This is a genomic window from Enterococcus ureilyticus (assembly GCF_001730315.1).
Lineage (GTDB): Bacteria > Bacillota > Bacilli > Lactobacillales > Enterococcaceae > Enterococcus_L > Enterococcus_L ureilyticus.
On sequence record NZ_MIKC01000038.1, the window covers coordinates 57,672 to 227,765 of the forward strand.

A 170,094-nucleotide genomic window follows, 5' to 3' on the forward strand; every position below is an offset into this window, starting at 1 on the left:
TCGCAGTCCCAATTTCAACAGCAGATGGTTTGCGAATCGTCTCGATAAATCTCGGTTTTCCTAATTCACCATCACTCATTCGATGGATGATCATCGGTGTTGGCTGAATTTTATTTCTTTCATCGACCTCGATTTTCACAATTTCTTTATTATCAGGATCTTCAAATACACGCTTGATTTCTGATACTGACTGATAGTTTGTCGTTTGAGTTGACAGTTCATAAGGATAGGAAAAATTTAAGCGTTCTATTCCTTTTGCCAGTAATTTCGAATCATCATTTTTTATACTCTTTTCTATGCTTAAACTTGAATCCACAAATTGAAGCGTAGCAAATTGTTCCTGAATGATTTTTTCAGTCATAAAAATAATTGAAAAATTGGCTGGGTGTTGTGTAATTCCAGCAATCTTTTCAGTGATAAATTCCGTTTGGAACTCAGTCATTTTCTGGTGACGGATCAAACTCATCCCCACCCAATTCATTAGACTACTTTTTCCCTGCAAACGATTCTCACTTGGTAAAACTTTTGTTTGAACATCACTAACTTTGAGCCATTCTTTAAACGCCGCTTCCTGACTATTGTATGAACCAACGAGGTAAAGTTTTTGTTCTGCACGCGTCAACGCAACATATAATTTACGCATTTCCTCAGAAAGTAATTTTTTCAGCTTTGCTTGTTTGATAGCTAAAAATGGCAATGTTTCATAGAGCATTCGATCAATCTGATCGAGATAGCGGATGCCCACACCTAAACGATCATCAAAAATATAGCGTTCATTCAAATCTCCAAGATTAAACTCTTTCGTCATATCTAAAACGAATACCACTGGAAATTCCAACCCTTTACTAGCGTGAATCGTCATTACTCGAACAGCATCTTCCTCACTTAAAATCACAGGTTCAGCTAAGTCTTTATCTTTCTCCTGCATTTTTTCAATAAATCGGACAAATTGAAATAGTCCTCTGAAGCTTGTCTGTTCATAGCTGGCTGCTCTATCAACTAAAGCAAATAAATTAGCCTGTCTTTGCTTGCCTGCGGGCATCCCGCCCACATAATCTAAATACGCGGTTTCTTGATAAATAGCCCAAATCAGGACAGCCAATTGATCTCTTCTAGCGATTTCTCGCCATTTATCCAATAGCGCAGCAAACTGAATTGTTTTATCTTGTAGTTTTTGCTGCTCTTTATCTGCAACTTTGGATTGATTAAATGTTAAAAATGCCTCATAGTAGGAACTCTTTTTCCCAGCTAAACGAATAGTCACAAGTTCATTTTCCTTTAACCCAACGATTGGCGATCTCAATACTGCGGCTAAGGGAATGTCTTGATACGGATTATCGATGATTTGCAGTAACGCAACCATCGTTTGAACTTCTGTCGCTTGGAAATAATTTTGAGCATCATTGACTTGAATCGGAATGCCCGCTAGTTTAAATATTTCTAAAATCGTTAGATTATTTTTCTTTGTTGGCGTCAATAATACAATGTCTTTATAAGTAAGAGGTCGATTTTCCTTGGTCGATTTATCATAGATCAAAAACTTTTGATCGATCAATTCTCTGATTTTTAAGGCAGTCATATATAACTCACCTTCTGTTTTATCTTCCATGATGACATGCGACTGGTCAAATTGAAGTGTTTGCTCAAGTTGCTCTGATTTTTTTTCATAAATCAACAGTTCAGTATCATAATTTTCAGCTTCTAAAAATTGATCAAAGCCATGAACTAACTGAGCCGCTTGGTCATAAGCAATTTGTCCTACTCGTTCATCCATTAATTGTTCAAAAATTAAATTTGTAAAGTCTAAAACATTTTTTCTAGAACGAAAATTCTCGGCTAAAACAATTCGTTTCCCCTCTTTATTTTGACCATACTGATTGTATTTTTCAATAAATAATGTTGGGTCAGCTAAACGAAATGAATAAATAGATTGTTTTACATCACCAACCATAAATAAATTGCCTTCTTCAGCGGAAGGTCTTCTTAACCAATAGAGAATGGTCTCTTGCAGTCGGTTGATGTCTTGGTATTCATCTACTAAAACTTCATCAAATTTAGTGCGATAATAATTTGACGCTTCTGTAGCAAGCCACTCACCTGCTTCTTTTTTTGCTAAAATAGCTAAAGTGAAATGCTCTAAATCATTGAAGTCAACTAGCCCTTTTTTTCGTTTCTGCTTGCTGTAACGTTCAATAAAAGCCTGACCTACTTTAGCCATTTCTTCCACGACAGGTAGAGAACGTTTTAAGATCTCTTTCATTTCTTCTGGTGACAATGTAAATAAATTCGTCAAGATATCATTTATCGCTTTTTTGTTTTGCTCACGTAAATTTTTCGCTTGTGCTGAGACCTCTTTTAGTTCTTCTACGCGGACAGTAGGATAGCGTTCAAATTTAACTGTTTTCGAGAGTTCAAATGCTGCTTCCAAATCATTATCAACTACTAAACTACTAAATGTTTCAGCGAATTCTTTTTCATTTCTTGCTAGATCAGCAATTTTTTCTAGTTTTTCTTCGCCTTCTGTTAATCGAATCATTTCTTGATAGCGATCGACACATCGCAATAAACTTTCCATGATTTGCGGTTTCAAATAGTCTTGAAATAAACTGGAGTTGCCCAATTGTCCCGATATACGATAACTATCAGCTAAATGTGTTAGCCACTCTTCTGGATCTGGATTAGCTCTAGCAAACTCATAAAGCGAAAAGATCAGCCGAGTTAAGCCATCATCACTGCGATCGTTAGAAAAGTTACTGGTCAGTTGATAAAAAGCTTCTTCATTCTCACTGTAAAATTGCTCCCTAAGCTCATCCCAAACATCTTCTTTTAGCAGTAGCATTTCAGTCTCATCCGTTAATAAACGAAACACTGGATCCATTTCAATCAAATAATAAAAGCGCCGGATCACTGTTAAACAAAACGCATGTAATGTGCTGATATGCGCTGTAGGTAGTAACGTTAACTGGCGAATAAAATGTTGTTTTTTCTCTTGGTCACTTTCGTTAGTGATTGCTTTTTGTAAAGCGACTTGAATTCGTTCTTTCATTTCCTTCGCTGCTGCTTCTGTATAGGTTACGATCAATAAACGATCAATATCAACACCACTTTTAAGCTTTTCAATGACTCTTCGGACAAGAACCGTTGTCTTCCCAGAACCTGCAGAAGCAGAAACTAAAATATTTTCATCTCCGTCAAAAACAGCTTGCCATTGATTATCTGTAAATTGTTCATTCTCTGGACGTAACGGAATGATTTTACTCATCACCTGCTCCTCCTTCCTGTTCATTTTCAACCAAGCGATCCATCACTTCTTTTTTAGATAATGTTTCAATTCGATTATAGTTATTCTCTTTTAACATCACATCAAAATTACAAACACTTCTAAATGGGCAAAAACGACAAGCAATTCGCTCTTTCCCCTGATACGCTGGATTCAAATCAATTTCTCCACTCGTGACTTTGTTACCTGCTTCGATAAATTTACTACGATTATGGTTCAGTAACGCGTCTAGTTCAGGTTCTGTCACAAATTTATCTTCTTGACGACGTCCTGGTTTAATAATTTCTTTTGCCGATTCTTCAATTGGAAAGATCAATGAACTTTGTTTTGCCTGTAAACTTTTGTCTAGATTTTCAAGTAAAATCGGATCATTCAATAACAGACCGTCATACTGAAATTTCTTTAATAGCTGCTGTTCTTTTTTATCATTTGTCTCGAAGGGAAGAATCGGATTGTGAACATGTAGATAAAATGAACCAGCAGGCTTAGCAGGCTGACCAACTAAATTCACCGCATCCATCAAAGCCACATCCAAATACGTCAGCATCTGCATGGCTAGTCCATAATAAGCTTCTGTAATATTAAATTTTTTATGACTAGACTTATAATCGACTACGCCTAAATAAACAGATTCTGGTGTCACTAGCTGATCCAAACGATCTATTTTCCCTCTAACACTGATATTCCCACCATTTTTTAAAGGTAATTCCAGTCCTTTGATTCCTTTTTGACTAGCGATCTGCCCAAACAATACTTCGGTTTGAACAGCAGACATGCCGCTGCGTTCGCTTTGACGTCTCAAAGCCCAGCTAACTTTTTTGATCGTTTGCCCTAATTGATAGCGAATATAATTCATACGACTAGAAGAGTCTAGAATCGAAAATTTTATTTCACCAAAAACAACATTTAGGATCTGTTCCGTAAATTCACTGACTTCACGATCTGTCAATTCAGATAATTGTTTTTTTTGCATGATTAATAACTTAAAGAATTGATCCAGTGCTTCGTGGAAAAAATCACCTGTAGCAGCTGGAGATAATCCAAAAACATCTCTTTCTTTCAGCCCTAGACCAAAACGAGCAAAATATTGATATTGACAGCGATAAAAGCTTTCCATTCTTGACACAGAGGTATAGATTTGTTTGCCATATAAATCCTCTGCTAAAGAATCTGTTAAATTTTCTGGTAAATTTTGATGGCCTAAGCTTTCAAAAATATGTTGTGCCAATGATGCATAGGAGTGTTCCATTAATTCACGCTCTAACAGTAGCCATAATGGTCGTATGCCTTCATGCGTTTCCTTTTTTTGCCGCTTCAAATTGGTTAAATCACTGATCAACGTTCTGTAAGTTCCCACATGTTCTAAGGACGCCTGCTCATCATCTGTGATCATAAGTGCATTTTTCGACTGTATTTTCACTCCTAAGTCATTTTGAATATTCACTAAATAACTAGAAACCTTCACATCTTTAGAGGTATCTTTCACACTTGGATATGAGAAGTATAAACGTTCAGTCGCTGAAGCAAACATGATGTAGGCAATGAACGGTTCCTTGGCTATACTTTTTCGGGTATCATTCAGCAAGAATTGACCTTCCTCTAAATGACCATTGACGAATTGTCGCTCTTCATCTGAAAGTAATGTTTTATTATCAAACTTTTGTGGAAATACTTGGTCCGTTAAACCTATCACAAAAACAACTTTTGCTTGACCTGGCCTAGCTAAATCAATTGCTCTGACTTGAACCTGATCAATTGCTGTTGGTACTTTATTATACCGTAGCCCCTCTAAACCACTGGAAAAAATTTCTTCGAAAGTATCTAAGTCAAATAATTCGGCCCCATAGATCGTTACATACTCATCTAATAAGTTCATCAAAGCTTCCCAAGTTTGTTCATGGTTACGAGCAGCTTCTAATTGCCCACGTTCGATTGCTTGAGTACGCCACATCATCAATTGTTTTTCAACGCCATTACTTACTAAGAAACGATAAAAATAGTCAGCTGCTTCAATCCCCGTTTCAGCACTTTCAAGTTTCTTGAAAAAAGCAGGTATATGATTTTGAATCATCTGTCGAACAATATTCGCATCTTTTTCGATCAGCTCAGTATTGTCTTGTTGATCTGCCTCAAAATCATAGCGGATGAAATGCCAGTCCTTATCTGTTTCCCAATGATATCCTTCATAACCATAGGCTAGAACGACATTTTCTGTTACATCAATTTTACGCCGCCATTCATCTCGTTCCGTTTGCCATTCTTCTAGAGAGAGTTGATCGGCAATCGGGAAAAATAATTCTGTTCTTAGAAAACGCAAAACATCCCGATAACGATAGTGATAATTGTGGATTGAAAATACAGATTGAATAAACTCAACTAGTGGATGCTGCTCCATTGCCATATCACGATCTAAATAAACCGGAATCTCGTGGAGCGTAAATAGTGGTTCAATCAACGTTTCATAGCTATCCAATTCTCTTGTCAGCAACTGAATATCTTTATATCGATAATTTTCTTCAACTACTAATCTTCTAATTTCTTTTGCGATGTGATTGATTTCTTCTTTGGGATTTTCAGCACACCAAAATTGTAAATGCTCATCAGTTACTTGTGCTTGTCTTCTTTTCGGACGACTTTCTTGCGCTTCTATCCAATAGTTTCCAAGCGTTTGAAGACTGTTATCGGCAACTAAAAAATGATTCTTTTCTATATAATCAGGTAATATCGCTGTCGATGATTTTCTAGCTAATTGATACAGTTTGTGGTATGTCGTACCCGTTTCATAAAACAAATTCATCATCGTCGGTACTTCATTCGGATATTTTTTATCTACTACTAAAGATATCTTAACTTCTCCACCTCGACGCATCAACGTCTCGATCAACTTCAATTCTCTTGCTGAAAAATTATGATAGCCATTAATCACAAATAAAACATTACTAAGGTCTTTAGACTCTAAATATTCAGTTAAGTAATTAATGATCTCTGCAGACTTGATACCATATTGACTCATCATTACTTCAAATTTCGAAAATATTAATTTGATATCTTTGATTTTCAATTGTAAATCTTGCTCTTTACTATCAGAATTTGATCCTGATAACTGGCTAAATAGCTCCTCTAAATCAATATTTCCTTCTTTCATTTCTTGATATAAATCAAACAATTGTTGGATAAAACCAGATTTGTTAACTTCTCCACGGAAAACGTTCAACTCTTCCTCGTTTTCTGATAAAATCTTTCTAAAAACCATTGCCGCTCCAGCTTCGGTCAGAATCTCAGAGCTATAATACTGTGTATGTTGCAAATAATACCAAGCTAAACGATAAAAACTGAACACCTGAAAGCGCATGGTTGCTATCGAATCACTATGATTACTTTGGATATTTTTTAATCGCTTAAGTGCATTGATTTCTTGTTCGAATTTCATGTGGTTTGGGACTAAATAAAAAACTTCATGTTTGTCATCTGCCAATAACCACTTATTAGACGCTTGTAAAAGCTCTTCCTCTAAATCCATTTCAGCTGTTCCACGGATAAATTGTAAACTCACTTCTGTCACATCCTTTATAAATATCTCATACGCTTAGTTTATCATAAATCATTGTTGAATACGGCGCCCACCATCTAACAAAAAAACCCTCTTAATTAAAAGAGAGCTTTCTTAAATTATACTTTTTTAGATCGTTCCAAAGCGATCTAGCGGCCATAAAACAAATTTAACATCACCTAATATACTATCTTTACTGATAAAACCAATCATTCGGCCATCTTTAGAATTCCGACGATTATCGCCCATCACAAAATATTCGCCTTCTGGTACTTTAGTTTCACCTGTCACTTCATTCAATGTGAAATCAAACGTCAGAGGCATTCCATCCGTCACTTCATCTTTAAACTGGTCTAAATAAGGTTCTTTTACTTCTTTATCATTGATATATAAAACATCGTTTTTGTACTCAATTGTATCACCTGGTAACCCGATCACTCGTTTGATATAGTTTTTTTTAGGTTCATCTGGTGCTGGAAATGTGACAATATCAAACCGTTTGATTTCCGTATTTTTTAATGCAATCACTCGTTCACCATCAGCCAATGTTGGGTCCATCGAGTGACCTTTGACCACAACTGGGGTAAACACAAATTGTCTCAATAAAAATAGTAGTGCTGCTAATCCAATAAAAAATAAAATTGTATGTAATAACTCTTTAGATTTCAAATTCATTCCTCCAAAAACTTGCTTTCTATAGTTTACCACAAAGAAGTAAATTCCTACAGGATTCTTTTCTTTTTAAACAAACTTTTAAATCAACTTTTCGATAACCGAACTGATTTCTACCAAAATTAAAAATTAGGTAACAATCACTTTACTAGCTTCTATGTTTTTCCCTATACTTGATTTTATTCTCAAGTATATTCTAATTTTATTACTGATATCTATGAAAAATAGATGACTGAACAACCAAGATTTGATAAACTGAATAGAAGCAGGATTAATGAAGGAGGATCTACCCCCATGTTTATTACATTTGGCATGTTCATTGGTTTAATTATAGCAACAATCATTATGATTGTGTTGATTATTTATTTAACTTTTACAGGTAGTAAAAATAATAAATCACATCATAAGAACACTCATCAAGCTGAGGCAGAAGCAGAAGCTAAAGAACGTTTAGCTCAAAATAATAGAGCCATGTCACATCAGACTGATTACTTACATTCTGAAAACACGCCGTACCCAGATGAATTTAAGCAAGAAGAAGAAATCAATGATCCTTACCATCAAGAGCAAACTCAAGAAGAAACAATAGATGATGATTATTCATTAGATATTCTTCCTTACCCTAAAGATGATGACTTTAAGTGAAAGAGAATGATTAGATTTTCTAACTAAATAAAGGAGCCCTCAATTTTGAGAGCTCCTTTATTTCTTGTTTAATCAAAGATTGAGCACAATTCGTTAAATCCAATATTACAGACGTGCATTCAATTCTTTCGCTAAATCTTCAAAGCCAGGTTTACCAAGTAATGCAAACATGTTTTTCTTGTATGCTTCTACACCTTCTTGGTCAAATGGATTCACACCATTCAAATACCCAGAAATTCCCACAGCAATTTCAAAGAAGTACATCACATATCCTAATGAATAAGCATCCATCGCAGGTATTTTCACGATCATGTTTGGCACACCACCATCTGTATGTGCTAACAACGTTCCTTCAAATGCTTTGGTATTTACAAAGTCGATTTCTTTCCCTTGCAAATAGCCTAAACCATCTAAATCTTCTGCTAATTCAGGAATTGATACAACGTGACGCGGCGTTTCAACTTTCACAACAGTTTCAAATAAATTACGCATACCATCTTGAACATATTGTCCCATTGAATGTAAATCTGTTGAAAAATCGGCTGCTGCTGGGAAGATTCCTTTTTGGTCTTTTCCTTCTGATTCGCCGAATAATTGTTTCCACCATTCAGAGAAATAGTGCATTCCTGGTTCGTAGTTGATCAACATTTCAGTGGTTTTCCCTTTACGATATAAAATATTTCTTAATGCAGCATATTGATATGCTTGATTTTTGCTTAAATCAGTCGTTGCAGCATATTCTTTACGTGCATCATTGGCACCCGTCATTAGGGCATCAATATCTGCACCACTAACGGCGATTGGCAGTAAGCCAACTGGTGTTAGTACGGTAAAGCGTCCACCAACATCATCAGGGATCACAAAAGTTTCCCAACCTTCAGCGTCTGCTTCAACTTTAACAGCACCTTTGGCACGATCAGTAGTAGCATAAATACGCTTGTTCGCTTCTTTTTTACCATATTTCTTAATTAATAATTCTTTAAATACTCTAAATGCAATCGCAGGTTCAGTCGTTGTACCTGATTTAGAAATCACATTTACCGAGAAGTCACGCTCACCAATAACATTGATTAAATCAGCTAAATAAGTTGAGCTGATGCTATTTCCAGCGAAGAAAACTTGTGGTGCTTTTCTTTCTTCTGATGGTAATAGGTTATTAAATGAATGATGTAAAAATTCAATCGCTGCTCTTGCACCTAAGTAAGAACCGCCAATACCAATTACAACTAAAACTTCTGAATCAGATTGGATTTTTTCAGCCGCCTTTTTGATGCGGGCAAATTCGTCTTTATCATAATTTTCCGGTAGATCGATCCAACCAGTAAAGTCGCTTCCAGCTCCAGTTCCTTCTCTTAGTGCCTTGTCTACTGCAGTCACTTGAGTCTGCATGTATTCCAATTCATGATCCGCAATAAACGGTGTTAAATTGGAATAATCAAATTGAATGTGTGACATTCCTTCTCCTCCTTGAAATTAAACTTAATACAGTATCTACTTTACGTTCTTTTTATGCTTTTTTCAAGCAAATTATGACTGTCTGTACCAATTTTATTTTATTCCCCTTGAAATAAGGTATTTCTCATTCAAAATTGAAAGATGTCAAATAAAAAAGGGACTAGGACAATAACTCATTGAGTCAGACCTAGTCCCTTTTTAAATCTAAAACCGTTTTAAAAAGAGAATTAAACTAATCCTTGACTAAGCATTGCTTGAGCCACTTTTTCAAATCCTGCAATATTTGCTCCTAAGACAAAATTATTTGGTGCATCAAATTTAGTAGCCGTATCACGACAAGTTTCGTAAATATTTCTCATGATATCATCCAACATACTGTCTACTTTTTCAAATGACCAAGATAAACGCTCTGAATTCTGACTCATTTCTAAAGCAGAAACCGCAACGCCGCCTGCATTTGCTGCTTTACCTGGACAATAGAGAACGCCAGCTTTTTCGAGTACTGCAACGGCCTCCAACGTACAAGGCATATTCGCCCCTTCTGCTACGACTTTTCCACCATTTTTCACTAAAATTTCAGCTTGTTTTTCATTGATTTCATTTTGAGTTGCACAAGGCAGAGCAATATCATATGCTACTTCAAAGTCCCAGACAGATTGACCTTCATAATAAGTCGCATCTAAATGTGTCTCTACATATTTAGCAATACGTTCACGATTTTTTTCTTTCAGTTCTTTGACTAATTCAACATCGATTCCGTTTGGATCATAAACAAATCCACTTGAATCTGAACAAGTTAGAACTGTTGCGCCTAATTCTTTCGCCTTCTCCATTGCGTAGATTGAGACGTTCCCGCTACCTGATACCACAACTTTCTTGCCATCAAATGAATCGTCTGAATCTTTTAATAGATGTTTTACGAAGTACACACAGCCATAGCCAGTAGCTTCTGTACGAGCTTGACTACCCCAATACCCTAATGGTTTACCAGTTAATACACCTGCATCATAATTTCTCAAACGTTTGTACATGCCAAACAAATAACCGATTTCTCTAGCCCCAACACCGATATCACCCGCTGGTACATCTGTACTTGGCCCAATATGTTTCTGTAATTCGGTCATAAAGCTTTGACAAAAACGCATAACTTCAGCATCTGTTTTTCCTTTTGGATCAAAATCGCTACCGCCCTTGCCGCCGCCGATTGGCAGACCTGTCAAACTGTTTTTGAAAATTTGCTCAAATGCTAAAAATTTCATCACACTTAAATTCACGCTAGGGTGAAAACGCAAACCGCCTTTATAAGGTCCGATTGCAGAGTTATACTGCACACGATACCCACGATTAACTTGCCAATTACCTGCGTCATCTTGCCATGGCACTCTAAATTGTAAAATTCTTTCCGGCTCGATTAGGACTCCTAAAATATTGGCTTCAATGAATGCTGGATTTTCTTTCAAAAATACTTCAACCGTTGGTAAAAATTCGTCGACAGCTTGCAAGTATTCTACTTGCCCTCGATCATTCTCATGAATCTTCTTTTGAATCTCTTCCACGTACTGTTTTGCTTCCATCTAATCACCCTCTCATTGTTATAATCCTATTTTAACCTAAATTCAGAAAATTTCCACAACTTTTTACAGTAAAATGCAAAAAACTTAGAAAAAAAATTGAAAATTGTGTTAAACTACCATTGAACTGGAGGAGAATTTATGAAATTATTTGATGTGATTGTCGTTGGAGCTGGTACTAGCGGAATGATGGCAGCCATTGCAGCGGCAAAAGCTGGCAGTAACACATTGTTAGTAGAAAAAAATAAGCGCGTTGGAAAAAAACTATTATTAACTGGCGGTGGTCGCTGTAATGTTACGAACAATCGACCTGCTGAAGAAATCATTGCTCATATTCCTGGTAATGGAAAATTTTTATATAGCGCCTTTTCGCAATTTAACAATTATGATATTATGGATTTTTTTGAATCAAATGGTACTCATCTAAAAGAAGAGGATCATGGTCGGATGTTTCCTGTCACCGATCGTTCAAAAACAATTGTGGAAACCTTATTCCATCAATTGGAAACACTTGGCGTTACAATTTATACAGAAGCCAAAGTCGAAAAAGTTTTACGGAAAGAAGATCAAATTATCGGAGTCGCTCTAGAGCACGAAAAAATCTACGCTCCTTGTGTCATTTTAACAACAGGCGGTCGAACTTATCCATCCACTGGCTCGACTGGTGATGGTTATAAAATAGCGAAACGAGTAGGTCACACGATCAGTCCCTTGTATGCAACAGAATCTCCTATCATTTCAAATGATCTGTTTATTCAAAATAAAACTTTACAAGGGCTCTCCCTACAGGATATTTCTCTTTCTGTTTTAAATAGCAAAGGAAAAGTCGTGGTAGAACATCAGATGGATCTCTTGTTCACTCATTTTGGGATTTCTGGACCAGCTGCTTTAAGATGTTCTAGTTTTGTAAATCAAGAATTAGTCAAAAATGAGCAACAACCAGTTGTTCTGCTCTTAGATATTTTCCCTTCAAAAACAATAGCCGAATTAAAGGACGAGCTTAAAAGAAAAATTTCAGAGCAACCCGACAAATCAATCAAAAATGCTTTAAAAAATTTGGTTCCTGAACGCTTACTAGATTTCATTTTAAGTCAAACTGGCATTTCTGATCAACAAGCCAAACAAGTTTCTGCCCAACAACTAGATCAACTGTTGCTACAGTTAAAGACTTTTAAAATAAATGCTGAGAAAACATTACCCATCGAAAAGTCTTTTGTAACTGGCGGCGGTGTTTCCTTAAAAGAGATCCAACCCAAGTCAATGGAAAGTAAACTAGTCAAAGGGCTATTTTTTGCTGGTGAATTACTTGATATTAATGGGTATACTGGTGGCTATAACGTCACAGCTGCATTTGTCACTGGGCACGTTGCCGGAATAAACGCTTCGGCTATTGCGGAATATACCTACTTACCACCGTTAGATTAAGTATATCTCCTATTCTTCTATAATAATTAAAACGCTGGAGTCTAAGTTGGCACTCTCAGAGTTTTTTTACTATCTAACGTTATTTGTATTTCCAACTAAGACCTTAGCAGGATAAAAAGACTGAATTAAATCAGCCTTTTGCTTGATTTTTATTTTCTTAAAATATGTGAAAATAGCTTTAGGAGGTAATAATCATGAAAATAAAGTTGAAACGACAAACTACATGGGGCTGTGTCCGTTATTTTTCTGTATATAAAAATGGCACTTATCAAGGAAAACTATTTAATAATATTTCAACTGAACTAGAAGTCGCTGTTGGGGATACACTTGAATTCAGAGAAGGTATTTTCCGATTCTCACAAAAAATCAAGGTTACTTCGAAAACAGAAGAAGTTACTATCACAAATACAAATCATCTTCAGCAATTATTTACTCTATTCCTTATGCTATTTTTAGTCATATCATTAGCCAGTCTTACAATTGATTCTTTAAAGATTTTTCTACTGATTGAATTTATAACTTTTATTATACTAAACCAACTCTTTCGTTACCGCTCTTATCAATTTAATGTGGAGACTCACCGCTCATTTTTTAAAGAGGTCGCGCCTACGAAAATTAGTTGAATTATCGCATTTGTACTGCCTACAAAAAACCTGATTTTGCCATTCTTGACAAAATCAGGTTTTTTTAATTTTAATTGCTCTTCATCAATTCTGTTACATAGGCAACTGTATCCGGTTGTTCTTTTTCGATTTTAGTGATTGCTTCAGTAAAGTTTGGTAAATGGTTCTTGTGCGCAATCAATAATTCATCTAACAAGGTTTTAGCCATGGAACCGCCTGGCACTAAAGGATTGATTGTAAATGCATGTAAGGCTGCGCCATAATCACCATCGATCGCTGCGCGAATCACAGTTTCTTCCATTCCTTTCATCACTTGAATAATGCCACGGGCAGCTGGAGGAAATGCTCCCCAGTTATAAGGTTCGTGTCCATGTGCTGTTACAGGTCCAGAAACTTCCACAACGCAATCATAAGGAAGGTCTGTGATCGTACCATTATTTTCTGTTGAAACAACCATATCCGTGCGCTTATCATTATGAATCGATGCAATCAATTCACAAGCTGCGTCGCTGTAATGCGTGCCGCCACGTTGTTCTAATTCTTTTGGTTTGTAATCTAAATTAGGATCTTTGTATAATTCAAACAAACGAGCTTCGGTTTCTTTTACTACTTGAGCTCTTGTTTCTCCTTTTTCAAATTCTTCAATTGAATGCTTCAACATTTCGTCTTCAATATAGTAATAACGATGGTAGCCACATGGCAACATACCTAAATCTTTGATTTGCTCATAATGAAATGGTGCGTTATGAATATTTTTCAAATGACTTTCAGAATCTTCTTGTGGACCATAGATTAAGTCGATCAATTCTTGCGTTCTTTCATTTCCTTGTTTGTCCCAAACACGATGCCAATGAAAATGATTGATTCCCGCAAACTTGAAGAATAGATCATCTTCAGGAATCCCTAATTTTTCTGCTGCTTGTTTTCTGTGACCAATTGGCACATTACATAAGCCAGCCGTTTTTTTCCAACCACCGTGCTTAATTGCAGCTTCGGTAACCATTCCAGCTGGATTGGTAAAGTTAACTAACCAAGCATCTGGGCATAATTCTTTCATGTCTTCAATAATTCCAAGAATCACAGGAATTGTACGGAATGCTTTAAACATACCACCAGCTCCATTTGTTTCTTGGCCTAAAACACCATGTGATAGCGGAATACGTTCATCCTTAATACGAGCGTCAAGTAAGCCTACGCGAAATTGTGTTGATACAAAGTCAGCATCTTTTAACGCTGCTCGACGATCTAAGGTTAAATGGACTTCCCAATCTAAACCAGCTGCTTTGACCATTCGTTTAGCCATAGCTCCTACTGTTTCTAACTTTTCTTTTCCTGCTTCAATATCGACTAACCAAATTTCTTGGATTGGCAGTTCATCTTTTCTTTTAATATATCCTTCGATCAATTCTGGTGTATAACTTGAACCTCCACCGATTGTTGCGATTTTCAATGCTTCTCTAGTCATGTGTTTCCCTCCTGATTTTTTGTTCAGAATATGTTCTGACATCGTTTACATTCTTATCATAGTTTGTGGGAATGTTCCCATGTCAAGCTCTTTTTTTCGATTTTTTATGTTATACTTTATAAGGAAAGAAATTGTCACTCTACTCTGTCCATTTTAATTAGTGAGGTGTTGAAATGACTACAATTATTGATGTCGCTAAACAAGCGCAAGTTTCTAAATCAACAGTTTCGAGAGTGATTTCTGGTAATGGATATGTTAGCCAAGAAAGTCGAGAAAAAGTACTAGACGCAATGGAAGCGCTAGCATATTCTCCTAATTTGATTGCTCGAAATCTACAAAGCGGTGAAACCAAAACCATCGGCTTTCTCGCACATGGTTTTATCGATCCTTTAGGCATTTTTCTCGAAAGTTTTATTTCCATTGCTAAAAAATATAACTATTATGTAACCTTATACTTTACTGGTAGTGATAAGAAGAAAGAAATCGAAGCGTTGAATCAAATGAAATACAAACAACTCGATGGCCTTTTTATATTAACCAGAGCAAACAAGTGGGAAATAATCGAACCATACAGCATTTATGGGCCGATTGCTACCTGGCACCGCATCGATTCGGAAAGAATCTACTCTTCTTACGTTGATCATTATTCTGGCTATCTACGCTCTTTAGATTATCTTTTTCAAAGAGGATATCGCTCAATTGGTCACGTCTTAGGCAATTACGAAAATCTAAATACAAAAGCACGCATAAAAGCAATTGATGATTTCCATCAAACGAAAAATCTTTCTTTCAACGATGAATGGATTTTTTATGATAAATCAAGATTGGACAATGGCCTAAGCATTGCTCAACGCTGGCATAACATGACTGAAAAAACAGATGCTATGGCCTTTTATACGGATTCAGTCGCCGCAGGTTTTATTTCCGAGCTTCAAAACTTAGGCTATTCAGTTCCAGAAGATGTCGCTGTAATTGGCTTTGATAATAGTGAAATCAGTCGTCTGATGCATATCACAACAGTAGATTATTCGATAAAACGACAAGCTGAAAATTCGTTTATTTATATTCATAATCAATTGAATCAGGAGAAAATTCCCGAACAAGAAATGAATGTTAAGTTAATTGAGCGGCAAACCGTTCCTTTACGTAAACTGTAAAAAATGCTCTGAAACATAACTTTGTGTGTTATGTTTCAGAGCATTTTAGTTTAGCTAAATGATCCTAAAAAATCTCTACTTTTCTAAGTTAAGCTTTTTATTCAACTATATTTATTTTTTACGTTCATTTCTTAAAATCGAAATAGATTGTTTCAATGATTTAAGTACGCCGCCTTCACTATAAACCAGTACGTTAGATTTATACAGCTTCGCTGAAAACATTGTTAGTAACAGTCCGAAAACAACTAAAATCACTACAGAAATCATAGCTCCTGCTGTCGTGACTGTTTCACTTGCTAAACGAATTGGCATAATGAAAGAAGAAATCAATGGGATATAAGACGATACTTTAATCACAATATTTTGCGGATCTGTCGTTCCTAATGAAATCCCGATAAAATACCCGATCATTGCGATATAAATGATTGGCTGAACAGCTTTGGCTGTATCTTCGGGCTTGGATACCAATGACCCACATAAAGCTGCTAAAACTGAATAAACTAAGATTCCTAGCACGAAAAATGCTAAAGTGAAGTACAAGAAGCTTCCTAATATATTAGCGGATGAAAGTCCATCTAATAACCCTTTGACCATATCTAAATTCTTTAATTGCGTGTAACCAAGACCAATTGCCGCAGCATAAATTACAATTTGAGTAAGAGCCACTAAAATAACCCCTGTCAATTTGCCATAAAAATGAGTTTGGGCTTTGGTACTTGATAAGATGACTTCCATAATACGCGTTCCTTTTTCAGATGCGATCTCTTGGGCAATAATCGAAGCGTAGGTAATGATGATCACCCAAAGAATAATCGTTATCACAAAAGACATTGCCGACTGAATAGCTGTATTATCTTGTCCTGTCGTCATTTTTCCATCTTCATCAAAGCTAACTTTCGTTTTTTCAAAATTAGCAGGCTGGCTTAGGCTTGTCAATTGTTCGGGAGTCAAATTTAGCTTACTTGCATTCAATGAAGACTGAAGTCCATTGAGCATTTGTCCCATCATCAATTCAGTTGTTGTGCCTAAAGAAGATTCTGCATATAATTTCCCTTGAATCTGTTCTGTTTCAGTGTCTAATACCAGAAAAGCATCCAGCTCTTTGTTCTTCAATTGTTTTTCAGCCTCTTTTTGAGACGTAACAACTTTGAATGTATAATCATCAGTTTTTGATTTCGCTAACTGTTTAGATAATTCTTGATTATCTGAAACAAGACCAACTTTTGTATCTTCAGAAAAACCACCGGCTACCGAACCTGCAATATAAATAATGCCCATCACAATAAATGGTACCAAAATCATAACGACAAAAGAAACTGATTTAACATTCTTTTTATAAACATCACTTGCTATAATCCAAAATTTACTCATTTGGCTCACCTGCTTTCATCTTGAATATTTCTTCTAAGGTTGGTGGCTGTTGATTAAACATTGGAATATAACCAAATTGTGTTGCACGTGCAAAAATTTCTTCACCCGCTTTAGGGTCATTTAAAGTAATTTCAACAACACCGTCACTACGTTTTACTGCTGATTCTACACCGTTGATTCCTAAAATATCTTCTGGTGGTAATGGTGACTCCAAGAAAACTTTCGTACGTCCAAAGCTTTCCCGAATTTCATGGACTTTGCCGTTAAGAACCATTTTACCACTTCTCAACATTACAAGGTGATCACAAATCTTTTCAACATTGTCCATATTATGACTAGAAAAAATAACACATGAACCTTTTTCTTTCAATGCTATGATTCCATCTTTTAAAAGCTCTGCATTAACAGGGTCTAATCCACTGAATGGTTCATCTAATATGACTAATTTTGGTTCATGGATTAGTGTTGCAATCAATTGGACTTTCTGCTGATTCCCTTTAGAAAGTGATTTGACTTTATCCGTTTTTTTCCCTTTGACTTTGAACTTTTCCATCCATTCATCAATTTTAGGCTCGATCTCCTTTTTGCTCTTTCCCCTTAGTTGAGCAAAATAGAGCAGTTGTTCTTGAATCGAAACTTTCGGATATAAGCCGCGTTCTTCAGGTAAATAGCCGATGTCATTATAATCCTTCCCGCTTAACTGATGACCATTCCAAAGTACAACGCCGCTATCTTGTGTTAAAAAATCCAAAATCAAACGAAAAGTTGTTGTTTTACCTGCGCCATTTTGGCCAATCAACCCAAGTATTTTGCCATCTGGAATTTCAAACGACATATTATCTACGGCTGTATAATTCCCAAATGTTTTAACCAAATTCTTTACTTCTAACATTTTTTCTCCTCCTGTTATTCAATTTAAATCGACTTTTTTATATAAAAAGTAATTTACCTCTTTTATAGATCAATGTTTATTTTGATCTTTATCGAATCTTACCATGCCTCAGTATTTCTAAAAAGAATTCTTCAGCAAGATACTGATCAACACACCTATTATAAAACCGATCATTGCCAGAAACAGAGAATCTCTAACTATTTTTTGTCGTTTGGCAAATCGTTCTGGTTGATTGTAATATTTTGTACGATCACTATAAATAATTATTGAAAAAGCAACATTGATTGCCACTCCGATCGGTAATGCAATACATAACATCCCTATAAAAGCAAGTAAAGTCCGAATACCTAAGCTAGATAAAAAATGCTCCTGTAATGTTTTCGTTAAAAATAGTAAAATAAGCAAACCTATCCCTAGTGGGAAATAAAAAAGTGAACGAATTGATAACCAAATCCATTCTTTTTTCATACGAAGCCAATAACTTTCAGAATCCGAATAAATGGTTGGTGTATCACAATCAGCTTTAAAATAGAAATACTTTTTTTTATAATTTGCAATGTTTTCCCAACCAGCTTCTTGATAAATCACTAAATATTCAGACAATTCTTCTGGTAATCCATCAAAAAAATCAACTGAGAATGCTTTGTCTTCTGGCGTTCCCTTTTCAAACACAAGAAACCCGATATGACTCATTTTCTTGAAGTGCCATCCCTTACTTGCTTGTTTTTTCAAAAGCTGCATTTCCTTTTCAGGATAGAAGGCAATTCCCCTAGAAAAAATATATTTCTTCCCCTTAAACATGTTCATTCATTTCTCCTTTTTCAGCTAACAGACAGTTTCCAGCTTGATAAAGAAGTTTGCGGCGCTCGATATCTATCTTTAAGATATGAAGCCCTTTGTCTGTAATCAAATACGTCTTCTTTCGTTCACTACTCTCCTTTAATGTAATAAACTCGTTTTTTTGTAATTTTTTTAAAATAGTATACATACTTGCCGGACCAATATTTACCTGTCCCTTTGTTAAAGCGTTGACTTCTTTCATGATAGCATAACCATGTTGAGGTTTTAATAGTGCTAGCAGAATCAAATAAGTGGAATCTGTCAGTGAATCTTCCATGATAACTTACCCCTTTATATCAGCTGGTGATATATCATCTAATGATATAGTATCGTGAGTTCTGGACCATGTCAAATTTTTTTTTGCAAACCGAGTCTTTTTACTTGACAAATAATATATGATTAAAATTAAATAAAAAGAAAAAAGCTAAAATTAATCATGATTTTTTAGCTTTTTATTCCTATTTATCTAGTTATTTTAATTAATATCCGTTTCTTCTTGATGTAAGTGATCATAGACATTTTTCGCGACATTTTTGGGTAACCCTGATGCTTTCAATTCGTCAATTGAAGCTGCTGAAATATTTTTCAGCGACTTAAATTGTCTCAAAAGCTCCTTCTTACGCTTTGGACCTAAGCCTTCAATGTCATCTAATCGGGAAGAAAAACTATTTTTACTTCGCAATTGTCGATGGAATGTAATCGCAAACCGGTGAACTTCATCTTGAATACGTTGGAGTAAAAAGAATTCTTGCGAGTTCCTTTCCAAAGGAACAATGTTCAAATCAGAACCGAAAAGCAATTCACTCGTCTTATGCTTATCATTTTTTGCTAAACCAGCGATAGGAATATCTAAGCCTAACTGGTTGTCTAACACTTCTTTAGCTGCATCAACTTGGCCTTTCCCACCATCGATGACAATCAAATCTGGAAAGGGTAAATTCTCTTTAAGCACACGTGAATAACGGCGATAGATTACCTCACGCATCGAAGCATAGTCATCAGGTCCTTTAACAGTCTTGATTTTATATTTTCGATATTCTTTTTTATCTGGACGCCCATCGATGAAAACAACCATTGCTGAAACCGGATCTGTTCCCATAATATTCGAGTTATCAAATGCTTCGATTCTAACAGGGGCAGGAATATTCATAGCATTCCCTAGTTTTTCAACAGCGCCGATCGTTCGCTCTTGTTTGCGCACGATTAAATCAAATTTTTCCTGCAAAGCAACTGTAGCATTTTTTCCAGCCAACTTTACTAGTTTCTTTTTTTCTCCTCGTTGAGGCTGTAACACTTTTGTCGAAAGCATGGCTTCCACACTCACTTTATCGATATTATCTGGAATCAACACTTCTCTAGGAATAAAGTGTTCATTTTCTTGATAGAATTGTCCGATAAATGTTAAAAAATCTTCTTCTTCTTCATTGTAAAAAGGGAAGATAGAAACATCTCTTTCGATTAGCTTTCCTTGACGAATAAAAAATACTTGTACACACATCCAGCCTTTATCGACTGCATAACCGAAAACATCTCGGTCAACCAAGTCTGCATTTGTCATTTTTTGACGAGTCATTACCGTTTCAATCGCTTTGATTTGATCACGGTATTCTGCAGCTTTTTCAAATTCCATCTTTTCAGCCGCTTCATCCATTTTTCTTTGAATTTCTTCTTGTATCACTGGATGTCCACCATTTAGAAAACGTTTGATTTCCGCTACCATTTCAGTATAAGTTGATTTTGGAATATCAAATACGCAAGGCGCCAAACATTGCCCCATGTGATAATATAGACAGACCTCTTTCGGCAAAACACGGCATTTTCTTAAAGGAAAAAGTCGATCTAACAAGCGTTTGGTTTCATTTGCTGCTCCTACATCTGGGTATGGTCCAAAATATAAGGCTCTATCTTTTGATACTTTTCGAGTAATCAATAACCGTGGATAATCTTCATTTGTAATTTTAATAAAAGGATAGCTCTTATCATCTTTCAACATGATATTATATTTCGGATCGTTTTTATGAATCAAATTGATTTCTAAAAGTAACGCCTCAATATTTGATTCAGTCACAATATATTCAAAATCCTCTATTTCACTAACTAACCTTTCCGTTTTTGTATCATGGCTACCTGTAAAATAGGAACGTACACGATTTTTTAGAACTTTAGCTTTTCCAACATAAATGATCGTTCCATTTTTGTCCTTCATTAAATAACAACCTGGTTGGTCAGGAAGCAATGCTAATTTATTTTTGATTCTTTCGTTCATAATACTTCCTTTCATGTTCTTTAATAGATTCCATTATACCATCTTCTCTATCCTTAGGCATAAAAAATAGGATGAAGAAGGACTTCATCCTAAGAATTTACTACATATGTTTTTCAATTAAGGCACGTAATTGTTCTTTTGAGTGAACGCCTACCGCTTTTTCTACAACTTCTCCGTCTTTTTTCAAAAGAAGTGTTGGAATACTCATGATGCCAAATGAAGCTGGTGTTTCCGGATTTTCATCTACATCCATTTTAGCAATTTTCACTTCACTCTCATCATATTCTTCACTTAATTGTTCCAAAATTGGCGATTGCATGCGACAAGGACCACACCATGTTGCCCAAAAATCGATCAAAACAAGACCACTATCTGTTTCAGTTGAAAAATCTTTATCTGTAATTACTTGTGTCATCTTATAGACCTCCTACTTCTTATATCTGAATTAATTATATCACTTGATAGCTTATTCGACTAGTTTTCTGCTTACTAAAGGTAAGCAACCTATTTAAATTTAACGATCGTAGCTCCGTTGCCTCCTTGGTTTCCTGGAGCAAACTCATAACTACTCACACTACGATGATTCTTCAAATAATCAGTGATACCAGTTCGTAAAGCTCCAGTTCCCTTACCATGAACGATTGTTACTTGAGGATAACCGGCTAAAATTGCAGCATCTAAGTATTGGTCTACTTCTGCTAACGCTTCTTCATAACGCTTTCCACGTAAATCTAATTGATTCGCTACATGGCTACTTTCACTAGAACGAATAGCCGTCACTCGTTGCAGTGGCTCCTTTTCTGGAGCAACAGGTGTCATATCACTTTCAGCAACAGACATTTTTAAAATACCTAATTGTACTTGCCATTCATGGTCACTAGACTTACGAATCAAGGTTCCACGTTGACCAAAAGTATTGACGATCACTTCATCACCTGATTTTAATTTCTTTTGTTCTTTGGCTTTTTTCAACACTTTATTTTTTTCTAAATGGTTTTCTTCTTGATGAAGCTGTGACAATTTTGACTTGGCATCGATCAGTTGATGTTCTTTCACACCCCCTTGATTTCCACCTGCCAACTGCATTTTACGAATATCAGAGATGATGTCACTGGCTTTTTCTTCTGCTTGGGAAACAAGTTCATTCGCTTTTTGACGTGCTTTGGCCATTTCTTTTTCACGTTCATCAAAAAAGTATCCGTAAGCTTCTTTTAGTTCTCTATATAGTCGCTCAGCTTCGTCAACATAATGACGCACTTCTAAATATTCCGTTTCCGCCATCTTACGGCGATTTTCCAAATCAGCAATCATTTCATTGAGATCTTGACTCTCGCCATCCATAATATGTTTTGCTTCATCAATAATTGATGTATCCAAGCCTAAGCGTTTAGAAATTTCAAAGGCGTTACTTCTCCCTGGAACACCAATCAATAAGCGATACGTTGGACTTAATGTATCCACATCAAATTCCATACTAGCATTGATTGTACCTGCACGATTGTACCCATATACTTTTAATTCAGGATAATGCGTAGTTGCCATCACGTAGGCACTTTTACTACCTAACGCGTCTAAAATTGAAATTGCTAATGCCGCTCCTTCTTGAGGATCAGTTCCTGCACCTAATTCATCAAACAACACTAAACTGTGGCTATCAACTTTTTTCAATACATCAACAATATTCGTCATGTGAGAAGAAAAGGTACTTAAACTTTGCTCAATAGATTGCTCATCGCCAATATCAGCAAAAACTTCAGCAAATATGCCCATTTGACTTTCTTCCCCCGCTGGTATTGGTAAACCCGATTGTCCCATCAACTGAAGCAGACCTAGTGTTTTAAGCGTAATTGTCTTACCACCTGTATTAGGTCCTGTAATGACGACAGCCTGATATTCCTTTCCAATAGTGATATCATTTGGAACAGCTTTGTCTTGATCTAAAAGGGGATGTCTCGCTTGTTTGAAATAGATCTGATTCTCTTCACTGATTTTCGGAACAACGGCTTTTAATTCCTTACCAAAACGGGCTTTGGCATTTATAAAATCTAATTTTCCTATAACATTTGCATTGTGCAGAATATCATTGCGATGAGGTACTAATTCAGCTGATAACTCAGATAAAATACGCTCGATTTCATTTCGTTCAGCAATTTGATGTTGACGTAAACGATTGTTTAAATCCACAATTTGTTTTGGCTCAACGAAAAGCGTTTGACCAGAAGCACTTTGATCATGGATTACGCCGCCAAAAACACTTTTATATTCTTGTTTAACAGGTATAACGTAGCGTTCGTTTCGCATAGTCACGATCGCGTCACTTAGATATTTAGCATTTTTCCCTCTAACTATCCCATCCAATTGCTCACGGATTGTCTGTTCACTTCTACGAATATTATTACGAATTATTTTTAATTCTGGAGAAGCTTCATCCGTTACACGGCCATCTTCATCGATCGACTCTTTCAATCTGCGACTAAGCTCTGGTAGCACAATCAATTGCTCAATCCAAGCATAGAGTCTCAGTAATTCAATTTCGCTATCCTCTAAATCGTTAAAGAAACCAATAACCTCAGAAGTCGTTGATAGTACACGACCAATCTGAGCAAGCTCAACACCATTCAAATCAGCGCCAATTTCAATTCGTTTCATGTGAGGACGAATATTCTCCAACTTAGGAATAGGGATTCCACCACGTAAACGTTGGAGTGTCAAGCCGTCTTCTGTTTCCTCCAGCCATGCTTGAATACGAGTAGCATCATTTATTGGCACTAACTGCTCAATTTCTTCTAAGCCTTGAGCTGTAACAATATATTGAGAGAGCAACTGTTTGACCTTGTCAAAGCCTAATGTTGTTAAAATACGTGTATTCATTTTTTCACCTTCTGTTCTTGTAAGACTTGGAACGAGTCATTACGGCTCAACTGTTTTGTCTGCTGAGCTGATATCTTTTTACTTAATCATCTGCTCGATCCATAGATGATAGATTTGTTTAGAAAAAATCGGCGTGTCTTTGATAATATATCGAGCTAATCCGCTATTTTTGAATTGATTTTGGATTGCATCAACGGGTAACATTGACAACGTACTTAAAACTAAAAAAATACCAACATAAATAACGATCAAACTAATGACGCCACCTGCGAGCCAGTTTGCCTGCTTTAATACTGGCACAAAAACTAGCCCATGAGCAAAAATAGCCAAAAAGCGTACAACTAACCAGCCTACCGCTAAAATAATTAAAAATGCGACTGCTCCATAAAATGCTTGATCCAAATCAAGCGTAAGTTCTTGATTGAAAAAGACCAATTTAGTATCAGCTGTTGGTGAAGGATATGGGATGAATAATTCTAATTGGGCAGCTAGTGTCTTATAATAGGATCTAGCGATAAAATAAGAACAAAGATACCCCAATGTATATAAAACTTGTAGAATCAATCCGCGTCTAGCACCTGTGTAAAATCCAATCGCTAGTAATAGTAAAATGAGTAATGTTAACATCCTGTCATCCTCTCAGATTATTGGTCTTGAGTGCTTTTACTCTGAATTTGTTGTTTACGATTTTCGTTTAAAATTTGTTGTGCTTCCATATGATTATGGATTTCGACATCTTCTTGACCATTTTTTTTCAAGACATCTCTTGCTTCTTCTTCAATTGTTTCAATTCGTTTGATGCGATTTTCAAGTTCTGCTAAGCGGATCGTCCGTTTTTTTAGTTCGGCAACTTCCTGTTCTAGTTTAAGCACTTTTTCTTGTTTTTTGAGTTGATCTGAAATTGCATTGATCGCTAATAAAACAGAGGCTTGTTCGTCATTTGTTTGTGGTGAAATGTGTTTGATCTCAGCCAATTGTTCATTAACTAATTTTGTTACTAAATCCATATGTTGTTTGCTTTCTTGTCCGATAATCGTGTATGTATGATCGGCAATCACAGCTTTATATCTTGTTTTTTCTTTAACCATGATAGTGTTCCCTCCTGTAATGATCCATCACTTGTTATTGTACCATGAAAATCATTATTGTGTGTTCTCAATAACCCTTTCTTATTATATGCTACTGAACTCAAAAATTAAAGGTTTAGTGTTATTATTACGATTTTCATTAGACTTTTCTATTAAAAATCAACATGAACCTCTTGGCAAATAAACGAAGGTGACACAAAAGTACCCAGTACTTTTACATCACCTTCGATCCATCTATTTGGCGAACTTCAATTTTATAACATATCAAATAATGATAATTGATTTTCATCTGGTAAATCTTTTAACACACCATTTTCAGTCATATACTCGATCAAGGTTTTCGATACTTTACCTCTACTTGCAAGGTCTTCTTTAGATAAGAACGGCTCGTTTCTTGCCTCAACAATTGATTTAGCCACGTTAAGACCTAAACTTGGTACGGCTCTAAAAGGCGCAATCAATGTATCACCATCAATTACAAAGTTTTCAGCATCTGATTTATACAAATCGATCATACCAAATTTAAAGCCGCGTTCGATCATTTCATTGGCAAGTTCTAACACAGTCAAAAGATTTTTTTCTTTTGTCGAAGCTTCGAGCCCCTTATCTTGAATCTCTTTCATTCGAGCTTTTACAGCTTCTTTTCCTTGTGACATCGCAACCAAATCAAAATCATCGGCACGAACTGAAAAGTAAGCACAGTAATAAAGAATCGGGAAATAAACTTTAAAGTATGCAACGCGTAAAGCCATTAAAACATATGCCGCTGCATGGGCTTTTGGAAACATGTATTTGATTTTCGAACAAGAATCAATATACCAATCTGGCACATTGTTCTCTTTCATAGCGGTTAAATATTCGTCCCTAAGCTCATCAGGAATTTTATTCCAAAGTCCTTTACGTACAGTTTCCATGATTTTAAAAGCCATACCACTATCTAAACCAGCATGAATCAAATAAACCATGATATCATCTCGACAACCGATTACTTCTGCCAGAGTTGCTTCTCCTCTGCGAATCAGTTCTTCCGCATTGCCTAACCAAACATCGGTCCCATGTGATAATCCAGATATCTGTAGTAATTCAGCAAATGTAGACGGGTGTGTTTCTTCCAACATACCTCGTACAAATCGCGTTCCGAATTCTGGAATACCCAGCGTTCCTGTTTTGGAATAGATTTGTTCTGGTGTGACACCCAATACTTCTGGTCCTGCAAAAATACGCATCATCTCAGGATCATCTGTTGGAATCGTTTTAGGATCGATCCCAGATAAATCTTGTAGCATCCGAATCACAGTAGGGTCATCGTGACCTAGAATATCCAGTTTCAAAATATTGTCATGAATTGAATGGAAATCAAAATGGGTCGTTTTCCATTCTGAATTTTGATCATCAGCAGGGTATTGGATCGGTGTAAAATCGTAAACATCCATGTAATCAGGAATAACAATTATTCCTCCAGGATGTTGTCCGGTCGTTCGTTTCACTCCAGTCGAGCCTTTTGCTAAACGATCGATCTCAGCTCCTCTAAAATGTAGATTGTGATCTCGTTCATAGCCTTTTACGTACCCATAGGCCGTTTTATCTGCAACGGTCCCGATCGTCCCAGCACGATAAACATATTCTTCACCGAACAAAACTTTCGTATAATTATGTGCTTCCGCTTGGTAATCACCCGAAAAGTTCAAATCGATATCGGGCACTTTATCCCCGTGGAATCCTAAAAAGGTTTCAAATGGAATGTCATGTCCGTCCTTAAACAATCGCTGACCACAATTTGGACAATTTTTCTCGGGCATATCAAAGCCAGAACCATAAGATCCATCATCGAAAAATTCAGAATGCTTACAGTTGATACAATGATAATGCGGCGCCAAAGGATTAACTTCCGTAATTCCAGTCATAGTTGCAACAAAACTTGAACCTACAGAGCCGCGTGAGCCAACTAAGTAACCGTCTTCCATGCTTTTATGCACCAATTTTTGTGAAATCAAATAGATAACCGAAAAACCATTTCCGATAATACTATCGAGTTCTTTTTTCAAACGCTTCTCAACGATATCAGGCAATGGATCACCGTACAATTCTTTCGCACGAGTATAACTCAAATTTCTGATTTCATCTTCTGAACCAGGAATTTTCGGCGTGTATAAGTCATCTTTAACTGGCGTGATTTCCTCACACATATCTGCAATCGCATTGGGATTTTCAACAACTAGTCGATGTGCTGTTTCTTCTCCTAAAAATTGGAAAGCCGTCAGCATTTCATCGGTTGTTCTAAAATGAACAGCAGGTAAACTATGACGATTCAATGGATTAGCGCCACCCATCGAACCCACTAAAATTTTGCGGTAAATACTATCTTCTTCGTTTAGATAATGAACATTGCCAGTCGCTACAACAGGTTTTTCTAACTCATCTCCGATTTTAACTAAATTGGTGATGATTTCTTCTAGATCTGCTTCACTTTTCACTAACTCTTGTTCAAGTAAAGGTGCATAAACTTCTTTTGGCATAACTTCTATATAATCATAAAATTTTGCTCGATTTTTTGCTTCTTCAACGCCTTTTTGCATCATTGCCTCAAAAATTTCACCATTTGAACAAGCAGAACCGATAATCAATCCTTCTCGCAACTTACTTAACTGTGAACGCGGGATACGAGGAATTCTGAAAAAATAATTTATATTAGACATTGAAATCAACTTGAAGAGGTTCTTTAAACCAGCTTGAGTAGTTGCTAAGATAGTTGCATGGAACGGTCTTGCTCGTTTATATGAATCGCCTTCTCCAATATGCATATTTAGCTCATCATGATAGTTCATATTATGATTTTCTTTAGCATCTTTTAAGAAAATCCAACATAAATGCCCTGTCGATTCTGAATCGTAGATTGCTCGGTGATGTTGTTCTAAATTGACACCGAATTTTTTAGATAACGTATTAAGTCGGTGACTTTTAAATGTTGGGTTTAGGTATCGGGACAATTCCAATGTATCAATGACTGGATTTTCGGCTTCTGGGATATTATATTTTCCATAACTAGTATTTAAAAATCCCATATCAAAGGAGGCATTGTGGGCTACAAGTATGGTATCTTTCGAGAATTCTCTAAATAAGCGTAAAACTTCTTCTTCTGATTTTGAGCCCCGCACCATTTCGTCAGTGATCCCAGTTAAATTAATCGTCGTTTGCGATAATGGGTGTCCTGGATCGATAAATTGTTCAAATGTATCAATGATATTCCCTTTATGCATTTTAACTGCCGCAAGCTCAATGATCGTATCATAAACAGCTGATAAGCCAGTGGTCTCCACGTCAAATACTACATAAGTTGCTTCGCTCAATTCAATGTGGGCTTCATTATAAGCGATTGGCACACCGTCATCTACTACATTGGCTTCAACACCGTACAAAATTTTGACGCCTGCTTTTTTACCAGCGCTATGAGCATCGGGAAACCCTTGAGCCCCACCATGATCTGTAATAGCAATTGCTTTATGTCCCCACTTCCCTGCTTGGGCAACATAGTCAGCAACGTTATTTGTAGCATCCATTGTACTCATATTACTATGCAAATGTAGTTCCACACGCTTATCGCCTTCTGGTGCATAATCTTTACGAGGCGCATGTTTTACTTCCATTAAATCCTGACAGTTCATTACTAGATCCCGCATGAACGTATCTTCTTGAATACTTCCGCGAACTCGAATCCAACTATTTTTTTGAATAGCATCAAAAACTTGCTCATCTTTTTCACCATTTGAGAATTTTTTGACGATAAATGATGATGTATAATCGGTAATTTTCAAAATCAAAATTTTCCGTTTAGAACGTAACTCACGAACTTCTACATCAAAGACAAAACCTTCGATCGTCACTCGGCGTTCTTCTTCCAGAATGTTGCCCATCGGCATGATCGGTTCATCATTTGGAATATTTCGACCTAAACGGATTGGACCTTCAAGTGCTGGCCCTTGTTGTTGCTGTTGTTTTTTCTTTTGTTCATGTTTCACAAGAGATTCAGCGGCTTGTTGCTGAAAAGCAGCATCTTGCTCTTGTTTGCGTTCTTCAAATAGTGCCAATACTCGTTTAGCTTGTTGTTCATCCATTTTAGGTTCAATATGAAATTTATGAAAACCGTAATGGCTATATAGTTCTTCAATAATTGGTAAATATTGTTGTTTCAAATAAGGAATCACTGCTTCGTTATCGACAGGTAAAATGATTTTTTTATCTTCTATGATTGGCGTTTGCGTTTTTATCACGCGTTGTACCAATGGTGTGTCACATTGACTATTTAATAATGCTAACTGCCAATAATCAGTTAATTGTTCAGCTGTAAATTCATTTTTATCTGCTGAAATCTTTACAGTGACACCTGCGATTTGCTGAAAAGCAAGTTCTAATTGCTGTATAAATGACTGATAAAGCATCACAGGTAAAATTTCAGAAAATCCAAGATGAAATTCCCATAAGCGGCTTTGTTGATGGACAACTACTTTGTCAATTCTCCCTTGCTGAATAAGCGGATGTTGCCGCTCTTGTTCATTTAATTGAATTTGATCAATCAACTTTGCAAATAACTCTTGTGCTTTTTCTGCCACTAAATGAACCTCCTTAAATTAAAAGTGCAGCGGACTTTATCCAATAGAAACACGCTAACTGTAAACATAATGTTTTCTGATACGATCAGATTTTTTCTCTTGACGATTAGCCACACCACAACTGAAGAATCGCTCACTATTCTCAGTCCGAATCCTTATATAACTGTCTATAGTTTAATCATTTGATAAGAAAGAGGCCCTTAGACATTTCTGCCAAGTGCCTCGCCACATTTAAGTATACTATTTTTTTATCTGAAATACAATGTAAACAAAATTACTATTAGTTATAATACGTCTATAATATTTGTTGGCTTGCTAAGAGAAAACATCTACGAAAACCGATCGATGATCTCTTTCGTAGACGTCTCCAATTTATTCTTTATCAGCATTCAGCAAGATAGATAATGTGCTTTCCAGTTCTTCTTTACGAACCTCAACCATTTCTCCAGTTCGTTTGATTTTTACTTCTACAATACCATCAACCGCTTTTTTACCGACCGTGATCCGAATTGGACAACCGATCAAATCAGCATCAGCAAATTTAACACCAGCCCGCTCGTTACGGTCATCAACCAATACCTCATAACCCGCCACTGACATTACTTCTTCAACTTCTTGTGCAAGTTTTGTTTGGTATTCGTCTTTTATGTTCATTTGAACGACATGTAAATCAAATGGAGAAATACCCGCTGGCCAATTGATGCCATTTTCATCAATATTTTGTTCAACGATCGCTGAAAGTAAACGACTAACCCCGATTCCATAGCATCCCATGATCACATGCTTTTCTCTACCATTTTCATCTAAGACAGTTGCCCCCATCGCTTCACTATAGCGAGTGCCAAGCTTAAAGATATGACCGATCTCAATGCCTTTAGTAAATTCTAATACACCATTACCATCTGGAGAAGGATCGCCTTCTTGAACAAAGCGTAAATCTTCGTAGCTAATTGGTGTAAAATCACGTCCTGGATTAACATTAGTTAGATGGAATCCTGTTTCATTGGCTCCAGTAATTGCATTTGCTAAATCTTGGACATGGAAGTCTGCAAATAATCTTACCTCTTCAGACAATTCAACTGGACCAACGGAACCAAAATCGGCACCTAAATAGGTACGAGCATCTATGTCAGTTGCTTCTTCTAAAAAGTCAACGCCTAAGAAATTTTTCAATTTAACATCATTTACTTCATGATCTCCACGAACTAAAACCACTACAGGTTGCTCGTCCGCCATAAATAAAACAGATTTGATGATACGCTGTGGCTCAACATTGAAGAAGGTCGCAACTTGTTCAATTGATCCAACATTTGGAGTAGCTACTTTTTCAATATCTAATTGAGTTTCATGTGACTTTTTAGGTGTATATAGGCTAGTTGCCATCTCTAGATTTGCTGCATAATCGCCATCTGTTGAGAAACAAATCGTATCTTCCCCGATATCAGAAATTGCCATAAACTCTTTAGAATCTTTTCCTCCCATGGCACCGCCATCACCAATGATCGCTCTAAAATCTAATCCGCAACGTTCAAAAATAGCAGAATAAGCTTTTTCATAATCACGATAAGATTGATCTAGACTTTCTTCATCAGCATGGAAAGAGTAGCCATCTTTCATAATAAATTCTCGGCCTCTTAACAAACCAAAACGCGGACGTTTTTCATCACGGTATTTTGTTTGGATTTGGTATAGATTTAATGGTAAACGCTTATATGAATTGATTTCGTCCCGTATCAATTCGGTAAAAGTCTCTTCATGTGTTGGTCCAAGAATATAATCACGTTCATTGCGGTCTTTCAAGCGATAAAGATTCGGTCCATATGTTTCGTAACGTCCAGATTCTTTCCATAATTCTGCTGGTAGTAATGCTGGCATCAACATTTCGATGGCATCGATTTTATCGAATTCTTCACGCATGATTTTTTTCAGTTTTTCAAGTACCCGATTCGCTAATGGTAAATATGAGTAGATTCCAGCTGAGACTTGACGAATATACCCTGCTCTCAGCAACATCTGATGACTTAAGACTTCAGCATCATTAGGCACCTCACGTAAAGTTGGGATTAACATTTTTGACTGTTTCATTAGAACTCTCCTTTGTTTAAACGAATAATTAGAACTCCTCGAATGATTCGTTATGAAATCAAATTAATTAAAAGAAAAAACGTTGAATATCATTCCAAGTGACTAACACCATTAATAACATGATGAACCCAAAACCAATCAGTGTCAGTACACCTTCTTTTTCTTGACTCAAAGGTTTCCCTCTAAGTCCTTCAAAAATATTTAATAAAATTTTACCGCCATCTAACGCAGGAATTGGTAATAAATTAATGATCCCAAGATTGACTGATAACATTGCCATCAACCAAATAACGGTATTTAATCCTGCTTTTGATGCTTCAGCAGACATTTGGAACATCATCACTGGACCACCCAATTTATCTAAACTAAATCCAGTAAACAATGATTTTAGTGCTTTAAAAATTTGCATAGAGCTGCTTAATGTTGTTTGAATCCCACCGATCAGTTTATCTGCCAATCCAGTTTTTTTAGGCGGTAAGATTCCGATCACACCAATTTCTTTATTTTCAGATTTTTGACTTTCTGGTGTGATATCAACTTCTCTCGTTTTACCATCTGAATCAACCATTAAACTCAATTCTTTGTTCGGACTCTCTTTAATGATTTTGGTAAAATCATTCCAATCAGAAACAGCTTTTCCATCAATTGAAATAATTCTATCATCTGCTTTTAAACTAGCTTTTTCTGCAGGGCTACCTGGTTGAGTTCCACCAATCAAATTCGTATTTGTATACGTTACACCACCTTGCATAAAGACATAAACTGTGAATAATACTAAAGCAAGGATAAAGTTATTCATCGGACCTGCAAAATTGGTCAGCATTCGTTGCCAAAGTTTTGCAGATTGAAACTGAACATCGATTGGTGCAATTCTAACCTCCGTTCCATCTTGTTCAATGATCGTTGCATCGTGATTTACTTGGTAAGTCATTTCTTGTAACTCATCACCATTGATGTAGCCTTTAATAAAGAGTTCTTTCTCCAAATCCGCCTCCAACATTTCCATTGGAATACTGTTTGTCAATTGAACCTTTTTGCTTGTATTGATTTTTACAACTTCTTCCTGTTCATTCAATTCAACAGAAAGAGTCATTCCGGGAGCTAACTCTGTTTCATCTTCACCCATACCAGCCATGCGTACATAACCACCAATTGGTAAGATCCGAATTGTATATGCCGTGCCATCTTTTCCTTGATGAGCAAAAATCTTTGGTCCCATACCGATTGCAAACTCCCGTACTAAAATTCCTGAGCGTTTTGCGAAGAAAAAATGTCCAAATTCATGCACTAAGACAAGAATTCCAAAGACAATAATAAAAGTAATAATTGTTTTCATAACCGACCTTCTTCCTTTATCCATCTTTCTACGATAGTTCTTGTTTGTTTATCGATTGCGATCACTTCTGCTAAAGTGATTTCAGTAGTTTCTTGGTAATGATCGACTGCTTTTTGAACGAATTGTTCAATTTTGAGATAGGAAATTTTTCCATCTATAAAAGCTGTTGCAGCAATTTCATTAGCTGCATTATAAACAGTCGGATACGCGCCGCCTTTTTTACCCACAACATAAGCTAATGCCAACATTGGAAAACGGTCAAAATCCATCGGTTCAAAATTTAATTGAGCGATCTGCGTTAAATCAAACATTTTTTCATTTTTGATTGGTAAACGATCAGGATACGTCAATGCAAATTGAATCGGTTCTCGCATGTCGCTAGGTCCAAGTTGAGCCAAATATGCACCGTCCTCTAAGACGATCATTGAATGTACAATACTTTCCTTATGTAAAACAACTTTTATTTTATCATAATCTGTACCAAATAACCAATGGGCTTCAATAACTTCTAACCCTTTGTTCATCATTGTCGAAGAATCGATCGTGATTTTTTTGCCCATTGACCAGTTTGGATGTTGCAAAGCTTGTTCCAAGGTGACTGTTTTTAACTCATCTCGTGTTAAGTCTCTAAAGCTACCTCCAGATGCTGTAATGACTAATTCGCGCAAGTTCTCAACTTTTTGACCTTCTAAACATTGAAAAATAGCTGAATGTTCACTGTCCACGGGTAATACCTTAACGTTATTTTTTGCAGCAGCTTCCATGACCCATTGACCTGCCATAACGAGCGTTTCTTTATTAGCTAAAGCAATATCTTTGCCTGACTCGATTGCTTTCATCGTTGGCGCTAAACCCACGCTACCTGATATAGCTGTCAATACAACGTCAACCTCTTCAAGCGTTGCAGCTTTTATCAAACCTGATTCGCCAACTCCAAATTCTACTGTTGGAAAACGTTTTGATAGTTCTGCTTTAAGTTTTTGCGAACCCACACCAACAAATTTTGGATTCAATTGCTCAATCAACACTGTGCCTTTTTCTTCATTAGAATGAAAAGTTAGTGATGTTATCTGAAATAACTCTGGATATGCTGTAACAACCTCCACAGTATTTGTACCGATGGAACCCGTAGCACCTAATAATGCAATTTTCTTCATAGTAAAAAGAAAAACCCTGAACATTCAGAGTTTTCCACCTTCCCTTCTTGTCTAGAAATTAAAATAGTCCGAATAAATGCATGATTGGAAAAACAAAAAGTAAGCTGTCAAAACGATCTAATATGCCCCCATGTCCTGGCAAAATAGTACCGGAATCTTTGACATCGTAGTGTCGTTTAATCGATGATTCCACTAAGTCTCCAAATTGGCCCACAATTGAAAAGACCACTGTAATGAGTAACATAATTGGTAAATTATACGTAAACAATTCTTTGTTTGGTGTTAAGCTTAAAAATAAAAACGCTACAACCACTGCACATAAAATCCCACCTAATGAACCCTCTATTGTTTTGTTTGGTGAAACCTCTGGCCATAGTTTTCTTTTTCCAAAACGTTTTCCAATAAAATAAGCACCAATATCTGTTGACCAGACAACAAACAACGCATAAAGCAAGACGACTAAACCAGTTTGTCTAGCACTCACAAAATTTTGAAAGCCAACGCCTACATACAAACTTGTAATCACTGGAAAACCAGCTTGAGAGATGGTATACATATTTTTTGAGGCAACTAAGCCACCTAATAAGATCATAACGGTCAGGTAAAATAGAATAAAATTATCAGCTTTGTCTGGTAAGAAGAAAAACCAATGATCTTTTGGCAAAACTAAAAATACTGCACCTAACGCAGACAGCACTCCCTCAAAACTAGCGATTTCTAATCCTTTCATTCTAAATAGTTCATATACTCCCACAACAGCTAAAAGAGCTGCTGCTAACTCGATCACAAAACCTCCGTACCAGATGATTGGTATAAAAACGACTAATGCTACGGCGGCTGTAATAATGCGCTGTCTCATTTTTCTTCCTCCTTAGTTTCTTTTAAGCCGCCGAAACGGCGATTTCTATTTTGAAACGACGCTAAAGCATTTTCTAATAATTCATCACTAAAATCCGGCCAAAGTGCTTCCGTGAAAAACAATTCACTATACGCGATTTGCCATAGCAAAAAATTGCTGATTCGCTCTTCACCACTAGTCCGAATCAATAATTCAGGATCTCTTAGATTTTCCGGTAAAAATCCTGTCATTAAATGCTCGGCAATTATTGCTTCCGTGATGTCTTCAGGCGAAAGTTCAGCTGCCGCCGTTTTTTGAGCAATCTCTTTTACAGCAGTGATGATCTCAGCTCTTGATCCATAGTTTAAGGCAAAGTTTAAAACCATCCCAGTATTATTCTTAGTTTGTGCAATTGCACGCTTCACCGCATCTTGGGTATGTTCAGGTAAAAATTCCTGATAGCCCATCACATGTACTTTAACGTTTTCTTTGATCAACTCTGGCACAAAGGTATCAAAGAAGTCAACAGGTAATTGCATTAAAAAACTCACTTCATCTGTTGGCCTTTTCCAATTTTCGGTTGAAAAAGCATATAAAGTCAAGACTTTGATTCCTAATTTACTGGCATGCTTCGTTATTTTCTTAACAGTGTTCATTCCTTCTTTATGTCCAGCAATTCTTGGCAATCGACGATTTTGTGCCCAGCGTCCATTCCCATCCATAATCACTGCAACATGCTTCGGTATTGGTCCTTCACTATTAAAAGTAAAAGAACTCTCTTCTTGTATGTATTTATTCTTTTGTGGAAAAAAACGTAACATATTTTTCCCTCCATTCCAAAAATCTATCTAGACTATTATAGCAATATCTTTCAGAAATGCCTATGCAAATGAAAAGATTTCGACATTATTTAATAATTTTTTTGCTGATTTGTTGTAATCTAACCAAAACCGAGGTGTTTTAATACTCATTTTCTGTGCCAAATACTCTAAAACGCTGAAAAAAGAAAAGACTAGGACATAACTCCATGAGTCATGTCCTAGTCTAGTCCCTTGTCATCCTAATCCAATAAAGTACAAAAGTTCATCACTCCGCTGCTTTATCGGCTGATTTATTTTCTTCTGGTTTCAAATTCCCTTTACTAATCCCAATTTGAACAACAGAATTAATTGGGATAAACTCATTATATTGACTCATTTTAACCACCGTTCCTTTGGTTACTGTAGAATCAACATAATAAACTTGATACGTGATATTCGCTCCTTTAGACTGATACTCATCATAGAAAATCTTTTGAAGATCACCTTCCAATGTATTATCACGCAAGTCTTTAATATAAGGTTTTCCAATCGAATAACTAACCTGAATCACCGGTTTTTCGTCTTTTTCAGTATATTTTTTGCCAATTTCTACTGATTGGCTGATGAAACGTCCATATGGTATTTCATCGCTAAAGAATTGTTTCACTTGGACTTGCAAGCCATTTGCTTTGCTTTCAGCTTCTTCTGCTGTATATTGAGAAAAATCTGGGACTATTAAAGCCTTGCCCGTTGAAACCGTAACGGCCATAGAATCCCTTTTGGCAACTTTCGTATCTTTTCCGATACTCTGTGAAATAATCTTTCCATTTTCAATGTTATCTGAATCAGATTCATTTACTTTTAGCGTGATTTCATTCTTTTTGGCCCATTCCGTTGTTTCTTCTTTTGTTTTACCTACAAAATCAGGCATTGCAATATCTTTTTCGAAAACTTCTTTTCCTTTAGAGTAATAAACTTTTGCTTTATCTTTGCGTTTGTAGTTTTCAGCTTTTACATCTTTGTTTGTAATTTCAAACTTGATATAATCCTCAGCTGCTAGTTTATCATTATATTCTTCAATGATAGCCAGATTATCCGCTTTTTGTTCATTGATCCATTTTTTTGCCTCTTTAAGTTTCATTGATTTGAAATCTGGTAGTGAAATAGCTTCTTCAGGATCTGCACCCAAGCTCGCATCAACAACTAATTCGTGCCCTTTTTTGATTTTTTTGTTTTTCACCGTTTGATGAATAATCACATTTGCTTCTTTATCAAAATCGTATTTTTGATCCACCTTAAGCTTCACGCCATTATCTGCTGTCCATTCACGAACCTCTGATAATTCTTTTCCTTCAAAATTTGGTACTTTAACATGGCTCATTTGAAAATAAGCAAAGTATAATAGTGCTATTGTTAAGATACTTCCTAGAGCGATTAAACTATACTTTCTAATCTTCTTTTGTTGATAGGTTGGATCCGTTTCAATCACTTCATTTGGATTCTTAGTCTGGTTTTCAGAAACAATAGCTACTGGTACAGACTTTTTTTCGGATGTTCTTTTTTGTTCATTTTTTTTCTTTTTTACGCGTTTTTTGGTATAAATTAGGTCTTCTGGGTGTTTTTTTTCAGTCATCGATTCGTTCTGACTAACTTTTTCAGACATATTATCTGGACTGTTTTTAGGCCCCCATACTAATTCTGCAGAAGGCTCATTTTTCTCTACTACGGGAGATTCTTTATTTATTGAATTCTTGTCAAATTTTAGTTTCTTTTTTATGCTTTGATGATCAGTCTTGCTTTGTTGTTCATTTTTTTCTTGGCGGGTTTTTTCATAGTTTTCACCGCTGAAATTTGATAAGAAATCACTCATACTTTTTTAACACACCTTTTTTTAGGTAATAGGTTTCATCAGACTGGTCTGCAATATCATTTGAGTGAGTTACTACAATAACACATTTATTATGAACCTTGGCAAGATTTTGAAAGATGTCGACAATTTCTTGTTCCATCCCTTCATCTAGATTACCTGTTGGTTCATCTGCTAAAATAATGTCTACATTAGTCGCTAAGGCACGAGCAATCGCTACACGTTGTTGCTCTCCACCAGAAAGCTGATTGACAAGTCGATCTGCTTTCTCACTTGTAATACCAATATAATCTAGAAGATTATAGGCTACTTCTCTTTGGTTAGGTGGCAATTCATTATCCGTAATTGACATTGCGACCAACACATTTTCTAAAGCCGTCAAGTAAGGCACTAAATTGTAACTCTGAAAAATAATACTGATATCGTCACGACGATACTTTTCATAACCAATCGTTTTGATATCTTTGCCTTCCAGTAAAACTTGCCCTTCTTTTGGTGTATCTAAAGCACTGATCAAAGAAAGAAACGTTGTTTTTCCTGACCCTGATTGCCCTAAAATAGTGTAAAATTTCCCTTTTTCAAATGAAACATTAGTATCTTTCAAAATGAACCGACGTTGATCACCATCTTGATAGAAATAGCTAAGATTTTTTGTTTCTAAAATCGCCATTTATCTTACCTCCTACATCATAATTTTCTTTGGATTCAAGCGAACAATATACAACAGTGGTAAAATGGCTGCAAATAATACAGTACCTAACCCAACGACTAAATAAGTGACGATATAGCCTACTGAGAATTTCACTTCATATGCATTCATGATGTCATCTGCCGTAAGCTCAGTAGGACTTAAACTCTCCAAGCCCATAAGCATACCTGCTTGATCATTCGTAGTGCTTAGGATATCGCTATTCAATAGAGACTCTGAGACTAGTTTTCCTAAAAAATTACCTGTGATCAATGACAGAATCAGCGCTATACCACTGATTATCAGCATTTCGATTATAATTTGACCCATAACATGACTTCGTTTATCCCCCAATGACAGATAAATACCTAATTCATGCTTACGATCACGCATAAACAATAAAACTACAAGAGAAATAATAAGCAAGGTTGCAATCACAGCAATCATGACAACATAACCTGAAATTTGCGACATTTTTTTCATGCTTCCGCCAATTTTTTCATATTGATCCGTTGAAGCTCTGACTGTATATAATTTTGGCAAAAGTGGTTCTGTTTCTTGTTTGAAAGCCTCTACATCATCTGGGCTTTTCAATACATAGATTGGTGTATAATATTCACCACTATCTTCGTCTGAACCTTCAAAATAGTGGCTGTCTGGAGCTACTTTTTTCATTTTTTCAAGATAATTTTTATTTGATTCGACGACCGTTTTATTGGGTAAATAAATCGTGTTGATTTGTTGCATCGACATAAATTGCTGATTTATAGTTTGATCTTCTGATTTTTTTTCATCAGTATCTTTCATTTCAATTGTGGTCGGTTCAAATATACCAATAATTTGAATTGGTACATCTAATTTAAATAATTCTTTAGTCCCGCCCTCTTCACCATAATCATTTCCACGCATATCTATAACCATCTGATCCCCCACCGACAACCCATTTTCATCGGCAACTTTAGATGAAATCAAGCCGACGTTCTTGCCATTATCGATGTCTTCTTGCGTAAATACTTTCCCATCCACTAATTTAATTTTCTTTTCTTCAACATCTGAAATTTTAGGATAATTTGATCCTTTTAATGAGAAGCCTTCCATCCCACCGAATTCCTCTGAATCTGAAATAACACTTTTCAAATCCTTTGTTTCGGCCCAGCCAGCTGCATTATAATCAAAATATTTTACATACGGTGATTTACCGATTTCCTTGATCAAATCAACTTTTAGTTGTTCAATTTCACTGCCAGCATTCATGATCTCTTCTTGATTGTTTTCATAATCAATTTCAACCGTTGCCATGGCTCCAAGCTGTTTCTTAACACTTTTTTCAACATTTTGTGTTGACTGTTGGATCGCAATCGATCCTGCAATAACATTACCTAACACAAATATCACTGCAAATAAAATCAGTGATTTCCCCTTTTTTCTAGTAACACTACATAATGCACGTTTAATAAAATTCACTTTCTCATCTCCCTTTAAGAAAAATATAGCTAGTATCATTATTCCATAACGCATAAGGTTTAACAAGATGTTTTTTCTAATCTCACTCAACCTTACAATTTCTATAGATTATAATTTTATAATTATATTTTTTTAATTTTAAATAACAAAATTCTTTAATAAAATAAAAAAAGAAACCCCTACTCGTTAAAGTATGATTTCTTCTTTTGGATTCCTATTGTTAAACTTCTAAAAGTTCTTTCTCTTTTTCAGAAGTGATAGTATCTATATTCTTAACACTATCATCTGTTAATTTTTGTGCTTCTTTTTCTAAACTACGTAACTCATCTTCTGTGATATCATTGCTCTTTTGCTGTTTTTTTAATTCATCAATCGCATCACGACGAATATTACGAACGGCAATCTTTGCATTTTCCGCAGCTTTTTTCACGTCTTTTGCTAATTCTTTGCGACGTTCTTCTGTTAATTGCGGAATTACTAAACGAATCACTGTTCCGTCATTCGTAGGGCTGATACCAATATCACTAGCCTGGATTGCTTTCTCGATATCTTCAAGTGAGTTTTTATCAAAAGGTGTGATCATTAAAACTCGTGCTTCTGGAATGTTGATTCCTGCTAATTGGTTAACTGGTGTAAGTGCGCCATAGTAATCTACTTGAATCCGATCTAACAAACTAGCATTGGCACGTCCTGCACGGATTTGACCAAGTTCACGTTGTAAACTTTGTTCTGCTTTACCCATCTTTTCTTTTGCTGTTGCTAATACAGTTCCACTCATTATTTATTTCCCCCTTACGGTTGTTCCAATATTTTCACCAAGACATGCTCGGCGGATGTTGCCTGTTTCGTTTAGATTGAATACCACTAATGGAATGTCATTATCCATACTAAGAGAACTTGCAGTTGAATCCATTACTTGTAGACCTTTTGAGATAACATCTAAATGCGTTAATTCTTCAAATTTGACAGCATTCGCATCTAGTTTAGGATCGGCAGAGTAAACACCATCAACATTATTTTTAGCCATCAAGATTACATCAGCATCGATTTCTGCTGCACGCAAAGCTGCAGTTGTATCCGTTGAAAAATAAGGATTACCTGTTCCACCAGCAAAAATAACAATACGTCCTTTTTCTAAATGACGCTCTGCACGACGACGAATATAAGGTTCTGCGATTTGGCGCATTTCAATAGATGTCTGAACGCGTGTTGGAACACCTAAATTTTCCAATGTATCTTGTAGTGCTAAAGCATTCATTACAGTTGCTAACATTCCCATGTAATCTGCTTGTGCACGTTCCATACCCATTTGAGCACCGATTTGTCCACGCCAGATATTGCCACCACCAACGACGATTGCCATTTCAATTCCTAATTCATGAACTTCTTTGATTTCTTCTACAATCTCTTTGATTGTTGGAGGTTTAATTCCAAACCCTTCTTCTCCGGCCAAAGCTTCGCCACTTAACTTTAATACAACACGTTGATATTTAGGTTTTACCATTTTTGTTTTCCCTCCACCATTTGTCTAAGAACATTTTAACATACTCTAGGTATTCTGCCAGTCTATTTCTTTTGTTTTGCCTAAAAAAAGGGAGCGCATCTCAATGCGTTCCCAACTGTTACACAAGTAACAGATTTATTTTTTAATTTGGCTCATTACTTCATCAGCAAAGTTATCTTCACGTTTTTCGATTCCTTCGCCAACTTCAAAGCGGATAAAAGATTTAACAGTTGCACCTTTAGAAGCAACATATTTTTCAACAGTCATATCAGGATCTTTTACGAATGGTTGATCCACTAATGAAATTTCAGCTTTGAATTTGTTTAAACGTCCGACAACCATTTTTTCAACGATATTCGCTGGTTTGCCTTCGTTTAGTGCTTGTTCAGAAAGAATCGCTTTTTCGTGCTCTAATTCTTCTTGAGGAATTTGAGATTCGTTTACATAACGAGGATTGATGGCAGCTACGTGCATTGCTACGTCTTTTGCAACTTCTTCGTCAGTTGTGCCTTCTAATACAGTCAATACTGCAATACGTCCGCCCATGTGTAAATAAGCACCAAATGCTGCATTATCATCTTTTTCAACCAATTCGAAACGACGGAAACTGATTTTTTCACCAATAACAGTTGTAGCTTCGATCAATTCAGTTTCTAAAGTTCCTTTATCTGTTTTAAGCGCTAATGCTTCTTCCATGTTCGCTGGTTTGTTCGTCGCAATTTCAGTTGCAATTTTTTTAACTAAGTCTTGGAACATTTCGTTTTTAGAAACAAAGTCAGTTTCAGAGTTTACTTCAACGATTGCTGCAAAGTTACCATTTGAAGCAACGTTTGCTAAACCTTCAGCTGCTACACGGTCATTTTTCTTAGCGGCTTTAGCCATACCTTTTTCACGTAGGTAATCAACAGCTGCTTCCATGTTACCTTCTACTTCTACTAATGCTCTTTTTGCATCCATCATACCGACACCAGTCATGTCGCGTAGTTCTTTTACTAATTTTGCTGAAATATCTGCCATTTTTTGTTCCTCCTAAGTTTTGAAAGCTGAATGAGCTCGTCCAGTCTTTTTCCCGAAAGGCTAGCTCATGAAGCTAGACGATTTAAATTCTAAAATCCGTTTAAAAAAAGCTATCTCAAAGGAGAATCAGGCTTTTTTCGCCTAGCCTTCGAGACAGCTCCGTTATTTTAAATTATTCTGCTGAATCGTTGCTGCCTTCAACAACATCAACGATTTCTTCGATTGAAGTTGCAGCTTCAGGAGCTTCTTCAACAAAGATTTCTTCTACAGCTTGATCTTCACCTTGGTTTCCTTCGATGAAAGCATCAGCCATTTTAGCAGTGATCAATTTAACCGCGCGAATTGCATCATCATTCGATGGAATTACTACATCGATTTCATCTGGATCACAGTTAGTATCAACCATCGCTACGATTGGGATGTTCAATTTTTGAGCTTCTTGAACCGCAATGCGTTCTTTACGCGGGTCAACGATGTACATTACATCTGGAATTCTAGGCATATCTTGGATACCACCTAAGAATTTTTCAAGACGTTCACGTTGTTTGTTTAAACCAACAACTTCTTTTTTAGGAAGGACTTCAAAAGTTCCGTCTTCTTCCATTTTATTGATATCTTTCAAACGTTTGATACGTTTTTGGATTGTATCCCAGTTTGTTAAGGTTCCACCTAACCAACGGTGGTTTACGAAATATTGACCTGAACGAATCGCTTCGTCTTTGATCGCTTCTTGTGCTTGCTTTTTAGTTCCTACGAATAATGCAACGCCGCCGTCTTCAGCAACATTTTTCATGTAATCGTAAGCAGCATCTACTAATTTAACTGTTTTTTGCAAGTCAATGATGTAGATTCCGTTTCTTTCTGTGAAGATGTATTTCTTCATTTTTGGGTTCCAGCGACGAGTTTGGTGTCCAAAGTGTACGCCGGCTTCTAGTAATTGTTTCATAGAAATTACTGCCATGGGTTGTTTCCTCCAATTTGGTTTTTATTTGTTCCCTCTCCAGTTCTCGTTTTTATAAGGAACTACTAACAGTAGCACCGCCTTACAAATCAAATCTGGATGTGGATTTAGTGTTTTCACACCGTTAACTAGTATAACTTACTCTAAGAAATAATTCAACAATAAAAAAGTCTTTTTTTTGATTCCGTTATTTTTTTCACACTCGCTATGATGCGCAACGAAAAAGAAAGGGGCAGAATACTAAAATTGTTCCGACAATTTCTAAAAATCCACTAGCAGTCTATCTATAGTAATAGTAACTTTTATTATCAGGAAACATGGTTTGAATATCAGTGATTTCATCGTCAGTTTGATTTTTCACGTCATCTAAAACTTCTTAAAAACTTTATTTTCCTTACTTTATTCAAAAAAACACCAATTACAACAATGCGCCCATCTTGGGCCTGATTAACAAAGTACGCTGATTGATGACAGCAGTACCAGAATCAGTAAGTTGGATACTATGTCATTTTTTTACCTTTGTGATTTACGAATTGTACTCTAGAATGATGTTTCCTTGATTAATCATGTCTTGTGCTACTGATGCTGGAATATCAATTAGGTACTGCATTTTTTCTGTAACTTGTTCCCATTCTTCATACGCATCGTAATCAGAGTGACTTGCTTCTTTTTTTGCACTTTCTTATGTGTGTGAAGTGTTTTCGCTTGTCTTAGTTGCTGTTTGCTGCCTTCAAGCTGTTACAATTAACAATGATGGCAACACCCATAACATTAGCAATGTTTTTTTCATATTGTTTCTTTCAACTTTAACGTATTTGATTTAAGTCATGTTTCAGTATAATAACCTAGCAGCGATGATCTGATTATTCTTTACCGATTGCAGTATTATAAGGCTTTCGATCACATTTTTATTCAATTTTATTGTGTAAAAAATGATACATTAAAATACCTGCCGCAATCGCAACATTTAACGATTCAGCTTCTCCGATAATCGGAATGTAAATCGATTGGTCCACCATTGTTAATAGCTCTGCTGAAACACCTTTTCCTTCATTTCCCATGATCAAAGCATACTGTTTCTGGCTTGGTAATGTTTGGTAGCTTACTGCACGTTTATTCAGTTCCGTCCCAAAAACTGGAACGTCATGTTGCTTAAATTGATCCACAATTGTTTTAAGAGGTAACTGGAAAATTGGTAGATGGTAATTACTTCCCTGCATGGCCCGTAACACTTTTGTATTATAAATATCAGCACTCCCATCACCTAAAATGACACCTGTCATTCCAGCTGCGTCTGCTGTTCGAATCATCGTTCCTACATTGCCTGGATCTTGAACATTATCCAACAGCAACCAGCGACCAGAATAGCCTAATGTCGTTTCTACATTAGGCATTTTTACTACCGCCATCATCCCCTGTGGTGTTGGGACTTCAGAAAGTGACGATAGTATCTCCTCAGTAACAAGTAAAAAGCGTTCATCCTCATGTGTAGAAACCCACTCAGACCATTCTTCTATCCCCCGCCGACTACACAATATCCATTCAATCTCAGCGTCCGCCTTGACTGCTTCTTCAACTAAATGAAATCCTTCAATTAGATAGCGCTTTTGTGCTTCTCGATGTTTTTTTATTTTTAATTTTTTGAGTTCTTTCACCATAGTATTTTTAGTAGACAGAATTTCTTTCATTATTACACCTCACTTGCCTATTATATCATGACTTTTGACCATCAAACAATGACTAGTTTTACTTGCCAGATGATCAAAAAATCGCTATCATTGATTTAATTAAAAGCGAGGTGTACGAACGATGAGAAAAGTGCGCATGAATGTGCAAGGACGAGTTCAAGGAGTTGGTTTTCGCTATATGACTAAAATGGTTGCGGATGAGTTAGGTATTTATGGTACTGTATGCAATGAAGAAGATGGTTCCGTTTCTATCGAATCTATGGGTGAAGATGCTTCTATGATTACGTTTATCCAAAAAATTAAAGATTCTCCAAGCCCAGCCGGTCGAGTGACTTATGTAGACATTCAAGAAGTCCCAATGATGGAAGACTATACTAGCTTCAAAGTAACAAATTGATGTCGATGAAGAAGAATCGTACTCAGTCTTGAGACGGATTCTTCTGATTTTTATTGAAAAAAAACGCTTTTTCAAGTATAGTTAACCTTGTGCAAATTTTTTAGAAAAGGAAAGAATAAAATGAGAAAATTAAATAAGTGGCTTCTCGGTTCCGGTCTATTCACTTTAGCTCTATTTTTATCTGGATGTGTAAAAACAGGATCAGATGGTCAGCCAACAGGTGAAGGAATCATCTATAATTTTTTAGTAAAACCAATGAGTAATATGATTACATACCTCGTTGATAATTTCGATTGGAATTATGGCTGGGCAATCATCTTTATCACGATCATTGTGCGCTTGATCATCATGCCTTTAGGATTGAATCAATCCAAGAAAAGTATGATCCAAACAGAAAAAATGCAAGCCATCAAACCTCAAATTGATGCGGCCCAAGCAAAAGTGAAAGAAGCAACGACTCGTGAAGAACAAATGCAAGCTCAGGCTGAAATGCAGCAAGTTTACAAAGAAAACAACATGAGTATGATGGGCGGAATTGGCTGTCTACCATTATTAATTCAAATGCCAATTTTCTCTGCCTTATTCTTTGCAGCTCGTTATACTCAAGGAATTAGTGACGCTTCCTTTTTAGGTGTCAATCTTGGGCAACCGAGTATTATATTTGTCGTTTTAGCTGGTGTTGCTTATTTGATTCAAGGATATCTTTCGACTATTGGCATTCCTGAAGAACAAAAGAAAACAATGAAATCAATGTTGATTGTATCTCCATTAATGATTGTCTTCATGTCAATCAGTTCTCCAGCTGGTGTCACTTTGTATTGGGTAGTCGGCGGGATTTTCAGTAGTATCCAAACATTGATCACAAATCAATTCTTGAAGCCAAGAATTAAAGCCCAAGTAGCGGAAGAATTAAAACAAAATCCGCCGAAACAAGTGATTACACCTCGTAAAGATGTAACACCTACAGAAAGAAAAACAGTTGAAAATGGCGCAACGAAAAAAAATACATCAAAAAAAGGCAGAAATGCTGGAAAACAACAAAATAGATAAACTAAAAGCAGAAACGATCACTGATAGCATATGTGATCGTTTCTGCTTTTAGTTACTTTTTGATGAGACGCCATAAATAAAAAAATCTACAACTTGAGCAATAGGCAACGCATGATTGCGTTGCTCTGTTTTAATATAGGGAGACAATGTATTAAGAAAATGTGTTGTTATCATTTCTGTTGATAATCCTCTTCGGATCGAAAAATCACTTTCTTCAAACAGTTGTAACAACGGAGCTTTATAAGATTTGTTCCACAGTACAAACAATTTAAGTTGAGTATCTTCCGTTAATTTAGTTTTAAAATCATGCATCATCAAGTCAAAATCAAAGGGATGTTTTGTTTTTAAACACTCGGCAAATTCGGTTAATTTACTAATAGTATCCAGTGCCTGATTTCCAACAATTTCCACTAATTCTTTATTCACATCACTTAATAACGCTTCAATAACCCCCACGTATACCTCTTCCTTATTTTTAAAATGATGATATAAATTGGGTTGCGTTACCTCAGCTAATTGCGCAATTTGTCTTGTTGAAGTACTTTGATACCCATTATCCATAAATAATCGTGTTGCTACTTGAATAATCTTAGTTCGCGTATTTTTCGTTTCTTTCTCCATTACCTAGCCACCTATAGTTGATTTCTTCACTATTTTAACAGAAATAGTAGCAGAAACATATATCAGATAACATTCTTTTGTTTTTTTATTTCTTGCACTACTTCGTACAAACAAACAACTACTATGATCACCAAACTGATAATAACTGTTGTGATGATCATTGGGTATTTACTATTCCAGCCATCTGCTGCCTGATGTTTTAGCAAAATACCATAATAAGCCCACAGAGTTGCTAAGCCATAAGCTATATTATGATTACGAAGGATTGTTGTACTAATAATGACTAATCCGACAAGTAAAATAATGACTGTCCACAACACTTGATTATTTTGAAAAAGCGGTATTTCTTTATCAACTAAAAAGGCTGTGATATTTGCAATTGTTGCAATGGTGATCCAGCCAAAATAAATACCAAACGGCACTCTTACACAAATAAAACCAATTACTTTGAAAGACATTTTAGCCAATAAATGATTGATGTAAATCAATACACCCAAAAGTCCTAACATAATGATAACTGACAAGTCAATTTGAAGATACTGCCACGCAAATAGCCAAAGACTATTTAATATGGAAGAAAGAATAAATGTCAGTCTTAACGTTTTACGGTTTTTTTGATCTGAAAAAAATGAGCCAGCAGCTGGTTTTAACCATTGATACACCACAAAAGCACCTAAGAATAAGTAAATGACTGACCAAATTGCAAAGGTTAATCCTGCTGGTGCAAATAAGTTCGGATATGTGTCTGATACTTCTTGCGTTGTTAAGCCATTCAATGGTAATAAAACAGCCGCTGCATTTGTACCCAGCATAATAATATAGCTGAGTGTAACCAACCATTTTGCAATACTAGAATCTTCTTTGTTCATTTTCTATTCCTCCTTTTATAAACCTTTTTTTTCAATAAATGGAACAAACTTTGGTGTTTTACTTGCATAGTCAATAAAATCAGGACGGTTCTTGTACTTTTTCTCTAATAACGGAACCCCTGATACAAACAACAGTAACAATGTGATTGTAATTGGTCCAATAATTCCCCACAAATTACGCAATTCATTCAGGCTTATAAGAAAAATGCCCCACCAACTAAATGCTTCACCAAAATAATTTGGATGTCTCGTGACAGACCACACACCTGTCGTTAAAAATTTGCCTTGATTTCGATGATCTTTTTTAAACTGTGTCAACTCATAATCGCCAATCGTTTCAAAACCAAAACCAATGAACCAAACTATAACTCCTATACTATTCCACCAATAAAAATTTGTAGCTGAACTAGTCATTGTAAAAAGAATCGGCATTGAAACAACAAGTAAAAGAACCCCTTGTAGCACAAATACATTTAGATAGGCTTTTAGCCTTGCAAAATGTTTGCCCCAACGCTTTCTCATATTTACATATCGAAAATCCTCTGGTTTGCCAATATTTCGTTTCGCTAAATGTAAAAATAAACGGATACCCCAGATTGCTACTAAAACTAAAATAATCATACTTGTTAAAGTCTTGTCAGGCATCAGTAAATACCCTGTTATAGCTACGATAACAAAACCCAGGCCCCATGCTAAATCGACTATAGAGTTGTTGTGAAGATACTGTGCTAAAAAAAATAGTGTCGTAAAATAAGTAAAAACAACTCATTGGCATTCATTACTAGTAGACCTTGTGCAGCAAAATTTTGCTTAGAATCAATCACCTCTACCTTTGTATTTTTTGAAGAGATTTTTCTAGCAACTTCTTTGACCATTTGAAAAGTACCACTTAGTTTTTGAGCTACTGTAATCGCTAAAATCGACTCGTATTTTGTTTCTAAAAAAGAAAAAGATTCTCTACTGTTTTCATTGTTGGCTGAGAACTCGTTGCTCTTACTCCTTGTTTTTTGTTCATTTCAAAAAACTGACTACTTTGAATCGTTATTTTATCAATGTAGCTTGTATCCCCAAGTAAGATATTCATCGGTAAGACATGAATTTGATTGTCCAATAAATAATCAGCTGGCAAGTCTGCAACTGAATCTGTAACTAAAGCGATAGAAGCTTTTTTATGTTGATTGACTTGATATTGTAACAACATATCATCTGCTTTTTGCTGAATAGGTTGCCCAATCTGGCTTAAATAATTTAATACTTGATCAGGTTCATTGGAATGGATATGGATTCTAGCTTTCTCACGATTGACAGCAACAATGAGTGAATCACCATACACACTTAATCCTTTTTGTATTTCTTGTTTTGTTTGAGTAACATTCTCTAATAACACTTCTGTACAAAATCTATAAGCAGGTTCTGAGTTATATATGTGTTCTGTTTTAGAAATGCTTATATTTATTGCATCATTTGAACCTATTGTTGATTGAGGAACTGTCGTATGATCGACAAAAGCACTAGTAAATCCTTCAATAAAAAGATAAAATCCTTTTGCTCCAGCATCCACTACTTGATTTTTTTGTAGAATTTTTAATTGCCTGATAGGCTTCATTAACAGCTGATTTTACACTTTTTATGAAACTGCGAACAGAATTTTTCTCCTCTAAAAGCAATAGATGATTATAAATCCCATTAAAATACTGCGCAAAAATAATGCCAGAATTTCCTTGAGCACCTAATAAAGAGGCTTCAGCAATTTTTTCAAAAACATCCGTCATCGAAGTTGAACGCGCTTTTGTTTCTTCAATGATCGTTTGCATCAAAGAAGCTAAATTGCTTCCAGTATCTCCATCTGATACTGGATAAACATTGATTTGGTTTAATTCTTGCTTTCCATTTGTCAACTGGATCGCACCTTGATGTACCGCAAACAACAACTTATCGTAATCAATCATCTGCTCCTTATTCGCTTGCATAAAGCACTTACCTCCAATTAAAAGTTTGTGCTATAAAAAAGGTGATCCCACTTGTAGCAGCAGTCACGAATGCTCCCCAGACTAGGTCAATACTTGTGATTAAATATGGCAATCTTTGATTGTTGCAAGATTCGTTAAATCGTAGGTGCCATAACATAATAGCCCTAAAAAAGCGCCCGCCGACAACGCATATGACAAACTATTTTTTTCAAGTGCGGGATAAACAATGAAAAAGAGTATCCCAATAAGATACAAAATTTAGAACAGGGCTGCTGGAATTAGTTTTGTTTGACCTAACAAACCACCTAAATGCTCTTGATACATTTTTTTGGCAATCAAAAGTAACCAAGCAAAATCAAGTACTAACAAAGAAACTGCTGCAATGCTAAATAATTTCAAATAATTAATCATAGTATTCCCTCCAACTAAAAATATGGTACGATTACCTTATCAATCGATAAGGTGATCGTACCATGATTTAAAGAATGATGAAAAGATCTTGCTTGAGGTTTATTTAGACTACTATCTTCTGAGTATGAAAAAGGGCGAGTTCGCTACTTCTAACCGTGGAACTCCCCCTTCCCCTTTTTTTTATTATTTTACAATCAACAGATCAAGACTTGCTAATGATAAAGCCATTTTAGCAATTCGATTGAGTTCTTTCAAACGATTCACCTTTATCTGTTCATCTTCGACCATCACCATCGTCTCTTCGAAATATCGTTCAATCAATGGACGTAACTCGACTAACGCTTGATAATTTTCTGACATTGTATTTTCAGTAAATTTTGCTTCAATTTCATTAACTGCCTGATGTAAAGCTTGCTCAACCTCATTTTCAAATAATGATGTATCAACAAGATTATCTTGGTTTACTAGCTCACGACCCTTTTTAGCTAAGTTGATCACTCGTGTCAAGGCTTCCATCGAAGGTCTAAAATCGTCATCCAACAGATGATTTTTCAGAATCGTCGCAGAAGAGAATAATTTTGCCAAATCTTTTTGCTCAGAAGAAATGACAGCATCAATTACATCATGACGTACATTTTTGGTCATTAATAATTGACGTAATCGTGCTTTTACAAAATCTATTACCTCCTCTTGTCCGCTAGTCAATTGAATCCCGTATTTTTGATTGTCTGCATTAACTGCTGCATCAATGTCCATTTGTAGCTGCACTAATGGGAACTGCCATCCTTTATTTTCGATGATTCTAATTACGCCATAGGTTTGACGACGTAGTGCATATGGGTCATTCGAACCGCTAGGAATCATACCTACTGCAAAAAATGCAAAGACGCTATCTAATTTATCAGCTAATGCCAATACCGATCCAATTACAGAAATCGGAAGCTCACCGTCACTTGATACTGGTAAATAATGTTCACGAATCGCTTGTGCTACAGCAGGCTTTTCTCCTTGCAGCAATGCATACGTTTCCCCCATGATGCCTTGTAATTCTGGAAATTCACCAACCATATTTGTAACTAAATCAAATTTATAAATTTCAGAAGCACGTGCTAAATCAGTCAATTCACTTTCTGATAAACCAACTTCTTTTCCAATAATTTGTCCAATGATTCCTACACGTTGCATTTTTTCATAAATAGTTCCGATTTTTTCGTGAAAAGTAACTTGTTTCAGTTTTTCAACACATTCATCAATCGTTAATTTTTTATCTTCACTGTAGAAAAATTCCGCATCTTCTAAACGGGCAATTAAAACTTTTTCATTGCCTTTAATGACATTTTCAATGTGAACACTGTCTCCATTTCTTACAGAGATAAAATAAGGAAGCAATAGTCCTTGATCATTTCGAACCTCAAAATAGCGTTGATGTTCCTTCATCGAAGAGACTAATACTTCATCTGGAACAGACAGATATTTCTCATCAAATGCACCGACAAACGCGGTTGGATATTCCACTAAGTTATTGACTTCTTCTAACAAATTAGCATCCAAATCTAGTTTCCAATTATTCTTTCCTGCCAGTTGATTGGCTTGATCGATGATCATTGTTTTTCTTTCGTTTGGATCAACAATCACAAATTGTTCTTTCAATTTTTCTTCGTATTCTTTTGAATGGTTCAAAACCACATCATCACCTAAGAAGCGATGACCGCGAGTGCTTTTACCTGTTTTCACATCTAAAATAGAAAACGGAATGACTTCCTCATCAAGTAAAGCAACGATCCAATGAATGGGACGTATATATTCAAAATCATAATCAGCCCAATGCATGGTAACTGGAAAAGTTAAACTTGTAATTACATCTTTTAATCCAGCTAATACATCAATCGTTTTTTGCCCTTGATTGTGTTTTGTTACATAAACATATTCGACCCCATTCAATTCTTTAAACGAGATTGCATCCGTCGTTAATCCTTGACCTCTAACAAATCCCTCAGCTGCTTTACTCCAATTTCCTTCAGCATCTTGTGCAATTTTTTTTGCAGGTCCTTTGACTTCTTCTTGAGTATCTGCCTGTTGGTCTGGTAATTGTGTCACACGAATCGCTAGACGACGTGGTGTCGAAAAGCTTTGGACTGTTTCATAGCTTAAATTATTTTCATCTAAAAATGCGATTACTTTATTTTCTAATTGTAAACGACTTGGGCTGACAATATGGGCTGGCATTTCTTCCAATCCAATTTCAAGTAATAGGTCTTTTGCCATGTTAGTTTGCCTCCTCAGTAGTTTGATTTTCTTTGTTTAGTAGTGGGAATCCAAGTTTTTCACGTTCTACTACGAAAATTTTAGCGACAGCTTTCGCCAAATTTCTGATACGCGCTAAATATCCAGCACGTTCTGTTACAGATACCGCACCACGTGCATCCAATAAATTAAAGGTATGACTACATTTCAAAATATAGTCATAAGCTGGATGTACCAAATTTTCGTCAATACAGCGCTTCGCTTCTTTTTCAAATTTATCAAAATTTTCCAGTAACATTTCTTGATTGCTTATTTCAAACGAGTATTTAGAATGCTCGTATTCAGGTTGATTAAAAATCTCTCCATATTTGACCCCATGCGTCCATTCTAAATCATATACACTTTCAACTTCTTGAATATAAGAAGCTAGTCTCTCGATCCCATAAGTGATTTCTGACGTCACAGGATAACAAGCTAGACCACCAACTTGTTGGAAATACGTAAATTGGGTGATTTCCATCCCATCAAGCCAGACTTCCCATCCCAGACCAGCACAGCCCATAGAAGGATTTTCCCAGTTGTCTTCAACAAAACGAATATCATGAGCTAATGGATCAATGCCTAATAACACCAAACTCTCCAAGTATAATTCCTGAATATTTTCAGGAGAAGGTTTCATAACCACTTGGAATTGATGATGTTGATACAACCGATTTGGGTTTTCGCCGTAGCGGCCGTCTGCTGGACGTCTTGAAGGTTCTACATAAGCTGCATTCCAGGGTTCAGGTCCGATAGCTCGTAAAAAAGTGTACGGGCTCATTGTTCCTGCTCCTTTTTCTGTGTCATAAGATTGCATTAGCATGCAACCATTTGATGACCAGAATTTTTGTAATGTTAAAATCATTTCTTGTACAGTAAGTTTCTTTTCCATTGTGATCCTCCTTATGTTAAAAGCGCAATGTTTTTTTAAAACAAAAAAGTCCCTATGTCTCTAAGAGACATAGGGACGAATAATCGCGGTTCCACCCTACTTCCGATATCAACTATCGGCAGCTTCGTTCAATCATACTCAAAAGCGCCTTTCAAAAGTTGCTTGTATCTGGCTCTCACTATTCCAGACTCGCTCTGACTGCCTCACTTTTTACTCTTCTTTTTCAACGTATTTATTTAATTCTTCTTTATGATAATCTTTGCAGCGTAAGTTGTCAAATCTTTTTCAGTTATTTTAGTGATCTAGAAGTTTTATTTGTTACTATCTCATTATTTCAAGTTAAATTATTGTCTTCAATTTCAGATTTTTTCTCTCTAATTGGTAATTTCAATGTATCTTCCCAACTTTTCATCTGGTCAATAAATTTTTTGCTCTTCAGCTGAATTCCAACATATTCATCGTATAATTCATCAATTGTTTTTCTAATAGCCGCTTTGGTCTCTGATTTAACATTGATATCTTGCACTTTATCATAGGAGACAGATGAGAAAAGTCGAATAAAATGAATAGCTCTAGGATCAGCATGGTATCGGTGATCATCAAGTGACCAATGACGTTCACACAACACACCACTATATTTTGACGAATAATCAAATTTCCCCTGCGTTTGTTGGCAAACACTACAATGTCTCCACTCGGGAGAAATGCCAAAACGACTTAGCAATTGGATTTCAAAAATATTGGTAACAATCTCTGCATCTTTATTCTCATTTAATAATTTGAGTGCTTGTTGTACAAATTGGTACAAATTAGGATCGTACGTTCGATCTTCAATTGCCGCATCAACTAAATTTAAAATATACGTCGCATATGCATTTATAAAGATATCCTCTTGAATGATTCTCAGTGGATAGACCTCTTTACTTCCATTCAAAAAAGATAACCCATCTTCCCTAAAATCACCGATGTAAACCGCTTCAGTAAAGGGTAAAATGGCGGAACTAATTGGATTGTTTTTGCGATGAGCTCCTTTGACAAAAAACATTAGTTTACCAAAAGATTCAGTAAAAATCTTGACAAGTTTATCTTTTTCCTTGTAGTCTTTCGTAAATAAAATAATTCCTTTTGTTTCTCCTAAGGCCATAGGCTCACCTCCTTGATGTTTACTTTTAGTTTACCAGAGATGGAAATAAAAGAACAATTCTACAATGATGCAGAATTGTTCCTTACTAACTCATTTAATAATCATCTTTACGATAGCCAAAATCCTGTAAATGAACTTTTTTATCACGCCAATCTTTTTGAACTTTTACCCAAAGCTCTAAATAGACTTTGTCATCTAATAAATGCTCAATGTCTTGTCTTGCTTTCGTACCGATCATTTTAAGCATCTTTCCGCCTTTTCCAATGATGATTCCTTTTTGACTGTCGCGTTCAACTATGATCGTTGCTTGAATATGCACTTTGTCATTTTCATTGCGCTTCATTGAATCAACCACTACCGCAACAGAATGAGGGATCTCATCACGTGTAAGCAATAATACTTTTTCACGAACTAATTCAGAAACAATAAAATACTCAGGGTGATCTGTTACTTGATCATCTGGGAAATATTGCGGACCTTCTGGCATTTGATCAACCAACACATCCATCAAACGATCTACATTGTTTCCTTCAGTCGCTGAAATTGGTACAACCTCAGCAAACTCCATCTGACTAGCATAATCTTCGATAATTCCCAAAAGTTGATCTGGATGAACGGTATCTATTTTGTTGATCACTAAGTAGACTGGACTATTCATTGTTTTTAAACGTTCGATAATGAAATCGTCTCCCTTACCTCTTTTTTGATCAGCACTAATCATAAATAATGTCGCATCGACTTCACGTAATGCGCTGTATGCCGTTTCCACCATAAAATCTCCTAGACGATGTTTTGGTTTATGAATACCAGGTGTATCAATAAACACAATTTGCGCCTGTGGTACAGTATAAATCCCTTGGATTTTATTCCTTGTTGTTTGTGCTTTATCACTCATGATCGCAATCTTTTGTCCGACGATACGGTTTAATAATGTAGATTTCCCTACATTCGGTCTGCCTACGATTGCTACAAATCCGGATTTATGTTCTTCTGTCATCGTGTCTCTCCTCTATAAAAAATCTTGTAGTATTTGCCAAATTTTTGGAACAAACAGTAGCAAGCCAACAACGACAGCAAATCCTGTCGTTAAAAGTACTGCGCCGGCCGCCATATCTTTGACTTTTTTACCTATCGGATGAAAATGAAAATCTGTTACCATATCGACAACATTTTCAAATACTGTATTAATGATCTCCATGACTAATACCAGAAAAATCGCCAAGAGTAACCATAACCATTCCCAAGTAGCCAAATGGAAAACAAAGCCAATAATCACAGCGACTATCCCCATAACAACATGCGTCCGCATATTGTGTTCCTCTTTAAACACCGTCTTGATCCCTTGTATAGCGAATTCCAATGATGCTACGAAGTGCTTGTTTTTTTCAGTCCGTTTATCTTTTGAGTCCATAGGCATCTAAAATCTCTTTCTGTAATCCAAACATTTCCTTCTCATCTTCAGGTTCCATATGATCGTAACCGTTTAAATGTAAAAATCCATGTACCGCTAAAAAACCAAGCTCACGCTCAAAAGAATGCCCGTATTCTTGAGCTTGCTCTGCCGCCCGTTCAGTAGAAATCATGATATCTCCAAGATTTCGTGGGAAGGCCGCATCTTCATCTTCAAAAATAATCGGCACCTCATCCTCCCCTTCTTCTTCCAAAGCAAAACTAATGACATCTGTAGGGACATCTTTTCCGCGATACTCTTTATTTATCACTTGAATACCTGAATTGTCCATAAAAGTCACAGACATTTCAGTATCATCTGATATTTTCAAATGACTCGCTGCAAACTGCAGCAAGTTTTCTACTTCTTCTAAATTATCCTGCGATAGGTTATTTGTTTCATCAATGAATGAAATATCCATTAGTCATCTCTCTTTTCTTGTTCATCTTTCATTTCTTCAGCTTCTGATTTCATTTTTGGATACTTGATTCTTGAATGGAACGTACTGCACAATCCATTGATAAGTGACTTTTCAATAATCCGAATCTCTTTCATTGTTAAACCACAATCGTCCAATTGACCATCAGAAATCCGATCTTGGATCACATTATGAACAAATTCATGAATTTTTTCGTTTGTAGGATTATCCATTGCTCGGACAGCTGCTTCACATGTATCAGCAATACTGACAATTCCAGCTTCTCTTGTTTGAGGTTTTGGTCCTGGATAGCGAAAATCACTCTCTGAGATATCCGAGTTTCGTTCCTTAGCTTTAACGTAGAAAAACTTCATTAAAGTCGTACCATGATGTTGACGACAAATATCGATCACCACTTCAGGCATATGATAGTCTTCTAAAATTTTAGCTCCATCTATTACATGACCAAAAATAATTTGTTTGCTATCTTCTGGCAACAAGAAATTATGTGGATTCTCCGCACCAGCTGGTAAATTCTCAACAAAGAAATTGGCATGTTTAATTTTGCCGATATCGTGATAGTAACAGGCAACTCGTGTTAATAATGAGCGTCCACCGATTTCAGCTACTGCATTTGCACTTAAACTCGCTACCATCATACTATGATGGTAGGTTCCAGGCGCTTCTTCAAGTAATTGCTTCAAAAGTGGATGATTGGGATTACTCAATTCATTGAGAATAATCACACTGTCATCTGTTACGAGCAATTCTATATAAGGATGCAGTCCCATTGTTGCTAGGAAAGACAATATCGTTCCCGCTAACGCACAAATCATCATTGTCCATGATTTACCATCAAAAAAGTTCATGCCTTGATAAATCATTAAAACAAAGTCCAAACTCACTGGGAAGATGATCACCCAAAAAACAGCAATCAAACCTTGTTCACCAATCCGTGTTCGTTTCACAACTGTTGCTAGTAGACCAGAAAACATATAACTCACGAGAATGATCGTCAACGAGTTCGTTCCTATCGAATTATAAAAAACGAAAAGCGAAAAAATCACTTGGAAGACCGCTGCCAGAACTCCTGCTCTTCTACTGACAAAGTAATTTAAAACAAGCGGTGTAAATGCTGCTGGGAAGAACAACGAGATATACAGCATTTGTTCGCTCTGGAAAATTTGGAAAAACTTCATTAAAACCACACTTAACGACATGGCAACTACATAAAATAAAACAAAGTGTCTACGTCTGCCCTCTTCGGTTACTTGCTTAGTAAAAAACAATAAGACGAAAATTTGTAATACGATAGCTAGAGCTAAAGCAACCATTGGAAATAAGGATGTACTCTGATTTGTCATTCCTAATAATTCAAGTTTTTCCATTGCTTTGCTATCAATTTGTGTGCCTTCCCGAACAATGATTTCACCTTGATAGATCATTGACGGAGGTACAGCATCCATTGCATTTTGGCGCATTTCTTTGGTTTTTTTATCATTGGCAAAATCGTTAGCCACAATTCCTTCATTGACAATATAGCGAATTTCTTGTTGCATCGTGCTAGTAACATCTAAAAATTGAATTTTTTCGATTGCATTTTGGCGAATCGAATCCAAATCAGCTTCCCGAACATGATCTTTCATCTTTTCATCGACGATTTTTAAGCTCTCTGTCTTCACTTGCTGAATTTGATTAGCATCTAAAGAAAATATATTTTGATAGAAAACATTGGGAAATTTTTGATAAAAAGAAACCTCATCTTGATCCAATGATTCGAATTGAGCTTTTAAATTGGCTACTCTTTCTTCGATTGTTGGTTTAGGGATTGTTTCATCTTTTTTGGCTTTGGCTTTTTTTTCTTCATACTCTTTATCTGTTTTTTCGTTTGCAGTGGTAATCAATTTAAATAATTTTTCAATTCTTTTATGTTGAATGTCTGCCGTGTCTTCTTGATAAATGTATTCAGGTGTGACCGCTTCAGCGGCTAGCTTTTTCTTTTGTGCTGTTTCGTAAGTATTTTCAATATTTTTATTTGCTCGAATCGTATTTTCAGCAAGTTGCCCTTCCTTGATTTCGACTCTTTTTTGGTGAACACTGCCAAACATGATCACAAATAAAAAACAAGAGAAAACGAGTAAAAGTATCGGAATATAAGCTTTCCCTAACCTATCGCGTAATTTTAATAATGAGTATTTCAACGGAATTTTCACTCCTTTCCGCAAATCTAAGACTATTGTTGATTTTCTTTTTCGTAAGCTCGAATAATTTGAGCCACTACTGGATGTCTTACCACATCACTAGCATCAAAATGAACAAAAGCAATTTTGTCGATCGACTGCAACGTTCTTTCGGCATGAATTAAGCCACTCGCTACACCCTTAGGTAAATCGACTTGACTTGTATCACCATTGACAATCATCCTTGAGTTAAAACCTAATCTGGTCAAAAACATCTTCATCTGAGCAACCGTTGTATTTTGTGCTTCATCTAAAATGACAAATGCATCGTCTAATGTTCGTCCCCGCATATAGGCTAATGGAGCAATTTCGATCACACCACGTTCCATCAATCGATTTGTATGTTCCATACCAAAAACTTGGTACAATGCATCGTAAACAGGACGTAAATACGGATCAACCTTCTCTTTAAAATCACCAGGTAAAAAGCCTAGACTTTCACCTGCTTCAACAGCTGGACGAGTCAAAATAATTTTTTGAACTTCGCCTTTTTTTAATGCAGAAACAGCCATAACAACTGCTAAAAATGTTTTACCGGTTCCCGCAGGGCCGATTCCAAAAATAATATCACGTTTTCGAACCGCATCGATATATCTTTTTTGACCGATATTTTTAATCCGAATTGCTCTGCCGTGATGATCCTTAAGAATTTCTTCTTCATACATCACAATAAAGGCATCCAAATCATTACTTTTCGCCATTTTCAAAGCTGACACAACATCTGGCGTACTAATTTTGATGCCTCGTTTAATCAACACCTGTAATGTACGTAAAACAGAAGCCACCAATTGTACTTCGTTTTCTTCACCTAACAATTGGATTGTTTCACCACGTGTGTTGATTGTGACCGCTGTATTTTCTTCTAAATATTTTATATGTTTATCGTGGTTTCCTAAAAGCATACTCACATCATCAGAATCATTTAGTTTTAATTCCAAAGATATTGGCTGATTTTCTGTCAAAAAATGCCCATCTCCTTTATTTTTTCATTCTTTATAATCATACCATATTATTTATTTATTAAAAAGAGAGTGGATTAAAACAACTATTTCTATCTCAACTTCTCAGGCTGTTATTTAGACAAAAAAACCAACGGAAATCCGTTGGTTTTTTCCTTTGACTAATTCTCTTGTAGTAATTCTTTTGCAATTGCATTGACTTGATTGCCGTCTGCTTTACCTTTTACTTTAGGCATTACAACACCCATTACTTTACCAAATTCATTTGGTGAAGTTGCTCCAGTCTGATCAATTGCCGTCTGAACAATCTGACGAATTTCTTCTTCTGAAAGTTGTTTTGGCATATATTTTTCAACAATTGCGATTTCGATTTTTACTTTGTCAGCAAGATCGTCACGTCCCGCTTTTTCAAACTCTGACAAAGAGTCTCTACGCTGTTTCATCTCACGAGATAAAACTGTTAACTCTTCTTCTCCGTCCAAATCACGGCCAGCTTTAATCTGCTCATTTTGAATGGCTGCCTTCAGCATACGAAGAACGGATAAAGTCTCTTTATCTTTGGCCTTCATTGCTACCTTGATATCGTCATTCAATGTTATTAGTAATGACATACAACCAGCTCCAATTCATCGAAAACTAGAATTTTTTACGTTTTCTAGCTGCTTCAGATTTTTTCTTACGCTTTACACTTGGTTTTTCGTAGAATTCACGTTTACGAGATTCTTGTAAAGTACCCGCTTTTGAAACGGAACGTTTGAAGCGACGAAGAGCATCGTCAAGAGATTCGTTTTTACGAACGACAGTTTTTGACATGTTAATTCCCTCCCTCCGAGCTTAAAAAGTAACCGTTTTTTATATTTATGAGTTATTCAACATAAATAAAATACCGTTCTTTTTACATTATATCGAATGGTTATTTTAACGTCAACCATTGTATTGAAAAAATGCATAAAAAAGTGCCAAAATGAGTAAAGTTTTACACACATTTGTAATATTCATGATTTTTTCTGAAAAAAAGGATCATTTACACTCTTCACAACGACCAAAAATCTCAAATCGATGGCCTTCTATTTCACATCCGCTTAATTGTTCTTTAAAAAAATCCATCGGACACATGTGGATTTCTTTTGTTTTTCCACAAACCGTACAAATAAAATGATGATGATGTCCCACTTCTTGACAGCAATGAAAACGAAACTTTTTTTCCCCATTCAAATCAGTGGTTTCTAACAGGTCTAAATTTTCAAAATCATGTAAATTTCGGTAGATCGTATCGTAGCTGACCCCTTGATATTCTTGATTCATGAATTCATATACTTCTCGCGCTGAAATATATCGGTTTCTTCTAATTAGATATGTAATCATTGCTTCTCTTTTTTTTGTGTATTTTAAGCCATGTTCCTTCATCACACTCAGTGATTGCTCTACTTTAGAGTTTGATTGTGCCATTTTATAGCCTCCACCCTTCAAATCAGAATCATTACGAATAAGATCGATGAAGATATGGTATAATAAGTAGATAAAAAAAGCAAGAGAGGAATCACTTTATGACAACTAATGAGCAAAAAAAATGTGTAACGATCTTTGTTATATCAGATTCAGCAGGAGAAACAGCTTCAAAACTAGCCGCAGCTTCGATGGCGCAATATCCCACCGTAGATTTTTCATTATTTAGACGAACCTTTGCTAAAGAGGAAGATAAGTTAAGAAAAGCACTCGAAGATGCAAAACGTGAAAACGCCATGGTTTTACATACTATCGTCAATGAACGGTTAGTAAAAATCGCAAATGATTTTTTTGATGAGCACGATTTATATCACTTCGATATATTAACACCACCTGTTGCAGAGATTGAACGATTGACTGGAATTGCACCTACTAGAGAACCTGGGGCACTCCATCACTTGAATGAAAATTACTTTAAACGAATCGAAGCAATGGAATTTGCTGTAAAATATGATGATGGAAAAGACCCTAGAGGATTTTTGGAAGCGGATGTTCTTTTGCTCGGTGTTTCAAGAACTTCAAAAACGCCTCTTAGTTTGTTTTTAGCCAACAAAAATTTGAAGGTTGCAAATTTACCTTTGATTCCAGAAGCACATTTACCAAAGCAACTATGGGAAACAAACCCTAAAAAAATCGTCGGCTTAACGAATGATCCTGACATCTTGAATGGTATCCGCAAGGAACGAATGAGAACTTACGGATTGCCAGCTGATACATCGTATTCAGACATTGAGAAAATTAGAAAAGAATTAGCTTTCGCAAGTGATTTATATACAAAACTAGGATGTGTTGTCATCAATGTTGCTTCCTTGTCTATTGAAGAAACTGCTTCAATGATTTTAAATGCCTTAAACTTAGAAGACCACAGCTATTATGCTACTGAGTCACCTGAAGCTTAAAAATAAAAAAACTAAAAGTGTTGAGATAATCATTCTCATTACTTTTAGTTTTTTATTCTTTAAAAGACTTGAATGCCTTCTTGATCGATCGATAACACGTGAATCGTTGCAGAAATAGATAATTTTCCTAATTTGCGAACCATTTCATCCGTCTTTTCTTCTGGTGACAAAATTAAAACAGTTGGTCCCGCACCACTCAAGAATGCTCCATACAAGCCCATTTCATGACTGAGCAAACGAATTTGTTCCAAGTGAGGAACTAGATTTTTGCGATATGCTTCGTGCCAACGATCCTTTTCCATCATCCGTCCAGCTAGCGGTAAATTGCCGTTTAAGATTGCCGCAATCATAACATTTGCAATCGAGCTTGCTTGTACTGCTTCTTTATAAGGAATCGAAGTTGGTAAAACGCTACGACTCTCACTAGTCAAAAGTTGCATATCTGGGATAAAAGCTATTACATCACACATAGGAAAATGGTGTTTCACTGAATGAACTTCTCCATCAACATAGCTTGCAACAACGAAATCTCCGCATATAGCAGGCGCTACATTATCTGGATGTCCCTCCATCTCAGTTGCGATTTGCACTTTGTCTTTTTGGGATAAATTCAGATTTCCTAAACGATTGGCTAATTCAATACCACCAACGATTACACTGGAACTACTGCCTAATCCTCTAGCCAAAGGGATATCTGAGGTCATTTTCAACACTTTTGGTGAGAGATCAGGCGCTACTTTAAGAGCAGTCTGAATAAGTAAATTTGTTGCATCGCTTGGAATATCTGAGCCTAAAGAATGAATGATTTTCCATTCTGCAGCATTTTCTAGTACTTCTATGCTCAAATATTGCGACAAGGCTATGCCACATGAGTCAAAACCCGGACCTAAATTTGCACTGGTAGCGGGAATCCTTATTTTCATAGTTCTGACACTCCATTACGTAAATGGATCCGCATTTCTTCTAAATCACTCATTTTAGATATTTTTACATCTGTTGCATTAATTGCTGTATCAGGATCTTTCAATCCATTACCAGTGAAAACAGCTACTACCGTTTCACCTTGTTTGATTTTACCGCTTTTGACATGTTGAATGATACCAGCTAAGGAAGCCGCTGATCCAGGTTCAACAAAAACCCCGTCTTGTGCTGCTACTTTGCGATACGCATTTAATATTTCTTCATCAGTTACAGAGTCAATATATCCATTTGACTCGTCTCGTGCTGCTTCTGCTAACTTCCAGCTAGCTGGGTTTCCGATCCGAATAGCTGTTGCAATTGTTTCAGGCTGTTCAATCACTTCACCTTTTACGATTGCCGCAGCGCCTTCCGCTTCAAAGCCATGCATTCTAGGTAAAAGTGTTCCTTTCTTATCGTGCCATTCTTTAAAGCCTTTCCAATAAGCAGAAATGTTTCCAGCATTTCCTACTGGAATCGCTAGGACATCTGGCGCTTTCCCAAGTTGCTCGCATACCTCAAAAGCAGCTGTTTTTTGCCCTTCTAAGCGATAGGGATTTACGGAATTTACTAATGCTACGGCTTCTGTTTTAGCAATATCACGAACAGCTTTCAAGGCTTCATCAAAATTCCCAGGAATTGAAATGATATCTGCTCCGTAAATAATAGCTTGCGCTAACTTACCCATTGCGATTTTGCCATCAGGAATAACAACATAGGCCTTAACACCTGCTCTTGTAGCATAGGCCGCAGCTGCAGCACTCGTATTACCAGTTGAAGCGCAAACGATCGCTTTTGCGCCTTCTTCTACTGCTTTAGCTACAGCCATGACCATTCCACGATCTTTAAATGAACCAGTAGGATTCAATCCTTCATATTTTCCATATAAATTGATCCCCAACTCTTTTGATAGGCTGTGTAGCGGGATTAAGGGGGTGTTCCCTTCTGCCAGTGAAATCATCGGTGTTTGGTCAGTGATTGGTAAATACTCTCGATATTGTTTTAGTAGTCCTTCATACATAGATTTAGTCCTCCAATACTTTAAATGTGTTTAATAGTTCGAATTCATCGGTCGATTCGATTTTTTTGGTTACTTGCTTCATTTGGTGTTTGGTGATCATGTGGGTAATTGCGACGATTCTAGCTCTCGTTCCATCAGATTTTTGCTGAACTAATTGATCGAAGCTGACGTCTGCTTCTGTCATTATTTGCGTTAGTTTTAAAATTTGACCATGTCGATCTGGTACTTCGATCGAGAAATAATATTTCCCAGAAATCGTCTCGTCTTCTGCTAGCTTCGTATCATGTTGATATGCATTGAACATGTGTCCCGTTGTTCCTAAACGAATATTTTTAGCAATTGTGATCAAATCACTAACCACACTCGTTGCAGTTGGCTTAGCTCCTGCACCTGGACCGTAATACATCGACTCTCCTACACCTGAACTTTCAATGAAAACAGCATTAAATTCATTACGAACTGAAGCAATCGGGTGAGATTTTGCCACAAGCATTGGTCCCACTTCGACAGCAATACTGCCATTTTGATTTTCAGAAGAGCCAATCAGTTTCACTTCATAACCTAACTGAGCAGCCATTTCAACATCATCCAACGATAATCCACGAATCCCACGTGTATCTACTTGGTCTAACCGAATATTCATACCAAATGCAAACTGGCTTAAAATAACCATTTTGTAAGCCGCATCGATACCATCCACATCATTAGTTGGATCAGATTCAGCAAATCCTAAGTCTTGCGCTTCTTTCAAAGCCTGATCGTAAGATTTCTTCTCAGAAACCATTTGAGTCAGCATATAGTTAGTCGTGCCATTCACGATCCCTAAAACTTTCTGAATGTTATCTGCTGCTAAACTATTTGCAATCGTCCGCAAAATGGGGATACCACCCGCAACACTTGCCTCATAATATAGATCACAATGATTTTTTTGAGCTAATGCAACTAGTTCACTACCATGCTGTGCCAAGAGATCTTTATTTGCTGTTACAATATGTTTACCATTTTCTAGTGCTTTGGTAATGAAGGTTTTTGCTGGTTCGACTTTTCCTATTAATTCTACAATAATTTTGATTTCATCATCATTGATAATATCTTCAATATTGGTCGTGAGTTGAATATCAAACTTCTCAGCTAAGCGTCTTTTTTCTGCTTCATCACGTACTAATGCTTTTGAAATGATGATTTCCATCCCTGTCACTTGAGAAATTTTTTCTTGATGTTCTTGTAAAATTGTCGGTACACCTGATCCGACTGTACCCAGTCCAAGTAAACCAATCTTTAGTTTTTCCTTCATTCTTCTTCCTCCAACTATAAAATTAGAAACATTTCATTTTTCTCTAATAAAACATGTTTCTAGTATAACGAACTGTCGAAAAAAAAACTACCCTTTTCTGTGAATTTCCCAGAGGAACCATAGAAAAAGGTGAATTATTGGTGTTTGATATGTTCGAACGTTTGATTAAGGATATCAATAACATGATGATCATCCAATGTGTAATAAATTGTTTTACCCTCGCGTCGTGATCTCACTACATGACTGTCACGCAATAACTTTAATTGGTGGGAAACAGCTGATTGTTCCATTGTAAGTTTTTCTCCTATTGCAGTTACATTTAATTCTCCTTTTTTTAATAACAGTAAAATACGCAATCTTGTTGGATCACTCAACACTTTATATAACTGGCTAACTTTTTGAATCTCATCCATTTCTTTCATCGCTGAGCTCCCTTTCCATTGTTCCTCTTGCTTATTATAGCAAATTTTTTTTAAAAATGAATCATTTCTTTCATTAAAATTAAAGAAAGAACGACTAGGAGATAAAAGCGTTCCCTACTCGTCTTTCCGTCATTTTAATTAACTATTGGCTTGGTTAACAGCATCGATCACAGCATATCTAAAACCATTTTTCTCTAAAGCTGCAACACCTTTGATTGTGCTGCCTCCTGGTGATGTTACACCATCTTTTAGTTCTCCTGGGTGTTTTTGTGTTTCAAGTGCTAACGTTGCAGATCCTAGCATCATCTGTGCGATCACCTCATAAGAAAGAGCACGAGGCATCCCTTGTGACACAGCACCATCAGCTAATGCTTCCATAAATATATCAACAAATGCAGGACTACACCCTGCAACAGTTCCAAACGTTCCAAGAATATGTTCATTGACCTCTTTTACTTTTCCTAATGATTCTAAAACGTTCAGAGCGTCCGCTTTTAACGCACCCGGCATATCATTGGCGAAAACCGCTCCAATCATACCAGCGTTAACACTTACAGGAGTATTTGGAATAGCATGAACCACATGGATTTCTTCACCTAACACAGCTTGTGCTTCTTCTACTGTATGTCCTGTTGCAACGGAGATAAGAATTGTATTTTTTGCCATAAAAGGAGCTGCTTGTTTTAAAATTTCTAAAACAATTTTGGCTCCTGTAGCAATAAAAATAACCTGACACTCTTTTAATGAAGTGTAGTCTTTGATCAATCGAAACCCCAATTTTTCTTGCAGAGCCTCAGCTGTACCGCTCGAACCACCTTTTACAAATAAGTTCTCTGGGGCTACTGTGTTAGCCTTTAAAAGTCCTTCGATCATTGCACTGCCCATATGCCCTGCTCCGATAAATCCAATATTCATAGTATCACTCCTTATGATTTTCGCAAACGAAGGGACTGAAATAAACTTTTTATTTAGTTTTCAGCCCCAGGTATTGCTATTCAGTTAATGCATTAATTGCTCGTTCAAAATTTTTAATTTTTTGGTCTGCTTCATTTTGTGAAACAGCCTTAGTTGCTAAATAGAACTTGATTTTTGGTTCTGTTCCAGATGGACGGATTGCAATCCAGCTGCCATCTTCCAAGAAGTATTTTAATACATCTGCAGGTGGTGTCGTTAAAGCTTCGACTTCCTTTTCAGCGGATGTTCTCGTTTGTTCTTTGAAATCTTCTGTTTGTATTACTTTGAAACCAGCAAATGATGTTGGTGCTTCTTCACGGAATTTTTTCATTAATGCTTTAATCTTTTCACTGCCTTCGATCCCACTTAATGTCACTGAAATCGTCTTTTCTTCAAAATAGCCGTACTCTTCAAAAATACCTTGTAGACCATCATATAAAGTTTTCCCTTGTTTCTTGTAGAAAGCTGCAACTTCTGCTAACAAAACAAGTGCTTGGATTGCATCTTTATCACGAACAAAGGACTTAACTAAATAGCCATAACTTTCTTCAAAACCAAACATAAATGTTTGAGAATGATCTTCTTCATATTGCTCGATTTTTTCAGCAATGAATTTAAATCCAGTTAAGACATCAACCATTTTGGTATTGTATTTAGTTGTGATTGCTGTAGCTAATTCACTGGACACGATTGATTTCAAGACAACTGCATTTTCAGGTAAGGTTCCTGCTTGCTTGTGTGCTTCTAAAATGTATTGGATCATGATTGACCCCAATTGATTACCCGTTAATACTTGATAAGTACCATTTGGTAAACGCACAGCCGCACCTAGACGATCTGCATCAGGATCAGTTGCGATCAATAAATCGGCTCCTTCTTTTTCGCCTAAACGAATCGCATATTCAAATGCAGAATGCTCTTCCGGGTTAGGAGACTTAACCGTTGTAAAGTCAGGATCAGGAATTGCTTGTTCTGGAACTAAAATAAATTTCTCAAAGCCCGCCTGTTTTAATGCTTTTTCACCTAGCATTTTGCCTGTGCCATGGAGTGGTGTATAAACTAGTTTTAATTCTTTACCCATTTCATTGATCAATTCTTGGTTGATAGTAACCGATCGAATTTCTTTCAAATATGCATCATCGACCTCTGCTCCAATGATTGTAATCAAATCACTAGATTTTGCTTGATCATCTGCTAAAACTTCAACTTTCAATGGGTTCTCAACTTCTCGCACAAATCGTGTCAAAGCATCTGCATCCGCCGGTGGCATTTGTCCGCCATCTGCGCCATATACTTTGTAACCATTGTACGCAGCCGGATTGTGGGATGCTGTGATCATAATCCCTGAAAATGCATTCAAATAGCGAACTGCAAATGATAGTTCTGGTGTTGGCCGTAAACTTTCAAAGACAAATGCTGGAATGCCATGCTGTGCTAACGTTTTAGCAGCCTCCATGGCAAATTCTGGTGACATGTGGCGAGAATCATAAGCAATCGCAACACCACGTTTTTTAGTATCCGCTCCTTCAGCATCCATGAAACGTGCTAAGCCTTCTGTTGCTTGGCGAATCGTAAAAATATTCATACGATTGATCCCCGCACCTAAGATACCACGCATTCCAGCAGTACCAAACTCTAGCGGCGCATAAAAAGCATCTTCACATTTCGCTGGATCTTCTTTGAGATCGTTTAATTCTTTTTTTAAATTTTCTGGTATATTTTCTTCATTTATCCACTGTTCATAGACTTGTTCCCAAGACATGTTCGCACCTCTTTTATCATTTGTTTTCTTACCCACTAGTAAGTATATCATTCCAAAGCTTTTGAGGAAAGTAATCCCTCAAATAAAGCCATGGGTATTTATTTTAATAGGTTTTGGTATCGCAATAACTGATCAGTAAGCATGGTTGGTTCAGTTGCAAAGTAATCAGCAAACTTTTGGCTCCAACGTTTTGTTTCCCTCGCTTCGCCAAACATATCCATTATTTTATTATATTGTTCAATCACCGTGTACTCATACGGCAAATATCTATCATAGTGAACAACAGCAGCTTCTGGTAAGCGTGGCTTGACCTTCATCTCAACGATTGGTTTTCCAATACTCAACCCAAATAAAGGGAATGTACTATCAGGTAACCCTAGTAATTGACTGATCTCTTGACCATGCTTGCGAATACTACCAACAACGACTGTCCCTAATCCCAAACTTTCTGCAGCAATCACAGCATTTTCAAGCGCTAAAGCGGCATCTGTTGTGGCTAACAGGATTGGTTCGATACTTTCGTTAATTGGATAAACACTGCCATGAGCTTCACTAACCATTTTCGTCCGATGAAGATCACCAACAAAAAGTAAAAAAGCTGAACTCTTCAACATATGGGGATTTCCAGGATTCCACTCAACGAGCTGTCCACGAATCTGCTCATCTTGGATCACAATAATACTGTAAAATTGCCCATTCATCCAACTTGGTGCTTGTCTAGAAGAATCCAATATCGCTTGTAGGTCTTGCTTTGGCAGAATGTAATTCTCGTCAAAATCGCGATAGCTTCGGCGGTTCTTCAATAGTTCGATTGTTTTGTTCATATTGATCTCCTCCATTTCCTTCTATTTTATCATAGTGTAACAGAATCCAAAGTAATTTTTTTAGTGATCGTCTTCAATTTGGTTTCAAAGTTAGGTATTTGCTCATGATCGATTCTAGAAAAATTAATCCTAATACTGTCTTGTTTTTCACTAAAAAAGAAACTTGGAGCGATCAATAATCCCTCCTGTAAAAAACACGCCCAATCTTTTTGTTTAAGCCTTCCTTGTTTCCATTTTGCCCATATGTAAAAACCACCTTTAGGCATACTTACTTCCCATTCCGGCATCTTAGCGAGTATATCGAACACCGCTTTGCCTCTTTGTTCCAAACATTGTGTTAAGTTTGAAACTTTTTTAGAAAAGTCTTCATCGGTCAGTGCTAAATTTGCTAATAATTGTGGAAAAATACTTAACGAAAAATCCATCATCTTTCTAGCTTCCGCTAATTGTCGAATCACAGTTGTTGGTGCACTTAACCAACCAATTTTTGTCGTAGAACCAAGAATTTTCGAGAGCGAACCAATGTACAAGACATTTTCAGGATCTATTTTTTTTAATGGTTGGATTTGTTCTGAAGGAATGAAGTTTAATTTTGCAAATACGTCATCTTCCAAAATCGGTATTTGATAATTTTGACAAAGTTTTACTAACGCTTTTCGTCGTTTCATCGACATTGTTTTCCCTGTAGGATTTTGAAATGATGGATTAACCATGACCATTTTCACTCGATGTTGACGGATCACTTTTTCAAGTGAGGTCAAATCGATTCCTTCTTGATCCATGTTCACGCCATACAAGCGAATTCCTGCTGCTTGAAAGATGGGCAGAGCATAAAGAAAAGATGGATCTTCGATTGCAACACTATCTCCAGATTGCAACAATACTTGTAAAATCAAAAATAATGCTTGTTGTGCACCAGAAGTGATCAATAAACTTTCAGAAGGCAAGGAAAAACCGGATTCTTTTTCGGCTTTTTGACTAATTGATTGCCGTAAAGGGAAATAACCTAAATCATCTTGCTGTTCTTCTTCTAAAAAATGTTTCCAAGTCAATGGTGGAAATGAAAAGCTTGGGATTAAATCTAGCGGTAGTTCTCCCGTATATAAATCTAGTGTCTCGTCACTTGCTTGTTTGATCATTTGTTCGATTTGTTCCATAAAAGGATCTACCTTTGCAAAAGCATTTTGTTCCAAATAACGCCGCCAATCTGTTCTTGGCGTCGTACTAATTCCCCATTTCCCTTCATTGACCATCGTTCCACTGCCCTGTTTTCTAACGATCCAGCCTAAAGCAACAAGCTCATCTAATGCATGAACAACGGTAGAGCGATTCACTTGAAAGTAATCTGCTAGTTTTCTCTCCGATGGTAAACGTTCTCCTGGAAGAAGCATTCCATTTTTGATGTGAGCTAGAATCAGCTCAATAATACTTACATAAATTGGAACGCCTTTTTCTTTATTTAGTGACCACATATATTCCCTCCTGTTTGCTGATGTTTTCTTTTGGTTAGTTCTTTTGAGCACCTCTGACTTTGCTTGTCTTATACTGCTCAACATCAAATCTCTTCGTTCTTTGTGTTTCAAATATCGGAACAACTCTCGCTTTGCTCGTCTTGTACTGCTCAACATCAAATCTCTTCGTTCTTTGTGTTTCGCAGCAATTGGATGACCTGAAAATAACCCAATTGGCTGTTTTTGTCAACTGATGTTTGTTTTACAATACAGATATCAAAATATTTTTGAATAGAGGTTGGACAATGATTAAAAAAGTATTGACAGTTGCGGGTTCTGATTCAAGTGGGGGTGCGGGGATTCAAGCTGATTTAAAAACTTTTGAAGAATATGGAACTTTTGGGTTTTCTGCTTTGACTAGTATCGTGACGATGGATCCTGATGAGGGTTGGAGTCATTTGGTTACTCCAATTGCGGCTGAATTAGTAGAAAAACAATTGAAAACCATTTTTGCCGGTGGCGCGCTTGATGCGATGAAAACAGGTATGCTTGGTACTATCGAAGCGATTGAAATTACAAGAGCTTATATTGACAAGTTTGCCATGAACAACATTGTGATCGATCCCGTAATGGCTTGTAAAGGAACCAGTGAACTCCTGCAGCCTGAAAATGTCGCTGCAATGACTCGTTTACTTTTATCGAAAGCGACAATTACAACACCTAACTTAGTCGAGGCTGGGATTCTATCAGGCCTTGGAGATTTAACTTCTGTGAATCAAATGAAGGAAGCTGCAAAAAAAATCATAGATTTAGGCCCTAAAAATGTCGTGATCAAAGGTGGCCACCGCTTAAAAGTAGATAAAGCAATCGATCTTTTTTATGATGGAAATAAATTTACCATTTTTGAAGATGAGTTGTTTTCAACTGATTATAATCATGGGGCAGGATGTACTTTCGCAGCAGCTGTAACTGCTGGTCTCGCTAAAGGCTATTCAGTCGTTGAAGCTGTTGCTCTCGCTAAGCAATTTGTATCAGCCGCTATTAAAAACGGTCAAAAAATCAATCCATTTCTCGGTCATGTTTGGCATGGTGCTTATAATCAAGCTGAGAGTCGAATGAACAATAAATAAGGAGTGATTCAATGAATCAGAAAAGTTCAACAAATTCAATTGTTTTCATTGGACTATTTGCAGCTTTAACTGTTTTAGGTACAATGATTAAAATTCCAATGCCGACTGGCGCTTTTGCTCATTTAGGGAATTCAGTTTTATTATTAGCCGTACTTTTGATTGGTTACAAAAAAGGCGCTTTAGCTGGAGGGTTGGGGTTTGCAATTTTTGATGTCTTAAACGGATTTGCTGCTGAGGCTCCTTACTTTATTTTGGAAAGCTTTATTGTTGGTGGAGCGGCAGCCTTAGCAATTTTGTTTTTCCGTCAAAATATTGATACTATTTGGAAAGTTGTAGTGGTCGCTATCGCAACTGGTATTGCTAAAATAGTGATGACTCAATTAAAGAATACTGTCATGGGTCTGCTTGCGGGCGCTGACTTTAACGTAGCTTTTGCAAGTGCTTTATCTAAATTACCAGCAACTCTGATTAATGTTGTTACAACTATTATCATTGTGACACTAGTTTATTTTCCACTAAAAAAAGCAATGACTATTATTTTTTCAAAGCAATCATTTTAACTTTTGATTAAAGAAACTCCGCTCATCTTGGTTATTTTCCAAAATAAGCGGAGCTTTTTTTATTCATCTTTGCTAAAGATACTTTCTAGTATCCAAAAGACGATTCCTGCTATAGGAAAAATCGTCCAGTTTGTTACCCAATTTCCTAAGATAAATCCTTGGACTAAAAAGATTGCCACAACGATTGGCCAATAAATCTTTTCAAGCGCTTGGAACCAAGCTGGTCTCTTACTATCACGCTCAGCTTTTGCTCTAGGACCAGGCTCATCTTCATCAGAAATAAAATAAGTCTGATCGATCATTTTGGTGAAACTTCCCATAATAACACCACCAAAAATGAAGAAGAAAACCCCCAAAGACACTACTGCTAATAAAAAAGCGATACTAAACACTTCGGATGCTTCTGAACGATACAATTCTGAAAACACAATCAGAGGAATCACTGAAAGAATACACAATGCCACTCCAGTAACAATACAAAAGACAAACGATCGCTGAAAAAGTTCTTTTCTTTTTTTCATCTCATTTTTCACTTCTATTAAAATAAATCTGTCGTTGAGTTTTTTATTTTCATTCGACATACTTGTTCCAGCAATAATAAAGAGTGGTACACCAATCGCCGCCCCCAACAATACGAATGGTAATCCAAATATCCCACCTATATTTTCACCATAAAAACCCATTGTTGCAAAAAAAAGTGCAACACCTATCATAATTGCCATAACACCTAACCCTATTTGAGTAGCTCCTTTTCGGCGTTTATTAAGAAAAGCAACTGCCTCATCTACCTTAATCGCATCTATTTCAACTCCTTTTTCATCGATAAATTCTTGTTTTATATTCATTTCATCGACTAACTCATCGATAGATCCAAACTCTGAAATCACTCCACCAATGGCTTCATTTTCAGATTTCCCTTGGCTTTTTAAATCTTCGTATCGATCTTCTGCACTTGCTAATAAATCTTCTTTCAATTGTTTTGTTTGATTCGTTTCAGTTACCCCTAAAAATAAACTATCGATATAATTTTTGATGGTTTTCATTATCTTTCCTCCTTGATAAAACGTTCAACAACTTTTTTCGTAAGTGTCCATTCTGCTATTTTTTCTTTCAAATAAGAATCGCCAGAAGCTGTTATTTTATAATAAGTTCTTTTTTTTCCATGAGTAATCTGACCAGGAAATGATTCGATAAACCCATTTTTTTCTAAACGATTAAAGGCTGAGTATAATGTTGTTTCTTTAATTGAATAATTATTTTCAGAAATCTCTGTGATTCGTTTGGAAATTGCATACCCATAAGAATCACCTTCTTGTAATACAGATAAAATGAACGTATCATTGTAGCCTCTTATTGCATCACTACCGATCATTAAAACACCTCCGATTACTCCATCTAACGTACTACGTCTATCGTTGTAATTATCATACCATGATTACCACGACAGGTAAAGTAAAAATCGAAATAAAAAAAGTCTGAGATATAACTCGTAGAGTTATATCTCAGACTCAAGGGATTCGAATAAACAGTGGAAGCAAAAGCAACTTATTTGGAAACAAGTTGAAATTGTTGCATAACACAACAAGGAATGAGTTGATGTTGCACAGTACCTACTTGGTCACAAAAATTTGGAGAACATCAATTAGAAATCATTCAACATCGATAGTAGAAATTTCATGTTTCTTGTCATTTTAGTAAATTCCCTCTTATTTCTCAGAGTTACTACACTTCTATCCCAGCTTCCTTTTTACAATTAAATTGTATCACCATTAAATATAGAATTCTTAACAATCACATAATCAACTTTGCGAATCGCTTCAAGGTCGCGACCGCCTGCATAAGAAATCGAAGATTGTAAATCCTGTTGCATTTCAACTAGCGTATCCGCTAAGCTACCTTTATGCTGAATCCAAATTTTCTTTCCTTCGACGTTTTTCTTTTCACCTTTTTGAAATTCTGAGGCACTTCCAAAGTATTCTTTATAGACAATGCCATTTTCTACTTTTGTTTCACCAGGCGATTCTTCATGTCCTGCAAATAATGAACCGATCATCACCATTGTGGCACCAAAACGAACTGATTTAGCTACATCTCCTGGTGTTCGAATCCCACCGTCTGCAATAATTGGTTTTCTAGCGGCTTTAGCACACCAACGCAGCGCTGCTAGTTGCCAACCGCCTGTTCCAAAACCAGTTTTTATTTTCGTAATACATACTTTACCCGGGCCGATGCCGACTTTTGTCGCATCTGCTCCAGCATTTTCTAATTCACGGACAGCTTCAGGTGTCCCAACATTTCCAGCAATAACAAAGGTGTCTGGTAACAGTTGTTTTAAATGCTGAATCATATTAATCACAGCATTAGAATGGCCATGTGCAATATCGATTGTTACATAATCTGGTACTAGATTGCGCTCTGCCAGCTCTTCTACAAATCCATACTCGGCTTCTTTTACGCCTACACTGATAGATGTGATCAATCCTTTAGCATTCATCTTTTCAATAAAGGGGATTCTAGCCTTTTCATCAAAACGATGCATGATGTAAAAATACTCATTTTTTGCTAAAAACTCCGCAATGTCTTCATCAATAATCGTCTGCATATTTGCTGGTACGACTGGCATTTTAAAGGTATGCTTCCCTAATTTTACGACCGTATCACATTCAGAACGACTGTTCACGATACATTTATTGGGAATCAACTGGACATCTTCGTAATCAAAAACTTTCATACTTTATTGCCTCCTACTAATTTCTATTAAAACACGCAAAAACATGAACATTAAATGAAAAATAGTTCGTATTTTCGAACACCTATGCTAATTTACACTATTCATTTAGAAAAGTCAAAGGTAAATAACGAAAAAACAGCTAATTATTGTTAATAGTTCGTGTTTTCAACAAGAAATCTTTTTTTTATTTTTTATACTGTATTCATTTTCATTCACTTTCTCGCTAGGAAGCAAGCGATTCAATAGTATGGCCGCAATTGATGCGGTTGCAACAGATGAACTGAATAGATATTGCATAAATTGAGGTAATGATTGAATAAACTCTTTCGGAATCAAGGTTAGAGCTAATGTTAAAATCATCGGAATCGCAATCACATACATTTCCTTTTCACTGATTTCTACATCTTTCATTACTTTGATGCCGCTGATTGAGATAATGCCGCAAACGATAACAAAGACTCCACCAATTACGGGAGCTGGAATAGAAGAGATCAATGTTGATATTTTCCCTGACAAACCAAAAACGATAAACCAAGCACCAGCGGCTACAAATACTTTTTTGCTAGCAACTCCAGTAATGGAAATGATGCCAGCATTTGTTGAATAGCCAGTGACCGGTGTTGTCCCTAGCATCGACGAAATAAGACAACCGATTCCTTCTCCGACAACACCTTTATTAATATTATCATCGGTCAATGGTGTTTCACAAACATTACTGACTGCAAACCAAGTCCCCGTTGTCTCTGCCATTAATACAACATAGATAATCATCATCGTTAAAATAGACGACCAATCAAATGAAAAATGAACATTCACAAACGGTAATTGCGGAACACTGATTAAAGAAGCATTACTAACTTGAGATAAATCAAGAATCCCCATAAATTGTGCTGCTAAACACCCAATAACTAACGCTAAAATAACCGATGAAATTCGAAAAATCCGACCTTTTCCTGGAAAACGTGAACCGATCATCGCGAATAATACAAGGGATGATGCTGCGATCATTGCTAATAAAATATTTTGTCCTAAATCGCCTGAAGCTGAAAAGATATTGTCATTCAATGCAACTGGCATTAGTGATAAACCAACAATAAAAATAATCGTACCTCCAACAACAGGAGGCACAAAAGCTTTGATCAATCGGTTAAAAATACCCGTTACCCCTAAAATAATAACCAAGATTGCACCAATCAAACTGGCGCCTAGAACTGTCGACCAGCCATTGCCGTTTTGATTATTCGCAAAATAAATACCGGCAATTGCACCAATCGGAATAAATGACGGACCTTGTGCCACAGGTAGCTTCATACAAAAATAAGATTGAATGATTGTTGCAATACCTGCTGCTATAAAAGTTGATTGAATCAAGACTGAGGATTCCTTCGTCGTCAAGCCAATAATTGAAGCAATAATAAATGGAACGACATAAACATCCATCGCTAAGACATGTTGAATGCCTAAAAAAAGAGACTGCGCATTTGATAAATCATCATTTGGACCTACTGTTAATTTTGATTTTTCCGCTTGAGTATCAGACATTTTACATTTGCACCTCTAATTCTTTCATAAATTTATCATGGACTTTTCTTCCTTGGACCCAGACTTCAACAATATTATCAGGTCGTGATAAATAGAGGAGTTTTTGAAAAATAGCCATTAACGGTTCTTCTTTTGAAAAAATAGGAAGTTCACTACTATCAATAATTTGGACATCCCAAGCGTAATCAACCGCTAATCTGCCAATGGGTAAACTCAGTGCTTGACCGCCACCGGCTGTGGCGAGATAAAAGGCCTCATTTAAGCTGATTCTAGAGTTTGATACACCACGTTTTTCGCTGCAACATTCTTTATCGACGCCATCTTCCAACATTCTTGATGACATGACAGCTTGCTTGATATTGTCAAACAAGCTTGGAGAGAAGCCACCAGAAATGTCACTGCCTAATCCTATTTCTACTTGATATTGATTTAACAGTTTAGCAATTGGCGTGACTGCATTACCAAAGTAGGCGTTCGAAATAGGGCAATGCGCCACTGCTGTCCCTGTTTCGGCAAATAATTTCATATCTTGATCTGATAGAAAACCACAATGAGCCATAACAGATTTTTCGGTCATCAAACCAAAATCATCTAAGGCAAAAGCATCATTTTTACCAAATCGTTCCCGAACAAAATCGTGTGCCCAATCACTTTCACTACAATGAGATTGGATATGGATGTCATATTTCGCGGCTAACGCGCCCAAGCCTTTTAATGAAGCGTCTGTACAACTTGGAATAAAGCGAGGTGTCACAACTGGATAAACGCCTTGTGGTGTCCGTTTATTTAATTCAATTATTTCTTGAATGAATAACTCTGTTTCTGCAAGCGCTGTGCTCGGGGACTCATCACGATAATATTCAGGATTTTGTTCAGGATCGTCCATTACAACTTTTCCTACTAAACCTCTTTGGCCTTTTTCACTACATATTTCAGCTAATCGTCGGCTTGCTTGCCGATGAACTGTAGCAAAATACATAGCGGTCGTTGTGCCATTTTTTATCAATTGCGAAACTAAATCTGAATAGACTTGCTCCGCAAATACCAAATCAGAAAATTTTGCTTCTAGTGGAAATGTATAGGTATTAAGCCACTCATACAAAGGTAAATCTAATGCCGTTCCTGCTTGCGCCCACTGCGGTGCATGAATATGAAGATCAATAAAACCAGGCAAAATGAATTGTCCTTTTTTAAGATTTTGAAATTGATTCTTCATAGAATAAGCTTGGATCGTTGATTGGTATTCTTCGTCCTCTGGTAATATCACTTTAGCGATTGTTCCGGACTCTGAGATACAAAATAGAGCCTCTTCAAAGATTTCAACATTTTTTGGATCTACACTTGAAAAACCAGTTCCTTTTACAATAAATTTAAACAAAATAACGACTCCTTTCATAACAACTCAAGGACCATTATATATAATAATTCGTATTTAATCTACATTTTTATTAAATAAAATAGAAAAACATTCCGAAATAAATCAAAACACGAACTTTATTCGAAAGAACCCCTTAACCAAAAAGATTTTACCTTTCTGTTCAAGGGGTTGCGTTTAAATAAACCGTATATTAATTTCCTATTGCCAAATGCTCTTTTGGATAATTTTGTTTTGGCTGGCTTCTTTTGATAATTTCACCTCAGAGATTTTTGCCTGTACAAACTGTTTTCTTCCGTTCAGAGTTCTAGAGTAAATCAAATCACCTCGAACGGAAAAATAATGTTCGATCGCTTTTTGATATAATAACGCTGACTTTTTGTTTTTAGCAAAGACTTCTGGAACACTAAAAAAGCCAGCTTTTTGGGTATAGATAAAATAGCGTGGATTTTTTATTTCAGAAAGTGCTTCCGCCATTGCAGTATAAAATAACCGTTCCTCTTGGTAACTCGCTTGTGCTAGATAACAACTACATTCCTTTTCTGATACTGCCATACTTAATCGGTCCAACGCATCTGAAGCAACCATATTAAGTTTTATCATTGTCTCTGTAATACTAAATGCTAATTGACGAACATGTTTTATTTCTTTTTGCCAGGCTTTTTTTCTATTATACTTACTATATGCTTTAGAAACCTTCTTCTGATTTAATGTAAATAAAAGTGCTGCTCCATCAAGTCCTAGTAACATACTGCCTAAAGTTAAATTGAAGTATGCAACGACTAGACTAGCAGTAGTAAAAATCGAAGCGGCAATCCATGGATTTCGTTTTCGTTTAATAGAATTTGGTGCTACTTCAGCTTTCACCACGAAATTCCAGCCTTCAATTGGACCAAGCCGCGATTCTTTCCGAACAATTAGCGGCATAGTTAAATGACTGCCTTTTTTAAGTGCTTGTTGCCAAAATGCTGCGAGATGGCTACGTTGCCCGCTCCAATAAAGCATTTCTTGATTGTATACCGCTATCTCTTTCCCTGAATAAACACTTAACAAATCGAAACGTTCGATACCACTTTCAATGCTTGGATCTGTTTCAAAAGTCAATCCACAGACATAACTCATTCGCTGTATAATTCGATTGACATTAACTTGCTTTGAATAATCAACTCTTGGAATCACAACCGCCAAATGCCAAATATTGGTTGTCTTTCCTTCTTCATTGATTCGCAACCCCCGCCCTCTTAATTGTTGCGTTTGAACAAAGGAAGCAGAGTGATTAGCTAATACCACAGTGTTTATCGCAGGACAATTCCACCCTTCCCCAAGCAAACTGCTTGTTCCAATTAATAATTGAATTGTTTTTTCATTCACTAATTGAGTTAAAATAGTCAAAGCTTCTGACTGTTTTTTCTCATTTGGGTAAACAATAGCATACCCAGAGAAATAAGGGTGTTCGTCTATTTTGATAGAAATTGGTAAAAAATGCTCTTGCAATGTTTTAGGAATAATCAAAAATTCACCACAAATCACTCCCATTGCTATTTCTTCTTTAAAAAACGGCATTAAACTATCAAAGATAGGAATCAATCCATACTCCAATTCACCATTTTTTCCTAATAGGACCTCTTTTTTTATAAAATCTGTTAAGACCAATCCTGATAGCTCTCTGCCTAATTTCTCATACTCACAAAGTAAAATCTGAGAAATCGCAGTCTTCTTTTCAATTGGCGCTTGATTTAGTATATTTTCAGAAAAATCTGGAAATAATTGCAATTGATTTTGAGCTACCCAGCCTTGTGTTTCTAAGTAATTAAAAATTAGTAAATTAGGGGCTTTTTCATATAAGTAAACTAACAAATCACTCATATGCTGTTTTTCAAACGTTGGAAATGAAATTTTTTCGCCTTGTGCTTTCGTTAGCCCAAGCAACAACCAATGTTCGTCGGTCAATTGATAGCCATGTAATTGCAAAAATAATAGCGCACTTAAATAAACCTCAAAGGATTGATAAATAAAGGCTGCTTGATTTTTTGGATCTTGTATAAAGGCTTGTGCTAATAAATAATCTGCTATTTCTACACTGGCTACAATTGCTTCGACCACGTTCGCTTGCTTTTGCAAAAAATTTTCATAACAATTAGTAATCTCACTAGGAGCAGAAACTAGATAGAGGTAATCCTGATGAGGCGCTAGCACTTGCTCTTTAATCATATCAGGAATCGTGATTTCTTCATCGATTGGACCGTTTAACAATTGGTATTGTTGCCATTCCTGCACATTTGCATCATACGGAGGTGTTGCGGTTAGTGAAACAGTCAGTAGTTGCGGTACTGATGCCTTTAACTTTAGTAAAAATTCACCCCAGCTTTTCTTTAAATGATGTGCTTCATCCAGTACTAACACGTCAATTTTTTTTCTTTCCAAAAAACCTATATCGTCAGCTAGCCGACTGTACGCGGTTTGGTATGTTTCAATCGTAATTTCTTTTATTGACTCGATTGAAGTGGATATCTGAATTCTATCAGACTTATTTTTCAAAAAAGCTGTCTGAATCGTATCTGTCCATTGTTGCTTTAATACTAAAGACGGAACTAATATCAACGTTTTCCTATTTAATTGTCGAACTATTTCTATCCCTAAATACGTTTTACCAGAGCCTGGTGGAGCTACTAGATGGATAGATTGGTCCTCTTTATATTTTGGTATTCTAGCAAGCAGCTTTTTTTGATATTCATGCCACTCAATGTTTTCATCTGTTAAAATCGTCATCTTTTGAATCTTAATCCTTTCCCTGACTTGACTGGTCTAAACGATCGATTTTTGCATGAAGTTCCGCAATCGTTTTTTGCATCTCTTCATGCATTGTATCATGTTTTTTATGCAAAGTTGATAGGCTATGGTGAATCAGTGTCCCGCTTCCTGCCGCTAAAGATGCACCTAGAGCACTTAAAACATTGGTATAATTTCCTAAGATTAATTGTACATTCGCAGATGGCTGAACATTTTTTAATGACGGAAGCCACATTGTCAGCACGGCAAAGACTACAAGATAGAAAAAAAGAAATAGATAAATAAAAATGGAGATTTTGCTAGCAAGCAAGGCTGGGATCTGCTCTAAAAACTGATTGATTTTTTTCATTTATGACCAACTCCTTTTCAGAGAGATTCTTACAGAGAATCTCTCTTTATTATGAGTGATAGGAAAATAAAAGTAAAACATCCGTAATTTTAACTAACTCCACCTTTTGATTCTACTCTAAATTAGGTTATACTTAGAGAAGAATCTTATTTACTAGGAGGCAAATTATTGTGTTAAAAATCGAACGTATCCCAACTGGTACAATCCAGGAAAATTGTTACTTAATTTACAATGAAACAAGCCTTTTGATTATTGATCCTGGTGCTGAAGCAAAAAAGATTACGGAAATGATCGAGAAAACCGACACTACACCTGTCGCTATTTTACTGACACATACTCATTATGATCATATTGGTGCAGTTGAAGAACTACGTCATCACTATTCGATTCCTGTATATGTCAGCCCACTTGAACAGGACTGGTTATCTAACCCAATTTTGAATTTATCTGGTTTAGGTCGGCATGATGATATTGCGGATATCATTGTGCAGCCCGCCGACATAGAATTTGAATTGATTGATTATGATTTAGGCGGTATTCGTTTTTCCGTTGTTCCAACTCCTGGGCATTCGATAGGAAGTGTAAGCTTTATTTTTGACGACTTTGTTGTCACAGGCGATGCGTTGTTTAAAGGAAGTATCGGCCGTACCGATCTTCATACTGGTGATATGCAACAGCTTCTCCACAGTATCACTACGTATCTTTTTACTTTACCCGATGAATTTCCAGCCTACCCTGGCCATGGAGATGCTACAACCATCGAGCATGAGAAAAAGACAAATCCTTTTTTTAACTAAATTCAGACTATTATCAACGAACTTAAATTATTTAAGATGGTAAAAAAGCAAGTTGAAAAGAAGGAATCGTTGTTCTATTTATACTATCATGATTAAAGGCTGATAGAATTTCTCAGCCTTGAGATTTAGGAGGAAAAATTATGAAACCGACAACACTATATATCATTCGCCATGGAAAAACGATGTTCAATACAATTGGCAGAACACAAGGTTGGTCCGATACCCCTTTAACAAAAGAAGGCGAAGAAATCATTCGCTATTTGGGGTTAGGTTTAAAAGATACGGTATTCCAAGAAGCATATTCCAGTGACAGTGGCCGTGCCATGCAAACTGCAAGGATCATTTTGCAAGAACATGAAAATGGTGCTGCCATTCCATACGGAACCGACAGTCGTATCCGCGAGTGGTGTTTTGGCTCTTTAGATGGTGGTTATGATGGTGAATTGTGGGGAGTTGTTCCTAGAATTCTAGCATTTAAAGATTATGAAGATATGATGACCAACAGAATAAGTTATAAAGACTTAGCAGATGCGATTATTGCGGCAGATACTGCAAATTGGGCTGAACCTTATGACAAAATTCGTGAACGTGTTTGGAGTGGCTTTGAAGACATTGCTCATCACCGAGAAAAAAATGGGGGTGGTAATGTCATGATCGTTTCTCATGGCTTGACGATTTCGTTTTTACTATCACTGATCGATAATCGTTTACCAATGCAAATTGGACTGGAAAATGGTAGCGTAACAAAACTCACCTATGAAAATGGGTCATTCACTATTGATACAGTCAACGATACTCATTTTATTGACAATGGACGTGGTATTGCTTCCGCTCATTAAACTCAAAAGAAGCATCTAGAAGAAAACGTAGCTGTTTTCTTCTAGATGTTTTTTGAATGGTTGAACAATAGTCTAGTTTAAATCGTTTTTTACGATCTGAACAGCTCAATTATGTGATTGCGGCTATACGCTTTATCTTGATCACTGAACATTGGGTCGCTAAGATATAAACTCCTTCTCTTCTAAATCGATTGCAGCTCAAATAGTATATTTGAAACATGATTTCAAGTATGCTGTCATAAAAAGAAAAAAGGTAAGAAATAACCGTTGAAGTTATCTCTCACACTTTTTAAATCCAGATAGCTGATGGAATCATTGGCAAGACTTTCCTTTTTTAAAGTTACAACTTCACTCAAACAGAATGGGACGTCACCTGATCTCGTCCTAATTAGGCGTTAGCAATACCAATTTCATCTCCTGCACTGACATTACCTATCTTAGTAAGTTCAAAGCTTTTCACCGCATCCATATTCGTAATCACAACAACCATATCGATTGCTTTATCAGCTGACGTTATTGCTTCCAAATCAACTTTCGCAATTAAAGTTTCTTGAGTCACTTTGGCTCCCTCGCTTACTTTTATATTAAAAGGCTCTCCATTAAGTTCGACTGTATCAATCCCCATATGAAGCAAAATTTCTAAACCATTTGCCATTTTCATCCCAACTGCATGTTTTGTTTGAAAAACACTTAAGACTTCTCCAACAATAGGTGAATAAATATCACCTGTCTCAGGAATTACGGCAAATCCATCTCCCATCATTTTTTGAGAAAAAACGGGATCATTGACTTCACTAATAGGAATTAGCTTCCCAGTTGCCACAGCATAAAGCGTTTCATTTAATTGAATTGTTTCTTTCTTTTTTAAAAATCCAAACATTTATTTTCTCCTCCAATTTTTATGAATAATAATAGTATAGAAAATTCTCAGAATAATTACAACAAAGAATCCATTATAACTAAATTTTTCTAACACTAATGAAAAGTTAGTTGGTTTTTTTAATATGAAACGGTATACTATTAGTGATTTATTATTTTATTCTAGAAAGGATTGAACCTATGCTTTTATCAAATTTATGGAAAGCAATTATTCTAGGGATTATCGAGGGAATAACTGAATGGCTACCAATCAGCAGTACAGGGCATTTAATTTTAGTGGATGAATTTATTAAAATGAATCTCAGCAAAGATTTCATGGAAATGTTCAATGTGGTGATCCAACTTGGTGCGATTATGGCAGTTGTTTTGCTCTATTTTCATAAGCTGAACCCCTTCTCACCACAAAAAGATGCGACCGAAAAAAAGGATACTTGGATTCTTTGGTCAAAAGTTGTTGTTGCCTGCGCACCGGCTGCGATCATTGGGATACCGTTAGATGACTGGTTGGAGGCAAAATTCCACAACTTTTTTACAGTCTCTTTGATGTTGATTGTTTATGGGATTGCTTTTGTTGTGATTGAAAAACGTAATCGAAATCACATACCAAAATGTACAGATTTACGTAATTTTACTTATAAAGCTGCTGCTGTCGTTGGTTTTTTCCAAGTACTCTCATTGATTCCAGGAACCTCCCGTTCTGGCGCAACCATTTTGGGTGCAATCATTATTGGTGCCTCTCGCTTTGTTGCAACAGAATTTTCATTTTTCCTTGGCATTCCTGTCATGTTCGGTGCAAGCTTTCTGAAAATAGGTAAGTTTATTATGAAAGGTAATTCATTTGGGTTCACCGAAACGTTTATTTTATTAGTCGGTTCGATTGTCGCTTTCGTTGTTTCGATCATTGTAATCAAGTTCTTACTAAACTATTTAAAACGAAACGATTTTACTGCATTTGGATGGTATCGAATTGTACTGGGTGTTTTACTGATTAGTTATTGGTTATTTTCATAGTTTATTTAGAACCGATTTTATCGGTTCTTTTTTTATTTTTCGTGCAGTCCAGTTGTTGGCTTATTTCTATTTCCAATGATAATGATTATCATTACTAATTAGAATAAATATACTTTCAAAAAAACATGAAAGCTTATTTAACAACATTAATGCCAATTGATAATTACTATCGTTCTCATTTAGACATTTCCGTTATCATTTAAGATTTATTTATGCTATGCTCTATTTGAGGAGTGATAAAATGAAAATTTCAGAAGAAAAAAAAGCACTACTAGCCACCATACTTTGTCTAATATTTATGGTGATTGGATTTATTTTAGAAAAATCAGGTACAATTTTTTACCCTATTAGTTTTATAGTAGCTATCATTTTTGGCGGGTTTAAACAAACCAAAGCAGGTCTACTAGAAACTGTTGAAAATAAACGTCTCAATGTTGATTTACTTATGGCCTTAGCTGCTATCGGTGCCTGCATTATTGGTAATTGGTTTGAAGGAGCTATGTTGACGTTTATCTTTTGTCTTAGTGGTGCATTAGAAGAATATACGACAAATAAAAGTAAAAAAGAAATCTCCAGTCTAATGAATCTACAACCTGAAATGGCTTTGCTATTAAATGAGCTAGGTAAAACAACTGAAACGCCTGTGAAACAATTAAAAATCGGTGATTTACTGCTTGTTCCTAAAGGAGCACGCATTCCCATTGATGGTATTTTGACCAGAGGTTGTTCAACGATTGATGAGGCTGCGGTCACTGGTGAGTCTATCCCAACTGAAAAATCAATTAATGATCCCTTGTTTGGCGGAACAATCAATCTAGGCGAAGCAATTACAATGACAGTGAATACTACGAGCGAAAATACGCTATTTTCAAAAATCATTCGTTTAGTGGATGAAGCACAAAATACCCCTTCACAGATCGCAAGTTTTATCGAAAAACTAGAAAATACCTATGTAAAAATCGTTTTGATTGCAATTCCTATGATGATTTTAATTCCTTATCTATTTTTAGATTGGTCTTGGAATGAAAGCTTTTATAGAGGAATGGTATTGTTGGTCGTTGCATCTCCTTGCGCATTAGTCGCTTCTGCAACTCCCGCTACATTGGCAGCAATTTCCAATGGGGCAAGAAATGGTGTGTTATTTAAAGGCGGAATTTACTTAGAAAATTTAGCTTCTTTAAAAGCAATCGCTTTTGACAAGACTGGAACTTTAACTCGTGGTATTCCAGTTGTTACGGATAGTGTCTTTTTAAAAAATAAGCAGGAAGGTTTAAATGTCCTTTTAGCAATGGAAAGACAATCCACACATCCCTTAGCTCAGGCAATAATAACCAGATTCGACAATGAGACAACTACACTCTATGATCAGATAGAAGTAAAGAATATCACTGGATTTGGAATGGAAACCACGATTGACTCAACAACGTGGCGTGTGGGGAAAAATACCTTCAACACACAAATAGGCGAAAAAAAGGAATTGGAAAACGAAGTTGCTCGGTTACAAAATGCAGGAAAAACGGTTGTTTATCTATTTCAAGAACAAGAAATCGTCGCTTATTTTGGACTTTTGGACATTCCTAAACCTGAAGCATATAAGGTGATTGCTTATTTTAAACGATCTGGGATTCATACTACAATGATTACTGGCGATCATGAAAAAACTGCCCTTGCTGTAGCATCACAACTTGAAATTGATGAAGTTCATGCTGATTGTTTGCCACAAGACAAAACAACAATCATCAAGCATCAAAAAGAAACTTATGGTGTCAACGGAATGATCGGTGACGGGATCAATGACGCACCCGCTCTTGCTAATGCAGCTATTGGCGTTGCAATGGGTGAAGGGACAGATATAGCGATGGATGTAGCTGATATAATCTTAATACAGAATGACCTAGAAAAGCTACAAATGAGTCATCTTCTTTCTAAAAAATTAAAACGAATCGTCACGCAAAATATTCTGTTTTCTTCTAGTGTCATCCTATTCTTGATTCTATCAAACTTCTTTCAAATCATCAATTTGCCACTGGGTGTTATCGGTCATGAAGGAAGCACAATTCTTGTTATCTTAAACGGATTGCGGATGCTAAAAACGATTCCTCTTGAAAAAACAACTATGTCTGAAAGCAAATATTCTTCGCAAACAGCAGACTTTGTCCAATAATAAAAATGACTGCAGCCTATAATCTTTTGGCTCCAGTCATTTTTTTACTCATTCCACTCTTTCATAAACTCTTTTAAAAATTCTTCTAAAAATTCTTGACGTTTTTGCCCAATTTTTTTTGCGTAATTTGTATTTAGTCCTGTATTTAGCCGTATGATCTTCTCGTAAAAATGGTTGATGACCGTGCTATCTTTTCGATATTCACTTTTTGATTGAAGTGTTCTAGGTAAAATTTTTGGATCATAGATAGGATTTCCTTTATGGCCGCCATAATAGATTGTTCGAGTAATGCCAATGGCTCCCATAGCATCTAAACGATCAGCATCTTGTACAATTTGGCCTTCAATGCTAAGCTTTTCTCTTGTTCCTGTCAGTGTTTGACTAAAAGAAATGTTTTCCACTATATGAATGATTCGTTCAACTACACTAACAGAAATGGTAAGACTAGCCAAAAACTCACTTAGTTGTTTATAAGCATCTTCTGGATCAGAAACTAATTTATCATCCACTGTATCATGAAGATAAGCCGCCGCGATAACAACAAAGTGATCACATTGTTCTGTATCAGCAATTTTATTTGCTAAGCGGACCACTCTATTGATATGATCCATGCCATGTCCCGTTTGGTCTTTTAGCATAATTGCCTTTGTATAGTTTTTGATTGCCTCTATATTTTGATCGCGCATTCTATTCCTCCAAACGATGTACCTGTAGGGATGTCGAAACTTTTACCTCGAATTATCATCATTCTATGATTAATAACTCATGGTTAACTATTTTTAATGACTAGTCCACCAATTACATTGACTACAGATTCACTTGCATTTAATAATTCTTCTAACTGATCATAGACATTTTTCCAGCGAATAACCTCAACTGGATTTTGCTCGTTAGTGAATAATTCTTTAAGAGATTCACTATATAATTTATCCGCTTTTCCCTCAATTTCACTTACCTCATTAATCATTGTATGCAGTGTTTTGGAATTCTTAAATTTTGCAAATTCTTTTGTAGCAGCTAAAACACCCACCGTTGCCTCTACTCCGTAAGTAATAAATACCATGGCGTTATCATTTAATTCTTTCACAACTAAGCTACTTAACAAATAGGCAATACTGTTGATTGTATCCAAGACATCATCTAAGCGTTGTGTTATTTCAACAATATCTTCTCTATCAATCGGTGTAATAAACGAAATATATAATTCACTTAAAATTTTTTGAACGATTTGATCTCCTTCTTTTTCCAATACGTGAATTTTTTCAGCTTCTTCCTCTAATTTTTCAAGTGAATAATCCATTGCAATCATTTCTAAAAGCTCTGCCGCTTGATGTGCATTCATTGCCAAACGTTCTAATTCACCAAAATAATCGAATTGCTTTTTTCTAGCCATCTTATTCTCTCCTTAAAATACCGCCATAAATAGTTTCGCCATAACAAAGGCAATGATCCCACAACCTGGAAAAGTCAAAATCCAAGCAATCAGCATCTCTTTTACAATGCACCAATCGACACTAGATACACGTTTCGAGGCACCAACCCCCATAATTGCAGTTGTCTTTGTATGTGTGGTAGATACAGGAATTCCAAAAATAGATGCTGCAAACAAACAGACTGCTGTACTTAAATCCGCCGCAAATCCTTGATAAAGTTCCAATTTCACCATATCCATTCCAACTGATTTAATAATCCTCATGCCGCCCACTGACGTACCAAATCCCATTGTGACTGAACACAAGACCATGACCCAAACCGGAATAATAAAGCCTGAACCTGACTTTTCTGCTAGATTATTATAATAGAGCCCTAACATAAAGACTCCCATAAATTTTTGACCATCTTGAGCACCATGTAAGAAGGCATTAGCCGCCGCACCGAACGCTTGACCATAGGTAAATACTTTATTAGCAGTTCTTCTAGTTACACCTCTGAAAAGGATTACAATTAGCTTCGTAACAAGAAATCCTCCACCAAATCCCATTACCGTAGAAACCACTAGTCCAACTAATACTTTGGCCCATTCAGTTCCATTGACAGCTCCAAGTCCTCCTAAAGCCATTGCTGATCCCGTCAGACCAGCGATCAATGCATGACTCTCACTTGTTGGAATTCCAAAATACCACGCTGCAACAGACCAAACTACGATCGAAAATAATGCAGCGGCTAACGCTACTTGCGATGCATTTCCATGCGCATCAAAGCTCACGATATTACTAATTGTTTCAGCAACTTGCGCATTAAAGTATGTCATCACCAACGCACCAAAAAAATTCATGACAACAGCCATCCAGATCGCAACGTTTGGTTTTAAAACCCGTGTCGAGACAGCGGTTGCAATTGCATTTGGCGCATCTGTCCAGCCATTGACAAAAATAACGCCCATAACAAGAGTGACCGTTATAATTAAAGCAATATTCACATTGACACCACCATTTCATTTTTCCCCTGCTATGATAGCATATTTTTTATAAAAAGTATCTAGTTTTCTGATCAAACTTAAAGTCATTAAAGTTTTTCACATAAAGAAAACCGTAATTTCACTGTTAAGGAAAAAAACTTGTCATCTTTTATTGCAATGCCTGTTTGGATTAGGTATAATGATTAGTGTTGAATTACATATGGATTTTCCTGTGTAAGACCTTAATTTATCGGAGGTGAAAGAAATGCCAAATATTGAATCTGCAATTAAACGTGTACGTACTAACGCTAATAAGAATGCTCAAAATTCATCTCAAAAAAATGCTATGCGTACAGCTATCAAGAAATTTGAAGATGCTGTAGCTGCTGGTGCTGACAATGTTGATGCGTTATATACAGAAGCTATTAAAGCTGTTGATATGGCTGAAACAAAAGGATTAATCCATAAAAACAAAGCAGGCCGTGACAAATCTCGTTTAAGCAAAAAATTAGCAAAATAATGATTTGTAGAAGTTAACATTCGTGTTAACTTCTTTTTTATTAAAAAAAGACTGAATTATAAAGCTTAGCATTTTATCATCCAGTCCTTTAAAGCCGAAATTCACAATGGTGCGCACTTTTGTTTCAGTCACATTTCTATAAATTAAAACAGGTCAAAATTTCGTTTGACTCGTTTAAACTACTGCTACTCAATTAGATAAACCGCACTAGCTGATTGAATGATTGTTTCGTTTTTACTTGTTTGACCTGTCTGTCCCCATCTAACGTAAACCTTTTGATCGTCAGCCAGAATTTCTTGAATTTCTAATCCAAATTGTCCATAAAGTTCAAGGATATCCTTTACATGTTCAATATAATCTTGAGGAGATTTTGTTATGATATACTCATTTTCCGATTGAACTTGATGTGCAATAACCTGTACACGCATAAGATCATACACCACTTAAAGATTGCTCCCTGATCGAACCTCTCTGAAAAATATTTCAATGATTTTCTTCGATTCATTCATAATAAATCCTCCTATTTTAGCGAGTCACTTGCCCAGATAATTTGAGAATAAACAATTCAAAGAGCAACTCTTTGTCCATCTGACCTGTTTTCATTCTAAAATCATTTTCTACTAATTCGTCATAAATTGCTTCTAGACGATCTAACTCAAAGCGTCGCACTTGCTGTAAAGCAAGTTTAATACGATAAGGGTGAATTTTTAAGGTTTCCGCAATATTTGCTTGTTGATACCCTAATTTGGCTAAGATTTTTGTTTGTAAAAATAGGCGGATTTGATTTAATAAAATAGCATTTAATTTAATGGTCTCTTCCCCCTGAAGAAGTAGATCTTCATACAATTGAATTGCTTTCTCACTAGATCCAGATAAGACCTCGTTTGTTAAATCAAAGACATTATGTTCTAAAGATTTTGGTACGAGTTCTTTGACTCCATATAAAGAAATTATTTTATTTTCAGAAGCATATAAAAATAACTTTTGCAATTCACCCATTATTTTTGAAAGATTTAGATCTGTCAGCTGTACTAATAAATCAAATGCTTCAGGTCGTATTTCATACCCCTCACTTTGAATTGTTTGTTCTACATACTGCCTTACTTCACGCTCTCCCATGGGATTTACATCAATGACTTCTGCCTGTTTTTTGATTGCTTTCGTTATTTTTTTACGTTCGTCTAATTTTTCGACATTTGCAATAAAAACTAAGATAGTTGTTGGTGAAGGCTGTTCCAAATACTTAAGCAAACTCTCGATATCATGATCAAGTCCGTTCGTTCTTCTTTCCGCCGTTAAAAAATAAGGATTTTCTATAAATACCAAGCGATAGTCTCCAAAAAAAGGAATCGTCTCAGCTTCTTCTATGGCTATAGATAGGGGAACCTCCTCCATATCAAAAGAAGAATAATTGAACTGATCATCTTCTGTTTTGATTAATTGATCCATCAATTCTGTCTTAAATAACTCGCCCAAATAACTCTCTGTTCCTTGAATTAAATAGACAGAAGCAAACTGCTGTTGTCTTACCTGTTTCAATGCCTCTTGTAAATTCATAAATTCCCTCATTTCTCTTTTCAATCCTATCATGTCATTTTAAGAATTGCTAGTCTTCTTTCAGGATTGTTTTAGCTGGAGACATATCTGAAAACGGAGTCCATTCATAATAAATCATGCCATTTTTATTTGTTTGAAACTGTTTGATTTTAAATTGCTTTAATGTTTCTATAGTTTCTTTATGAGGATGATTAAATCTATTATTACGCCCGCAAGAAATAATGCTCTCCTTTGGCTCAATACTTTGAATAAACAAAGGAGTAGATGACGTTTTACTGCCATGATGTCCAACTTTAAGTACATCAACCTTCAAGGATGGAAATTGTTTTACTAACTGTTCCTCTCCCTCTTTTTCTAAATCTCCTGTAAATAGGAAACCTCGCCCAGCAACTTTTGTATAAACTACCATTGAGTCTTTATTTTCTCCAGTGCCTAAATGATCTGGGGCAAGGGTTTTCAGTGGAATATGATCACTAACTGAATCTCCAATTAAAATTGGATAACATTTCGTTCCACTCTTTTTTAAGTACTCAATCATAGAGAAAAAAGCTATTTTCTTATCTGTGCCAACAGGAAAATAAATGGAACGAATTGGAATTTTCTCATTAATTGCTACTAAATCACCAAAATGATCGATGTGTCCATGAGTAATCAATACTTTATCTAGATACTTAACACCTTTACTTTTCAAATACGGAATTACTGAATAATCTGCATTGCTTGTTTGCTTTGTTTTAGTCGCCCACTTTTCCTTTTTATAGTCCAATTTCCCACCAGTATCAATCAATATATTTTCTTGATGAAAGGGGGTCTGTATAAATATGCTGTCTCCTTGTCCAACATCAATAAAGGCAATTGTACCATTTGGTGATACATATTTGCTATACATCAACAAGAATAGCGCAATTCCAACCAAATATACTTGTTTGGATTGGTTTAACAACATATGCAAAAATAGAAGCATCAGCGAAAGCATTACGAGAAAAAGTATAGGTGAAAATACCCCTGTAACAATGGTGTGAGTAGTATTTTGACTTAACCATTCAAAAAATGATTGTTGGACAGAAAAATAAATTTCCAAGGTATCAATGATAAAAGTAGCTTTCAGTAGGAATGAACTAAGTAAACTAATACTTAATACTGGCAACATAAATCGTTCAAAAACAGGCACTAATAAAAATGTATATACACTGCTCGTTACCTGCCATTCAAAAAATGTTAACCCCACCAACGGAATGATCGTCAGATTTAACAATAGAGAAAAATAATACGTTTGCAAATAACGATTGCTGACTTTTCTTACAATAGGATAGACAAATAAAATAAAAAAAGATAAACCATAACTTAATTGACCAGCTGCGGAAAAAAGAAGATACGGTTGAAAAAATAAACATAGCATCAAGGTTAAACTCCAACAATCCAATGCAGATAGCTGCCATTTAAATTCTCGATTACTCAAAACCAGCATACACTGAAGCAATGCTCTAACAACACTAGTTGAAAAGCCAGTGAAGCCTGCATACACAATTGAAAATAGTAATTGTAACCAAAATAATTGTTCTAAGGTAAGTCCACATTTTAAAAATATATACCGAAAACGTCCAATAAAAAAAGTTACATGCATTCCAGATAAACTGAATAAATGAAGAATACCTAAATTTGAAAACATTCCTTCTTTTTGAGAAAATTCACTTGATTTAAACCCAAAAATCAATGTTTTAAGATATAAGGTCGTCTCTTTTAAAAATGTTTTATCACAGTGATCGATTCCTTTTTTTCGATAGCTACTTAACCAAGCTAAGAGTTCATAAAATTTTGGTTTCTCTTCTTGAATTTTATGTATCTTCTCAATCGTCAATGTTTGATAGATCCCATTTTCTTTTAAATAGTTTCGATAATCAAACCCATTCAAATTTGTTTTTGACATAGGGGTTTCAAATTCACCTGAAATATTGACTTTCAATGGCTGATTTACTTTTTGCCAACTTTGCTTTTCTTGTTCAGAGGTCAATCGATAAAATGCGACAATCTTCCGCTTTTCTTTATTAGATATCGTAATATTCCCCTCTAATTGGAGGCGATCACCATCGATTTTAACTTGATCGGGTAATACAGATAAGTCTCCAATTATTTGGTGTGTTTCTGGAAATTTCTCTAGTTCTTCTTTTCTCAAAATCCTTACACAGGAAACGATCATAATACACATACATAAAGAACTAGCACCAATAATCCATTTGTTTCCAGTATAGAGGACTCGACTAATTATATAAAACCAAACAATTCCTGTTAATAGAGTTGGTTCTAAAACTAAAAAAACAGTTCCTATTATTACTAAGACTGGAAAAATCCAGTAATTATTGATCAGCTTGAGGTGCTTCTTCCACTGAAGCAATCTCATCTTCTCCTAATTGTAATTCAGCAAAATACTTCTTAGATAAACTGACTTGATCTACTGTAGCTCCTACTTGTTTGATCAAAGCTAAAGCATATTCATCATTGCGATAATCCTTTAAGTAATGAATTTTTTTGATTCCTGCTTGTAAAATCATCTTAGTGCATTGTAGACAAGGAAAATGCGTTACATAAATCTCAGCTCCCTCTGTCGGGATACCAAATTTAGCACACTGTAAAACGGCATTCATCTCTGCATGGATTGTCCTGACACAATGGCCATCAACAATATAACAGCCATCATCGATACAATGAACATCAGCACTAACTGAACCATTATATCCGCCAGCAATAATTCGTTTATCTCTAACAATGGTTGCGCCTACTTCTAATCTTGTGCACGTACTTCTTAACGACAACAAAACACTTTGTGCCATAAAATATTGATCCCAAGGGATTCTCTCTAATGTCATATTTTACTCCTTTTTAATGATTATTTATTTTCTAAAATTCATTTTGCTGATTTCAATTTAATATTAGGTTATACAAATAGTAAATTATAGAAAAAGTCTCGTCAAGAACCTATACATGATATTTGTAAAATAATTATTTTCTCTTTTTTGAAAATCGTTATCAATTTTTATAAAGTAATCAAATCTTTTAGTTTTTCAAACGTTTTTTCACCAAAACCTGAAATGTTTTTTAAATCTTCGATCTTTTTAAAACCTCCATTTTCTTCCCGATAGCGAATGATTTCCTGCGCTTTTTTTTGACCGATGCCTGGTAAATTTTGTAGTTCACTTTCGCTAGCTTGATTAAGATTGACTTTGCTTGTATCGTTCATTGCTCCATTTTGAGAGTCAGCTTTGCTTGTACTACTTTGAACTTCTTCCCCTACTTTTGGAACGTAAATCACCATTTGGTCAACAACCCGTTCAGAAAAATTGACGTACTTTGTATCAGCTTCATCACTGACCCCTCCTGCAAGCATTACCGCGTCCCAGACTCGCATGTTTGCGTTCCCTTCGTACATCCCTGGTTTTTTAACAGCGCCCTTTATATCGACGTATAGTTGCTGAGAAGACGATTCAGCTTCTGATGAATGAGTTGAAATTATTGAGGTCATGGTTCGTTCAGCTTCGGAAACTTCTTTTTGATTTTTTTGAACAAACAAAAATAAAAAAACAACGCTAACAATAATAACAATCATGCTAACAGCAATTGTATAATACTTATATTTATCTAATAACCTACGAAAATCCATCATTTCCTCCCTTCAAAATTAATATACGCGTTATTTCTATTTTTTCATGATAGAAAAGAACAAATTTGATCGTATAATAGAGTAAGAAGGTGATAAAGAGATGGAGAAGGAAATTGTAGCGTTATTAATTGGTAAAGATTTTTTGGGGTTAGAAAAATTGATTGATCTTTTAGGTACAGATATCGTTAAATGCATCCGCGCAATTTTGAATCATTCTGATGAGATAACTTATCGTAAAGAAGCTGAAAATGAGGTGTTTTATCGTATTTGGCAAAAAATTGATCACTATGACGCACAAAAAAGTAGTCTAAAAACATGGTGTCTGACCCTAACACGCAACATTTGTTTAGATAAAAAACGTGTGATCATCCGTGAACGAAATATTATTCCGATGGATCAGCTACCAGAAAACACTTTAGTCGAAGACTATTTTGAGAAAGAAAATTTCTTAGATTTATTAAAACATCTAACGGAAGAGGATCAATTGATTTTTCTAAAATACTATTATTATCAAGATAGTCCTAATGATATTGCCAAAGATTTAAAAATGGAGGTTTCACAGGTTTATAATCATCTGTCACGTGGGAGAAAAAAGATTAAAGAATTATTTTGATCCGCCCATCGGACTATCTGGCTTAAAAAAAGATAAAATCCGATTGTGGCAAAAGCACCTGCTACACTTTTATTTTAAGGAGGAATTTAAAATGGTTAATCCATTCAAAACAGTCATTAATCAGTTTAATAATGAAATAAATAATCGTTCAACAAAGGAACTTAATGCTCAACAAAAAAGGAATTTATTCAATCAAACTAAAATGTATATATTTCTTCAAAGCTTTATTGAGAAAATCAAGCCCTACCTTGAGGAAGGAGAGGAAATCCATGCGTACTTGCCAATGACAAATGATGGACAAAATGCTTCTGTCGTAGGCCTGGGTCTAATGGGAATGTATCATCCTGAATCGCCCGAAGCAAAAGCGTATGTAAAAGATTTTAATGATCTTAGGGGCAACAGGTTGTTGATTTTTACGAATAAAAAAATGATTTTTACAACAATCATTGAATTTTTAGATCAACGAACTTTTTTTAGCTATCCCTATTCAACGATCAAAGCCATCACACTTAAAGAAAATAAAATGACCTATTTTGATTGGGACGAGTCTTTTCCACCTAAACGTGTTGCTCTTTATACCTACACTTTCGACTTTGAATCTGAAAACCATATTTTTTCAGAGTTGTTAGGCCAACGTGATGCAGATATTTTAAAACGGCAATTGCTGGAAATTCCAGCACTGCAAACCATTCTGGTTACGGAGAAAATATATCGCAAACGAACATTTGATAGAGTTGTTAACAACCCTATCTTGGCGTATAAAGTCACTTTTTACTTTTTTAACATTTTAGCTGCAATCGTTTTACTGCTCTTTGCTTTAGGTGGCTTTTTTCATATTGGTCCGTTTAAATTTATCTTTGACCTTTCCACAGCTATTGTTATAAAAAGTAGCATGTTATTTCATTTAATCTCATAGGCTAGTGTCAACATAAAAATAAGTAGTATTAGCTAGAATAGATTCTAGCTAATACTACTTATTTATTTTTCTTTTAATGTGGCTAGGTAATCTAGTGCATCTTGTACATTTTTTACAGGAACGATTTTCATTTTTGTGCCAATTTTCTCAGCAGCAGCTTTCGCCTCTTCATAGTTCGTTTTGATACCTGGTTCTGCTTTTTTCATTTCTTTAGTAATTTCATCGTCTGGAGCAAAGAAGATTTCTGTCTCGTTTTTGCTAGCAGTGACTACTTTCTTATCAATGCCACCGATCCGTCCGACAACGCCGTCAGTATTAATTGTGCCGGTTCCAGCAATTTTGTGTCCCTTACGAATTCCTTTTTGCGTTAGTTGCTCATATGTTTCCAAAGTGAACATCAGACCAGCTGAAGGACCGCCAATATCCCCAGCATCGATTTCAACCGGAATAGAAGAATTGATCTCAGTATGATCTGTCAAGCCAATGCCGATTCCAGCTTTTTTATCTGTCGACAGTTCGATCAATTTTCCTGTTGCTTCTTTAGACACACCATCTTGCGAATAGTTTACAGTAACTTCTTGCCCGATTTTCTGTTTCTTTACGTAATCGACAAACTCTTCACTGCTTTTAAATGTTTTTCCATCGATTCCTGTGACTGTATCTCCGATAGAAATTTTTCCTTTAAAACTTGAATTGTCATCAACTGCTAAAACATAAACTCCTTTAAATGCCATTTCATAAGGAACTTTAGCAAGTTTCAACGCTTGCTCGATTGCCGCATTTTTAGAAGAGTCCATATAATATTGCTGAATTCGTTCATATTCACTACTTGTACTTGATCCCATCAATTCCTCTTTACTGACCAGCTCTTGAAAATCTGAAAACTTTGCTTTTAAGGCAGAAGCCAACGTTGCTTTACGAACCCCAACGGTCGTTAAATAAAACGCACCCGGTTCTGAATCTTTTTTATTATCCACCGTCACAAACTCTTTTAAATTCTCAGTTGTACCAGGTCCTTCAATATAATAAGGAATTGGGAAAATCATAACAATAATTAATAAAATGATTGCTACAAAAGGTAGCATCGACTTGATTGATAATTTTTTTTCATGCGTATTATTCATCTAGGTTCATCTCACGATTCTTTTGATTTAGTGCTTGATTAACAGACTTAGGTAGATACTGCGAAACATCTCCACCAAATTTCAGCACTTCTTTGATTAAGCTTGAGCTCACGTGTGCATAGGGTTCATCTGCTAACAAAAAAACAGTCTCCAATTCAGGGGCTAAGTGACGGTTCATTATAGCAATATCTTTCTCATATTCATAATCTTTCACATTTCTTATCCCTCGAATTAAAAAAGCCGCGCCTAATTCGGTAGCACTTTCAACAGTGAGTTTGCTTTCTTGGACGATCACTTCAACATTTTTTAAATGTGCTACTGCTTCTTTTATCAGAATCAATTTTTCATCTAATGTAAACAGCGCTGTTTTATTTGTGTTGACAAAAACACCAACAATGACCTTATCAAACATCTTAGTACTGCGTTCAATCATATTGAGATGACCATTTGTCAAAGGATCAAAGCTTCCAGGAAAAAGAGCAATTCTAGTCATGTCTTACCTCCTGTTTGTAAATCGTTATCTGAGTAATCCCATAGGTTGTTTCTCGTGCTTTTTTCAGTATACTGATTCTTTCAGGAAGCTCAATAGATTTATCTGTCTCACATACAATGACTGCCTCTTGCTTTAGTAATCCACCAGTAATCATTCGATCAATTTGTTTTTCAATTTCTTGTTTAGCATATGGTGGGTCTAGCAAAACTAAATCAAACGTTATTTTTTCTTCTTTCAAAAAATCTATTGCCTTATTCGCATCCATCTTTTTGACCATAAATTTTTCAGGTTCCTTTGTTACTTCAATGTTTTCTTTAATGATTTTAAGCGCCGCAAAGTTTTTTTCAATACAAACCCCTAGGTCCATTCCTCTGGATACAGCTTCAATTGCAAGTCCACCACTCCCTGCATACAAATCTAAGACTGTTCCGCCCTCAAAATATGGTCCTATCATGTTAAAAATTGATTCTTTTACCTTATCAGTTGTTGGACGAGTGTTGTCACCATCTAACGCTTTTAAGCGTCGTCCGCCATATTCTCCAGAAATAACTCGCATCTTTTAACGCCCCTTCACTTGTTTCAATCTATTTTAACCATATAACAAATATACAGAAAAAAGATGAAAAATGTTTGAAGTTCGTTCACATTTTCCATCTCAATTTACACATTTTCAGCTAAACGAATTTTAGTACTTAATTCTTCTACTTCAAAACCTTCTTCTTTTTCATACTGATAGGCTTCTTTTGTACCGATCTTTTCAGCAAAGTTCATTTCTACATCTGGACGATACGAGCGTTCTACCTTACGAACAAAATGCAAGCCATTTATTTTAGCTTCTGAGCTTTCGATTGCTTCTTCATCCATATATATCACAACATATTTCATTCGACGAGAAACATAATGTATCAGTCCATAACGCTTTAATGTTTTTAATTGTTTTAGGCTGTATACCCAGACAATTAAACAACGACGTTTTTGGATGGTGAATTCTTTTTCTTCACTAACTTGCATGACAACTACCCCCACATCCCGAATGTTTTCCTTTTTCAAAGAAAGGATTTCCAGCATCTACTTTGATATCATCTGAGATTGTTTTAGCGACAGCCATACCAACTAAATCAAGAATTGTCTGAATCTCTGTTTCAGCAAATCGAAACTCAGCAACTTCTTCGCTCATATCCAATGCTCTTTTAGCTTGGCGAACTGCTCGTTGCTTTGTTCGAAAATCCGGTGCATGATTACCATAGGCTTCAATCCGTTCAAAAGAATCTTTTGCATCTAAAAAAGCCTTTTGCTTTTCTCGAACATCTTTTGACTCGTACATTGACATACGATTCTTTTTATAAGAATCCATACTCTCACTTGTTAAAATCGCTTGAACAAGCTTTTCTGTCTGATCTTCTATTTCAAATAGTTTTTCTGTCACTATCATACTTATTCACTTTCCTCTGTTTGAGATATTTCTTTTTCAGTTTCTTGCATTAAGACTAACATACTTGCTTTAGAGAATGCAACGCCAATATTTTCCTTCTCTTCATGAGAAAACCTAGAGTGGTACAAAGAATCTGAAAACCAAGAAAGTACTGTGAATGTTGGATCATAGATGGGTTCAGCATACATACCTGTAGCCTTTTTCTTGTCTAATTGTCCAACTTTCAATAATTTTTGATACTCCTCATTTGTTAGTGTAAAAATAGCCGTTGTGGCCATTTGTTCTTTGCTGAATTGCCAACTTTCTGCTCTCTCAGATGATAGAATATTTTTCTGATTTTTGTTTAAAACTTCAAAAAGTTTTTGAGCATTTTTTTGACTTTCAGTGTTCACTCGATAGGTTGGTAGGCCTTCTTTAATTCTTAATAAATTGATGATTCGAATCACTTGATTGCTTTTAACTGCATCAAATCCCATTGTTTGTTCCTCTGTAGAAAATGGGATTACTTCACCTTCAAGTAATTGATATGGCATCAAGGTCAATAAAGTTTCTTTATTTAAATAAGTCACTGCTACAAGCTTACTTGTGCCATGGTTAAAAAATAATAATGCAAAAGTTTTATTATCAAAAGCAATCAATGGACGATAGTTCATATCTTCTTCCATCAGTTCAATGTTATACTTATTTTCTTTATATGTAAATGCAAAATTTGAATAGATCGTCATTAATTCTGATACATCTGATAATTTCATCCCAATTGAAAATGGTGCCGTTTCTTTTGAGTCATTGAAGGCTTTGATCATAGAAATTTTTTCATCTTTTACAGTTATCTCTAGATAGTCAGCATCTTTTTTTCCATATATCAGTACTTCATAACCCATACCAGATTTTTGTTGCTCAATTGGTTCCCCAAAATCAGCTGTAAAATCAACAGCCTTCTTACCTATGTATTCAGCATATCCTGATGTTGGAATTTCTTCATAAGGTAAAGCAGTATGGGAGACAGCATGTCTCCCACCCTCTACTTCTTGCCGTGTTTTTTCAGCAGGGAAAAAGACCGGTTGTAAATAACCAACTAGTAAGACTACTAAGAAAACACCTAGAAAAGCTAATACTCGCTTCATCTTCTTCCCCACTTTTCGTTTAATTTTCTTTAACTTCGATCAAGAGATCGCCTGACCGAATTGGCTCCTCTTCAAAAACATAAATATGTTCAACGATTCCATCAAAGCGCGCCTCAATCGTTGTTTCCATCTTCATTGCTTCTGTTACTAATAATGCATCCCCTTTTTTAACTTTATCTCCTTTATTCACTAACACTTGGAGAACAGAGCCCGACATTGTTGCACCAATTTGCTCTTTGTTTGTTGGTTCTGCTTTACGTTTAGCTTGAACAGATGATTTGATAGAAGTATCTTTGATAACAATTTCTCGACGTTGCCCATTTAAATTAAAGAACAATACTCTGTTCCCTTCAATATCAGGATCACCAACTTCATCTAAACGAATAATCAAAGTCTTTCCTTTTTCAATTTGGACTTCAACCGACTCGCCTTGACGAATCCCTTGGAAGAATGTTGGGGTATCTAATAATGTAACATCCCCAAAATTTTGATAAGATTGGCGGTAATCTAGAAAGACTTGTGGATACATCAAGTAGCTTAGTATTTCTTCAAGTTTCGGCTCATAGCCGATTTTTTCAGCTAATTCTACTTTTACTTTATCAAATTTTACTGGCGCTGCCAAACTTCCAGGTCTTTCGGTAAATGCTGGACGTCCTTTCAAGATGATTCTTTGCAAGTCTTTTGGAAATCCGCCAACTGGTTGACCCAAATCACCTTGGAAAAATGTCACAACAGATTCAGGGAAACTTAATTCGTCTCCCTTCTCATAGATGTCTGCTTCAGTTAAATTATTTTGGACCATAAAGAGTGCCATATCTCCAACGACTTTTGAAGAAGGCGTTACTTTTACGATATCTCCAAACATCAAGTTTACTGTATGATACATTTTTTTGATGTCATCCCATTGGTGTCCTAAACCTACAGCTTTCGCTTGTTGTTGTAAGTTGGAATACTGACCACCTGGCATTTCATGCATGTAGACTTCTGTCTGAGGTGCGTTCAATCCATTTTCAAATGGTTGGTAATACATACGAACATCTTCCCAATAATGATTGATTTTTTGCGTATTATCAATATTAACATCCGGTGTACGATCACCATTAACTAGTGCATAATACAAACTACTCATACTAGGTTGGCTTGTCGCACCACTCATTGCACTGGTTGCTACGTCTACGATATCAACCCCCGCTTTTGTAGCAGCAGAGTAAGTAATGATGCCATTTCCGCTAGTATCATGTGTATGCAGATGAATCGGTAAATCAATTGTATCTTTTAATTCACTGATCAATCGATAGGCTGCTTGGGGTTTTAATAACCCTGCCATATCTTTGATTGCAATGATATGCGCACCCATTTTTTCAAGCTCTTTGGCCATATTTTTATAGTATTCGACATTGTATTTTGCTCTTGAAGGATCATTGATATCTGCTGTGTAACAAATCGCGGCCTCTGCAATTTTCCCAGTATCTCGAACTTTTTGAATACTCTTTTCCATCTGTGGTAACCAGTTCAAGCTATCGAAAATACGGAAAACATCAATTCCTTGTCTTGCTGATTCTTTGATGAATTCCTCAATGACATTATCCGGATAATTTTGGTACCCAACAGCATTTGAGCCTCTAAATAACATCTGTAGTAAAGTATTTGGCATCAATTTACGAATTTTGCGAAGTCTTTGCCATGGATCTTCATTTAAGAAGCGATAGGCAACATCAAACGTTGCGCCACCCCACATTTCACTAGAGAATAACTCAGGTAATCCTTCGCCTGTTAAACGAGCGATTTCTTTGAAATCTTGTGTTCTGACACGAGTTGCTAATAAACTCTGATGGGCATCACGGAAAGTCGTGTCAGTCAGTAGAACATTTTCTTGTTTTTTGACCCAATCAACTACGCCGTGAGCTCCGTCTTTATCTAGAATATTTTTTGCCGTCACATACTCACTACGTAATTCTAAATCGGTTGGAATACGTGGTGCATCAAAATATTTTTTCGTTGATTTTTCAATACCTGGAAACCCATTAACGGTTACTTCCCCAATATATTTCATGGTTTTGTTGCCGCGGTCTCTTAATTTTGGAAATTCAAATAATTGCGGTGTATTGTCAATAAACGTTGTTTTCGCTTCACCTGATTGAAATTCAGGATGACCGATTACTTTGTGTAGAAATGGAATATTGGTTTTTACTCCACGTATTCTAAATTCTCTCAAGCTACGTTCCATTTTTTGGATTGCTTTTTCGAAAGTAAAGCCATGCGTACAAACTTTTACTAATAGCGAATCAAAATAAGGAGTGACAACAGCCCCAGAGTACGCATTCCCTACATCAAGACGTACACCAAAACCACCTGGTGAACGATAAGTATCAATTTTTCCTGTATCTGGCATAAAATTGTTCAAAGGATCTTCAGTGGTGATCCGACACTGAATCGCAGCACCGTTCAATGCAATATTCTCCTGTTGTGGGATCTTCATATCTTTATGTAGATCAAGACCTTGAGCAATTTGTAATTGTGATACGACAATATCGATATCTGTGATCATTTCAGTAATGGTATGTTCTACTTGAACACGTGGATTCACTTCAATAAAGTAGAAGTTTTCTCCTTCAACTAAAAATTCAACTGTTCCCGCATTAATGTATTTAACATGTTTCATTAATTGAACTGCAGCCTCACAAATTTCTTTACGTTTTCCATCATTCATTGATACACAAGGTGCTACTTCGACTACTTTTTGGTGACGGCGTTGAACAGAGCAATCTCTTTCGAATAAATGAATAACATTTCCATGTGTATCTCCTAATACTTGTACTTCAATATGTTTCGGATTAGAAATATATTTTTCGACATAAACTTCATCAGAACCAAAGGCCGCTTTTGCCTCACTTTTTGCGCGGTCATACCCTTCTTTCGCTTCTTTTTCATCATGGGCTACTCGCATTCCGCGACCACCGCCGCCAAGAGCTGCTTTGATCATGATTGGAAAACCATGTGTCCGGCCAAATTCTAAAACGCCTTCGACAGAGTCGACCGGACCATCAGAACCCGGTATTGAAGCAATACCTGCAGCAACAGCAGCTTCTTTAGCTTTGATCTTGTCTCCAAAAATATCCAAATGGTGTAGCGAAGGTCCCACAAAAATAAGTCCTTCTTCTTCACATAGACGGGCAAATTCTAAATTTTCTGAAAGAAACCCATAGCCAGGATGAATGGCATCAGCACCAGATTTTTTAGCGATTCGAATAATATCCTCCATATCAAGGTAAGCTTCGATCGGCTTTTTCCCTTTACCAACTAAATAGGCTTCATCTGCTTTAAAACGATGAACCGAATACTCATCTTCTGCTGCATAGATTGCCACTGTCCCGATGTGCATCTCTGTACAGGCTCTAAAAATTCGAATTGCAATTTCTCCACGATTTGCTACTAAAACTTTTTTCATTTTTTCACTCCTACCTGTTTATTAAAATTCTGTTTGATCGATTGTTCCCCTTCATTTATCGATTAATTACCAAGTACTTGGTATTCTTGGTCCATTTTTTGTTTCTTCTCATCTGCGCTGATATTCAATACAAATGCTACAGAGATTGAAATAATCAAAACACTATTTCCTCCTTGACTTAGAAATGGAAACGTTACGCCAGTCAAAGGAATGACCCCAGTAATTCCACCCAAATTGATAAACACTTGTAATAACAACATTGAACCAATTCCAATACACATTAATGAGTTGAATGGTTTCTTCGAGCGTACCCCGACTAAGATGATCCTAGCAATCATAAACATTAAAATCGCCAATATGATCAATGATACTAATAACCCTAATTCTTCAATGGTAATCGCAAAAATAAAATCTGAATGGGCTTCGGGTAAAAAACCTTTTTTCTGAATACTATTACCCAATCCTTTTCCAAACCAGCCACCATTGTTGATTGCGTAGTAAGAATTTGCTAATTGGTGCCCAGCATTTCGCTCATCTTTAAATGGGTTCAAAAAAATAGCAAAACGTTGATAAACATATTGATATCTTTCTGGGATGAAGCTGCCACCCGTTAAAAGTAACGCTTGGATAACTGCTATACTTCCTAAAATCCCAGCACCACCAACTAAATAGGTATACATATAATTAACGCCACTAGCAAGTACCATGATAATCACTAATAAAGTCAAAATTGCTGCATTCCCCAAGTCGGGCTGAATTGCTACAAGAAAAATTAAAAAACCAACCAAAAGCATTGGTCTAAATACAGCTTTCTTAAATTCTTTATCAATATATTTCTGTCTTCGTCCTAAAATATACGCCAAATACCAAATTACCATGATCTTTAGGTATTCCGCTGGCTGCATTGAAAAAGAACCGATTTGGATCCAGCCCTTTGCACCATTGATCTCTGCTCCTAATTTTGTGAATCTAACAGCTAAAAGTAGCACGGAAATGACAACGATCGCAAACATAATAAATCCTTTGATTTGAAACACGGATGTTTTCATCTTATAGATGAAAAACATTGCTACTAAACTCAAAAGCCAAAATTGTAGCTGTGTGATGACCATGCCTGTTGGCGGTTCACCTTTTGATACGAGCAAAGAAGAGGTTGAGCTGTACACCATGATCAAACCCACCGCACTAAGGACTAAGTAGGGGATCAAAATACTATAGTCTAACAAATGCCTCTTTTTTATCTTGTTCGGCAAAGTTTAAACCTCCTTGCCAATCTCTTTTTTTTCTTGAGTTTCCTCATAAACGTCACTATATAATTGATTGAGTTCTTTTTCTAGATCGCTTAACAATTGATGTCCTTGTTTTGAACTTAAAATGCCTAGACGAATAGCATAAGTCACTTGGCGAGAAAAACCATACATTTGTGTATCTACGACTTCCTCAAAAGCCTTACACTGGGAAATACATAGGCTATTTTTTTGATTGCGGATCAACATCATGATCCGTTGTGCATCATCGTTTAACAGCTGAACGGCAAAATCTTTTGAAATGGATTCCATTTGCACTAAACCTCCCATCTTAATTATGTAATTATAGCATAATTTGTCCAGTTATTAACAGAAATTTTCTGAAAATCTATTGTTTAAAATTTTTTTTAATTTTCAATAAACAGGAATGAATAAAAATCTCATTATTATAGCTCTAATCTCAAAAAAATATTCTTCTGGTTCCAGAGGCATGCCTTGTAAATTATAATCAAAGATCAATTGTTCTTTAACTTAAGCCATAGACAATCACGTAATAAATCACATAAACCCAACTTAGGACTCCATGAAATACTGCCCAAAGAATACTATGCCAATTCACATACGAAATGACTAATGCTAATGCACACCCAAATGAAATTCCTGCTTTTGCACTTTCTTTCATCACGTTTCCTCCTAAATAAATCTAAATCACGCTACGATTGTTGCTATTTTAATATTAATAGTAACAGAATCCATTTTAAGAAGCTATCAAAGCACTTATTCAAAATTCTAAAAATATTTATTATAAAAAAAGACCCTTAAAAAGTTAGATTCACGCTTCCTTTTAAGGGTCTGTTCTATTTAATTTATTTTCACTTCATACTAACTTTATTTTTTTAGATCGACAACCATTCTGCCTTTGATTTTTCCTTGTTCCATTTCTTCAAAAATATCATTGACTTCATGTAAACAGCGTGTTTCTACGACAGGTACTACTTTTCCTTCTGCTCCAAATTGGAATGCTTCTTCTAAATCTTTACGTGTTCCAACTAAGGAACCAACGATTTGAATGCCATCTAAAACAGTCTTTACAATTGCTAAATCCATCGTTTCTGGCGGCAGACCAACTGCAACCACTTTTCCAGCAGCTCTCACTGAATCAACGGCTTGATTAAAGGCAACTTTTGACACTGCTGTAACGACTGCTGCATGTGCACCACCTACTTTTTCTTGAATCCAAGCGCCTGCATCACCATCAGTTAACGGGTTACAAACTAAATCAGCTCCTAATTCCTTAGCAAACGCTAACTTATCATCATTGATATCAACTGCAATTACTTTCGCATTAAAAACATTTTTAGCATATTGAATCGCTAGATTACCTAATCCGCCGATACCGTAGATAGCAACCCATTGCCCAGGTTTTACTTCTGAAACCTTGATTGCTTTATAACAAGTAACACCGGCACATGAGATACTGCTTGCTTGCGCTGGGTCTAATCCCTTTGGCACTTTAACAGCATAATCCGCTTTGACAATACATTGTTCAGCCATCGCACCATCTACTGAAAAGCCAGCATTTTTCACTTGACGGCAGAACGTTTCACGACCAGTAATACAATACTCACATGTTCCACAGCCCTCAAAAAACCAAGCAATGCTAACACGATCTCCTACTTTTAAACTCTCAACACCTGGAGCGATTTCTTTAACAATTCCGATGCCTTCATGACCAATCACACGCCCAGGAACTTCACCAAAATCGCCATGAGCAACATGTAAATCTGTATGACAAACACCACAGTATTCAACATCTACTAAAGCTTCACCAGCCTCAAGTGGTCTAATATCTACATCCTTAATTTCTACTTTTCCGTTATTTTCATTTGTTACAACAGCTGCTTTCATTCTATCACTCCTGTATTCAATATAATTTGGTAACATTTACATTCTACCATGTACGAAATCGTTTTGATAGCCCTTTCAGATAAATCGTTCTTAAATAAAGAAATTTTGTTCACATTCTATAAAAAAGAGTAGAAATGAATCACTTTGCATGATTCATTTCTACTCTCTTAACTGTATAATTAGTTGTTTTAGATTGCTGTTGTGGCACCACGATAAACAATGCCGCGACGAGGATCAACAGTAATTAGCTCATCATTGGTAATCAAGTTTGTTGCATCAGCTGCACCAACAATTACTGGAATATCTTTGGCAATTGCAACGACTGCTGCATGTGAAGTCAACCCGCCTTCTTCAACGACCAAAGCAATTGCTTTATCGATTGCAGGCATATAATCTTTATCCGTTGTTTTAACAACTAAGATAGAACCTTCCGTTGCGTTGGCAACTGCTTCTTCAGCTGTATTCGCTACAACTGCTTTAGCAATTACTGAAGCTTCACCAATCCCTTGACCTTGAACTAATTTTGAACCGATCATTTGGATCTTCATTAGGTTCGTTGTTCCTTTTTCGCCGACTGGTACACCTGCTGTAATGATGATCAAATCACCTTCACTTGCAAACCCTTCTTCTTGAGAAGTGTGTGTTGCTAAATTGAACATTTCATCTGTGCTTGATGGTTTCTCAGCAACTGTTGCATAAACACCCCAAGATAATGATAAGCTACGCGCTTTTTGTTCGGTGAACGTAATAGCAACGATGTGTGATTTTGGACGATATTTAGAAATCATACGTGCAGTGTGTCCAGATTCAGTTGCTGCAACAATAGTTTGGATACCCAAGTTACGAGCAGTGTGCCCAACTGATTGACCAATTGCTTCGGCCATATCTGTTTTGCTGTATAATTTCAATGCAAATGAATCTTGGTTGATCAATGCTTCTTCAGTACGAACAGCAATGCGAGCCATTGTTTGAACCGCTTCTAATGGGTAATCTCCAGCAGCTGTTTCACCAGAAAGCATTACTGCATCTGTTCCGTCATAGATTGCATTGGCAACGTCATTTGCTTCCGCACGTGTTGGACGTGGGTTGCGTTGCATAGAATCTAGCATTTGAGTTGCAGTGATTACTGGTTTTCCTAAAGCGTTACATTTTTTGATCAATTCTTTTTGAACAACAGGAACATCTTCAGTTGGAATTTCAACACCCATGTCGCCACGAGCAACCATCAAACCATCAGAAACTTTTAGGATCTCGTCAATATTGTCGATTCCTTCTTGGTTTTCAATTTTAGGAATGATTTGGATATGTGTTGCGTTTTCTTCTTCTAAAATTCTAGTAATTTCTAAAACGTCAGTTGCACGACGAACGAAACTTGCAGCGATGAAATCGACACCTTGTTCAATCCCAAAACGGATATCAGCAGCATCTTTATCAGTGATACCAGGAAGATTGACAGAGACACCTGGAACGTTTACGCCTTTTTTATTTTTTAATACGCCTTCGTTTTTCACTTCAGTAACGATTTCGTTAGCCTTGCGGTCAATATCTGTTACTTCTAAATCAATCAAGCCATCATCTAAAAGAATATGAGAACCAACGTTTACATCGTTAATTAATTCTGGGTAAGTAATTGAAAATTTTTCGTTTGTTCCTAAAACTTCTGTCATAGAAAGACGTACTGAATCACCCGTTCTTAAAGTAATTGCGCCATTTTCCATCTCATTAGTTCGGATTTCAGGACCTTTCGTATCAAGCAAGATCGCTACACGTTTACCTGTAATTTTTGCAGCTTCGCGAATATTCTTGATGCGGTTGCCATGTTCTTCAAAATCACCATGTGAGAAGTTCAAACGGCAAACATTCATTCCTGCATTCATTAAGTTTACTAGCATATCTACCGTTTCGCTAGCTGGTCCGATCGTACATACGATTTTCGTTTTTTTCATTACCAAACGCTCCTATTCCATTTTTGTTTATACGTCATGAAGATTATCTATTTTCCTCAAGGGCTTCTTTAAATAACACTCAATTTCAAGTGTATTCTTAAAAAGAAATCTCTTGATTTAAATCATAAAGTGATAAATCTGGTTTGTGTTTGTGGTTTTCTAATGTATCAACGATATCAGCTGAAACGACTTGATTGTCAAGCATCCCAATACATTGTCCACCTTTTCCAGCTTTTAATAATTCGACAGCATAAGAACCAAATTTACTTGCCAATACACGGTCACGGGCACTTGGTGAGCCACCGCGGACAACATGTCCTAAGATAGAAACACGTGTATGGAAGTCGCCATGTTCAGAAAGTTTATCGGCAAACTCGTTTCCACCCATAACACCTTCGGCTAAAATAATCAAACAATGTTTTTTACCGCGATCACGGCCTTCTCTAATTCGTTGTGCTACATTGACCATATCAAAATCATGCTCTGGAATGATGATTTCATCCGCACCACCTGCTACACCAGACCAAAGAGCAATATCGCCTGCTCCACGTCCCATTACTTCAATAACGAATGTACGTACATGTGAAGTAGCAGTATCACGAATACGGTCAATTGATTCTAATACGGTATTGATCGCTGTATCAAAACCGATAGTAAAATCAGTCCCTGGGATATCATTATCGATTGTTCCTGGAATACCTACGGCTGGAAATCCACGTTTAGTAAGTGCCATTGCGCCATGGTAAGAACCATCACCGCCAATAACAACTAAGCCTTCGATACCAAATTTTTTCAATTGTTCGATTCCTTTTAATTGTCCTTCTTCTGTTGCGAATTCTGGATAACGGGCAGAGTATAAGAAAGTTCCTCCACGTTGAATTTTGTCGCCAACATCTGCAATGTCTAAACGGCGGATATCGCCTGCTACTAGACCTGCAAAACCGTAGTTAATGCCGTACACTTCGATTCCGTCAAAAATCCCTTTACGTACCACTGCACGAATAGCAGCGTTCATTCCTGGGGCGTCTCCCCCACTGGTTAAAATACCGATACGTTTCATTCGTTCTTTCACCTCATAATAATATACTTTTAAGCTGCAACAAGATTTGCTACAGTTATTCATTACTCAAAAATATTACGTCACTCATTTTACCATTAATAGTGCAAAATGTCTTGATTTAAGAAGAAATAATTGAAAAAAGATGAAAACAATTAGTAGTTTTTACCGTAAATCATTTGAAAACAACATTTTGACTACCCAATATTGCCTCTAATTGTTCTTTTACATCTATTGTTTCACTTAACCAGTTCTCTTCACCTAAGACTAATTTCTTGTTGCTTTTTTCAAAGTAAATGATTACTGGCGTATTTCCTTTATGCTTTTGCAGCACTTCATGAATACTGTGTAAAACTTCTTTTTGGTCTCTTTCTTCTGAAATTTTTAAGTAACACGTTGTTGCACTAATACTAGTTTCAATGTCACTCGCTTTTTCTATTTGATTGACTAGTAATTGCAACTCTTGATTATAGTTACTTTTTTCTACTTTACCTTCGACGAAATAAACCTGATTTTTTTCAACAGTTTGACGAAGTGTTCTGAAAACTGCTGGAAAAAGTGTCAAAGATAACGAACCTGTTAGGTCATCCCCTTCTACGAAGGCCATTTGTTCTCCTTTTTTGGTACGAATCACTCGGACATCTTTCACATAAATTAATAAACGCGCCGTTTGATTTTCAACCACATCGCTGACTAACATTACTTGTTTAGCTAAACGAGTTTTCTTAAACTCTTCAGTCGGATGCCCAGATAAATAGACACCTAAATATTGCTCTTCCTGTTCTAATTTCTCTTCTAACGAATAATCAGCTACCTCTACTTCTTTTAGTTTCAAAGTATCTTCTAAAAGGTTCATACTACCACCACTGTAAATAATGTTTTGAATCTCACTATCTAAGCCGACTACTAATTGCCGGCGATTCGCTTGTAATTCATCGAAAGCACCGATGGCGATCAGTGGCTGAATATTTTCTGCTTTTAACCATTTGCGGTCAATACGCAATAAAAATTGATTGAACGTTTTAAACGGACCATGTTCTCTACGTTCATCTAAAATATTCTGGATAAAATCTCTACGTATTCCTTTCAACGAGCTAAAGCCAAACATGATTTGATCATCATTATTTAGGTAAAAACTATACTGACTAGAATTGATCGCAGGTTGCATGATTACCATCTTATTTTTGCGAGCTTCACCGATGTATTCCTTGATTTTAGTAGGATTATGTCGAACAGAATGGAGTATAGCAGCATAAAAAGCTCCTGGGAAATGAACTTTTAGATAGGCCATTTGGAATCCAATAAAAGAATAGGCAAATGCATGAGAACGATTAAAACCATAATTCGCAAAGCGTTCGATATAATCGTAGATCGTGGTTGCGACTTCCTCACTATGCCCTTGTTTCATTGCTCCCTCAACAAAGTGTTTACGTTCTTCATCTAGCACATCTTTTTTCTTTTTACTGACGGCTCGTCTTAAAATATCTGCTTGCCCTAGGCTAAAGCCTGCCATCGTTGAAGCAACTTGAATGATTTGTTCCTGATAGACAATAACGCCGTAGGTATTGTTTAAAATTGGTTCTAAAACAGCATCTGGATACTCAATTGGTTCTTGTCCTTTTTTTCTACGAATAAACAAATCAATATTTTGCATAGGTCCCGGTCGATACAATGCATTGACTGCTGCGATATCTTCAATACTAGTTGGACCTAATTTTCTTAAAACATTTCTGATGCCCGCCGATTCAAACTGGAAAACACCGCTTGTTTCACCTCTTCTAAATAAAGCCAATGTTTGTTCATCATCTAGTGGAATTTGGTTTAAAATCACTTCTTTTTTATAGACTCGTTTAACCGATTTGATCGTATCATCAATAATTGATAAATTTCTCAAACCTAGAAAATCCATCTTCAACAAACCGATTTTTTCCACATCATTCATCGTAAATTGCGTAAGAAAAATATCATTTGATCCAGGTTGCAACGGAACAATATCAATCAAATCAAGATCACTAATCACCACACCTGCTGCATGTGTCGATACGTGACGTGGCAATCCTTCTAGGCGAACTGCTGTATCATATAATAAACGGTTAGTATCAGAAGAGTTTACTAATTCAACGAGTTTTTTCGAATCGTTATAAGCCGTTTCCAGTGTCATTTTCAGAGCACTTGGTACCGAATTTGACCATCGATTGGATTCACTTTGTGATAATCCAAAGACTCTTGCCACGTCTCTTAGAACCATTTTAGCTGCCATCGTTCCAAATGTCGCAATTTGAGCCATATGATAATGACCATATTTCTCTCGAACATACTGCAATACTTCTTCTCGGCGATTATCAGGAATATCTAAATCGATATCAGGCATCGAATGTCTTTCGGGATTTAAAAAACGTTCGAAAAGCAAATCATACTTAATTGGATCGACATCAGTGATTGACAAGACATAAGAAACTAATGAACCTGCAGCAGAACCACGACCAGCGCCTGTCACGATTTTTCGATCATGAGCAAATGCCATCACATCCCAAACAATCAAAAAATAATCGTCAAAGCCCATCGTATGGATAATCGTGAGTTCCTTTTCCAGTCGTTGCTCATACTCAATTGAAGCATCAGGTATTCGCTCAGGTAATTTCTGCAGACACAGTTCTTTTAAGAATACACCTGCTTGCTTCCCATCTGGAATGGGAAAATGCGGCAACAGACGCTGATGTAAGGGGATTTCTACAGTACAAGCAGCAGCCATATTTTCTGCATTTGAAATAGCTTGTTGGCTGACCCTTACTGTTAGTTGATCGACAGCATCATTTTGACTTCTTAGATAAAAAGGGCCTTCGATTTCCGTTTCTTCAGCATTCAAAGTCATCTGCTGGCCTTCATCGATATGTCTTAGCACTTTCAACGCAAAACCATCTTGTCGATTTAAATAACGTGTTTCTTGTAATGCAATCAATGGTTGGTTTTGGCTTTCATAAAATTGAAAAAGTAATGGATCTGTTTCTTGATTACAGGTAAAAGAAGCACTGGCAAAAAAGGAAGCTGGATCAAAATAATCGGTTAAGCGGTTTAAGCTCTCTGACGCTTCCTCCACACTTCTTTTCAAGGCAAAAGTAACTTCTCCTTTGTCAGAAGGCATTACAGCGAACAAATGACTCAAGTAGTTTTTCACTTCATCTAGATAGAAAATTTTTTCACTATTCATCTTAGCCGTTGAAATTCGCATCAAGTTTTGGTACCCTTCTAAATCTTTTGCATACAACAATAGTTGAGCAGATTGTTCAGACTTGTGAGGTGTATATTCTACTGTTAAGCCAATAATCGGTTTGAGCCCTTCCTTCATACAGGTTTCAAAAAACTCGATTGCGCCATGAAGTACGTTGATATCCGTGATTCCAACGGTTTGGTAGCCCAGCTTTTTAGCTTGCTGAACAAATTGTTGAATTCGTATTGTACTGGAAAGTAACGAGTAGGAAGTGATTGTATATAATTGTGGAAAAGACATAGGACATCTCCTTACTTACATAATGGTTTTAAATCAAAAAATGTAACTTTCAATTCCTTTACATTTAGAAAAATTGTGCTAAACTATAGCTAGAAAAGAGGTGCAATCCATGCGTTACATTCTTGTATTGTTGTGGTCTTTTTTACTTGGACAAGTCGTTGGCTATATCGGTGGTGCCTTAAATGGCGGAACTTATGATTTTATGCTGACAACCGTTATATCATTGATTACCGGCGTGATTATCTTATTGATTGGTCAATTTGCATTACCAAAAAAAGAAACCACTAAAAGTGTTCAATAACTAAAAGTAGTATTTAGCTTTTAACCTTAAAAAGCATGCTTATAAAAAAACCAGTTACTACAAACATTGTAACTGGTTTTTTTATGTTTTCAACCGTTTAAAGTCTTTTATTTAAAATTTTGCGGAAATTAAACAACGATAAACAGATATTTCCTAGTACAAAACAAGCTGTCACAATAAATACAGCACTATAGCCCATTCCGTGTGCGACAGTTGAGCCAATCATAGGACCTAAAACTTGTCCGAAATTGCTAAACATCTGATTATAACTGTATATTCGGCTGACGCCTTCGGTTGGCGTGATCTTACTGATCAATGTATTAATCGAAGGCATTAAAGCACCCGTTGAAAAACCTAGGAAGAAACGTAATAGTCCTAATTGAAACGGTGTTTTAACAAAAGCCATCGGGATATAACAAATCATTGATAAAATCAATCCCGCTAGTAACACTTTATGATTGCCAATTCGATCTCCAAGTTTTCCTAGTATCGGAGAAGAGATCACTGCTGAAACCCCTGCAACAGAAACAATCAACCCACTAATAAATAATATATTTCCCGTATCTTGACTCAATGAGCGGATATACAACGTTAGAATTGGACTAATACTTGTCACACCAATTTGTAAAATCAACGTGGTTACAAATAAACCAATGAGAATTGAGACATGTTCCATTTTTGAAAAAATCTCTTTGGTACTTAATAAGTCTTTTTTCTCAACAGGCTGAAAATCTTCTTTCACCATAAAAATGGTCAATAATGTTGTGATCAGCAAGACGATTCCCGTAATAATGAAAACATTCTCCATGCCAAACCATTGAGCTAAGGCACCGCCGATCGAAGGTCCAATCAAATTTCCTGCAATAGCCCCTGTTGATAACGTACCTAATGCCCAACCACTTTTTTCCTTAGGTGCTTGTGAGGCGATCATTGCTGTTGCATTCGGAATATATCCTGAAAGAATCCCATTAAAAAAACGCATGATTAACAACCAGTATACATTAGGCACAAAAGCCAATGAACCCATCGTGATCGTCATTCCGGCAGCAGCCCGGATCATCATGACTTTGCGTCCTTTTCTATCTGCTAAATTCCCCCAGATTGGTGCTACGATCGCCGCTGCAAATGCAGTAACCGCGATTGCAAGACCTGAAAACAGCTCAACTTGACTTTTTGGCGTTCCTAATTGTTCAACATAAACAGGAATAAACGGCATCACCAAGCTAATACTGGCTCCTGTGAAGAAACAACCTAACCAAGCAACCATCAAATTCTTTTTCCAATCAATTTTCATTTTCACGCACACCTCACAAATTCTTCACTATTAACTATACTCCAAAATATGCAATCTCTCAAAAAATAATTGTCAAAAATGAAAAAAGCTCAACTATCAATAGATAGTCAAGCTTTAAAATCAAGTCATTTTATAAAATTGCTAAAATAATAAAGTTTAAAATAAACAAAGCATTGACCACCCAGAGAATCGGCGAAACTTCTTTGATTTTCCCTTTTGCAACTTTAACCACTGCGTAAAAAATAAATCCTGCAGCAATTCCGTATGAAATACTATAGCATAATCCCATAAAGATCGATGCAAAAAATGCTGGTACTGCTTCTTCTAGATTAGTCCAGTCAATATCTTTGAACGATGCTAACATCATCACACCAACTAAAATCAGTGCAGGAGCTGTTGCTTGTGCCGGGACAATTGCAATCAGCGGAGACAACAAACTGCTCAATGCGAATAAGGCAGCAACAACAACAGACGTTAAACCAGTCCGACCACCAGCACCAATCCCTGCAGCACTTTCTACATAAGTCGTTGTATTAGATGTTCCAAATACCGCACCGATCGATGTTGCAATCGCATCTGCAAATAATGCCTTATCCATTTTTGTAGAAAAACCTTTACTATCCTCTAAAGCCAATTCATCTTCTTTCGAGAAGATCCCCGTGCGACGGCCAGTACCAATAAATGTACCGATCGTATCAAATGTATCGGATAAACTAAAGGCAATGACTGTCATCAACACCTGAGGGATTTTCGAAGCATCACTAAACAGTGATTGCATACCATCAGCACCAAAAGCGGCACCAAAAGTCGTTCCTAAAGCACCAATAGAGTTTCCTAAAGAATTTTCCTGCCAGTTAATCGATGAAACATTGACCACACCCATTGGGATTGCAATGATTGTCGTTACAACGATACCGATTAGAATCGCTCCGCGAATATTTAAAACGACTAAAATCGTTGTAATCACTAAACCTATCACCGCTAATATAATTTCAGGATTATTAAAATTCCCCAAAGCAGGAACAATACTATCCCCATTAACAGCGCCATTTTTTGGCTCAGCTTGAACTGTAAAATCTAATAATTTTGCATTTTTGATCCCCACATACGCAACAAAAATACCGATACCTCCGCCGATGGCATGCTGCATACTCTCAGGTATTGCATTAATGATCAATTTACGAATTTTTGTAACAGTAATCAAAACATTGATCAAACCACAGATAAAGACCATTGCTAATGCCTGTTGCCATGTATAACCCAAACCAAAAACTACTGTAAAAGTGAAAAAAGCATTTAGTCCCATTCCCGGAGCTTGTGCATAAGGAACATTTGCAAAAAGTCCCATAATCAATGTTCCAATGATCGATGCGATAATCGTTGCTAGAAATACTGCTTGAAAAGGCATTCCTGTTTGAGATAAAATTGATGGATTAACGAATAAAATGTAGCTCATCGCAAAAAATGTGGTTACCCCTGCCATCATTTCAGTTGAGACGTTTGTTTTGTTTTCCTTTAATTTGAAAAACTTTTCCATGAAATTGTTTCGCTCCTCTTTACTAAAATTTCATCAGAATACTAACACGTTCGTTAAAATAATAAGTGCATCTTGCTTTTCCTGATGAATACTTTTAAAGTATAAGTTAGAGTTTAGTCTATTTCAACAAAATATTAACTATAATCACATTAATTGTTTTTAATGTTCGTGTTTGTGTCTGTAGATGTAAAAAAAGCGATACAATCGCCAGTTCTCTCCAACGACTATAACGCTTTTTACTATTATAAAATTTTTCTTTTTATTAGATGAGTCCCACATACTCCCAAAGTCACTATACCACTTAACATAATAGAAGCGGCTTCTTTTTCACCAGTCTTCGGTAATTCTTTTCCAGTGCTCGTTTTGGCAAGCTCTTTAGTGTTCGTTGTCTCTAGAGTCACTTCTCTTTTTGGTAAAATAGCTAATGAGAAAATTGCTTTATTTTGTTCTTCATCTAACACTATTACAGTCAATTTCTTTTTATCTTTGATTTTTAACGAAGTAACGTTGAGCTTGATCCGTCCTTCTGAATCCGCTTGTCCAACTAAATCACCTTCAGGCAGTGCGATGGTTCTAGTTTTTGTCTCTGGAAGTTCGCCAACATAAAGAACGATTTTTGCATTCGGCAACGTCACGCCTCTTAAAAGCTCATCATCTTCGTACAAAGGATCGAAAATCGTTGCTTTCTTGATTCTTTCTTCCGCCTCATTGGGCTCAATAATTGGTGGATCAACTGGATCTGTGGGATCAGCTAATTTTTTTCGATTTTCAATCGATGCTGCAATCAATTCCCCTGTAGCTTCCTGACTTTCAATATATCCAATAAAAGTCTCTGTATCTGGTTGTATCGCATTGACTAACGTTGCTTGTGTAAACCCAGCAAAACCGTCTCCTCCACCATATAAAAAGTCATTGATGACGACCTGATACGCTTGTTCTGCTTGCATTCGTGTACCGTCTTTTTCATACATTTCTTGTACTTTGAACGGTTGTTCCTTGTTATCAGTTGCTACATAGGTATACGTTAAACCAGAAATCTGTAAGAAGTAGCGTTCCTCTTCATCATATTGCTCATTTAAGACTTGTTCAATCTGAGAACCAGTCATTTCAACGACTTGCAGGATATTCCCAAATGGCTGAACAGCTTGAGCAGCGCCCCAAGTAATTGTGCGATCTTCGCCAACCACTAAATCAGCACGAATTCCGCCATTATTAGTCATGGCAAAATCAGCATTGATCCCTTGTGCATGAGCCATTGCAACTTGACTGTCCGTAATCAGATTTCCCAAAGGAGATTCTTTCGATCCATTAACCTCTCGTGTAATTGCAGAAGCTTCTTTCGCCGTTCCAATTTTTTTATTTGTTACCATGGCAACACGTTCTTCCGCATCTTTCACCACAGCATCTACTTTTTTATCTATTTTCGGAGCCGTTTTATTAGCTGGATCAACTGGTAAAACTCTCGCATTCGGTGTCTCTACAAAATCATTAGTCTTTGGATCAAGTGTTCCTTGTAAATCGATATATCCTTTTCCTTGAGAGGTGGACTGGACTACTCTCGTTTTATTGACTACACCGTTTGTATACTGGTGATTATGTCCCGCAAAAAAAGCATCTACACTGTTATCAGGATATAATTTATCGACTTGTTTGATGATTTCAGCTGCTTCACCATCAACCTTATTAGCCTTACTTGTTGCAGGTACATGAGCTAAAACAACAATGGCATTCACGCCAAGCTTCCTTAATTGACTTGAGTAATAAGCAATTGTTTCAGCTTCATCTAAAAAATCATACGCTTCATAATGTTCTTTTAAAACTAGGTTAGGAATTTCAGTTGTTACCACACCAATAAAGCCAACCTTCACCTTATTATTTGCTGTCCCTACCTCTTTGATCGCATATGGTTTCCACCCAAAAGGAATTTCTTCTGTTCCTTTTTTAACAACATTGCCAATCACGATCTGGGTTTTGGATGCTTCTCTTGGATACGCTGTCAGAATACCATACGGATCATTTTGCGGATTTTCTCCAAGCATAATTCGATTAAACTCTTGTAAACCTTCATCAAATTCATGATTACCTAATGTTCCTATGGAAAAATCCATTTGGTTCAATACCTTTATCGTTGGCTCATCTTGAAGCAGACCTGAACTTGCAGGACTTGCACCAACCATATCTCCTGCTTGCACGCGTATAGTTTGTCCCCCAGTATTTGCTATAGAAAATTGTTCCTGTGCATGATTCAAATAGGCAGCTAGTAACGGAGCGGTTCCTGTGTTTACCGTTTTTTTACCTTCATCGTCAAAAAACGAACCTGATGTATTCAAAGCACCATGAAAATCATTGATACCCAAAATTTGAAAGGGAATTTCTTCAGTTTGCGTCGGTTGTTGTTGCATCGATGTATTTGTTCCATTTTCTGTTTGGGCAACAGCAACTTCAGCCCCAACTGTAGTACTGCTAACGATACCAATCATCAATAAACTAGTTAATAAAGAGCTTTGCCACTTTTTCATGTATGTAACTCCTCTTCAATTATTTCCAAATATACTTAGTTAAAGAGTAACAATTTCCAAACACACTGTCAATATAGCTTTTCACCGTCTACTTCTGAGTCTAACGCTCTTACTCCAATAATAGAAGCGAATAAAATAAGCTGCAATCCTGTCAATAAAATAATGAATAACCCTTTATCCACCGACCACTGAAGAAAAATAATTTGGATTGTTTGAATAGGTTTCGTCAATAAATGGACACTGTGCAAACGATCAAAACGTCCAACAAATATAGCCAAGCTAGATAATGCATTAATAACTATGACAAAAATAACACCGTGCCATCGGCTTTTAAATAGCCCTCTGCGATAACATTCCTTTATTATTGTAATCAATGTCGCCATACCTAAATAACCGTACACACAAATTCCGATAGTCAGCAAACTGAAAGATAACCACGCCGACAATGATTGCCCGAACAACTGATTCATCCCATGGTAAATAGGTAATTGTTCTAAATGAAAAAAATCAGTAAATAAGTATGGTGCATTGGGATAAAATAATAGCCAGAACATTCCTAACAGAAAAAAGAGTTGCTTGGTCGCTTTTTTAAAATGAAAGCTTAGCTCTAATGGAATATAGGCTAACAAAACATTCAGCGCCATAAAATGATACACCTTAGCAAAGAACAGCATATACAAGCAGTAGAACACCGTCCCTATTCTTACTAACCAACGATATCTTTGATTCAAATGATTCACCGTCCTTTTTTATCTAGTGTATCATATAGACATTATTTTCAAAAATTTTCTTGAAAACTTGTCATTCTGCTATTTTGTGCTAGACTAAGTGAAAGAAAACTTTCCGGGAGGAACGACTTTGAAAAAATTAATTGCAATCGATTTAGATGGTACAACGTTAAATGGACAGTCACTGATTAGTGACACGACTGAACAAGCCTTAAAAAACGCAATGCAACACGGGCACTATGTCAGCATTGTTACTGGTCGCCCTTATCGAATGAGCGGTCAATTCTATCGTCAACTGGGGTTATCAACTCCGATGGTCAATTTCAACGGTGCTCTTGTTCATATGCCAGAAAAACAATGGTCTGACGAAAAAGAAACTGGAATCCAAAGAGATTTAGTTTTTGATATTTTAGCTCAAAAGAAAGCCTTAAATCTTGATTTTGTAGCGGCAGAAAATAAAGAAACATTTTATATTGATAGCTTAGATTACTTTGATTCAGGTTTCTTCGCCTCAGAAGCAACGCCTAGTAACCTTTTGACAACCAAAAATTTACTGACAGATCCAACTTCAATGATGGTTCGGACTTCCAAAGAGCAAGCAGAGCATGTTTCTGACTCTTTAATGAAACAATATGGTGATTATGTAGATGTTCGAACTTGGGGTGGACCCACACCGATTTTAGAGATCGTTTCAAAAGGCATCCAAAAAGCGAAAGGGGTCGAACAAGTCGCAAATTACTTAAACGTGAAACGTTCTGACATCATCGCATTTGGTGATGAACACAACGATGAAGAAATGCTCGATTACGTTGGTTGGGGTGTTGCAATGAAAAATGCAACAGATAAGATCAAATCTGTAGCCAATGATGTTACGGATAAAACGAATGATGAAGATGGTTTAGCTGATTATCTTGAACGATATCTAGACTTAAAAAAACAATAAAAAACGTGAGTGGAATGAAACTGATTTTTTAGTTTTATTCCACTCATATTTTTTATTTTCAGTTTTGACAAAATCAATACTTCTTGCTAAAATAAGAACATATGTTCCGTGAATTTTAGAGATGAGGGCTTGTAATGGATTTATCTAAAAAAATAGAAATTCTTGCTGAATCAGCAAAATACGACGTATCTTGTTCCAGTAGCGGGGTTACTGATAACTCGCGAAAAGGAACTGTAGGTAGTACTGCAACAGCTGGAATTTGTCATTCTTTCACGAGCGATGGCCGGTGCGTCTCGCTTTTAAAACTACTTTTTACAAATGCTTGTATTTTTGATTGTCATTATTGTATCAACAGAAAATCTAATACGATCCCTCGGGCCACCTTCACGCCAAAAGAAGTGGCTGATTTAACGATGGACTTTTACATGAGAAATTATATTGAGGGGCTTTTTCTAAGTTCGGCTATTATAAAAAATGTCGATTATACGAGTGAATTATTGATTAAAACATTGAAGATCTTACGCTACGAAAAAGGATTTAAAGGGTATATCCACGTGAAGGCCATTCCAGGTGCAGATGAAAAATTAATTGAAGAATTAGGCTTTTTAGCTGATCGTATGAGTGTGAATGTCGAATTGCCTTCAAAAGAAAGCCTGAAATTATTAGCACCTGACAAAGATCCTTTTGCTTTATATAAACCTATGAAACAAATCACGCATAAGAAGAAAGAACTTGTCCAAGTACCCGCTTTAAAAAAACAGTCCCCATTTGTTCCTGCTGGTCAATCGACACAAATGATTATCGGTGCTTCTCCCGAAAGCGATCATGCAATTGTTAAGATTGCCGAAAATTTATATAAAAAATATGAATTAAAAAGAGTCTATTATTCTGCATATATCCCTGTAAATCAAGATTCTTTACTACCAGCGATTACAACTGACCCCCCCTTATTAAGAGAGCATCGATTGTACCAAGCAGATTGGCTGTTACGCTTTTATCGATTTTCTGCCGATGAAATTTTATCCGAAGATAAACCGAATTTTAATTTATACTTAGACCCTAAAGCCAACTGGGCAGTCCAAAACTATGAGCAGTTTCCAATCGATGTACAATCGGCTTCTTATGAGCGTTTGCTAAGAATCCCTGGAATCGGACCAAAAAGTGCACAAAATATTTTAAAAGCTAGAAAGTATTATCAATTACATTTATCAGATTTAAAAAAATTAGGCGTTGTTATCAAGCGAGCGCAATATTTTATCAGTTGCAATGGTGTTCGCCAACCTGGATTGAACGACGATCCTGAATGGATCATTTCTTCTTTGATTTCTTCTCGCCAATACGAAACATTAAAAAAGAGCAACAGTCAATCACAGCAAGAACAATTATCCCTGTTTGATGTCGAACGTTTTGAGACAACCAAACGAAAGGAATCCCGTTATGCACATTGAAGAAACCACAGAAACTTGGGAATATGATGGTAGTTTTTATGGTTTTTTAACGATTATTTATCATGCCTTTAAAAAACGAGTATTTCCTGAAATCATTGTAACGTCAGATAATGCGATCGAAAATTTATTTGCTAGTCATTGGATCGCAACAGACGAAGTACTGGCTCAAAGAATTCAAGCTCGCCTGACCGAACGATTACGAAAAGAAAATTGGCAATTTATTATTGATGGTTTTTATTGTTCATTGAGAGATAAAGAACGCTGTTTGCTAGACGCTGTTAAAATCAGCTTGACAACTGATAGTTTATTGACTAATCACTTAGGACACCCGTCCATTTTAGCTCTTCAAAATGCTTTAAACGCTTTATTTAGTGAAGTCCATGCATTAACTGGTTTTATTCGATTTGAGTATGTAGGTGATTCACTTTACAGTACTATTGCTCCTAAACACTTTTCATTACCGTACCTTTGTCCCCATTTTGCCAAAAGGTACCCCAAAGAGACACTTATAATTTATGATGAAACACACCGCTTACTGGGAATTATCGAAAATGGACAAATTAAATTTATTGAAAATAGTGCGCCACCAACATTTGATTCCAACGAAACTGAACAAGGGATTCAAGAAAACTGGCGTTTCTTTCTTAAAGCCGTTACGATTGAAGAAAGAAAAAATGAACGAGCTCAACTTTCTCATTTACCAAAACGCTATCGTGGCCATATGGTTGATTTCCAATAGCTTGTTCTACATATTTGAAAATAAAAGGAAAACGTACAAACAGTGGGAGCAGAAGCAATCGCTTCTGTCCCACCTTGGTTTTTTCTGATTCATTTGTACAATCTGAATATTTGATTAATCCACTCTAAGATGAATTTTTTTCACAATTAATTTATCTGATAAATGAGATTGATTACTTTGTTCCCCAATCACTTCAGCTAAAATGCTTGTACGATCTTCTTTTTTCTGAAAATGATAGTCAATTTTACCAGTTTCATTTAATTCATTCATCATTTCACTATAATCTTCTATTTCAATTTTCTTCGTAATAAATCCTAATGAGACCAAATGGTCATCTAAAATTTTAGTTGATGTTAAGGAGCCAAAAGCAATTTTTTGGCGAATTGCTTGATTCAATTCTGCCACTTTTACGTCCTGTCCTTGCTCTTGCGTTTTTTGCTTAATTAGCGCTTCATATTGTTCAGCCGTTAACATCACTCCGGCGATTTTTTTTCTATTGTAAATGTAAACACCTGTATTTTTCTCTTTTGCTGTTTCAAAAATGCTCATTGGTGATTGTTTTACATCTGTAATAGAAACTGATACATGTTTATTTAGTTTATCTTCCATTAGTCAACTTCCCTTCAAACTGATTATATCACACAGCTCAGCGGTGTGAAGGGGCTTTTAAGAAAACAAATCAAAAAGATCGAGTCTAAAACAACGTATAGACAACTAAAAGAGGAGGAAAAATCCCTCTTCTTTTAGTTGAACGTCACACCCTTAAAACCAATATCTCTACGGTAAAAAGTTCCTTCTGTATTGACCATATTTAGAATGCCATAAACAGCATTCTGTGCTGCTTTCAAGGTTTCCCCGCTAGCTTCTATAAGATAGATACGACCACCATCTGAAATTAATTGTCCAGCTTGCTCTTTTACACTTGCATAGTAAACTTGTCCTGTTTGTATCCGCGAAAAATCTGGAATTGGATAGTTTAATTCACTATTGCTTGGATAACCTTTCGCTGCAACAACTACTCCTAAGCTATAGCCATCTTTTTTCCACAGAACTGTTGGTTGTGTCCCTGTTAGTAAATCATCAATAATTTGAGCAAAATCACTTTCTAAACGTTGCAAGACAACCTGAGTTTCTGGATCCCCGAATCGTGCATTAAATTCAATTACTTTAGGTCCTGTTTCTGTGGCAATCACCCCAGCATACAAAATCCCTGTGAACGGTCTGCCTTCATCCAATAGTCCTTGGGCAGCTGGTTTGATGATCGTCTCTATTGCTTCTTTGACGATTGCATCAGAAATTTGCGGAACTGGGGCATATGCGCCCATACCACCTGTGTTCGGACCTGTATCTCCTTCATATGCACGTTTATGGTCTTGTGAAATCACCATAGGAAAAACTTCATGATCACGAACAAACGCTAGTAACGAAAACTCTTCTCCGGAAAGGAATTCTTCCACCACGACTTTCGCACCGCTCAAGCCAAATTTATTTTCTTCCAGCATTGCTTTTAAAGCTTCTATTGCTTGTGCCTCACTATCTGCTACTACAACACCTTTTCCAGCCGCTAAACCATCTGCCTTAATCACAATAGGTGCACCTTTTTCTAATACATATGTTTTTGCCAATTCAAAATCAGCAAAGGTTTGATAATCGGCTGTTGGTATTTGATATTTATCCATAATTTTTTTTGCAAAATTTTTAGAACCTTCAATAAGTGCCGCAGCTTTAGTAGGACCAAACACTAGTAAACCCGCAGCGGTAAAATCATCAACTAAACCATTCAATAAAGGGACTTCTGGTCCAACGAAAGTCCAACTCACCTTCTTTTTCTTGGCAAATTGGATCAATTGTACATGATCATCTTCCGCAATATCGACTAATTGAATACCATCATTTATCATTCCAGCATTTCCCTTAGCACAATAAACTGTTGTAACTCTAGGACTTTGAATCAATTTTTGAGCAATCACATGTTCTCTGCCGCCACTTCCAATCACTAAAATAGTTAATCCCATCTGCTTCTCCTTTTAATGTCTAAAATGTCTATTATCAGTAAACACCATCGCAATACCATACTTGTCTGCCATGTCGATTGATTCTTGGTCTTTGATACTACCACCCGGCTGAATAATTGCTTTGATTCCCTGTTTGCCAGCATACTCTATGCTATCAGACATTGGGAAAAATGCATCACTCGCTAAAACAGCTTCCTCCACTTTTTCTCCTGCTTGTTTGATGGCTATTTGGACAGAACCAACGCGATTCATTTGGCCTGCACCAATCCCAAGCGTTTGCTGACTGTTGGCAACAACGATTGCATTGCTTTTAACATGTTTGACCGTTTTCCATGCAAATTCCAGCGCTGTTCGTTCAGCACTTGTTGGGTTTCTTTTCGTTACAACTTGCCATTTTTCGACATCTTCTTTCATAATATCTTGATCTTGGATTAGTAGTCCACCCAAGACTGAAACTTTTTCATCTTCTATCGCTTGAGATTTCTTAGAAAAATCAAGCGTCAACAATCGTAGATTTTTTTTACTACTTAAAATTGTAAGTGCTTCATCCGAGAAACTTGGGGCAATAATAATTTCTAGAAACAATTGGTGCAACTTTTCAGCTACTTTTAGATCAACTTCACGGTTTAAAACAACGATCCCTCCGAAAATTGAGAGTGGATCTGCTTGATAAGCATATTGATACGCTTTATCAAGCGTCTCACCAATTCCCACTCCACAAGGATTCATATGTTTAACAGCTACTACTGCAGGTTGGTCAAACTCCCTAGAGATACGAATAGCTGCATCTGCATCTTTGATGTTATTATAAGATAATTCTTTCCCATGCAATTGTTTCGCACTGGCAATCGAAAATGAAAGTGGCAGAGCATTTTGATAAAATGCCGCTTTTTGATGGCTATTTTCCCCATAACGCAAGCTCTGTTTTAAATCATATGTCAAAGTTAGTGTTTCTGGTTCTTTTTCTCCTACTGCTTCAGTTAAATATTCTGCAATCAAAGCATCATAAGCAGCTGTATGTCGAAAGACTTTTGCAGCCAACCTCTGTCTTGTAAGAAGGGTTGTTTCTCCTGCGCTGGCTAGTTCCGATAATACCTCATCATAATCATTTGGATCAACGACGACTGTGACAGATTGGTAATTTTTAGCGGCACTGCGTAACATACTTGGACCACCAATATCAATGTTTTCAATTGCTTCTTCTCGGGTGACATGCTCTTTTAAGATTGTTTTCTTAAACGGATAGAGATTGACACAAACAAAATCAATCGGCTGAATGTTATGTCTTTCCATAGCCTCCATATGCTCACTCAAATCACGACGACCAAGTAAACCACCATGAATCTTTGGATGTAAGGTTTTAACACGACCGTCCATCATTTCTGGAAAATCAGTCACTTCTTCAATCGAAATTGTTTGAATACCTGCTTGTTCAAGCATCGCTTTTGTACCACCTGTTGAAATAATTTCGATTCCCTGTTTCGCCAAGCCTTTGACAAAATCTGCTACGCCTGTTTTATCTGACACACTGATTAATGCTCTTTTTTTTATCATTCAGATTTCTCTCCCTGTTTTGTTTGAATAAGCTGTGCTAGGACACTCGGATATAGCCTGTGCTCTACATTATGAATTTTTCTTTCTAAAGAATCAAGAGTGTCAGTTGGTTCAATCAAGATTTTTTCTTGTGCTAAGATCGGACCTGTATCAACACCATCATCCACATAATGAATCGTCACACCTGTTTCAGAAACATTACTACAAAAAGCATCTTTGATCCCATGAAGACCAGGAAAACGAGGTAATAGTGAAGGGTGTATATTGATCAAGCGATTTGAAAAAGTTTCTAACAAAGTTGGGCCAATGATCCTCATGTAACCTGCTAAAACAACTAAATCGATTTGCTCTTCTTCAAGTAAATGAAGGATTTCAGCTTCATATAGTGCTTTTGATTCAAAATCGTTTGGTGAAAATGAAATAACTGGAATCAATAATTCTCTAGCTCTCTGAATCACATAAGCATCTTTTTTATCACAAAATAATAACGTAATTTCAGCAGCAATCAAGCCAGCTCTTGACGCTTCAACAATTGCTTGAAAGTTGCTGCCATTTCCTGAAGCAAATATTGCTAACTTCATTTTTACACCTCTTTAAACACAATCGATTGTTTCGATTTAGCCGTTATCTTGCCGAGAATATAACTTGGTTCATCGCATTTAGTTAACATCATTTGAACGGCATCAATTTTTTCTGGGGAAATAGCTAAAACCATGCCTATTCCCATATTGAAAATCTCATACATTTCCATAGCTGGAATTTCTCCGTATGTTTCCAATGCAGTAAAAATCGGCAACTGCGGCCAACTTCCTAATTTCACTTCTGCCGACAAATGATCTGGAAGCATTCTTGGAATATTTTCTATAAAACCGCCTCCTGTAATATGGGCGATTCCATTCACTAGTTCCTGTTTGATCAGTGGGAGTAATGATTTTACATAAATTTTAGTTGGGATCAGTAATTCCTCTCCTAATACTTTCCCCATGAGTTCTGGTAGTGCGCTCTCTCCAGTCAATCGATGGCTTTCAAAGAAAATTTTACGTACAAGTGAATAACCGTTTGAATGAAGCCCACTTGAAGGTAATCCTAGAAGAACGTCTCCTTCTTGAATCTTGTTTCCCGTGATTAATTGACTTTTTTCAGCAACCCCTACAGCAAAACCAGCTAAATCATAATGATCATCCTGATACATCCCTGGCATTTCAGCTGTTTCACCGCCAATCAGCGCTGCACCTGCTTGGATGCATCCTTCAGAAATGCCTGCAACCACAGATTCCAAACGCTCTGGTACATTTTTTCCTGTCGCAATATAATCTAAAAAATAGAGCGGTTCCGCGCCCTGAGCAACGATGTCATTTACACACATCGCCACACAATCGATCCCAATCGTCTCATGTTTATTTTCTTGGATCGCAATCATTAATTTGGTTCCCACACCATCTGTTCCTGAAATCAATACGGGCTCCTTCACATCCACCACACTTAAATCAAAACAACCGCCAAAACCGCCAAGCGCGCCCATCATACCCGCACGTTCCGTTCGTTCGACATGTTTTTTGATTCTTTCCACCACTTCATAACCAGCTTGTACATCAACTCCAGCTTTTGCATAGGCATTTGCCATCATAGTTCCTCCTTATTTAGAAAACTGAGCAGGCTCGTTTTATCTTGATAAAGATTAGTTTTCTATCGTTTTTCTGACTAGACAAAACTGATCTTCTCTTTCAAAGATGCTTGGTATTTCTCCTCATAATCATATAATGGCGTTGGATAGTCTCCATTGAAATAAGCCATACACAGTCCTGAATAAGGCGCATCATAGTTCAATCCAATCGCCTCAATCAAGCCTTGTTCACTTAAAAAATTTAATGAATCAGCAGTAATCAACTTCTTGATTTCAGCTACCGAGTGATTAGCTGCAATCAATTCTTTTCTTGTCTGGATGTCAATACCATAAAAACAGGGAAACCTCAACGGCGGAGACGCAATTCGTACATGAACTTCTTTTGCTCCTGCATCTTTAAGTAACTGCACAATACGACGGCTTGTCGTGCCACGAACAATTGAATCATCTACCATGATCACTCTTTTACCTTCTACTACACCACGAACTGCAGATAGTTTCATCCTAACGCCTTGTTCTCTCAACTCCTGAGTAGGTTGGATAAAGGTGCGTGCAATGTATTGATTTTTCACTAAGCCCATCTCATAAGGAATACCGCTTGCCTCAGCGTAACCACTCGCAGCTGATAATGATGAGTTCGGTACTCCAACCACCATATCGGCTTCGATCGGTGCTTCTTTAGCCAAGCGTTTCCCCATATTTTTACGTGCTGTATGCACATTCATTCCGGCAATATTTGAATCTGGTCTAGCAAAATAAATATATTCCATTGAGCAAATCGCATACTGAGTATCATCTGTGTATTTCTCTATTTTATAACCCGTATCGTCGATAATGACCACTTCACCTGGTCCAACATCACAGACAAAGGCTGCCCCGCTAACTTCTAATGCACAAGTCTCACTAGCAATCACGTACGCTCCATTCTTCATTTGTCCGAGAGATAACGGTCGAAAAGCATTAGGATCAAGCGCTGCGATCATAGCTGTTTCAGTCATCAGCAGGTAGGCAAAACCGCCTTTAACCGTTCGTAAACTTTCCTTTAGTTGTTCAATAAATGTTATTTGTTTGCTACGACGAATGAGATGCATCAAAATTTCGGTATCTGAGTTAGAATGAAAAATCGCACCTTCTTGTTCTAATTCTTTACGAAGGCTTTTCGCATTGGTCAGATTACCATTATGAGCTAAACCACATGCACCATCATAAAATTTAAACAAAAATGGTTGAATATTATCCACGCTTCCATTTCCAGAAGTTGCATATCGAACATGACCAATTGCAGAATTTCCGCTTAACGAAGCGAATGAACGATCATCTTTAAAAACATCTGAAAGCAATCCTAGCCCTCGATAGCCATTCAATTTCCCTTCATTATTAGAAACAATTCCCGCACCTTCTTGGCCTCGATGCTGTAAACTATGCAAACCAAAGTATGTCACCCGTGCGGCATCTGGATGTCCCCAAATGCCAAAAATTCCGCATTCTTCATTTAAACTTTTCATTTCATAAGACATGGAATTGCTTCCTCCCATAGTTCTTTGGCCTTTTGCGTCATGATACTGATTTTTTGATCATTTGTTTGAATTTCAATTACGCCTGTATCTGTTACTTTTCCAAGGAACTGTGCATTTCTTTGACTCATTTCTTCAAACAACGCTTGATTATCCGGCCTGATCGATACAATAAATCTTGACTGCGTTTCAGAAAATAGTAGTGCTGTTGGCGTATCTACAGCAACATCCATACCAAATTCATTTTTAAAGGCCGATTCAACTAATGCGATTGCTAAACCGCCTTCTGAACAATCATGGGCACTTTCAATCACTCCAGCTTTGATTGCCGTTAATACAAACTGCTGAATATCTTTTTCAATCGATAAGTCAAAATCCATCAATTTACCTTCTATAAAACCCAACATCATTTTTTGTAGCTCACTGCCATTGAAATCGGCTTTTGTCTCACCTATCAGATAGATCAAATCACCTGCATGTTTAAATTCTTGCGTTGTTATATGTGATAAATCTGTGATCAAACCAACCATGCCAATTACTGGTGTTGGGTAAATAGCCTTACCATTGGTCTCATTGTATAAAGAAACATTTCCTGAAATTACTGGTGTTTCCAATACTTCACAAGCCTTAGCAATGCCATCAGCTGAAGTCCAAAGCTCCCAGAAACCTTCTGGCTTATCCGGTGATCCATAATTTAGACAGTCTGTGATAGCTAGGGGTTGTCCACCGCTAGCTACAATATTTCTTGCGGCTTCCGCCACAGCAATTTGCCCGCCGATTTCTGGATTTAAATAAAGGTATCTAGCATTACAATCCGTTGTCATCGCAAGCGCCTTTTTCGTTCCACGTACGCGTAAAACAGCTGCATCACTCCCTGGTAATACAACAGTATTGGTGCGTACTTGGGCATCGTAGGTTTCGTAGATCATTTTTTTAGACGCGATTGTCGGCTGCTGTAATAAACGTAATAATGTTTCTGTACCATTGAGAATGTTTGGATGAAAATCAGCCTGTTTCTCAAATTTTTCAATTCTTGCTGGTACTTTTCGCTCCTTATTGTACACAGGGGCATCCTCTGCTAATGCATCGACTGGTAAATTTGCGACTTCAACACCGTTATGATTTAAGCGATATAATCCATCATCTGTAACGATGCCAATTGAGACAGCATCTAATTCATATTTTTTAAAAAGCGCAACGACTTCTGCTTCATGTCCTTTTTCTACACAAATCAACATCCGTTCTTGTGATTCTGATAACATCATTTCATAAGGCGTCATTCCTGTTTCACGCTGAGGCACATTATCCAACTCTAAAATCAAACCAGAACCTGCTTTAGAAGCCATTTCCGCACTTGATGAGACTAATCCTGCAGCACCCATATCTTGAATGCCCACCAAAATATCCGCATGCTCTAAGATCAACTCTAAGCATGCTTCAAGCAATAGTTTTTCCATAAACGGATCACCGACTTGAACGGCCGAGCGCTGTTGTTCTTCGCCTGCTACAAATTCCTCTGAAGCGAATGTTGCGCCATGAATGCCGTCGCGTCCTGTTTTCGCACCAACATACATAACCACATTTCCAACTCCTTTGGCTTGGCCTTTTTGGATGTCTTTATGAGCGATCAACCCGACACACATTGCATTTACCAAAGGATTATCTTCATAGCATGGATCAAAAGCTATTTCACCGCCCACTGTGGGAATGCCAATACAATTGCCATACCCACTGATCCCTGCTACAATTTCTTCTAAAAGATAGTTGGTTCGCTGGTTGGTTAGCTCCCCAAAACGTAGCGAATCTAAAATGGCAATCGGTCTAGCGCCCATACTAAAGATATCTCTGATGATGCCGCCAACACCCGTTGCTGCTCCTTCATACGGTTCAACAGCTGAAGGATGATTATGACTTTCCGCTTTGAAAACAACTGCTTGACCATCGCCAATATCTACAATTCCAGCACCTTCGCCAGGTCCTTGTATGACTTGAGGACCTGATGTAGGAAATTTTCTTAACACGGGCTTTGAGTTTTTATAGGAACAGTGTTCACTCCACATGACAGAAAAGAGTCCTGTTTCCGTATAATTTGGCATACGTTTTAAAATATCTTGTTCAATCATTCGATATTCTTCATCGGTCAATCCCCATTCAGCATAAATGCGTTGTTCTTTAATTTCTTGTGGTGTTGGCTCTTTTCCTTTCATCATGCATCTGCCCTACTCTTTCCATAATTTTTTACAATTGATTTGAAAAAGCGTAGCCCGTCATCCGATCCTAACAAACGTTCGACTGCGCGCTCTGGATGCGGCATCATCCCTAAAACATTCCCTTTTTCATTAATGATGCCTGCGATATTTGCAAGACTGCCATTAGGATTTTCATCCGCATAAGTAAAAACGATTTGCTGATTCTCTTTTAATTGCTTCAAAGTTGCGTCATCACAATAATAATTCCCTTCTCCATGAGACACAGGGAGTTCAATCACTTCATTTTCTTGGTATTCTGAGGTAAAGTTTGTTTGATTATTTGCGACTTTTAGACGCGTTGTCTTACAAACAAAATGAAGCGATTCATTGCGAAGTAAAGCTCCAGGTAAAAGTCCTGCTTCTGTCAATATTTGAAAGCCATTACAGGTACCAAAAATTGGTTTTCCTTCATCTGCTAAACGGATCACTTCACTAATGACTTTTGAGAATCGAGCAATCGCACCACATCTAAGATAATCTCCATACGAAAATCCACCTGGAATCAGCACGCCATCAAATCCAGCCAAGCTGTCTGCATCATGACGAACATATTCAGCATCTTCACCTAAAATATCCTTGACCGCCCATAGTAGATCCATGTCACAATTTGATCCTGGGAAAACGAGTACTGCAAATCTCATCTTATCTTTCCTCCTGGATTTCATATCGATAGGTTTCCATATTGACATTGGCCAACAACTTATCACAAATGGCTTCAATGACGCCTTTAATCGGTTGATCTGTTTTCATTACCTTCATTTCAAAATACTTACCAATCCGAACAGCATCAATCTCATCAAATCCTAGTCGATGAATAGCTCCTTTGACTGCTTCACCCTGTGGATCTAGTACTGAATCTTTGTACGTAACATAAATTTTCACATCATACATCATCGTCGATTCTCCTTTATTTTTAATCAAACCTTTTGTTTAAACGATTAAGAACTTCTTGATAGACTGGAACAAGATCTCCTAAATTTCTGCGATAAACGTCTTTGTCTAGATGTTCATCTGTTTGTTTATCCCACAAACGACAAGTATCAGGTGTAATTTCATCTGCCAATAAAACTGTCCCATCTGCTCGTCTGCCAAACTCTATTTTAAAGTCCACCAACCGGATATCAATTGCTTCAAACAAAATGCTCAGTGCTTTATTTATCTTATAAGCTTCATTTTTTATTCTCTCAATTTCTTGATTCGATGCAAGGTTCAAAATTTTAACGTGGTCGTCATTGATAAATGGGTCATCTAAATCATCATCTTTGTAATAAAATTCTAAGACTGGAAATTCAAGAGGCTTACCTTCTGGTATTGCCAAACGTTTCGCAAAGCTGCCTGCGGAAATATTTCGAATTACCACTTCTAAAGGAATTATTTCTAGTTTCTCCACTAATTGTTCGCATTTTGATATTTTCTTAATAAAATGATTTTGAAGATTTGCTCGCTTTAGCTGTTCGAAAATGAGAGCGGTAATTTCATTATTCAAACTGGCTTTTCCATCCATAGCATCTTTTCTAGCGCCATTCAAAGCCGTTGCTTGATTTAGATATTCTACCCATAAAATCTGTGGATCATCTGTTTCAAACAATCGTTTCGCTTTCCCTTCGTATAACAAAGACTTTGGTTTCACGGTACACAACGCTCCTTACGTACATTTTTTAAAATAAAACTAAAATAGTTCGTATTTAACTTGTTTACAGTTTAACAAGAGTTAAACTATCAGTCAACTTTTCGTTAACATTAATTTGCATAAAAATAAAGAACGTTCGTATTTAGACCTTTTTTGGAAATCAGCTAACGAATGTGGAAAACAGAAAAAGCTTGTAAGCATTTACAACTATCAAGAAAAATGATATGCTAAACAAAAATAGATTAAAAAAACTATTTTAATTTTTCCAGTAACGATTTTTGGGAGGGAATACAAGGATGACTAGCGATTATGACAATTTGGCGCAGGAATTTTTGGCAGGACTGGTACCGGAAGAAAGAACAAAATTATATAACGATTTACTAGCATTAGAAGAAGTCCACAAATTAAATCAGTATAGTTCTTATTACACATTTAAAAATTTGAAACGAGCGCTACATCGACATTCAGAAAGACGGAAACGAACTTTCCGCTATCTGAATAAGTTTAATAACGAATTAGTGATCCACCAAATACATGAGCAACATTTTTTCAAAAACAATTACTGTATCCATGTCTATTTCAACTCACAAGAATGTAATTATCTTTTTATTGATCACTTACTTTCTATGTTGAAAGCTCCAGTAAAAGCACCAATGCGAAATTTTCAAGAACTTACAGTTTGATAATACTAGAAGTTATCTAGAGCAATGGCTAAAACGCTTAACGTTTTAGTCATTTTTCAACTAAAAAAAGGAAAACACTATGGAGAAATTAAAAGTTAACGTAACAATTGACCGACCAATCGGCTACAAAGATTCATTCGGGACGATCTATCCAATCAACTATGGCTATATTGCTGGTGTGATCGGCGGAGAGGAGGAGGAACAAGATGCCTATATTCTGAACGCAACGTCCGATCCATTGAGTCATTTTATCGGTGTGATAACAGCCGTGATTCATAGAAATGACAATAATGAAACAAAATGGGTCGTAATTCCTGAAAAATCATCAATCACTGAAAAAGAAATACTTGAGCAAACTCATTTTATAGAACAATATTTTGACAGCTACATAGAGATGCTTTGAGCAAAAAAATAGCAGCAGGATCACACTAATGTGACTCCGCTGCTATTTTTCAGTTTACGATAGACCAACGCGATCAAAAATAATATCAACATTCTTTAAATGATAATTATAGTCAAATGCGTCGTCTAATTCTTCTTTTGATAAAATTGACGTGATCTTTTCATCGGCTTCTAAAAGTGGTCGAAATGCTGTTTGATGATCCCAAGCATACGCCGTTTTCGGCTGAACTAGGTCATATGCCGCTTCTCTTGTCATGCCATGATCGATTAACTTCAACAAAACACGTTGGCTGTAAATCAAGCCATAGGTCGCTTCCATATTTCGTTTCATATTATCTGGAAATACGGTTAAATGTTTAACAATGTTCGAAAAACGGTTCAACATATAATCCAATAAGATCGTTGTATCAGGGATAATGATTCGCTCTGCAGAAGAATGAGAGATATCACGTTCATGCCACAACGTCACATTTTCATAGGCTGTCATCATATGCCCGCGAATTACACGAGCAAGACCAGTCATATTTTCTGAACCAATCGGGTTGCGCTTATGAGGCATCGCTGACGAGCCTTTTTGCCCTTTAGCAAAGAATTCTTCCACTTCGCGAGTTTCTGATTTTTGCAGTCCACGAATTTCAGTCGCAAATTTCTCAATACTTGTCGCCACTAAAGCCATAGCAGATAGATATTCTGCATGGAGGTCTCGTGGTAACACCTGGGTAGAAATTTCTTGCGCCCGAATCCCTAGATGTTCACAAACATACTCTTCTACAAACGGCGAGATGTTTGCAAATGTTCCTACTGCACCACTAATTTTCCCAGCTTCTACACCTTTGGCGGCATGTTCAAAACGTTCTACATTTCGTTTCATTTCAGAATACCATAAAGCTAATTTCAACCCAAAAGTTGTTGGCTCAGCATGAACACCATGAGTTCTTCCCATCATTACAGTATGTTTATGCTCTCTCGCTTTTTCACCTATAATTGCAGTAAACTTGTTTAAATCTTCTCGCAATATATCATTCGCTTGTTTTAATAAATAACCATAAGCAGTATCCACTACATCAGTGCTAGTTAGACCATAATGGACCCATTTGCGTTCTTCACCTAACGTTTCTGACACTGCACGAGTAAAGGCCACTACATCGTGTCTCGTTTCTGCTTCTATTTCTACTATGCGCGCTACATCAAAAGAGGCATTGTCACGGATTTTTTGAACATCCTCTTTCGGAATATCCCCTAATTCAGCCCAGGCTTCATCTGCTAATATTTCTACTTCTAGCCAAGCATTGTAGCGATTCTCATCTGTCCAAATAGCACCCATTTCAGGTCGTGTATAACGATCGATCATTCGATTTTTTGCTCCTTTTTAATCCCAAATATTGGTTTGATATACCTCTTCTAGTGTTTCAAAAATATCCTCGGTCAAAATAGTGATATGTCCCATTTTTCGCCCTTTTTTCGCCTCTGCTTTGCCGTAATAATGAAAATGCCAATCCGGCTTTTCAGAAATCACATCCATCGTTTCATAAATCTCATTGCCTAAAATATTGACCATCACTGCCTCAGACAATAGCTCAACTTCTGGTAACGGCCAACCGCAAATCCCACGAATATGGGCATCAAATTGACTCATAGAACAAGCTTCAATCGAGTAATGTCCCGAATTATGTGGTCTTGGTGCTAACTCATTTACATATATACCGCCGTTACTTGTCAGAAACATTTCGACAGCCAATGTACCAGCTAAATCGATCGACTCTGCAATCACACGTGCAATTCGTTGAGCTTCCTCAATAACTTCTTCATCGACTCTTGCCGGAGCAATCGTTTCATGTAGAATATTATTCCGATGAATATTTTCAACAACAGGAAATACAGTATACTCTCCAAGGCCATTTCCGCTAACTAAAACTGAAATTTCCTTTTCAAAAGGAATCCAAGCTTCTAATACACAAGTCCCTTCTCTAAGAATATTCATCGAAGGGGCCAAGTCAGAAGTGCTATATAAAACAAACTGCCCTTTACCATCATACCCACCACGAGTTGTTTTCAACACACAAGGATAGCCAATACCATCAATGGCATCTTGGATATCTGTCGGACTTACAATTGTAGCAAATGGTGCAATAACGATGTTGTTTGATTCTAAAAAAGATTTTTCTAGTAAGCGATCTTGTGTAATAGCCAAAAGATCCGTCCCTTGAGGAATGCTTACTAGATCCTGAACATGAACTAATGCTCCTACATCAACATTTTCAAATTCATACGTTAAGACTTGGGAACGATTAGCCAGCTCTTCTAAAGCCTCGATGTCATCATAATCAGCTAATAAATGCCAATCAGCGACTTGAGCAGCAGGACAGTCGACAGTTGGATCTAAGACGCCCACACGAAAACCCATTTCTCGTGCACTTAAAGCCATCATTCTACCTAATTGTCCGCCACCGATAATACCGATCATTTGTCCCGGTAGTAAAGGTTTATTCAAGTTCATCACTACTTTCCATCACAGTTTCTTCAAGAAATTGACGTTTTGCATCTAATTTCCCTGCTAACTCTACATCATACATGGAAAGCATCTGAACTGCAAGTAGTCCGCTATTAAGTGCCCCAGCTTTTCCTATCGCAGTCGTTGCAACAGGTACTCCACCTGGCATTTGAACGATCGACAGTAATGAATCTAATCCATTCAATGTTTTAGATTGAATTGGAACACCAATTACTGGTAAAGTTGTTTTAGCTGCAATCATTCCAGGCAAATGTGCCGCACCGCCAGCACCTGCAATGACCACTTTAACACCTCGTCCACGTGCCTGTTCAGCAAATTTAAACATATAATCTGGTGTACGGTGTGCCGATATTACTTTCTTTTCATAAGGAATACCAAACTCTTCTAAACAATCACAGGCATATTTCATTGTTGGCCAATCAGAAGTACTTCCCATAACAACTGAAACTATGACAGACATACTATTCCCCTCTCTTATTCTATTCTTCTTTATTTTAGCAATGGAATAAGAGCGTGTCAAAATAAAATCGAATATTAAATTTATTTTTAATATAAACGTTCGGAATAGAGCGACAAAAAAGAAAAACCGAAACAAACTCCGGTTTTTCTCTACACTCATTACTCGACTCACGTTTCACTTTTTAGACCGTTGAACAATAAATTTAAAATAATTGCTGTCAAACTACTCATCACGATCCCATTTCCAGTAAACATTCTTACCGTTTCTGGCATATGTTGGAATAATGTCGGTATCATATTAAAGCCTAGTCCAAAACCAATTGAAATCGCAATGATCAATAAATTTTTGTCGTTATTATAATCTACCTTCGATAACATCCGCATCCCCTGAACGGCTACCATACCGAACATCACTAACATTCCGCCACCCAATACTGGTTCTGGGATGATTTGAGCAACTGCGCCAACCTTAGGCAGCAACCCTAAAGCGATCAGAAAAAATGCCGAATAGTAGATGGGGCGTCGTGTTTTGATTCCTGAAAGCTGTACTAATCCAACATTCTGAGAAAATCCGGTATAAGGGAACGTGTTAAAGATACCGCCTAAAATAACAGCTAAACCTTCTGCACGATAGCCTTTTTTCAATTCTTCTTCCCCAATTCGCTTGCCGGTGATATCACCTAAAGCAAAATAGACACCTGTTGATTCCACCATGCTAACAATCGAAATAATGATCATCAAGATGATTGAAGAAATATCAAAAGTCGGTGTACCAAAATAAAAAGGTTGAGGGAAATGAAACCATGTTGCTTCTCCAACTGGTGCTAAATCAACTTGACCTAAAATTGCCGCAAGGACAGTCCCAGCAACTAAACCAACTAAAACCGCAATTGATTTGATGAAGCCTTTACCCCAAACCTGAATCACAATGATCAAAGCAATTGTTACAAAAGCTAAAAGTAAGCTCGTACTATCTCCAAAAGCAGGATCAGTAGCTAATCCTCCCCCCATCTTTTCAACAGCAACAGGTATCAGCGTTAAACCGATAACAGTAATCACAGTTCCAGTTACTAAAGGCGGAAACAATTTTTTGATTTTTGAAAATATACCTGATACTAAGACCACAAAAATACCAGAAGCAATGATCGAGCCGTAAATCGCTCCAATTCCTTTATCGCTACCGATCATGATCAATGGCGCTACTGCTTGTATAGCACAACCAAGCACTACTGGTAAGCCGATACCGAAGAATTTATTTACAGTCAGCTGCAGCAATGTTGCAATACCACACATAAAAATATCGATTGAAATCAAATAGGTCATTTGTTCGGAATTAAAATTTAAACCTGTTCCAATCAATAACGGTACTGCTACTGCTCCAGCATACATGGCTAATAAATGCTGCAATCCTAAAACAGCTGCTTTTCCATTTCCAGTTTCACTTTGCTGGATTTGTCCTTTTTGATTCCCTTTACTTTCCAAGTTTATGCATCCCCTTCAAGAAATTCAACTGCACCATTATTCAATGAGGCAATACGTGCTAACGACACAACACGTAAGTCCATTTTTTCTAATAAATCTCGTCCATCTTGGAAAGATTTCTCAATGACAATCCCGATCCCATCAACTGTTGCACCAGCTTGTTGGCACAATTCGACTAAGCCCTTCGCCGCTTGACCGTTCGCTAAAAAGTCATCAATGATCAACACATTATCTTCGCTTGATAAAAATTTTCTTGAAATAGAAATTTGGCTAGTTACTTGTTTAGTAAACGAATAAACAGAAGAAGTCAATAATTCTTCATCCATTGTTAAGCTTTTTGCTTTGCGGGCAAAAATCATTGGCACTTCTAATTTTTTAGCTGCAAAAAGCGCAGGTGCAATCCCCGATGCTTCGATCGTCACAACTTTTGTAATACCCGATTTTGCAAATACCTCTGCAAAGCGATAGCCGATTGCTTCCATTAGATTAGGATCGACTTGATGGGTAACAAAACTATCTACCTTTAAGACACCTTCTCCTAAAACTCGACCATCTTCTTTGATTCGTTGTACTAATTCTTCCACTTTTTCCGACTCCTTCATCAATTTTTATAGGGTTGATGCTTATAAAAAAACAAAAAGACCTTTTCTGCATAAGCAAAAAAGGTCAAAGACTCTTTTTCACTTATAGACCAACGTTTACGGTGTTGGGTAGAAACGGTCAACCATATTATGACCATATATAAGCTTCTTGTATTAGTATACAATAGTACAAAACTCTGAAAATTTCAATGAAAAAAATGAATTCCGTTGAAATTCTCAGAGTATCTGTCGAATCCTTATTTGTAATCAGTTTCATTTCCTACATTTTTATCACAATACGAACAATCTTAATGATCATTCTTTTTTTCCAAACTGCGATATTTGTCCATTTTATGACTGAAAAGCTCACCATTACTAGGCGGCGTATATGTAATTGCATTCGCTCCGGCAGCAATTGTTTCAGTGATTGATTCATCTGTTGGCCCGCCTGTTGCAATAATTGGTAATTCAGGATATTTATCTCGGAAAAACTTAACTGTTTTAGCAGTGTCTTTACCAGCACTAATATTGATCATCGTAACACCCGCTGTTATTTTTTCATCGATAGGCGTATGAATCGAAGTGACTGTACTGACCACTGGAATATCTACGACCTCACAAACCATCTCTACGGTCTCAATAGGTGTGGGGCCGTTTAACACGACGCCAATCGATCCTTGTGCTTCTGCAAACAAGCTCATATATGCAGAGCGTTGTCCTTGTGTCAGTCCACCACCTACACCTGAAAAAACAGGGATGTCTGCGGCTTCAATAATACTTTTAGTAATCGCTGGATGCGGTGTAAAAGGATACACAGCGATTACTGCGTTTGCATCTGTGTTTCGAATAATAGCAATATCAGTCGTAAAAATAATTGATTTGATTTTTTTCCCAAAAATCCGAATACCACTGGCCTTTTTGATTACTTTCGGTACTTGTACAATATCTTGTTTCAAAGGTGTAACAATTTCTGGTACCCACTTTTCATCCATTCCCACCACTCCTTTTTACTTCATTGATCAATGATCATATTGATTGAGATCATAACTCTCGATCACGTGAATCACCTTATCTGCATACGTAGGATCTGTTGCATAGCCGGCCTCTTGTAATGCGCGTGCAGCCTGTTTATAGTTTTTCGCTAAAAGGACATTTTCATACAGTCGGGGATTCCATGTCACACCATTAACAAATAAACGCGTGTGATCGTCCATTGATTCTTCCCAGGTATTGTAAACTCTAAAATCTCCCTGAATCACAATCCATTCTTCATTGATGTATTCTCTAGTCTCAAGATTGATTTTTTTTTGGTCTCCATACGCTTTGATCCCAAATAAGTTGTTATACTTTGAAGCAAGAGTACTCTGTCCCCAATTTGATTCTAAAATGCCTTGACCTATAATAATACTGGGTAAAACACCATAAGACGCTTGCAATTCTTTCGCATGAGGGCTTATTCGATCGATAAACTGTTCTTTTGATACTTCTTCTTTTTGCTGAGCAGTTTCTTCTATTGTTTTTGAGCTGTCTGATAATACATTGATTGAAAAAACAAACGCTATACCAACGATCAGTAATCCTGCAAAAAGCATTGGTAAATTAGTTTTTCTTATTTTTTTCTTCTTATACCTTTGACTATTCATACATTCCCTACTTTGTTTTGTATTCGTTTCCGTATTAATCCTTCTTAGTTTAGGATAATGGCTGACTGATTATATCAGTTTTTTTTCATACAATCAATCAATAGCTGTTGTAGTCATAGTTGTCGATGTTTTCATTTGTATTTCAGACGTAGATATACTGGTTGAAACGGTTGTACTTGTTTCTTCGGTGCTCTCATTTGTATTATTATTTTTATCTTTTGAGGCTGGATGACCAAATAAGACAAAAATTACAGCACCTAGTACTATGATAACCGATAAAATACCTAAAATTTGTTTCAAAAAAAAACTCCCTTACTTCCTTATTCACCAACGTAAGTACCCATCAAATTTTCATTTACCCAATCAAGCAATTCTACTTTTGAGCCTTCTAATTGTCCTTGTAAGGTAGCTGGCAATCGGAAAGTGACAATATCATCAAATCCCCATTCACCGTAAGACAGCGTGACTTTTAAATCAATAAATGCTTGTTCTTTTTCTTCATGGTTTGCTTTTGATGGAATCAACTCAGCAATACCAGCTCCTGATTGCAGCCATTTTTTAGCGATTAGTGTTTTTAAACGTTTGTATTCTGAAACAGCAATATTTCTTTTTTCTGGGAACAGAACGGTTTGACGTAATATTTTTTGTGTCAACATCCATTCATAATCAGAAAATAAGTTTTTTACTTTTTGCATTTGCTCACTCGTTAAATTGACTCTACCTTTTTTCCAGTTATCCCAATTTTCTTTTGAGGTTTGGAGATAGTCTGTATAAAATTTTTCTTCTGTTTCAAATTGCTCAATAATTGCATCAATAAGAATATCTATATACATTTGGTGCATGACTTTCGCCTCCTTTCCTTATTTTACTGAAAATATCCGAAAAATGCATCTCTTTGGATCACTTATTTCTATTTTTTTAAGAAACATTCAATTTTTCCCGATAAATAATCAAACATCTTCAGACTTCTAATCAAAATATCCCTTCATTTCCAACTTCTCATGTATAATAAAATTACTGAGTTTCCCAACCTGATACGTTTGTTCAGCATCAACCAAAAATTACTTTACTCAGTAGCTGGATTAAACCATCCGCTTCTAAAATTAGGAGGAATCATTATGAAACAATACAACTGGGGCATCATTGGACTTGGAGATATCGCAGCCAGCTTTGCGAATAGTTTCCACCAAGAGAACAGCCGTATCGCTGCGGTTGCATCTAGAACCTTAACAAAAGCGCAAACATTTGCTAAGGAACATGCTATTTCTACAGCCTATGGATCATTTGAAGAATTATTAGCTGACGACTTGATCGATATTATCTATATTGCTGTACCTAATCGACAACATATTTCACATATTTTAAAAGCATTGGAAGCTGGTAAACACGTTCTTTGCGAGAAAGCCATCACGATGAACAGTGAAGAATTGACCGTAGCAATAAGATTGGCTGAAGAAAAAGGGTTGATACTGGCCGAGGCGATGACGATTTTCAATATGCCTTTATATCACGAATTGAAAAGGCTGATTGATGCGAATCGTTTTGGTAAATTAAAAATGATTCAAGCACCTTTTGGTAGCTATAAAGAGCCTGACCCTAACAATCGCTTCTTTAATCCAGATTTAGCTGGCGGTGCTCTTTTGGATATTGGAACATATGCAGTATCTTTTGTTCGTTGGTTCTTTACTGCTCAGCCTAAGGTCATAGCTTCAGTTATGCAGCCATTTTCAACTGGTGTAGATGAGCAATCAGCAACGATTCTACAAAATGACGTACAGGAAATGGCAACTGTTTCCTTAAGTTTTCAAGCAAAAATGCCTAAGCAAGGGATTGTAGCTTTTGAAGAAGCGTATATTGTGATCAACGAATACCCACGCGCAGATGAAGCAAAAGTCTATTTTAATGATGGAACGGTGGAAACAATCATTTCAGGTGATACTAACGAAGCATTGAATTATGAAATTACAAACATGATCAAAATGATCGAAGGAACATTACCGAATCAATCACTTTTTTTAACAAAAGACGTCATCGATCTATTAGATCAAATGCAACAAACTTGGATAAATTAATATAATCGCCTCTAATTGTTGTATTCATTTACGACAATTAGAGGCGATTATTCTTAAATCAATCTTTAATCAATAGATCAGATTACATTTCATTTGGCGCATGTAAACCAAGCAATCTTAAATCTTCCTTGATAATTGTTGCCATGGCATAAACTAAAGCTAAACGTGATTCTTTTTGTTCATCGTCAGCTAAAATTTTAACATGAGCATAGTATTTGTTAAAGGCTTGTGCAACTTGGATCGCATGTTTTGCAATCACTGATGGTTCATATTTATCAGCTGCTTGGATAACAACTTCTGGGAATTTTTGCAATAACTTGATCACTTCCCAGCTCTCTTTATCATCTAATGCATATTCTTTTGTCTCATCAATCGTAAAATCAGCTTTCCTTAATATACTCATTGCACGTGCATGAGTATATTGCACATAGGGGCCTGTTTCCCCTTCAAAACGAACAACTTCCTCTAAGGCGAAGTCAAAATTATTCAAGCGATCATTTTTCAAATCATGGAAAATAACTGAACCGATCCCCACTTGTCTAGCCACTTCTTCGCGATTTGGCAAATCAGGATTTTTTTCCATAATTTGCTGATTTGCTAGTTCAACTGCTTCGTTTAATACCTCTTCTAATAAAACAATTTTCCCTTTACGAGTTGATAATTTTTTACCACCTTGAGTAATCAACCCAAATGGAATATGATGCATATCTTTAGACCAATCAAATCCAAGTTCGTTTAAAACAGCTTTCAATTGTTTGAAGTGATTACTTTGCTCATTCCCTACAACGTAGACTGCTTTTGCAAAATCATATGTCCGTTTGCGATAAACAGCCGCAGCTAAATCCCGTGTAATATAAAGCGTGGCCCCATCTGATTTTTTGATCAATGCTGGATTCAAATCATAAGCAGATAAATCAACGATTTCTGCTCCTTGATTTTCTTGTAGTAAATGTTTTTCTTCTAACATTGTAACGATTTCAGTCATTTTATCATTGTAGAAGGCTTCTCCATTATAAGAATCAAACGAAACTTCCAGCATTGCATATATTTTGTCAAACTCTTTCAACGATTCTGTACGGAACCATTGCCATAGTTCTGTTGCTTGTGCATCGCCTTCTTCTAGTCGTTTAAACCAAGCACGAGCTTGTTCATCTAGTTCAGGTTGTGTTTCAGCTTCTTCATGAAAGTGCACATATAGACGTAATAATTCAGTGATAGGTGCCGTTCTAACAGCCTCTTCAGAACCCCATTTTTTGTAAGCCACGATCAACTTACCAAATTGAGTGCCCCAATCGCCTAAGTGATTGATGCGAATCGGGGTGTAGCCGATTTTTTCAAGAATAAAAGCAATCGAATTCCCAATAACAGTCGAGCGCAGATGTCCCATCGAAATTGGTTTAGCGATATTAGGTGACGACATATCAATCGGGACGTTTCCCTTTTCACCGATCGAACTATCTCCGTAATGTCCTTTTTCTTTTGCAATTTGGCCGATGACTGTTTGACTGACCATTTTTTTATTCATGAAAAAGTTCAAATAAGGTCCAACTACTTCAATTTTTTCAAAGTCTGTTCCACCAATTTTCTCTGCTAGATCAGCCGCAATTTGTTGCGGTGCTTTGCGGTATACTTTAGCTAATGAAAAGGCTGGAAAAGCAACGTCTCCATGATCGGCAGATTTAGGATTTTCCAATAATTCTGTAACTGTTTCTAATGATAGGTCTTCTTTTACCACTTCAAAAATGGCTTTTGCTACGATTTCTTTGTTGTTCATAAATATCCTCCTGATGGTTGATTATATTGTTTAAAAGGTAACTTCTCTCACTTTATTTTTCAACTATTCTTCATCCTCCACTCTAGCTATGCCAATCGTACTCCTTCGATTTTTAGAGCTTTAGCTCTTTAAATTGATGAGATCACACAAAGTGGAGTGATGAACAAAAAAAAAGTCTCTAGTGTTAAAAAACACCAGAGACGAGATTTTCCCGCGGTACCACTCTAATTGTTCATTCTTTGCAAAAGATGAACCCTCTTAATCTAGTAACGGTAGATAACCGTCTGCCTATGCAGATTCTCCAAAGTGCGTTTCCTTCATTTGATTATCTTCGGCTTTCACCCTCCCGAAATCGCTTGGTTAATTCTAATGAAGTACTCTCTTTTTCAATGAATCAATATGAAACTGGATTTATTATAGCAAATATTTATCGCTATGCCTAGTGTTTGGTTGTTGATTTTTACTCTTTAATAGTCATAAAGGTCAAACTAGGATCAGCATTTAATTGATAATCGGCAAAATGACCCTTTTCTGCTTCAACAAAAGCCGCAGCTCCGACCATCGCCGCATTGTCACCACATAATCTAAGCGGTGGCACAATAAAGGTTACTCCTGGTAGTTTTTTTGTAACTTCTGCTCTTAGCCGATCACGTAAGCCTTGATTCGCTGCGACACCACCGGCCATCACTAGCTGCTTAATTGGATACTCTTGGCAAGCACGAATTGTTTTGGCTACTAAAACGTCAATGACACTCTCCTGAAAACTTGCCGCTAAGTCTTGAATCACTAATTCCTCATCTCGTTGCTGCGCATTATGAACTGTATTGATGAAGGAACTTTTCAACCCGCTAAAACTAAAATCATAATTATCTTCCTTAATCATTGCTCGTGGAAATTGATAAGTATCTTGACCTTGATGCGCTAAGTTATCGATTTCTTTCCCACTCGGATAGCTTAATCCTAAAACTCTACCCACTTTATCATACGCTTCACCAGCTGCATCATCTCGTGTTTCGCCGACGATTTCAAATGAGCCTGTTTCTTTCATGTAAACCAGTTCTGTATGACCGCCACTCACTAATAGTGCCATTAAGGGAAATTGCAACGGTTCTACAAATTGGGCTGCATAAATATGGCCAGCCATATGATTCACTGGAATCAACGGTAAATCGTGTGCCCAAGCAAATGCTTTAGCAGCCGAAATCCCAATCAATAACGCCCCAACCAAGCCTGGGCCATAAGTAACACCAACTCCACTCAATTCACTGGGTTTGACATCCGCTGTTGTCAAAGCGTCTTCAATACATAATGTAATCTCTTCCACATGATGACGACTAGCCACCTCTGGCACCACACCGCCAAAACGCTGATGACTTTTGACTTGAGAAGCTACGACATTCGACAATATCAGGGAACCATCTTCAATAATGGCAACACTCGTCTCATCACAACTACTTTCAATAGCGAGTATTAATTTTCTTTCCTTATTAAAAAAAGTCATTGACTCATTTTCACTTCCTTAACAGTTAAACACATGACCACTCCGTCTTCTTTAGGATGACTATAATAATTTTTTCGACGGTTGATGGGTTTGAATCCTTTTTTTTCATATAATTTTTGTGCGTTTGAATTAGACACACGTACTTCTAAAAAAGCCTGAGAAACGTTTTGTTCAACAAAGCGTTGGATCAGTTGATCGATTAATCGACTACCATACCCTTGGTGTTGAAAATCTTTGTTGATCACAACATGAGTGATCTCCACTTCATCTAAAACCAAGTGATAACTGACAAAACCAAGCCATTGTTCTTGGTCGATCAGCACAAGATAATCACTCGTTTTTTGAGTTAAGTCAAGGCTAAATTGTTCTAGGGACCACGGCGAACCATCGCTGTATGACTGATTGCTTAAAGTCCAAAGTTTTTCCGCCGCCTGATTTACTGGTAATTGTTCTTTTGAATAATACATCTTTCACTCTTCTTTTAAGTGTAACATCATTTCTAATGCATCTTCTTTATTTTCCGAATAATAGGCTGGTTTGATCGTATTCGAAACAAAACCCAGTTTCCGATATACACGTTGAGCATTTTTATTGCTGATCCTTACTTCTAAAGAAATTGTTTGACAATCGTTGACTCTTGCAAATTCCTGGACCTCTCTGATCAAAAAACTACCAATTCCATTTCCTTGATATTGAGTCAAAACAGCGACATTTGTAATGTGCGCATCTTTACCAAATATCCGACATCCAACAAAACCAATCGTTTGCTCATCCTTTTGAATAAGTAAATATAAGTGCGGCTCTGCTGCTTGAAGTTCCATCAAAAATGCTGTTTTTGTCCAAGGTAATTCCCCAGCATAGACTTCTCTTTCAATCGAAAGAAGATCTTTGATATCATCAAGTACAATTGCACGTATAAAATATTCTTGCTTTGAAATTTCGACCGTTCTGGCATCATAGGGTCGATTTTTAAAGAATTTTCCTAGAATACTATGAAAAAGATTAAATTTTTTCAACATAATTTTCTACCTCTGATGTATGTTCTTTTAGCCAATTTTCTTCTGCTTCCACACGTTTTAAATAATTAGGCAAAAAGTGGTGAATTTCTGGTTCTGGCTCCGCTTCTCCACCAATTTCCGCAAGAGTCACACCACTGGGAATTTGCCACTGAGTAATTGGATTGATCTGTGCATGGGGTAATACTGATTCGATTTGAACACGGAATTTTTCAACATCTTCTCCAACGAAATAAACTTGTTCAAATTCTTTTAATTCTTTTAACCACACGTCTATTGCAATATGGCGATCTGCTTTGATCATCTTCAGCTTGCCATCAACATATTCATAAGCCCCAGTATAAACATTATTTCTTCGGGCATCAAATACTGGAATAATGGGGCCTTCAATCCGCACACAATTGGCAGCTAAGGTCTTTAAACTTGAAACACCAACTAATTCTTTCTTTAGTGTATACGCAAGTGTTTTCGCTGTCGTTACACCGATTCGTAAGCCTGTATAAGAACCTGGTCCTTGAGCCACAACAATTCGATCAATGTCAGTAGGTGTCAACCCAATATCTTTTACTAATCGTGTGATCGTAGGCATCAAGGTTAAGCTATGGTTTTGTTTTACGGTGATTATATATTGTCCTAATAGTTTCTTCTCTTCACAAACTGCAACTGCCAACGTTTGATTCGAGGTATCGATTGCTAAAATCCGCACAAAAAAGTCCCTTTCTTTCATCATCTAGTTGGTCTATTGTAGCATATTTTTATTCTTTCGTAAAAACACGAAGAATTAAAAGCAAAAAGAGGCAAAATCGCTTGTTGCGCTTTACCTCTCGCTTGATTGATTAGTTGCTATTCGCTTCTAAATAATCAATCAACGGTTTGCTGATATTGGTTGCCGTATCATTTTTTCGAGAATCTTCTACCATGATCATCGCAGAGAATTTATTATTACTACGATCCATCGCTAAAAGAAAGCTATTTTCTTTCCCAACTGTATCTTGCTTCTCTTTGATTTCGGCAGTTCCAGTTTTGGCTGCTAAGGAGAAATCTGGATTATACATATTATGAACGTATCCCGTTTCATCTTCTACGCTACCTAACAAATCAGTCACAATTGTATTCGCTGCATTTGCACTGATCACATTTTCTTTCACTTTTGTTTCTTTATTCAGTTCAATTTTCGGATAAACAAGTTTCCCTTCATTTTGGAAAACAGTATACATAGCAGCCTGTTGAATCGGTGTCACTAACAGTTGTCCTTGACCATATCCTGTATCTGCCAATAAAATTTCCGAATTAAATTTATCTTCATTTGAGATTTGTGCTGGATTCATCGGGATCGACAAATCTAGTTTTTCGCCAAAGATAAATTTGTCCAGACCTGTTCTGAATGTTTCTTCACCCATCCGTAAGGTTTGTTCTGCAAAATAAATATTATCAGAATTGACTAATGCTGTTCTTAAATTTACTGGGCTAGCTTCTTTAACTCGGGTCACGAAGTAATCCCCCCAAGAGGCATCTTTTTGCCATTTCAAGCCATTGATTGCAATTTCTTCTTCTGGTTTTAAGGTGCCGGCATCTAAGCCAATTCCGCCGGTGATTGTCTTAAAGGTCGATCCAGGCGCATATCCTGTCGCAAATCGGGCAGTAAATGGTAAGTTTTCATTGGTTGCATACGCATCATAATCCGTTTGAGAAATGCCATTCGCCATCTTATTTGGATCAAAGGATGGTGAACTAGCTGCTGCTAATAAATCGCCTTGTTGAGGGGCCATGATCACAGCACTTCCTGGACGATTATTGAAAATGTTATAGCCTTGAGATTGTACATTCTTATCAATCGTCAACTGGATTTTTTCGCCATCCTTTTTATCCACTTGCTGAAGGACACTTTTTGGTGTACCGTCTTCCTGAGTAATCGTGATACTACCGCCGTCTTGTCCTCTTAATTGTTTATCATAAGCCTGCTCTAAACCAACTTTCCCAACAACGCCATTACTACTTAAAGTTGGGTCTTTCTCAATGTCCTCTGCTGTGATTGTGCCAACATAGCCAACCAATTGCGCAGCTGCTTCCTTCAATGGATAATAACGAACAGTCGCATCCTGAGAGGCAGCTCCTTTAGGCAAAGTCGTAACTGGTTCAAAAGAGACTGTTAACGGTACGAAAGAATCCGCTTGGACCCATGATTGCTTGAGTTTTTGTTCGATTTCATCTACAGAAATCTTGAACTGATCACTAAATGCTTTGATATTATTCGTTTTTTCTTGTCCGTCTCCTAGTTTCCCAGGTACAATGCCCACTTGATCAAAAGCTTGGTTGACAGCTAAGCCTTCTCCATTGCGATCGATGATTTCTCCTCGGTTTGCTGCATCTACCCCAATCGAAATTTTGTCTTGTCCTGTCATTTCAGGGAAAATCAGATTAGGCGCCCAGTTGATTTTATATGTGTCAGTATCCTTTTGGATCGTTGTTTTATAGGATAAATCTGTCAGATTGCCAAGTGGCGTAGTCATCTCTAAATTGTAAGTAAATGTGTATTTTCCTTCTTTTTCTTGGGTGACTTTGATGTTTTTGCTCTTGATTCCTTGCGCTTGAATACCAGAAAAAATCGTTTGGTATTTTTCTACAACTTTGGCATCATCATAACCACTTTCTTTTACAGAAGTTTCATTTAGTAATTCAGGTAATTGCTCAAATTCTTGTTTTGAAAGATAGTTTAAAAAAGACTTCGCCGATTTTTCTGCTTTATTCAACTCTTGATTTTTCTGCCACGAACTATAAGCAAAATAACCTCCCGCCAAAACTATTACAGCTGCGGCAGCGCTAATCACTATGATAACTGGTTTATTTCCTTTTTTTTTGGTTACTCTTTCCATTTTCCAATCCCCCAAATCTTGTTTCTTTCTATCTATTCATTATACCTTATTCATCTAAACCTATGATAGAAAAAAGAAGTATTTATCAAAATTATAAATAATTCGACTTTTTTTGCGCTGATAATTATTATAAGTACAATTTTATTTATAGTCAGCGATACAATAATGTTTTCATCTATTCATTTGCAGGTATAGTCAAAAAAATTATGGTAGCAAAAAACTTTATGAAAGCCATAGCTTTTAACCCTAAAAAAGGAAAGCCTCGTATTTTACGAATGACTTTCCTTGTATATTTTAAATTCTATTAAAACTCTTTAGTACAAATTCTTCTGCTTCTTTACTCCAAATACCATCAGTCTTGTGAAGGATATCAGCTAATTGAGCATTATGGTTTTCCATTTCCGCTAATGGAAGTAATTTAGAAGACAAATGTGTGTAAACTAACTTCTTCCCTCCACCAATTTCTGATTGATGCAAGGTTGTCTCGGCTACCGCATCCAACCCTAAAATATGCGTGACGACATTGGCAACTTTTACTTGTTTTGTTTCAATCAGTTCAACAGCCTTGCGCATGTCCTCTGTATTTCCACCTGAAGTTCCAACATAATGAGTGAATGAATAATGTACATCATAGAAATTGATTGGCGCTGAAAATGATTTGTCTTGCGGCCCTGCAAAGAAGTTCAGACAGCCATCTGGGTTCAGTAATTTAGAAGCATCCGCGACAACGTCCGAAACAGGAACCATTACAAAAATATCATCAAATCCTCCAGAAACCGTTTGTTTTAGCACCTCAACTTGATTTTCTAACTCTTTTACATTGAGATATGTCACTTCAATACCATTTTGACTTGGATATAATTTTTCAGCACGTTTTAATTTTTCGTCACTCATATCCGTGATCACAATTTTTTTAGGTGTGGTCGGCCCATGCAAGGCATAATCGATTGCTAATAAGCCCATTGGACCGGTACCGCCCATAATTAGTAGATGACCATCTGATTTGATTCCCATTCTATGTTCATAAGAGCCTTCAATCAAATGATAATTTGCTTCAAATGCGCCAATCACACATGATAAAGGTTCGATCAATGAGCCTTCAAAGTAAGTCTCTCCTTTATATGGAATTAAGCAGTCCTGCTCCATAACATCTCGCGATAAAATGATGTACGTTGCATCTCCTCCTGTATAGGCATAGGAATATCCTGGACAATCTGGACGATCTGGCAATTGAAGGTTTGCTTGTACTACGTAGCGCTCTCCTGCTTGGTATTTCCCTTGCCATTTACTACCCACTTCTAAGATCTCACCGCAAAACTCATGTCCAATAATAATTGGGTTGTGCTCTAAATCTTGCGGTGCCTTTTTGTGTTCTTGACCTTGATTAGCCAGTTTCCATGTAGACATGCAAATACTATCTGTCACAACAGAGGCCAAAATTTCATCCTCTTTAATTTCAGGTAATTCAAACGCTTCTAAGCGTAAATCTTTTTTTCCATATAAACGGACTGCTTTTGTTTCCATCCTAAAATACCTCCAACTATTTTAATTTAAAAGACCTAATCCATACCCTACAATTCCCACTGCGAATAAAACAAAAATCAATACAATCGGACTTACCTTTTTCTTCAATAATTTCATCATTAATAAGGTCAATCCTAAGGCTAACAGCCCAGGAACTAAATCATCCAACACATTTTGAACTGTCGTAACAATCATTTTTCCATCTTGTCCAGGTGTTTTTGACACAACTAAAGGGATATTGATCGTTGTCCACTTAGTCACAAGGACACCCATGATAAATAGCCCTAAAATGGTCGCACCTTCCGTCAATTTCTGCAAAAGATTACCTGACAGATCTTTAACGATGTCTAAACCTTTTCTGAATCCATAAGTTAAACCAAACCATTTCATGCTCAGACGAACGGCATTAAAAGCTATAAAAAAGAGAATAGGACCCAAAATATTCCCAGACAAAGCAAGTGAGGCACCGATTGCTGCTGCAATCGGACGCAGAGTCCCCCAAACTAAGGGATCGCCCACACCTGCTAACGGACCCATCAAGCCCACTTTTAAACTATTGATCGTACCATCATCGATATCAGCGCCACTTGCTTTGGCTTCTTCCATCGCAATCGTTACACCAATCACAGGACCACAGACAGCTGGTGTTGTATTAAAGAATGTTAAATGTCGTTTTAGCGCTTCTGACTGTTCTTCTTTTGTATAGTAAATTCTCTTGATTGTCGGAATCATGTCCACGCAAAAAGCAAGTGCGTGAATCCGTTCATAATTAAAAGATGCTTGTTGAAAGTTTGAAAAAACAAACGTCATCATTAAATCTTTTTTTGTGATGACGGATTGTAAGGGCTGCTCCTCAATCGTTTCGCTCACTATTGTCTCCATTTTTTTCCTCCCTAATCATCTAATTCATCGTCTGCAACAATTGCTCCTGAATAAACCATCTGTTCGTTTGGTTGTAAGGTGAGTGACTTAGTAAAATTAGGATTCAATTGAACATAAATCAATGCAATGATTAAACCAATCACACCAAATGAAAGCAAACTAAATTCCAAATAGCCACCTAAAACAAACCCTAAATAGAAAAATGGCATCAAGTATTTTACACTCATCATATTTAGAACCATGGCATACCCGACTACCACAATAAAGCCGCCAGCAACTGCCAGCCCACCTGTAACGACTTCTGGAATCATTGCCAACATTTTATTGACCATTTCCGCACTAACAAATATGGCAACAATCGTCGCAGGAATCGCTACACGTAGCGCTTGAACAAATAATGCACTAAAATGAAGAAAAATAATTTTGTTAAAAGCTGCCGTCTCGGCTTCTTTATCCGCAGCGTGTTGAAAAGCGACCGTAATCGTCCGAGCAATTACTGTTAAAACTTGGCCTGCTGCGGCCACTGGCAAAGCAATTGCAATACCGGCTTGAATGTCCTGATGCCCGACTACTACTAAGATTGTCGCAATCACACTTGCCAAAGCAGAGTCTGGTGATTGTGCCGCGCCAATATTCATCCAACCTAAAGCAATCAGCTCTAATGTTCCACCTAAAATAATTCCTGTTGTCAGGTCACCTAAAATCAATCCAACAATGGTACATGCAATTAAAGGGCGATGGGTTTGAAATTCATCTAAAACACTCCCCATACCCGCAACACATGAAAAGATAAAAATCAGTACAATTTGAATTATCGATAACGCCATTTTGCTCCTCCTTAATTCGTAACTGCTTCTTTTAATTTCCCTTCAAAATCGATTTTAGGATCTGTTGCAACAACACGGCAATCTAACGTAACTGCTAATTCTTTCAGCTCATAGAATGCCTCTATATCTCTTTGACTAACAGAGATGGCTTTCGTGATCTGTGTTTTACCATTTCTAAATTGCATACCGCCGATATTGATTGTCTTTAATGGGACCCCACCTTTAACTAATGCTACAACTTCGCTAGGATTCGTAAATAAATAGAACACTGTTTCTGTTTTGTATTTAGGATTTTGATACACTTTGATGGCTTTTTCTACGTCAACAATATTGACTTTGATCCCTGGAGGTGCGGCTTGTTTAACTAAGGTTTTGCGGATCTCATCTTCATTTACTTCTTTGCTAACAACGATGATTCGTTGAGCTCCTGCTTCTTTAGCCCAAACAGTTGCTACTTGTCCATGGATCAATCGATCATCGATTCTTGCTAATTTTATTTCCATCTCAAAATTCCTCCTCGTCTTTAATAACTTGTTCTTTAAATGATTTTACAGTTTCAGCCGCAGCTTCTTTCACTATGTTAACGACTTGACTGAGCGGTGTTGCATCAATCATAGCCGCTACTTCCAACACCATTGGTAATGACATACCTGAAATCACTTCGATCTGCAGTGTTGGTTCTTTCATACAAATACTACAGCTAGCATTGTAAGGTGTGCCGCAGAAAAGATCCGTAATAAGCAGCGTTTCTTCATTTGATTTTTTAAGGTCTTTCATTATTTTTTCAGACAAGCTTTCTAATCCATCATGCTTGGAAAATTCAATCGCAGAAAAATGAGATAATTCACCAAAAATCATTTCAGCAGAGTTTTTCATCTCTAAAGCAAGTTTTCCGTGCGCTACTAGCACTACTTTTGTCATTCAAGTTACCCCCTCGTCTTCCCACCAGCAACATTGATTGTCACCCCACTGAGATAACTAGAACGATCTGATATTAAATAAACGACTAAATCTGCCACCTCAACCAATTTTCCACTTCTCCCCAGTGGAATTGTACTTGTTTGACTGTAGCCCGCTCTGATTTCGTCCACTGTCTTTCCTCTCGTATAAGCTAAAGCGGATTCATAACTTGCTGTCCGTAAGCCCGTTTCCTCCATAATACCTGGTGCAATCCCTACTACTCGAATGCCTAATTTGCCTAATTCTTTTGACCAAGAACGAGTAAAGCTATTGATTGCCGCTTTAGTTGCAGCATAACAACTTTGTCCTTCTGAACCCTCAAGTCCACTTTCAGAAGACATATTGATAATCACACCAGCTCCTTCTTTGATTAAGTATCGACTAACAGCTTGACTCATTAGATAAACGCCTTTTTGATTAATATTCACCATCTTTTCAAAAAGTGCGTCATTTAATTCATAGGGACTATCCAATTGATTTGTATCTGCCAACAGCGCTGGAATGTTAATTCCCGCATTATTTACCAAAGCATCAATTTTTCCAAACATATCTATAGTAGATTTAACAGCTTGTTCCACAGATACACGTGACGTTACATCCGTTTGAATAAAAGAAAGGTTTTCATGCTCAAAAGTCCCTTCTTGCAAATCTGTATTTACTACTTTGACGCCTAAATGACACAATTCCTTGACTATCGCCGCACCGATACCTGAAGATCCACCTGTTACGATAACCGTTTTTTTCTCTACTTCTAACCAGCTCATTAGAACACTCCTCACATTAGTGATTTAATATTAACTTATGTGATATCACAAACTCATTATATGTATGTGCTTTCACAATGTCAAGCACTTTTTCACATTTGTTATTCCCAAATCACAAATAACGTCCTAGAGAACTAAGTTTTTTAGTTTTCTAGAACGTTATAAAGTTAGGGTTTCAACTTGATTGAACCAAATTTAATGAATTATTTTTTTCTTGATTGTGCCAAGATTTCTTTTGCTGTTTCTTCAGTAGTTACAAGGGTCGTCAAGAGTTGTCCTTTTAATGCAGCCACAATGCTTTGCGCTTTTTCTTTTGACTCAGCTATACCAATCTTTATTGGCGTTTCTCTCAACTGATCAATGGTGATGCCAATGATGCGATCATCTAATTCACTAGCTATTGGTAATCCTGCACTATTAAAAAAATGAGAAACAATATCTCCTGCGATATCTCTTTCTGCCAATTCACTAAGTATATCTTTACCATAAAATGCTTGCCAAATATCCTTTTTGCTTAAATGAGGACTTCCAATACCGAAAACCGCTATATCCAATTGTTCCCATAACTGAAGCAATTTCTGATTAAAGGCATTTTTCATCAAAGCCTCTTTAAGTTCCAATGTTTCAGGAATAGCAGGTGCATCAATCATCAATGCTTTAGCCCCCATTTTTTTTGATGCAGTGTATGCAATGGTATTGACATGATACTCACTAGCTAATTTTCCTGATGGGCCGCCGATCATAGGTAGACAAACAATATCTTTTGATTCAGTATGCCCCATTTCGTTCACCATTGAAGCTAAAGAATGTCCCCATGAAAAACCAACATTCATCCCCGTTTCTAATTGCTCAAATAAATAATCGGCAGCAGCTTTTCCAATCACTTGTTCTTTTTGCTGTATACTTGCCTCAATGGCAATTGGTACAACAATAGCTTTATGTAATCCAAATTGTTGCTCTAAGGCTTGCTCCAACGAATACGTCTCCGAAAGATCATAATTGATCGAAATTTTAACGATCCCTTCCTCTCTTGATCGTTTTAATAATCGACTGATTGTTGTACGGTGAATATTTAATTCTTTTGAGATCTGACTCTGATTTTTATCTTCTTGATAATACATTTCTGCTATCCTGATTAATAATTTTTCTTCATCCATGCAATTACTCCTTTTTCCCTTTTCAACAAAATATATCATAGGTATCACATTTGTGAAAGATAAAAGAACAATCATCGTACTTTTAATAAAGATAACTAACTATAAAATGGAACAAACAATAGACCGAAACATCAGCATTTTTTCAATTCTCACATTACTAGTAAAAGTCACCTTGTTATTTAACAAGATACAAGGTAGTATAGAATAAAATGTCCCTATAAAAAAGAACATCGCTTTTATTTTATAGGGTCTTCTGTAACTATTATTTGATAAAGTGAGGATATAAGAATGAAAAAATTGGTGAGTATAGGAGTCTTAACTCTATGTTGTGCAACCTTGGTTGCTTGTGGTGGAAATACAGCATCAAAAGAGGATAAAAAAGCAGATAATTCTTCAAGTTCTGAAAAAAATATGGAAAAAGTCTATTTTAAAGATGACACTTTAAAAATCGATATGGCTACTCTTAAAATATTATCCACTGAAGTTTTACCTGCTGACGAAAATTTACTTAGAGAAAAACCGCAACTGGCCATTACCTATGAAGTAACAAACGATAGTAAGGATTTAATTTCAGCTTCAACTGTTTGGATTGCTTGTATGTCATTAACTCAAGAAGCTGAAGAAGTTCTCAATAAATTAACTGTTGGAATGACTCCACAAGATGAAAAATTTGCGCAATACACCGAACATCAACTAGACGACATTAAACCTGGCGGTACAGCCAAAGCACTTATTTCTTATGATCTAGATGATTCACAAACACCTGTCATTTTGAAAGCGACGCAAGGAATGGCTGGAGAAGAGCTTGGTGAAAAAACAATCAATTTGAAATAGCAAGTGCCTCCAAGTCGTTTTCTAGATTCAAAAAAAGAGCATCAGTCATTGAATCATGGCTGATGCTCTTTTTTTGTATAAAAACTTTCACGTATTTTTCAAAATAGTTTCATCTGTAAAAAACTATTTTCTTTCAAAAAATTAATTGACCTGAGGAAACAATCGTTTTAAATCAATATACGCGTATAAAGTAACTTCACTCATCCACACTTCTTCTGAAATAAAATGCCCTGAATCAGCCAGATCAGTAAATAAATCATAAGCCATACATTCCAGTTCTTTATTTGTTTCCCCTACTGGCTCGTTATAAAAGGAATGACTTTTGTAACCTGTTCTAATTCAACAACATCTTCTGCACTCAATTTTAACACGTCTATTCCCTGATCACACTCGTTATATTTTTCACTTTCAGACAAAAAAAGGCCTATAAGCCTTGATAAATCGATCATCTAATCAGACACATGGCGACACCTACTTAATTTTAAATAACAAGTACATATAATTGCAAATCCTTAGAAAATCTGCCTTCCTTCGTCTTACCTATCTTAATAAAAAGAATATAATTACATATGGTTACAAATTTCTTAATTCTTTTATGCTTCCTAATTTCATTTTTAAAATAACGATATTATAGTTCAAATCCACTCTCTTAATATTTTATCTTTTTAACATATTTACTAATCATTTTACAACTGGTTAAGTATCTCACGCTAGACAAACGAGAACAAACGTTTGTATAATATGCTTAGGTGATGATAATGAGATATGTAAAAACTGTACATTTAAAAGAGCATATACGACCAGCGCAATATTTTTACTCGTTGCACCTGGTCCCATTTCGAAAAGTATCCTCTAAACGCTTAAACATAGAGGGAACGATTTATAATCTATGGTCCTTTCCTAAGATAAAGAAAAAAGACTATTTAGCTGCTTTCCCGCTTGAGAAGATCGACCACTTTATTGTTTTAGAATATACTGACCCCTATCAATATTTGACTTTATCAAGTAAAAAAGTTTATAACCTGGATGATTTTAAAATGGAAACAAGGCGTATGGAATATATATTTGACCAGTGGAATTATAGCGAGATGGAGTGATCTTGTGAATATAATCGATGAATACGAATCCGGTCTACTGACCTACCAAGAATTTCAAAAGTACATATGGGGTTGTGGTCAGAGGCTAATTAATGAGGTTGGGTTGGATGAATTTATATTTTACTTAAATGCTGAGGAGGGTGAATATCATGGACGAGAATAGCTATGTTGCAGTAGTAGATAAGATTAGGGTAATAAAGTTGTTCCCCGATATGCTAGTGCGTTTTACGTTGCATACCGCTTTCGCTGATGTCAATTGCCTTGTCAGTAAGAAAGAACTCGCTAACCTTATTCTTTTACTTGAGGACGGGAAGTTCGAGGTTGCTACCTTTGGTCATTATAATAATCGTCAGCAATTTGTGATCGAGAAATTTGCAGTAAAAAACCCTGATAGCTTTATACGCGAGTTTGTCTTAAAACCATTAAAATCAATTGCATAAAATAATTTCCTCCCCTCTTTGCGCATTTATATGTAATCGTTTTCATACAGAGCAGATAATTATATTAGATGGTAATGTAGTAGGATTGGTTAGCGATAGCGGTGCAGCTCGTTGGGAGTTTGAGCGTTTAGAGGATGCTGTGGAGTTGTGGAGGTTGGTGGTGTTGAGTGTGGAGGTTGAGGATAGGATTGCAGAACTGTGTGAGGGTAGTTTATAATAATACCTTAAAAGTAAATTTAAAGGAGTTTATCTTATGAAAAAGAAAATGCTTGTTGGTTCCGTTGTAATTATTTTGGTTTTACTGTCTTTTGGCTTGTATCATTGGTACACCTCTCAACAAAATACTATTACAGATTTATTTAACGATATGGATATTTCTAAATTGTCTTCAGATGATATAGAAAAAAAGATGAAGCAAAGCAGTGACAACCACGGGTATCAATTCAAAAAAGAAGGGAATAATACATTGATTCTTGCTGAAGAAAGTAAGCACGGAGCTTCATTAAGTTATCAAAAAACCAACGATGTCATTGCTATTCTAAATTTTGATGCTGGATTCAACAAAGTTAAAAACAGTAAAATAACTGATGACCAAATAAAAAAAATAAAAATTGGCATGACCTACCAAGAAGTCTGTGAAATATTAGGTTCCCCCACAAGAGCATCAAAAAACCAAACTAATAATCTTGTCTACGCTACGTGGTCAAAAGGGGTTGGCGATTCTATAGAATATCGATTTGATGATGATGAAAAGGTCAAATCAATTTGAGCCCCCACAATCGTGGGAGCTTTTTAACGTAAAAAAACCCTAAAACAAATCAATCATTCTATCATATAAATTAAATTATTCAAAAGGAAAACTCTCATGAGCTTTGTATATGAAAAATTATTGTTTATAGCTTATACTTAAAAATATTAAAGAAGGAGGAATATATATGAAAGCTTTAGATTCTGTTGCATTAGCGTTGGTTATTGTCGGGGGATTAAACTGGTTATTAGTCGGACTTTTTGAATTTGATTTAGTAGCAACTATCTTCGGAGGATCAACTACAATACTTGCAAAAATCATTTATGTCTTAGTAGGTCTATCTGCGATTTATTGTTTAAAATTATTTCCATTGATTGCTAATAAAGATAGAATAGATACAATGTAAATATCAATCACTCTGCAGCAACTGCCAATAAAGGTAGTTGCTTTTTTATTTTCCAGAAAACAAAAAATCCCACCTCAAAAGAGATGGGAAAAGGAGTTTAGTACTCTGGGGAGTGAGTACCTTGAAAAAATGTTAGGGTCAGAAATTGGTAATTTCAATTTACTACTTCTTCTGATATTTTGCAAATAATATCATTATTTAATTAAAAAATCCTCTACCCAATGTCGTATCAATCTGTCCGTCATCAGGACCAACAGCAACATAACGGCGACTGTCACCGTAATCAATGTAACTGATCCGAACGTAGTTAGCAGATTGTACATAACTATCATAAACAATTGATTCGTACGGATCATACCAAGCTAATGCTGCACTATCAACTGTAGTATGTCTAGATACAGGCAAGCTTTGATTTGTTGTAAACACGCCTGACATCGCAACTCGTTGTCCTGTTTGAGGTTTTGTTGGTGCTGGTTTAGTTGGATTGGTCGTACCATTCTCTGTCAATCCATTAAACAAATCATGTTGCAACTGCACTTTACTAATACCCCAACTTGCCAAATAGCTATAAGGATCAGTGTGATCGCCCAACCAATTTTGAGTAACCCACAAGTGAGTTTTGATCCCATAAGGTGTACTATCATCTAAATCAAATGTAAATCCAGTCTAACTAGCAACTATATCTTTGTAGGTAAAACCGGCAAACTTATACAGGTCAATTCATTAAATAGATCTTTAAAAACAATGAATGCTAATTTAGGTAAGTATGGAATTAAGAATAAACAACTTTCTAGCCATATTTTTAGGCACTCTCACATCTCTTTACTTGCTGAGTTAAACGTACCAATAAAAGCTATTATGGCACGTGTAGGCCACAGTGATGAAAAGACAACTTTAGAGATTTATACTCACGTTACGAAAAAGCAAAAAACTGACATTGTAGAGAAATTAAATAACATAGGTTTATAGCACAAAAGAAGCATTCTAGCAATGCTTCTTTTGTGCTTCCTAAGTATATTTTTTAATAAAAAAAACGTCTCTAGCATCGCTAGAAACGTTGATATAATCACATTCAATTCAGACACATGGCGGCACCTACTTAGTGCTGCTTCCTTCCGGATCTGACACGCTTCGTAAGCCCACCATTGTCCTAGCCTTTCGGCAAGATTTAGTATACCGCATTTTTGGTTACTTGGCTAGTCTTTCTGTTGATTTTTTAAAAGTTTCTTTTCCTCCCTTAATTTTTTAAAAAAATTTGAAAGAAGTTGCCCGCATTCTTGCTTTAAAATGCCTGATTCTACATAAGCTACGTGATTAAAGCGTTCATCTTCTAACAAGTTCATTAATGTTCCCGCTGTTCCGCCTTTTGGGTCTACGGCTCCATAATAAACTTCGTTGACTCTAGAAAGGATCATCGCACCACTACACATCGGGCAAGGTTCTAAGGTGACAAATAACTGCGCTCGCTCTAAACGCCAATTATCAATTGCCTCACAAGCTTGCTTGATGGCAAACATTTCTGCATGAGCAGTAGCATCTTGACTTTCTTCACGAAGATTATGTCCACGACCTATGATTTGTCCATCCAATACAACAATCGCCCCGATAGGTACTTCTTTAATGGCTCCTGCCTTTTTTGCTTCACTGATGGCTTCTTGCATAAATCGTTCTTTTTCTGCTATCGTTAGACTGCTCGTCTTCTCACTCAAGTCATTTCCACCTTTCATTCACTTTAATCATTAAACCTTTTTCTCTTGTTCATGGTACAATAAAGTTGTGAGGTGTGTCTATGACTATTGAAGATTTAATCGAATTATATCCTACCGGAAGAATCCAGCAAACAAAAGCTTCTAGCGAATGGCTTTCACTACCGATTGCTGGAAGCTATTTTATCCTTGCTAAAGAAGCATTACAAGAAACAGAAATTCGTTTGTTAGAAACAATTTTCCCTTCAAAAGAATCAATTGTTGATCACAAAAAACATCCTTGGTATGACTATTTATTTAATCAAACAGCTCTAGAAAGTGACGGAACATTCCGCATCATTCAATTCCAAATCAAAAAGCCCAAAGATTTTTTACAGTCAGAATGGGAAAACAGTATACAAGAAATCTTTCCCAATTTTGAAGATTTTTTCTTTACTACCGAAAATGATGGCGCTTTAATTGAAAAATACTATAAAAATCATTACACTCTAGAAGATATTCAAAGTATCTTTTTAACTTTGGATGCTGACTTTGATTCATCCACAACTGCATTTGTTGGAAATTTTTTCCAAGCTAACGAACATTTGCCAAATTTATTTCAAGAAGAGCAGTATATTTTTAAACAAGAAGCACAAAACCTTCGGGGAAAATCTGCATTCTCATTACCCGATGTGGCTCTACATTATTTTACTAAAGAGGCCATGAACCAAAGCAAAATCATTACAACTTTTGCTAGCCAACTGGTTTTGACTAGTGAGATTCGACAAATCATTCTTGCTCTTTGGCATAACCAAGGAAATATTAGTTCTGCTGCTAAAGATTTGTATATGCATCGCAATACCCTCCACTATCGCTTGGAAAAATTTTATGAACAAACTGGTCTTTCTTTAAAACGTATGGATGATCTTGTATTTTGCTATTTATTAATCACAAAATAAAAACACAAAAGGACTGAGATATATCTCAGTCCTTAATATCCATATACTCTCTGCTTTTTTACATCATTTCTTCTACAAAGGTAACCAAGCGATCTTTTAAATTCTCAGTATTGCCTTTTAATGATTCCCCGTAAGAAGAGATTTTCTTTCTGCCGTCTTTGACTTTGCCTAAAATATTCATCATAGAATCAAGCTCATCATCAGATAAATCATCTACAATTCCTAGCAATTTTTCATTTCCACCAAATTTATCGTTCACGAATTTTTTTGCCTTGAAACGATTCGATACATGGTAAACTTTTTTGACGATTTTCTCAGATGCGATCACGGCAACTGAAACACTTGCTACTGCTGCAATGCCTAAGCCAATACTAATTTTTGTTGATGTTTTCATTCTTTTCAGCTCCTTCTTACTATCTATCATAATGATAACACACTCTTAAAAATTGCGGTAATAAAACAAAATCGTCTACTATTTAGTTCCTACGATTGTTTCCTCCAAATAAAATAATCAGACGAAGCAGTTGTAAAAATGTAGCTAAGGCCGCGGCTACATAGGTTAAAGCTGCGGCAAATAGAACTTTCCTTGCCATCGGTACTTCTTCTTCTGTCAAAATATTTCCATCTGACAGAATCTTTAGCGCTCGTCTTGACGCATTAAATTCTACCGGCAATGTAACTAATTGAAAAAGTAACGCCAACGAAAAAGCGAAGATTCCAATATTGATCAACGTCTGATTCCAGCTAAACAAGACACCAATTAAAATAATTGGAAAAGATAACGCAGAACCAAAATTAGCTACAGGAACTATCGCCGCACGTATTTTTAACGGACTATAGCCAGTATGATCTTGTACCGCATGTCCACATTCATGGGCTGCAACACCAATTGCTGCAACAGAAGTTGACTGGGCTGTTGCTTCTGATAAACTTAAAGTCTTATTCCCAGAATTATAATTATCAGTTAAATTACCATTAATTTGTTGAACGCCAACATCGTTGATCCGTTCTTTTTGCAAAATATATTGAGCCGCTTTTGTACCCGTCACTTTATTTCGACTTTGGATTTTATCGTATTTTTTAAATGTACTATTTACATAAGCAGATGCAGCCATTGAGATCAGTAACCCAACAATAACTAGAATATAGGTTGGATCAAACATTGCATAAAAAGGCATCATATTCTCATTCCCCCTGTCTTTCTTCTATTGTATCACGAGTTTCTAAAAAAAGTGTAACTATACCTTGACGAATTTATGAACTCTCACAATTGCCACTCTAACAAAATTGTCACATTATTATAAGCCAATTCTATGGCATCTTGATTAAAAAAAAGGCATACTACATAATAAGAGGTGACGATAATGAAAAAAATACTACTTTTCATCCTACCATTCGTACTTTTGTCAGTTGCGGTTGGGTTTGGCTATAATTATTATTACGGTGGTAAAGACTACTATACTCGAGTGGGAACACCTGATGAAATAAAAACAGGGAAATTCGACAATGGCGAGAAATATACAGAATATGATTATACTCAAATTGCGTTTAATAAACAAGGTGAAAAAGACGTCCAAGTACTAAGAGAAATTCGTGAGAAACCCTTACGAATAAATGCTTATTTAAAATTGAAAGTCAATCCTAAAAAAGGTGTACTAAGCTGGGAAGAAGTGCCTGAAAACACAATCCCTAAAAAAGCACTTGAGCAACTAACTGATTGAACCCTATTGAATCATTAAGAAAGCACTTCATCACAAAGAATGAAGTGCTTTTTAGCTATAACTGATTACTGATTTTTTCGATATTTTTCAAAACGATCGAAACTGTTCCGTCTGGGTTATTTACAAATTCAATCAAATCCCCATTACGATAAACCTCAATTGGAACAATCAACTCAATACCATTACTCATTTTTAATTTTTGCTTCCCAAATTTTTTCTCTGAAATCTCTCTTGCTTCTCGAACTGGCGGTGTCTTATCAACAAATTTTGACTCATTGACTTCATCTTGGTAAGCCATCCGAGCTGAAATATTTTCTTTAAACACTAATTCAGCTACTTGTTCATTATCAATTGTGCCAGTTTCTTCAATACTTTCATACACAGCCTCTTTGACGGACGCAATTAGTTCAAACTCATCTTCATTAAATTTTTTTCCAATTCGTTTTACCGCTTTTTTTATTTCTTTCATGTTTTCTTCTATAGAAGGTGCTGGTTGTGATTCAATTACTTTTTCTGAAAAATACCAAATTTTTTCGCCAGAAAATTCATAACGCTTTTCTAGTAACTCATATGCTAAAGTATCTAGATTAACCGTCATACCTTCATCTGGTTTTTGTGATTTTGAAGGTAAAATCGCTCGATTAATGATCAATTTATTGAAGACAGCTTCATCTTCATAATCCACATAATGCGTGTAACTTTCTTTATAGTTCAATTTGATCATAGCTAAATGCATCACAGTATCCAACTCGTATAAAATAAACAGAACATCGGCACTTGGTGCATCTTCACTGCCTGAGTATACATCATACCAGTGTTGCGCTAATAGCTGACTTTTTTGAACAAAATCATTGGGAATTCCTCTCATCTTATCCACAAACATACTTTCTTCAGCTAAAATACCCGTTTTTGTTTGGGCAGTTGATAATTTTGTTATTTTACTCGTTAGATAGACCCGAATATACTCTGTTGTTAAATCTAATTCCTTTGCTGAAAATACCGGAGTTCCGGTTTCACGATCAATAATATGCAAAATAGCACTTTTTAAATAAATATCCATCTGACATTCTCCCTTTTCTTAAACCCTATTTAGTCTACCTGAAAGAAGAAAAAAAGCCAACTATTTTCTTAAAAGAAAAAAGAGATAACAAAAAAAGTAAGACAGTCAGACACCGTCTTACTTTTTAAATAAAAATAATTTTATTTCATTGACTAACTTTCTTTCACAAATAATTTACCTGTCACTTCATCCACAGGATCAAGCTTATTAAAAATACCTTTTCTTCTAAAAATATACGTTAAAATAAATGGAACAACAACGGCAATTATCATGGCACCAAAAAATGCTAGGTAATACTGTGGTACGATTGACAGAATTCCTGGTAGCCCACCAACACCGATACTGATTGCTTTAACATTCAAAAGAGTAGCGAATAGTCCGGCACAAGCAGAACCAATCATTCCAGCCACAAAGGGGTATACATATTTTAAGTTGATTCCAAACATTGCAGGTTCCGTCACACCAAGGTAGCAAGAAATCATCGCTGGAATCGACACTTGCTCTTCCTCTTTATTTCCTCTATGCATGAATACAACAGCCAATACGGCAGACCCTTGAGCAATATTTGATAGTGCGATCATTGGCCATAAATTGGTAGATTGAAAATCAGCAATCAATTGCAAATCGATCGCATTTGTCATGTGATGCAGCCCCGTAATGACTAATGGCGCATACATGAAACCAAATACGGCACCGAATAACCAGTTCAATGACGAAGTTAAACCTGCATTTACGATATCTGATATCCAACTACCGATGGCCCAACCAATTGGTCCTAAAATGACATGAGCTGCCATAACAGTTGGAACTAAAGCAAATAACGGTACGAAAATCATAGAGACTGCTTGTGGAATAACTTTTCTAAAAAATAGTTCTAAATAAGCGAGTAAAAATCCAGCTAGCATAGCTGGAATAACTTGCGCTTGATAACCGATCATACTCACTTGGGCAAATCCAAAGTCCCAAAACGGAATATCAGCAGCAGCTGTACTTGCTACGTCATAAGCATTTAATAATTGCGGTGATACTAATGTAATCCCCAAGACAATTCCCAAAATCTGCGTTGTTCCCATTTTTTTAGTAATACTCCAAGTAATACCAACCGGCAAGAATTGAAAAATTGCTTCACCAATCAGCCATAAAAACGAATTGACACCACTCCAAAATTGTGAAACCTCAACTATTTTCTGTCCATCTAAAAAGCTAAATGGAATCCCTTCCAACACATTACGAAAGCCTAAAATCAGCCCACCGATCACTAATGCTGGAATCAAAGGTGTAAAAATTTCAGCTAAAACAGAAATTGCTCGCTGAATCGGATTAAGATTTTGTTTAGCCGCAGCTTTTCCTTGTTCCTTAGAAACGCCTTCAAGTCCGGATATAGTTGAAAACTCATTATAAAATTGCGGTACCTCGTTTCCGATGATCACTTGAAATTGTCCAGCATTTGTAAACGTCCCTTTTACCGAAGGAATTTTCTCAATCGCCACAGTATCTGCTTTACTAGGATCATTTAACACAAAACGCATTCGAGTTGCACAATGTGAAACAGCAGCGATGTTTTCTTTGCCCCCTACATTCTCTAACAGTTTTTTTGCATCTTCTTGAAACTTACCCATTTCCTTTGCTCCTCTCAAGTAACTTGTATATACAATTAACTTTATGTTTGTATAATACTTTATAATTCAAATTTTTACAAGCGTTTTCTTTTGAAAAAATACTTTCTGTTGCCCCTCATTGCTATAGAATAGAAAAAGAATTTTCTTATTACTGGAAAATATTCCGTAAAATGGTACACTTGGATTTATCAAATAAAATAAAAAATACTGTACGATCATAGTATTTTTCCCGAGGAAAAGATGAAAAAAAATAAAATTGTGATTAAAGTAAAGAAACGTTTATCAGCGGTTCAAATTATAGCTCTGGGGTTTATTGTGTTAGTTTTTGTTGGCGGAACGCTGCTATCTTTGCCGATATTTTCACGTAGCGGCCAATCAACACCTTTTATCGACGCCTTATTTACTGCTGTTTCGGCTGTTTGTGTAACTGGTCTAACTACTCTTAATACAGCTTTGCATTGGAATGCTTACGGACAACTACTTATTATGATCTTGATTGAAATTGGCGGCTTAGGCTTTATGACAATGCCCGTCATTTTATATTTTATTCTGCGTAAAAAGATTACGCTGAGTACACGTATATTATTGCGCGAGGCTCTTAATTTAGACGATATGTCTGGTGCCTTCCGTTTGATGATGTATGTGGTTAAATTAGCTACTGTCATTCAATTAGCCGGGGCTGCGCTACTTGCAATTGAGTTTGTGCCAGAATTCGGCTGGAAAAAGGGGTTGTTTTTTGGACTTTTCCATTCGATATCTAGCTTTTGCAACGCTGGTTTTGATTTATTAGGGGATAGCTTGACGCCTTATCAAGCGAAGCCTTATGTTTTATTCGTGATTGGTTTCTTGATTATTTCTGGCGGACTTGGTTTTATTGTTTGGCAAGATCTATTGCAGTTTAAAAAGAAACGAAAATTCTCTTTACACACGAAAATTGCGCTCATTACGACTGGATCATTGTTGCTTGGAGCATTTGCCATCTTTTTCCTAACTGAACACAATGCCAGTCAGTTAACAACTGGAACAAATTTTTTTGATCGACTGGCCAATACTTTTTTTATGTCTGTCACCCCAAGAACTGCTGGTTATTATTCGATCGATTATATGCAGATGACTAACGCCGGACTGATTACGACAATCTTTTTGATGTATGTCGGCGGGACATCCGGCTCAACAGCTGGTGGTCTAAAAACAACAACATTTGCTGTATTGGTCATTCAGATCGTCTCTATTTTTAAAGGTAGAACACGAGCAGAATTTCAAGGACGAACAATCCGAAACAGTACCGTATTTCGCGCACTGACACTATTCTTTATCACATTGACTTTGTGTGTACTTTCAATCATGCTTTTAACAATCACCGAACACATCCCAGAAACTTCTGGGATTGAATATGTTGCCTTTGAAGTCTTTTCAGCTTTTGGTACAGTGGGTTTGACTATGGGGCTGACACCTGAACTTACTGGTATTGGAAAAGTGATTATCATGTTATTAATGTACATCGGACGTGTGGGTATCTATACTGTTGGCTTCTCACTATTAACGAAAGGACAAAAACAACAAGCGAAATTTAAATATCCAGATGAAAGTGTTATGATCGGATAAAAAAGATAAAATCCCAAAAAGAAATGCGCTCAATTGATAAATTTTCTAGCGCATTTCTTTTTGAGGTTTTTTATTTCATTTTCCAATTATTATAAATATATAAATAAAAAAATCCCACCTTCAAAAGAAGATGGGAAAAGGAGTTTTACTCTAAAGAGTAAAATGAAAAAATAAAAAGGGTTGTTGTTGGTATGTATTTATAATACTATCCTTTTAAAAAAATATCAACTAATATCCCTCGATGAATTAACATTTTTTTTAAATAAAAAAAGTACTTTTTTTTTATTGCTAATGAAATAGAAAGTAGTTAGCCTAATCCACATCATTAATCCATTTTTTCGTTTGTTGTTTTTCTCTAAAATATAATAATAATCAAAAAATCCCGGCTCTATACTTTCTGATGTTGGTGAGAAATCACCGGCATCTTTTTAATGCAAAATAATAGAAAAGACACCCTGATATCCTTTAGAATTAAGTCGTCTAAAACCATTCAAAAAGGAGGAAATCAAGATGTCCTACACCAATCTTATCAAAGAAACCTTAGATATTCTAGACTTAAACATTACTTTTAATGAAAATGGCTTAAAAAAAGAACGAATCAAAGGTAGAATCTGTCAGGTCTT

154 protein-coding genes, 1 other RNA gene, 3 pseudogenes, 1 riboswitch and 1 other annotated feature (1 of these 160 cut by a window edge) are annotated in these 170,094 nt (G+C 36.4%); of the genes and pseudogenes, 31 read left to right on the forward strand and 127 right to left on the reverse strand.

Features of this window, described 5'->3' with window-relative positions; genetic code table 11:
• The 3 genes from addA to lepB form a co-directional block, all read right to left on the reverse strand.
• Positions 1–3,262, reverse strand: partial view of a helicase-exonuclease AddAB subunit AddA gene (gene addA / locus BCR24_RS11825; RefSeq protein WP_069640728.1) — the 5' portion only. The gene continues 536 nt to the left of window position 1, outside the view; only the first 3,262 of its 3,798 coding nucleotides appear in the window; it begins with the start codon at positions 3,260–3,262; its stop codon lies beyond the left edge, outside the window.
• Positions 3,255–6,833, reverse strand: coding sequence for a PD-(D/E)XK nuclease family protein (locus BCR24_RS11830; RefSeq protein WP_069640729.1), 3,579 nt, complete (start codon positions 6,831–6,833; stop codon positions 3,255–3,257). Before BCR24_RS11830 ends, addA begins: the two co-directional genes overlap by 8 nt.
• Positions 6,834–6,959: 126 nt before the next feature.
• Positions 6,960–7,505, reverse strand: coding sequence for a signal peptidase I (gene lepB / locus BCR24_RS11835; protein ID WP_069640730.1), 546 nt, complete (start codon positions 7,503–7,505; stop codon positions 6,960–6,962).
• 291 nt (positions 7,506–7,796) lie between these two features.
• On the opposite strand from lepB, the gene BCR24_RS11840 reads away from it, so the two are divergent.
• Positions 7,797–8,147, forward strand: a complete 351-nt coding sequence (locus BCR24_RS11840; RefSeq protein WP_069640731.1) for a hypothetical protein — start codon at positions 7,797–7,799, stop codon at positions 8,145–8,147.
• Positions 8,148–8,252: 105 nt separating this feature from the next.
• Here the strand turns inward: BCR24_RS11840 and BCR24_RS11845 are convergent, their stop codons facing one another.
• Positions 8,253–9,602: a glucose-6-phosphate isomerase gene (locus BCR24_RS11845; RefSeq protein WP_069640732.1), complete on the reverse strand. Its 1,350-nt coding sequence runs from the start codon at positions 9,600–9,602 to the stop codon at positions 8,253–8,255.
• Positions 9,603–9,829: 227 nt separating this feature from the next.
• A complete protein-coding gene (gdhA, locus tag BCR24_RS11850; RefSeq protein WP_069640733.1) occupies positions 9,830–11,176 on the reverse strand; it encodes an NADP-specific glutamate dehydrogenase in 1,347 nt (448 codons plus the stop codon).
• Between the two features lie 138 nt (positions 11,177–11,314).
• On the opposite strand from gdhA, the gene BCR24_RS11855 reads away from it, so the two are divergent.
• Positions 11,315–12,598 carry a BaiN/RdsA family NAD(P)/FAD-dependent oxidoreductase gene (locus tag BCR24_RS11855; protein ID WP_069640734.1) on the forward strand — a complete coding sequence of 428 codons (1,284 nt, stop codon included), beginning with the start codon at positions 11,315–11,317 and terminating at the stop codon, positions 12,596–12,598.
• A 194-nt stretch (positions 12,599–12,792) separates the two neighbouring features.
• Positions 12,793–13,221, forward strand: a complete 429-nt coding sequence (locus BCR24_RS11860; RefSeq protein ID WP_069640735.1) for a hypothetical protein — start codon at positions 12,793–12,795, stop codon at positions 13,219–13,221.
• A 70-nt stretch (positions 13,222–13,291) separates the two neighbouring features.
• Here BCR24_RS11860 and BCR24_RS11865 read toward each other — a convergent pair whose 3' ends face one another.
• On the reverse strand, positions 13,292–14,686 hold the full coding sequence (locus BCR24_RS11865; protein ID WP_069640736.1) for a 6-phospho-beta-glucosidase: 1,395 nt from the start codon (positions 14,684–14,686) through the stop codon (positions 13,292–13,294).
• A gap of 173 nt (positions 14,687–14,859) precedes the next feature.
• Here BCR24_RS11865 and BCR24_RS11870 point away from each other — a divergent pair, with 173 nt between their 5' ends.
• Entirely contained in the window at positions 14,860–15,843 is a 984-nt protein-coding gene (locus BCR24_RS11870; protein WP_069640737.1) for a LacI family DNA-binding transcriptional regulator, read from the forward strand.
• Between the two features lie 111 nt (positions 15,844–15,954).
• Here BCR24_RS11870 and BCR24_RS11875 read toward each other — a convergent pair whose 3' ends face one another.
• The 23 genes from BCR24_RS11875 to BCR24_RS11985 form a co-directional block, all read right to left on the reverse strand.
• Complete coding sequence (locus tag BCR24_RS11875; RefSeq protein WP_069640738.1) at positions 15,955–17,214, reverse strand: ABC transporter permease; 1,260 nt, start codon at positions 17,212–17,214, stop codon at positions 15,955–15,957.
• A complete protein-coding gene (locus tag BCR24_RS11880; protein WP_069640739.1) occupies positions 17,207–18,106 on the reverse strand; it encodes an ABC transporter ATP-binding protein in 900 nt (299 codons plus the stop codon). The genes BCR24_RS11875 and BCR24_RS11880 overlap by 8 nt, the downstream gene beginning before the upstream one ends.
• A 117-nt stretch (positions 18,107–18,223) precedes the next feature.
• A complete protein-coding gene (locus BCR24_RS11885) occupies positions 18,224–18,913 on the reverse strand; it encodes a DUF2812 domain-containing protein (protein WP_083244397.1) in 690 nt (229 codons plus the stop codon).
• Positions 18,900–19,223, reverse strand: coding sequence for a PadR family transcriptional regulator (locus BCR24_RS11890; protein ID WP_069640741.1), 324 nt, complete (start codon positions 19,221–19,223; stop codon positions 18,900–18,902). Before BCR24_RS11890 ends, BCR24_RS11885 begins: the two co-directional genes overlap by 14 nt.
• Before the next feature lie 198 nt (positions 19,224–19,421).
• Positions 19,422–21,212 (reverse strand): excinuclease ABC subunit UvrC, encoded by a 1,791-nt coding sequence (gene uvrC, locus BCR24_RS11895; RefSeq protein ID WP_069640742.1) that lies wholly within the window; start codon positions 21,210–21,212, stop codon positions 19,422–19,424.
• Between the two features lie 100 nt (positions 21,213–21,312).
• Positions 21,313–21,627 (reverse strand): thioredoxin, encoded by a 315-nt coding sequence (gene trxA, locus BCR24_RS11900; protein WP_069640743.1) that lies wholly within the window; start codon positions 21,625–21,627, stop codon positions 21,313–21,315.
• 89 nt (positions 21,628–21,716) lie between these two features.
• Positions 21,717–24,083 carry an endonuclease MutS2 gene (locus BCR24_RS11905; RefSeq protein ID WP_069640744.1) on the reverse strand — a complete coding sequence of 789 codons (2,367 nt, stop codon included), beginning with the start codon at positions 24,081–24,083 and terminating at the stop codon, positions 21,717–21,719.
• A gap of 78 nt (positions 24,084–24,161) precedes the next feature.
• Entirely contained in the window at positions 24,162–24,710 is a 549-nt protein-coding gene (locus BCR24_RS11910; protein WP_069640745.1) for a CvpA family protein, read from the reverse strand.
• Between the two features lie 17 nt (positions 24,711–24,727).
• Positions 24,728–25,171, reverse strand: coding sequence for a cell division protein ZapA (gene zapA / locus BCR24_RS11915; RefSeq protein WP_069640746.1), 444 nt, complete (start codon positions 25,169–25,171; stop codon positions 24,728–24,730).
• A 254-nt stretch (positions 25,172–25,425) separates the two neighbouring features.
• Positions 25,426–29,778 carry a PolC-type DNA polymerase III gene (locus BCR24_RS11920; RefSeq protein WP_069640747.1) on the reverse strand — a complete coding sequence of 1,451 codons (4,353 nt, stop codon included), beginning with the start codon at positions 29,776–29,778 and terminating at the stop codon, positions 25,426–25,428.
• Positions 29,779–30,150: 372 nt separating this feature from the next.
• Entirely contained in the window at positions 30,151–31,863 is a 1,713-nt protein-coding gene (locus BCR24_RS11925; RefSeq protein ID WP_069640748.1) for a proline--tRNA ligase, read from the reverse strand.
• A gap of 67 nt (positions 31,864–31,930) precedes the next feature.
• Entirely contained in the window at positions 31,931–33,199 is a 1,269-nt protein-coding gene (gene rseP / locus BCR24_RS11930) for an RIP metalloprotease RseP (RefSeq protein WP_069640749.1), read from the reverse strand.
• Entirely contained in the window at positions 33,196–34,356 is a 1,161-nt protein-coding gene (locus BCR24_RS11935; protein ID WP_069640877.1) for a 1-deoxy-D-xylulose-5-phosphate reductoisomerase, read from the reverse strand. The genes rseP and BCR24_RS11935 overlap by 4 nt, the downstream gene beginning before the upstream one ends.
• A 58-nt stretch (positions 34,357–34,414) precedes the next feature.
• A complete protein-coding gene (locus tag BCR24_RS11940; protein WP_069640750.1) occupies positions 34,415–35,215 on the reverse strand; it encodes a phosphatidate cytidylyltransferase in 801 nt (266 codons plus the stop codon).
• Positions 35,212–36,015 (reverse strand): undecaprenyl pyrophosphate synthase, encoded by an 804-nt coding sequence (locus BCR24_RS11945; protein ID WP_069640751.1) that lies wholly within the window; start codon positions 36,013–36,015, stop codon positions 35,212–35,214. Before BCR24_RS11945 ends, BCR24_RS11940 begins: the two co-directional genes overlap by 4 nt.
• Before the next feature lie 265 nt (positions 36,016–36,280).
• A complete protein-coding gene (locus BCR24_RS11950; RefSeq protein ID WP_069640752.1) occupies positions 36,281–37,864 on the reverse strand; it encodes a PASTA domain-containing protein in 1,584 nt (527 codons plus the stop codon).
• Positions 37,857–38,531, reverse strand: a complete 675-nt coding sequence (locus BCR24_RS11955; RefSeq protein WP_069640753.1) for an ABC transporter ATP-binding protein — start codon at positions 38,529–38,531, stop codon at positions 37,857–37,859. Before BCR24_RS11955 ends, BCR24_RS11950 begins: the two co-directional genes overlap by 8 nt.
• Positions 38,532–38,543: 12 nt before the next feature.
• Positions 38,544–40,013, reverse strand: a complete 1,470-nt coding sequence (locus tag BCR24_RS11960) for an ABC transporter permease (protein WP_069640754.1) — start codon at positions 40,011–40,013, stop codon at positions 38,544–38,546.
• Between the two features lie 220 nt (positions 40,014–40,233).
• Positions 40,234–40,791, reverse strand: coding sequence for a ribosome recycling factor (frr, locus tag BCR24_RS11965; protein WP_069640755.1), 558 nt, complete (start codon positions 40,789–40,791; stop codon positions 40,234–40,236).
• A gap of 3 nt (positions 40,792–40,794) precedes the next feature.
• Positions 40,795–41,517 carry a UMP kinase gene (gene pyrH / locus BCR24_RS11970; protein ID WP_010761216.1) on the reverse strand — a complete coding sequence of 241 codons (723 nt, stop codon included), beginning with the start codon at positions 41,515–41,517 and terminating at the stop codon, positions 40,795–40,797.
• A 135-nt stretch (positions 41,518–41,652) separates the two neighbouring features.
• Positions 41,653–42,534 (reverse strand): translation elongation factor Ts, encoded by an 882-nt coding sequence (gene tsf, locus BCR24_RS11975; protein ID WP_069640756.1) that lies wholly within the window; start codon positions 42,532–42,534, stop codon positions 41,653–41,655.
• 172 nt (positions 42,535–42,706) lie between these two features.
• Complete coding sequence (gene rpsB, locus BCR24_RS11980) at positions 42,707–43,495, reverse strand: 30S ribosomal protein S2 (protein ID WP_069640757.1); 789 nt, start codon at positions 43,493–43,495, stop codon at positions 42,707–42,709.
• Positions 43,496–44,403: 908 nt separating this feature from the next.
• Positions 44,404–45,183, reverse strand: coding sequence for a TrmH family RNA methyltransferase (locus BCR24_RS11985; RefSeq protein WP_069640758.1), 780 nt, complete (start codon positions 45,181–45,183; stop codon positions 44,404–44,406).
• A 121-nt stretch (positions 45,184–45,304) separates the two neighbouring features.
• On the opposite strand from BCR24_RS11985, the gene BCR24_RS11990 reads away from it, so the two are divergent.
• Both BCR24_RS11990 and yidC read left to right on the forward strand, forming a co-directional pair.
• The gene (locus BCR24_RS11990) at positions 45,305–45,580 is read left to right on the forward strand and encodes an acylphosphatase (protein ID WP_069640759.1); all 276 of its coding nucleotides are present in this window, start codon (positions 45,305–45,307) and stop codon (positions 45,578–45,580) included.
• Between the two features lie 120 nt (positions 45,581–45,700).
• Positions 45,701–46,630, forward strand: coding sequence for a membrane protein insertase YidC (gene yidC, locus BCR24_RS11995; RefSeq protein WP_069640760.1), 930 nt, complete (start codon positions 45,701–45,703; stop codon positions 46,628–46,630).
• Between the two features lie 48 nt (positions 46,631–46,678).
• Here the strand turns inward: yidC and BCR24_RS12000 are convergent, their stop codons facing one another.
• The 17 genes and pseudogenes from BCR24_RS12000 to BCR24_RS12075 all read right to left on the reverse strand — a co-directional run bounded on the left by BCR24_RS12000 (position 46,679) and on the right by BCR24_RS12075 (position 61,336).
• Positions 46,679–47,251, reverse strand: coding sequence for a TetR/AcrR family transcriptional regulator (locus tag BCR24_RS12000; protein ID WP_069640761.1), 573 nt, complete (start codon positions 47,249–47,251; stop codon positions 46,679–46,681).
• 62 nt (positions 47,252–47,313) lie between these two features.
• Positions 47,314–48,120 carry a TspO/MBR family protein gene (locus BCR24_RS12005; protein WP_069640762.1) on the reverse strand — a complete coding sequence of 269 codons (807 nt, stop codon included), beginning with the start codon at positions 48,118–48,120 and terminating at the stop codon, positions 47,314–47,316.
• Between the two features lie 15 nt (positions 48,121–48,135).
• A pseudogene (locus BCR24_RS12010) lies at positions 48,136–48,885 on the reverse strand (DUF1295 domain-containing protein); the annotation flags it as partial.
• A pseudogene (locus tag BCR24_RS17155) lies at positions 48,849–49,726 on the reverse strand (DegV family protein). The pseudogenes BCR24_RS17155 and BCR24_RS12010, both read right to left, overlap by 37 nt.
• Entirely contained in the window at positions 49,644–50,090 is a 447-nt protein-coding gene (locus tag BCR24_RS17160) for a DAK2 domain-containing protein (protein ID WP_069640764.1), read from the reverse strand. The pseudogene BCR24_RS17155 and the gene BCR24_RS17160 overlap by 83 nt, the downstream one beginning before the upstream one ends.
• Before the next feature lie 7 nt (positions 50,091–50,097).
• Positions 50,098–50,501: pseudogene (locus tag BCR24_RS16535) on the reverse strand (DUF2177 family protein).
• A 183-nt stretch (positions 50,502–50,684) separates the two neighbouring features.
• The gene (gene glyS, locus BCR24_RS12025) at positions 50,685–52,766 is read right to left on the reverse strand and encodes a glycine--tRNA ligase subunit beta (RefSeq protein WP_069640765.1); all 2,082 of its coding nucleotides are present in this window, start codon (positions 52,764–52,766) and stop codon (positions 50,685–50,687) included.
• Between the two features lies 1 nt (position 52,767).
• Positions 52,768–53,676, reverse strand: coding sequence for a glycine--tRNA ligase subunit alpha (gene glyQ / locus BCR24_RS12030; protein WP_069640766.1), 909 nt, complete (start codon positions 53,674–53,676; stop codon positions 52,768–52,770).
• A gap of 334 nt (positions 53,677–54,010) precedes the next feature.
• On the reverse strand, positions 54,011–54,820 hold the full coding sequence (recO, locus tag BCR24_RS12035; RefSeq protein ID WP_069640767.1) for a DNA repair protein RecO: 810 nt from the start codon (positions 54,818–54,820) through the stop codon (positions 54,011–54,013).
• 94 nt (positions 54,821–54,914) lie between these two features.
• The gene (gene era / locus BCR24_RS12040; RefSeq protein ID WP_069640768.1) at positions 54,915–55,817 is read right to left on the reverse strand and encodes a GTPase Era; all 903 of its coding nucleotides are present in this window, start codon (positions 55,815–55,817) and stop codon (positions 54,915–54,917) included.
• Between the two features lie 12 nt (positions 55,818–55,829).
• On the reverse strand, positions 55,830–56,231 hold the full coding sequence (locus BCR24_RS12045) for a diacylglycerol kinase family protein (protein WP_204638592.1): 402 nt from the start codon (positions 56,229–56,231) through the stop codon (positions 55,830–55,832).
• Positions 56,215–56,691 (reverse strand): rRNA maturation RNase YbeY, encoded by a 477-nt coding sequence (gene ybeY, locus BCR24_RS12050; RefSeq protein WP_069640770.1) that lies wholly within the window; start codon positions 56,689–56,691, stop codon positions 56,215–56,217. Before ybeY ends, BCR24_RS12045 begins: the two co-directional genes overlap by 17 nt.
• The gene (locus tag BCR24_RS12055) at positions 56,691–58,889 is read right to left on the reverse strand and encodes an HD family phosphohydrolase (protein ID WP_069640771.1); all 2,199 of its coding nucleotides are present in this window, start codon (positions 58,887–58,889) and stop codon (positions 56,691–56,693) included. Before BCR24_RS12055 ends, ybeY begins: the two co-directional genes overlap by 1 nt.
• A gap of 32 nt (positions 58,890–58,921) precedes the next feature.
• Entirely contained in the window at positions 58,922–59,830 is a 909-nt protein-coding gene (locus BCR24_RS12060) for a PhoH family protein (protein ID WP_379896859.1), read from the reverse strand.
• Positions 59,831–60,048: 218 nt separating this feature from the next.
• Positions 60,049–60,498, reverse strand: coding sequence for a GatB/YqeY domain-containing protein (locus BCR24_RS12065; RefSeq protein WP_069640773.1), 450 nt, complete (start codon positions 60,496–60,498; stop codon positions 60,049–60,051).
• 25 nt (positions 60,499–60,523) lie between these two features.
• Complete coding sequence (rpsU, locus tag BCR24_RS12070; protein ID WP_002356740.1) at positions 60,524–60,700, reverse strand: 30S ribosomal protein S21; 177 nt, start codon at positions 60,698–60,700, stop codon at positions 60,524–60,526.
• 207 nt (positions 60,701–60,907) lie between these two features.
• Positions 60,908–61,336, reverse strand: a complete 429-nt coding sequence (locus tag BCR24_RS12075; protein ID WP_069640774.1) for a Fur family transcriptional regulator — start codon at positions 61,334–61,336, stop codon at positions 60,908–60,910.
• A 98-nt stretch (positions 61,337–61,434) separates the two neighbouring features.
• On the opposite strand from BCR24_RS12075, the gene BCR24_RS12080 reads away from it, so the two are divergent.
• Positions 61,435–62,292: a pyruvate, water dikinase regulatory protein gene (locus tag BCR24_RS12080; protein ID WP_069640775.1), complete on the forward strand. Its 858-nt coding sequence runs from the start codon at positions 61,435–61,437 to the stop codon at positions 62,290–62,292.
• A 59-nt stretch (positions 62,293–62,351) separates the two neighbouring features.
• Here BCR24_RS12080 and thrB read toward each other — a convergent pair whose 3' ends face one another.
• From thrB to BCR24_RS12120, 8 genes are all read right to left on the reverse strand, one after another.
• Complete coding sequence (gene thrB / locus BCR24_RS12085) at positions 62,352–63,215, reverse strand: homoserine kinase (protein ID WP_069640776.1); 864 nt, start codon at positions 63,213–63,215, stop codon at positions 62,352–62,354.
• Positions 63,212–64,270 carry a threonine synthase gene (thrC, locus tag BCR24_RS12090; RefSeq protein WP_069640777.1) on the reverse strand — a complete coding sequence of 353 codons (1,059 nt, stop codon included), beginning with the start codon at positions 64,268–64,270 and terminating at the stop codon, positions 63,212–63,214. The genes thrB and thrC overlap by 4 nt, the downstream gene beginning before the upstream one ends.
• Before the next feature lie 4 nt (positions 64,271–64,274).
• Positions 64,275–65,564, reverse strand: coding sequence for a homoserine dehydrogenase (locus BCR24_RS12095; RefSeq protein ID WP_069640778.1), 1,290 nt, complete (start codon positions 65,562–65,564; stop codon positions 64,275–64,277).
• Positions 65,565–65,698: 134 nt separating this feature from the next.
• Entirely contained in the window at positions 65,699–65,986 is a 288-nt protein-coding gene (locus BCR24_RS12100) for an ArsR/SmtB family transcription factor (protein WP_069640779.1), read from the reverse strand.
• Positions 65,987–66,124: 138 nt separating this feature from the next.
• Positions 66,125–66,901, reverse strand: coding sequence for a pyrroline-5-carboxylate reductase (gene proC, locus BCR24_RS12105; RefSeq protein ID WP_069640780.1), 777 nt, complete (start codon positions 66,899–66,901; stop codon positions 66,125–66,127).
• Between the two features lie 76 nt (positions 66,902–66,977).
• Positions 66,978–68,702: a phospho-sugar mutase gene (locus BCR24_RS12110; protein WP_069640781.1), complete on the reverse strand. Its 1,725-nt coding sequence runs from the start codon at positions 68,700–68,702 to the stop codon at positions 66,978–66,980.
• Between the two features lie 98 nt (positions 68,703–68,800).
• A complete protein-coding gene (locus tag BCR24_RS12115) occupies positions 68,801–69,526 on the reverse strand; it encodes a nitroreductase family protein (protein WP_069640782.1) in 726 nt (241 codons plus the stop codon).
• A gap of 29 nt (positions 69,527–69,555) precedes the next feature.
• Positions 69,556–70,998, reverse strand: a complete 1,443-nt coding sequence (locus tag BCR24_RS12120; protein ID WP_069640783.1) for an aminotransferase-like domain-containing protein — start codon at positions 70,996–70,998, stop codon at positions 69,556–69,558.
• A 284-nt stretch (positions 70,999–71,282) separates the two neighbouring features.
• Here BCR24_RS12120 and thiD point away from each other — a divergent pair, with 284 nt between their 5' ends.
• Entirely contained in the window at positions 71,283–72,107 is an 825-nt protein-coding gene (thiD, locus tag BCR24_RS12125; RefSeq protein WP_069640784.1) for a bifunctional hydroxymethylpyrimidine kinase/phosphomethylpyrimidine kinase, read from the forward strand.
• A gap of 11 nt (positions 72,108–72,118) precedes the next feature.
• Entirely contained in the window at positions 72,119–72,667 is a 549-nt protein-coding gene (locus tag BCR24_RS12130) for an ECF transporter S component (protein WP_069640785.1), read from the forward strand.
• A 59-nt stretch (positions 72,668–72,726) separates the two neighbouring features.
• Here BCR24_RS12130 and BCR24_RS12135 read toward each other — a convergent pair whose 3' ends face one another.
• The 7 genes from BCR24_RS12135 to BCR24_RS12165 all read right to left on the reverse strand — a co-directional run bounded on the left by BCR24_RS12135 (position 72,727) and on the right by BCR24_RS12165 (position 81,454).
• On the reverse strand, positions 72,727–73,710 hold the full coding sequence (locus BCR24_RS12135; RefSeq protein ID WP_069640786.1) for a permease prefix domain 1-containing protein: 984 nt from the start codon (positions 73,708–73,710) through the stop codon (positions 72,727–72,729).
• Complete coding sequence (locus BCR24_RS12140; RefSeq protein ID WP_069640787.1) at positions 73,710–74,039, reverse strand: PadR family transcriptional regulator; 330 nt, start codon at positions 74,037–74,039, stop codon at positions 73,710–73,712. Before BCR24_RS12140 ends, BCR24_RS12135 begins: the two co-directional genes overlap by 1 nt.
• 381 nt (positions 74,040–74,420) lie before the next feature.
• A complete protein-coding gene (guaC, locus tag BCR24_RS12145; RefSeq protein ID WP_069640788.1) occupies positions 74,421–75,398 on the reverse strand; it encodes a GMP reductase in 978 nt (325 codons plus the stop codon).
• 165 nt (positions 75,399–75,563) lie between these two features.
• Positions 75,564–76,940 (reverse strand): uracil-xanthine permease family protein, encoded by a 1,377-nt coding sequence (locus tag BCR24_RS12150; protein WP_069640789.1) that lies wholly within the window; start codon positions 76,938–76,940, stop codon positions 75,564–75,566.
• 1 nt (position 76,941) lies between these two features.
• Entirely contained in the window at positions 76,942–78,318 is a 1,377-nt protein-coding gene (gene guaD / locus BCR24_RS12155) for a guanine deaminase (protein ID WP_100630360.1), read from the reverse strand.
• A gap of 198 nt (positions 78,319–78,516) precedes the next feature.
• Positions 78,517–81,084: a DEAD/DEAH box helicase family protein gene (locus BCR24_RS12160; RefSeq protein WP_069640791.1), complete on the reverse strand. Its 2,568-nt coding sequence runs from the start codon at positions 81,082–81,084 to the stop codon at positions 78,517–78,519.
• Positions 81,085–81,094: 10 nt separating this feature from the next.
• Entirely contained in the window at positions 81,095–81,454 is a 360-nt protein-coding gene (locus tag BCR24_RS12165; RefSeq protein WP_069640792.1) for a hypothetical protein, read from the reverse strand.
• Between the two features lie 170 nt (positions 81,455–81,624).
• On the opposite strand from BCR24_RS12165, the gene BCR24_RS12170 reads away from it, so the two are divergent.
• Together BCR24_RS12170 and BCR24_RS12175 are read left to right on the forward strand one after the other, a co-directional pair.
• Positions 81,625–82,251: an MBL fold metallo-hydrolase gene (locus BCR24_RS12170; RefSeq protein WP_069640793.1), complete on the forward strand. Its 627-nt coding sequence runs from the start codon at positions 81,625–81,627 to the stop codon at positions 82,249–82,251.
• Positions 82,252–82,388: 137 nt separating this feature from the next.
• The gene (locus tag BCR24_RS12175; RefSeq protein ID WP_100630359.1) at positions 82,389–83,090 is read left to right on the forward strand and encodes a histidine phosphatase family protein; all 702 of its coding nucleotides are present in this window, start codon (positions 82,389–82,391) and stop codon (positions 83,088–83,090) included.
• 388 nt (positions 83,091–83,478) lie between these two features.
• Here the strand turns inward: BCR24_RS12175 and BCR24_RS12180 are convergent, their stop codons facing one another.
• Positions 83,479–83,970: a PTS sugar transporter subunit IIA gene (locus BCR24_RS12180; protein ID WP_069640795.1), complete on the reverse strand. Its 492-nt coding sequence runs from the start codon at positions 83,968–83,970 to the stop codon at positions 83,479–83,481.
• 179 nt (positions 83,971–84,149) lie between these two features.
• Here BCR24_RS12180 and BCR24_RS12185 point away from each other — a divergent pair, with 179 nt between their 5' ends.
• A complete protein-coding gene (locus BCR24_RS12185) occupies positions 84,150–84,980 on the forward strand; it encodes an undecaprenyl-diphosphate phosphatase (RefSeq protein ID WP_069640796.1) in 831 nt (276 codons plus the stop codon).
• A gap of 247 nt (positions 84,981–85,227) precedes the next feature.
• Positions 85,228–87,144 carry a heavy metal translocating P-type ATPase gene (locus BCR24_RS12190; RefSeq protein WP_069640878.1) on the forward strand — a complete coding sequence of 639 codons (1,917 nt, stop codon included), beginning with the start codon at positions 85,228–85,230 and terminating at the stop codon, positions 87,142–87,144.
• 44 nt (positions 87,145–87,188) lie between these two features.
• On the opposite strand, the gene BCR24_RS12195 is transcribed toward BCR24_RS12190, so the two are convergent.
• The 3 genes from BCR24_RS12195 to BCR24_RS12205 form a co-directional block, all read right to left on the reverse strand.
• On the reverse strand, positions 87,189–87,830 hold the full coding sequence (locus tag BCR24_RS12195; protein ID WP_069640797.1) for an HD domain-containing protein: 642 nt from the start codon (positions 87,828–87,830) through the stop codon (positions 87,189–87,191).
• A gap of 83 nt (positions 87,831–87,913) precedes the next feature.
• Positions 87,914–88,537, reverse strand: coding sequence for a DUF47 domain-containing protein (locus BCR24_RS12200; protein ID WP_069640798.1), 624 nt, complete (start codon positions 88,535–88,537; stop codon positions 87,914–87,916).
• Between the two features lie 12 nt (positions 88,538–88,549).
• Positions 88,550–89,527: an inorganic phosphate transporter gene (locus BCR24_RS12205; RefSeq protein WP_100630367.1), complete on the reverse strand. Its 978-nt coding sequence runs from the start codon at positions 89,525–89,527 to the stop codon at positions 88,550–88,552.
• A 280-nt stretch (positions 89,528–89,807) separates the two neighbouring features.
• On the opposite strand from BCR24_RS12205, the gene rpsT reads away from it, so the two are divergent.
• Positions 89,808–90,062, forward strand: coding sequence for a 30S ribosomal protein S20 (rpsT, locus tag BCR24_RS12210; protein ID WP_010764753.1), 255 nt, complete (start codon positions 89,808–89,810; stop codon positions 90,060–90,062).
• Positions 90,063–90,247: 185 nt separating this feature from the next.
• Here rpsT and BCR24_RS12215 read toward each other — a convergent pair whose 3' ends face one another.
• From BCR24_RS12215 to BCR24_RS12235, 5 genes are all read right to left on the reverse strand, one after another.
• The gene (locus BCR24_RS12215; RefSeq protein ID WP_069640800.1) at positions 90,248–90,505 is read right to left on the reverse strand and encodes a hypothetical protein; all 258 of its coding nucleotides are present in this window, start codon (positions 90,503–90,505) and stop codon (positions 90,248–90,250) included.
• An 82-nt stretch (positions 90,506–90,587) separates the two neighbouring features.
• A complete protein-coding gene (gene holA / locus BCR24_RS12220; RefSeq protein ID WP_069640801.1) occupies positions 90,588–91,619 on the reverse strand; it encodes a DNA polymerase III subunit delta in 1,032 nt (343 codons plus the stop codon).
• 49 nt (positions 91,620–91,668) lie between these two features.
• Positions 91,669–94,011 carry a DNA internalization-related competence protein ComEC/Rec2 gene (locus tag BCR24_RS12225; protein ID WP_239574097.1) on the reverse strand — a complete coding sequence of 781 codons (2,343 nt, stop codon included), beginning with the start codon at positions 94,009–94,011 and terminating at the stop codon, positions 91,669–91,671.
• Positions 93,974–94,483: a ComE operon protein 2 gene (locus BCR24_RS12230; RefSeq protein WP_069640803.1), complete on the reverse strand. Its 510-nt coding sequence runs from the start codon at positions 94,481–94,483 to the stop codon at positions 93,974–93,976. Before BCR24_RS12230 ends, BCR24_RS12225 begins: the two co-directional genes overlap by 38 nt.
• A gap of 167 nt (positions 94,484–94,650) precedes the next feature.
• Positions 94,651–95,277, reverse strand: a complete 627-nt coding sequence (locus BCR24_RS12235) for a helix-hairpin-helix domain-containing protein (RefSeq protein WP_167351681.1) — start codon at positions 95,275–95,277, stop codon at positions 94,651–94,653.
• 97 nt (positions 95,278–95,374) lie between these two features.
• Between BCR24_RS12235 and BCR24_RS12240 the strand changes: the two genes are divergently transcribed.
• Together BCR24_RS12240 and BCR24_RS12245 are read left to right on the forward strand one after the other, a co-directional pair.
• Positions 95,375–95,887, forward strand: coding sequence for a sigma-70 family RNA polymerase sigma factor (locus BCR24_RS12240; protein ID WP_069640805.1), 513 nt, complete (start codon positions 95,375–95,377; stop codon positions 95,885–95,887).
• Between the two features lie 91 nt (positions 95,888–95,978).
• Positions 95,979–96,803, forward strand: a complete 825-nt coding sequence (locus BCR24_RS12245) for a hypothetical protein (protein ID WP_069640806.1) — start codon at positions 95,979–95,981, stop codon at positions 96,801–96,803.
• A 62-nt stretch (positions 96,804–96,865) separates the two neighbouring features.
• Here the strand turns inward: BCR24_RS12245 and BCR24_RS12250 are convergent, their stop codons facing one another.
• The 14 genes from BCR24_RS12250 to dnaE form a co-directional block, all read right to left on the reverse strand.
• Positions 96,866–97,927, reverse strand: coding sequence for a SepM family pheromone-processing serine protease (locus BCR24_RS12250; protein ID WP_069640807.1), 1,062 nt, complete (start codon positions 97,925–97,927; stop codon positions 96,866–96,868).
• Positions 97,920–98,420, reverse strand: a complete 501-nt coding sequence (gene coaD / locus BCR24_RS12255; protein WP_069640808.1) for a pantetheine-phosphate adenylyltransferase — start codon at positions 98,418–98,420, stop codon at positions 97,920–97,922. The genes BCR24_RS12250 and coaD overlap by 8 nt, the downstream gene beginning before the upstream one ends.
• Entirely contained in the window at positions 98,413–98,976 is a 564-nt protein-coding gene (rsmD, locus tag BCR24_RS12260) for a 16S rRNA (guanine(966)-N(2))-methyltransferase RsmD (protein WP_069640809.1), read from the reverse strand. The genes coaD and rsmD overlap by 8 nt, the downstream gene beginning before the upstream one ends.
• 104 nt (positions 98,977–99,080) lie before the next feature.
• On the reverse strand, positions 99,081–99,431 hold the full coding sequence (locus tag BCR24_RS12265) for a YlbG family protein (protein WP_069640810.1): 351 nt from the start codon (positions 99,429–99,431) through the stop codon (positions 99,081–99,083).
• Positions 99,421–99,852 (reverse strand): YlbF/YmcA family competence regulator, encoded by a 432-nt coding sequence (locus tag BCR24_RS12270; protein ID WP_069640811.1) that lies wholly within the window; start codon positions 99,850–99,852, stop codon positions 99,421–99,423. The genes BCR24_RS12265 and BCR24_RS12270 overlap by 11 nt, the downstream gene beginning before the upstream one ends.
• A 2-nt stretch (positions 99,853–99,854) precedes the next feature.
• Complete coding sequence (locus BCR24_RS12275; protein ID WP_069640812.1) at positions 99,855–100,976, reverse strand: CAP-associated domain-containing protein; 1,122 nt, start codon at positions 100,974–100,976, stop codon at positions 99,855–99,857.
• 19 nt (positions 100,977–100,995) lie between these two features.
• Positions 100,996–104,424 (reverse strand): pyruvate carboxylase, encoded by a 3,429-nt coding sequence (locus tag BCR24_RS12280; protein WP_069640813.1) that lies wholly within the window; start codon positions 104,422–104,424, stop codon positions 100,996–100,998.
• A 62-nt stretch (positions 104,425–104,486) separates the two neighbouring features.
• Entirely contained in the window at positions 104,487–105,677 is a 1,191-nt protein-coding gene (locus BCR24_RS12285; protein WP_069640814.1) for an FtsW/RodA/SpoVE family cell cycle protein, read from the reverse strand.
• Positions 105,678–105,680: 3 nt separating this feature from the next.
• Complete coding sequence (locus BCR24_RS12290) at positions 105,681–105,983, reverse strand: Fpa/YlaN family protein (RefSeq protein ID WP_010772713.1); 303 nt, start codon at positions 105,981–105,983, stop codon at positions 105,681–105,683.
• Between the two features lie 214 nt (positions 105,984–106,197).
• Entirely contained in the window at positions 106,198–106,353 is a 156-nt protein-coding gene (locus BCR24_RS16915) for a hypothetical protein (protein WP_167351682.1), read from the reverse strand.
• Between the two features lie 206 nt (positions 106,354–106,559).
• Positions 106,560–107,579 carry an alcohol dehydrogenase AdhP gene (gene adhP, locus BCR24_RS12295; RefSeq protein WP_069640815.1) on the reverse strand — a complete coding sequence of 340 codons (1,020 nt, stop codon included), beginning with the start codon at positions 107,577–107,579 and terminating at the stop codon, positions 106,560–106,562.
• Between the two features lie 188 nt (positions 107,580–107,767).
• Positions 107,768–109,525 (reverse strand): pyruvate kinase, encoded by a 1,758-nt coding sequence (gene pyk / locus BCR24_RS12300; RefSeq protein ID WP_069640816.1) that lies wholly within the window; start codon positions 109,523–109,525, stop codon positions 107,768–107,770.
• A gap of 97 nt (positions 109,526–109,622) precedes the next feature.
• The gene (gene pfkA / locus BCR24_RS12305; RefSeq protein WP_010772717.1) at positions 109,623–110,585 is read right to left on the reverse strand and encodes a 6-phosphofructokinase; all 963 of its coding nucleotides are present in this window, start codon (positions 110,583–110,585) and stop codon (positions 109,623–109,625) included.
• 172 nt (positions 110,586–110,757) lie between these two features.
• On the reverse strand, positions 110,758–114,090 hold the full coding sequence (gene dnaE, locus BCR24_RS12310; RefSeq protein ID WP_069640817.1) for a DNA polymerase III subunit alpha: 3,333 nt from the start codon (positions 114,088–114,090) through the stop codon (positions 110,758–110,760).
• A gap of 109 nt (positions 114,091–114,199) precedes the next feature.
• Here dnaE and BCR24_RS12315 point away from each other — a divergent pair, with 109 nt between their 5' ends.
• Entirely contained in the window at positions 114,200–114,391 is a 192-nt protein-coding gene (locus tag BCR24_RS12315) for a YjzD family protein (RefSeq protein WP_069640818.1), read from the forward strand.
• 97 nt (positions 114,392–114,488) lie between these two features.
• Here the strand turns inward: BCR24_RS12315 and BCR24_RS12320 are convergent, their stop codons facing one another.
• The 4 genes from BCR24_RS12320 to BCR24_RS12335 form a co-directional block, all read right to left on the reverse strand.
• Positions 114,489–115,685, reverse strand: a complete 1,197-nt coding sequence (locus tag BCR24_RS12320) for a multidrug efflux MFS transporter (protein WP_069640819.1) — start codon at positions 115,683–115,685, stop codon at positions 114,489–114,491.
• A 130-nt stretch (positions 115,686–115,815) separates the two neighbouring features.
• Positions 115,816–117,222, reverse strand: coding sequence for an NCS2 family permease (locus BCR24_RS12325; RefSeq protein ID WP_069640820.1), 1,407 nt, complete (start codon positions 117,220–117,222; stop codon positions 115,816–115,818).
• A 242-nt stretch (positions 117,223–117,464) separates the two neighbouring features.
• The gene (locus BCR24_RS12330) at positions 117,465–119,741 is read right to left on the reverse strand and encodes a bifunctional metallophosphatase/5'-nucleotidase (RefSeq protein WP_069640821.1); all 2,277 of its coding nucleotides are present in this window, start codon (positions 119,739–119,741) and stop codon (positions 117,465–117,467) included.
• Between the two features lie 68 nt (positions 119,742–119,809).
• Positions 119,810–120,481: a DUF1361 domain-containing protein gene (locus BCR24_RS12335; RefSeq protein ID WP_379896848.1), complete on the reverse strand. Its 672-nt coding sequence runs from the start codon at positions 120,479–120,481 to the stop codon at positions 119,810–119,812.
• A gap of 118 nt (positions 120,482–120,599) precedes the next feature.
• Between BCR24_RS12335 and BCR24_RS12340 the strand changes: the two genes are divergently transcribed.
• From BCR24_RS12340 to BCR24_RS12350, 3 genes are all read left to right on the forward strand, one after another.
• The gene (locus BCR24_RS12340) at positions 120,600–121,412 is read left to right on the forward strand and encodes a Cof-type HAD-IIB family hydrolase (protein WP_069640823.1); all 813 of its coding nucleotides are present in this window, start codon (positions 120,600–120,602) and stop codon (positions 121,410–121,412) included.
• A gap of 134 nt (positions 121,413–121,546) precedes the next feature.
• The gene (locus BCR24_RS12345; protein ID WP_069640824.1) at positions 121,547–122,860 is read left to right on the forward strand and encodes a putative DNA modification/repair radical SAM protein; all 1,314 of its coding nucleotides are present in this window, start codon (positions 121,547–121,549) and stop codon (positions 122,858–122,860) included.
• Positions 122,850–123,599: a TIGR03915 family putative DNA repair protein gene (locus BCR24_RS12350; protein ID WP_069640825.1), complete on the forward strand. Its 750-nt coding sequence runs from the start codon at positions 122,850–122,852 to the stop codon at positions 123,597–123,599. Before BCR24_RS12345 ends, BCR24_RS12350 begins: the two co-directional genes overlap by 11 nt.
• 114 nt (positions 123,600–123,713) lie before the next feature.
• On the opposite strand, the gene BCR24_RS12355 is transcribed toward BCR24_RS12350, so the two are convergent.
• The 10 genes from BCR24_RS12355 to purC form a co-directional block, all read right to left on the reverse strand.
• A complete protein-coding gene (locus BCR24_RS12355) occupies positions 123,714–124,208 on the reverse strand; it encodes a type II toxin-antitoxin system Phd/YefM family antitoxin (RefSeq protein WP_069640826.1) in 495 nt (164 codons plus the stop codon).
• Positions 124,209–124,342: 134 nt separating this feature from the next.
• Positions 124,343–125,614, reverse strand: coding sequence for a phosphoribosylamine--glycine ligase (purD, locus tag BCR24_RS12360; protein WP_069640827.1), 1,272 nt, complete (start codon positions 125,612–125,614; stop codon positions 124,343–124,345).
• A 12-nt stretch (positions 125,615–125,626) separates the two neighbouring features.
• On the reverse strand, positions 125,627–127,168 hold the full coding sequence (purH, locus tag BCR24_RS12365; protein WP_069640828.1) for a bifunctional phosphoribosylaminoimidazolecarboxamide formyltransferase/IMP cyclohydrolase: 1,542 nt from the start codon (positions 127,166–127,168) through the stop codon (positions 125,627–125,629).
• Entirely contained in the window at positions 127,165–127,749 is a 585-nt protein-coding gene (gene purN / locus BCR24_RS12370) for a phosphoribosylglycinamide formyltransferase (RefSeq protein WP_069640829.1), read from the reverse strand. The genes purH and purN overlap by 4 nt, the downstream gene beginning before the upstream one ends.
• 2 nt (positions 127,750–127,751) lie before the next feature.
• Positions 127,752–128,792 (reverse strand): phosphoribosylformylglycinamidine cyclo-ligase, encoded by a 1,041-nt coding sequence (gene purM, locus BCR24_RS12375; RefSeq protein ID WP_069640830.1) that lies wholly within the window; start codon positions 128,790–128,792, stop codon positions 127,752–127,754.
• A gap of 77 nt (positions 128,793–128,869) precedes the next feature.
• The gene (gene purF / locus BCR24_RS12380; RefSeq protein WP_069640831.1) at positions 128,870–130,309 is read right to left on the reverse strand and encodes an amidophosphoribosyltransferase; all 1,440 of its coding nucleotides are present in this window, start codon (positions 130,307–130,309) and stop codon (positions 128,870–128,872) included.
• Positions 130,294–132,516 carry a phosphoribosylformylglycinamidine synthase subunit PurL gene (gene purL, locus BCR24_RS12385; protein WP_069640832.1) on the reverse strand — a complete coding sequence of 741 codons (2,223 nt, stop codon included), beginning with the start codon at positions 132,514–132,516 and terminating at the stop codon, positions 130,294–130,296. Before purL ends, purF begins: the two co-directional genes overlap by 16 nt.
• Positions 132,513–133,196, reverse strand: a complete 684-nt coding sequence (gene purQ, locus BCR24_RS12390) for a phosphoribosylformylglycinamidine synthase subunit PurQ (protein WP_069640833.1) — start codon at positions 133,194–133,196, stop codon at positions 132,513–132,515. The genes purL and purQ overlap by 4 nt, the downstream gene beginning before the upstream one ends.
• A gap of 1 nt (position 133,197) precedes the next feature.
• Positions 133,198–133,446: a phosphoribosylformylglycinamidine synthase subunit PurS gene (gene purS, locus BCR24_RS12395; protein WP_069640879.1), complete on the reverse strand. Its 249-nt coding sequence runs from the start codon at positions 133,444–133,446 to the stop codon at positions 133,198–133,200.
• A gap of 22 nt (positions 133,447–133,468) precedes the next feature.
• Positions 133,469–134,185 (reverse strand): phosphoribosylaminoimidazolesuccinocarboxamide synthase, encoded by a 717-nt coding sequence (purC, locus tag BCR24_RS12400; protein WP_069640834.1) that lies wholly within the window; start codon positions 134,183–134,185, stop codon positions 133,469–133,471.
• A gap of 296 nt (positions 134,186–134,481) precedes the next feature.
• On the opposite strand from purC, the gene BCR24_RS12405 reads away from it, so the two are divergent.
• Both BCR24_RS12405 and BCR24_RS12410 read left to right on the forward strand, forming a co-directional pair.
• Positions 134,482–134,868 carry a hypothetical protein gene (locus BCR24_RS12405; protein WP_069640835.1) on the forward strand — a complete coding sequence of 129 codons (387 nt, stop codon included), beginning with the start codon at positions 134,482–134,484 and terminating at the stop codon, positions 134,866–134,868.
• Positions 134,869–134,947: 79 nt separating this feature from the next.
• Positions 134,948–135,271: an inorganic pyrophosphatase gene (locus BCR24_RS12410; RefSeq protein WP_069640836.1), complete on the forward strand. Its 324-nt coding sequence runs from the start codon at positions 134,948–134,950 to the stop codon at positions 135,269–135,271.
• A gap of 54 nt (positions 135,272–135,325) precedes the next feature.
• Here the strand turns inward: BCR24_RS12410 and purB are convergent, their stop codons facing one another.
• From purB to BCR24_RS12455, 9 genes are all read right to left on the reverse strand, one after another.
• The gene (gene purB / locus BCR24_RS12415; RefSeq protein ID WP_069640837.1) at positions 135,326–136,621 is read right to left on the reverse strand and encodes an adenylosuccinate lyase; all 1,296 of its coding nucleotides are present in this window, start codon (positions 136,619–136,621) and stop codon (positions 135,326–135,328) included.
• 18 nt (positions 136,622–136,639) lie between these two features.
• A complete protein-coding gene (gene purK, locus BCR24_RS12420; protein WP_069640838.1) occupies positions 136,640–137,770 on the reverse strand; it encodes a 5-(carboxyamino)imidazole ribonucleotide synthase in 1,131 nt (376 codons plus the stop codon).
• Positions 137,754–138,242 (reverse strand): 5-(carboxyamino)imidazole ribonucleotide mutase, encoded by a 489-nt coding sequence (purE, locus tag BCR24_RS12425; RefSeq protein ID WP_069640839.1) that lies wholly within the window; start codon positions 138,240–138,242, stop codon positions 137,754–137,756. The genes purK and purE overlap by 17 nt, the downstream gene beginning before the upstream one ends.
• Before the next feature lie 167 nt (positions 138,243–138,409).
• Positions 138,410–139,723, reverse strand: coding sequence for a nucleobase:cation symporter-2 family protein (locus BCR24_RS12430; RefSeq protein ID WP_069640840.1), 1,314 nt, complete (start codon positions 139,721–139,723; stop codon positions 138,410–138,412).
• Positions 139,724–139,725: 2 nt separating this feature from the next.
• Complete coding sequence (locus tag BCR24_RS12435) at positions 139,726–140,307, reverse strand: xanthine phosphoribosyltransferase (RefSeq protein ID WP_069640841.1); 582 nt, start codon at positions 140,305–140,307, stop codon at positions 139,726–139,728.
• An 83-nt stretch (positions 140,308–140,390) separates the two neighbouring features.
• A riboswitch (purine riboswitch) is annotated at positions 140,391–140,488 on the reverse strand.
• A 124-nt stretch (positions 140,489–140,612) separates the two neighbouring features.
• Positions 140,613–141,296 (reverse strand): beta/alpha barrel domain-containing protein, encoded by a 684-nt coding sequence (locus tag BCR24_RS12440; RefSeq protein ID WP_069640842.1) that lies wholly within the window; start codon positions 141,294–141,296, stop codon positions 140,613–140,615.
• Positions 141,297–141,323: 27 nt separating this feature from the next.
• Entirely contained in the window at positions 141,324–141,947 is a 624-nt protein-coding gene (locus BCR24_RS12445) for a glycoside hydrolase family 73 protein (protein WP_069640843.1), read from the reverse strand.
• A 93-nt stretch (positions 141,948–142,040) separates the two neighbouring features.
• Positions 142,041–142,247, reverse strand: coding sequence for a hypothetical protein (locus BCR24_RS12450; protein WP_069640844.1), 207 nt, complete (start codon positions 142,245–142,247; stop codon positions 142,041–142,043).
• A gap of 20 nt (positions 142,248–142,267) precedes the next feature.
• Positions 142,268–142,789, reverse strand: a complete 522-nt coding sequence (locus BCR24_RS12455) for a hypothetical protein (protein WP_069640845.1) — start codon at positions 142,787–142,789, stop codon at positions 142,268–142,270.
• 276 nt (positions 142,790–143,065) lie between these two features.
• Between BCR24_RS12455 and BCR24_RS12460 the strand changes: the two genes are divergently transcribed.
• Positions 143,066–144,019, forward strand: coding sequence for a Gfo/Idh/MocA family protein (locus tag BCR24_RS12460; protein WP_069640846.1), 954 nt, complete (start codon positions 143,066–143,068; stop codon positions 144,017–144,019).
• A gap of 82 nt (positions 144,020–144,101) precedes the next feature.
• On the opposite strand, the gene argS is transcribed toward BCR24_RS12460, so the two are convergent.
• The 13 genes from argS to BCR24_RS12525 form a co-directional block, all read right to left on the reverse strand.
• Positions 144,102–145,793, reverse strand: coding sequence for an arginine--tRNA ligase (gene argS / locus BCR24_RS12465; RefSeq protein WP_069640847.1), 1,692 nt, complete (start codon positions 145,791–145,793; stop codon positions 144,102–144,104).
• Between the two features lie 193 nt (positions 145,794–145,986).
• Positions 145,987–146,192: a binding site (T-box leader), on the reverse strand.
• 61 nt (positions 146,193–146,253) lie between these two features.
• Complete coding sequence (gene tsaD, locus BCR24_RS12470) at positions 146,254–147,294, reverse strand: tRNA (adenosine(37)-N6)-threonylcarbamoyltransferase complex transferase subunit TsaD (RefSeq protein WP_069640848.1); 1,041 nt, start codon at positions 147,292–147,294, stop codon at positions 146,254–146,256.
• A complete protein-coding gene (rimI, locus tag BCR24_RS12475) occupies positions 147,291–147,761 on the reverse strand; it encodes a ribosomal protein S18-alanine N-acetyltransferase (protein WP_069640849.1) in 471 nt (156 codons plus the stop codon). The genes tsaD and rimI (BCR24_RS12475) overlap by 4 nt, the downstream gene beginning before the upstream one ends.
• Positions 147,762–147,764: 3 nt before the next feature.
• Positions 147,765–148,313: a ribosomal protein S18-alanine N-acetyltransferase gene (gene rimI, locus BCR24_RS12480; protein WP_069640850.1), complete on the reverse strand. Its 549-nt coding sequence runs from the start codon at positions 148,311–148,313 to the stop codon at positions 147,765–147,767.
• Positions 148,297–149,016 (reverse strand): tRNA (adenosine(37)-N6)-threonylcarbamoyltransferase complex dimerization subunit type 1 TsaB, encoded by a 720-nt coding sequence (gene tsaB / locus BCR24_RS12485; RefSeq protein ID WP_069640851.1) that lies wholly within the window; start codon positions 149,014–149,016, stop codon positions 148,297–148,299. Before tsaB ends, rimI (BCR24_RS12480) begins: the two co-directional genes overlap by 17 nt.
• Before the next feature lie 130 nt (positions 149,017–149,146).
• Positions 149,147–151,183: a penicillin-binding protein PBP4(5) gene (pbp4, locus tag BCR24_RS12490; protein ID WP_069640852.1), complete on the reverse strand. Its 2,037-nt coding sequence runs from the start codon at positions 151,181–151,183 to the stop codon at positions 149,147–149,149.
• 294 nt (positions 151,184–151,477) lie between these two features.
• Positions 151,478–152,707, reverse strand: coding sequence for a zinc-binding dehydrogenase (locus tag BCR24_RS12495; RefSeq protein ID WP_069640853.1), 1,230 nt, complete (start codon positions 152,705–152,707; stop codon positions 151,478–151,480).
• Positions 152,708–152,728: 21 nt separating this feature from the next.
• Positions 152,729–153,589: a mannose/fructose/sorbose PTS transporter subunit IID gene (locus tag BCR24_RS12500; protein ID WP_069640854.1), complete on the reverse strand. Its 861-nt coding sequence runs from the start codon at positions 153,587–153,589 to the stop codon at positions 152,729–152,731.
• 11 nt (positions 153,590–153,600) lie between these two features.
• Positions 153,601–154,416, reverse strand: a complete 816-nt coding sequence (locus BCR24_RS12505) for a PTS mannose/fructose/sorbose transporter subunit IIC (protein ID WP_069640855.1) — start codon at positions 154,414–154,416, stop codon at positions 153,601–153,603.
• 11 nt (positions 154,417–154,427) lie between these two features.
• Entirely contained in the window at positions 154,428–154,919 is a 492-nt protein-coding gene (locus BCR24_RS12510) for a mannose/fructose/sorbose PTS transporter subunit IIB (RefSeq protein ID WP_069640856.1), read from the reverse strand.
• Position 154,920: 1 nt separating this feature from the next.
• A complete protein-coding gene (locus BCR24_RS12515; RefSeq protein WP_069640857.1) occupies positions 154,921–155,337 on the reverse strand; it encodes a PTS sugar transporter subunit IIA in 417 nt (138 codons plus the stop codon).
• Positions 155,338–155,342: 5 nt separating this feature from the next.
• Positions 155,343–156,140, reverse strand: a complete 798-nt coding sequence (locus BCR24_RS12520) for an SDR family oxidoreductase (protein WP_069640858.1) — start codon at positions 156,138–156,140, stop codon at positions 155,343–155,345.
• A 203-nt stretch (positions 156,141–156,343) separates the two neighbouring features.
• On the reverse strand, positions 156,344–157,297 hold the full coding sequence (locus BCR24_RS12525; RefSeq protein WP_069640859.1) for a sugar-binding transcriptional regulator: 954 nt from the start codon (positions 157,295–157,297) through the stop codon (positions 156,344–156,346).
• 288 nt (positions 157,298–157,585) lie between these two features.
• Between BCR24_RS12525 and BCR24_RS12530 the strand changes: the two genes are divergently transcribed.
• The 4 genes from BCR24_RS12530 (at position 157,586) to BCR24_RS12550 (ending at position 160,822) form a co-directional block, all read left to right on the forward strand.
• A complete protein-coding gene (locus tag BCR24_RS12530) occupies positions 157,586–158,131 on the forward strand; it encodes a DUF5067 domain-containing protein (RefSeq protein ID WP_069640860.1) in 546 nt (181 codons plus the stop codon).
• A gap of 1,246 nt (positions 158,132–159,377) precedes the next feature.
• The gene (locus BCR24_RS12540) at positions 159,378–159,668 is read left to right on the forward strand and encodes a hypothetical protein (protein WP_069640862.1); all 291 of its coding nucleotides are present in this window, start codon (positions 159,378–159,380) and stop codon (positions 159,666–159,668) included.
• Between the two features lie 253 nt (positions 159,669–159,921).
• A complete protein-coding gene (gene bamE / locus BCR24_RS12545) occupies positions 159,922–160,437 on the forward strand; it encodes an outer membrane protein assembly factor BamE domain-containing protein (protein ID WP_069640863.1) in 516 nt (171 codons plus the stop codon).
• 166 nt (positions 160,438–160,603) lie between these two features.
• Positions 160,604–160,822, forward strand: coding sequence for a DUF378 domain-containing protein (locus BCR24_RS12550; protein ID WP_069640864.1), 219 nt, complete (start codon positions 160,604–160,606; stop codon positions 160,820–160,822).
• 198 nt (positions 160,823–161,020) lie between these two features.
• Here the strand turns inward: BCR24_RS12550 and BCR24_RS17420 are convergent, their stop codons facing one another.
• Complete coding sequence (locus tag BCR24_RS17420; RefSeq protein WP_069640865.1) at positions 161,021–161,434, reverse strand: SH3 domain-containing protein; 414 nt, start codon at positions 161,432–161,434, stop codon at positions 161,021–161,023.
• A 36-nt stretch (positions 161,435–161,470) separates the two neighbouring features.
• On the opposite strand from BCR24_RS17420, the gene BCR24_RS12560 reads away from it, so the two are divergent.
• Positions 161,471–161,791, forward strand: coding sequence for a tyrosine-type recombinase/integrase (locus BCR24_RS12560; protein ID WP_083244401.1), 321 nt, complete (start codon positions 161,471–161,473; stop codon positions 161,789–161,791).
• 102 nt (positions 161,792–161,893) lie between these two features.
• On the opposite strand, the gene ffs is transcribed toward BCR24_RS12560, so the two are convergent.
• Both ffs and tadA read right to left on the reverse strand, forming a co-directional pair.
• Positions 161,894–161,978: signal recognition particle sRNA small type (gene ffs, locus BCR24_RS12565), an RNA gene on the reverse strand.
• Positions 161,979–162,018: 40 nt separating this feature from the next.
• Positions 162,019–162,531 carry a tRNA adenosine(34) deaminase TadA gene (tadA, locus tag BCR24_RS12570; RefSeq protein WP_100630365.1) on the reverse strand — a complete coding sequence of 171 codons (513 nt, stop codon included), beginning with the start codon at positions 162,529–162,531 and terminating at the stop codon, positions 162,019–162,021.
• A gap of 80 nt (positions 162,532–162,611) precedes the next feature.
• Between tadA and BCR24_RS12575 the strand changes: the two genes are divergently transcribed.
• Positions 162,612–163,466 carry a helix-turn-helix domain-containing protein gene (locus tag BCR24_RS12575; RefSeq protein WP_069640868.1) on the forward strand — a complete coding sequence of 285 codons (855 nt, stop codon included), beginning with the start codon at positions 162,612–162,614 and terminating at the stop codon, positions 163,464–163,466.
• Between the two features lie 58 nt (positions 163,467–163,524).
• Here BCR24_RS12575 and BCR24_RS12580 read toward each other — a convergent pair whose 3' ends face one another.
• Positions 163,525–163,860, reverse strand: coding sequence for a hypothetical protein (locus BCR24_RS12580; RefSeq protein WP_069640869.1), 336 nt, complete (start codon positions 163,858–163,860; stop codon positions 163,525–163,527).
• An 82-nt stretch (positions 163,861–163,942) separates the two neighbouring features.
• Positions 163,943–164,647: a zinc metallopeptidase gene (locus BCR24_RS12585; protein WP_083244402.1), complete on the reverse strand. Its 705-nt coding sequence runs from the start codon at positions 164,645–164,647 to the stop codon at positions 163,943–163,945.
• Between the two features lie 183 nt (positions 164,648–164,830).
• On the opposite strand from BCR24_RS12585, the gene BCR24_RS12590 reads away from it, so the two are divergent.
• Positions 164,831–165,187, forward strand: coding sequence for a YxeA family protein (locus BCR24_RS12590; RefSeq protein ID WP_069640870.1), 357 nt, complete (start codon positions 164,831–164,833; stop codon positions 165,185–165,187).
• Positions 165,188–165,242: 55 nt separating this feature from the next.
• Here BCR24_RS12590 and BCR24_RS12595 read toward each other — a convergent pair whose 3' ends face one another.
• Both BCR24_RS12595 and treP read right to left on the reverse strand, forming a co-directional pair.
• Entirely contained in the window at positions 165,243–166,247 is a 1,005-nt protein-coding gene (locus BCR24_RS12595) for a nucleoid-associated protein (protein ID WP_069640871.1), read from the reverse strand.
• A 152-nt stretch (positions 166,248–166,399) separates the two neighbouring features.
• Positions 166,400–167,866: a PTS system trehalose-specific EIIBC component gene (gene treP, locus BCR24_RS12600; RefSeq protein ID WP_069640872.1), complete on the reverse strand. Its 1,467-nt coding sequence runs from the start codon at positions 167,864–167,866 to the stop codon at positions 166,400–166,402.
• Positions 167,867–168,106: 240 nt separating this feature from the next.
• Here treP and BCR24_RS12605 point away from each other — a divergent pair, with 240 nt between their 5' ends.
• Positions 168,107–169,471: a TrkH family potassium uptake protein gene (locus BCR24_RS12605; RefSeq protein WP_069640873.1), complete on the forward strand. Its 1,365-nt coding sequence runs from the start codon at positions 168,107–168,109 to the stop codon at positions 169,469–169,471.
• The last annotated feature ends 623 nt before the right edge of the window (positions 169,472–170,094 follow it).

Coding starts and splice junctions, on each gene's coding strand:
- lepB (WP_069640730.1), bottom strand. CDS start 7,505: ATGAATTTGAAATCTAAAGAGTTATTACATACAATTTTATTTTTTATT.
- BCR24_RS11840 (WP_069640731.1), top strand. CDS start 7,797: ATGTTTATTACATTTGGCATGTTCATTGGTTTAATTATAGCAACAATC.
- BCR24_RS11845 (WP_069640732.1), bottom strand. CDS start 9,602: ATGTCACACATTCAATTTGATTATTCCAATTTAACACCGTTTATTGCG.
- gdhA (WP_069640733.1), bottom strand. CDS start 11,176: ATGGAAGCAAAACAGTACGTGGAAGAGATTCAAAAGAAGATTCATGAG.
- BCR24_RS11855 (WP_069640734.1), top strand. CDS start 11,315: ATGAAATTATTTGATGTGATTGTCGTTGGAGCTGGTACTAGCGGAATG.
- BCR24_RS11860 (WP_069640735.1), top strand. CDS start 12,793: ATGAAAATAAAGTTGAAACGACAAACTACATGGGGCTGTGTCCGTTAT.
- BCR24_RS11865 (WP_069640736.1), bottom strand. CDS start 14,686: ATGACTAGAGAAGCATTGAAAATCGCAACAATCGGTGGAGGTTCAAGT.
- BCR24_RS11870 (WP_069640737.1), top strand. CDS start 14,860: ATGACTACAATTATTGATGTCGCTAAACAAGCGCAAGTTTCTAAATCA.
- BCR24_RS11875 (WP_069640738.1), bottom strand. CDS start 17,214: ATGAGTAAATTTTGGATTATAGCAAGTGATGTTTATAAAAAGAATGTT.
- BCR24_RS11880 (WP_069640739.1), bottom strand. CDS start 18,106: ATGTTAGAAGTAAAGAATTTGGTTAAAACATTTGGGAATTATACAGCC.
- BCR24_RS11885 (WP_083244397.1), bottom strand. CDS start 18,913: ATGAACATGTTTAAGGGGAAGAAATATATTTTTTCTAGGGGAATTGCC.
- BCR24_RS11890 (WP_069640741.1), bottom strand. CDS start 19,223: ATGGAAGATTCACTGACAGATTCCACTTATTTGATTCTGCTAGCACTA.
- uvrC (WP_069640742.1), bottom strand. CDS start 21,212: ATGAACGAAAGAATCAAAAATAAATTAGCATTGCTTCCTGACCAACCA.
- trxA (WP_069640743.1), bottom strand. CDS start 21,627: ATGACACAAGTAATTACAGATAAAGATTTTTCAACTGAAACAGATAGT.
- BCR24_RS11905 (WP_069640744.1), bottom strand. CDS start 24,083: ATGAATACACGTATTTTAACAACATTAGGCTTTGACAAGGTCAAACAG.
- BCR24_RS11910 (WP_069640745.1), bottom strand. CDS start 24,710: ATGTTAACATTACTCATTTTACTATTACTAGCGATTGGATTTTACACA.
- zapA (WP_069640746.1), bottom strand. CDS start 25,171: ATGGTTAAAGAAAAAACAAGATATAAAGCTGTGATTGCCGATCATACA.
- BCR24_RS11925 (WP_069640748.1), bottom strand. CDS start 31,863: ATGAAACAGTCAAAAATGTTAATCCCAACTTTACGTGAGGTGCCTAAT.
- rseP (WP_069640749.1), bottom strand. CDS start 33,199: ATGAAAACAATTATTACTTTTATTATTGTCTTTGGAATTCTTGTCTTA.
- BCR24_RS11935 (WP_069640877.1), bottom strand. CDS start 34,356: ATGAAGAAAATTGCATTATTAGGTGCTACGGGTTCCATCGGTACAAAT.
- BCR24_RS11940 (WP_069640750.1), bottom strand. CDS start 35,215: ATGAGACAGCGCATTATTACAGCCGCCGTAGCATTAGTCGTTTTTATA.
- BCR24_RS11945 (WP_069640751.1), bottom strand. CDS start 36,015: ATGTTACGTTTTTTTCCACAAAAGAATAAATACATACAAGAAGAGAGT.
- BCR24_RS11950 (WP_069640752.1), bottom strand. CDS start 37,864: ATGAGTGATTTCTTATCAAATTTCAGCGGTGAAAACTATGAAAAAACC.
- BCR24_RS11955 (WP_069640753.1), bottom strand. CDS start 38,531: ATGGCGATTTTAGAAACAAAAAATCTTAGCTATTTCTATCAAGATGGT.
- frr (WP_069640755.1), bottom strand. CDS start 40,791: ATGAGTGGAACTGTATTAGCAACAGCAAAAGAAAAGATGGGTAAAGCA.
- pyrH (WP_010761216.1), bottom strand. CDS start 41,517: ATGGTAAAACCTAAATATCAACGTGTTGTATTAAAGTTAAGTGGCGAA.
- tsf (WP_069640756.1), bottom strand. CDS start 42,534: ATGGCAGATATTTCAGCAAAATTAGTAAAAGAACTACGCGACATGACT.
- rpsB (WP_069640757.1), bottom strand. CDS start 43,495: ATGGCAGTAATTTCTATGAAACAATTACTAGAAGCCGGCGTACACTTT.
- BCR24_RS11985 (WP_069640758.1), bottom strand. CDS start 45,183: ATGAAAGAAATTCTGTCTACTAAAAATACTATGGTGAAAGAACTCAAA.
- BCR24_RS11990 (WP_069640759.1), top strand. CDS start 45,305: ATGAGAAAAGTGCGCATGAATGTGCAAGGACGAGTTCAAGGAGTTGGT.
- yidC (WP_069640760.1), top strand. CDS start 45,701: ATGAGAAAATTAAATAAGTGGCTTCTCGGTTCCGGTCTATTCACTTTA.
- BCR24_RS12000 (WP_069640761.1), bottom strand. CDS start 47,251: ATGGAGAAAGAAACGAAAAATACGCGAACTAAGATTATTCAAGTAGCA.
- BCR24_RS12005 (WP_069640762.1), bottom strand. CDS start 48,120: ATGAACAAAGAAGATTCTAGTATTGCAAAATGGTTGGTTACACTCAGC.
- BCR24_RS17160 (WP_069640764.1), bottom strand. CDS start 50,090: ATGCAAGCGAATAAGGAGCAGATGATTGATTACGATAAGTTGTTGTTT.
- glyS (WP_069640765.1), bottom strand. CDS start 52,766: ATGGCAAAAGACCTATTACTTGAAATTGGATTGGAAGAAATGCCAGCC.
- glyQ (WP_069640766.1), bottom strand. CDS start 53,676: ATGGAAAAGAAACTTACTGTACAAGAAATGATTTTAACATTACAAAAA.
- recO (WP_069640767.1), bottom strand. CDS start 54,820: ATGGCCTTAGGAGAAACAAAAGGAATTATTTTATTTACGAAAGACTAC.
- era (WP_069640768.1), bottom strand. CDS start 55,817: ATGACAGAAGAACATAAATCCGGATTTGTAGCAATCGTAGGCAGACCG.
- BCR24_RS12045 (WP_204638592.1), bottom strand. CDS start 56,231: ATGGACTCAAAAGATAAACGGACTGAAAAAAACAAGCACTTCGTAGCA.
- ybeY (WP_069640770.1), bottom strand. CDS start 56,691: ATGGATATTTCATTCATTGATGAAACAAATAACCTATCGCAGGATAAT.
- BCR24_RS12060 (WP_379896859.1), bottom strand. CDS start 59,830: ATGCTTTTAGGAAACCACGATAAACATATAAAATATTTAGAAGAAAAT.
- BCR24_RS12065 (WP_069640773.1), bottom strand. CDS start 60,498: ATGTCATTACTAATAACATTGAATGACGATATCAAGGTAGCAATGAAG.
- rpsU (WP_002356740.1), bottom strand. CDS start 60,700: ATGTCAAAAACTGTCGTTCGTAAAAACGAATCTCTTGACGATGCTCTT.
- BCR24_RS12075 (WP_069640774.1), bottom strand. CDS start 61,336: ATGGCACAATCAAACTCTAAAGTAGAGCAATCACTGAGTGTGATGAAG.
- BCR24_RS12080 (WP_069640775.1), top strand. CDS start 61,435: ATGACAACTAATGAGCAAAAAAAATGTGTAACGATCTTTGTTATATCA.
- thrB (WP_069640776.1), bottom strand. CDS start 63,215: ATGAAAATAAGGATTCCCGCTACCAGTGCAAATTTAGGTCCGGGTTTT.
- thrC (WP_069640777.1), bottom strand. CDS start 64,270: ATGTATGAAGGACTACTAAAACAATATCGAGAGTATTTACCAATCACT.
- BCR24_RS12095 (WP_069640778.1), bottom strand. CDS start 65,564: ATGAAGGAAAAACTAAAGATTGGTTTACTTGGACTGGGTACAGTCGGA.
- BCR24_RS12100 (WP_069640779.1), bottom strand. CDS start 65,986: ATGAAAGAAATGGATGAGATTCAAAAAGTTAGCCAGTTATATAAAGTG.
- proC (WP_069640780.1), bottom strand. CDS start 66,901: ATGAATATTGGATTTATCGGAGCAGGGCATATGGGCAGTGCAATGATC.
- BCR24_RS12110 (WP_069640781.1), bottom strand. CDS start 68,702: ATGTCTTGGGAACAAGTCTATGAACAGTGGATAAATGAAGAAAATATA.
- BCR24_RS12115 (WP_069640782.1), bottom strand. CDS start 69,526: ATGAACAAAACAATCGAACTATTGAAGAACCGCCGAAGCTATCGCGAT.
- BCR24_RS12120 (WP_069640783.1), bottom strand. CDS start 70,998: ATGTGGTCACTAAATAAAGAAAAAGGCGTTCCAATTTATGTAAGTATT.
- thiD (WP_069640784.1), top strand. CDS start 71,283: ATGATTAAAAAAGTATTGACAGTTGCGGGTTCTGATTCAAGTGGGGGT.
- BCR24_RS12130 (WP_069640785.1), top strand. CDS start 72,119: ATGAATCAGAAAAGTTCAACAAATTCAATTGTTTTCATTGGACTATTT.
- BCR24_RS12135 (WP_069640786.1), bottom strand. CDS start 73,710: ATGAAAACCATCAAAAATTATATCGATAGTTTATTTTTAGGGGTAACT.
- BCR24_RS12140 (WP_069640787.1), bottom strand. CDS start 74,039: ATGATCGGTAGTGATGCAATAAGAGGCTACAATGATACGTTCATTTTA.
- guaC (WP_069640788.1), bottom strand. CDS start 75,398: ATGAAAGTTTTTGATTACGAAGATGTCCAGTTGATTCCCAATAAATGT.
- BCR24_RS12150 (WP_069640789.1), bottom strand. CDS start 76,940: ATGTCTGATACTCAAGCGGAAAAATCAAAATTAACAGTAGGTCCAAAT.
- BCR24_RS12160 (WP_069640791.1), bottom strand. CDS start 81,084: ATGACGATTTTAACAGATGAAAACATTGAGTGGCATGAATATCAAAAA.
- BCR24_RS12165 (WP_069640792.1), bottom strand. CDS start 81,454: ATGAAAAAAATCAATCAGTTTTTAGAGCAGATCCCAGCCTTGCTTGCT.
- BCR24_RS12180 (WP_069640795.1), bottom strand. CDS start 83,970: ATGTTTGGATTTTTAAAAAAGAAAGAAACAATTCAATTAAATGAAACG.
- BCR24_RS12185 (WP_069640796.1), top strand. CDS start 84,150: ATGCTTTTATCAAATTTATGGAAAGCAATTATTCTAGGGATTATCGAG.
- BCR24_RS12195 (WP_069640797.1), bottom strand. CDS start 87,830: ATGCGCGATCAAAATATAGAGGCAATCAAAAACTATACAAAGGCAATT.
- BCR24_RS12200 (WP_069640798.1), bottom strand. CDS start 88,537: ATGGCTAGAAAAAAGCAATTCGATTATTTTGGTGAATTAGAACGTTTG.
- BCR24_RS12205 (WP_100630367.1), bottom strand. CDS start 89,527: ATGGGCGTTATTTTTGTCAATGGCTGGACAGATGCGCCAAATGCAATT.
- rpsT (WP_010764753.1), top strand. CDS start 89,808: ATGCCAAATATTGAATCTGCAATTAAACGTGTACGTACTAACGCTAAT.
- holA (WP_069640801.1), bottom strand. CDS start 91,619: ATGAATTTACAAGAGGCATTGAAACAGGTAAGACAACAGCAGTTTGCT.
- BCR24_RS12230 (WP_069640803.1), bottom strand. CDS start 94,483: ATGACATTAGAGAGAATCCCTTGGGATCAATATTTTATGGCACAAAGT.
- BCR24_RS12235 (WP_167351681.1), bottom strand. CDS start 95,277: ATGATGGATTTTCGTAGGTTATTAGATAAATATAAGTATTATACAATT.
- BCR24_RS12240 (WP_069640805.1), top strand. CDS start 95,375: ATGGAGAAGGAAATTGTAGCGTTATTAATTGGTAAAGATTTTTTGGGG.
- BCR24_RS12245 (WP_069640806.1), top strand. CDS start 95,979: ATGGTTAATCCATTCAAAACAGTCATTAATCAGTTTAATAATGAAATA.
- BCR24_RS12250 (WP_069640807.1), bottom strand. CDS start 97,927: ATGAATAATACGCATGAAAAAAAATTATCAATCAAGTCGATGCTACCT.
- coaD (WP_069640808.1), bottom strand. CDS start 98,420: ATGACTAGAATTGCTCTTTTTCCTGGAAGCTTTGATCCTTTGACAAAT.
- rsmD (WP_069640809.1), bottom strand. CDS start 98,976: ATGCGAGTTATTTCTGGAGAATATGGCGGACGACGCTTAAAAGCGTTA.
- BCR24_RS12265 (WP_069640810.1), bottom strand. CDS start 99,431: ATGCAAGTTAGTGAAGAAAAAGAATTCACCATCCAAAAACGTCGTTGT.
- BCR24_RS12270 (WP_069640811.1), bottom strand. CDS start 99,852: ATGATAGTGACAGAAAAACTATTTGAAATAGAAGATCAGACAGAAAAG.
- BCR24_RS12275 (WP_069640812.1), bottom strand. CDS start 100,976: ATGAAGCGAGTATTAGCTTTTCTAGGTGTTTTCTTAGTAGTCTTACTA.
- BCR24_RS12280 (WP_069640813.1), bottom strand. CDS start 104,424: ATGAAAAAAGTTTTAGTAGCAAATCGTGGAGAAATTGCAATTCGAATT.
- BCR24_RS12290 (WP_010772713.1), bottom strand. CDS start 105,983: ATGGAATCCATTTCAAAAGATTTTGCCGTTCAGCTGTTAAACGATGAT.
- BCR24_RS16915 (WP_167351682.1), bottom strand. CDS start 106,353: ATGAAAGAAAGTGCAAAAGCAGGAATTTCATTTGGGTGTGCATTAGCA.
- adhP (WP_069640815.1), bottom strand. CDS start 107,579: ATGAAAGCAGCTGTTGTAACAAATGAAAATAACGGAAAAGTAGAAATT.
- pyk (WP_069640816.1), bottom strand. CDS start 109,525: ATGAAAAAAACGAAAATCGTATGTACGATCGGACCAGCTAGCGAAACG.
- pfkA (WP_010772717.1), bottom strand. CDS start 110,585: ATGAAACGTATCGGTATTTTAACCAGTGGGGGAGACGCCCCAGGAATG.
- dnaE (WP_069640817.1), bottom strand. CDS start 114,090: ATGTCTTTTCCACAATTATATACAATCACTTCCTACTCGTTACTTTCC.
- BCR24_RS12315 (WP_069640818.1), top strand. CDS start 114,200: ATGCGTTACATTCTTGTATTGTTGTGGTCTTTTTTACTTGGACAAGTC.
- BCR24_RS12320 (WP_069640819.1), bottom strand. CDS start 115,685: ATGAAAATTGATTGGAAAAAGAATTTGATGGTTGCTTGGTTAGGTTGT.
- BCR24_RS12325 (WP_069640820.1), bottom strand. CDS start 117,222: ATGGAAAAGTTTTTCAAATTAAAGGAAAACAAAACAAACGTCTCAACT.
- BCR24_RS12330 (WP_069640821.1), bottom strand. CDS start 119,741: ATGAAAAAGTGGCAAAGCTCTTTATTAACTAGTTTATTGATGATTGGT.
- BCR24_RS12345 (WP_069640824.1), top strand. CDS start 121,547: ATGGATTTATCTAAAAAAATAGAAATTCTTGCTGAATCAGCAAAATAC.
- BCR24_RS12350 (WP_069640825.1), top strand. CDS start 122,850: ATGCACATTGAAGAAACCACAGAAACTTGGGAATATGATGGTAGTTTT.
- BCR24_RS12355 (WP_069640826.1), bottom strand. CDS start 124,208: ATGGAAGATAAACTAAATAAACATGTATCAGTTTCTATTACAGATGTA.
- purD (WP_069640827.1), bottom strand. CDS start 125,614: ATGGGATTAACTATTTTAGTGATTGGAAGTGGCGGCAGAGAACATGTG.
- purH (WP_069640828.1), bottom strand. CDS start 127,168: ATGATAAAAAAAAGAGCATTAATCAGTGTGTCAGATAAAACAGGCGTA.
- purN (WP_069640829.1), bottom strand. CDS start 127,749: ATGAAGTTAGCAATATTTGCTTCAGGAAATGGCAGCAACTTTCAAGCA.
- purM (WP_069640830.1), bottom strand. CDS start 128,792: ATGGCAAATGCCTATGCAAAAGCTGGAGTTGATGTACAAGCTGGTTAT.
- purF (WP_069640831.1), bottom strand. CDS start 130,309: ATGTCTTATGAAATGAAAAGTTTAAATGAAGAATGCGGAATTTTTGGC.
- purL (WP_069640832.1), bottom strand. CDS start 132,516: ATGATGAAAGGAAAAGAGCCAACACCACAAGAAATTAAAGAACAACGC.
- purQ (WP_069640833.1), bottom strand. CDS start 133,196: ATGAGATTTGCAGTACTCGTTTTCCCAGGATCAAATTGTGACATGGAT.
- purS (WP_069640879.1), bottom strand. CDS start 133,446: ATGTATGATGTGAAAATTTATGTTACGTACAAAGATTCAGTACTAGAT.
- BCR24_RS12405 (WP_069640835.1), top strand. CDS start 134,482: ATGACTAGCGATTATGACAATTTGGCGCAGGAATTTTTGGCAGGACTG.
- BCR24_RS12410 (WP_069640836.1), top strand. CDS start 134,948: ATGGAGAAATTAAAAGTTAACGTAACAATTGACCGACCAATCGGCTAC.
- purB (WP_069640837.1), bottom strand. CDS start 136,621: ATGATCGATCGTTATACACGACCTGAAATGGGTGCTATTTGGACAGAT.
- purE (WP_069640839.1), bottom strand. CDS start 138,242: ATGTCTGTCATAGTTTCAGTTGTTATGGGAAGTACTTCTGATTGGCCA.
- BCR24_RS12440 (WP_069640842.1), bottom strand. CDS start 141,296: ATGGATGAAAAGTGGGTACCAGAAATTGTTACACCTTTGAAACAAGAT.
- BCR24_RS12445 (WP_069640843.1), bottom strand. CDS start 141,947: ATGAATAGTCAAAGGTATAAGAAGAAAAAAATAAGAAAAACTAATTTA.
- BCR24_RS12455 (WP_069640845.1), bottom strand. CDS start 142,789: ATGCACCAAATGTATATAGATATTCTTATTGATGCAATTATTGAGCAA.
- BCR24_RS12460 (WP_069640846.1), top strand. CDS start 143,066: ATGAAACAATACAACTGGGGCATCATTGGACTTGGAGATATCGCAGCC.
- argS (WP_069640847.1), bottom strand. CDS start 145,793: ATGAACAACAAAGAAATCGTAGCAAAAGCCATTTTTGAAGTGGTAAAA.
- tsaD (WP_069640848.1), bottom strand. CDS start 147,294: ATGACTTTTTTTAATAAGGAAAGAAAATTAATACTCGCTATTGAAAGT.
- rimI (WP_069640849.1), bottom strand. CDS start 147,761: ATGTATTATTCAAAAGAACAATTACCAGTAAATCAGGCGGCGGAAAAA.
- rimI (WP_069640850.1), bottom strand. CDS start 148,313: ATGTTGAAAAAATTTAATCTTTTTCATAGTATTCTAGGAAAATTCTTT.
- pbp4 (WP_069640852.1), bottom strand. CDS start 151,183: ATGGAAAGAGTAACCAAAAAAAAAGGAAATAAACCAGTTATCATAGTG.
- BCR24_RS12495 (WP_069640853.1), bottom strand. CDS start 152,707: ATGGAAACAAAAGCAGTCCGTTTATATGGAAAAAAAGATTTACGCTTA.
- BCR24_RS12500 (WP_069640854.1), bottom strand. CDS start 153,589: ATGGAGACAATAGTGAGCGAAACGATTGAGGAGCAGCCCTTACAATCC.
- BCR24_RS12505 (WP_069640855.1), bottom strand. CDS start 154,416: ATGGCGTTATCGATAATTCAAATTGTACTGATTTTTATCTTTTCATGT.
- BCR24_RS12510 (WP_069640856.1), bottom strand. CDS start 154,919: ATGGAAATAAAATTAGCAAGAATCGATGATCGATTGATCCATGGACAA.
- BCR24_RS12515 (WP_069640857.1), bottom strand. CDS start 155,337: ATGACAAAAGTAGTGCTAGTAGCGCACGGAAAACTTGCTTTAGAGATG.
- BCR24_RS12520 (WP_069640858.1), bottom strand. CDS start 156,140: ATGAGCTGGTTAGAAGTAGAGAAAAAAACGGTTATCGTAACAGGTGGA.
- BCR24_RS12525 (WP_069640859.1), bottom strand. CDS start 157,297: ATGGATGAAGAAAAATTATTAATCAGGATAGCAGAAATGTATTATCAA.
- BCR24_RS12530 (WP_069640860.1), top strand. CDS start 157,586: ATGAAAAAATTGGTGAGTATAGGAGTCTTAACTCTATGTTGTGCAACC.
- BCR24_RS12540 (WP_069640862.1), top strand. CDS start 159,378: ATGGACGAGAATAGCTATGTTGCAGTAGTAGATAAGATTAGGGTAATA.
- bamE (WP_069640863.1), top strand. CDS start 159,922: ATGAAAAAGAAAATGCTTGTTGGTTCCGTTGTAATTATTTTGGTTTTA.
- BCR24_RS12550 (WP_069640864.1), top strand. CDS start 160,604: ATGAAAGCTTTAGATTCTGTTGCATTAGCGTTGGTTATTGTCGGGGGA.
- BCR24_RS12575 (WP_069640868.1), top strand. CDS start 162,612: ATGACTATTGAAGATTTAATCGAATTATATCCTACCGGAAGAATCCAG.
- BCR24_RS12580 (WP_069640869.1), bottom strand. CDS start 163,860: ATGAAAACATCAACAAAAATTAGTATTGGCTTAGGCATTGCAGCAGTA.
- BCR24_RS12585 (WP_083244402.1), bottom strand. CDS start 164,647: ATGATGCCTTTTTATGCAATGTTTGATCCAACCTATATTCTAGTTATT.
- BCR24_RS12590 (WP_069640870.1), top strand. CDS start 164,831: ATGAAAAAAATACTACTTTTCATCCTACCATTCGTACTTTTGTCAGTT.
- BCR24_RS12595 (WP_069640871.1), bottom strand. CDS start 166,247: ATGGATATTTATTTAAAAAGTGCTATTTTGCATATTATTGATCGTGAA.
- treP (WP_069640872.1), bottom strand. CDS start 167,866: ATGGGTAAGTTTCAAGAAGATGCAAAAAAACTGTTAGAGAATGTAGGG.
- BCR24_RS12605 (WP_069640873.1), top strand. CDS start 168,107: ATGAAAAAAAATAAAATTGTGATTAAAGTAAAGAAACGTTTATCAGCG.